This is a genomic window from Streptomyces sp. NPDC021012 (assembly GCF_044333355.1).
Classification (GTDB): domain Bacteria; phylum Actinomycetota; class Actinomycetes; order Streptomycetales; family Streptomycetaceae; genus Streptomyces.
In genome coordinates this window covers 169615-396433 of sequence record NZ_JBIRQU010000006.1, presented here as the reverse complement: position 1 = coordinate 396433, position 226819 = coordinate 169615, and the positions used below count along the sequence as shown (strand labels likewise).

The window sequence follows — 226819 nt, the reverse complement described above, 5'->3', positions numbered from 1 at the left end:
CGTCCTCACCGCGCTGCTGTGCGCGCTGACGGCGGCCGGGCTCTACGGCTGCTCCGGCTCGGGCCCCTCGGAGCCGAGCCCCACGCCGACGCCGACGACCGCGCCGACGACCGCGCCCGCCACCCCGCCCACCGGCACCTCGCCCTTCACCGGGCTGCCCGCGAAGCCCGCCCCCGTCCTGGCCGTCAAGCTCGACAACGTGCCCGCGGCCCGCCCCCACACCGGACTCGGCAGGGCCGACCTCGTCTACGTCGAACAGGTCGAGGGCGGAGTCACCCGGCTCATGGCCGTCTACTCCTCCCGCCTCCCCGACCTCACCGGCCCCGTCCGCAGCGCCCGCGAGTCCGACATCGCCCTCCTCGGCGACTTCGGCCGCCCCGCCCTCGCCTACTCCGGCGCCCAGACCGCCCTGACCCCGCTCCTCCGGGCCGCGCCGCTCCACCTCCTCACCGAGAGCAGCGCGCCCCGGGCCTTCCTGCGCTCACCGGACCGACCCGCCCCGCACAACCTCTACCTGCGGCCCGGCCGCGCCCTCGCCGCCGCCCCGGGCGCCGGCGAACCCCGGGACATCGGCTTCCGCTTCGGCCCCGACCCGGCCGGCGGCACCCCCGTCACGACCTCGACCGTCCGCTACCCGGCCGCCCGCTACACCTTCACCTGGTCCGCCGCCGACCGGGCCTGGCGGGTGGCCATGGACGGCCGCGAGGCCCGCGCCACCGACACGGGCCCGCTCACCCCGGAGACGGTCGTCGTCCAGCGCGTGACCATCCGCCCCTCCCGGTTCCACGACCGGTTCGGTTCGGTCTCCCCGTACAGCGAGACCGTCGGCAGCGGCACCGCGCTCGTCCTGCGCGACGGCCGCGCCCACGAGGCCCGCTGGTCCCGCCCCTCGCCCTCCTCCGGCACCACCTTCACCACCCCCGGCGGAGCACCCCTGCCCTTCGCACCGGGCCAGGTCTGGATCGTCCTGGCCCCGCGCTAGGTCTGGATCGTCCTGGTCCCGCGCCAGGTCCTCAGGGCGCCGTGGGACCCGGCGGGCGGGGCCGGGGAGCGGGCGGCACGGTGCTGTCCGCCGCCGCCATCCCGATCGTCGCCACGACCAGCACCACCAGGCCGAACCAGAGCCAGCCGCTGCTGCCGAGCGCCACCGTGTAGGCCGTCGTCAGCAACAGCGCCGCGCAGGTGAGCACCGTCATCGTCTTCGTGGGACCGGACATCGGCCCGCCCTCCTCCCGACCGGGGACGCGGAAGCCGCCCGTCCCATCGTGGCCCCGCGAGAGGGGCGCGCGCTACTCCCCGGACGCTCCGGCGTGCGCCGGAACGCGGACGGGCCCGGCGCCGCAGGCGGCACCGGGCCCGAAAGGGGGACCGTGGATCCAAAATCCTGGATTCGGATCCAAGATTCTGAATTCGGATTCTGGATCCTGGATGTTGGATCCGAAGGTCAGCGACTCCGCGTCTGCAGACTCGCCAGATACGCGTTGTACGCCTCCAGCTCCTTGTCGCCGTCCCGGTCGGCGGCCCGGTCCTTGCGGACGGCCTGCCGCTGCTCGGAGTGGTACCACTGGTAGACCAGCGCGATCAGGACGAGCACGGACGGGATCTCGCTGAACGCCCAGGCGATGCCGCCCGCGGCGTTCTGGTCGGCGAGGGCGTCGATCCCGAGCGAGGCCGGCGGGTTCTTGTACGACTCCACCAGCGGCTGGGTCGCCATCATCATCGCGATGCCGAAGAACGCGTGGAACGGCATGCCCGCGAACAGCTCCAGCATCCGCATCACGTACCCCGGCCGGTGCGGGCCCGGGTCCACGCCCATGATCGGCCAGAAGAAGACCAGGCCCACCATGAGGAAGTGCACCATCATGCCGATGTGCCCGGCCTTGGACCCCATCAGGAAGTCGAAGAGCGGGGAGAAGTACAGCGCGTACAGGCTCGCGATGAACATGGAGATGGTGAACGCCGGGTGCGTGATCACCTTCATGTACCGGCTGTGCAGCAGCTTCAGGAGCAGCTCGCGCGGCCCCGTCGAGCCCCGACCCGCCACCGGCAGCGCCCGCAGCGCGAGGGTCACCGGCGCGCCGAGCAGCAGCAGGATCGGCGACAGCATGGAGATCACCATGTGCTGCACCATGTGCACGCTGAACATGACCATGCCGTAGTCGTTGAGCTTGGTGCACATCACCAGGGCGACCGTCAGCACGCCGACCGTGAAGAACACCGTCCGGCTGACCGGCCACGCGTCACCGCGCCGCCGCAGCCGCGCCACGCCCCACCCGTACAGACCGAGTGCCGTCAGGCATCCGATCAGGAAGAAGAGGTCGGGAGAGAACTCGAGGCCCCGCCCCAGCGTGAACGGCGGCAGATCCATCGTCATGCCGTGCCCGCTGTGATCCATCCGTACACTCCTGGAGCCCGATTCGCGCTTGTTGTCCGCACCAGACTAGAACCGCCCCCGGCCGCGACTGCGACCGGGGGCGGTGGTGACGTACGGGAGTCGTCAGAGCACGCACTCCGCCTCGTCGTACCGGTCGGACGGGACCGTCTTGAGGGTCTCCACGGCCCGGGCCAGCGGCACCATCGTGATCTCCGTGCCGCGCAGCGCCGTCAGCATGCCGAACTCGCCGCGGTGCGCCGCCTCGACGGCGTGCCAGCCGAAGCGGGTCGCGAGGACGCGGTCGTACGCGGTGGGGGTGCCGCCGCGCTGGACGTGGCCGAGGATGACCGGGCGGGCCTCCTTGCCGAGGCGCCGCTCCAGCTCGACGGAGAGCTGGTTGGCGATGCCGGTGAAGCGCTCGTGGCCGTAGATGTCGGTGCCGGCGGTCTTGAAGTCCATCGAGCCCTCGCGCGGCTTGGCGCCCTCGGCGACGACCACGATCGCGAACCGCTTGCCGGCCTCGAAGCGCTCGCCGACCCGGGAGGTCAGCTCGTCGATGTCGAAGGGGCGCTCGGGGACGACCACCGCGTGCGCGCCGGCGGCCATGCCGGAGTGCAGCGCTATCCAGCCGGTGTGACGGCCCATGACCTCGACGACCAGGACGCGCTGGTGCGACTCGGCGGTGGTCTTCAGCCGGTCGAGGGCCTCGGTGGCGACGGTGACGGCCGTGTCGAAGCCGAAGGTGACGTCGGTGGAGGCGATGTCGTTGTCGATCGTCTTCGGGACGCCGACGATCGGGAGCCCCGCCTCGGAGAGCAGGTTCGCCGCCTTGAGGGTGCCCTCGCCGCCGATCGGGATGATCGCGTCGAGGCCGAGGTCGGCGACGTGGCCCTTGGCCCGCTCGACGCCGCCGACGAGGTGCGCGGGCTGGACCCGCGAGGAGCCGAGGATGGTGCCGCCGCGGGCCAGGATGCCGCCCACCGCGTCGAGGTCGAGCTTCCGGTAGTCGCACTCCAGGAGGCCCTTCCACCCGTCGTGGAAGCCGATGACCTCGTCGCCGTGATCGACGACGGCGCGGTGCACGACGGAACGGATGACAGCGTTCAGACCGGGGCAGTCTCCGCCGGAGGTGAGCACGCCAATGCGCATAGCCCAAAAACCTTTGCAACGTGGGCCGACTCCCGGACCACGTCGTCCGGCTGGATCCCCGCCACCCTATCGCCGCAGGGTGGCGGGGCCGAACCGGATGTCCGCACAGTGGACAACGTACGTTCGTACGAGGGGCCAACAAAGGCCCCGGGGCTGACTCAGGCGGGCTGGCTCGCCGCCGCGATGCGCTCGGCGCGCAGCGCCTCGTACCAGCGGTCGTCGGTCGGCGGCAGCGCGTTCACGTCGAGGGCCAGCTTCAGGAGCAGGTCCGCGATCTGCGGGTTGCGCGCCATGACGGGGCCGTGCATGTACGTGCCGAAGACGGTGTCGTTGTACGCGCCCTCGGTGCCGTCGCCGGTCCCGTTGCCGTTGCCGTAGACGGTCCGGGCGAACGGCCGGGCCGTCGGGCCGAGATGGGTGATGCCCTGGTGGTTCTCGAACCCGGTCAGCTGGGGGAGGCCCAGGCGCGGGTCGATGTCCGCGAGGACGTCGCCGACGCAGCGGGCGCCCTCGCCGCGGGTCGAGATCACGTCGATGAGCCCGAGGCCGGGCTCGCGCTCGCCGAGGTCGTTGATGAACTCGTGGCCCAGGATCTGGTACCCGGCGCAGACCGAGAAGATGATCGCGCCGTTGGAGGCGGCCCGGCTCAGGCCGCCGTCCCGCCGCAGCCGCTCGGCCGCGAGCCGCTGCGGACGGTCCTCGCCGCCGCCGATCAGGTAGATGTCGCCCGAGGTGGGGACCGGCTGGTCGCTGCGGACGTCGACGCGCTCGACGCTGAGACCGCGCTGTTCGGCGCGGCGCTGGACGACGAGGACGTTGCCCTGGTCGCCGTAGGTGCTGAGCAGGTCCGGGTAGACCCAGACCAGGCGCAGGCTGCTGTCACTCATGCTGCAAGTCCTCTACGGGTCAGTTGCCGACGCGGCGGCGGACGTCCTGGAAGGCGGTGTAGTTGGCGATCAGCTCGATCTGCCCGGGCGGGGCCATCGCGACGGCCTCGTCCAGGCTCTCGCAGACGCGGAAGTCCACGCCCGAGACCTCCAGGCGGACCGCGAGGTCCAGCTTCCGGTCGCCGATCACCATGATCGGGTGGCCGGCGAGCCGGCCGTAGTCCACGTCCCACAGCCAGGAGGTGTCGGTGCCGTCGGCGCCACGCGCGTTGACCGAGAGGATCACCGGGGCGGGCGGGCCGTCGATGAGGGAAAACGTTTCGAGCCAGCCGGCCGGGTTCTTCGCGAGGAGCAGACGCAGGTCGCGGTTCTGGAAGGAGACCACGTCGTAGCGGCCGGCGACGGCCTGCACCTGGTACATGCGCTCCAGGGCCACCTGCGGCGGCACCCCGAAGACGGCGGCGACGGCGGCCGAGGTGGCGGCGTTCGCCTTGTTGGCGCGGCCGGGCAGCTGGAGCCGGATCGGCCAGGCCGAACCGTGCGGGTCGAGCACGTGGTCGCCGCTGAGCGCCCAGCTCGGCGCGGGGCGGCGGAAGCCGCACTCGCCGCAGAACCAGTCGTCGCCCGGACGCTGCATGACACCGCCGCAGGCGGGGCACGACCAGGCGTCGTCCTTCCACTCCTGGCCGGCCGCGACCCACACCACGTTCGGCGAGGAGGAGGCGGCCCACACGATCAGCGGGTCGTCGGCGTTGGCGACGACCACGGCCTTCGTGCCGTTGAGGCCCTCGCGCCACTTCTCGGCGAGCATCCGGGTCTCGGCCGCGCGGTCGAGCTGGTCGCGCGAGAGGTTGAGCAGCGCGATCACCTTGGGCGTGGTGTCACGGGCGACACCGGCGAGGTACTTCTCGTCGACCTCGATCACGCCGTACTTCGAGTCCGTGCCGCCGGCCAGCGCCGAGGTGATGCCGGCGGGCATGTTGGCGCCCAGGGCGTTGGAGACCACGGGCCCGGCGGCGCGCAGTGCCTCCGCGATGAGCCGGGTCGTCGTCGTCTTGCCGTTGGTCGCCGACACCAGGACGACGTCCAGATGCTGCGCGAGCCGTCCGAGCAGGTCGGGGTCGAGCTTCAGCGCCACCCGGCCGCCGATCACCGACCCGCTGCCGCGTCCCGCCGCGCGCGACACCGCGGCCGCGGCCTTGCCCGCCGTCACGGCCAGCTTGGCGCGCGGCGTCAGCGGCTCTGGATTACCGGGGTGTCCAGACATCGTTCTTGTTCCTCCTTGCGTCGGTCCGGGCTCAGCCTATCGAGATCCGGCCAGGAGCCCGAACAGCGGCACCGTCGAGCGGCCGCGCGAAACGGGGAGGTCAGGGTGGACCGTACCCTTACGGCCATGCGAAACCGCCCCATCCCCGGCAGTTCCGGCCTCGTCCGAGCCATGACGCTCCTCGGCGACCCCGTACTGCACACGCCCTGTGAGTCCGTCACCGACTTCGGTCCCGAACTGGCCCGGCTCGTCGAGGACATGTTCGCCACGATGTACGCGGCGCACGGTGTGGGCCTGGCGGCGAACCAGGTCGGCGTGGGCCTGCGGGTCTTCGTGTTCGACTGCCCCGACGACGAGGAGAACCGCCACCTGGGCCATGTGGTGAACCCGAGCCTGGTGGAGGCGGACGGCGACGAGATCCGGGGCCCCGAGGGCTGTCTCTCCCTGCCGGGCCTGGAGGCGCCGACGCCCCGCTTCGACCGCGCGGTGGTGGAGGGCGTCCGCCTCGACGGCACTCCGATACGGATCGAGGGCACGGGTTTCTTCGCCCGCTGCCTCCAGCACGAGACGGACCACCTGGAGGGCGGGGTCTACGCGGACCACGTCACGGGGTGGCGCAAGTCACGTCTCCTGCGCGCGATCCGCAAGCAGCCGTGGGGGAGCGGGGCGGACCGGATCGCCTAGCGCGATCCCTCAGAAGCCGGGCCCGCCCGGGAGGTCGTCGGCCTCCGCGAGGCGGCCCCACAGCAGGTCCGCCAGGCTCTTGACGAGGTCCGCGCGGGAGCAGGGGCGTTCGCCGAGCCACCAGTCGCCGGCCGCATGCATCATGCCGACGATGCCGTGCCCCCAGATCCGGGCCTGGGCCTCGGCGGCCGGTCCCAGGTCGACGCGCTCGGCGATGACCTGGCCGAGCTCCTCGCCCATGCGCCGGAGCAGCGGGGCCGAGTGGCGGCCGACGTCGAAGCCCTGCTCGGTCTGGTGCGGCTCCTCCGCCGGGTGCATGAGGAAGCGGTAGACCTGGGGCATCGCCTCGATGGACGCCAGGTAGGTGTCGAGGGTGGCCTCGACGCGGCGGCGCCGGTCGGCGGGCGCGTCGAGCGAGGCCCGGAGCGAGGCGAGGAGCGCGTCCGTGTGCCGGGTGGCGAGGGCGCGGTAGAGGCCGCCCTTGTCGCCGAAGTGGCGGTAGAGGATCGGCTTGGTGATGCCCGCCTCGGCCGCGATCGCGTTCATGGAGGCCTTGGGGCCGTCCCGGAGCACCACCCGGTCCGCCGCCTCCAGCAGCTCGCGGCGCCGCTGCTCGGCGGACGTCTGCTGGTCGGTGGCCCGGTGTGCGATGTCCATGTGCGTGTCTCCCCGCCCGTGCGATTCGTGAGGCTGTCGCAACGTAACACCCGGCCGGGATCCGGTGCCGGTCGGGCCGAACCGCTCCACCGCAGGTTGACAGCCTCTACCCACCGGTAACAGACTGCTGTTACCGCAAGTAACGTCATGCTGGGAGGGAACATGGGCGAGTTCACGCTCGAACTCAACGAGGACCAGAAGCAGGTCCGCGACTGGCTCCACGGCTTCGCCGCCGATGTGATGCGCCCCGCGGCCGCCGAGTGGGACGAGCGTGAGGAGACCCCCTGGCCGATCATCCAGGAAGCGGCCAAGCTCGGCATCTACTCCCTCGACTTCTACGCCCAGCAGTTCTTCGACCCGACCGGCCTCGGCATCCCGATGGCGATGGAGGAGCTCTTCTGGGGCGACGCCGGCATCGCCCTCTCCATCGTCGGCACCGGCCTCGCCGCCGTCGGCGTCCTCGCCAACGGCACCGAGGAGCAGATCGGCACCTGGGTCCCGCAGATGTACGGCGACGCGAACGACGTCAAGGTCGCCGCCTTCTGCTCCTCCGAGCCCGACGCCGGCTCGGACGTCGCCTCCATGCGCACCCGCGCCGTGTACGACGAGGCCAAGGACGAGTGGGTCCTCAACGGCACCAAGACCTGGGCGACCAACGGCGGCATAGCCAACGTCCACGTCGTCGTCGCCGTCGTCGACGCCGAGCTCGGCTCCAAGGGCCACGCCTCCTTCATCGTGCCGCCGAACACCCCCGGCCTCTCCCAGGGCCAGAAGTTCCAGAAGCACGGCATCCGCGCCTCCCACACCGCCGAGGTCGTCCTGGAGGACGTCCGGATCCCCGGCCACTGCCTCCTCGGCGGCAAGGACAAGCTGGACGAGCGCCTCGCCCGCGCCCGGGAGAAGGCCAAGGCGGGCGGCGAGCGCGTGAAGAACGCCGCCATGGCCACCTTCGAGGCCTCCCGCCCGGCCGTCGGCGCCATGGCCGTCGGCACCGCCCGCGCCGCGTACGAGGTCGCCCTCGACTACGCGAAGACCCGCGTCCAGTTCGGCCGCCCGATCATCGAGAACCAGGGCGTCGCCTTCCAGCTCGCCGACATGGCCACCCAGATCGACGCCGCCCGCCTCCTCGTCTGGCGCGCCTCCTGGATGGCCACCGCCGGCAAGCCCTTCACCGCCGCCGAGGGCTCCATGTCCAAGCTGTACGCGAGCGAGGTCGCCAAGAAGGTCACCGCCCAGGCCATCCAGATCCTCGGCGGCAACGGCTACACCCGCGAGTACCCGGTGGAGCGCATGCACCGCGACGCGGCCATCTACACCATCTTCGAGGGCACCAGCGAGATCCAGCGCATGGTCATCAGCCGCGCGCTCGCGAAGTAGCCGGTGCTTCACACGACGCAGAACTCGTTGCCCTCCGGGTCCTGGAGGACCACCGCGTAGTAGTCCATGCCGTTCGGCTCGTCCATCGAGTAGAGGACGGTCGCGCCGAGCGCCGTCAGCCGGGCCACCTCGCCGTCCACGCGCTCGCGCCGGACGGCGAGCGGGACCTCGCGGCCGCCGCCGACCTTGAGGTCCAGGTGGACGCGGTTCTTGGCGGTCTTGGGCTCGCGGACCTGCTGGAACCAGACCCGGGGGCCCACCCCCCTCGGGTCGACGATGGACTCCGGGAGCTCCCCGGCGCCCTCGCCCAGCTCGTCCTCGGGCACGCCGATCGCCTCCCAGTACGCCCGCCAGGTGGCGTGCCCGGCGGGCGGCGGATCGGGGACGTACCGCAGGGCGTCCAGCCAGAAGGGCACCAGGCGCTGGGGGTCGGCGCAGTCGATGGTCAGTTGCAGCGTCAGCTCGGGTCGTTCCATGACGGGGAGCCTCGCAGACGCCACTGACAACGACGGGGGCCGAGCGGTTCGAGCCAACAGGCCGGATCCGGTCGGTTGTTCGGTCCGTGCTCGCCTGTGCGTTACTTCCTGAGGAAGAATCACCAGGTCGGTGACGATCAAGGGGGAAGCGATCATGACCACCACCCGGACCGAGGCGCCCGAACTCGCGGGAGTTCCGCTGCTCGGCTCCATGTTCGACCTCAAGAACGACTCGCTGGGCACCTTCCTGCGCGCCCAGCGCGAGCACGGCGACGTCGTGAAGATCACCGCGGGCCCGCCCGGGATCCGCGCCACCCTCTACGGAGTCTTCTCCGCCGAGGGCGCCCAGCAGGTCCTCGCCGGCGAGTCGGCCAACTTCCGCAAGGACAACGCCTTCTACCAGGAGATCCGCGAGTCCTTCGGCAACGGCCTGCTCACCAGCCAGGACGAGGACTACCTCCGCCAGCGCCGGCTCGTCCAGCCCCTCTTCACCAAGCGCCGCGTCGACAGCTACGCCGCGGCCGTCGCCGCCGAGGTCGCCACCCTCACCGGCGAGTGGCAGGACGCCGGCGCCGAGACCGTCGACGTCCTCCACGAGATGACCCGCTTCGCCCTGCGCGCGGTCGCCCGCATCCTCTTCGGCACCGACGTCGACACGGCCGTCGAGATCGTCGAGCGCAGCTTCCCCGAGCTCAACGCCTATGTGCTGAGCCGTGGCTACGCCCCGCTCAAGGTCCCGCGCGACTGGCCCACCCCCGGCAACCGCAAGGCCGCGTCCGTCCACCGGGCGCTGTACGAGGTCTGCGACCGGATCATCGCCGAGCGGCGCGCCGCCGGCCGGGCCTCCGTCGAGGGCGACGACCTCCTCACCCTGCTCGTCGAGGCCGAGAGCGCCGAGGACGGCAGCTTCGACGCCACCGAGCTGCGCGAGCAGGTCCTCGTCTTCCTGCTCGCCGGGCACGAGACCACCGCCACCTCCCTCGGCTTCGCCCTCCACCTCCTCGCCAAGCACCCGGAGGTGCTGAAGCGGGCCCACGAGGAGGTCGACCGGGTCCTCGGCGGCCGCACTCCCGGCGCCGCCGACCTCGACGCGCTGCCCTACGTCACCCGCGTCCTCAAAGAGACCATGCGTCTCTTCCCCGCGGCCCCGGCCATCGGCCGCCGCGCCGTCGAAGCCACCGTGATCGACGGCGTCGCCGTCCCGGCCGGGGCGGACGTCGTCGTCGCCTCCTGGGTCACCCACCGGCACCCCGCCTACTGGGAGGACCCGGAGCGCTTCGACCCCGACCGCTTCACGCCCGAGGCGGAGGCGGCCCGCCCCCGGTACGCCTGGTACCCCTTCGGCGGCGGCCCGCGCGCCTGCATAGGCCAGCACTTCTCGATGCTGGAGTCGGTGATCGCCCTGGCGATGCTCCTCCAGAAGTACGGCCTCGAAGCCGTCGACACCGAGATCCCCGTCGGCTCCGCGATCACGCTCTACGCGACGGGCCCGGCCCGCTGCCGCCTGCTGCCGCGCTGAGAGAGGCGGGAGCGACCCGACGCGGGGCCGCTCCCGTCCCTCCCCCTACGGCCTGGTCGCGACGACGACCGTCGCCCACCACTCCTCGGAGGTGACGACCCGCGGCACCAGACCGGCCGCGGACATCACCGCGAGGGCCGTCTCCGCCTGCCGTTCGCTCGTCTCCACCAGCAGGTGCCCGCCCGGCGCCAGCCACTCCGGCGCCCCGGCGGCGACCCGCCGCATGACGTCGAGCCCGTCCGTCCCGCCGTCGAGCGTCACGTGCGGCTCGTGGTCGCGGGCCTCGGGGGGCAGCAGCCCGATCTCCTCGGTCGGCACGTACGGCACGTTCGCGACCAGCACCTCGACGCGGCCCCGCAGCCCCTCCGGCAGCGGGGCGAAGAGGTCCCCCTCGTACACCCGGCCGCCGCGCGGCTCGACGTTCCGCCGGGCGCAGCGCACCGCCGCCGGCTCGATGTCCGAGGCATGCACCTCCGCGCCCTCGACCCGGGCGAGCAGCACCGCGCCCGCCGCGCCGGAGCCGCAGCACAGGTCGACGCAGACGGCGCCGGGCCGGGCCAGCTCCACCGCCTGCCCGACGAGGAACTCCGTACGCCGCCGGGGCACGAAGACCCCGCCGTCGACCTCGATCCGCAGCCCGGCGAACCCGGCCCAGCCCACGACGTGCTCCAGGGGCAGGCCGGAGGCCCGCCGCTCGACCATCAGGTCGAGCTCGGCGGGCCCGGGGGCGGTCGCGAGGAGCATCTCCGCCTCCTCCTCGGCGAAGACGCACCCGGCGGCCCGCAGCCGTTCGACGACCCCCAGGTCAGACAAGCTGCGCCTCGATCGCCGCCACGACCTCGGGGGCCTCCGGCTCGGTGCGCGGACGGAAACGGGTCACCGCGCCGTCACGGCCGATCAGGAACTTCTCGAAGTTCCACTGCACGTCACCGGCCTCACCCTCGGCGTCGGCGACCTTCACCAGCTCGGAATAGAGCGGGTGGCGTCCGTCACCGTTCACGTCCGTCTTCTCCAGGAGCGGGAAGGACACCCCGTACGTCGCCGAACAGAACGTCGCGATCTCCTCGGCGCTGCCCGGCTCCTGCCCGGCGAACTGGTTGCAGGGCACGCCGAGCACGGTGAAGCCGCGCTCCCCGTACTCCTTCTGCAGCCGCTCCAGACCCGCGTACTGCGGGGTGAGCCCGCACTTCGAGGCCACGTTCACCACCAGCACGGCCCGGTCGCGGTAGTCGGCCAGGGAGACCGGCTCGCCGGTCAGGGTCTTCAGGGGGATGTCGTACAGGCTCATGTGCTGCTCCTCGTCGGAATAGGGTTTGATCTCAGCATGGGAGACGAACCACTGGCAATCGCGATCGATTCCGCGCCGCAGGAAGGACCGCGCCGGGTCCACTGCCGCCTCTGCGGCCGCCCCCTGACCGGCGCGGACTCCCGCCGCACGGGCCTGGGCCCCACCTGCGACGCCAAACTCCACCCGGCGCCCCCGGACATCCGCACCCGGCGCCACGAGGTGGAGCAGGACACCCTGCCGGGGATGGACCCGTCAGCCGGCTGAGGCGATCAGCTCGGCGTAGGCCGGCCACCGCTCCTCCGGAGCGAGCGCGAGCAGCGCGACCTTCCGGGCGAGCAGCGGATCGGGATGGCCGGCCAGCCGGGGCACGGCGTGCTCGACGAGCCAGGACCGGAGCCCGGGCAGGAGCGCCTCGCCGTCCATGTTCCAGGGCAGGACGAACGGATCGTCCTGGAGCAGTTCGTCGATCCGGTACGCCACCCAGTCGCCGAGGTGCCGGTCCTCGGTGCCGCCCCGGGGAGTGGCGGCCCAGACGTCGTGCACGGGCGCCAGAGAGCGGTGCATGTCCACACACAGCTCCCACACCGCACCGACCCCGTACGGCGGCTCCGGATCGGCGAGCGTCTCCCGCCACCACACGTCGAGGAAGCCCTCGATCGCCGCGACCTGCTCACGTGGCCAGGAACGCCACGCGGTGCGTCCGAGACCGGTGGGCGCGGCGACGCCGGAACGGCGGCCGCTCGCGAGCAGGGCGAAGAGCTCGGGCAGCAGACGCCGCACGGTGGCCGCGTGATCGGTGAAGTGGTCCGGAACCTTGTGGAAGAACCTCAGTAGCAGTTCGTCACCCAAGGGCGTCCTCGGTACCGCCAACAGCGCCAGCTCGTCGGCGCCGTAACAGTGGAGACAGCCCTCGGCGGGTGCGGTCATGCCGCCGAAGACGGCGTCGATGCGATGGAGCGCGGCGGTCAGCGCGGGAGAGGTCACGGCGTGGTCCTGACGGGACTCCGCCGACGCGGAGCGCCGGGCGAAGAAAGCGACGTTACCAGCCGTCAAAAACGGTGGGCCAGCGGTTTCCTGACCGCGAGGGTGGGCCGCGATGAGACCGAAACCCGAGCCCACGGAGTCCTGAACCATGTCCACCCTGCGCGTCACCGCCGAAGTCCTCACCGTCCACCCGCATCCCGACGCCGACGCCCTGGAGCTCGCCCAGGTAGGGCTCTACCGGGCCGTCGTCGCCAAGGGGGCGTACAAGACGGGTGACACCGCCGTCTACATCCCCGAGCAGGCCGTGCTGCCCCTCGCGCTCGTCGAGGAGCTGGGGCTGACCGGGCGGCTCGCCGGAGGGAGGGCGGACCGGGTGAAGGCGGTGCGGCTGCGCGGGGAGCTGTCGCAGGGGATCGTGTGCCGGCCCGCCGCGCTGGCCGGCATCGACCTGGCGCGGGCCGCGGCCGAGGGGACCGACTTCGCGGAGGTGCTCGGGATCACCAAGTGGGTGCCGCCGATACCGCCGACGATGAGCGGGGACGTCGAGCCGGCCCCCGATCTGCTGCCCTGGGTCGACATCGAGAACCTCCAGCGCTACCCGGACGTGTTCGAGCCCGGCGAGCCCGTCGTCCTGACGGAGAAGGTCCACGGCACCGCCTGCCTGCTGACCTTCCACGCCGAGGAGGGGCGCGCGCAGGTCTCCTCCAAGGGGTTCGGCGGGAAGGGGCTCGCCCTCCGGGAGGACCCGCGCAACCTGTACTGGCGGGCCGTCCACGGGCACGGGCTCGCCGGTGTCGCCGCGCGGCTCGCGGAGCGGCTCGGCGCCCGCCGGGTGGGGCTCTTCGGCGAGGTGTACGGATCCGGGGTGCAGGACCTGGCCTACGGTGCCGACGCCCGTTCCGAGACCGTCGGGTACGCGCTCTTCGACGTGTCCGCCGAGATCGACGGACAGGTGCGGTGGCTGGACCCGGAGGAGGTGCTGGAGAGCGGCGAGGTCCCCCTCGTACCGAGGCTGTACTCGGGGCCGTACGACCTCGGCACCGTCCTCGCGCACGCGAGCGGCCGCGAGACCGTCTCCGGACGGGAGACGCACCTGCGGGAGGGCGTCGTCATCCGGCCCGCGACCGAGCGGTACAGCCCGGTCACCGGCGGCCGGGCCATCGCCAAGGCGGTCAGCCCGGCCTACCTGACCCGCAAGGGCGGCACCGAGTTCGAGTGACCCGGGCCGGGGTCAGAGCTTCCGGAACAGGCCTTCCTGGACCACCGACACCAGCAGCCTGCCCTCGCGGTCGTAGATGCGGCCGCGGGCCAGGCCCCGGCCGCCCGTGGCGATGGGGGACTCCTGGTCGTACAGGAACCACTCGTCCGCCCGGAACGGCCGGTGGAACCACATCGCGTGGTCCAGCGACGCCATGTCGAAGCCGCGCGGGCCCCAGAGGGGTTCCACCGGGATCCGGACCGCGTCCAGGAGCGTCATGTCCGAGGCGTACGTCAGCGCGCAGGTGTGGACGAGGGGGTCGTCGCCCAGCGGGCCCACCGCACGCATCCACACCGCGCTGCGCGGGTCCGCGCCCTTGACCTCGTCCGGGGTCCAGCGCAGCCGGTCCACGTAGCGGATGTCGAAGGGCTGGCGGCGGGCCATGCGCTCCAGGGCCTCCGGCAGCGCGCCCAGGTGCTCCCGGATCTCGTCGGCGAGGTTCGGGAGGCTCTCCGGGTCCGTCAGGTGGCGCGGCGGCAGCTGGTGCTCGAAGGCGCCCTCCTCCGGCTTGTGGAAGGAGGCCGTGAGGTTGAAGATCGTCCGGCCCTCCTGGATGGCCGTGACCCGGCGGGTCGTGAACGAGCGCCCGTCGCGCACCCGCTCCACCTGGTACACGATCGGCACTCCGGGGCGGCCCGGCCGCAGGAAGTAGGCATGCAGCGAGTGCACCGGCCGGTCGCCCTCCGTGGTGCGGCCGGCCGCCACCAGGGCCTGCCCGGCGACCTGCCCGCCGAAGACCCGCTGCAGCGACTCCTGCGGGCTGCGCCCACGGAAGATGTTCACCTCGATCTGCTCCAGGTCGAGCAGGTCCACGAGCCTCTCGGCGGGGTTCGTCATCCCGGTTCTCCTCCTACAGCTGTCCGACGGACGTCACGCGCACCACCGCACGGCCCTCCTCGTCGGAGGCCGCGAGATCCACCTCCGCGCTGATGCCCCAGTCATGGTCGCCGTTCGGGTCGGCGAAGGTCTGCCGGACGCGCCACAGCCCGTGCGCCGCGTCCTCCTCGATCGCGAGCAGCTTCGGGCCGCGCGCGTCCGGACCCGTACCCAGGTCGTCGTACTCGTCCCAGTACGCGTCCATCGCCTCGCCCCACGCGTCCGCGTCCCAGCCGGACTCCGCGTCCAGCTCGCCCAGCGCGTCCACGTTGTCGAGGGCGGCCAGCTCCACCCGGCGGAACATCGCGTTGCGCACCAGGACCCGGAAGGCGCGGGCGTTCGCCGTGACCGGCTTGACCTGGTCGGCCTTCTCCTGGGCCTCCTCGGCCGTCTGGACCTCCGGGTTCGCCAGCTGCTCCCACTCGTCGAGCAGCGAGGAGTCCACCTGGCGCACCATCTCGCCCAGCCAGGCGATCAGGTCCTCCAGGTCCTCGGTCTTCAGGTCGTCCGGGATGGTGTGGTCGAGCGCCTTGTACGCGGACGCCAGGTACCGCAGGACGATGCCCTCGGTCCGCGCCAGCTCGTACCAGGAGGTGAACTCGGTGAACGTCAGCGCCCGCTCGTACATGTCACGGATGACCGACTTCGGCGACACCGGGTGGTCGCCGACCCACGGGTGCGACTTCCGGTAGACGTTGTACGCGTGCCAGAGCAGCTCCTCCAGCGGCTTCGGGTACGAGATCTCCTGGAGCCGCTCCATCCGCTCCTCGTACTCGACGCCGTCCGCCTTCATCCGCCCCACGGCCTCTCCGCGCGCCTTGTTCTGCATGGCGGCGAGGATCTGGCGCGGGTCGTCGAGGGTCGACTCGACGACCGAGACCATGTCGAGCGCGTACGAGGGGGACTCCGGGTCGAGCAGGTCGAAGGCGGCGAGCGCGAACGTCGACAGCGGCTGGTTGAGCGCGAAGTCCTGCTGGAGGTCGACCGTCAGCCGGATCGTGCGGCCCTCGGCGTCCGGCTCGTCCAGCTGCTCCACCACACCGCCGTCGAGCAGCGAGCGGTAGATCGCGATGGCCCGGCGGATGTGCCGCAGCTGCGCCTTGCGCGGCTCGTGGTTGTCCTCCAGGAGCTTGCGCATCGCCTCGAAGGCGTTGCCCGGACGGGCGATCACCGACAGCAGCATGATGTTGGTGACCTTGAAGCGGGAGGTCAGCGGCTCCGGCTCGGCCTCGATCAGCTTCTCGAAGGTGGCCTCGCTCCAGGCGACGAAGCCCTCGGGGGCCTTCTTGCGGACCACCTTGCGGCGCTTCTTCGGGTCGTCGCCGGCCTTCGCGAGCGCCTTCTCGTTCTCGATGACGTGCTCGGGCGCCTGCGCCACCACGAAACCGGCCGTGTCGAAGCCGGCCCGGCCGGCGCGGCCCGCGATCTGGTGGAACTCACGGGCGCGCAGGGTCCGCACCCGGTTGCCGTCGTACTTGGTGAGGGCCGTGAAGAGCACCGTGCGGATCGGCACGTTCACGCCGACGCCCAGGGTGTCCGTCCCGCAGATCACCTTCAGCAGGCCCGCCTGGGCGAGCTTCTCCACGAGCCTCCGGTACTTCGGCAGCATGCCCGCGTGGTGCACGCCGATGCCGTGGCGGACGTACCGCGAGAGGTTCTGGCCGAACTTGGTGGTGAAGCGGAAGTTGCCGATCAGCTCGGCGATCTGGTCCTTCTCCTCGCGCGTGCACATGTTGATGCTCATCAGCGACTGCGCGCGCTCGACGGCCTGCGCCTGCGTGAAGTGCACGATGTAGACGGGCGCCTGCTTGGTCTCCAGGAGCTCCGTCAGGGTGTCCGTGATGGGCGTGAGGCGGTACTCGTACGACAGCGGGACCGGCCGGGTCGCCGAGCGGACCACCGAGGTCGGACGCCCGGTCCGCCGGGTCAGGTCCTTCTCGAACATCGACACGTCGCCGAGCGTGGCCGACATGAGGACGAACTGCGCCTGGGGGAGTTCCAGGAGCGGGATCTGCCAGGCCCAGCCGCGGTCCTGCTCGGCGTAGAAGTGGAACTCGTCCATGACGACCTGGCCGATGTCGGCGTACTTGCCGTCCCGCAGCGCGATCGAGGCGAGCACCTCCGCCGTGCAGCAGATCACCGGGGCGTCCGCGTTCACGGAGGCGTCGCCGGTCAGCATGCCGACGTTCTCGGTGCCGAAGAGCTTGCACAGGTCGAAGAACTTCTCCGACACCAGCGCCTTGATCGGCGCGGTGTAGAAGGTCACCTGGTCGTTCGCGAGCGCCGTGAAGTGCGCACCCGCCGCGACCAGCGACTTTCCCGATCCGGTGGGCGTGGACAAGATCACGTTGGCCCCGGAGACGACCTCGATCAGCGCCTCTTCCTGGGCCGGGTAGAGCGTGATGCCCCGGTCCTCGGCCCAGGAGGAGAAGGCCTCGAAGAGGGCGTCGGGGTCGGCGGTCGGCGGCAGCTGATCGATAAGGGTCACGCCCCCATCTTGCCCGCATTCCGCTCGGATGAGGGAACCGGCCGTCATCAGGCTTGATCACGGACGGTAGGCTCGTCCGTCGACCGGGCGTCAACTGGGCGCCGGCAGGGGAGAAACGGGGCGGGCCAACCATGATGGGACCGGCGCACTCGCTGTCCGGAGCGGCGGCCTGGCTGGGCGTCGGAGCGGCCGCGGCCGCCTTCGACCACCCGATGCCCTGGCCGGTTCTCGTCGCCGGCGCGCTCATCTGCGCGGGCGCCGCCCTCGCGCCCGACCTCGACCACAAGTCGGCGACCATCTCCCGCGCCTTCGGGCCGGTCTCCCGGGGCCTCTGCGAGGTCGTCGACAAGCTGTCGTACGCCGTCTACAAGGCGACCCGCTCCTCCTCCGACCCCCGCAGGTCCGGCGGGCACCGGACCCTCACCCACACCTGGCTCTGGGCGGTCCTGATCGGCGCCGGGGCCTCCGTCGCGGCGGTCACCGGGGGCCGCTGGGCCGTCCTCGCGATCCTCTTCGTCCACCTGGTCCTCGCCGTGGAAGGCCTGCTGTGGCGGGCCGCCCGGATGTCCAGCGACGTCCTCGTCTGGCTGCTCGGCGCCGCCGGCGCCTGGATCCTCGCGGGCGTCCTCGACCAGCCCGGCAACGGCGCGAACTGGTTCTTCACCGGCCCCGGCCAGGAGTACCTGTGGCTGGGCCTGCCCATCGTCCTGGGCGCCCTCGTGCACGACATCGGCGACGCCCTGACCGTCTCCGGCTGCCCGATCCTGTGGCCCATCCCCGTCGGCCGCAAGCGCTGGTACCCGCTCGGCCCGCCCAAGGGCATGCGCTTCCGGGCCGGCAGCTGGGTCGAGCTCAAGGTCCTGATGCCCGCCTTCATGCTCCTGGGCGGCGTCGGAGGGGCCTCGGCGCTCGGCTTCCTCTAGCCCTCCGCGGAACACGAGGGGACAGATCGCGCCATGTCGGCTCATCGTCCTCTGGACCGCGCCGCGCGACCGCGCTTCACTTCCGGCCCATGAGATCACTCAAGATCACGAGCGTGATCGGCGGTCTGGTGCTCGCCGCCGGAGCGCTGTTCGCCGCCCACCCGGCCGCCGCCGACGGTCCGAACGGCCCGACGCCGCCCGCCGAGTTCACCACCGACTGGCACGACCCGGTCACCGCCGCCCCGCCCGTCGGGACCCCCGGGACCCGCAGCTGCGAGGTCACCCTCGCCGCCGCGCGGTTCCGCGACTTCACCCCGTACCAGGGGAGCTACACCCCGCCGAAGGAGTGCGGCCCGAGCACCCGCTGGAACAAGGTCGTCCTGCGCCTCGACGGACAGGTCAAGGGCCGCCAGTACGACCGTCTGGGCCACCTCTCCCTCGGCGGCGTCGAGCTCCTCCGCACCTCCACCCCCGAGCCCTCGCCCGAGGGCATCAGCTGGTCCGTCGAGAAGGACGTCACCCGCTACCGCGACACCCTCAGCCGCCCGGGGCCCGTCGAGATGCTCATCGGCAACGTCGTCAACGACACGTACACCGGTGTCATCGACGTCCGCGTCACCCTCACCTTCCACACCGCCGAGGGCCGCGTGAAGCCCGCCGCCGGCACCCCCGACCGGGTCGTCCCGCTCACCGGCGCCACCCTCACCACCCCGCGCAACACCGAGCGCGTCCTCGCCGAGGTGTACGCCACCGGCTCCGGCGGCGGCTGCGAGGAGTTCTGGTACCTCACCGTCCCCGACGCCGCCCCCTACTCCTGCAAGGCCGCCGACGGGCCCTACCGGGAGGTGCGGATCTCCGTCGACGGGAAGCTCGCCGGCATCGCCGCCCCCTTCCCGCACGTGTGGACCGGCGGCTGGTCCAACCCCTTCCTCTGGTACGTGACCCCCGCGCCGCGCGCCTTCGACGTGCAGCCGATCACCTACGACCTCACGCCGTTCGCGGCCCTGTTCAACGACGGCGGGGCCCATCGCGTGGAGGTCTCCGTCGCCGGAGTGCCCGCCGGGCAGTCCGGCTGGAGCGTCCCCGCCAACGTGCTCCTCTGGCAGGACGAGGGCAGCGAGGTCGTCACCGGCGCCCTGGACCGGCACGAGTTCGGCACCCCGCGCAACTCCGCCGTGTACACGGCCGGTTCGCCCGACGTCCTGGAGACCACGGGCGGCGACACGCTCACCGTCGCCGGGCACCTGAACACCTCGCACGGCCGGGTCGCCACCACCGTCACCCGCACCGTCGACCACCGCTCCACGCACCGCTGGGGCGCCGACGAGAACCCGGACGCGCTCACCGCCCGCTGGACCGACGACGAGACCGTCACCGTCGGCCGGACCGCGACCCGCACCCGGCGCACGTACACGATGGACGGCGAGATCTCCGTCGACGGCGCGAACCGCCTGCGGACCGTCCTCACCGTCGGCGACCGCGCCGCCGTCGACGTAGTCCGGGGAGAGAAGCGGCTGTCCTGGTCCCGCCTGGACGACACCTACACCGGCGACGCCTCCTTCACCCTCGGCGTCCCGCGCGACCAGCGGCACGCGGTCGGCACCAGCACCGAGCGCTACCGGCTGTACGGCTCCGCAGGCTGCTACGACCGCAGCCTGACGACCGTCCAGGGCACGGTCACCGAGGACCTGCGGCGCTGCTGAGACGCACGGCCGCCCGGCCCCTCGCGCCGAGGGGCCGGGCGGTACGGCACCGTCAGGCCGGCTTCGCCGAGTCCACGCCCGGGCGGGCCTTCTGCCAGGCGCCGCGCGTGAAGTCGGGAATCTCCTGCGGGGCCCCGCCCGCCTTGATGGAGGCGTGGCTCAGCGGCACCGGAGCCGTCCAGGTGGCGGCGTCGTACACGTCGAAGTCCGGCGGAAGGCCCAGCTGGAGGCACTGCATCAGGCGGTAGACCATGATGTAGTCCATGCCGCCGTGGCCGCCCGGCGGATTGGCGTGCTCCTTCCACAGCCAGTGGTCGAACTCGGCCGCGTACGCCGAGAAGTCGCCCCACGCGTCGTCCTTGTGGTCAGGCTCCAGATAGATCCGGGCCGGGTAGTCCTCGAAGACGCCCCGCGTGCCGCCCAGGCTGTTGATCCTGCTGTACGGATGCGGGGTGGAGACGTCGTGCTCCAGGCGGATCAGCCGGCCCTTGGCCGTCGTGACCATGCTGACCGTCCGGTCGCTCTCGACGTACGTCTCCTTCCAGCTCGGGTCGCCGGCCGGCATGTGCGCCGCGCGGTACTCGGCGAGTCCGAGCGCCGGGGTGCCGAAGCTGCTGATGCTCACCGCCCGGTCGCCCCGGTTGACGTCCATGTAGTTGGCGACCGGACCGAAGCCGTGGTTCGGGTAGAGGTCCCCGCGCAGCTTCGTGTGCCACGTCCGGCGCCAGGGCCCCTCGTAGTACGTCGGCGAGAACAGCAGTTCGCGCAGGTCGTGGTTGTACGCCCCCGCGCCGTGCAGCAGCTCCCCGAACCTCCCGGCGTGCGCCATCCGCAGGACCCGCATCTCGTTCCGCCCGTAGCAGCAGTTCTCCAGCTGCATGCAGTGGCGGCGGGTCTGCTCCGACAGGTCGACGAGCTCCCACAGCTCGGTGAGCTCCATCGCGACCGGGCACTCCACGCCGACGTGCTTGCCGCCCAGCATCGCCGCCCGGGCGACCGGGAAGTGGGTCTCCCAGGGGGTCGCCACGTACACGAAGTCGAGGTCGGTGCGGGTGCAGAGGTTCTCGTAGTCGTCCGCGCCGTGGGTGTACAGGGCGGGGGCCGGCTGTCCGGCGGCGACGACGGCCGCGGCGGCCCGCTCGGCCTTCTCGCGCACCGGATCGCAGACGGCGACCACCCGGACCCAGGGGAGGGCGAGGAAGTTGCCGATCATGCCGGCGCCGCGGTTGCCGTACCCGACGATGCCGACCCGGACGGTGGAACGGCCCTCGAACGGGACCCCCGCCATGGTGGCGCCCCGGCGCTGCGGCACGGCGGGGGTCTCCGGGGCGAGGGCGGGAACGGGTCCGGTGGCCGCCCGGGCGGGCTGTCCGCTCGCGGCGGCGATGCCGAGCCCGGCCCCGGCCGCCCCGGCGGTGGTCCTGAGGACCGTGCGACGACTCGGGGGGCGTGGTGTGCGGTCGTCCATGGAACCTCCCTGCTGACGGGTGGTTGGACTGTACAAGTCCGCCGCTCGGGCGGGGCCGTACCCATCGCCCATGATCACTCGAACATACGAAGGGCCCCTCACCGCTCGGGGTGAGAGGCCCTTCGTCCGAAGACCCGGACGGTCAGGGGCGGGTGGCGCGCTCCAGGGCGAGCAGCACCGACCGGTAGCTCCGGCCCGTCGCCCGGTCCATGCCGATCTCGCACATCCGGTTCGCCGAGAGGTGCGCGTCGAACGGACGGGCCGTCACCTCCGCCGCCTCGCGGGCCGTCGCCGAGGCCGTCAGCTCCGGATGCAGCATGCCCCGGTCGCCGGCGAAGGCGCAGCAGCCCGCGTCGGCGGGGACGACGACCTCCTCCGCGCAGGCCCCGGCGAGCGCGGTGAGCTTGTCCTCGTCGCCCAGGTGCCGCATCGAGCAGGTCGGATGGACCACGGCCGAGGCGACGCGGCGCCGCACGTCGAGCCGGGGGAGCAGCTCGTCCGCCGCCCACACCAGCGAGTCCACCACGGTCAGTTCGGCATGCAGCTCCCGGTTGTCCTCCGTCAGGTACGGCACCACCTCGTCCGCGATCCCGAGGGTGCAGGAGGAGGCGTCCACCACCAGCGGCAGCCTCCCGCCGGCCGTCCAGCCCCAGGCGGCCTCGACGATCCGGTTCGCCATCACCTCGTTGCCCCGCTCGTACCCCTTGGAGTGCCAGATCGTCGCGCAGCACGTCCCGGCCACGTCGTCCGGGATCCACACCGGCCGCCCGGCCCGCGCGGACACCGCGACGACGGCCTCCGGCAGCGAGGGCCCGCGCTCGCCCTCCGGATCGCCGAAGATGCGGTTCACACAGGCCGGGTAGTAGACGGCGGCCGCCGCCGGGCGGTGGGTGCGGGGCAGCCGCCGCGCCGCCGCGCCCGGCATCTCCGGCAGCCACTCCGGTACGAGGTCGGGGCGGACGGCCCTGCGGGCGAGGCCCGTCACCGACTCCAGGACCCGGTCGCCGATCCGGTCCGCCGCCGCGACCGCGAGCCGCGCGGAGGCCTCCACGGCACGGAAGTTCCGCGCGGCGAGGGCGGCGATCCGCTCCTCGCGCGGCGAGTGCCGCTCGTGCCGGAACTCCTTCATCAGCGCCCCCGTGTCGATCCCGACCGGGCAGGCCAGCTTGCAGGTGGAGTCCCCGGCGCAGGTGTCGACGGCGTCGTAGCCGTACGACTCCAGGAGCCGGGTCTCGACGGGGGAGCCGTCGGACTGGCGCATCATCTCCCGGCGCAGCACGATCCGCTGGCGCGGAGTGGTCGTCAGGTCGTGGCTGGGGCAGGTCGGTTCGCAGAAGCCGCACTCGATGCAGGGGTCGGCGATCCGCTCCACGGCCGGGATCGTCTTCAGGCCGCGCAGATGGGCCTGCGGATCGCGGTCCAGGACGATCCGGGGGGCGAGCACGCCGGCCGGGTCGACGGCCTCCTTGACCCGCCACATCAGATCGGTCGCCTTCGCCCCCCACTCCAGCTCCAGGAAGGGCGCGATGTTGCGGCCGGTGGCGTGCTCCGCCTTCAGCGAGCCGTCGAAGCGCTCCACGGTCAGCTTGCAGAACTCGTCCATGAAGGCCGCGTACCGCTCGACGTCGGAGGGGTCGGCCGCGTCGAAGGCGAGCAGGAAGTGGAGGTTGCCGTGGGCCGCGTGGCCGGCCACGGCCGCGTCGAAGCCGTGCCGGGCCTGGAGGTCGAGCAGCGCGGCGCAGGCCTCCGCGAGCCGCTCCGGCGGCACCGCGAAGTCCTCGGTGATCAGGGTCGTACCGGAGGGGCGGGAGCCGCCGACGGCCGTCACGAAGGCCTTGCGGGCCTTCCAGTAGCCGGAGATCCGCTTCGGGTCCCGGGTGAAGGCGTTCTCCGCGGAGGCCACCGGGGCGACCGGCCGGAGACCGGCGAGCACGCGCTCCGCCGCCCGCTCGTACGCCTCCAGGGCCGCCGTGTCCGGGGCCCGGAACTCGACCAGGAGCGCCGCCGTCTCCTTCGGCAGCTCCGCCCAGTCGGCCGGCACGCCCGCCACGCTCACCGAGGCCCGCAGCGTGTTGCCGTCCATCAGCTCGACGGCGAGCGCCCCGGCCTCGTTGAACAGGGGCACGGCCGCGGCGGCGGCCGGCAGCGAGGGGAAGAAGAGCAGGGCCGTGGAGACCGCGCGGTCCAGCGGCAGGGTGTCGAAGACGACCTCGGAGATGAAGCCGAGGGTGCCCTCGGAGCCGACCATCAGACCGCGCAGGATCCGCACCGGGGTGTCGCCGTCGAGGAAGGCGTCGAGCCGGTAGCCGTTGGTGTTCTTGAGGGTGTGCTTGGCGCGGATCCGGGCGGTCAGTTCGGCGTCCGCCTCGATCTCCGCCTTCAGCGCCAGGAGCTCCGCGCAGAGCCTCGGCTCGGCGCGCGCGAGCTCCTCGTCGGCGTCCGGGTCCGCCGTGTCGACCACGGTCCCGCTCGGCAGCACGACGGTGAGGGAGGCGACGGTCCGGTACGAGTTCCGGGTGGTGCCGGCGGTCATCCCCGAGGCGTTGTTGGCGACGACCCCGCCGATCGTGCAGGCGACCGCGCTGGCCGGATCGGGTCCGAGGACCCGCCCGTGCGGGGCGAGCGCGGCATTGGCCCGCACCACGGTGGTGCCGGGCCGGATCCTGGCCCGGGCCCCGCCGTCCAGGACCTCGACGCCCGCCCAGTGGCGGCGCACGTCGACGAGGACGTCCTCGCCCTGCGCCTGTCCGTTGAGGCTGGTCCCGGCGGCCCGGAAGACCACCTCGCGGCCCTTGCCGTGGGCGTACGACAGGACGGCGGAGATGTCGTCGATGTCCTCGGCGACCACGACGACCTGGGGGACGAAGCGGTACGGGCTGGCGTCCGAGGCGTAGCGCACCAGGTCGGAGATGTCCGACAGGACCTTGCCCGGCCCGAGGAGCTCGGTGAGCTCCTCGCGCAGCCGCCGCGGCGTGCCCCGGGACTGGAGCTCCGGCACGCGGTCCGGGGCGGGGGTCCGCTCCGTGCCGGGGCGGAGGGCCTGCGGGTTCGGCTCGAACAGCGGCATGTGACGGCTCCCCTTTCGGCGCGGCCCCGCGCCCGGGGGGTCAGCAGCCGCGCTCCGGGCCGGGGTCGACCAGGGCGGACAGCAGACCTTCGAGCACCTCGCGCTGATCGACGGTCAATGGAGCAAGGATGTCCTCTGCGGCGGCCCTGCGCGCGCTGCGCAGCTCGCGCAGCGTGGCGCGGCCGGCGTCGGTGAGCTCGATCCGCACCACCCGGCGGTTGTCGGGGTCGGGCACCCGGCGCACCCGGTCGCTCGCCTCCAGGCCGTCGACGAGACTGGTCACGGCCCTCGGGACGACCTCCAGGCGGGCCGCGAGGTCGGCCATCCGGGGCGGCTCGCCGAAGTGCGCGACCATGCGCAGCAGCCGGGACTGCGCGGGCGTGATGCCGACCGGCTCCAGGTGGCGCTTCTGGATGCGGTGCAGTCGCCGGGTGAGCCGGAGCAGCTGCTCGGCGAGGAGTCCGTCGGTGTCGGCCCTGGCCAGCGGGTCGGAGGTGCTCATGCGGGAACAATATCAGGACCATGTTCATTGTGAGCATAGGTAACAATGAGCTATGGTCTTCAATCGACCGCCGAATCTCTCGAAGGAGCCCATGCGCCCCCACGACCAGTCCGACTGGACACCCCCGCCCCGGGAACCCGGCCGCCCCAAGGAGCCCGCCCAGGTGCGGCGGATCCTGCGGCTCTTCCGCCCCTACCGCGCGCGCCTCGCGCTCGTCGGCCTCCTGGTCGGCGCCGCCTCGCTCGTCTCGGTCGCCTCGCCGTTCCTCCTCCGGGAGATCCTGGACGTCGCGATCCCCCAGGGCCGCACCGGGCTGCTCAGCCTGCTCGCCCTCGGCATGATCGCCACCGCCGTCCTGACCAGCGTCTTCGGCGTGCTCCAGACCCTCATCTCGACCACCGTCGGCCAGCGCGTCATGCACGACCTGCGCACCGGGGTCTACGAGCAGCTCCAGCGGATGCCGCTCGCCTTCTTCACGCGCACGCGTACGGGCGAGGTCCAGTCCCGCATCGCCAACGACATCGGCGGCATGCAGGCGACCGTGACCTCCACGGCCACCTCCCTCGTCTCGAACCTGACGGCCGTCGTCGCGACCGTCGTCGCCATGCTCGCCCTCGACTGGCGCCTCACCCTCGTCTCGCTGCTCCTGCTGCCGGTCTTCGTCTGGATCAGCCGGCGCGTCGGCCGCGAGCGCAAGAAGATCACCACCCAGCGCCAGAAGCAGATGGCCGCCATGGCCGCGACCGTCACCGAGTCCCTCTCGGTCAGCGGCATCCTGCTCGGTCGCACCATGGGCCGCTCCGACTCGCTGACCAGGTCCTTCGCCGAGGAGTCCGAGCGCCTCGTCGACCTGGAGGTGCGCTCCTCCATGGCCGGGCGGTGGCGGATGTCCACCATCGGCATCGTCATGGCCGCGATGCCCGCCCTGATCTACTGGGCCGCCGGCATCGCCCTCGGCTCGGGCGGCCCGCAGATCTCGCTCGGCACGCTCGTCGCCTTCGTCTCCCTCCAGCAGGGCCTCTTCCGGCCCGCCGTCAGCCTGCTCTCCACCGGCGTGCAGATGCAGACCTCCCTCGCGCTCTTCCAGCGCATCTTCGAGTACCTCGACCTGCCCGTCGACATCACCGAGCCCGAGGAGCCGGTCCGGCTGCCGGAGATCCGCGGAGAGGTCTCCTTCGAGAAGGTCGGGTTCCACTACGACCCCGAGGGCAGGGGCCGCCCGACCCTGGACGGCATCGACCTGACCGTCCCCGCCGGCGGCAGCCTGGCCGTCGTCGGCCCCACCGGCTCCGGCAAGTCCACCCTCAGCTATCTGGTGCCCCGGCTGTACGACGTCACCGGCGGCCGCGTCACCCTCGACGGGGTCGACGTGCGCGACCTGGACTTCGACACCCTCGCCCGCGCGGTCGGCGTCGTCTCCCAGGAGACGTACCTCTTCCACGCCTCCGTCGCCGACAACCTGCGCTTCGCCAAGCCGGACGCCACCGACGAGGAGATCGAGGCCGCCGCGCGCGCCGCCCAGATCCACGAGCACATCGCCTCGCTCCCCGAGGGGTACGACACCCTCGTCGGCGAGCGCGGCTACCGCTTCTCGGGCGGCGAGAAGCAGCGCCTCGCCATCGCGCGCACCATCCTGCGCGATCCGCCGGTGCTGATCCTCGACGAGGCGACCAGCGCCCTCGACACCCGGACCGAGCACGCGGTGCAGCGCGCCATCGACGCCCTGTCGGCCGGCCGCACCACGATCACCATCGCCCACCGGCTCTCCACCGTCCGCGACGCCGACCAGATCGTCGTCCTGGAGGCGGGCAGGATCGCCGAGCGCGGGACGCACGAGGAGCTGCTCGCCCGGGACGGGCGGTACGCGGCCCTGGTCCGCAGGGACGCCCGCACCGAACAGGCGAACGTGGGAGCGGTTGTTCCCCAGAACGTGTGATCGTGCCGGGATTCGTTGCTTCACCCTCTCGGCCCATCGGATGATTACGGAGTGCGAGCGACGGGCTGCAGACCGCGACCGCACACGTCCCACTGATGTACCTGTACGAGGAGAAGCACCACCATGAACGTCATCACCAACCTGCTCGCCGGCGTCTTCCACTTCCTGGGCTGGCTCATCTGACGCTCGCAGCACCCGGCGCCGCCGGTCCCCCGTCCCAGGGGGCCGGCGGCGCCGCCGTGTGCGCGGTTCCCCGGATTCGCGCACGGACCGGGTTAGCGTGCGGCCATGACGTACCGCCGCGCCCGTCTCACCCGGCGCGGCCGCCTGACGCTGCTCCTCGGAGCCGTCCTCGTCGTGGCCGCCGCCGTCACCGTCCCGGTGCTGCTCGGCCGGGACGGTCCGGCCGTCGAACAGCCCCGCACGCTCCTCGTCCCGGAGGGCTGGCGGGCGGGCCAGGTCTACGCGGCCGTGGACCGGGCGCTCCACCTGCCCGAGGGGACCGCGCGGAGGACCGCGACCACCCCGGGAGTCCTCCCGCTGCCCGCCGCGGCCGGCGGCAACCCCGAGGGCTATCTCTTCCCCGCGACGTACCCGGTGGTCTCGGCCACCACCCCGCAGGCACTGCTGCGCTCCATGGTGGGCACCGCGGCGAAACGCTACGGCGCCGGGCGGATCGCCGAGGGCGCGCGGGCGCACGGGCTCAGCGTGTACGAGACGGTCGTCGCGGCCAGCATCGTGCAGGCCGAGGCCGACAACCCCGAGGACATGGCGAAGGTGGCCCGCGTCGTGCTCAACCGGCTCGCCCGGGGCATGGCGCTCCAGATGGACTCGACCCTCCATTACGGGCTCCGGCGCGACGGCGTCGACACGAGCCTCGGGGACACGGAGTCCCGGAGCCCGTACAACACCTACGCGCGGAAGGGCCTGCCGCCGACGCCGATCGACAACCCGGGGGACGAGGCCGTGGACGCGGTGATCCGGCCCGCCGACGGCGACTGGCTGTACTTCGTCACGGTCGCCCCGGGGGACACCCGCTTCACCGCCGACTACGCGACCCACCGGGCGAACGTGGCCGAGTTCAACGCCCGTCGGGCCGCCGCGCGGCACTGACGGGGCGGGTCAGGCGGTCGGCGCGGCCACCGGTTCGCGGTCCAGGAGGCGGCGGATGTCGGAGACGGCCGCGCGGCCGGCCCGGTTGGCGCCGATCGTCGAGGCCGAGGGGCCGTAGCCGACGAGGTGGACGCGCTCGTCCCGTACCGCGCGCGTGCCCTCGACCTGGATGCCGCCGCCCGGCTCCCGCAGCCGCAGCGGCGCCAGATGGTCGATCGCCGCCCGGAAGCCGGTCGCCCACAGGATGACGTCCACGTCGGCGGTCCGGCCGTCGTCCCAGGCCACCCCGGTCGGGGTGATCCGGTCGAACATCGGGAGCCGGTCCAGGATCCCGCGCGCGCGTGCCGCGCGGATCGCGTCGTTGAGGGGGAGCCCGGTGACCGAGACGACGCTCTGCGGCGGCAGCCCGCGCCGTACCCGGTCCTCGACCAGGGCGACGGCGGCCCGTCCCTCCGCCTCCCCGAAGGAGCCCTCGCGGTAGACGGGCTCGCGCCGGGTCACCCACGTCGTCCCGGCGGCGACCTCGGCGATCTCCATGAGGTGCTGGGTGCCGGAGGCGCCGCCGCCCACGACCAGCACCCGCTTCCCGGCGAACGCCTCGGGGCCCGGGTACTGGGCGGTGTGCAGCTGGCGGCCCCGGAAGGTCTCCTGCCCCGGGTAGCGAGGCCAGAACGGACGGTCCCAGGTGCCGGTCGCGTTGACCAGGGCCCGCGTCGCGTAGACGCCCTCCGAGGTCTCGACCCGGAGCCGGCCGCCCTCGCCCTCCCGGACGGCCGTGACGTCGACGGGCCGGTGGACCCGCAGGCCGAAGGTCCGCTCGTACGTGTCGAAGTACGCGCCGATCACCTCCGAGGAGGGGCGCGCGGGGTCGGCCCCGGTCAGCTCCATGCCGGGCAGCGCATGCATCCCGTGGACCTTGCCGTACGTGAGCGACGGCCAGCGGAACTGCCAGGCGCCGCCCGGATGCGGGGCGTGGTCCAGGACGACGAAGTCCCGGTCCGGCTCCAGGCCGGTGCGCCGCAGGTGGAAGGCGGCCGAGAGCCCCGCCTGCCCGGCGCCGATGACGAGGACGTCCACCGTCCTGACCTCTTCGAACCCGAAATCGTTCACGCTTCCACCAACCGGGGCGGGGGTGCGGTTCTTCCCGCGCCGGTCGGTGGTCCGGGCGGGGCAGCCCTCGCGGGGGGCGGGCTCAGGACGCGTCGGGCGCGGTGTCGCCGGAGGACGGGGCCGCCCTTCTCCTGCGGTACACCGCCACCCCGCACACCACGAGGAGAAGGGCGGCCACGGCGGACACCCCGAGGGCCGTCCGCTCGGCGAAGAGCCTTCCCAGCACGTGGAGCGCGCCGACCCCCGCGGCCCCGTAGATCAGCGCCCAGGCCCCTCCGCCCACGAACAGGGCGGGCAGGTAGCGCGACAGCGGCATGCGCATGCTGCCCGCGAGGAAGTTGGCGGCGGTCTGGAAGCCGACGGTCAGGAAGGAGACGGCCACCACCGGCGCGCCCCACCGCTGGATCGCCCGCTCGGCGCGCCGGAACCTCGCCGAGGAGATCCGCCCGGAGAACCTGCTGCGCCGGGCACCGGCGCCGGCGAGCCATCCGACGGCGAACGTCCCTCCGGCGCGAAGCAGGACGATGACGTACAGGGCTCCGGCCGTGAGCGCGATCTCCATGTCAGGAAAGGCTAGCCTAACCGGATCCTGCGCGGTCGTCCGGCTGTCGAGCGGCACGATCGCGCAAGGTCCGGTGGCCCGGGGCGCCGGGCGAGGGGCGGCTTCCTACCGGCCGCCCGGCACCAGCAGCGGCGCGCCGCCCGGGGCCGAGGCCGGACGGCCGTTCGCCGCCGGGACGCCGAGCAGCGGCGAGGCGGGCGCCGACGGCAGCAGCCCGCGCGCCGCGAGCTCGGGCGTCACGCCCTCGCCGAACCAGTACGCCTCCTCCAGGTGCGGGTAGCCGGACAGGACGAAGTGCTCGATGCCCAGGTCGTGGTACTCCTCGATCCGGTCCGCGACGTCCGCGTGGCTGCCCACGAGCGCGGTGCCGGCCCCGCCCCGTACCAGACCGACGCCCGCCCACAGGTTCGGCGAGATCTCCAGGCGGTCGCGGTCGAGCGAGCCCCCCTGGTGCAGCGCCAGCATCCGCTGCTGGCCCACCGACTCGCTCCGCCCGAGGAGCTCCTGCGCCGCCGCGACGGTCTCCGCGTCGAGATCGGAGAGCAGCCGGTCGGCCGTCGCCCAGGCCTCGCGCGCCGAGTCCCGGGAGATCGTGTGCAGCCGGATCCCGAAGCGGACCGTCCGGCCGCGCTCCTCCGCGAGCCTACGGATCCAGTCGATCTTCTCCTTCACCTGCCAGGGCGGCTCGCCCCAGGTCAGGTACACGTCCGCGTGCTCCGCCGCGACCGGGCCCGCGGCCGCGGACGAGCCGCCGAAGAAGATCTCGGGCAGCGGGTCCGGCGGCAGCGCGGTCAGCCCGCCCTTGATCCGGAAGTGCTCGCCCTCGAAGTCGAACGGCCGCCCGCCCCAGGCGCCGCGCACCACCGAGAGGAACTCGGCCGTCCGCGCGTACCGCCGGTCGTGGTCGAGGTGGTCGCCGAAGCGGCGCTGCTCGGCCGAGTCGCCGCCGGTCACGACGTTGAGCAGCAGCCGGCCCCGGGTGATCCGCTGGTACGTCGACGCCATCTGGGCCGCGAGCACCGGCGAGATCACCCCCGGCCGGAACGCCACCAGGAACTTGAGCCGTTCGGTGTGCTGGGCCAGCGCGACCGTCGTCAGCCAGGCGTCCTCGCACCACGTGCCGGTCGGGGTCAGCACGGCCTCGAAGCCCAGCTGCTCGGCCGCCTTGGCGATCTGGACCAGATAGTCGATGTCGGGGGCGCGGACCCCGGACACGGTCCGGTTCCGGGTGATCCCGCCGTCCGTGTAGGCGTGCCGGTCGACGAGGGTCCGGCCGTCGCCGCCGGTCGGCAGGAACCAGTGCAGGTGGACGGTCATCAGGAGGCCTTTCCGTAGCTGCGCGCCGGGGTGGTGGACGGCGGCAGGTCCTTGTTGAAGCGGGTGTCGACGTAGTCGGCGAAGCGGAACGTGCGGGGGATCAGCCCCAGTCCGGCGAAGGTGTCGGCGAGCTTCTGCTCGGAGGCGATGGCCGCGTCGTCGAGGGCGACGGGGACGCGGGTGCCGTTGCTGCGCTTCACGGCGGCCAGTGCCACCTCGTACGGCAGCCCGGTCTCCTTCGCCCAGGCCCTCGCCCACTCCTCGGGGTGGGCGAACACCCAGCCCTGGGCGCGGCGGAGGCGTTCGACGAAGTCGCCGATCGCCTTCGCCTTCTCCTTGTCGGCCAGGGCCGAGGGGGCGGCGACCTGGAAGCCGAGGCCGTTGACGAGGCCGCGCCCGTCGGTCAGCACCCGGCCCTTGCCGCTCAGCAGGACCTGCGAGGTGTACGGGTCCCAGACCGCCCAGGCGTCGACCTTGCCGCTGGTGAACGCGGCCAGGGCGTCGGCCGGCTGCAGCAGGCTGACCTGGACGTCGGACAGTCGCAGGCCGGCCTCGCGGAGCGAGGCGATCAGCTGGAAGTGGGCGGAGCTGCCCTGGGCGACGGCGACCCTCTTCCCCTTCAGGTCCCGCGCGGTGCGCAGCGGCGAGTCCTTCGGGACGAGGATCGCCTCGCCCGCGGAGTCGCCGTGCGTCGCGGCGACCACGGTGATCTTCGAGCCGGCCCCGGCGGCGAAGACGGGCGGGGTGTTGCCGACGGAGCCGATGTCGACGGCCTTGGCGTTCACCGCTTCGAGCAGTGGCGGTCCGGAGGGGAACGTCGACCACTTCACCCGGTAGGGGAGGTCGTCGAGCTCACCGGCGGCGCGCAGCAGGGCCTCGGAGCCGCCCTTCTGGTCGCCGACGTTCAGGACCAGGGAGCCCTTGCCGTCGGAGTTCGAGGTGTTGTCGGCGGCGGAGGCGCCGGAGCAGGCGGAGGCGAGCAGGGCGAGCGGCACGAGCAGCGCCGCGGCGGCGGACAGGCGGAAGGACTTCATCGATGTCTCCTGGGAGGGTTCGGTCAGGCCGTGACGGTGTCGGCGAACTCGCCGTCCGTGACGCCGAGTTCGGCGAGCAGGCGGCCGCGGAGCGCGGCCAGTGCCGGATCGCCGGGGGAGCGGGGGCGGTCGAGGTCGACGGCGGTGTCGTACGCGATCACGCCGTCCCGCATCACCAGCGCCCGGTCCGCGAGCAGCAGCGCCTCGTCGACGTCGTGCGTGACGAGCAGGACCGCGCCGCCGCCACAGCTCGGCCACCAGCCGCTGGGCCTTGATCCGGGTCAGCGCGTCGAGCGCGCCGAACGGCTCGTCGAGCAGCAGCAGATCCGGATCCCGTACCAACGCCCGGGCGAGCGAGGCGCGTTGGGCCTCACCGCCGGACAGGGTCTTCGGCCACGCCCCCGAGCGGTGGCCGAGCCCCACCTCGGCGAGCGCCCGCTCCGCCAGCGCCCGGTCCGGCTTCCCCGGCAGCCCGAGCAGCACGTTCCGCCAGACCTTCTTCCAGGGCATGAGGCGCGGCGCCTGGAAGGCGACCGCGCGGCGGCGCGGCACCAGGACCGTGCCGGAGACCTCCCGGTCGAGCCCCGCGAGGATCCGCAGCAGCGTCGACTTGCCGCAGCCGCTGTGTCCGAGGAGGGCGGTGAACTGCCCGGCGCGCAGGGTCAGATCGAGCCCGTCGACGACGGGGCGCCCGTCGAAGGAGCGGGTGAGACCCTGGACGGTCACTGCCCTGTGAAGGTCGGTCGCCATTGCAGCAGCAGCCTTTCGAGAGTGCGGACGAGGGCGTCGGCGAGCAGGCCGAGGAAGGCGTAGACGACCAGGCAGACGACGATCACGTCCGTGCGGAAGAACTCCCGCGCCTGGTTCATGAGGAAGCCGATCCCGGCGTCGGCGTTGATCGACTCGCCGAAGACCAGCGCGAGCCAGGCCGTGGCCAGCGAGTACCGGAGGCCGGTCATCGCCCCGGGCAGCGCGCCCGGCAGGACGACGTGCCGGATCAGGCCCCACCGGCCGAGCCCCAGGGACTCGCCCGCCTCGACGAGCCCCGCGTCGACGCCCCGGATCCCGGCGTACACGTTCAGATAGAGGTGGAAGGCGACGCCGAGCGCGATCAGCGCCACCTTGGGCGCCTCCCCGATCCCCAGCCAGATGATGAACAGCGGGATCAGCCCGACCCACGGCACCGTCCGCAGCATCTGCACGGGGGCGTCGACGAGGTCCTCGCCGAGCCGCGAGAGCCCGGACACCAGGGCGAGCGCGATCCCCACCACCCCGCCGAGCAGCAGCCCCGCGGCGACCCGGCGCAGCGAGACGCCCATCGCGGTCGGCAGCGTCCCGTCCCCGACCAGCTCGCCGGCGGCCCGGGCGATGGTCCCCGGCGAGGCCAGCACGTCCGCCGGAAGCACCCCCGCCGTACTGCTCGCCTGCCAGAGGACGAGCAGCAGCACCGGGCCCGCGGTCCGGCGCAGCCAGCGCGGAACGGACGGGCCGCGCCCCGGTTCCCGGGCGGGAGTCAGGGACTCGACATCCGGCAAAGGCGATATGTCGGGCGGGGAGTGGTGTGAAGGAGGGGCGTGGTCGACCGTCATGACGGACTCCGGGGGAGAGGGAGGCGAAGGTACGCGTCAGCGACCGCGGGCGCGGAGCGGACACGCGCGCACGGCGATCAGGGCCTCAGGGAGGTGAGAAAGGTGAAAGGGCGTCAGCGGCCGCGGCGACACGCGGCGGAGGCCACCCGCAGCAGGTCGATGTGACCGCGCGTGGTGAGCAGGGCTGTACGCAACATGGCGCGAAGGTAGCGGTCACCGCGCCCCGGGTCAACGGTGTCTCGGACGGTGGACGCGCGGCCCGCGCCCGCCGGGCCGGGGCACGGCCGTGCCCCGTACGTGATCACCGCACGCCCTAAGCTGCCCCACGGCACAGGTCCCGACCCAGGAGCGCACCCCATGAACGACCGCGACCGGCAGCACCCGTACCCCGACGCCTTCCGGGCGGACGAGGCGCCCGCGCCGCACGCGCTGCTCGCCCCGGTGACCGGACTGCTCGGGACCTGGACCGGACGCGGACGGGGCGGCTATCCCTCGCTCGCCGAGGAGTTCGCGTACGAGCAGGAGGTCACCTTCAGCCACGACGGGCGCCCCTTCCTGCACTACGAGGCGCGGGCCTGGCTGATCGACGAGGACGGCACCCCGCTGCGGCCCTCCGCCCGGGAGAGCGGCTGGTGGCGGCTCCAGCCCGAGGGCCGGGTCGAGGCGCTGATCACCCAGCCCACCGGCATCGCGGAGATCGCCGTCGGCCACGCGGACGGCACCACCGTCGACCTCACCACCCACGAGGTCGCGCTCGCCCCCACCGCCAAGCAGGTCGACGCCACCCGCCGCCGCTACACCCTCACCGGCGAGGACGTCCTCGACTTCGTCCACGACCTCGCCGCCGTCGGCCGCCCGCTCCAGCACCACCTGGCGGTACGGCTCCACCGCGCCGACAGGGGCTGACCCGGTCCCGCACAATACGGGGGTGAGCGATGACGACCCGTACCTGTGGCTGGAAGAGATCTCCGGCGATGACGCCCTCGCGTGGGTGGCCGAGCGGAACGCCGAGACGGCGGACGCGCTGGTCGCCGACGCCGGGTTCGCCCCGCTGAAGGCGCGCGTGCGGGAGGTGCTCGACGCCTCCGACCGCATCCCGTACACCGCCCGGCGCGGCGCGTACCTCTACAACTTCTGGCGCGACGCCGAGCACGTGCGCGGGGTGTGGCGGCGCACGACCCTGGAGCGGTACCGCAAGGACGAGCCCGAGTGGGAGGTCCTCCTCGACGTCGACGCGCTGGCCGCCGCCGAGGACGAGAAGTGGGTGTGGGACGGGGCGCGGGTGCGCCGTCCCGCGTACGACCGGGCCCTGGTGCGCCTGTCACGGGACGGCGGCGACGCCGTCGTGGTCCGCGAGTTCGACCTCGGGACGCGGGAGTTCGTCGCGGACGGCTTCGAGGTGCCGGAGGCGAAGACGCGGATCGGCTGGATCGACGACGACACCGTCTTCGTCGGCACGGACACCGGGCCGGGCTCGCTGACCGGCTCCGGCTATCCGCGCACGGTCCGCCGCTGGCGGCGCGGCACGCCGATCGAGGAGTCCGAGCTCGTCTACGAGGCCGAGGACACGGACGTGTCGGCCTGGGGATACCGCGACGACACCCCCGGCTTCGAACGGGACTTCGTCGGCCGCTCGCTGGACTTCTTCCGCAGCGAGACGTACCTCCTGGAGCCCGACGGCACGACCGTGCGCGTCGACGTCCCCGAGGACGCCGTCGTCGACGTCCACCGCCGGCACCTGCTCGTCACCCTGAAGTCCGAGTGGCTCGGCCGGCCCACCGGCTCCCTCCTCGCCTTCGACTTCGAGGCCTTCCTCGCGGGCGACCGCACCCACGAGGCGCTGTTCACCCCGGACGCCCGGACGGCCCTCGCCGGGCACTGCTGGACCCGCCACCACCTGATCCTGGAGACGATGCGGGACGTCAGCGCCCACATCGAGGTCCTCACCCCGGGCGGCGACGGTGCCGGGTGGACGCGCACCCCGCTCGTCGGCGTCCCGGCGCTGTCCGCCGTCGGCGTCGTGGACACGGACCCGGACGTCTCCGACGAGTACTTCCTCGACGTGTCGGGCTTCCTCCAGCCCTCCAGCCTCCACCGCGGGCACATCGGCGGCGACACGGAGGTCCTCAAGCGGGCCCCCGACCGCTTCGACACCGCCGGACTCTCGGTCGCGCAGCACTTCGCGACCTCCGCCGACGGCACCCGCGTGCCGTACTTCGTCATCGGCCCCGACCACACCGCCACCGGCCCGGGCCCCACCCTGCTCTACGGCTACGGCGGCTTCGAGGTCTCCCTCACCCCCTACTACGGCGCCGTCACCGGCCGGGCGTGGCTGGAGGGCGGCGGCACGTACGTCATCGCGAACATCCGGGGCGGCGGCGAGTACGGACCGGACTGGCACCAGGCCGCGCTCGGCGCGGAGCGGCCGCGGGCCTTCGAGGACTTCGCGGCCGTCGCCCGGGACCTGGTCGACCGCGGCATCACCACCCCGGCACAGCTGGGCGCCTCCGGCGGCAGCAACGGCGGCCTGCTCATGGGCGCGATGCTCACCCGCCACCCGGAGCTGTTCGGCGCGATCGTCGCGCAGGTCCCGCTGCTCGACATGACCCGCTTCCACAAGCTCCTCGCGGGCGCCTCCTGGATCGCCGAGTACGGCGACCCCGACGACCCGGCCGACCTCGCCCACCTGCGCGAACTCTCCCCGTACCACCGCCTCGCGGCCGACCGGACCTATCCGCCGGTGCTCCTGATGACCTCCACCCGCGACGACCGCGTCCACCCGGGCCACGCCCGCAAGGCGGCGGCGCGGCTGCGGGAGCTCGGCCATCCGGTGCTCTTCCACGAGAACACCGGCGGCGGGCACGCGGGCGCCGGGGACAACGAACAGGCCGCCCACAACAGCGCCCTCGTGCACACCTTCCTGCGGAAGCACCTGACCTGAGGGGGCCGACCTGAGGGGCCTGACTTGAGGGGGGCCTGGTTTGAGGGGGGCCTGGTTTGAGGGGGGCCTGGTTTGAGGGGGCCGGCCTGAGGGGGCCGGCCTGAGGGGGCCTTCTACAGCCAGCCCTGGCGCTGCGCCTGGAGCGCCATCTGGAAGCGGCTCGTGGCGCCGAGCCGGGCCATGAGGACCTGGATCCGGCGGAAGAGCGTACGGCGGCTGACCCCGATCTCCCGGGCGATGACGTCGTCGCTCGCGCCGCCCGCGAGCAGCCAGAGCAGCCGGCGGTCGGTGGGCAGCAGCCCGGCGGGCAGCACGCCCGCCGGGCGGGCCGTGCGGCCGTGGAACGGCAGGGCGGTCTGCCAGGTCTGCTCGAACAGGGCGATGAGCGCGGAGAGGAGCCCGCAGGGCTGCACGACCAGCATCGTGTTGTGCACGTCGGCCTCCCTGATCGACAGCGACACGAGCGCGTACGCCTCGTCGATGATCAGGAGCTTGACCGGGAGCGACGGCAGCACCCTGGCCTGCTCGCCGGCCTCGACGCACGGCTCGATGACCGTCCGCATGGTGTCGGGGTGCTCCAGCGACGCCTGCGTGTAGATGACGCGCTGCGTCACTCCCCGGGCGAGCGTGGCCAGCGCGTCCTCGGTGGCGCCCGCGATGGGCGTGTACGGGGGCGATTCGAACTGCCGGATCTGCGTGCGGGCACTGGCCCAGGCCTGCCGGCTCCGGGGGCCGATGGCGTCGCCGGTGACGACCTCCACGAGATCGTCGTTGTACGCGGCCAGCCGCTGCCGCCGGAACGACTCGAACGCGCCGCCGACGGTGATCCGCGACTCGTCGAGCTCGGCCGCCCGGTGCCGCCCCAGGATCTCCAGGCCCGCGGCCGGAGGCACCGGCGCCACCAGATCAGGGCCCCGCACCGCCGGACTCGCCAGGCCCGCGTCGACCAGCTCCCCGTACGCCGCCGACAGCTCCGCGCCGTCGAGACCGGCCGCGGAGCCGATGGCGTCGAGCGGCGCGGGACCGAGGTCCAGGAGCCGGACGTAGACCCGGCGGGCCTCCTCGCCGATCCCCAGAAGCCGGAGCGCCTCACTGAGCTTCGCGTTCGCCATGGACCGCATTATCGACCCGCCCCGGCCGCCCCCGCCGCCCGGGTGTGGCCGATCCGTGCCACTGTCCGATCCGGGCACCCGCCGGGCCTGCGCGGGGGTACCGTCCCGGATGCCGCCGACGGACGGCGGCCGAGAACGCAACCCGGAAGAAGGTGCAGGACGTGGCGAAGGGTCGCAAGAACGGCCTCTACAACGGCGTCTCCGAGGAGCTCTCCGCCTTGATGAGGACGGGGTGGGCGGACACCGAGCGGCACGACCTCGAACCGGCCGAGCAGGCCCCGTACGCGGCCGCCCGCCGCGCCGCGCTCTCCGCGCTGTTCCCCGGCGAGCGCCTGGTCGTCCCCTCGGGCAACCTCAAGACCCGCTCCAACGACGACACCTACCCGTTCCGCCCGTACTCCGGCTACGTGCACATGACCGGCGACCAGGCCCGCGACTGCGCGCTCGTCCTCGAACCCCGCGCCGACGGCGGCCACGACGCCCACTGCTACCAGCTGCCCCGCGACAGCCGCGACAACGACGAGTTCTGGATCGGCTACACGGCCGAGCTGTGGATGGGCCGCCGCCGCTCCCTCGCCGAGGCCGAGACCGTCCTCGGCATGGCCTGTCGCGACGTCCGCGGGCTCACCGGGGACCTCGCCGCCGGCGGCGACGTGCCGACCCGGATCGTCCGCGGCGTCGACCCGGCCCTCGAAGCCGCCGTCACCACCGACGAGGAGCGCGACGCCGAGCTGGAGGGGGCGCTCAGCGACCTCCGCCTCGTCAAGGACGAGTGGGAGATCGGCGAGATGCGCAAGGCGGTGGACTCCACCGTGCGCGGCTTCACCGACTGCGTCGCCGAACTCTCCCGGGCGGTCGCCTCCTCCGAGCGGTGGATCGAGGGCACCTTCTTCCGCCGGGCCCGCCTGGAGGGCAACCACGTCGGCTACGGCTCGATCTGCGCCGCCGGCGACCACGCCACGATCATGCACTGGACGCAGAACGACGGCCCGGTCCGCCCCGGCGAGCTGCTCCTCCTCGACGCCGGCGTCGAGACGCACTCCCTGTACACCGCCGACGTCACCCGCACCCTCCCCATCAGCGGCACCTTCACCCCGGTCCAGCGCCAGGTGTACGACGCGGTGTACGAGGCCCAGGAGGCGGGCTTCGCCGCGGTGAAGCCGGGCGCCCCGTACCGCGACTTCCACGAGGCCTCCCAGCGCCACCTGACGGCCCGCCTCGTCGAGTGGGGCTTCATCGAGGGTCCCGTCGACCGCGCGTACGAGCTCGGTCTCCAGCGCCGGTTCACCATGGCCGGCACCGGTCACATGCTCGGCCTGGACGTCCACGACTGCGCGCAGGCCCGCACGGAGGAGTACGTCGACGGCGTCCTCGAACCGGGCATGGTGCTCACGGTCGAGCCCGGCCTGTACTTCCAGCCGGACGACCTGACCGTGCCCGAGGAGTGGCGCGGCATCGGCGTCCGCATCGAGGACGACCTGGTCGTCACCGAGGAGGGCAACGAGAACCTGTCGGCCGGTCTGCCGCGCTCCTCGGACGAGGTCGAGGCGTGGATGGCGCGGTTCGCCGGCTGAGCCTCCGCCGTGCCGCCCGGGGCCGTCCGCGTGAATTCGCGCGGACGGCCCCCCGCGTCGTCCCGGAGTTCGGCCCGTCGTCGGGTCGGGCGGGGATCGTGGGGCGGATGGGGCGTGTGACGGTGCGGAGCTTCGGCCTGTTCGGCCTGTTCGGCCTGTTCGGCCTGTTCGGCCTGTTCGGTCTGCTGTTCGGTGGCCTGTGCGTGACGGGTCCGGGCGTGACGGGTCCGGTCGTCCCGGGTCCGGTTGTGGCGGGATCCGCCGGGGAGCCCGGACCGACCGGAGCGGCGGCCCGGTGCGAGGTGTCCGTGCCGTACGCGGCCGGGGCCGGCGGCTACGCGAACCACCGCGTCCCGGCCGCCGTGCGGACCCGCGCCGGGACCGTCCTCGCTTTCGCCGAGGGGCGGGTCGGCGGGGCCGGGGACAGCGGTGACATCGACATCGTGGTGCGGCGGTCGGAGGACGGCGGCTGCACCTGGGGGCCGGCGCGGGTCGTCGCCGACGGGAACGGCGACACGCGCGGCAACCCCGCGCCGGTCGTCGATCCGCGCTCGGGCGACATCGTGCTGCTCAGCTCGTACAACGGGGCGGAGGCGACGGAGCGGCGGATCCTGCGCGGCGAGGTCCCCGCCGCGCGCGGCCGCCGGGTGTTCGTCCAGCGCAGCTCCGACGACGGGCGGACGTTCTCCGCGCCGCGCGAGATCACCGCGCGCGTGAAGAAGCCCGGCTGGCGCTGGTACGCCACCGGGCCGGGCCACGCCCTCGCCCTGACGCGCGGCCCGCACGCGGGTCGGCTCGTCGTGCCCGCCAACCACTCGGAGGCGCCGCCCGAGGGCTCCACGGACACCGGCGAGGAGCCCCGCCACTACGGGGCGCATGCCCTCTACAGCGACGACGGCGGCCGGTCCTGGTCCCTCGGCCTGGTGGACGGCACCTACGACGGATTCGTCAACACCAGCGAGTCGACGGTGGCCCAACTCCCGGACGGGCGCCTGTACTTCAACTCCCGCGACCAGCTGGGGACGAGCCCCGGCAACCGCGCGGACGCCTTCTCCCGCGACGGCGGCGCGAGCCTCGACCGCCCCTTCGCGCCCCAGCGCACCCTGGACGGCGTGCCCGTGGTGCAGGGCAGCCTGCTGTACGTGGGCGGCCGTGACGGGGTCCTGCTGTTCTCGGCCCCCTCGGTGCCGGACGCCCGCGCGGAGGAGGCCGTCTGGGCCAGCCGGGACGGCGGACGGACCTTCACGAAGGCGCTGACGGTGGACCGGCGGAAGGCCGCCTACTCGGACCTGGTGCCGCTGGACGCGACGACGGTCGGCCTCCTGTACGAGACCGGGGCGCGGAGCCCGTACGAGACGGTGGAGTTCCGCCGCGTCCCGCTGGCGGCGCTCACCGCGCACCCGTCCGACCCGCGCTTGCCCGAACGAGGGAAAGACGATCGAGTCTTCACCTATCCAGGTGAGAGCGGCCGAGGTGAAACGTCCCTCCCCGCGGCGGGGCGGCCACGCTCGACGTGACACATGGAGCCACCCTGTGGAGCGTCCGATGCAGCTGATCCCCCGTCATGACCCGTACCTCGCCGTCCGCTCGACCGGCGGCCGTACGGTCGTCGCCCTCCGGGGCGAGCTCGACCTCGTCCTGGTGCGGCACCTGCGGCCCGAGCTCGACGCCCTGGTGCGGGAGTCCGACGCCCTGACCGTCGACATCCGGCGCCTCACCTTCTGCGACGCCACCGGGCTCGGACTCCTCGCCCACTGCGCCGGGCGCATGCACCGGCGCGGGGCGCGCTGGCGGCTGGTCTGCGACCAGCCGTGGATCCTGCGGCTCATCCGGCTGGCCGCGCTGGGCGACGTCCTCCGCCCCGAGTGCGGACCGCCGGACGCCCCCGATCAGTCCGACCCGGGCGCGCTGCTTCCGCTCCCGGCCGAGCCCGGGGTGACGAGGCCCGTCTCATAGGCGGCGATCACCGCCTGGGCCCGGTCGCGCAGCCGGAGCTTCTGGAGGATGCGGGCGACGTGCGTCTTCACCGTCGCCTCGCTCAGCCTGAACCGCGCCGCCAGTTCGGCGTTCGTGTGACCGCGCGCCAGGGCCTCCAGGACCTCCAGCTCGCGCGGGGTGAGCGTGGCCAGCTCGCGGTGCGGGGCGGCGGAAGGTCCGGAGGAGGGCGCGGCGAAGCGCTCCACCAGGCGGCGGGTGATCGCCGGGGCGAGCAGGGCGTCCCCGGAGCGGACGAGCCGGACCGCCGCCGTCAGGTGCTCGGGGGTGACGTCCTTGAGCAGGAAGCCGCTGGCGCCCGCCGCGAGCGCCGCGTACACGTACCGGTCGAGGTCGTAGGTGGTGAGGACGACGATCCTCGGCGGCGCCGCCTCGTCCGCGAGGATGCGGCGCGTGGCCTCCAGGCCGTCCGTCCCCGGCATCCGGATGTCCATCAGGACCACGTCCGGCCGGGTCCGCCGGACCGCAGCCACCGCCGCGTCGCCGTCGGCGGCCTCCGCGACCACGTCGATGCCGTCGGCGGCGAGGATCATCCGGAAACCGGTCCGCACCAGCGCCTGGTCGTCGACGATCACCACGCGCGGAACATCGGCCACGGTCACGGAACCTCCCACGGAATCACCGCACGGACCCGGTACCCGCCGTGCGGGCGGCTGCCCGCGTCGAGCGTACCGCCGTACACCGCGAGCCGTTCCCGCAAGCCCAACAGCCCGTGGCCGCCGCCCGGTTCCGCGGTCCGCAGCCGGTGCCCGCCCGTGTCGCACACCTCCACCCGCAGCCGGTCCGCCCCGTACTCGACCTCCACCGACACCCGCGCGCCCGCCGCGTGCCTCACCGCGTTCGTCAGTGCCTCCTGCACCACCCGGTAGGCGGCGAGGTCCACACCGGCCGGCAGCTCCACGGGGACGCCCCGCACCGCCACCTCCACCGGCACCCCCGAGGCGCGCACCCGGTCCGTCAGCTCCGCCAGCGCGTCCAGACCCGGCTGCGGGGCGAGCGCCACGTCGACCGCCGGGTCGGGGCCGTCCGTACTCATCGTCAGCAGCCCCATCACGTGCCGCAGTTCCGACATCGCCGTCCGCCCGGCCGCCTCCACCGCGAGCATCGCCTCCCGGGCCTGCTCGGGCGAGGTGGCGAGGACCGTGCGCGCCGCACCGGCCTGGATCGTCATCATGCTCACGTTGTGGGTCACCACGTCGTGCAGCTCCCGGGCGATCCGCGACCGCTCCGCCTCCACCGCCCGGCGCAGCGCCGCCTCCTGCTCCGTTCGCAGCACCCGCTCCCGCTGCCGCCACAGGTGGACGCCGTGCGAGGCCAGGGCGAGCGGAAGGAGGACGAGCAGGGGCACCAGGTCGCTGTCGACCTTCGGGACCAGCGGGAAGACCGCGTAGAGCAGGGCACCGGCAAGGAGCGAGGCCAGCACCGACCTGCGGTGCGGGCTGTGCATCGCCGCGCTGTACGCCGCGACGAGCCCCGCGGCGAAGGTGGTCCGCGTGGCGTCGTCGGCCGCGTCCCCGAGGTGCAGCACCACCGACGCGACCGTCACCACCCAGAACACGGCCAGCGGGAAGCGCCGCCGCAGCAGCAGCGGCAGCGCGGTCAGCAGCGCCGCCACGATCTCCCAGGCCTCCACCGGCGGCAGCACGTGCTCCACCGCATGCAAGGGGCGCGGATCCTCCGGAACCCCCGGTACGTCCGGGAGCGCGGGCGGAGCCGGGAACCGCCCCGGCACCGGCGTCCCGCTCACGGCGGGGGCGGGCCGGAGCTCGACGTAGCTGCGGTTCATGTTCCCGACGAGCGTGGCCACGGCGAGCGACAGGGCGAGCAGTCCGTCGGCCAGCCACGCCCAGCGGGACAGCGGGGGCGGGGCGCCGATGGTCCGCGATCCGCGTATCCGGCCCAGGAGTTCCTCGTACCTGCTCACCGGTGCAGTGTGCCAAGCGGGGCCGCCGGGGCGAATCGGCCCGGGGGACCAGGGCGCCGTCCCCGCGATGTACATCGCGCGGACGACCCGCCCGCGCATCCGCCGCACGCGGTACGGAGCTTCGCCACCGCGGCCGACGCGGCCGGGGGCGGGCCGCTCCTAGCGTCGGTGCGAACCCACCCGACCCCGAGCCCCGGAGGGCCCCGTGACCCCATCCCCATCCGAGCCGATCATCGACCTGAGCGAGGTCGGCAGGACGTACGACGAGGGGCCGGCCGCCCTCGCCGGGCTGAACCTGCGGGTGGCGCGGGGGGAGTCGCTCGCCGTCCTCGGCCCCTCCGGCAGCGGCAAGTCGACCCTGCTCAACCTCCTCGCCGGCCTCGACCGGCCGAGCACCGGCCGCGTGACCGTCGACGGGCTGCGCGTCGACGCGCTGAGCGAGGCGGCCTCCGCCCGCTACCGGCGCGACCGCGTCGGCATGGTCTTCCAGTTCTTCCACCTCCTCGACGACCTCACCGTCCTCGACAACGTGCTGCTCCCCGCCCAGCTCGCCGGCGCGGCGCGCGGCCGGGCGGCGGCGCGCGCCGCCGAACTGCTCGAACAGCTCGGCGTCGCCCGCCACGCGCGCATGCGTCCCGGCCGCCTCTCCGGCGGCGAGCGGCAGCGCGTCGCCGTCGCCCGCGCCCTGATGAACCGTCCCCCGCTGCTCCTCGCCGACGAGCCGACCGGAGCCCTGGACACCGCGTCCGGCGCGGACGTCCGCGACCTCCTGCGCGAACTGAACGCCGACGGGCAGACGATCGTCCTCGTCACCCACGACCTCGCGCTCGCCGAGGGCTGCGCGACGCGCACCATCGAACTCGTCGACGGCCGCATCGCCCGCGACGTCCCGGCGGTGGCCCGATGAGCGCGGACGCCACCACCGGAGGCGCCCTCGGCCGCGTCGTACGGGCCGGGGTCGGGCGCCGCCGCACGCAGACCGCCGTCATGGTCCTGACGACTCTGCTCTCCGTCGCCTCCGCCGTCCTCGCGCTCGGCCTCCTCGTCGCGTCCGGCGCGCCCTTCGACCGGGCCTTCGCGCGGCAGCACGGCGCCCACCTGACCGTGCGGTTCGACGGATCGGCCGTCACCCCGGAGCGGCTCGCCGCCACCGCCCACGCGTCCGGAGTGGCCGCCGCCGCGGGCCCGTTCGCCGTCACCTCCCTGCGCCTGCGCGCGGCGGACCGGGCGGTTCCGCCCGGCTTCGCACCGCCCCCGCTGACGGTCGTCGGCCGGGCCCCCGCCGCCGGGCCCGTGGACGCGGTGACCGTGGTGGAGGGCCGGTGGGCCACGGCTCCCGGCGAGATCGTCCTGGAGCGGGGATCCGAACCTCCGGGAACCGGCCCGGGAGTCCGGGTGACCACCGGCGACGTCACCCTCACCGTGGTGGGCATCGCCGAGTCGGTCGGCGAGAGCGCCGACGCCTGGGTCGTACCCGAGCAGCTCACGGCGCTCGCGGGAGGGCGGCCGCCCGCGCTCCAGATGCTCTACCGGCTCACCGCGGCGGACACCGCCGCCGAGGTGGCGGCCGGGCGGAAGGCCGTCACCGCCGCCGTACCGGCCGGGGCGGTCACCGGCGCCCGCTCGTACCTCGACGTGCGGGAGACCGCGCGTGCGGCCACGGCCGCCTTCGTGCCCTTCGTCACCGCCTTCGCGTTCCTCGGGCTCGCGCTGTCGGTCCTGGTGATCGGCGTCGTGGTGAGCGGAGCCGTCGGCGCCGCGACCCGGCGGATCGGGATCCTCAAGTCCCTCGGTTTCACCCCGTTCCAGGTGGGACGCGCGTACATGGCGCAGGCGCTGATCCCGGGCACCGTCGGGGCCGTACTCGGCGTCGCCCTCGGGAACGTGCTCGCCGTGCCCCTCATGGCGGAGGTCTCCGAGGTGTACGGGACGACCGAGACCCTCATCCCCGTGTGGGTCGACCTCGCCGTACCGGCCGGCGGGCTCGCCCTCGTGGCCGCCACCGCCTTCGGGCCCGCCCTGCGCGCGGCCCGGCTGCCGGCCGCGACGGTCCTCCGCATGGGCCCCGCCACCGGCGGCGGCCGGGGGCGCGCGCTCCTCGGCCTGCTCGGGCGCCTCCCGCTGCCCCGGCCGGTCACCCTGGGCCTCGCCGCGCCCTTCGCCCGCCCCGCGCGGGCGGCGAGCACGGCCGCGGCGGTGACCTTCGGAGCCCTCGCGGTGACCTTCGCCGTGGGTCTCGGCAGCACGCTCGTCGCCATCAAGGCCGACGGAGACCCGGACCGGGGCGGCGACGTCACCGTCCACACGATCGCCCCGCCCCACGGGGGCCCCGGAGCGCCGGGCGGGGAGATGCCCCGGCAGGCCGATCCGGCCGCCGTCGCGGCGGCGATCGCCGCGCTCCCCGGGACCGGCTCCGTCTACCGGACGGCCCGCACCCAGCTGGACGTGGCCGGGCTCAAGGGCGGCACGCCCGTCGTCGCGTACGAGGGGGACACGGCCGGCAGCCCCCGCACGATGGTCTCCGGCCGCTGGTTCGGGGCCACCGGGGAGGCCGTCGCCCCGACCCGGTTCCTGCGCACCACCGGCCTCCGCGTCGGGGACACCGCCATCCTCTCCGAACAGGGCCGCACGGCCCGGGTCCGGATCGTCGGCGAGGTCTTCGACCTCGGCGACGACGGCATGACCCTGCGCACCGGGGCGGCGTCCGTGGCCGCGCTGCACGCCCGCTACCAGCCCACGGACTTCACCGTGACCGTCACCGCGGGCACGGACGCGGCCCGCTACGCGGAGCGCCTCGACGCCGCCGTGGCCCCGCTCGGGGCGGAGGCCGCCCTCACCGAGGGAAGCAGGTCGGGCGTCATCCGTGCGATGCAGGCCCTGATCGTCGCGCTCACCCTGATGCTGGTCGTCGTCGCCTGCCTCGGGGTGCTGAACACGGTCGTCCTCGACACCCGCGACCGCGTCCGCGACCTGGGCGTCTTCAAGGCCCTGGGGATGACCCCGCGGCAGACGGTCGCGCAGGTCCTCACCTCCGTCGGCGCCATCGGCCTGGTGTCGGGCGCGGTCGGCGTACCGCTCGGCGTGGTCCTCCACGGCCGGGTGATGCCGGCGATGGGCCGCGCGGTCGGCACCACGATCCCGCCCGCCGACATCGACGTGTACGGCACGCCCCTCCTCGCGCTCCTCGCGACGGCGGGCGTCGTGATCGCGACGGCCGGCGCGCTGCTCCCGGCGGGCTGGGCGGCCCGTACGGCGACGGCGCGGGCACTGCGGACGGAGTGAGGAGCCGCCTCCAGGAGCCGCCTCCCAGGGCCGCCTCCAGGGTCGCCTCCGGGGGCCGCCCCGCCTCTCCGCCGCGATACGGTCGCCGCATGTCTGAAGTCCGGTTGACCACGCCCTCCTTCCTCGTGCTCGGCATCATCGACAAGCTGGGCGAGGCCAGCCCGTACGACGTGAAGGTGGAGGCCGCGCGGACGGTGGCCCCGTTCTGGTCCATGCCGCACGCGCAGGTGTACGCGCAGTGCGACCGGCTCCTGGAGGCGGGGCTGCTGTCGGAGGTGCGGCAGCCGGGCGGGCGCAACCGGCGCCTGATGAGCCTCACGGAGGAGGGGGCGGCGGCGCTGCGCGACTGGCTCTCCGACCCCTCCTTCGTCCCGGTCGAGGCCCGCGAGCGGGGCATCCTCAAGCTGTGGTTCGGCGCCAGCCCGCGCGTCCACGCCCCGGTCCAGATCGAGGAGCACCGCCGGACCCTGGACGAGTACGAGGTGCTCGCGCACGACGTCGGCGAGCTGCTGACGCGCGGCCAGCGCGAGGCGCTGGAGTTCGGCATCCGGTACGAGCGGATGATGGTCGATTTCTGGCAGTGGGTGGAGGGGCGCGAGCCCTGAGTCCGTCCAACGGCATTTTGTTACCGACCGGTTGACCCCGGTCGCCCCTCGCCCTACCTTCCTCCATAGTCCAGACAGGACTATCGGCGAAGGGGGGAACCTCCATGCGACGCACGGCGGGTGCACGAGGGAGGTGGGGGAGGGCGGCCGCCCTCGCGGTGACCGTGGTCTGCCTGGCGTACGCGCCGATCGCCATGACCGAACTCTGGCCGTACGCGCGGCCGGGCGCCCCCGCCCCCGGCGAGTGGCTCCTCGGCCGGTCCGTCTCCCCGGAGTTCGTGGCCGAGGCCGTGCGCGACCGGGCGGGACCGTACGGGCGCAGCCTGGTCCCGCTGATCGCGCACTCGGTCCTGGGCGGCCTCCTCATGCTCCTCGGCCCCGTCCAGCTGCTCTCCGCCGTCCGGCGCCGCGTCCGCCTGCACCGGACCACCGGGACCGTCTTCGCCGTCACGGTGTACGTGTCGATGGCGGGCGCCGCCCTCTACCTGGTGCGCACCCCGCCGGCGGAGGCGTTCAGCGGGGCCGCGTTCTGGATCGTCCTCGCCACGGTCCTGGCCGGCACCGTCGGCAGCGTGACCTTCGGCGTCCTCGCCGCCGTCCGCGGCTTCCCGGACCTCCACCAGCGCTGGCTGCTGCTCTGCTACGGCTTCCTGATGACCGCTCCGCTGCTGCGGCTCGAATGGGGCCTGCTGCCCTCCCTCTACCCGGGGCTCGACCTGTTCGACATCAACCGCGTCGCGCTGATGCACCTCGGCGCGCTCGTCTCCTCCGGGGCGCTCCTCGCCTCCCGCGCCCTCGACCGGCGCGCCACCGTCCCCGGCCTGACCGGCACGTGGAGCCCGCTCCCGGTGCGGATCGCCGCCCACCTCGCGGGCGCCGCCGGCCTGGTGTGGATCACGGCGGCGTTCCTCGACGAGGGGACCGCCGGACGCCGGCTGCTCCTCGCGTACCTCGTCCCGTACGCCGTGACGTACGCCGTCATCGCCGTCCGGGCGGCACGGAGCGCCGCCTGGCCGCGCGAGGAGTGGTCGCTGCACCTCACCGCCCTGTGTCTGGCCCCCGCCTTCTCGGCGGTGACCGTGCCCGTGCTCGAACGGACCCTGGACCTCGACCGGCTCACGGCCCTCGTCGCGGGCGTCGGCATCGGCTGCGGAATGCTCGCCTACGCGGCCGTCACGGCGGTGAGCCTGCGGATCCTGTACGCCCGCGAAGTCCTCAGGAGGCAGCGGGAGTCCACGGATCTTCCGGCGGCTCCGGCGAAGGCCGGGGCAGCCCTGGAAGGAGGCCGGGGATGAGCGCCGGAACCCCCGGCGGCCGGGCGCTCTCGCCCGCCGTCGTGGTCCTGAGCGGCGTTGTCGGAGGCATCAGCGCCACCGTGGGCACCCTGCTCGCCGTGGCGAGCCTGACCGGGCACGCGGCGGGAGCCTGGGTGTCGCCCGAGGCGCTGAGCCCCGGCCTGGTCGGGGCGGCCATGGCGGGCGTGGCGCCCGCGCTGTTCACGGTCGGCCGGGCCCGCGTCTGGGAGGAGGTCCGGTCCCTGGTGCTGCCGCTCGCGATCGTCCTCGTCGGCCTCTTCGCGGTGTCCCTGCTCAACGCCGGAACCCTCCAGGCCGTACGGGGCGGTCCGCTGTTCCTCGCCCTGTTCAGCCTCGGCTGGGTCGCCACCCTCGGTGTCCTCGCCGTCGCCGCGGTGGGCTGCCTGGCGGCGCAGTACCGCGGACGCCGCAGCGGCACGGCGGCGGGGAGCCGCCGCCCGGTCGCCCCGCTGCCCGCCTGGTCGAAACCGCCGCTCGCCGTGCTCGGCTCGGGATGGCTCGGCACCGGCGCCGGCCTGCTGTTCTTCCCCGCCTTCTGGGGCGCCCTGCTCCCGTGGACGGTGAACCGCGCCGACGCGCAGGGCCTCGGTGTGTGGGCGCTCGCGCTCGGCGTCGGCGTCCTCGCCTCCCTCGTGGAGGACGACCTGGCCCGCCTCCGCCCCGCCCTCACGGCCGTCCCGGCGGTGGCCCTGGCCCTCGCCGTGCTCCTCGCCGCCCACGCCTCCGCGGTCGACTGGGCCTCGGGACCCGGCGCCGCCCTCGCCGCCCTGGTGGCCGGCCTCCTCGTCACGGGCGTCTCGGGCCGCCTGCTGCTCACCCGGGCCGCGCGACGCTAGGGGACGGTCCGGCGGCTCACGGACGCCGGCGCGGGGCCTCGTCGTCCGGGGTGTCCGGGCTCCCGAAGCGGAAGGGCACCGCGAGGTGTTCGGCCAGGGACCGGCCGGCCGCCCTCTCCGGCCGCCCTCTCCGGAGGGTCTTTCCGGCGGGGCGAAACTCCGTGGCGGGTGGGGCCCGTGGGAGTGATGATGGGCGGATGACCCAGCGCGCGCAGCCCGTTGATGCCCTGATCGTCGTCGATGTGCAGTCGGCCTTCGTCACCGGTGAAGGGGCCGTGCCCGCCGCCGGCCGGCTCGTCGACCGGACGGCGGACCTGATCGCCCGGGCCCGGCGGGACGGGGCGTTCGTCGCGCACCTGCAGAACGACGGGCCGCCCGGCGCGGAGGACGAACCGCACACGCCCGGCTGGGAACTCCACCACCGCGTGGAGCCGGGACCCGCCGAGGTCGTGATCCGCAAGCCGCACGACGACGGCTTCGAGGAGACCTCCCTCGGCAGGGTGCTCGGCGACGCGGGGGTGCGGGCCGTCGCCGTCTGCGGGGTGATGTCGGAGATGTGCGTCCAGGCCACCGCCCGTACGGCCCTGGCGCTCGGCTACCGGGTCGTCGTCCCGTACGACGCCCACGCCACCCAGGACATCCCGGCCGCCCCGGGCATCAGCGAGGCCGTGCCGGCGGCGACGGTCTCCCGCGTCGCGGCGTACGCCCTCGGGAGCGACGCCGAGACCACCGTCGCGGCCGCCGACGTCACCTTCACGGCCCCGTCCGCCCGCTGAGGCCCCCCGCCCAGCCCCTCGGCTCTCCCGTGGAGCGAACGGAACGCGCCACGCCCCGGCGCGGCGATCGCGACGTACTTCCTCGGCTGCGCCCAGGACGCCGCCGGTGAGCACGCCACCGCGCCGACCACCCTGCGCACCGCCCACCGGATGCTGACGGAGCGCCGGGACCCGCGCATGGCGGCCAGGGCCACGGCCGCCCTCGGGATCGCGCTCGACCACCTCGGCGACACCGAGGAGGGCGTACGCGCCCTGGAGGACGCCGCCGACGCGCTGCGGGCCGAACGGGCCACCCACTACGAGGCCCAGGCGCTCGTCGCGCTCGCGGACATCGCCGAACGCACCGGGCTCCGCCGCGACGACGTACCCGGCCGGCTGGACCGGGCCGCCGAGATCCACGAGGCCGGCGGCAGCCCTCTCGCCCCGGCCCTGCGCGAACGCCTGCGGCTGTGGCCGCCGGAGGGAGAGCGGGAGGCCGGGGGCGGGGAGCGCGCCTGAGGCGGGGCGGGTCGGGGGGCGATCCGCTGTCGGCGCCCGCCGGTCCGCCCGCCGTTGCCGGGGACAGGAAGGCTCGGGGCGGCGCGGCTGCCCGGCCGCGCCCTTGAGGTCCCGCCTCCCCGGGGCGGAAGCTGAGGGCGCACGCGTCCTCGATGAGAGGCAGGGGGCTCCGGATGAGACATGTGCCTTTCTTCCGACGGGTGGCCACGCTCGGTCTGGTCCTGATCGGCTGCGCGACGGGTCTGTTCGCGGTGGCCGTGCCGGACCTTCCCGAGCTGCGGCAGGTCGACCTGATGGTGTGGGAGGAGCAGGCCGACGGGACGTGCAGGGTCGAGTGGACCGACCCCTTCAGGGACCGCTGGCGGGAGGGGCCGTACCAGTGCGACCCGCAGCGGGACCCTTCCCTGAAGGCGAGGGACCGCAAGGCGGGCTTCCGCTACGGCTACGACTCCGGTTTCCTCCTCGCCGAGGGCCCGGACATCGGGAACCTGTACGCACTCGGGCAGGACGACGAGGCCTTCGACGGGGCCACGGGACTCGTCGACGCCCTGGCCCTGGGCGGCGCGTTCGCCACGCTCGTCGGCGTCGTCGGCGGGATCGTCCGCCGCCTGTCCCGCTCGGGCGGCGCGCGCGGGCGCCCGGCGCGCGGTGTGTTCCGCGCGAGCGGCCCGGAACGCCACACCGTCGGCAGCCTGTTCCGCCTGGGCGGCGTGGAGCGGCGGACCGTCCGCCGGGCGGCCGAGCTGAAGGGCGCAGCAGAGCTGGTGGCCCTGGACTACCGGCGAGCGGTCGACGACGTCCGCAGGGCATGGGCCCCGTCGCACCGGGCGCTGGTGGACGAGGAACTGGACCGGATCCCGGTCGCACGCCTCAGGCGGACGGCCGGAAGGGCCTTCTCCGCGAGCGAGTTGACCGAGCACGGCGTCCACACCGTACGGGACGTGCTCGACGCCCAGGAGTGGGGCCTCGAACACTCCGGCGTGGCACGGCGTACCGCGGGACTGGCGGTCGACGCCGCGCGGCGGATCGCCCAGGAGCGCAGCAAGACCGTGGTGGTGCGGATCGACGCGGACCGGCCGGAGCCGCGCACCACGGCGGTGCTCGCCGCCCTGCGGGTGCTGGTCGAGGCCGGCCCCGGGGCGAAGGGCGCGGCGGAGCGGGGCGCGGCCCTGGCGAAGCGCCTCGACGTGCTGCTCGCCGACGCGGCGCCGGCGGCCGGTTACTGGCCCATGCTGCGGTCGGGGCCGGAACGGCGCCGGCGCGCGGCGGTCGCCGTGGCCGGACTGCGCCGACTGCTGGACGGCGCCGAACGGGAAGGCCTCGCCGAGCGGTTCGCGCAGGCGTCGGTCGATCTGCTGCGCGGGCCGGACATCGATTCCGCGGGGCTGGCCGCCTGGGTGGACTTCGAGTCGCGGCCGGCGGAGTACCACGCCCTGCTCGCGAAGCACGCGGACCGGAGCCTCCCGCCGGGCGAGTGACGCGGCGTCCGTGTCCGTGACCGCAGTCGCTCGCGCACGCGCCGAACACCACGGTCTCCTCGCGGTAGCGGTGACCCGGCAGCGCGGCCCGGACGTCGGCGATCAGCGCCCGGGGCGCGTCCCGGAGCCGCACGTGTCCGGTGCTCGTCGCCAGGTACGCGTTCTCCTCGGAGAGCAGCGTGGTGAACGGCCGGACCTGGTCGCCCAGGCCGAGGTGGTCCACATAGTGCATCGTCCGGCGGTGCCCGGTCGGGATGCGCATCGCGCCGAGCTCCACGAACGGGGCGCCCTCGGCCGGGCCGAAGCGATGGGTGAGGACACGGCCCCCGAGCCTGCGGCTCCCTTCGAGCACCTCGGTCCGGAACCCGAGCCGCTCCAGCTCGTAGGCGGCGACCAGGCCGGCCATCCCCGCGCCGACGACGGTGACCGTGCTGTTGGCACGGGTGCGCCGCCGGGCGCGCAGCAGCCGACGGGCCTCCACGGCGGTGGTGGTCTCCATGACGCTCCGACTCCCGATCGGTTCAGTGCCCATGACGCGGGCGGGTCTGCCGGGACTTGCGGGGGCCTCGGGGTTCCCGGGACTTCCGGGATGCCCGGGGCTCCTGGGATTTCCGGGACGCCCGTGGTTCCCAGGGGCCTTGGGGCTCTCGGGGCTGCCGGGGCGCCCAGGGTCTCCAAGGCTTTCGGGCCTCTCGGACTTGCCAGGGCTTCTGGGGCGCCCAGGGTTCCCAGGGCTTCTGGGGTTCCCTGGGCTTCCGGGACCTCCAGGGCTTCCAGGGCTTCCAGGAGCTGCGGGGCTTCCAGGACCTCCGGGACCTCCAAGGCTTCCGGGGGCTCCGGATGGCTCTCGGGCCGGTGGGGGCGAGGGCCGCGAGGTAGTCGTGGAGCAGGGCGGGGCGGGTGAGGGGGGCGACGAGGCCCACGTAGCCGTCGGGCCGGACCAGGCAGAGGTCGTCGGGGTGGGGGAGCCGCCCGGCCTCGACGGCGTCCCGGGGTGTCACGGGCAGGATCCGGACCGGGACGGGGAACCGGGCGCACGTCGCGCGCAGCGCGTCGAGGACCCCGGGCTCGGCCCGCGCGGCGTGCAGGACCAGCGTCCACCGCTCGTACGCGAGCAGGGTGTGCAGCCGACGGGCGACGGGGCCCGCGCCGGCGGTGACCCGGACGTCGGGCATGCGGTCGCCCGCGCGCGGACCGGAACGGCGGTGCGGGGCGGGCCGGTGCCAGGACAGCGCGCTGCCCCGGTGGCCGCGGCGCAGGTCGCTCAGGCGCAGGTCGAGCCGGCGCTGGAAGCCGCGCCGGGCGAGGGCGCCGGGCACCGTGGCCGTGAACGCCCGGTGGCCCAGCGGGGGCAGCGGCAGCTCCATGAAGTTGAACCGCATCTCGCGGATGTACCGCACGGCCATCCGCCGCTGCTCGTGGCAGTACGTGTCCAGGAGCGTCTCGCCCGCCTGCCCCCGGTGCACGGCGGCCAGCTTCCAGGCGAGGTTGTGGGCGCCGAGGATGCCGACGTTCATGCCGTGGCCGCCGACCGGGGCCCAGGCATGCGCCGCGTCCCCGGCGAGCAGCCCGCGTCCGTGGCGGAGCCGGGCGGCGACCCGGTCGCTGAACCGGGCCCGGTTCAGCCAGAGCGGCTCCGTCGTTTCGAGCCGGAGCCCCGGGATCCGGGTGGTGTCCGCGACCAGGTCGCGCAGTTCGCCGACGGTGGGGGCGGCGGTCAGCGCCGGGTCGGGGTCGTCGCGGAAGCAGAAGAAGCGGAAACCGCCGCCGGGCAGCGGGAAGACGAGCAGCGAGCGGTGCGGGGCCAGGAAGATGTGTCCGCGGCCCGGCCGCTCGCCGAGCGGCCAGGTGGGGCGGGCGTTGCCCTGCACGACCTGGAGGCCGGTGCGGCGGCGGCCCTCGAAGGGGATGCCGAGCCGCTCCCTGACCACGCCGGCGGTGCCCTCGCAGCCGACGATCCACGGAGCGGTGGCGAACTCCTCCGTGCCGTCCGCGTGGCGCAGGGTGAACTCGGCCCGGTCCTCGCGGAGATGGACGTCGGTCAGCTCGGTGTTCCACTCGACGCGGGTGCCGAGCCGGGCGAGTTCCTCGCAGAGGAGACGTTCGATGTCGTGCTGCTCGATGTTGAGCGGGCGGGCGTGGGCGGAGAGCGCCCAGCCGGTGGTGAGCTCGCCGAGGAAGCGGTCGCGGGCGTGGATCGTCACCGAGTCCAGCTCCACCCCGTGGCGCCGGAGGACCTCGCCGACCCCCAGGGCGTCGAGCGCCTCCCGTGCCCGCGCCCAGAGCACCAGGGCCCGGGCCTCGCGCTTGGCGGCCGGCGCCCTGTCGACGATCCGTACCCGCAGTCCCAGCCGGCGCAGGCCGATCGCGAGCGTCAGGCCGACCGGCCCCGCCCCGACGACGCACACGTCCACGCCCACGTCCCCGTCCACCCGGTCACCCGCTCTCCGCTCGCTCTTCCCGCTGATCAGGGTGCGACCGGAAGATCGGCTTCGACAGGGCGTGCGGCGGGGCGCTGGAATCACCGCGACCGGGAGGTATGACTACCTGTGCATCATCTTGTCCGTTTGGATGGCGACGGCGGAATTCGGTCGTCCGCAAGGGTCGGTGAGGGGGTGCCTGGCCGGATCGCCATGCTTCGGAGGCCGCGCCGCGGGGTGTCGGGCTCCGTCGTTCCGCCCCTTGAGCGGATGCGCGCCCCCCGACCGGTGGCCAGTTCACGACAGCGGTGACGGTCCGCCCCGCCTCCGGGGGAAGCGCCCGGGCGTGGTGCCCACGATCCGCTTGAACGAGCGGTTCAGATGCGACTGGTCGTAGAAGCCGGTCGCGGCCGCCACCTCGACCGGCGGCCGGCCGTCGAGCAGCAGACCGCGCGCCCGGTCGATCCGGCGGGCCGTCAGGTACTGGTGCGGTGCGATGCCGAAGGCGCCGCTGAACGCCCGTACGAGATGCGCGGGATGGGCGTGGAGCAGAGAGGCGGCCTCGTCCAGCGTCACGCCCTCGACCACGCGCGCGTCCAGGAGCTCCCGCAGATCGTGCGCCACGCCCGGATCGGCTCCACGCGCGGGCGTGACGAGCCTCGGCCGCAGATGGCCGCGCAGCCGCTCGCCGATGAGGGCGAGACGGCTCTGCGCCTCCAGCTCGTCCCCGGGCTCCGCCAGCGCGGTGTGCAGCTGCCCCACGCGCCGCCGCAGCAGCGGGTCGACCAGATCGGGCGCGTCGACCGCCGGACCGACGAGGCTCTCGTCCAGCTGCGTCAGGTCCAGGTACAGCACCCGCTTGCGGAAGCCGCCGGAGGTGGCGGGCGAGCCGTTGTGCGGGACGCCCGGCGGGAGCAGGGAGACCGTGTCGCCGGGGGTGCCGCGCTCGTGCCGGTCGAGGTCGTACCGGACCGCGCCGTCGTCGACGATGAGCAGCGTCCACACGTCGTGCACGTGCATCGGATACGCGTGCTCGGTGAAGCGGGCGTGGAACACCTCCACGACACCCGGCACGCGCGGGCGCCACGCCGAGACCTCCTGCCGGGTCACCGTGCGGGCCACCATGCAAGGAATGTACAAGACCGCGCGGCGGGGCCGGCGGCAGTCTCGGATCATGAACACCACCGACACCACCACCGGCGTCACGCCCGACGACACGCCCGTACGCTTCGACACCAAGATCGCCGTGCTGCTCCGCGAGGACCTGGAGACCTGGCAGCGGCTGAACGTGACGGCCTTCCTGGTCAGCGGCCTCGGCACGGAGCTCCCCGAGGTGATCGGCGAGCGGTACCGCGACGCCGACGACACCCCGTACCTGCCGATGTTCCGGCAGCCCGTCCTGGTCTTCGAGGGGACCAAGGAGACGCTGACCGCCGCGCACGGCCGCGCCCTCTCCCGCGGGCTGCCCCGGGCGGTGTTCACCTCCGACCTCTTCGCCACCGGCAACGACCGGGACAACCGCGCCGCCGTACGGGCCGTGGGCGCGGGACGGCTCGACCTGGCGGGGATCGCCGTGTACGGGCCGCGCAACGCGGTCGACAAGGTGCTCAAGGGGGCCCGGATGCACCCCTGAGCAGCGTCAACCGGCCGCGCGTTCCGCGCACTCCAGGAGCGTGGGGAGCGCGGCGGCCAGCGCCTCCGTCCCGTGCGCGTACGGCAGCCTGAGCCGGTCACGGAAGCCGTCCACCGGCGAGAACGCCGCCCCCGGGACGACCGACACCCCGTGGCGCCGCGCCAGCTGGGCCAGGGCCTCCGTGTCGGCGCCGGGGATCCGCACCCACAGCGCGGGGCCGCCCGCCGGCCGGCTCCACTCCCAGTGCGGGGCCGCCGCGCGCACCAGGGCCTCGGCCGCGTCCCGCTGCCCGCGCAGTTCGGCCCTGCGCCGGGCGCGGGCCTCGGGCAGCCGGTCGAGCAGGCGGACGGCGACGAGCTGGTCCACCACCGAGCAGGCCAGGTCCACCGAGGTCTTGATCTTCGCGAGCCGGGCCACCACCTGCGGCGAGGAGCGGACCCAGCCCACCCGCAGCCCGCCCCAGAACAGCTTCGAGAGGGTCCCGACGGTCACCGTCGAGGCCATCGGCAGACCGGCCACGAGCGGCACCGGGGCCTCGTCGTCCCCGGAGGCCCCGCCGCCCAGGGAGAGTTCGGCGCAGGCCGTGTCCTCGACCGTGAACAGCTCCCGCTCCGCGAGGACCCGCCGCCACTCCCGGCGCGCCGCGCCGCCGAGCGTACGCCCGGTCGGGTTGTGGACGGTCGGCTGGAGGTACACGAGCCGGGGCCGCCCGTGGGCGCAGAGCCGCCGCAGCTCCGCCGGACCGCTCCCGCCCGCGCCGCCGTCCGGCCCGTCCCCGCCGACCGGGACCAGTCGGGCGCCCCGCGCCCGCAGGGCCTCCAGGGCTCCCCGGTAGGTGGGGTTCTCCACGACCACCGTGTCGCCCGGGTCGACCAGCGCCTGCGCCACCAGCCACACCGCCTGCTGCGAGCCCGAGGTCACCAGGATCTGTTCCGCCTCCGTCGCCACCCCCGCCGCCCGGTAGTACGCGGCGATGCCCTCGCGCAACGCGGGGATCCCGTACGGGTGGTAGCCGTCGTCCCCGAGCAGGGTGCCCAGGTCCTCGTGGGTGAGCGCCCCGACGGCCTCGCCGACGGCGCCGAGTCCGGGCAGCGCGCCGCTCGACAGGTCGGCGGTGCCGGGGCCTCCCGACCGGGCGTTGAAGCTCACGAGCCGTCCCTCGGCGACGTACCGGTCGAGCGCGCTCGACCCCCGCAGCCGGGAGCCGCTGCCCCGCACGCTCTCCAGCCACCCCTCGCCCTCCAGGAGCCCGTACGCGGCCGTCACGGTCGACCGGCTCACCCCGAGCACCACGGCCAGTTCGCGCTGCGAGGGCAGCGCGCTCCCGCCGGGCACGTCCCCGCGCTCGGCCAGCTCCCGCAGCGCGTCCGCGAGCCGCCGTGGCAGCGGTCCCGCCCCCTCCGACGACCAGCCGGTGAGGAGTCGGGACAGACGGGTCGAAGCAATCCTGGCCATGGCACCCATCTTGCTGCACGGCAGCCGCTCGTCCCGCCGTACGACTCCCGCCCGGCGCTCTCCGCGACGCAGGCCAATCCGCCCCGACTGGTCGTTGTCGCCGCAGGTCACCCGACGGAGGATCGACCCCGGCGGGACCGGACAGGGACCGGACACGGGTACGGGACCGGGAGAAGGGTGAGGGCATGGCGACCGTCGTGCTGGTCGGCACACTGGACACCAAGGGGGAGGAGTACGCCTGGCTGCGCGAGCGGCTCAGGGAGTACGGCAGCGAGGTCCTCCTCGTCGACACCGGGGTCATGCCCCCGCCCGCCCAGGCACCGGCGGCCGACATCCCCGCCGACGTCGTCGCGCGGGCCGGGGGCCACGACCTGGCGCGGCTCCGCGCCGCCGGCGACCGCGGCGCGGCCGTCACCGCCATGGCGCAGGGCCTCGCCAGGATCGTCGTCGACCTCTACCGCAAGGGAAAGCTGCACGCCGTGCTCGCCGCGGCCGGCAGCGGCGGCTCCGCGATCGCCGCCCAGGCCATGCGGGCGCTGCCCATCGGCGTCCCGAAGGTGCTCGTCAGCACCATGGCCGGCGGGGACGTCTCCCCGTACGTCGACAGCAGCGACCTCACCATGATGTACAGCGTCGTCGACATCTCCGGGCTCAACTCCGTGTCCCGCCAGGTCCTCGGCAACGCGGCGGCGGCCGCCGCCGGCATGGCCCGCCGCCACGAGCGCAACCACGACGAGCCCGCCGGCCGGGGACGGCCGGTCGTCGCGGCCACCATGTTCGGCGTGACCACCCCGGCCGTCGACACGGCCCGCGCCCGGCTCGCCGAACTCGGCTACGAGGTCCTCGTCTTCCACGCCACCGGCGCCGGCGGCCGGGCCGTCGAGAAGCTCGCCAGGGACGGCATGCTCGACGGCGTCCTCGACCTGACCACCACCGAACTCGCCGACGAACTCGTCGGCGGCGTGCTCGGCGCCGGCCCGTCCCGGCTCACCGCCGCCGGAGCCGTCGGCATCCCCCAGGTCGTCGCCCCCGGAGCGCTCGACATGGTCAACTTCGGGCCCGCCGCGACCGTCCCCGAGCGCTTCGCCGAACGCCGGCTGCTCATCCACAACGCCACGGTCACCCTGATGCGCACCACCGCGCGCGAGATGGCCGAACTCGGCACCGGGATCGGCCGCAAGCTCCGCGCCGCGCGCGGCCCCGCCGAGGTCTTCTGGCCCCTGCGCGGCGTCTCCGCCGTGGACACCGCCGGCGGCCCCTTCGAGGACCCCGAGGCGGACCGCGCCGGGCTCGACGCGCTGCGCGCCGCCGTCGTGGGCGGCGAGGTCCGGGTCCACGAACTCGACGCCCACGTCAACGACCCCTCCTTCGCGGTCGCCATGGCCGACCGCCTCCACCAGCTGATCACCGAGAAGGCCCGCGCCGCCGCCCGCCGATCCACCGAGGAGTGACCCCTGTGACCACCCGGACGACCACCACCAGCCGTCAGGACGTGCTCGACCGGCTCCGCGCCCAGGTCGCCGCGGGCCGCCCGATCGTCGGTGCGGGCGCGGGAACCGGCCTGTCCGCCAAGTGCGCCGAGGCCGGCGGTGCCGACCTCCTGATCATCTACAACTCCGGCCGCTACCGGATGGCCGGACGCGGCTCGCTCGCCGGCCTCCTGCCGTACGGGGACGCCAACGCCATCGTCCAGGACATGGCCCGCGAGGTGCTGCCCGTGGTCCGCCACACCCCCGTCCTCGCCGGCGTCTGCGGCACCGACCCCTTCCGCCGCATGGACCTCTTCCTCGACGAGCTCAAGGCCATGGGCTTCGCCGGCGTGCAGAACTTCCCCACGGTCGGCCTGTACGACGGCACCTTCCGGGTCAACCTGGAGGAGACAGGCATGGGATACGGCCTGGAGGTCGACATGGTCCGCGCCGCCCACGAGCGCGACCTGCTCACCGCCCCGTACGTCTTCGACCCGCGGCAGGCCGCCGACATGGCCGCGGCCGGCGCCGACGTCCTGGTGCCGCACGTCGGCCTCACCACCAAGGGGGCCGTCGGCGCGGGCACGGCCCTGACGCTCGACCAGGCCGCCGCCGCCGTCCAGGAGATGCACGACGCCGCCAAGCGGGTGAACCCCGACGTCCTCGTGCTCTGCCACGGCGGACCCATCGCCGAACCCGAGGACGCCCGGTACGTTCTGGAGCACACCACCGGCGTCGTCGGCTTCTTCGGGGCCTCGTCGATCGAACGCCTCCCCACCGAGCGGGCCGTCACGGAACAGACCCGCGCCTTCAAGGACCTCGCCACCGGCTGACCGCTGTCGGCGGCGTGCCGTACAACTGAGGACGGGGGAGACGGCGGGACAGGGGGACGGACGTGGACACCTTCGCGGACCAGGGGCGCGTCGACCGCGCGCCCCTCGCCGTCCTCACCCCGCGCGAGCGGGAGATATCGGCCCTCGTGGCGGAGGGGCTCACCAACCGGGCCGTGGCCGACCGGCTCTGTCTGAGCCCCCGCACGGTCGAGAGCCATGTCGCCCGGGTCTACCGCAAGACGGGGGTGGAGACCCGGGCCGCGCTGGCCTCGCTGGTGGTCAGGGACGAGGTGGTGGGAGGTCAGTCCCTGCGGGGATAGGCGGCGGTCACCCGGCCCTTCGCGTCGGCCGTCAGATAGGCCACGCCGTAGGTGTCGGACAGATAGACGCTCAGCCCCGCCCGCGCCTTGCTCCCGAGGAAGGTCGAACCCGGGGTGAGGACGAGGTAGCGGCTCGTCGGCTCGTCGACGCCCAGCTCCCTGTCGGCGCGCTTCATGAGCGCCGGGAGCGCGTCCCACGCGAAGGCGTCCAGGTCGGCCGGGACGGTGCCCGGGAAGGCGGTGCCGCCGGGCCCCTCCCGGACGGCCACGTCCCCGCCCCGGTACACGTACCGGTCGTACCGCTGCGTGCTGCCCTTGACCAGCGACTCGGCCACCGCGTAGTCCGCGTACACGACGAAACCGGTGACCTTCGCCCCGCCCGAGGCCGCCTTGACGGCGGCCACGGCGGTCCGGATCCCCTCGGCGGTCAGCAGGTTCGGCTTCTCCGGAGCCGCCGTCCCCTTCGCGGGCCCCCGCGCGGGAGGAGCGGTGCTCCGCCCGCTCCCCGGGTCGGCCGGCCGCCACTCCCCGTTCATCGCGGCCACGGGAACCCCGAGGGCGAGCACGACCACGGTCGTCGACCCCAGGAACCGGCCGACGCGCCGCCCCCACCGCCGCCGCCCGGCGACGGGCTCCGGCGCGGTCTCCCCCGGGGCGGCCTCCACCGGCGCGGCCTCCCCCGGGGCGGTGGCCGGCGGCGCCAGCCGGAACGAGGTCGTCCCGTCCTCCCCGGCGGCCGGAGCGGCCGCCCCCTCGGGCTCCGGAGCGGCCTCCGGAACGCTCTCCGGGGCCGCCGCCGCGAGCGCGCGGTCGAGCTCGTCCGCGTCGGGCCGGGCGGCCGGATCCCGTACGAGCAGACGTACCAGTACGTCGGTCAGCGCACCGGCCCGCAGGGGAGCGGGCACGTCGTCGGAGAGGACGGCGGCGAGGGTGGCCAGGGTGTTCTCGCGGCGCAGCGGGTGGTGGCCCTCCACCGCCACGTAAAGGAGCATGGCCAGCGACCAGAGGTCGGCGGCCGGGCCGCTCGTGCCCGGGCCGCCCCGGATCCGCTCGGGCGCCATGTAGTCCGGCGAGCCGATGATCGAACCCGAGGCCGTCAGGACGGTGGACTCGCGGATGGCCGCGATGCCGAAGTCGGTGAGCACCGGTCGCCCGTCCGGCCGCAGCAGGACGTTGGCGGGTTTCACGTCGCGGTGCTCGATGTCCCGGTCGTGGGCGGCGCGCAGGGCGGACAGCAGCCCGCGCCCGAGCGCGGCGGCCTCGGGCGGGCTCAGCGTGCCCCGGTCCAGCCGGTCCTGGAGGGAGCCGCCGGTGACCAGCTCCATCACGAGCCACGGGTAGGTCCCCTCGCCCGCGTCCACGATGTGATGGATCGTCACCACGTTGGGGTGGTCGATCCTGGCCAGGGCGCGGGCCTCGCGCAGCACGCGCGCCCGGAGGGTCCTGGCGCCCTCGACGTCGTGCTCGGCCGTCGCGGGGTCCGGCGGGCGCACCTCCTTGACCGCCACGTCACGGTGGAGCGCCAGGTCGCGGGCGCGCCACACCGTGCCCATCCCGCCGCCGCCCAGCCGCTCCACGAGCTCGAAGCGGTCGTCGATCACTCTGCTCACACACACCCCTGTACTCGGGTCACACCCTGCTCCCCGGGGCGCGGCGGGCCCACAGGGGTCGGACCGACTCTCGCACCCCCGGGCCGCCCCGCACATCCGTAGAACCACGGAACCCGCACCCCCGCCGGCGCCCCCCCGTGCCGTACCGATCGGCCGTACTGCGCAGCGCCCGCCGTCCCCTCCTCGGCTAGGGTGATTCGGTAGGGATTGCCCCCCGTGGGGCCGGGCCGATGCGTAGGTCGATGCTTTGGAGACGCACCAGTCGTCGAGCAGGGTTCCGCAGCCGCCCCGGGCGGCCGTCGGGGACGCGGGCGTGCTCCGCGAGCTGCTTCCGATCGCGCTCTGGCGGGAGGACGCCGAGGGCCGCATCGTCGAGTGGTCGCTCGCCGCGCAGGACCTCCTCGGCCACCGCCCCGAGCACGTCCTCGGCAGGCTCGCGACCCCGCTCCTGGTCCCCGACGCGAACCGCGAGCTCGCCGACGGGCTCACCGACCGCGTCCAGGCGGGCGAGACCATCATGGGCACGCTGCCCGTCCGCCACCGCGACGGCCACACCGTCGCCATGGAGATGTGGATCGTCCCGGCGGCCGACCCGCAGGGGCGCCCGGGGGCGATGCTCATCGCGGTGGAGACCTCCGAGGTCCTGCGGATGCGGGAGAACCTGGCGGCGATGGACAGCCTCTTCGCCCAGTCGCCCATAGGGCTCGCCCTGCTCGGCCCCGATCTGCGCTTCCTGCGCGTCAACGACGCCCTGGCGCGGATGAACGGCGTCTCGGCCGCCCGGCACGTGGGCCGCCGGCTCACCGAGGTCGTGCCCGGCGTCAACGCCGCCTCGCTCGAATCCCTCATGCGCCAGGTCCTGGAGAGCGGTACGGCCGTGGTGGACGCCCGCCGGGTCGGCCGCACCCCCGCAGACCCCGACCGGGACCACATCTGGTCCTGCTCGTACGCCCCGCTCGTCGACCGCACCGAACCCCGGCCGCTCGGCCTCATCGCCTCCCTCGTCGACATCACCGAGAGCCAGGAGGCGCACATCGAGGTCGAGCGGGCCCGGCACCGCTTCGCCCTGCTCGCCGAGGCCGGCGCCCGGATCGGCACCACCCTGGACCTGAAGCAGACGGCGGAGGAGGCCGTGCGCTTCCTCGTGCCCCAGCTCGCCGACTCGGCCGACGTGCAGATGCTGGAGTCCGTCCTCGAACCCGACGACCCGATCGCCTCCACCCGGGGCCTGCTGCGGCGGCTCGCCGCCCGCTTCCCCGACCCGACCGCGCCCACGGCCTTCCTCGCCCCGGGGCAGACCTTCCAGATCCCCCTCGACTCCGTGTACGAGCGGGCCGTCGTCCGCGGACTGCCCACGAACCTCTGCACGACCGACATCCCGGAGCTCTTCACCGATCCGCGCACCGAGGCGCTCCAGACGTATCTCGCCGCCCGCATCGGCTCGGCGCGGCTCGTCCCCCTGGTGGCCCGGGGCCAGGTGCTCGGGGCGGTCACGGTGACCCGGCTGAAGACCCGCGAGCCCTTCGACGCGCAGGACTGCGTCCTCATCGACGAGGTCGTCGCCCGCGCCGCCCTCAACATCGACAACGCCCGGCTCTACACCACCCAGCGGGAGGCCGCCCTCACCCTGCAGCGCAGCCTCACCAACAACGAACTCCCCGACGTCACCGGCCTCGAACTCACCGGCCGCTACCTCCCCGCGAGCTCCCACGACGTCGGCGGCGACTGGTTCGACGTCATCGCCCTGCCCGGCGGCCGGACGGGACTCGTCATCGGCGACGTCATGGGGCACGGCATCCACGCGGCGGCCGTCATGGGCCAACTCCGCACCGCCGTGAGGACCCTGGCCCGCCACGACATCGCACCGGCCCACATGCTCCGCTCCCTGGACGCCGTCGTGGCCGACCTCGGCGAGGACGAGATGGCGACCTGCGTCTACGCGGTCCACGACCCGGCCACCGGCGGCTGGGTCATCGCCCGCGCCGGTCATCCGCCGCCGGCCGTCGCCACCCCGGACGGCGCCATCACCTTCCTCGACGGGCCGCCCGGGACGCCGCTCGGCACCGGAGCCCACGACTTCGGCACGGAGGAGGTCGTCCTGCCCGGGGGCGGACTCCTCGTCCTCTACACGGACGGCCTCATCGAGGCCCGCGACCGGGACCTCGACCAGGGCATGCGGCAGCTGGCCGAGGCCCTGCGGCCGCTCGACCGGCCCCTGGACACGCTGTGCGACGAGGTCATCGGACGGCTCCTCGCGGGCTCCGCCCAGGACGACGTGGCGATGCTCCTCGCCCGCACCATCCGCTGAACCGCGCTATGCGCGGAGCCGGTGGAGGTCGCGGAGCAGGGCGATCTCCGCCCCGTGGTGCAGGAGCTCCTGGTTCACCCACCAGACGATCTCCAGGAAGGGGTTCTCCGCGTCGCTGCCGTGCGGGTAGGTGCAGTGGCCGACCGTGTCGAGCGCCTTGTCGTCGACGGACAGCAGAGCCTCGCGCCAGGCGTCGGCGGCGGTGTCGAAGGCGGCCAGGGCGGTGGCGGCGTCCCCGGCGACCCGGTAGTCGTCGCGGGTCAGGCTGCGGCTTCCGTTCGTGTGGTCGGCGCGCAGCGCGAGCATCTCGGAGAGGTGGCTCAGCCGCCAGGCGATCGTCGTGAACGGCGGCGGCACGGGGTGCGGCGGAGGCGTCGTGTCCCGGCCCCAGTCGCCGGCGCCCACGAGGAGCGTCGCGCCCGGCCCCGGGCCGTCGGCGTGGCGCCGTACGGACCAGCAGCCGGGCCCCGGCTCCCAGAGGTACTCCGCGTCGGTCATCGGACCGACCTCGACGTCCGTGCCGTTGCCGCTGTCCATCACCGGCCCCGCCATCCGGTCGGCGAGCCGCTTCCGGGCGAAGTCGAACTGGTCGAGGAGGGGGACGAGCCGCTCGGGCAGGGACACGGGACACTCCGGATCACGCGGGGACAGGGCGGTCGTACCCTGCCACAGCGACCGGCCGCGCCGCCCGCCGATTTCCGTCCCGCGCCGGGCTGTTGACCGGATCTCCGGACCTCAGGGGAGCCGGCGGGCCCTCACAGCGGTACGACGGTCACCTCGGTCGCCTTGACGCCCGTCCAGACCGGCACCCCGTCCGCGAGGCCCAGTTCGGCGGCGGCCTGCGGGGTGATCTCGGCGACGAGCGAGGGCGCGGAGTCCGAGGTGACGAGGACCCGCAGCCGGCTGCCGCTCGCGGTGATCTCCCGTACGGTTCCGGGCCAGACGTTACGGGGGCTGCCGCCGGGCCTCTCGCGGTGCACGGCCACCGCCTCGGGCGCGATGATGGCCAGGGCCGGGGTGCCGGCGGGCGGCTGCTCGGCGGTGATCAGGGTGCCGCCCCCGTCCAGGGCGAGGCCTTCGGCGGAGGCGGTGCCGGGCCAGGCGTTCCGGCCGAGCATCCGGGCCACCCAGGGGGAGCGGGGGTGCCGCGAGACCTCGGCCGGAGAGGCGTCCTGGAGGGTGCGCCCGTCCTGGAGGACGAGCACCCGGTCGGCGAGCGAGACGGCCTCGACGGGGTCGTGGGTGACGATGAGGCAGACACCGCCGAAGCCGGCGAGGTGGCTGCGCAGGGTGTGCCGGACATGGGCCCGGGTGGTCTGGTCGAGGGCCGCGAGCGGCTCGTCGAGCAGCAGCAGCCGGGGCCGGGCGGCGAGTGCGCGGGCGAGGGCGACGCGCTGGGCCTGGCCGCCGGACAGCTCGGCCGGGCGGCGGTGGGCGAGGTGGCCGACGGCGAGCCGGTCGAGCCAGGCCCGCGCCTCCCGCCGGGCCTCGGCGCGCGGCACCCCGCGCGCCCGGAGGCCGTACGCGGTGTTGGCGAGCGCCGACAGATGGGGGAAGAGGGCGCCGTCCTGCGGGACCCACGCCACCCGGCGCCGGTGCGGGGGCAGCTCGGTGACGTCGGTGTCGCCGAGCCGCAGCGAGGCGTGGGCGCGGGGCGTGAGGCCGAGGAGGGCCCGGAGCAGGGTGGTCTTGCCGGCGCCGTTGGGGCCGACGACGGCGATGGTGGTGCCCGGTCCGGCGTCGAGGGTCAGGTCGTTGAAGCCGGTGACCTCGGCGCGCAGCGCCCAGCGCCCGGTGTCGGGGTCCTCCGCCGCGGGGAGGTCTTCGGGGGCGGTGGCCGCGGCGGGGTCCTCGGCCGGCGCCCCGGACACCGCCCGGGTCCGGCCCGGGGAGGGGGTGCCCGTCCAGCGGCCGCGCAGGGCGACCAGGACCGCCATCGCGATGGCGAGCAGCAGCAGCGACACGGAGGTCGCCGCCTCCGGCTCGTCCTGGAGCAGCAGATAGACCTGGAGCGGAAGGGTCTGGGTGGCGCCGGGCAGGTTCCCGGCGAAGGTGATGGTGGCGCCGAACTCGCCGAGCGCCCGAGCCCAGGTGAGCGCGGCTCCGGCGAGCAGCCCGGGGGCGACCATCGGCAGCGTGACGGTGAAGAACACCCGCACCGGCGAGGCGCCCAGGGACGCGGCCGTCTCCTCGTACCGGGGACGCAGCCCGGCCAGCGCGCCCTCCAGGCTGATGACCAGGAACGGCATGGCCACGAACGTCGCGGCGACCACCGCGCCGGAGGTGTGGAAGGGCAGGGTCAGTCCGAAGGCGCTCTCCAGCCAGGGGCCGACGACGCCGCGCCGCCCGAACGCCAGCAGCAGGGCCACGCCGCCGACCGTCGGCGGCAGCACCATGGGCAGCAGGACCAGCGAGCGGACGATCGCCTTGCCCCTGAACGGCACGCGGGCGAGCAGCCAGGCGAGCGGCACGCCGAGCAGCAGCGACAGGCCGAGCGCCCAGAAGGAGACGAGCAGGGACAGCCTGAGGGCCTCGACGGTCCCGGGGCTCGTCAGATGCGCGCCGAAGGAGCCCCACTCGGTGCGGACCAGGACCCCGACGAGCGGCAGCAGCAGGAACGCGACGGCGAGCAGCGCGGGCACGGCGAGGAGGAGCGGGGTGCGCGGCCCGCGTCCGGCGGCCCGGCCCTGAAGGCGTTTCATCGTGGGTTCCAGGGGTGTGCTGAGGAGGAGTGCTCGGGGAAGCGAGGCGGGGGCTGTCCGTCCCCCCGGACACGGACAGCCCCCACGGGCCACTCCGGGCCCACGGCCGCCGGAAGTCCGCTTCCGGCGGCCGTGGGCCCGGAGTGGATCAGGCCCGGTCGATGTGCACGCTGGTCGACTTCACCCGGGCGGTGGCCTGCATGCCGACCTCCAGGCCCAGCTCCTCCACGGCCTCGCGGGTGAGCAGCGAGACGAGCCGGTGCGGCCCGGCCTGGATCTCGACCTGGGCGGCGACGTCGCCGAGCTTGACGGCGGTCACGATCCCGGGGAACGCGTTGCGGGCCGAGGTGTACGAGCCCTCCTCCTCCCCGGGGGCGCTCTGCCCGACCTCGATGGAGAAGGCGGCCAGATCGCGGCCGTCGATGAGGCGCCGGCCGTTCTCGTCGCGGTGGGTCGCGACCCGGCCCGCGTCGGCCCAGCGGCGTGCCGTGTCGGGACTGACGCCGAGCAGGCGTGCCGCCTGACCGATGGTGTAGGACTGCATGTCGGCCACGTTAGGTCGTACGAGATCTCATCTGCAAGGGATCAAGGGATGCCTCATGGCATCTGCCAGCCCCCTTGGACGAACCCACCAGGGGCGGCTCAGGGCGTCCCCGAGCGGCGGCCGACCGCCTCGACCAGGGGCAGCAGCCGGTGCGCGACCCGCTCGCGCAGCGCGATCTCGGTCCGGGTACGGACCACGCCGGGCAGCTGGATCAGCCGCTGGATGACGTCCTCCAGGTGCCCGGCGTCGCGGGCCACGACCCGGGTCAGGAGATCGCCGCCGCCGGTGATGGAGAAGGCCTCCACGATCTCGGGCACGCGCGCGAGGGCGTCCCCGACCTCGTCCAGATGCCCCTGGGTCACCTCGACGTGCACGAAGGCGAGCACCGGGTGCCCGAGGGCGGCGGGGGAGAGGACCGGCCCGGTCGCCGTGATCACCCCGTCGCGCTCCATCCGGTCGATCCTCGCCTGCACGGTGCCCCGCGCCACCCCCAGGATCCGCGCGTACTCGCGCACGCTCGTCCTCGGCTGCTCGATGAGCAGCCGCAGGATCCGCGTGTCGAGTTCGTCCACCGCCATGACCGTCGGCCTCCTTCGCCCCGGCTCGTCCGGTTTCCGACTCTATCCAGGTCCGGAGATCCGCAGGCCCGGAGGTCCGCAGGTCCGCTAGGGCAGGCGGGTCCGCTCCCGCGCCCAGTCCAGGGCGGCTTCGCCCTGGGCGCGCTGGAAGCCCCGCAGGGTCGGCAGTCCCGGCGGCGGGGGCTGGACGGACTGGTGGAGGAAGTAGCCGGCCAGGGCGACGAGCACGGTGGTCACGTCCTCGGCGTCGGCACCGCGGGCGCGGAGGTGCCCGTCGAGGAGGCCCACGGCGTCCGGGGCGCCCTGCATGATCACGCTCGGGCCCATCGCGACGACGTCGAACCACGGAGCGCCGACCGAGGCCCACGGCCAGTCGACGACCACGACGCGGCCGCCGGTCAGCAGGACGTTGTCCGCGCGCAGATCGCCGTGGACCAGGGCGCTGCCGGCCGCGGCGGCGGTCCAGCCGGCTTCCCGCTCGGCGAGGCGTACGAGATGGCGGCGCGCCCACGGGTCGAGCCACGCCAGGTCGTCCGCCCCCCGCGCGGAAGCGGCGGCGAGCCGGCGCCAGCCCCGGAACTTCCCGCCGAAGCGGTCGACGACCGTCGGCGCCTCGACCGGCGCGGGGTCGAGCAGGGCGGACAGCTCCGCCGTCGCCGCGAGGACGCGCCGGAGCTCGTCCGGCCGCCAGGGCTGGGCCGGAGTCCTGCCGTCCACGTCCTCGAGGACCAGGACGACCCAGCCGTCGAGGTCCAGGGCCATGAGCAGCGAGGGCACGGGGGCGGTGGCCGGCAGGGCCGCGGTGATCCGGGCCTCCGCCCGGTGGAGGCCGGGGGTGTCGGGGTTGGGTTCGGGCCCCACCGCCTTCACGAAGACCCGCCGGCCGTCGGCGAGGCGCATGCGCGCGGCGACGCCCGGCGAGAAGCCGCCTGCCTGGGTGGCGGCATGGTCCACGGGGGATCCGAGGGACGCCTCGACCCTGCTTCGCACGCCGGAGGGAACGGCCCACCAGTCCATGCGCACACCCGCGGCCGCGGGCACTCCGGTGGTCTCCACGCCTGCTCGTCTTCCCATGGCCGCATGATCCAGGCGGGGGGCTCCGGGGAGCAACGAGGTTTCCGGAGCCGTACGGCTGGTCCATTGGCTCCGTCTGGTCACTCGCCCCGTTGTTCCGCTGGACCAATGGCCCACCCTTTCGTCGGTGAGTTGAGCCGCCGTACCCCCTTCTGGCTATCCTTGTAGCCATCACATACCTTCGGCGCCGCGCAGCGCCGTCCGGCGACGAGGCCGGACCGGCCCGCGGTGCCTTCGTCGTGTCCGAGCCCCCACCACCCCAGGGGAACTCCGCGCGCGTCGAGGAACAGATCAAGGGGGGCGGGATTGGCCGCCGTGCAGAAGTACTTCATGGCCCCGGATCCGGGGCTCGTCCGGCTCAGGGTCTCGCTCCGCGCGGTCCTGGGCGTCGGGCTCGCGGTCGCCCTGGCCGAGCTGCTGGGTCTGTCCCTCGTCGCCTCCATCACCGCCGGCCTCGCCGCGCTCCTCGCCCTCTTCACGGTCGGCGACCCCACGGTGCGCCGCCAGGCCGTCACCACCGTCCTGCTGCCTGCGGTCGGCTTCCCCGTGCTCGCCCTCGCGGCGCTCCTGCACGGCGCGCCGCTCCTGCGCGACGCGGCCTGGCTGCTGGTGATCTTCGCCGGTGTGTACGCGCGCCGCTGGGGACCGCGCGGCCACGCGCTCGGCATCTTCGCCTTCATGCAGTTCTTCGTGACCCAGTTCCTGCACGCCGTCCCCGCCCAGCTCCCCGAGCTGTACGCGGCCACCCTCGTCGCCCTGGGCGCGGCCGCGACCGTGCGCTTCGTGCTGTGGCCCATCGAGCGCCGGGTCCCGCCGCCGGCCGTGCCCGCCGCCCTGCCCGGCACGGGGCTCGCCCGGGCCACCACCCGCCAGGCCGTCCAGGTCGCCGTCGCCTCGGGGGCCGCCCTCGTCATCGGGCAGCTCCTCTCGGAGGCGCGCTGGTACTGGGCCGTCGGCACCGTCTGGTGGATCTTCGTCAACACCTCCTCGCGCGGCGAGACGCTCGTACGGGGCTTCCGCCGCGTCCTCGGCACCGTCACCGGCATCGTCGCCGGATTCCTCGTCGCCGTCCCCCTGGGCGGTGAGCCCGTCGTCACCGCGCTGCTCGTCGCCGCGTGCGTCTTCGGGATCTTCTACGCCGCCCCCGTGTCGTACAGCTGGATGATCCTCGCGGTCACCGTGATGGCCAGCCTGCTCTACGGCCTCCTCGGGGTCCTGGACGGCGCCCTGCTGCTCCTGCGCGTGGCCGAGACCGGCGTCGGGGCCCTGTGCGCCGGTCTCGCCGTGACGCTGGTCCTTCCCGTCCGGACGCACACGACGAACGACGCGTGGATCCAGCGCGCGCTCCTCTGCGTCCGGTCCGCCACCTCGGCGTCCGTTCGCCGTCTCGCGGGCGACGACGCCGCCGACCCGACGCCGCACGCCGCCGAGCTGGAGGCGCTCCTCGGGCGCGTGCGGCTCGCGCTGGCCCCGCTGGTGCACCCGCTGAACCCCTTCCGGGGCAGGAAGCAGCGAGCCCGCCGGGTCCTCGGACTCCTCGACGAGGCGGCCGGAGAGGTACGCGGACTGGTCGCCGTGGCCGCCGACCCGGACGCCAGCCACGACGCCCGCCTGGCCGCGGCCTGCTGGCGGGTCGAGGCCGCCGTGGAAGCCCTCACTTCCGGCGAAGGGGGCGCGATGGAGCTGGAGGGACACCTCCGGCCCGAGAACGACGTCCCTCACGCGGGTGCGCCGGCTCTCGCCCACGCCAGGGGACTGGCGCGCGTGCTCACGGAGCTGGACGCTCCGCTGCGGACTCCGCCCGGCGCATGGGCGGTCCGTTCCTGACGGGACTCCGTAGCCCCAGGTGCCCGGCTCGTCCGCTCGGACGCGCCGGGCACCGCCGTTTGGTCTAGACCCCCTGCTACCGTCGGCGCCACGAGAAGACGGCCGGTCGACCGCGACCGGCCCGGGGACAGGGGAGGCGCCGTGGGCGGCACGGGGACGGAACAGGGCCGGAGCGGAACGCGGGCGTACATCGGCTCCTTCACCTCGGCGGGCGGACGCGGCGTCCTCACCGCCGAGGTGGACGAGGAGACCGGCGCGCTCACCGTCACCGGCGGCAGCGACGCCGTCGCCGACCCCTCCTTCCTCGCCCTCGCCGGCCCCGTCCTCCACGCCGTCTCCGAGACCGACACGGGCGCCGTGGCCGCCTTCGACGTCACCGGGCCCGCACCCCGGCCCCTCGGTGCCCCCGTCCCCGTCGGCGGCGCGGGCCCCACCCACCTCGCGCTCGCCGCCGGACACCTCCTCACCGCCAACTACACCTCCGGCAGCGTCACCGCCCTCCCCCTCGCCGGGGACGGCACCGCCCGCCCCGCCACCACGGTCCTGCGGCACGAGGGCGGCGGCCCCGTCGCCGACCGCCAGAGCGGCCCGCACGCCCACCAGGTGCTCCCCGACCCCAGCGGGAACTGGGTCGTCAGCGTGGACCTCGGCACCGACTCCGTACGGATCTGCGCCCTCGACCCCGCGACCGGACACCTCACCCTCCACGGCGAGACCGCGCTGCGCCCCGGCACCGGACCGCGCCACCTCGCCTTCCACCCGGCCGGCACGCACGCGTACGTCCTGAACGAGCTGGAGCCCACCCTCACCGTCTGCCGCTGGGACCCCGCGAAGGGCGTGCTCGAACCGCTCGCCGAGACCCCCGTCGTCCCCGAGGGCACCACCGGCCCCAGCTACCCCTCCGAGGTGGTCGTCGCCCCCGACGGCCGCTTCCTCTGGGCCGCCGTGCGCGGCGACGACACCCTCGCCGTCCTCGCCCTCGACGCGGACGGCGCCGGGGCCCGCCTCGTCGCCACCGTGCCCTGCGGCGGCACCTGGCCCCGCGACCTGACCCTCGACCCCTCCGGACGGCGCCTGTACGCGGCGAACGAGCGCTCCGGCGACGTCACCTGGTTCACCCTCGACCCGGCCACGGGCGTCCCCGCGCGCGCGGGCTCGGTCGAAGCCCCGGCCGCCTCCTGCGTGGTCTTCGGCTGAACCGCCGGGGCCGTCCCCCGGACACGACGAAGGGCCCGCACCGGACGATTCCGGAACGGGCCCTTCCGTACGACAGGAGGGCGCGGCCTCAGAGCGAGGGCGCGGCCTGCGGCTGCTGCGGAAGACCCAGCGCGGCCGTGTACTGCGAGAGCACCAGCTTGCCGATGGCCGGGTAGGCGCCCAGCGGTTCGGCGGCGGCGCACCCGGCCTCCTTCGACGCCTCGTCGAGGAGACCCTCGGCCAGCTCGGGGCCGATCAGGTACGGGGCGAGGGCCAGCTGCTCCGCACCGGCGGCGCGCAGCTGCTCGGCCACGGAGGCGATGGAACCCTCCTGGTCGAGCGCGGCGGCCATCACCGGGACGGCGAGGCGCGCGGCGAGCAGCATGCCGGTGATCCCGGCGGCCTGCACGGCCTCCTCGCCACCGACCGTGGCCAGGATGATGCCGTCGGCGGCCGTCGCGACCGTGAACAGCCGCGCCCGGTCGGCGCGGGCCAGACCGGCCTCGGAGAGACGCACGTGCAGCGCCTCGGCGAGCAGCGGGTGCGGGCCGAGGACATCGGTCAGCTCGGCGGTGTTGCCGGCGTCCATGAGGCCCTGGCGCACCTGGCGCATCTGGGCGCTGTCCGGCCCCGCGAGCAGCGGGACGACGACCGCGGCCGGACCCGTCGGGGCGGTGGCCTCGCGGCCGGCGGCGAGGGCCAGCTCGTACCGCTCGGTGCGCAGCGTCTCGGCGGCCGTGAGGACGGCCGGGAGGGAGGGGTACTCGGTGTCGTCGCCCTCCAGGAAGCCGATCGCGGCCTCCAGGCCGGGCAGCTCGGAACGGGCGATGCTCACGAGCTCTTCGGCCAGCGAGCGTATGGCGGCGGAAGGCTCGCCGGGCACGGCGAGAACCAGTGCGGGAGCGCCCTCGGGCGCCGCCGCGGGTTCGGGGCGACGGTGCCGCCCGGACTGGCGGGGTCGAGGCATTCGTACAGGCAGGCCGGAAGCAGGCCCAGTGGGGGAGCTCATGGCGCCGTATGCTACTGGTTTCGCCTGCGGCGCCGTCGGCTGAGGTGCGGTCACGCGCCTTCTGCCCCTCTATGTCCGCTCTCCGCCCCGACTTCCGTTCCGTTTGCCTTCCGTTTCCCTTCCTTCTCCGCCCGTTCCGGGACCGCTTCCGCCCCGGCGCACCGCTTCCCACCTGCGGGGACGCCCCCGCCTACGCGGCCTTGGAGTCGAACAGACGGAGCAGCGCCGGGTCTTCCGGCAGACGCAGGGTGCCGGTGGCGAGCGCGGAGGCCAGCGCGACCGCCCCGGCGAGCGGATCCCCCGCCGGCTCCACCGTCCGGGCCCCGGGGACGAGCTCCCCGAGCGCGGCGCGCAGCGGTACGAGCAGGGGCTCGCCCATCCTGAAGAGCCCGCCGGTGAGCGCCACCGGGGCACCGGGCTCCGCCGGGCACGCGGCCTCGGCGGCCTCGGCGATGTGCGCCCCGGCCCGCGCGAGGATGCCGGCCGCCACGGGATCCGCCGCGGCGCACCGCCCCACCTCGGGGGCGAAGGAGGCGAGCACCGCGGGCCGGTCCGTCCGCGGGTAGAGCACGCCCGGCAGCCCGGCCGCCGGCCCGAAGAGCTTCTCGGCCCGCTCCAGGAGCGCCGCCGAACCCCCGCGCCGCCCGTCGTGCGCGCGCATCGCCGCCTCCAGACCCGCACGCCCGATCCACGCGCCGCTGCCGCAGTCACCGAGCAGATGCCCCCATCCGTCGGCCCGCCGCCAGCGCGTCAGATCCGTGCCGAGCGCGATCATCCCCGTCCCGCCCGCCACGACGACCCCCGGCCGCTGCCCGAGCGCCCCCGCGTACGCGGTGACCGCGTCGGCCGCGAGAGCGAGTCGGCGCACCCCCCACGCCTCCGCGAAGGCCCCCGGCAGTTCGGTCCGCAGCTCGCCCCCGAGCGTCGCCATCCCCGCGGCCCCCACGGCCACGGCGACCACCGGCCGTCCCCCGGCCCGCTCCCGCAGCTCGGCGACGGCGGGCAGGACCTGCTCCAGCAGGTGCCCGGCCGAGATCCCACCGGGCCCCGTCCGCACCGGTTCACGTGACGCACGGCCGTCGAGCACCGTCCCGCCCACGGCCTCGGCCAGGGCGATCCGGAGCCCCGAGCCACCGGAGTCGACACCGACGACCAGGCCTTCGGAGGGTTCGTTCACGGAAACCACGGTGCACCATCCTCGATGAGGGGGGAGGAGCGGGCGGAGGTCCGGGCCGGACCCCGTTGTCACTGTAGGCCGGTAGAGTGACGGACCGTGACAGCGCGACCCTTGAACGAACTGGTGGAGCCCGGCTGGGCGGAGGCCCTGAGTCCCGTCGCGGGGCGTGTCGCCGCGATGGGTGACTTCCTGCGGGCGGAGATCGCGGCGGGCCGGACGTACCTGCCCTCCGGGCCGAACGTGCTGCGGGCCTTCCAGCAGCCCTTCGACGAGGTGCGGGTCCTGATCGTGGGTCAGGACCCCTATCACACGCCGGGGATGCCGATGGGGCTCAGCTTCTCGGTCGCGCCCGAGGTCCGTTCGCTGCCGCCCAGCCTGGAGAACATCTTCCGGGAGCTGCACACCGACCTCGGTCTGCCCCGGCCGTCGAACGGCGATCTGACGCCGTGGACCCGGCAGGGCGTCCTGCTGCTCAACAGGGCGCTGACCACGGCCCCGCGCAAGGCGGGCGCCCACCGGGGCAAGGGCTGGGAAGAGGTGACCGAGCAGGCCATCCGCGCGCTGGCCGCCCGGGGCAAGCCCCTGGTGTCGATCCTCTGGGGCGCCGACGCGCGCAGGGCCCGCCCGCTCCTCGGGAACCTGCCGGTGATCGAGTCCGCGCACCCGTCCCCGATGTCGGCGGACCGCGGCTTCTTCGGCTCCCGCCCGTTCAGCCGGGCGAACGAGATGCTCGTCGGCATGGGCGCCCAGCCGGTGGACTGGCGCCTGCCCTAGGGCCCGCCCGACGGGAACGGTCGGACAGGCCCCGGGCGCTCAGATCACCGCCGCCCGCACGCACAGCACGTCGGGCAGGTGCTCCGCGAGCAGTTGCCAGGTGTCCCCGTCGTCGGCGCTCGCGTACACCTCGCCGTTGCGGTTGCCGAAGTAGACGCCCGCCGGGTCGGCGTCGTCCGTGCACAGGGCGTCCCGCAGCACCGTGCCGTAGTGGTCGCCCCCGGGCAGTCCCCGGCTCAGGGGCTCCCAGGTCCCGCCCGCGTCCGTCGTGCGGTAGACGCGGCAGCGGCGGTCCGCCGGGACGCGGTCGGAGTCGGCGGTGATCGGGAAGACGTAGGCGGTGCCGGGGCGGTGCGGGTGCGCGGCGACCGCGAAGCCGAAGTCGGAGGGGAGCCCCGCGCCGATGTCGGACCAGCTCGCGCCCGCGTCGTCGCTGCGGAAGACGCCCCAGTGGTTCTGGAGGTAGAGCCGGTCCTTGTCGCCCGCGTCCTGGGCGATCTTGTGGACGCACTGCCCGAACTCGGGGTTCGGGTCGGGCAGGAAGACTGCGGACACCCCCTGGTTGGAGGGGGCCCACGCGACCCCGCCGTCCCGCGAGCGGAACACCCCGGCGGTCGACACCGCGACCGTCAGGGCGTCCGGGTCGCGCGGGTCGGTGACGACGGTGTGCACGGCCTCGCCGCCTCCGCCGGGCACCCACCGGGAGCGCGTGGGGTGCTCCCAGAGCGGGCGGACGAGCGCGAAGGACTCGCCGCCGTCCGCCGACCGGAAGAGCGCGGCCGGCTCGGTCCCCGCGTACACGACGTCGGGGGAGTGCTCCGGTGCCGGGTGCAGCTGCCAGACGCGCTCCAGGGAGGCCCCGGTGTCCTCGGGGAACCTCACCGCCGGCCGGGCCGGTTCGGTCCAGCTCCTGCCGAGGTCGTCGGAGTGGAAGACGGAGGGGCCCCAGTGGGCGCTGTCCCCGCCGACGAGCAGCCGCGGGCTCGGCCGCCGGGTGTCGATGGCGACGGAGTACACCGCCTGCGCGGGGAAGGCGGGATCGTCGAACTCCCACCGCCCGTCGTGTCGTCGGCCGATGAAGAGACCCTTGCGGGTGCCCACGGTGAGGAGTACGTCGGGCATGGCTGCCACCTCCAGGACGCCGTTGTCACTGATACGGGCCAGTCTGTACCCGGCCACTGACAACGGCCCCCGAGGACACCCCGGCGCCGGCCACGGCCACGGCACTGCCCCCGGCCACTCCCACGGCGCCGGCCACTCCCACGGCACTGCCCCCGGTCACTCCCACGGCGCCGGCCACGGCCACGGCACTGCCCCCGGCCACTCCCACGGCGCCGGCCACTCCCACGGCACCGGCCACGGCGCCGGCACCGCCCACGGCCTTGGCGGCACCCCGGCCCTGCCCCGGCCCGGGGTCAGATCGCCCAGGCGTACTGCGAGGGCGCGGAGACCGTCGCGCCCAGTTCGCGGGCGGCGCGGCGCGGCCAGGAGGCGTCGCGGAGCAGCTCGCGGCCGAGGAGGATCGCGTCGGCCTCGCCGTTGGCGAGGATCTTCTCGGCCTGCCGGCTCTCGGTGATCATGCCGACGGCGGCGACGGGCAGTCCGGCCTCCGCCCTGACGCGGGCCGCGAAGGGCACCTGGTAGCCGGGGCCGACCGGGATCTCGGCCGGTCCGCCGTTGCCGCCGCTGGAGACGTCGAGGAGGTCGACGCCGTGCTCGCGCAGGAGGGCGGCGAGCCGCACGGTCTCGTCGACCGTCCAGCCCCGCTCCTCCAGCCAGTCGGTGGCGGAGATCCGGAAGAAGAGGGGCAGTTCCTCGGGCCAGACGGCCCGCACGGCGTCGACGACCTCCAGGGCGAGGCGGGTGCGGTTCTCGAAGGAGCCGCCGTACGCGTCCGTGCGGTGGTTGCTGTGCGGGGAGAGGAACTCGCCGATGAGGTAGCCGTGCGCGCCGTGCACCTCCAGGACCTCGAAACCGGCCTCCAGGGCGCGCCGGGCCGCGGCCGCGAACTGGCCGGTGACCTCCTGGATCTGCTCCACGGTCAGCTCGGTCGGGACGGGGTGGCCCTCGGCGAACGCGACCGGGCTGGGGGCGAAGGGCTGCCAGCCCTCGGAGGCGTCGGCCGGGCCGCGCCCGTGCCAGGGGCGCTTGGTGGAGGCCTTGCGTCCGGCATGGCCGATCTGGATGCCGGGCACGGTGCCGTGCTCCTTGAGGAAGCCGGTGATCCGCCGCATCGCCTCGACCTGGGTGTCGTTCCAGAGGCCGAGGTCCGCCGGGCTGATGCGGCCCTCGGGGGAGACGGCGGTCGCCTCGACGAGGATCAGTCCGGCGCCGCCGGTGGCGCGGGCCGCGTAATGGGCGAAGTGCCAGTCGTGGGGGACGCCCGCGTTCGGTCCGCTCGTCTCCGCCGAGTACTGGCACATGGGTGCCATCCAGACCCGGTTGGGCACGGTCAGCGACCGCAGGGTGTAGGGCTCGAACAGGGCGACGCTCATGACGGACTCCGTTTCGGGATGCCTCGAAGGTGCTCGTACGATACTCGTCGTAGTACGGCGAATGTCAAACTACGAGGGTTCTCGTACAATGGTCGGCATCCCGGAGGAAGTGGAGCCGCCGCCATGACGACCACCACCAGCCCGCGCGTCCTGGAGCACCCCACGCGCGATCAGATCCGCCTCGAAGAGGTGCTGCACGCCCTCTCCGACGCCGTACGCCTGCGGATCGTGCGGGAGATGGCGCGCGAGGACACCGAACTCAGCTGCTCGTACTTCGACCTCCCGGTGACCAAGTCCACGACCACGCACCACTTCCGGGTGCTCCGCGAGAGCGGCGTCATCCGGCAGGTGTACCGGGGCACGGCCAAGTACAACCTCCTGCGCAGGGACGACCTCGACGCCCTCTTCCCCGGCCTCCTCGACTCCGTCCTCGCCGCCGCCGGCGCCCAGGCCGGGCGCGGGGGAGACGCGGACTGACGGCGGACGTCCGGCCGGACGCGCCCGCCCCTACAGCGAGCGCATCCGGTCGATCTCCGAGGTCTGCTGGGCGATCACGTCGTTCGCCATCTCCTCCACGAGTCCGTTGTTGCCCTGGCTCAGCACCTCGGCGGCCATCGTCACGGCCCCCTCGTGGTGCGCGATCATGAGCTTCAGGAAGAGCGTGTCGAAGGCCTTGCCCTTCGCGCCCCGCAACTCCTTCAACTGCTCCTCGGTCGCCATCCCCGGCATCGAGTGATGGTCGTGGGCGCCCTGTGCGCGCGGACCGCCGTTGTTTTCCAGCCAACCTTCCATCGCGTCGATCTCCGGCCGCTGCGCTGCCGTGATCCGCTCCGCCACCCGCTTCACCTGCGGGGAGGAGGCCCGTCCCGGGACCAGCTCCGTCATCGTCAACGCCTGCTCGTGGTGGGCGATCATCATCTGCACGTACCGGAAGTCCGCGCCGTTCGGACTCTCGTCGGGGAGCAGCCGGGCCGCCTCCTCGGGGGATATCCGCCGGGCCGGCTCGCCGGGCTTCCCCGGAGCCACCACCGAGGGGCCGCTCGACGCCCCGGCCTGCGGCGCGTCCTTGCCGGCGTCCGACTCGCAGGCGCCCAGGGCGAGGACGGCGACGGCGGCCAGGACGGCGGCGACGGCACGCTGACGGCGGATCAACAACACGACCTCCAGGTGTTCTTGCGGGACAGTGACCGTTCCTAGCACCTTTCTCGGGATGACCGATCAAAAACCTTCATTACGTCTGTGTTGCCATCTGTTGAGATGCGCATGGCACGTTCGATACTGCCGGGGTCCAACACCCGTTCACAGCCGAACGGATACCAGGGAGGACGGAGTGACTTCGTTGCGTACCCCGCGTACCACGTCCGACACGCGTGACCCGCGTGCCCGGTTCAGACGCCTGGGCGCGGCATCCGCCGCCGCAGGGCTGCTGGCCGCACTGCTCGCGGCAGTCCCCGCGGCCGCCACCCCCGACCCCGGAGACGCCGCCCCCGCGCGGGAGACGGTCTCCTCGCGGCAGGCCGCCGAGGCGCGCTCCGCGATCCAGAGCGGCGAGATACCCGGCGTGGACGAGATCGTCCACAGCCAGAACATCGAGCACCTCGCGAACGTCCCCAAGGACGCCCTCAAGAGCCTCAACACGGACCTCGCCTTCCAGGGCAAGTACGCCTTCGCCGGCAACTACGACGGCTTCCGCATCTACGACATCAGCGACCCGAAGGCCCCGAAGACCGTCGCCCAGGTCCTCTGCCCGGGCTCCCAGAACGACGTCTCCGTCTCCGGGAACCTCCTCTTCCTCTCCACCGACTCCTCCCGGAGCGACAACTCGTGCGCCAGCACGACGCAGCCCGCCTCGGTGAAGGAATCCTGGGAGGGCATGAAGATCTTCGACATCAGCGACATCGCCAACCCGAGGTACGTCGCCGCCGTCGAGACCAACTGCGGTTCCCACACGCACACGATCCTGCCCAAGGGCAAGAACGTGTACATCTACGTCGCCTCCTACTCGCCCAACGTCGCCTTCCCCGACTGCCAGCCCCCGCACGACGGCATCTCGGTCATCAAGGTGCCCCGCAAGGCGCCCGAGCAGGCGCGGGTCGTCAACTTCCCCGTCCTCTTCCCGGGCGAGGGCCCGGACGGCGGCGGCAACCCGGGCGCGCCCACCAACCCCGGCGTCTCCAAGACCACCGGCTGCCACGACATCACCGTGCTGCCCGAGAAGGACCTCGCGGCCGGCGCCTGCATGGGTGACGGCATCCTCTTCGACATCGAGGACCCCGAGCACCCGCGCGTGATCGACCAGGTCGAGGACAACGTCAACTTCGCGTTCTGGCACTCCGCGACCTTCAACCAGAAGGCGAACAAGGTCGTCTTCACCGACGAGCTCGGCGGTGGCGGCGGCGCCACCTGCAACGCCGCGGTCGGCCCGAACCGGGGCGCCGACGGCATCTACGACATCGTCGGCAAGGGCGACAAGCGCAAGCTCGTCTTCCGCAGCTACTTCAAGATCCCGCGCCACCAGGCCGACACCGAGAACTGCGTCGCCCACAACGGCTCGCTGATCCCGGTCAAGGGCAAGGACCTCATGGTCCAGGCCTGGTACCAGGGCGGTGTCTCCGTCTGGGACTTCACCGACTCCGACGCCCCGAAGGAGATCGCCTACTTCGAGCGCGGCCCGCTCTCCGCGACCACGCTCTCGGTCGGCGGCTCGTGGTCCGCGTACTACTACAACGGCTACATCTACTCGAACGACATCGCGAAGGGCTTCGACGTCCTGAAGCTCTCCGACCGCCGTACGGACCCGGCGAAGAAGATCCGGATGGACGAGCTCAACGTCCAGACCCAGCCGGACTACTTCGACTTCGAGGACTGATCACCCTCAAGGACCGCATCGCCTTCGAGGGCTGATCACCGCTTGCCGAGCGCCGGCGTGCCACCGGGCGGACCCCCGTCCGGCGGCACGCCCGCCTCCCAGTCGAGCCCGTACCGGTGGAACAGCTCCGACCGCAGGCGCTCCAGCGGCAGCGGGGCCCCCGGCAGCAGCACCGCCACCACCGCGCCCATCAGCAGGGCGCGCAGCAGCGGATAGTCCGTGTCCACGTCGGTGGAGCCGTACCGGACGACCGTGTCCCGCAGCAGGAAGGCCAGCCGCTGCTGCTCCTCGCACTGCACGAACCCGTCGGCCTGCAGGATGCCCGCCATGTGCGTCCGCATCAGGGTGGGCCGCCGCACCGCGAGCCCCAGGACCGCGTCGATCGCGCGGGCCATCCGCTCGTGGCCGTCCTCCGTGCGCGGCTCCCGCTCCAGCGCCTCCTCCAGGGTCAGGTGCATCAGCCGGTGCACCGCCGCCTGGAGCAGCTGCCGCTTGCCGGGGAAGTAGTACGAGATCAGCCCCCGCGCCGTACCCGCCCGTTCCGCTATGTCGCCGAGCGTGGTCGCCTCGTAGCCGTGGGTGTCGACCAGGTCCGCGGTGGCCTGCAGGATCCGCTCCCGGGACCGGCGCCGAAGCTCTTCATTGACCGATGGGCTACGCGGGGACATGCTGGACTCCTGCGTTGACTGGCTGCCGGCCAATATACTCGGCGCATCCCGTCGGGCTGCCCGTGTGGCGGACCGCCGGGGATGCCGTCTGTTCTGGGCGACACGGGGGATCGTCCAGAACAGACGGCTTCATCGTCTTCCTCCCATTCTGCTCCGGTACGTGAGCACCGCCACGGCCACGCAGAACCAGCCGAGCAGCCAGCCCTCCACGACGTCCGAGGGCCAGTGCACGCCCAGGTAGACCCGCGTCCAGCCCACCCCGAGCACCGAGACGACGGCGACGCCCGCCAGGGTGCCCCAGCCGCGCCACTCCTCCCGCCAGTGCAGGGCGAGCACCCACAGCAGCAGCCCGCAGGTGACCGTGGCCGTCATCGCGTGTCCCGAGGGGAAGGCGGCGTAGTGCGCCGAGTCCACCGGGTCGGTCCACTGCGGCCGCTCCCGCCCCACCAGCGCCTTCAGGGCCTGCTGGAGCCCGACGGCCAGCAGGCTCGTCCCGGCCACCCACAGCGCCGCCCGCCGCTCCCGCCGCCACCACAGCAGCGCCGCGGCGACGGCGGCCAGGGCACGCATCGTCCACGGGTCCCACACCCAGTCGGTGAGGACGCGGTTGACGTGGGTGAAGCCGGGGTGGGCGAGGGCACTGCGGTGGAGGGCCTCGGCGACCGAGCGGTCGAAGGAGAGCAGCGGTGGCCACCCCACGGCGACGAGCACGAGCAGAATCAGGGCCAGGACCCCGGAGACCAGGGCGGAGGTGCGCATGCGCCGATCCTGCCCGACGGGCCGCCCCGCGCCGCCCTCCTCGCCGACGGCGCGCGGCGCCGCCCGATCGGCGTCGGCCGTACGCGCGCTGCGCCCCTCCCCGGCGATGCCGACCGCCGCCGCGCTCCCGACCGCCTTCGTGGTCCCGGCTGCCCCCGCGCTGCCGGCCGCGTCCGCCGCCCGGTCCGCGTCCGCCGTGTGTGCCGTCATCCGCAGGTCATCCCAGCGCGCGGAGCGCCGGTACGAAGGCCACGAGTACGGGGATCACGGGTACCAGGGAGGCGGCCGCCGTCAGCCGGAGCCGGCGGCCGGCGGTGAGGCGGGGCGTCGCGGTCAGCAGCCGGTTCACCCGCTGCGGCAGATCGGCGGCGGGGGCCGGACCGGGGCCGAACACGCCCCGGTCCTCGTTCAGTTCGACCAGCGCGAGCGCGATCGTCAGACGTCCGAAGCGGCGTGAGGCCACGTCGTCGGCGGCCAGCTCCACCAGGCGGTGCATCTCCTCGCGGAAGGCCGCGAAGACCGGGATCCCCGGGAACCCGGCGGCCAGCGCCCCCGAGCAGTGCAGCAGCCAGTCGTGCCGGGCCCGGGCGTGGCCCTGCTCGTGCGCGAGGAGCGCGTCCAGCTGACGCCCCTTCAACCGCCGCAGCGCCGCCGTCGTGACGACCAGCCGGGGCGTCGGGCCCGCCATCCACCAGGCGTCCGCCCGCTCGCCCTCCAGGACGACGAGCCGCTCGCTGCCCGGCCGCTCCCCGGGCAGCAGGGGCGCGCGGACGAGCAGATCGCCGCGGCGCTGTCTGCGCCGGGCGCGGGCCCGGCCGATCTCGCGTCCCAGCATCGCCCCGGACCAGAGCCCGCCGGCCGCCAGCGCCACCGCGAGCACCGCGGACCAGGGCCCGGACGTGCCGAGTTCGTACGCGTCGACGACCGCGCGCGGCGCGCCCGCGAAGACCTGCCCGCGCACGGCCTGCCAGGCCGCGGACGCGCTGAACGTCATGGAGAGCGCGAAGCTCAGCAGCACGGCGGCCACCACGCACTGCCACACCCACAGGGCCACCACGGGTTCTCGCTCCGCCCAGTCGGCCCGGGACAGCAGCCGGGGGGCCACGAGGGCGGTCAGGAGGCCGAGCAGGAACAGCGCGAGGGAGACCCACATGGGCGTCAGCCTATGAGCGCGGTACTCGCCGGGGGTATGGGCTCGTACGGCAAGTGACGTACGCCACGGTTTGGTTGGGCGGAACGTGCTCTCGCCGGGCCGGGTCCCGGGAGGACTCCCGGGCGCGGCACCGGCCTCACAGGGTCACCAGCATCGCGAGCATGGCGAGCGCCATCGAGAGGCGGCAGGCGAGCGCCAGTTCCGGCCGGGTCGCCCAGGCGGGCCCCGGGGGCTCGGGCGGGACCGTCCAGGAGGGCCCCGGGCCGCCGGCGGTCGCCGTCACCGGGACGAGCCGCGCCCCCGAGCGGAGCACGTACGCCGTGTAGTAGAGGAGGAGCCCGCCCGTGAGCACGGGTATGCCGGCCACCGCGCTCCCCGCCGTGTGCCCCGCGTGCCCCGTCTGCGCCCCCGCCGCGCCGGGCACCGCCATCGCCACCGCCATGTAGACCATGGCGAGCGAGCCCACCAGGTGGTGCAGATGGTGCCCGCCCCGCCGCACCGCGAGGAGACCGTGCAGCGCCGCCGCGCCGAACACCGCCGCGTACACCGGCAGGACCCACCCCGGCGGGGGCAGGACGGCGGCGGGCAGCGCCATGAAGGCCATCCCGAAGCCCATCACCGCCTCGCCGCCCGCGGCCCTGCGCTCCGCACCGGCGCAGGCGCGCATCCGCAGCAGGCAGTACACGCCCGTCGCCGCGCACAGCGCGACCAGCAACCACCCCGACAGGGCCGGTCCGTGCACGGCACACCTCCCCCCATGGCCTGTCCAGGGAGGAATGCCCGTCTCCCGGGCCCCGCACGCGGGCGCAGGGGCGCGCACGGGTGTACGAGGGGAGCGGAAGGCGCGCGCGTTAGGCTCGGGACGATCGCGCACGCCGATCGTCAGCGCCCGAGGGGAGCCCCGATACATGGACACCGCCACGTCCCAGGAGACCGGCCGGATCAGCTACCGCGACGCGGTCCTGGACGACGTCCCGGTCCTCGTCCCGCTCGTCGAGTCGGCCTACCGGGGCGACGCCAGCCGGGCCGGCTGGACCACGGAGGCGGACATCCTCCAGGGGCAGCGCACCGACCCCGAGGGCGTGGCCGCGGTCATCACCGCCCCCGGCAGCCGGCTCCTGGTCGTCGAGCGCGACGGCGAGCTCGTCGCCTGCTGCCAGCTGGAGCACCGGGGCGAGGCCGCCTACTTCGGCATGTTCGCGGTCCGCCCCGAGCTCCAGGGCGCGGGTCTGGGCAAGCGGATCATCGCGGAGGCCGAGCGCCGCGTGCGCGAGCTGTGGGACGTCCGCGAGATGCACATGACGGTGATCTCCGTGCGCGAGGAGCTGATCGCCTGGTACGAGCGGCGCGGCTACCGGCGGACGGGCCGGACGACCCCGTTCCCGTACGGCGACGAGCGCTTCGGGCTGCCCCAGCGCGACGACCTGGAGTTCGAGCTGCTGATCAAGCCGCTGGGCTGAGCCGGACGGTCCTCTTACGTCGGAAGGACGGCCTCAACCCTGGCTGACAGGAAAAATTTCTGTCGCCAGGGGGGTCGTGCAGGATAATTTCTTCCGTCTCCTCTTGCGGGGAGGAGCCGTGCATGGATACGGTTTCTTGACGCAAGGTTCTCCTGTGGAGGAAGAGGCATGACGGAAATTCTTGTGCAGGACGTGACCGGTGGGGGGATAACCACCGACGCCCGCGTGATCGACCACCCGGCCTGGGCCGAGCTCAAGAATGCCGTGGAGGAGATCCGCCCCTGGCAGTCCAAGGACGGCTCCATCGACTTCGAGGCCGAGGGCGCCCCCGCCCGCGCGCTCGTCGAGCTGACCGTGGACCGCCTGGTCGCGGCCGTCGAGCAGCTCTCCCCGCTCGTCCCGCACGACGGCGCCTACCACCGCGCCCTCGTCGCGGACCTGCGCAAGTGGGTCGAGAGCGGCTTCACCGTGCCGGACTTCCTGGACTCCCTCATGGAGTTCCACCCGGCCGCCGGCCGCGCCGACGGGCTCCAGCACCTCGTGCTCTTCCCGATGTACACGCAGAACGGCAACCTTGACCGCAACTTCGAGGCCGTCGTGCTCCGCATGGTCTGGCCGGAGTGGCTCTCCGAGCTGGAGCGCACCCGCTACGACAACCCGGGCTTCTGCGGCATCACCTTCGAGGACTTCACCGCCGGGTACGACACCAACTCGGCCGTCCTCTTCCCGGAGACCGTCGCCGTCCGCGAGGTCCCCGAGCGCTTCACCTGGGGCGGCATCTTCTGCGACCGCGAGGCCGCGCGCTTCCGCAAGGTCACCGAGGCCGCCGTCGACACCCTCGGCGTCAAGCTCCCCGAGGACATCGCCGTCATGCTCGGCGACCAGAAGCGCTGCGAGCAGGCCTTCGCGCTCTGGGACCTGGTCCACGACCGCGCCCACAGCCGCGGCGACCTGCCCTTCGACCCCTTCATGATCAAGCAGCGCCAGCCCTTCTGGATGTACGGCCTGGAGGAGCTCCGCTGCGACCTCACCGCCTTCAAGGAGGCCGTGAAGCTGGAGGCCGAGGGCAACGGGCACGGCCGCGACGTGCAGTACGCGGTCCTCTTCGACCGGATGTTCCGCTTCCCGCTCACCGGCGACCGCAACCGCAACTACGACGGTCTCGGCGGCCAGCTCCTCTTCGCGTACCTCCACAAGAACGACGTGGTGCGCTGGACGGACAACGTCCTCACCATCGACTGGGACCGCGCCCCCGAGGTCACCAACCGCCTCTGCTCCGAGATCGAGACCCTGTACCGCGAGGGCATCGACCGCCCGAAGCTGGTCCACTGGTTCAAGGCGTACGAGTTCGTCTCCACCTACCTCGCCCCGCACCCGGGATCGAAGTGGGCCAAGGGCCCCGACGCCCTCGACCTGTCCCTCCCGCCGCGCAAGCTGGTCGACGACGTGCTTCCGGACGAGTTTCCGCTCAGCATGTTCTTTGAGGCCCTCGCCAAGAAGCTGAAGGGCGTGATCGCCGACACCAAGGGGATCACCGCCGCCGACGTCCCGAGCACCGTGCGGGCCGCCGCGTGAGCGACCTCACCGAGAACACCGAGGAGGCGTCGCCCATGATCTCCAACGGAAACGGCGGACCGCTCGACGGCGCCGTCATCGCGGTCGCCGGCGCGGCCGGCCCGGCGGGCCGCGCGACGCTGCTGCGTCTCGCCGAGGCCGGCGCCACGGTCGTCGCCTCCGACGCCGACCCGGCGCGCCTCGCGGAGGCCGTCGACGCCGCCCGCTACGCCCACGGCGGCGCCAAGGTCGTCGGCGACACCGTCGACCTCCTCGACCTGGACGCCACGCGCGACTGGGCCGCGAAGACCGAGAAGGAGTTCGGCCGGATCGACGGCCTGGTCCACCTCGTCGGCGGCTGGCGCGGCGCCCCCTCCTTCCCGGAGACCGACCTCAAGGACTGGGACTTCCTGGAGAAGCTCCTGATCCGCACGGTCCAGCACACCTCGCTCGCCTTCCACGACGGGCTGCTGCGCGCCGGCGGGCGCGGCCGGTACGCCCTGATCAGCCAGTCCGGCGCCCACAAGCCGGTCGCCAACAACGCCGCGTACAACGCCGGCAAGGCGGCCGCCGAGGCCTGGACCCTGGCCATGGCGGACTCCTTCCGCAAGCTGGGGGGCGACGACGGCCCGCAGGCGGCGGCTGCCATCCTGGTGATCAAGGCATTGGTGCACGACGCGATGCGCGCCGAGCGCCCCAACGCGAAGTTCGCGGGCTTCACCGACGTCAAGGACCTGGCGAACGAGATCGCGGGTCTCTGGGACAAGCCCGCCCAGGAAGTGAATGGACAGCGTCTGTGGCTGACCCCCAAGCCGTGACCGCGGCACTCGGCCCCAGGACCGACGCACGTCGTCACCACGACCCGTCGGTCCGGGGCTTCGCCAGCGACAACTACGCCGGCGCCCACCCCGAGGTCCTCGCGGCCCTCGCCCTCGCCAACGAAGGCCACCAGGTCGCCTACGGCGAGGACCAGTACACCGATCACCTCCAGCGGATCATGCACAGCCACTTCGGCCCCACCGCCGAAGCCTTCCCGGTCTTCAACGGGACCGGGGCGAACGTGACCGCGCTCCAGGCGCTCACCGACCGCTGGGGCGCCGTGATCTGCGCCGAGACCGCCCACATCAACGTGGACGAGGGCGGCGCGCCGGAGCGGATGGGCGGCCTCAAGCTGCTCACCGTCCCGACCCCGGACGGCAAGCTCACCCCCGAGCTGATCGACCGGCAGGCCTGGGGCTGGGAGGACGAGCACCGGGCCATGCCCCAGGTCGTCTCGATCACCCAGAACACGGAGCTCGGCACCGTCTACACGGTGGAGGAGATCCGCGCGATCGTCGAGCACGCCCACGCCAAGGGCATGAAGGTGCACCTCGACGGGGCCCGCATAGCCAACGCGGCCGCCTCGCTCGACGTGCCGATGCGCGCCTTCACCAACGCGGTCGGCGTGGACGTGATCTCGTACGGCGGGACGAAGAACGGCATGCTCTTCGGCGAGGCCGTCGTCGTCCTCAACCCGGACGCGGTCAGCCACATGAAGCACCTGCGCAAGCTGTCCATGCAGCTCGCCTCGAAGATGCGCTTCGTGTCGGTGCAGCTGGAGGCCCTCCTCGCGAAGGACCTGTGGCTGCGCAACGCCCGCCACGCCAACGCGATGGCCCAGCGCCTCGCCGCCGGGGTGCGCGAGCTGGACGGGGTGGAGATCCTCTACCCGGTGCAGGCCAACGCGGTCTTCGCCCGCCTCCCGCACGAGGTGAGCCGACGACTGCAGGAACGGTTCCGCTTCTACTTCTGGGACGAGGCCGCCGGCGATGTCCGCTGGATGTGCGCCTTCGACACCACGGAGGACGACGTGGACGCCTTCCTCCAGGCGCTGAAGGAAGAGCTGGCTCGCTAGCTCTTTGTGAATGAATATACGGCCGGACGGAAAGTCATTGACTCCGTCCGGCCGTCTTCATAGGGTCGTCCCGCATGGAACTCATCCAGCAGAACCCCGATATCCATGCCTATCTGGCGGCGAGCGAGTCCGTCGACCATGAGCACCCGCTCGTCAGGGAGGCCTCGGACCGGCTCTCCGCCCAACACCCCGACGCATACTCATACGCGGAAGCGGCCTTCGCGTTCGTCCGCGACACCATCCCGCACTCCATGGACTCCGGCGATCTCCGCGTCACCTGGCGCGCCTCCGACGTCCTGGAGCAGCGCACCGGCATCTGCTACGCCAAGTCGATCGCGTACGCCGCGCTGCTGCGGGCCCGCGGCATCCCCGCCGCCCTCTGCTACCAGCGGCTCGCCGAGGACGACGGCTCGGACCCGGCGATCCACGGCCTCGTCGCCGTCCTGCTGCCCGGCGAGCGCGTCTGGGCCCGCCAGGACCCGCGGGGGAATAAGCCGGGCATCGACGCCCGGTTCTCGCTGGGGGAGGAGCGGCTGGCCTTCCCCGTACGGCCGGAGCTCGGCGAAGTGGACTATCCGGAGCTGTACGCCGAGCCGCACCCGGTCGTCCTGGGCGTGCTGAAGGCAGCCCCGGACCGCCCGGCCCTCTGGCGGACGCTCCCGACGGAGCTCTGACCGGGCGGGCGGTGCGGGAGCGGTTCCGTCAGCCGGCTTCCTTGACCTGGGCCGGCGTCGGAGCCGTACCGCCGAGGTGCGCCGGGACCCACCACGTGTCGCCCGCGTCCTTCGGGCGGACCGGGTAGGCGCGCTGCGCGGCCTCCAGGAGCTCCTGCACGCGCTCGCGCAGGCGCCGGGTGATCGCGCCCGCGTACTGGTCGGTGGGGGCCTCCATCGGCTCGCCGACGCGGATGGTCACCGGGATGTGGCTCCGCTTGAAGTTCCGCGGCCGGCCCTTCGTCCAGATCCGCTGGGTGCCCCACAGCGCCATCGGGATCAGCGGGACGCCCGCCTCCTGAGCCAGGCGCGCCGCGCCCGTCTTGAAGCTCTTGAGGGTGAAGGACTGGGAGATGGTCGCCTCGGGGAAGACACCGATGATCTCGCCGGCCCGCAGCGACTCCAGGGCGTGCTGGTAGGCGTGCTCGCCCTGGGCGCGGTCCACCGGGATGTGCTTCATGCCGCGCATGAGCGGTCCGGAGATCTTGTGCTTGAAGACCGAGTCCTTCGCCATGAAGCGCACCAGGCGCTTCTGCGGCAGGGCGGCGAGACCGGTGAAGATGAAGTCCAGGTAGCTGATGTGGTTGCTCACGAGCACCGCGCCGCCGGTCCGCGGGATGTGTTCCGAACCCTGCGTGTCGATCTTCAGGTCGAGCGCCTTGAACATGGTCAGAGCGGCGCCGATGACCGGTCGATAGACGAGTTCTGCCATCGGAGAGGAACCTCTTCTTCATGTGCCCGGAGCGGTTTCTCCCGGCGAAGTTACGCGGCCGTAGGTTTTCGGCTTTGGGCAGATCGTGCCCCATGTGGGGCCCCGTGACCAGTCCAGACGGCTTCGTACAGGGAGATTCTCGTCACTCGCGGTGGCCGTGGCGGGAATCGATCGGTGCCGTGCGACGCTGCACCGGGAGCAACGGAGAGCGAAGGGGAGAGGCATGACCGAGGTCCTGGGGCCGGAGGCGCTCGGCGCCGCACTGGGGGAGCGGGCCACCCTCGTCCAGTTCTCGACGGCCTTCTGCCAGCCCTGCCGGGCCACCCGCCGCACCCTCGCCGAGGTCGCCGCGATGGTGCCGGGCGTGGGGCACGTGGAGATCGACGCCGAGGAGCGGCTCGACCTCGTGCGCGAGCTCGGCATCGCCCGCACCCCCACCGTCCTCGTCCTCGACGCCGCCGGGCGCGTCGTCCGCCGGGCCGCCGGGCAGCCCCGCAGGGCGGACGTCATCGCCGCCCTGGGGCGCGCCGTCTGACGCGGGGTCCGGGACCGGTCTGACGCCGTGACACTTCTCCCATATCCCGGTACGCACTTGACTGCACCCGCCACCGATCGTCACCCTGGCGGGGTGCCCATAGACCTCCTTCTCTACGGCCGGGCCCACGTGGATCTGGCCCGCAACGCGAGTGCGCGCTGTCCGGGTGTCTGACCACCCCAGGACCCCTTTGATGACGCCCTCGCAGAAGGACAACTCCATGACGGTTACGCCGGACCTCCAGCTCAGCACCGTGCCCACGATCGGCGCACCCCGGCAGGCCTCCCCCGATCTGCTCCGCTCCGTCTTCCGCCGGCACGCGGCCGGAGTCGCGGTCATCACCGCGCACGGCGAACGCCCCGTCGGCTTCACCGCCACCTCGCTCAACTCCGTCGCCGCCGAACCCCCGCTGATCTCCTTCGGGGTGGGTACGGGCTCCTCCAGCTGGCCCGTGGTCTCCGAGGCCGAGTTCATCGGCGTGCACATACTCGGCGAGCACCAGCAGGAGCTCGCGGCCACCTTCGCGCGCAGCGGCGCCGACCGCTTCGGCGAGGCCACCCGCTGGAGCGTCGGCCCCGAGGGCGTGCCCGTCCTCGACGGCGTCCTCGCCTGGCTGGTCTGCCGCGTGGTGGCCCGGGTGCCCGCCGGGGACCACCGGATCGTCATCGCGCAGGCCGTCGCCGGCGACCCGGACGGGGCCGGCCGGCCGCTCCTCTACCACCACGGCCGCTTCAACGCGCTGCGCGACTGAGAGTTCCCGTACGCGCCGCTCTCCGCGCGTTGGCAAGGTCACATGCCTGAGCGCTTGCTCAGCGGTAACGAACTGGGTGTACTGGCGAGTAATATTTCGGTCGGGGCGTCTGGCGCCCCGACCGGAAACCCGCCCTTCAGGCGCCTATGCTGCGAGCAACAAGGCAGCCCAGTTATGACCGATGCAGTAGGAGAGCCGGCGTGAGCTTGAGGATCGTTGTCTGTGTGAAGTACGTGCCCGACGCCACCGGCGACCGGCACTTCGCCGATGACCTGACCGTCGACCGCGACGACGTCGACGGCCTGCTGTCGGAGCTCGACGAGTACGCCGTCGAGCAGGCCCTGCAGATCGCCGAAGAGGCCGACGAGGCCGAGGTCACCGTGCTCACGGTCGGCCCCGAGGACGCCAAGGACGCGCTGCGCAAGGCGCTCTCCATGGGCGCCGACAAGGCCGTCCACGTCGAGGACGACGACCTGCACGGCAGCGACGTCATGGGCACCTCGCTGGTGCTCGCCAAGGCGATCGAGAAGGTCGGCTACGACGTCGTCATCGCCGGCATGGCCTCCACCGACGGCACCATGGGCGTCCTGCCCGCGATCCTCGCCGAGCGCCTGGGCGTCCCGCAGGTCACCCTGCTCTCCGAGGTCAAGATCGAGGACGGCGTCGTGACGGGCCGCCGCGACGGCGACACCGCCTCCGAGCAGCTGGAGGCCTCGCTTCCGGCCGTCGTCTCCGTGACGGACCAGTCGGGCGAGGCCCGCTACCCGTCCTTCAAGGGCATCATGGCCGCCAAGAAGAAGCCGGTCGAGTCCCTGGACCTCTCCGACCTCGACATCGAGGCGGAGGAGGTCGGCCTGGAGGGTGCCTGGACCGCGGTCGACTCCGCCGCCGAGCGTCCGGCCCGCACCGCCGGCACGATCGTCAAGGACGAGGGCGAGGGCGGCAAGCAGCTGGCCGAGTTCCTCGCGAGCCAGAAGTTCATCTAAGGCTCCCGAGAGCCCACCAGACCGCCCCTTCCGTTCGCAGGAGATTGAAGTCCCATGGCTGACATCCTCGTCTACGTCGACCACGTCGACGGAGCCGTCCGCAAGCCCACCCTGGAGCTGCTGACCCTCGCCCGCCGCCTCGGCGACCCGGTCGCCGTCGCCCTCGGCAACGGCGCCGCCGACACCGCCGCCGCGCTCGCCGAGCACGGCGCGGTGAAGGTCCTCACCGCCGACGCCCCCGAGTTCGCCGACTACCTCGTCGTCCCGAAGGTCGATGCCCTCCAGGCCGCGTACGAGGCCGTCTCCCCGGCCGCCGTGCTCGTCCCGTCCTCCGCCGAGGGCAAGGAGATCGCCGCCCGTCTCGCCGTGCGCATCGGCTCCGGCATCATCACCGACGCCGTGGACCTGGAGGCCGGTGACGAGGGCCCGGTCGCGACGCAGTCCGCGTTCGCCGCCTCCTTCACCACCAAGTCCCGCGTCTCCAAGGGCACCCCGGTCATCACGGTCAAGCCGAACTCGGCCCCCGTCGAGGCCGCCCCGGCCGCCGGCGCCGTCGAGGCGCTCGCCGTCTCCTTCTCGGAGAAGGCCCGCGGCACCAAGGTCACCGCCCGCACCCCGCGCGAGTCGACCGGCCGCCCGGAGCTGACCGAGGCCGCGATCGTGGTCTCCGGCGGCCGCGGCGTCAACGGCGCCGAGAACTTCGCGATCATCGAGGCGCTCGCCGACTCGCTCGGTGCCGCCGTCGGCGCCTCCCGCGCCGCCGTCGACGCCGGCTGGTACCCGCACTCCAACCAGGTCGGCCAGACCGGCAAGTCGGTCTCGCCGCAGCTGTACATCGCCTCCGGCATCTCCGGCGCGATCCAGCACCGCGCGGGCATGCAGACCTCGAAGACCATCGTCGCCATCAACAAGGACGCCGAGGCTCCGATCTTCGACCTCGTCGACTACGGCGTCGTGGGCGACCTCTTCGACGTCGTCCCGCAGCTCACCGAAGAGGTCAAGTCCCGCAAGGGCTGATGACCTGCGGTTCTGTCGGTCCCGGGGGCCGCACGGCGATCTGTCGCCGTGCGGCCCCCGGCCGTTTCGGACAACCATTGACGCAGGTCCCGACCGCCTACTAACTTCGCTATACGGATTGTTGATTCCGTGCAGCGGAAAACAGGAGGATGCAGGATGGGTCAGCAGGAGAAGGTGTCGACGAGCCTCGCGGGCGCGGTCAGCGAGGGCATCAGCGCCTCCCTCGCAGCGGTGGACGCCGAGCTCGACCGGCGCTACCCGGGGGACCCCGGCACCCGCCAGCCCGTCCACACGGTCTACGTCCCCGGCAACGTCTTCGACGCCGGCACCATCCGCTCCTGGGGCGACCAGGCCCTCGCCGCGCTCGACGAGCACGCCCCCGACGCCGCCTCCTTCGCCGCCGTCCTCGGCCTCTCCGACGAGCTCGCCGAGGACGTCTACGGCCGCGTGCGGGCCAAGCTGGAGCGCGAGCCCGTCGAGGACCTCCGCGTCGACTTCGAGGACGGCTACGCCGGGCAGGACGAGGACCAGGACGCCGCCCGCGCCGCCCGCCTGATCTCGGAGGCGTACGCGAACGGCACCGCCGCCCCGTACATGGGCATCCGGATGAAGTGCATGGAGGCCGCCGTACGCGACCGCGGCATCCGCACCACCGACGTCTTCCTCACGGGCCTCCTGGAGAACGGCGGCCTCCCCGACGGCCTCGTCCTCACCCTCCCCAAGGTCACCTACCCCGAGCAGGTCTCCGCCTTCGTCCGCCTCCTGGAGGCCTTCGAGAAGGCCCACGGCCTCGACGCCGGCCGCCTCGGCTTCGAGATCCAGATCGAGACCAGCCAGTCCATCCTGGCCTCCGACGGCACCGCCGCCGTCGCCCGCATGATCGGCGCCGCCGAGGGCCGTGCCACCGGACTGCACTACGGCACCTTCGACTACAGCGCCTGCGTCGGCGTCTCCGCCGCCTACCAGGCCAGCGACCACCCGGCCGCCGACCACGCCAAGGCGATCATGCAGGTCGCCGCCGCCGGCACCGGCGTCCGCGTCTCCGACGGCTCCACCAACGTCCTGCCCGTCGGCTCCACCGAGCACGTCCACGAGGCCTGGCGCCTGCACTACGGCCTCACCCGCCGCGCCCTGGCCCGCGCCTACTACCAGGGCTGGGACATGCACCCCGGCCACATCCCCACCCGCTACGCCGCCGTCTTCGCCTTCTACCGCGAGGGCTTCGAGACCGCCGCCAAGCGCCTCTCCGCCTACGCCAACCACGTCGGCGGCGACGTCATGGACGAGCCCGCCACCGCCAAGGCCCTCTCCTCCTACCTGCTGCGCGGCCTCCAGTGCGGCGCCCTCGACACCGCCGAGGTCGACGCCCTCACCGGCATGACCCGCGCCGACCTGGAGCGCTTCGCCGCCCCGCGCCGAGGCGACCTCACCGCCACCACTGATCGCTAAACGGTCACTTTCCCGCCAACTGCCCCGTACTCTTGTCGAGTTCACATGATCGACAGGGGGACGGGGCAGCGGTGTCATCGGGGGAGAACGGGCGGCTCGCGGGCCGCTACAGAATCGTGCGGCAGCTCGGGCGCGGAGGCATGGGCGTCGTCTGGCGGGCCGTCGACGAGGTCCTCGGCCGCGAGGTGGCCGTCAAGGAGCTCCGTACGTACTCGGACGCGGCCGCGCCCGAACTGGCCGACCTGCGCCTGCGGATGACCCGCGAGGCGCGCGCCGCCGCCCGGGTCCGCCACCCCGGAGTCGTGGCCGTCCACGACGTCACCGAACACGAGGGCCGGCCGGTCATCGTCATGGAGCTCGTCGAGGGGCCCTCCCTCGCCGACGCCCTCGACGAGCGGGGCACCATCGACCCCGCCGAGGCCGCCCGCATCGGCGCCCACGTCCTGGAGGCGCTGGCCGCCGCGCACGACGTGGGCGTCCTCCACCGGGACGTGAAGCCCGGCAACATCCTGCTCGACCGATCGGGCCGGATCGTCCTCACCGACTTCGGCATCGCCACGATGGAGGACCCCGGCGACGGCTCCGCGACCCACCTCACCCGCAGCGGCGAGATCGTCGGCTCCCTCGACTTCCTCGCCCCCGAGCGCGCCCAGGGCCAGGACCCGGGCCCCGCCTCGGACGTGTGGGCGGTGGGCGCGACCCTGTACGCGGCGGTCGAGGGCGCCTCGCCCTTCCGCCGTACGTCGACCTGGTCGACCCTCGCCGCCATCGTCACCGAGCCCCTCCCGGAGCCCGTCCGCTCCGGCCCCCTCGCCCCGGTCCTGCTCCGCCTCCTCGACAAGGACCCCGCCGCCCGCCCGACCGCCCGCGAGGCGGCGCGACTCCTCGGCGCGGTGGGGGAGTCGGCACCGGAACCGGCGGGCGCCACCGTGGAAGCCCCCGCTCCGGGGGCCTCCACGCCGGAGCCGCCCGCGCCGGATGCGTATGCCGGTCCCACGGAGCCGGATCCGTATACCGGTCCTGTGGGGTCGAATCCGTACGCGGCTTCCGCGCAGCCGGATCCGTACGGGGGTTCCGTGAAGCCGCATCCGTACGGCGGCTCCGTCGAGCCGAACCCCTACGCCGGTTCCGTCGACCCCAACCCCTACGCCGGAGCCGCCGCGGGTCCGGCGCCCGTGGCCGCGGCGCCCGCGGGGGCCTTCGGGCCCGCCGTTCCCGTGCCGCCCGCGCACTCCGGCGCGGACACGGGCAGCCGCGCCGGGACGCGGGCCGCCCGCCGGGCCGGGGCCGCGCCGCGCCGGGGGAACGTGCTGGTCGCCGCGGCCGTGGCCGCCGTCCTGCTGGCCGGCGGAGGCATCACGTACGCCCTCATGGACCACGGCACCGACACCCGGGCCACCGGGGAGACCCCGCAGGACGGCGACCGGGGCTCCGCCGCCGGAGGCGATCCCGGCCGCGTCCTGGACCCGGGGAGCAGCACCGCGCCCTCGGGGCGGCCGAGCGGGACGGCCACCCCGTCCGCCGGTTCCACCCCTTCCGGCCGGGAGTCCGGCGCGGTGGCGGGCGGGACGGCCGGTGGGGCGGCCGGTGGGGCACCCGCCACCGCCGGCCCCGGTTCCGACGGCTCGGATCCGGGCGCGACGGCGGGCGGCACAGGGTCGGACACCGCGTCGGGCGCGGGCGGAGGCGGCGGCACGAAGGCCCCGGGCACGACCGCCGGAGGCACCACCACCGCCGGAGGCACCGGCACGACCCGGCCGCCCTCCGGGGGAGGCGCCACGACCGCGCCCACCACCCAGGCGCCGGCGCCCGCCTCCGGCTGCACCGCCTCCGGTTCCACCGCGACCTGCCAGGTCGTACGGAGCGCCACCACCACCCGGTACGACGGCGGCGAGATGGGCACGGTCGGCGCGGGCCCGCACTCCTTCTACTGCCAGGTCGACCTGGACCGCAGTGAGACGTACGGCGGTGTCACCAGCCGCTGGTTCGCCCGCACCGACGACGACAGCGGCAACACCAACGTCTACCTCAGCGTGCTCCACCTGTCGGGCGGCGGGGGCGGCGGCCCCGTGGCGGGCCTGCGGGTCTGCTGAACGACGGAGCGCCGGACGACGGGGCTCAGACGGCCGGCGGCGCGATCTCGCCCGATCCGCGGGCGAGCAGCGTCGTGCCGAGCACCAGTCGCTCCGGCGCCCCGTCGGCCCCGTCGAGGCGCCGGAAGAGGCGCTCCGCCGCCGTCCGGCCGAGCGCGGCGGCGTCCTGGGCGACGACCGTGACGCCGAGCAGATCGGCCAGTTCGATGTCGTCGAAGCCGACCAGGGCGACCGGCCGGCCGTGCCGGGCGAGGGCCCGGACCACGGTCACCGTGACCCGGTTGTTCCCCGAGAACAGGGCCGTCACCGGCTCCGGCGCCGCCAGCATCTCCCGTACCGCCGTGCTCACCCGCTCCGGGTCGGTGGGCCCGAGGGAGACCCAGGCGTCCCGGACCGGGAGGCCCGCGTCCTCCATCGCCGCGCGGTAGCCGCGCAGCCGCTCGGCCGCGGTGTGGATGCGGGGCCGGTCGCCGATGAAGCCGATCCGGCGGTGGCCGTGCGCGATCAGATGGGCCACGCCCGTGCGTGCCCCGCCGACGCAGTCGGAGAGGACGGCGTCGGTGTCGATCCGCCCGGCGGGCCGGTCGACGAAGACCGTGGCGACGCCCGCCCTCATCTCGGGCTCCAGATACCGGTGGTCGTCACCGGCGGGGATCACGATGAGGCCGTCGACCCGGCGCGCGCACAGCGCGAGCGCCAGCTCCTGCTCCCGCTCCGGGTCCTCGGCGCTGGAGCCGTTGAACAGCAGGGCCCCGTGCGCCCGCGCGACCTCCTCGACCGCCCGGCTGAGCGGCCCGTAGAAGGGGTCGGCGAGATCCTCCAGGACCAGGCCGACGGTCGCCGTCCTGCCCTTGCGCAGGACCCGCGCGCTGTCGTTGCGGCGGAAACCGAGGGCTTCGATGGCCTCCCGGACCCGCTGCTCGGTGCCGGGGGTGACCCCCGGCTCGCCGTTGACGACCCGGGACACCGTCTTGAGGCCGACACCCGCCCGGGCGGCGACGTCCTTCATCGTGGGCCGGGTGCCGTAGCGGGACTCGGTGCGTCGGGCGATGTGGGCCACGGTGCGGGGTTCCTCCGGAGCGTGTCGGGTCGATCTCGGTCCGAGCATAGGGCTTGGACAACGTTGTCATCACTGGGAGACTGTGGAGAACCACCTTCTGTTCCCACCGCCGACCGGAGGCCCCGCGCCCATGCACACCGACCCCGCCACGGGCCTCGTCGCCGCCCTCGACATCGGGGGCACCAAGATCGCCGGAGCCCTGGTCGACGGCGAGGGCCGCATCCGCGTCCGGGCCCAGCGGCCCACGCCCGCGCGTGAGGACGGCGAGACGGTGACGGCGGCGGTCGAGGCGGTGCTCGCCGACCTCGCGGCCTCCCCGCTCTGGGCCTCCGCCGGGGCCGTCGGCATCGGCAGCGCGGGCCCGGTCGACGCCGCCCGGGGGACCGTGAGCCCGGTGAACATCCCCGGCTGGCGCGATCACCCCCTCGTCGAACGGGTCCGCCGGGCCGCGGCCGGCCGCCCGGTCACCCTCGTCGGCGACGGCGTCGCCATGACGGCCGCCGAACACTGGCTCGGGGCGGCCCGGGGCCACGCCCATGCCCTGTGCCTCGTGGTCTCCACGGGGGTCGGCGGCGGCCTCGTCCTCGACGGCCGGCTCCACACGGGACCCACCGGCAACGCCGGTCACATCGGCCACATCCCGGTGGACCTGGACGGCGAGCCCTGCGCATGCGGAGGCCGCGGTTGCGTCGAGCGCATCGCCAGCGGCCCGCACCTCGCCCGCCGCGCCCTGGAGAACGGCTGGCGGCCGGGACCCGACGGAGACGTCTCCGCCGCCGCCGCGCACGCCGGGGACCCGGTCGCCCTCGCCTCGTACGAGCGGGCGGCGCAGGCGCTCGCGGCGGGCATCGCCGCCACCGCCGCGCTCGTCGAGATCGACATCGCGGTCGTCGGCGGCGGGGTCGCGGGCGCCGGCGAGGTCCTCTTCGCCCCGCTCCGCCGCAGCCTCGCCGCCTACGCCACGCTCTCCTTCGTCCGGGACCTGACGGTCGTCCCCGCCGTCACCGGGACGGACGCGGGCCTCCTCGGCGCCGCGGCGGCGGCGCTGCACCCGGCCCCCTGATCCGGAGGCCCCGCCCTCCCCGGAAGTGTCGCGCCCCTGCCGGGACGTGTGTTCGTGGTTTCCGTGGCAGGGTGTTGCGGGCAAGCCACTGGGGGCTATCGAAGAGGGGGAAGACGTGATCGTCTGGATCAACGGTACGTTCGGCGCGGGAAAGTCCAGCACCGCGCGCGAGCTGGTCGATCTGATCCCGAACAGCACCCTGTACGACCCCGAGCTCACCGGCGGGGGGCTGCGGCGGCTCCTCCCGGCCAAGCGGCTCGCCGAGGTCGAGGACTACCAGGACCTGCCGATCTGGCGCCGCATGGTCGTCGACACCGCCGCCGCCCTGCTCGCCGAGGTCGGCGGCGTCCTCGTCGTGCCGATGACCCTGCTCCGCCAGGAGTACCGGGACGAGATCTTCGGCGGGCTCGCGGCCCGCCGCATCGATGTGCGCCATGTGCTGCTCGCCCCGGAGGAAACGATCCTGCGGGAGCGGATCGACGGCCGGGCGGAGTACGGCGACCCCGAGGTCGACGCCCGCGTCCGGGAGTGGTGCCACCAGCACCTGCCGCCGTACCGCGCCGCCCTCGACTGGCTCGCCGCCGACGCGTACACGCTCGACACCTCGGCACTCACCGCGGCCGAGGCCGCCCGGGCCGTCGCCGACGCGGTCCGGGCCGGGCGGGCGGCGCCCTGCGGCATCGTCCAGACGCCCGAGCCGACCGGTGAGACCCTCGCCGCGGGCGTCCTGCTCTTCGACGAGCAGGACCGCTTCCTCCTCGTCGACCCCACCTACAAGCCCGGCTGGGAGTTCCCCGGCGGCGTTGTCGAGCCCGGCGAAGCCCCGGCCCGGGCCGGGATGCGCGAGGTGGCCGAGGAGATCGGCCTCGAACTCGACGCCGTACCGCGCCTGTTGCTCGTCGACTGGGAGCGTCCGCAGCCCCCGGGCTACGGCGGGCTGCGCCTCCTCTTCGACGGCGGAACGCTCCGCACCGCCGACACCGAGCGGCTCCACCTCCCCGGCGCCGAGCTCCGCGGCTGGCGCTTCGTCACCGAGGAGGAGGCCGAGGAGCTGCTGCCCCCCGTCCGCTACCGCCGTCTCCGCTGGGCGCTGCGCGCCCGGGAACGCGGCACGGTCCTCAACCTGGAGGCGGGTGTCCCGGTGGGCTGACCCCTTACTGGTGGGCCGCCGCCGTGAGCTGGGCCGCCGTGTCCGAGGTCACCGGTGCCCCGTGCCCGCAGCACAGCACCGAGGGGGCGAGCTTCGCGAGCGCCCGCATCGAGTCCAGGGCGAGCGCGCGGTCGACGTGGAACACGCCGAACGTCACGCCCTGCACCGACGCCACCGTGTCCCCGGCGAACAGCACGCCGTGGCGCGGCAGGTGGACGGCGATCGAGCCGGGGGTGTGGCCGGGGGTGTGCACCACCACGGCGCCGTCGCCGAAGCCCAGCTCCTCGCCGTCCTCGACCTCCCGGTCGACCCGGGTCGGCGGCGCCTCGGGCGTGCTCAGACCGTGCGCGAAGAGGGGGAGCTCCCAGTCCAGGAGGTCGGGCTCCGGGACCGGGGCCGCGCCCCGGACGACCGGCGCGTCGAGCCGGTGCGCGAGGATCTCCGCCCCGTGCCGGTCCGCCAGCTCCTGGGCCGAGCCCACGTGGTCGCGGTGGCAGTGGGTCAGCACGATCCGGCGCAGCCGCGCCGGGTCCAGGCCGGCCGACCGTATCGCCGCCTCCGTGCCGTCCGCCGTGCCGGCCCAGCCGGCGTCGACCAGGGTCAGCTCCTCCTCGTCCCGCCACAGGTACGCCTGGCCGATGGAGTAGTCGAGGAGGTGCAGCCGCGGGGTGATACGGGTGAGTTCGATGGATGCCATACGGCGAACCTACGCATCCGCGCAGGTCCGCCGTATGCCTCTACGCTCTCGGCGAGCTTCGCCGAGCGCTGAAACCGAGCTCCGGGGCGACTCCCCGTCAGGCCTGCTTCGAGCGGGCGTAGTTGACGAGGAAGTGCGCCTCGGCCACCGAGAGCCGCTCCAGCTCCTCCGGCGAGACCGACTCGTTCGGCGCGTGGATCTGCGCCTCCGGCTCGCTCAGGCCGATCAGCAGGATCTCCGACTCCGGGTAGAGCGAGGCCAGCGTGTTGCACAGCGGGATCGAGCCGCCCATGCCCGCCGTCTGCATCTCCTCACCGGGGTACGCGATCCGCATCGCCTCGGCCATCGACGCGTACGCCGGGCTGGAGGTGTCCGCCTGGAACGGCTGGCCCTGGCCGACCTGCTCGATCGACACCCGGGCGTCCCACGGGGTGTGCTTCTCGATGTGCGCGAAGAGCAGCTTCGTCACCTCGGCGGAGTCCTCGCCCGGCGGCACCCGCAGGCTGATCTGCGCGCGCGCCGACTTCGGGACCGACGGGGTCGCGCCGGCCACCGGGTGGGCGTCGATGCCGATGACCGTGACCGCGGGGCGCGCCCAGATCCGGTCGGCGACCGTGCCGGCGCCCGGCAGGGCCACGCCGGAGAGGACCTTGGCGTCCTGGCGGAAGTCCTCCTCCGGGTACTGGAGGCCCTCCCACACCTGGTCGGCCGCGAGGCCGTCGATGACGGTGGAGCCGTCCGGGCCCCGCAGCGAGTCCAGGACGCGGATCAGCGCGGCCAGCGCGTCGGGCGCGGCGCCGCCGAACTGACCGGAGTGCAGATTGCCCTCCAGGGTGTCGATCGTGACCCGGATCATCGTCATGCCGCGCAGGGTCGCGGTCACCGTCGGCAGGCCCACGCGGAAGTTGCCCGCGTCGCCGATCACGATGGCGTCGGCCGTCAGCAGCTCGGGGTGCTGCTCCGCGTACCGCTCCAGACCGCCGGTGCCCTGCTCCTCGGAGCCCTCGACGATCACCTTGACCGTCACCGGCACGCCGCCGTTCGCCTTGAGGGCGCGCAGCGCGAGCAGGTGCATGATGAAGCCGCCCTTGCAGTCGGCGGTGCCGCGCCCGTACCAGCGGCCGTCGCGCTCGGTCAGCTCGAACGGCGGGGAGAGCCAGACGGACTCGTCCAGCTTCGGCTGCACGTCGTAGTGCGCGTACAGGAGGACGGTCGGCGCGCCCGCCGGTCCGGGCAGGACGCCGTACACGGACTGCGAGCCGTCCGGGGTGTCGAGCAGCGCCACGTCCTGGAAGTCCTCGGCGCGCAGGGCGTCGGCGACCCAGTTCGCGGCGGCCTCGCACTCGCTGCGGGGCGCCACGGCCTCGTCCGCCACCGACTCGAAGGCCACCAGCTCCGTCAGCTCGGCCTTGGCCCGGGGCATCAGTGACCGGACGGTCTCGGCGATCGGATTCGAGGTCATGGGCACGCTCCTGATGGGTGCGACGTTACGACGTGGAGAGGGCATTCGTCGTATGTCGTGGTACGGCGAACGCACCGCCGATCCTACGGCCGGGCTCCTGGCTACCGCGCCGTAGGATGCGTCAGGAGCAGACCACCGGTCGGATCAGGAGCAGAAGCACACGTGAGCAGCGAGCACGCAGAGAACGCCGGTACGGAGCACACCGAGTCCGAGGCCGCGGCTGCCGAGGCGGCCGGGAGTGCCGTCGGGAGCGCGGACGCCGGGGCGGCGGACCTCCCGGGTGACGAGGCGTCGGACGGGGCGGCGGCCCCCGGGGACGGCGAGCCGGCGGAGGTGTGGGACGTCGTGGTCGTCGGCGCGGGACCGGCCGGCGCGTCCGCGGCCTACGCGGCGGCGGTCGGGGGCCGCCGGGTGCTGCTCCTGGAGAAGTCCGAGCTGCCCCGGTACAAGACCTGCGGCGGCGGCATCATCGGCCCCTCGCGCGACTCGCTCCCGCCGGGCTTCGAACTGCCCCTCCAGGACCGGGTCCACGCCGTCACCTTCTCCCTGGACGGACGCTTCGCCCGCACCCGCCGCTCGCGCCGGATGCTCTTCGGTCTCATCAACCGTCCGGAGTTCGACGCGCAGCTCGTCGAGCACGCCCAGAAGGCCGGCGCCGAACTGCGGACCGGCGCCACGGTGTCCCGGGTGGAGCAGCACGGCCCGGCCGTGCCGGACCGGCGGACGGTCGCAGTCGTCCTCGCCGACGGCGAGACGATCCTCGCGCGCGCGGTCGTCGGTGCCGACGGCAGTGCCAGCCGGATAGGCGCTCATGTGGGGGTGAAGCTCGGCCAGGTGGACCTGGGTCTTGAGGCGGAGATCCCCGTCCCGCCGTCCGTGGCGGAGGACTGGAAGGGGCGGGTCCTCATCGACTGGGGGCCGATGCCCGGCAGTTACGGCTGGGTGTTCCCCAAGGGCGACACGCTGACCGTCGGCGTCATCTCGGCGCGCGGCGAGGGCGCCGCCACCAAGCGGTACATGGAGGACTTCGTCGCCCGGCTCGGCCTCGCCGGCTTCGAGCCCTCGATCTCCTCGGGCCATCTGACGCGCTGCCGCACCGACGACTCGCCGCTCTCCCGCGGCCGGGTCCTGGTCTGCGGCGACGCGGCCGGTCTGCTTGAGCCGTGGACGCGCGAGGGCATCTCGTACGCGCTCCGCTCGGGCCGTCTCGCCGGTGAGTGGGCGGTGCGGGTCGCCGAGTCGAACGACGCGGTCGATGCGCGGCGCCAGGCCCTGAACTACGCCTTCGCCATCAAGGCGGGGCTCGGTGTCGAGATGGCGGTCGGGCGGCGAATGCTGGCCGTCTTCGAGCGCCGCCCGGGGCTGCTGCACGCGACGATCACGGGTCTGCGGCCGGCCTGGAACGCCTTCGCCGACATCACCCGCGGCACCGCCACGCTCGGTGGCATGGTCCGCTCGAACGGCATGGCGCGGCGGGCCCTGGAGCTCCTCGACAAGCGCATGGACACCTCGGCCGGTGTCGGTCCGGCGGGGCGGGGCGTCAGCCCGCGCGAGCGCGCGGCGTCCGAGCCGGAGGGCGCGAAGGACGTGGAGGCCCCGGAAGAGGTCTGACGGTCCGGTCGCTCCGACCGCTTCGACACGGGCTCCGCCGTCCCGGCCGCTTCACGCGGCCGGGGTGACGGGGCACGTCGTCGTGATGCGGAAGACGGGGTGCTTGGGCGCGATGGCCCGCAGCTCCTCGTCGGTGGAGTCGGGGCCGACCCCGCCGAAGAAGACGCCGACCTCGGCCTTCCAGCGCTTGAGGTAGGCGCGGAGCAGGACGGGCTTGTCGTCGTCGGCCACCTCGACGGCGGTGAACTCCTGCACGTGCTTGCCGAGGTGCAGCTGCCCGCCGCCGGCGGCCCGCATGTTGTGGGTCCACTGGACGTGGCCGCGGGGGGCGACGAGGTACCGGGCGCCGTCCACCGTCAGGAGGTTGACGGGGGTGCGGCGCCATTCGCCGCTCTTGCGGCCGCGGACGGCGAGGACGCGGGAGCCCCAGACGCTGATGCCGCGGCGGGTCATCCAGGCGACGGCGCGGTTGAAGACGTTCACGGTGAACCAGCCGGGCTTCATGACGTGGGTGGCGGGCTGAGCGGACACGAGGGCCTCCTGGAGATCTGCGGACCGAAAGCGTGAGCACTGCTCTCGCTTGAGATCAGTGTGCACGGTTCGGTGCTCGCAAGCAAGAGCGGTGCTCTCGTTTTATTTCGGTGCTCTCGTTTTGATTCGCCGCTCTCGTTTCGTTGCGGTGCTCCGAAAGTGGCACACTGCTCTCCATGACGACCGTTCGAGGAGCCCGCGCCCGCGCCCGCATCGAGATCACCGCCGCCATCAAGGACGAGGCCCGCACCCAGCTCGCCGCCGAAGGCGCCGCCAAACTGTCCCTGCGGGCCGTCGCCCGCGAACTCGGCATGGTGTCCTCCGCGCTCTACCGTTACTTCCCCAGCCGCGACGACCTGCTCACCGCCCTCATCGTCGACGCCTACGACGCCGTCGGCGCCGCCGCCGAACAGGCCGCCGCCGCGACCGAGGCGGAGCGCCCCCTCGACCGCTGGACCGCCGTCTGCCGGGCGGTCCGCGCCTGGGCCGTCGCCCACCCCCACGAGTACGCCCTGATCTACGGCTCCCCGGTCCCCGGCTACACCGCCCCCCAGGACACGATCGTCCCCGCCTCCCGCGTCGGACTCGTCCTCATCGACATCACCCGCCACGCCCACACGGGCGAGGGCGTCGCCCTCCCGCCGCTCGCGGACGCCCTGCGCCCCGAGGCCGTCCGCATGAGCGCCGACTTCGCCCCCGACCTCCCGCCGGCCCTCGCCGTCGCGCTCGTCGCCGCCTGGGCGCAGCTCTTCGGCCTCGTCTCCTTCGAGGTCTTCGGCCAGTTCCACAACGTCGTCGAGGACCGCGACACCTTCTTCGCGACGGCGGCCCGCCGCCTGGGCCAGGACGTGGGCCTGCTCCCGCGCGGCTGACCCGGCCGCCGTGTCCCGTACTCCCGGGGAAGTACGGGTGACCACCCCGCCGGGCTGACGTGCGGGCGGGTCGGGCGCGGCTAGCGTGACCCCATGGACGCCGGGATGCACAAGGAGCGGCCGCGCGGGCCCCGGGAACGGCGGGAGCGCGGCGGCCCGCTCCGGGAACGCTGGGAACGCGGCGGCGGTCCGCCCTGGGGGCGGGAGGAGCGCGGCGGTGGCCTGCCCTGGCGGTCGACGGCGCTGATCGTGGTCCTCGTCATGGTGGGAACCGGGTTCTCCGCGCGGAACCAGCCGGGCCGGGAGGCGCTCGACGCCGTCGGGCGGATCCTGCTCCTGCTCGGGGCGGTCCCGCTGCTGTTCCGTCACCGCAGGCCCGTTCCGGTGGTGTTCGCCGTCGCGGCCGTCACCCTCGGCTACGTCGCGGCGGGATACCCGTACGGCCCGGTCTTCGTCATGGTCGCCGTCGCCTGCTTCGCGGCCGTCGTCCACGGCCACCGCACCGCCGCCTGGTGGGCCATCGGCCTGCTGTGGGCGGGCCATCTGCTGCTCGCGCACTGGCTCTACCGATGGCTGCCCCCGCCCGGCGACGGGCCCGCGCCCTGGGGGCAGGAACTGCCGTCCGCCGCGTTCGTGGTGGCGGTGCTCGCCGCCTCCGAGGTCGTCCGGGTCCGGCGCGAGCAGTGGGCGCAGCAGCGGGCCGAACGGGCCGCCGCCGAGCGCCGCCGTGCCGACGAGGAACGCCTCCGCATCGCCCGCGAACTCCACGACGTGCTCGCCCACTCGATCTCCGTGATCAACGTCCAGGCGGGCGTCGGCCTCGCCCTCCTCGACTCCGACCCGGAGCAGGCCCGGACCGCGCTGACCACCATCAAGGCGGCCAGCAAGGAGGCGCTCGGCGAGGTGCGGCAGGTCCTCGCCACCCTCCGTACCCCCGGCGACGCCCCCCGCGCCCCGGCCCCCGGCCTCGACCGGCTCCCCGAACTCGTCGAACAGGCCGCCGCCACGGGCCTCACCGTCACCGTCTCCACGAGCGGCACCCCGGCGGCCCTGCCGCCCGGCGCCGACCTCGCCGCCTTCCGGATCGTGCAGGAGGCGCTCACCAACGTGGTGCGCCACTCCGGTTCGCGTACCGCCCGGGTGCGGATCGGCCACGGCCCCGCCCGCCTGGAGCTGACCGTCGACGACGACGGCCCCGCCACCGGCACGGAGGCCGGCGGCAGCGGCAACGGACTCGCCGGAATGCGGGAGCGGGCCGCCGCCCTCGGTGGCACCATCGAGGCGGGCGCCCGCCCGGACGGCGGCTTCCGCGTCCACGCCGTACTCCCGCTCCGCCCGGAGGGAAGCGCCCCGTGACCCCGGGAGACCCCGACACCCCAGGAGAGTCGTCCGTGATCCGTGTCCTGCTCGCCGACGACCAGTCCCTGGTGCGGGCGGGGTTCCGCGCGCTGCTCGACGCCCAGCCCGACATCGAGGTGGCCGGCGAGGCCGCCGACGGCGACGAGGCGGTGGAACGGGTCCGCGCCCTGCGCCCCGACGTCGTCCTCATGGACATCCGGATGCCCCGGCTCGACGGCCTGGAGGCGACCCGGAGCATCACCGCCGACCCGGACCTCGCCGAGGTCCGGGTCGTCATGCTGACCACCTTCGAACTCGACGAGTACGTCTTCGAGGCGATCCGCGCCGGCGCCTCCGGCTTCCTGGTCAAGGACACCGAGCCGGAGGAGCTGCTGCGGGCCGTGCGCGCCGTCGTCCACGGGGACGCGCTGCTCTCCCCGGGCGTCACCCGCCGGCTCATCGAGGAGTTCGCGGCCCGCTCCAAGGCCCCGGCGGCGACGGCCGCGCTCGGCGCCCTGACCGAACGGGAGCGGGAGGTGATGGCCCTGGTGGGGATCGGCCTGTCGAACGAGGAGATCGCCCGCCGGCTGGTGGTGAGCCCGCTCACCGCCAAGACCCACGTGAGCCGCGCCATGGTGAAGCTGGGCGCCCGGGACCGCGCCCAACTCGTCGTCCTCGCCTATGAGTCGGGCCTGGTCAGGCCCGGCTGGCTGGGCTGAGCGCGCGCCCGGCCCGCCGGACTTCGCGGCGTTCGCCGGGGCCCGCGCCGCGTGGGCGGAGCCCGGCCTCGGCCCGCGGACGGGCGCGGACCGGCCCGCGTGGCCGTGGGGCCCGGAGCCCGGGATCAGACCGCCGAGGTCTCGCGCCACAGCCGGGCGAGCTCTTCGTCGCCCGTCACCGTCACGGCGTCGAGCGGCAGCCGGTTCCACAGGGCCAGGTACAACTGGTCGGCCGGACCGCTCAGTTCGGTGTCGGCCGGACCGTCCGCGCCCTGTCCGCCCCGCTCCGTCCGGGGCGGCTCGGTCGCCGTCAGGCGCACGGTCCAGACGTCACCGGTGTCCGTCGTCCGTACGCGCAGGGTCCGGGGCTCGGGCGTGCGCACCCGGCTGCGGTCGCGGGCGTGGAAGCGGACGAGCAGCTCGTCGATCCCGTCGGCGGTGAACGCCGGATCCAGCGGCCCCGGACCGGCCGCGAGCGCCGACTCGGCGTCCGCGCGGTGGACGGCGGTCTCGTGCGCCTGCCGCCGCGCCCAGAAGGCCAGCGGCGAGGGCGCCGGGAAGAAGGACCAGCACTCCAGGGACTCGGGCGCTTCGCGCAGGGCGGCGACGAGGAGCGCATGCCCCTCGCGGTAGTGGGCGAGCAGCTCCTCGCCGTCGAGCGTCGTCTCGCCGTCCGCCGGGACGTACTCGGTGAGCGCCTCGCTCACGTACGCCGCGGCCCAGCGGTGCACCATGGCGATGTGCCGCACGAGGTCCCGGACCCGCCACCCCGGGCAGGTCGGCACGTTCGCGTCGAGCCCGGCCTCGGCGGCCGCGTCCGCGAGGCCGCGGCCGGCCGCCTCCAGCGCCTCGATGTACTCGGTGATCTTCGGGGAGTCAGCGTCCATGGGCCGGATTCTGCCAGGTGATCGGAGGGCGGTTCCGCTCAACTCCTCGGGGACGCGCCCGCGTTGCGCGCCCGGTAGCCCAGGACGGCCGCGCCGGCCGCGAGCACGGCGACCGTCGTGAGGGCCGCCGGGAGGGAGAACCGGTCGGCGAGGAGGCCGATCGTGGGCGGGCCGAGGAGCATCCCCCCGTATCCGAGGGTGGAGGCCGTCGCCACACCGCCGGGGCCGGCGACCGCGCCCGCGCGGGCCACGGCGACGGGGAAGATGTTCGCGAGGCCGAGCCCGGTGACGGCGAAGCCGAGGAGCGCGGCCCAGACGCTCGGCGCGAGCGCGCCGAGGAGCATGCCCGCGGCGGCGGTCGCACCGCCCGCGACCAGGGTCCGCGTCTGGCCGAGGCGTTCGAGCAGCGCGGTGCCGGAGAGCCGGCCCGCGGTCATGGTCAGCGCGAAGACGGAGTACCCGGCGGCGGCCACCCCGGGGTGCGCGTGCAGGTCCTGCGCGAGGTGGAGGGCGCCCCAGTCGGCCAGTGCCCCTTCGCCGTACGCCGTGCAGAGCGCGATCACCCCGAAGACGAGGACCGTGCGCCGCGCCCCGGCCGCCCGCGGGCCGGAGGCCCCGGGACGGGACGGCGCCGGAAGGGTCTCGGGGAGGGCGGGGGAGGGGTGGCGCAGGAGTACGGGCCCGGCGGCGGCGGTCAGGGCGAGTCCGGCGACGGTGAGGCCGAGGAGGTGGGCGGTGGGGGACAGGCTCCCAGCGAGCAGCCCGCCGAGGCCCGCGCCGACCATGCCGCCGAGGCTGAACGCGGCGTGGAAGCCGGGCATGACGGGCCGCCGCAGAGCGGCCACGAGGTCCACGGCGGCGCTGTTCATGGCGACGTTGATCCCGCCGTACGCGGCGCCGAAGACGAGCAGGACGAGGCCGAGCGCGAGCGGGGACCGGGTGAGGGCGGGGAGGGCGATGGACAGGGAGAGCAGGACGGCGGTGACGACGGTGACCGCGTGGGAGCCGTAGCGGCGGCAGAGCCGGCCGGTCAGCGTCATGGTGATCACGGCGCCCGCGGACACCCCGAGGAGGGCGAGGCCGAGGTCGCCGGCCGAGGCGCCGGTCTGCTGCTTGACGGCGGGGATCCGGACCACCCAGCCGGCGAACAGGAAGCCGTCGAGGGCGAAGAAGAGGGTCAGGGCGGAGCGGAGGCGGGACAGGGAGCGGGTGGCGGTGTCTCCGCCGGAGCCCCCCGATACGGCCGTCCGTACTTTGTTTAGTAGCGGCACAAACTCAGGATAGGGGCCACGGGGCGGCGGAATCAACCGGGCGGGGGCCGCACCACGGTCCGATCATGGGAGACTCACCACCATGAACGGCAAGGCGACGACGACCCGGACACGGCTGGACAGGGGGCGTAACGCGCTCGGCCCCGCACTGGAACTGGTACACACCGGCAGGGCGCCGACCCGGGCCGTCCTCACCGCCGAACTCGGCGTCACCCGGGCCACCGCGGGCGCCGTCGCCGCCGAACTGGAGGCCCTCGGCCTCATCCGCGTCGACTCCAACCCCGGCGCCGCCGCGGGCTCCCAGGGGCGGCCCTCGCACCGGCTCGCCGTCGACGAGAAGGGCCCGGTCGCCCTCGCCGCCCAGGTCCACGCGGACGGATTCCGCGCCGCCCTCGTCGGCCTCGGCGGCACCATCGTGGCCACCGCCCCCGGCTGCGTCACCGTCTCCGCCGACCCCGCGCAGGTCCTCGGCGCCGTCGTCGACGCGGGCGCCGCGCTCCTCGCGGAGAGCGGCCGCCGCTGCGTCGGCGCCGGACTCGCCGCGCCCTCCGCCGTCGCCGAACCCGAGGGCACCGCCCTCAACCCGCTCCACCTCGCCTGGCCCGCCGGGGCACCGGTGCGCGAGATCTTCGCCGAGCGGGTACGGGCCGCCGGCATCGAGGGCCCCGCCTTCACCGGCAACGACGTGAACCTCGCCGCGCTCGCCGAGCACCGCCACGGCGCGGGACGCGGCGCGCGCGACCTGCTCTGCGTGGCCACCGGCCACCGCGGCGTCGGCGGGGCGCTCGTCCTCGACGGCCGCCTGCACACCGGCAGTTCGGGCCTGGCCCTGGAGGTCGGCCACCTCACCGTCAACCCCGAGGGCCGCCCCTGCCACTGCGGCAGCCGAGGCTGCCTCGACGTCGAGACCGACCCGCTCGCCTTCCTCACGGCCGCGGGCCGGACCCCCGGCCCCGAGGTCTCCCTGCTCCAGCAGTCCCGGGACCTGCTGCGCACCAGCCCCGACGACCCGGGCGTCCGGGTCGCGGTGGGCGAGCTGATCGACCGCCTGGGCCTGGGCCTCGCCGGCCTGGTGAACATCCTCAACCCGGACCGGATCATCCTCGGCGGCCTCCACCGCGAACTCCTCGACGCCGACCCCGAGCGGCTCCGCGCGGTCGTCGCCGACCGCAGCCTCTGGGGCCGCAGCGGCGGCGTGCCGATCCTCCCGTGCACCCTGGACCACAACAGCCTGGTCGGCGCCGCCGAACTGGCCTGGCAGCCGGTGCTCGACGACCCGCTCGCGGCCCTGGCGATCTGAGGAAGGCCGTCCCGGTGATCCGAGGGAAGCCGTCCCGGTGATCCGAGGGAAGCCGTCCCGGCGATCTGAGGGAAGCCGTCCCGGCAACCTGAGGAAGGCCGTCCCGGTGCCCTGACGGGAGCCGCCCCGGCGACCCGAAGAAACACGGTGCGCGGGGAGAGGGGACGCCGTACCGTTTCCCTCCATGATCACTTCTGACTCCACCGCCGATCTCCCTCCGCGCCTCGGCAGCCTCGTCTTCCACGGCCCCCTCTCCGAGCTCCGCGCGACCCGCATGATCGAGCGGCTCGCCGCCACCGCGCCCGCCGACGTGCTCGACATCGGCTGCGGCTGGGGCGAGTTGCTCCTCCGCGTCCTGGAGGCGGCCCCCGCCGCGAAGGGCGTCGGCATCGACATCAACGCCGAGGACCTGGCCCGCGGCCGGGTCCTCGCCGAGGAGCGCGGGCTCGCCGACCGGGTGGCCTTCGTCGAGGAGTCGGCGCTCGGCACCGACCGCGGTCCCGCCGACGCGGTCCTCTGCCTCGGCTCCAGCCAGGCGCTCTGCGACCCCGAGCTGCCGTACGACCCCGCCGCCGTCCTGCGCGAACTGCGCCGGCTCGTCCGGCCCGGCGGGCGGGTCGTGCTCGGCGAGGGCTTCTGGGAGCGCACCCCCACCGAGACGGAGCTCGCCGGGATGTGGCCCGGCGCGAGCGCCGCCGACCACTTCGCCCTCGGCGACCTCGTCGACCTCGCGATCGAGGCGGGATTCCGGCCCGCGTGGATCGAGACGGCGAGCGCGGACGAGTGGGAGGAGTTCGAGTCCGGCTACCGGTACGACACCGAGGTCTGGCTCGCCGCCCACCCGGACCATCCGCTCGCCGCCGAGACCCGCGAGCGCGTCGACCGCCAGCGCTCCGGCTGGCTGAACGGCTACCGGGGCGTGCTCGGCATCGCCTACCTCACCCTCGTCGCCGTGGCGTAGGGCGACCGCCCCGGCCGCCGCCCGCCGGACGGCCGGGCGGCGGGCGGCGTACTCCCGGCGTCGTACACCGGAAGCCGCTGCCCGTACGACGACCGGGACCCCTCCTCGGAGCGAAGCTCGAACCACGAGCACGCCCCCACCGCACCGAGGAGCTGAACCCTCATGAACACACTCGCCCACGCGGGCCCCGGCCCTTGGGTCCTCTTCTTCCCCCTCGTCTGGGCCGCCGTCGTCATCGGGATCGTCACCGTCGTCCGCCGGGCCGGGTGGCGCCGGGGCCGGCCGTGGCGCGACGGACGGCCGGACGAGAACTCGCCCATCGCCCTGCTCGGCCACCGCTTCGCGGCCGGGGAGATCGACGAGGACGAGTACTGGCGGCGCCTGAGCGTCCTGGAGGAGCAGTTCGGCCGCGCCGCGGACCCCAAGGGGCGCCGGACATGACCACCTCCGCCCGGCACCCCGCCGCCCGCGTCGTCGACGCCGTCAAGGTCTACGGGCGCGGCGACACCCAGGTCACGGCCCTGGACGGGGTGAGCGTCGACTTCCCGGCCGGCCGCTTCACCGCCGTCATGGGCCCCTCCGGCTCCGGCAAGTCCACCCTGATGCACTGCGCCGCCGGCCTCGACACCCTCACCTCCGGCGCCGCCCTCGTCGGCGACACCGACCTGTCCACCCTCGACGACCGGCGCCTGACCCTGCTGCGCCGCGACCGGATCGGCTTCGTCTTCCAGGCCTTCAACCTGCTCCCGACGCTCACCGTCGCCGAGAACATCACCCTCCCGCTCGACCTCGCCGGCCGCCCCGTCGACCGGGAGCGCTTCGACCGGCTCGTCGACACCGTCGGCCTGCGCGACCGCCTCCACCACCGGCCGGCCGAACTCTCCGGCGGACAGCAGCAGCGCGTCGCCGTCGCCCGGGCCTTCGCCGGCGACCCCGACGTCGTCTTCGCCGACGAACCCACCGGCAACCTCGACTCGCGCTCCGGCGAGGAGGTTCTGCGCCTCCTCGGCCGCACGGTCCGCGAGACCGGCCGTACGGTCGTCATGGTCACCCACGACCCGGTCGCCGCCGCCCACGCCGACGAGGTGGTCTTCCTCGCGGACGGCCGGCTCGTCGACCGCATGACCGGCCCCACGGCCGACCTCGTCCTCGACCGCATGAAGGCCTTCGACGCGGGCGCCGCGACGGTCCCCGGAGGCGCGCCATGAGCACCCCCGCCGTCCTCCGCCTCACCCGGTCCTCGCTCCGCGCCCACCGGCGGCGCTTCCTCGGCACCTTCGCCGCCGTCCTCCTCGGCGTCGCCTTCCTCACCGGCACCCTCGTCATGGGCGACACCCTCCGCGCGAGCTTCGACTCGATGTTCACCAGCGCCACCCGGGGCACCGACGCCATCGTCCGCAGCTCCGTCACCGTGACCGCCGCCGGCGAGGCCCAGGGCAGCCGCGGCCCCGTCGACGCCGCCCTCGCCGAGCGCCTCGCCAAGGTCCCCGGGGTCGCCGCCACCGCGCCCCGGATCGAGGGCGCGGGCCAGCTGCTCTCCGCCGACGGCACCCCCGTCGGCGGCAAGGGCCCGCCCACCCTCGCGGGCAACTGGATCGAGGACCCCGCCCTCAACCCGTACCGCCTCGCGGAAGGCCGCGCACCGCACGCCCCCGGCGAGGCCGTCGTCAACCGGGGCGCCGCGAGGACGGCCGGCCTCGGGATCGGCGACACCACGGTCCTGCGCACCCCCGACCCGGTGAAGGTCACCGTCGTCGGCCTGGCCACCTTCGGCGGCGCGGACGGCATGGGCCAGGTCACCTGGACCGGCCTGACCCGCGCCGACGCCGAGAAGTACCTGACCGCGCGCCCCGGCGAGGCGACGAGCATCGCCGTACGGGCCGGGCCGGGCGTCTCCCAGGAGGAGCTGGTCGCCGCGCTGGGGCCCGCCCTGCCCGACGGCGTCGAGGCGATCACCGGGCAGCGGGCCGCCGAGGAGAACACCGAGATGATCTCCGGCCGCTTCCTCGACCTCTTCACCACCTTCCTGCTCGTCTTCAGCGGGGTCGCCGTCCTCGTCTCCGTCTTCACCATCCACAACACCTTCGCCGTCCTCGTCGCCCAGCGGACCCGCGAGAACGCCCTGCTCCGCGCCATCGGCGCCGCCCGCCGCCAGATCGTCACCGGCACCCTCGCCGAGGCGCTCGCCGTCGGACTGCTCGCCTCCCTCGCCGGGCTCCTCACCGGCATCGGCGTGGCCGCCGGGCTCCAGGCGCTGTTCCCCGCGATCGGCTTCCCCTTCCCCGAGGGCGCCCTCGTCGTCTCCGCCACCTCGCTCCTCCTGCCGCTCGGCGTCGGGCTCGCGGTCTGCGCCCTCTCCGCGCTCCTGCCGGCCGTACGGGCCGGACGCACCGCCCCGCTGGCCGCGCTCCGCGAGACGGACGTCGACGACTCCGGCACCTCCCGGCGCCGCGCGCTGACCGGCGGCGCCCTGCTCGCCACTGCCGTCGGCACGGTCCTCGCCGGGGTCCTCGGCACCCCGTCGCTGTGGCTCGCCGGGACCGGCGCCGCGCTCGCCGTCGCCGCGTTCGTGGTGCTCGGACCGGTCGCCGCCTCGCTCGCCGTACGGGTCCTCGGCCGCCCCCTGCGCGGGGTCAACCGCGGGCTCGCCCGCCGCAACGCGCTGCGCAGCCCGGGCCGTACGGCGGCGACCGCCACCGCCCTGATGATCGGGGTCGCCGTCGTCACCCTCTTCACGGTCTTCGGCGCCTCCCTCAAGACGACCATGGACCGGACCGTGGACCGCTCCTTCGCCGGCGACGTGGCCATCGGCACGCCCTCGTTCGGCGCGGGCGGCAGCGGGCTCAGCCCCCGCCTGGCCCCGGCGGTCGCCGCGCTCCCGGAGGTCGACACCGCCGTGGGCCTGGGGCGCGGAGTCGCCGAGGTGGACGGCCGGGGCCGCGCGCTCACCGTCACCGACCCGGCCGCGCTCGCCCGGGTGCTCGACCTGGGGGAGGTACGGGGCTCCCTCACCGGACTCGGTACGGACGGGCTCGCCGTCGCCGCCGACGAGGCCGCCGCCGACGGTCTGGCACCGGGCCGGACCGCCGAGCTGACGTTCGCCGACGGCAGCCGGCGCACCTTCACGGTCCGCGCGGTCTACGAGCGCTCCGACCTCGCCGGCGACTACCTCGTCACCCGGGAGGCCTGGGCCCCGCACCGCACCCAGGACTCCGACCGGCTGGTCGCCGTCTCCTTCGCCGACGGCGTCTCCACCGGGAAGGGCAAGGCGGCCGTGACGGCGGTCGCCGACCGGTACGGCCATCCGGAGGTGCAGACCCGGGAGGAGTACGCGGCGGCCTCGGCGGGCGGCATCGACATGATGCTCACCCTCGTCTACGCGCTCCTCGCGCTCGCCGTCCTCATCGCGCTGCTCGGCATCGCGAACACGCTGACCCTCTCGGTCCACGAACGGACCCGTGAACTCGGCCTGTTGCGGGCCGTCGGGCAGACCCGGGCCCAGCTGCGGGCCATGGTCCGCTGGGAGTCCGTCCTCGTCGCCGCCTTCGGGACGGTCGGCGGGCTGGTCCTCGGCGGCTTCCTCGGCTGGGTCCTCGTCCGCGCCTCGGGCGGCTCGGGCGACAGCGCCCTCGCGTTCGCCGTACCGGCGCTCCGGCTCGCGGCCGTGGCCCTCGTCGGCCTGGTGGCGGGGGCCGTGGCGGCCTGGCGCCCGGCCCGCCGGGCGGCCCGCCTGGAGATCCTGCGGGCGATCGCCACGGAGTGACGGGCCCCGAGGGGCCCGGTCAGCCCGCCCGGCCCGCCAGGACCGGGCGGGCCACCGACGGAGCGGGGACCGGCTCGGCCGGGGCGCTGAGCGGCACGCCCGGGAGCCGGCTGTAGCCGATGTCCGCGAACGGGACCTCGGCCGCGAGGCCGAACCCGGCATGCGCGCGCTCCTCGACGGGGTCGGCGCAGGGCGGGGCCGTGAGGGTGAACCACACGACCTTCCCGTCGGCGCCGCACGGCCGGATGCCCCAGCTCTCGCTGACCGCACCGACGATCCCGAGCCCCCGGCCGGAGGTGGCGAGCGCGTCGATGTCGTCGGCCGCGTCGAGCGCGCCGAACGGATCGAACGCGCCCCCGAGCTCGGGGAGCCGGGGATCGTGGTCGCGGACGGAGACGGTGAGCCGGTCGAGCAGCAGCTCGATCTCGACCCTGCACCCCTTGTCCGGCTGGGCGTGGCGGTGCACGTTCGTCAGCAGCTCGGTCACGCCGAGGACGGCCTGGTCCACCAGGGCGTCCAGCTGCCAATGTCGAAGATGCGCGGAGATGATGCGGCGGACCTGTCCGATCCGCGACGGCAGGGCCTGAAGCTCCACCGCGTAGTACCTGCTCGGCTCGCTGATCACGGCTGCGACTCCCCGAAGTGGTCCGGAAGAAGACGAAGATTCGGATCTGTCAATGCGGTACAGAAGGGGCGGAGACCTGATCGCAGCGTCACCACCGCTGAACCCTCAGTGAAGGTGGGTTCCAGCCTGGACCAGCCGTGACCGCCCCGCAACTCGCCGCGAACCGCCGCAGCTCAGGACCGTCGCGCGGCCTTCCTCAGCGCGGCGAGGAAGCGCCCCGAGGTCTCGGCCTCGCCGTCGTGCCCCCCGTCCCGCAGGGTCAGCCGGTACCGCGTCCCGTTCACCGTCGCCACCGTCTCGTCCGCCTTCGCGAACCACGGCCGCCCCGCCCGTACCGCCGACACCGGCGCGCTGTCGATCTCGCTGCCGTAACTCGTCAGGAGCGCGAGGCGGCCGTCCTCGATCCGCACCTCGCCCGCGCGCGTCAGCGAACGCGGCCAGCGCGCGATCCGTACGCCCCTGGCGCTGAACTCCGGCTCCGTCATGTCGATCCGCCCCTTTCACCCGCTTGCCGTACCCAGTGTGCCGGGCCGCCGCCGACCGCACCAGTAGCCCTCCGCCGACCCGTCCACAAGGCAGGCCTATGGATCGTCAAAGGGAACGTTTGCCCAGGTGAGAGCGGTATTGTCGGCAGTGGGGGAGCCATGGGGCGACACATGAGGAGAGGGACGGATGAGCACCACCCACGAGAGCGCGGTCACCGCGACGGCCACCGCCGACGTCGACCGCAGCGACCCGGCGTACCGGTCCTGGCTGAAGGAGGCCGTGCGCAAGGTCCAGGCCGACGCCAACCGCTCCGCCGACACCCATCTGCTGCGCTTCCCCCTCCCCGAGCAGTGGGGCATCGACCTCTACCTCAAGGACGAGTCGACCCACCCCACCGGAAGCCTCAAGCACCGCCTCGCCCGCTCCCTCTTCCTGTACGGGCTCTGCAACGGCTGGATCCGCCCCGGAAAGCCCGTCATCGAGGCCTCCAGCGGCTCGACGGCCGTCTCCGAGGCGTACTTCGCGAAGCTCATCGGCGTCCCCTTCATCGCCGTCATGCCGCGCACCACCAGCCCCGAGAAGTGCCGGCTCATCGAGTTCCACGGCGGGCAGTGCCACTTCGTCGAGGACTCGCGCACCATGTACGAGGAGGCCGCGGCCCTCGCCGAGCGCACCGGCGGCCACTACATGGACCAGTTCACCTACGCCGAGCGGGCCACCGACTGGCGCGGCAACAACAACATCGCCGAATCGATGTACCAGCAGTTGAAGCTGGAGCGGTACCCGGAGCCCGCCTGGATCGTGGCCACCGCCGGCACCGGCGGCACCTCGGCGACCATCGCCCGCTACGTCCACTACATGCAGCACGACACCCGGATCTGTGTCGCCGACCCCGAGAACTCCTGCTTCTTCGACGGCTGGACGCACCACGACCCGGACGCCACCGCCGACTGCGGCTCGCGCATCGAGGGCATCGGCCGCCCCCGCATGGAGCCCAGCTTCGTGCCGGGGGCCGTCGACCGCATGATGAAGGTCCCCGACGCGGCGAGCGTCGCCGCCGTCCGCGCCCTGGAGACCGCGATCGGCCGCAAGGCGGGCGGCTCCACCGGCACCGGCCTGTGGAGCGCCTTCAAGATCGTGGCCGAGATGGTCGCCGACGGGCGCACCGGCAGCGTCGTCACCCTCATCTGCGACGGCGGCGAGCGGTACCTCGACAAGTACTACTCCGACGACTGGCTGGCCGCCCAGGGCCTCGACATCGCCCCGTACGCCGCCGCTATCGAGCGCTTCCTGGCGACGGGGGCCTGGCCGGAGTGAGCCGCCGGTCCAGCCGGCGCGCCGCGTCCCGGAAGGAGAACCCCACGCCCGGCGCCGCGAGCCGCAGCGCCAGCCGGAACGCGGCCGCGCCGTCGGCGGCCATCGTCCACCGCAGACGGGTCCCCGTCCCGGTGGGGGAGAGCAACCACTCCTCCGCCAGGGCCGTCACACCGGGGGCGTTCGTCGCGTCCACCCGGTACGCGTAGCGGAGGTCCGGCTCCGAGGCCAGGATCGTCTCGTCGAACGCGATCCCGCCCCGCAGCCGTATCCTCCTCCCCGCGCCGTCCCCCGTCGGCACGGCGGAGACCACGGCGGTGAACCAGGACGGCAGGCTCCCCACCTCCACGGCGACGGAACGGTAGACGACGGGCGGGGGCGCGGCGAGGGTGGCGGAGAAGACGAGGCGGACGGGCGCGGACGCGGTGAAGTCGAGCTCCACCGGCTTGAGTCGGCGCGGCATGGGCCCTCCTGGGGGACGCGAACGGATGCAGCACCTTAGCTGACGCGCTGTCAACAGCACAGGGGGCCCGCGCCCGTGCGGGCCCCGCGCCCGGCGGGGCGCGGTCCGCGACGGACGGCGGGTCACCGTTCTCCGAGCAGGCCCTTCAGGGCTCGGCCGAAGACCAGGCGGCCCGCGCTCGCAAGCAGTCCGTCGAAGGCCGTCGGGACGCCCCGCACCGAGAGCTCCTCCGTCCAGAGGACCCGGGTGCCGCCGGTCCGCGTGCCCGTGACCTCCACCTGCGCCCAGCCCCGTACCACCCGGCCCGACTTCTCCAGGCGGCAGACGCCGGGGCGGTCGGCCGTCGGGGGATCCCAGCGGACGACCTCCATCGGGTCGTCGAAGGCGAGGCGGCCGAGGCCCGTGCGGGCGGTGAACCGCGTCCCCAGCCCGTTCGGCCCCGGCGTGAGGACGATCGTCCGGGTCAGCGGCACCTGGCGGCCGTGCGCCGGCCAGTCCGTGAGACGGCGCCACACCTCCTGCGGAGCCAGCGGCACCGTCCGCTCGATCCGGAAGAGGGTCACGCCTCTTCCTCGCCCGGCACCACCAGACCCGGCAGGTGCTCCGTCACCTCCGCGCGGACCCCCTCCGGCAGGCCGCGGTCCGTCACCCAGGTGTCGACCTCGTCGAGGGTGGCGAAGGAACTCAGGCCCACCGTCCCCCACTTGGTGTGGTCGGCGAGGACGACGACGCGGCGCGCGGAGCGCATCAGGCAGCGGTTGGTCTCGGCCTCGGCGAGGTTCGGGGTGGAGAGGCCGGCCTCGACCGACACGCCGTGGACGCCGAGGAAGAGCAGGTCGAAGTGGAGCGAGCGGATCGCCCGGTCCGCGACCGGCCCGACCAGGGCGTCGGACGGCGTGCGGACCCCGCCGGTCAGGACGACGGTCGCGGCGCCGCGACGGGCCTCGCCCCCGCCGCCGGTCTGCTGCGCCTCGTGGAAGACGTCGGCGACCCGCACCGAGTTGGTGACCACCGTGAGGTCCGGCACGTCGAGGAGGTGCCGGGCCAGCGCGTAGGTCGTCGTCCCGCCGGAGAGGGCGATGGCCGTGCCCGGGGCGACGAGGGCGGCCGCCGTCCGGGCGATCTCGTCCTTGGCGCTCTGTTCCAGCACCGACTTGGCCTCGAAGCCCGGCTCGTGCGTGCTCGCCTCGACCACCGGAACGGCCCCGCCGTGCACCTTCGCGACCATGCCCTGCCGGGCCAGCGCGTCCAGGTCGCGGCGGATCGTCATGTCCGAGACGTTCAGGCGGCGGGTCAGCTCGTTGACCCGTACACCGCCGCGCCGCCGTACCTCGTCGAGGATGAGGGCACGCCGCTGCTCCGCGAGGAGGTTCTGATTGTCAGTCACCGCCGGGGCCGGTCCTTCCGCAGGAGACAAGGGGATGAGCGTCGGATTCGGTGAGGGACCGTGCGCGACCGCACGGCCGTCCGCGATCCTGTTGCCGACGTCGCATCTTCCCACTCGGAGAGGAAGTCCCCTCAGTGCCCCCTGCCACACCCGCTCCGGAGAGCGGGGGCGCGGCGCTCGAACTCCTCGTCCACGGAGTCGGCGGAGCCACCCCCGAGTCGATGCTCGACGACCCCAGGACCGTCCGGGTCACCGGCGACCGGACCGCCGCCGTGTACCGGCGCGGCGAGGACCTCGACGCCGAGGACCACCCCGAGCGGTACGCGGCCCGGCCCGTCCCGGAGGCGTACTGCTGGTCCAATCTGACCTCCGGCGACGGCGCCCGCGCCCTGTGGCTGCTGCTCCTGCCCTTCATGGTGGCCAATCTGGCGCACTGGATGCGGCCGCCCGCCCAGGGCAGGCCGGGGCTCGTCCGGCTCTACGGGGTCCTCGTCCGGCTCGTCGCCCTCACCCTCACCGTGCTCCTCACCGCCGCCGCCTGCGAGGTCGCGCTCGACCTGACGGCCTGGCAGTGCGCCGCCACCACCGCCTGCACCGACAGGTACTCCTGGCTCGGCTTCCTCTCCGAGGCCCGCGGCGGCTGGTGGTCGGCGCCCGGCCGCCGCCTGGCCCTCGCCGCCCTCGTGCCGACCGCGCTCGTCGGCCTGCTCTGGTACCTCTCCAACCGGACCTGGAGCGCGTACGAGGCGCAGCGCCCGCCCACCGGATACGACGCCCCCGTCCCCGGGCCCACGGCCGACACGGAGGCCGCCGACGCCGCCGACCCCGCGGGGCCCGTCGAGCTCCGCCCCGCCCTCGGCCGCCCCGGCTTCTGGTACGGCCGCCGGCTCGTCGCCCGCCTCAGGGCCGCCCACACCGCCGCCGGCTTCCTCACCGTCGCCGCCGCCCTCGCCACGGCCACCGCCCGCCACGACGCGGGCGCCCCGGGCCTGCGCACCGTCCTCGGCTGGGCCCTCCAGGCCGCCGTCGCCGTCCTCGCCGTCGTCGTGCTCTGGGTCGTCTGCCGGCGCGGCCGCAGCGAGAGCCGCCTCGACCTGCGCGTCGAACGCGCCCTCGTCTCCTGGCTCCCCGCCGCCTCCCTCGTCCTGCTCGCCCTCACCGCCCTGCACACCGGCTGGTCCCGCCCCGGATGGGCCTCCTCCGGCACCCTCCCCGGCGACGCCGTCTTCGGCGCCCTCACCCTCGCCCAGGGCGGCCTCGTCGTCGCCCTCGGGATCGTCGCCCTGCTCCTGCGGCACCCCGGCGGGGACCCCCGCACCGTGCTGCGCGGACTCGGCGGGCCCGCCGTCGCCATGCTCGCCTGCGCCCTCGGCGGAGTGATGTCCGGGGGAGTGGCGCAGCGGGTCGCCGACTGGCTCGACGGCCCGGCCGGCCGGGGCGACGCCCGCATCGGCCCGCCCGTCCTCCTCAGCTGGCAGGCCTCGGTCATTCCGGTCCTGCTCCTGCTGCTCCTCGTGCCCGCCGCCCTCCTGGGCGCCCGGACCGTCCTCGAAGCCCGGCGGCTGCGCCCCTCCGTCGAGGCCGACTACGACGCCGCCGGCGAACCCGACCCGGTCCGTACGGGGCAGATCGCGGCCGACCGGGCCCGCGCCGCGCTCACCGACTCCGCGCCCCTCCTCGTCGGCGTCGTATCCGGCGCGACCCTGCTCCTCGGGGCCGCGTCCGTCGCCGGCGCCTGGGCCAGCGGCAACGTCCCCGGCCGGGCCTTCGACGGGGCCCACCCCGCGATCGCCTCGCTCGCCTCCGCGACCCAGGCCCTCGGCTCCTGGATGATCGGCCTCGGCTTCCTGCTCTTCGTCACCTGGGGCCGCCGCGCCTACAGGGACGCCTCCGCCCGCCGCACCATCGGCATCCTCTGGGACGTCGGCACCTTCTGGCCCCGCGCCGCCCACCCCTTCGCCCCGCCCTGCTACGCCGAGCGCGCGGTCCCCGACCTGACCTGGCGGATGAGCTCCTGGACCCGCTCCACCGGCGGCCGGCTCGTCATCTCCGGGCACTCCCAGGGCAGCGTCCTCGCCGCGGCCGCCGTCTGGCAGCTCCAGCCCGCCACCCGGGGCCGGGTCGCCCTGCTCACGTACGGCTCACCCCTGGAGCGGCTCTACGGCCGCTGGTTCCCCGCCTACTTCGGCCCCGAGGCGCTGCGCGCCCTGAACCGCACGGTGCACTGCTGGAGCAACCTCTACCGCGCCACCGACCCCATCGGCGGCCCCGTCCGGGTCCCCGCCGAGGACGGCCGTCCGGCCGTCGACGGAGCGGTGCTGCTCGACCCCGTCGCCTACGGCCGCACCCGCGCGCACCCGCTGCCCGAACCGATCCTGGGCCACTCCGACTACCAGGCCGACCCGGCGTTCGCCCGCCACCGCTCCGAACTCCTCGACCGGCTCCCGCCCGCCCTGCCCCACCAGCGGACGCCGAACGAGGCCGCGGATCAAGGCAGTTCGGGCAGGTCCTCCGGATAGAGCAGCGTCAGGTCGTCCGTGCTCGGCTCGGCGAGCGCGGCGACCCGGCCCGCGTGCCGCTCCACCATCGACTCGAAGGTCCCCCGTGCCGTACGGCCGTTGCCGAACGCCGGGCCCTTGGGGAGCTTCTCGAAGTACGCGAGCAGCGCCTCGTCCGTGCCCGGCGCGAGCCGGTACTCGTGCTCGTCCGCCTGCTGGCCGACGATCCGGAGCAGTTCCTGAGGCGTGTAGTCGCCGAAGGTGATGGTCCGTGAGAAACGCGAGGCCACGCCCGGGTTGACGGTGAGGAAGCGCTCCATCTCCGCCGTGTACCCGGCGACGATGACCACCACCGCGTCCCGGTGGTCCTCCATCAGCTTCACCAGCGTGTCGATCGCCTCGCGGCCGAAGTCCCGCCCCGAGTCCTCCGGCGACAGGGCGTACGCCTCGTCGACGAACAGCACCCCGCCGCGCGCCCGGTCGAAGGCCTCCTGCGTACGGATCGCCGTCGAGCCGATGTGCTCGCCGACCAGGTCCACCCGGGAGACCTCCACCAGGTGCCCGCGCTCCAGGACCCCGAGCGAGGCGAGGATCTCGCCGTACAGCCGGGCCACCGTCGTCTTGCCCGTGCCCGGGTTGCCCGTGAAGACCAGGTGGCGGCGGACCGAGGCCGCCTTGAGCCCCGCCTCCTGGCGCCTGCGCCCCACCTCGATCATGTTGGTGAGGGTCCGCACCTCCAGCTTGACGCTCTCCAGACCCACCAGGGCGTCCAGCTCGCCCAGTACGTCCTGCGAGGAACGGGCCTCCGGCGCGGGCTGGGGAGCGACGGGCGCGGCCGGCGCCGGGGCGCGAGGGGCGGGCACCGTGCCGAGCAGTCCCGCCGACTGGGCGGCCGTCAGGACCGTGCCGCCGTCGGGGACGGAGGAGCGGACGGCGCTCTCGTCGCTGGTGCAGTCCTCGGCGCTCGCGCCCTCATCGGGGAACTCGTAACCACCGCGCGCGCACCGCTCCGTACGGCACTTGCGCAGGGTCGTCCGGCAGCCGTCCGTGACGTGGAAGCCGTACCCGCCGCTGCCCGTCACCCGGCAGCCGTGGAAGGAGCCGCGGCCCTCCGCCGAGACGTAGAAACCGGCCTCGGCGGGCGAGGTGACCACGCACCGGTCGATCGTGGGGTCGGCGCCCTTGGTGACGATGACCCCGGTCTGCACCGAGTCGATGGTGCAGCCGCCGAGGGTGCCGCCGCTGCCGTGGTCCCGGAACCAGGCGCCCGTGGAGGCCTCCCGGATGCGGCAGTCGTCGAGCTGGGCGGTGGCCCCGTCGCTCACCGACACCGCCGTGTTCCGCACCTGCGTCAGATCGCTGTCGACGACGTCCACGCGCGAGCCCCGGTCGAGGACGAACAGCGCGTCCGGCACGTCGTGCACCCGGCAGGCGTCCAGGACGGCGGTCGCCCCGTCGCTCACCCACACCGCCGGGTAGTCGCCCGTGCTGTCGTGGATCTCGCACTGGTTGGCGTCCACCCGCGTCCCCGGGTCCCACACCGACAGGCCGTTGCGCCCGAAGCGGCGGACGGTCGACCGGGTCAGCGTCAGGACCGAGCGCGAGCGCAGGTCGACCGCGTTCTCCGGGACGTCGTGGATGTCGCAGTCCGAGAGCGTGAGCACCGCGTCCGTGTCGAGCGTGATGCCGTCCGCCGAGGTGCGGTGCACCGAGGAGTCGGTGAGGTGGGCGGTGGCGCGGGCCGCGATCTGCAGACCGGCGCCCTTGATCTCGTACACCTCGCAGCCGACGCCCTCCAGGCCGCTGCCCTCGCCGGTCACGGCGATCCCGGCGCCGGAGGCGTGGTGCACCCGGCAGCGCTCCAGGCGCGGATGCGCCCCGCCGCGCACCGAGACGCCCGCCTGCCCGGCGGAGACGATCTCGCACTCCTCGAAGACGCCGCCCGCGCCGTCCAGCACGGCGATGCCGACCCCGGCCGGGTTGTCGACCGTGCAGCGGCGGACCGTCGGGCGGGCGGCGCCCCGCACCTCGATCCCGGCGGCCGAGCGGGTCATGATCCGCAGGTCGAGCAGTTCGGGCGTGCCGTCCTCGACGAGCAGCGCGGGCGCGGCCACGTCCTGCCCCTCGATGTGCAGGTCCTGCACGGTGACGGAGGCCCGGAGGGTCAGCGGCACCCCGTCCGGGGGCGCGATCCGCACCGAGCCGACCCCGCCCTCGGGGCCGCGCAGGGTGACGGCCCGCCGGACCACGAGGTTCTCCCGGTAGGTGCCGGGCGCGACGGTGAGCACGTCCCCGTCGCCGGCGGCCTCCAGGGCGGCGGCGAGAGAGGGGTACTCACCCGTGCGGCGCCGCCACCGCGATGTGCCGGTGTGCGTCACCTGGACCGTGCCCTGTGCCATGGGTGTGCCCTGCCCCCGCCTCATGCCTCGCCGCTGATCCGATGCCCCACCGTAGCGCGCGCGGCGCCACGGGGTTGACGGGTCGCCGACCCGCGCCCGCACGGGAGGCCGACGGCCATCGGACAGGCGTCACCGCCGGTCCGGAGCGGTCGACCTCGATCGGGGAGTGATCGAACTCGAACGCGCGCGGGGGTCAGCTCCCCGTGCCCGTACGGCCCCAGTCGGGGCCCGCCGCCGCCCACGCCCGGTCGAGGCGCGCGTACCGCCGGACCACCAGTCTGCGGACGGCCAGACGGCGGACGAGCTCCACCAGGAGACCGGCGAGCAGCGCGGCCGTCAGGCCGGCGACGACCGCATGCGCGCGGGCCGTCCCCGGCTGCATCGGCGGCGCGACCGGGTGCCCGGTCCGGTCCGTCCAGAGCCGGAAGGAGGCGCCGGGCGCGGAGTGCTGCCGGGCCGTCGCCACCGTCCCCGTGCGCGCCGAGCCGTCCGGCGCGGTCCAGTGGGCCACCACGGAGCGCCGCAGCCGCTCCTCGCCGGCGGTCTCGACGGACTTGGGGCCGCTCACGGGGCCGTCGGCGAGCCGCACCACCCGGGCCGTCGTCGCCACCCGCTGCTCCTGCTGCGTGCGGACCGCGCGCGCCAGCGAGCCGTACGCCGAGGTGCCGACCGTCCAGCCCGTCAGGGGCACCGCGAGGCAGAGCAGGACGGCCGCCGCGAAGGCGACCCACGCCTCGACGAGATCAGTGCTCCGGCGCAGGGGATTGTGCCGCCAGCGCCAGAGTCCGATGGCTGCGCGCACGTGGGGACCCCCTAGTTGTTCACCACTCCTCGTTCACCACTGCTCCAACGAGTGTGCCCCGGGCGCGGGTTCCCCGCCTGTCGGGCCGGTGAAGTGTGACGCGCGCCCCCTGGCGGGCGGATCAGTCCAGGATCTTCACGGGGTCGCCGACCCGGACCGTGCCGGTGTGCTCGGGGACGAGGTTCTGGCCGAAGATGACGCGGCCGTCGCTCTTGCGGTGCCGGGAGAGGGTCCGCAGCGGCTCCTTGCCCCGCTCGGCGGTGAGCTGGTCCGTGGTGGTGAGCACGCAGCGCCCGCAGGGCCGGGCGACCCGGAAGGTGACCTCTCCGACGGCGATCCGCTTCCAGCCGTCCTCCGCCCAGGGGGCGGTGCCCTCGATCACCAGGTTCGGCCGGAACCGGTTCATCGGCAGGGGGCCCTCGTCGGCGTGGTCGCCCTGGGCGATCAGGGAGTTGAGGGCGTCGAGCGAGGTGGTGGTGGCGACCAGCAGCGGGTAGCCGTCGGCGAGGCTCACGGTCTCGCCGGGCAGCGCGTAGTCGGGGTCGACGGGCCGCCGGTGCTCGGGCGCGTCCATGTGCACGAGCCGTACGTCGCTCTCCAGGTACGAGGAGAGCCAGGCGGCCGCGGCGGGGGCGGCCGGGACCACCTCCACGAACTTGCCGAAGATCTCCATCGTGAGGGTGGGCGTGGCGGGCGGCGGGGTCGGTACCCCGACCTCCAGCGTGGGATGCCCGGGAGCGGACAGGGCGATCCCGCCGCCCGGCAGCGGCTCGGCCGCGGCCAGCGCCATCCGGGGGTGACGGCGCTGGGTCACGACCTCGTTCGCGGCGTCGACGACGGCCCAGCGGCGGTCCCCGGCCAGCCCCCAGGGCTCGACCTCGGCCTCCGTGCGGGTCAGCGCGCGCATGGATTTCACCGGGTGGACGTGGACGGAGCGGAGCACAGGAGTCGACATGCCCTCAATCCTGCCAGCCGCCCCGGCCCCGGCGTCGGCCGGGGGCGCGGAGCCGGTCAGTAACCCCCGCCCTGGTAGGGGCGGTTGTACGGGTCGTCGTACGGCGCGGGGGACGGGACCGGCGCGGGCCGCGGGGCCGCCGGACGCATCGCCTCGTAGCCGGTGGCGGCCGGGCGGGGCTGCTGCGGGTACGGGCCGCCCGGGTAGCCGCGCGGGGCCGCCTGCTGCTGCGGGATGTACGGGGCCGGGGCGTGCTGCAGCGGGACGGGGGCCATCTGCGGCGCGGGCTGGGGGTAGCCGTAGCCGCCGTGGTGGGCGGGGGCGGGCTGCGGGGCGGGCGCCGCCGGGAGGGCGGGCAGCGCCGAGGGGAGCGCCGGCAGGTAGGAGTTGCTCACGGGGAAGCCGCTGCCGGTGTCGTAGGCGGCGGGCACTCGGATCGGGGCGATCTGAGGCGTGCCCCGCTCCGCGACCAGGGAGTCGTAGATCGGGGTGTCCGGGAAGGACGGCGCGGTGTGGAAACCGCCTCCATAGGTGGAGCGGGGGGAGGTCATGGCACATAAGTTAAGCCCACGATGTGCCGGTTGGGGAGCCCCCATCTTAGGGTCATCCGTTTTACGCGCTTTTTCGCGCCCTGACCTGCCAAAACATTGTTAAAGGCCGCGTTAACGGCGGGGGATTTTTCCCTCGCCCGAGGGACATCTGTCGACGCCGGCCCAGGTGGCGGACTTTCGATCTTGCGCGTTTGGAACTCAGGATTATCGAGCTATTACCGAACGTGACTGCGTGCCGTTGTGTTGCGGATTCCTGTGGCCGTCGTGTCGGCGTGTGTCCGGATCTTGTCCTTCCGATGAAGCCGTGGGCGGCAAATCCGGCATCAAGGGGCGAACCCTCTTTTGTGGCACGTGACATGTGCGCGACGGGCTGCGAATGTCCCTGCCCATCAAGGCAGTCCTCCTTGAACGGGTGGGCGGCGATCCCGTCCAACTCCCCATGAATCTCTGGAGAAAACACATGTCCTCGCTTTCCCCCACCGGCGGCACGGCACGGCGTCTCGCCCTCACCTCCGGCGCCGTCGTCCTCACCGGCACCCTGATCGCCGCCGGTGCCGCCACCGCGTCGGCGGGTGCCGCTCCGGCGCCCCACGCCGGCGCCTCCGTCGCGGCCACCGCCTCGTCGCTCGGCCTCGGTGCCAAGGAGAAGCTGGTCGTCAAGGACGTCATCACGGACGCCGACGGCACGGTCCACACCCGCTACGAGCGCACCTACGCCGGCCTTCCCGTCCTCGGCGGCGACCTCATCGTCCACCGCGCCTCGAACGGCGCCGTCAAGGACGTCACCAAGGCCGTGAAGGCCGCCATCAAGGTCGCCTCGCTCACCCCGAAGCAGACCCCGACGGCCGCCAAGTCCGCCGCGGTCAAGGCCGCCAAGACCGCGCGGACCACGGGTGCCGCCACCGGCGACGCCCCCCGCAAGGTCATCTGGGCCGCCGACGGCAAGCCCGTCCTCGCCTACGAGACCGTCGTCACCGGCACCCAGGACGACGGCGTCACCCCGAGCGTGCTGCGCGTCGTCACCGACGCCGACACCGGCAAGAAGCTGTACGAGCAGCAGCTGATCGACGACATAGCCGGCGGCCTCACCGCCAAGGGCGCCACCGGGGCCACCAAGCCGGGCGGCGCCCAGGTCGCCGCGGTCGGCACCGGCGCCAGCCAGTACAGCGGCACCGTCGGCCTCAACACCACCACGTCGACGAAGGGCTTCGACCTCGTCGACACCGTGCGCGGCGGCTCCAGCGTCCTCGACTTCCAGCACCGTACGAGCGGCAAGGGCGTCCTGTTCTCCGACGCGGACAACGCATGGGGCAACGGCACCTCCGCCGACAACCAGACCGCCGCCGTCGACGCCGCCTACGGCGCCGCCAAGACCTGGGACTTCTACAAGGACGTCCTGCACCGCAACGGCATCAAGAACGACGGCCGGGCCCCGGTCTCCCGGGTCCACTACGGCAGCGCCTACCAGAACGCCTTCTGGGACGACCGCTCCTTCACCATCAGCTACGGCGACGGCGCGAACGACCAGCACCCGCTGACCCAGCTCGACGTCGCCGGCCACGAGTTCAGCCACGGCGTCACCTCCGCCACCGCGGGCCTGCAGTACTCCGGCGAGTCCGGCGGCCTGAACGAGGCCACCTCGGACATCTTCGGCACCGCCGTGGAGTGGAACGCGAACAACGCCCAGGACAAGGGCGACTACCTGCTCGGCGAGAAGATCGACCTCTTCGGCAACGGCAAGCCGCTGCGCTACCAGGACCAGCCGAGCAAGGACGGCCGCGGTTCGGCCGACTACTGGAGCGCCGGGGTCGGCAACCTCAACGTGCACTACTCCTCCGGCGTCGCCAACCACTTCTTCTACCTGCTGTCCGAGGGCAGCGGCGCGAAGGACATCAACGGCGTGCACTACGACAGCCCGACCGTGGACGGCTCCACCGTCACCGGCATCGGCCGCGACAAGGCCGTACAGATCTGGTACAAGGCGCTGACCACGTACTTCACCTCCACCACCGACTACCACGGCGCCCGTGAGGGCACCCTGAAGGCGGCCGCCGACCTCTACGGCGCGGGCAGCGCCGAGGTGAAGGCCGTGGACGCCGCCTGGGCGGGGGTGAACGTCAAGGCCTGAGCCGTACGGCGGTGAACACGGGTGCGCAAGGGGGCGGTGTCCGGGCTACCGGGCACCGCCCCTCGCCGTATCGCTCACCCGGCCCGGGCGGCACCGGTCCGGCGCCCGGCGACCGCGGCCAGCGCCGCCGCCAGCAGGAACGCCACCGAGGCGACGACCGCCGACACGCGCAGTCCGTCGACCACACCGCCCGTCGCGCCGACTAGCGCCCCGAAGAGGGCCACGCCCATCGCGCCGCCCACCTGGCGGGACACGTTGAACACCGCTGACGCCGTGCCCACCCGGGCCGCCGGGGCGGCCTCCATGACGGCCACGGTGGCGGCCACCACGGTGACCGGCGTCGCGAGACCCGTCGCCATCAGCGCGAAGAGCAGGACGGGATACGGCGTGTCGGGGCCGGCCGCCAGCCAGCCCAGGAAACCGGCGCTCCCCAGCAGCAGCGCCCCGGCCATGGGCACGTACGGACCCTTGCGGGCGGTCAGCCGGCTCGACAGCGGCGCCGCGAGGAAACCCATGCAGACCGACGGCAGCAGGGCCACCCCGGTGATCAGCGCGCCGAACTGACGCTCCTGCTGGAAGTACAGCGTGACGACGAAGAGCAGCCCGTAGTAGCCGAAGCTCAGCAGCAGACCGACGAGGTTCGTCGCCGCGAGCCCGGCCTCACGCAGCAGCGAGGGCGGCAGCAGCGGCCGCCTGCCCTCCGGCCGTACCGCCGCGGCCTTCTCCAGGCGCAGTTCGACGGCGGCGAAGGCGGCCAGGCACAGGACGCCTCCCGCGAACGGCACCAGCACCTCCGGCGAGGACCAGCCGGCGGACCCCGCCTCGTTGAGCGCGCCGGCCACGCCGAACAGCCCGAGCACGCCGAGCAGGAGACCGGCCGGATCCGCCCGCCCCGGCCGGGCCCTCCGCCCCGGCGCCGGTACGTGACGCACGGTCAGCAGTACCGCCGCCGCGGCCACGGGCAGGTTCACCCAGAACACCGCACGCCAGCCGAACCCGGCGACAAGGAGCCCGCCGACCGCCGGTCCGGCGCCGAAGGCGACCGCGGACACGAGCCCCCAGAGGCCGACTGCCCGAGCGCGCAGGGTCCGGTCGGGGTAGGCCGCCCGCAGCAGGGCGAGCGAGGCGGGAACCAGCAGCGCGGCCCCGGCGCCCTGAGCCAGCCGGGCCCCGATCAGGGCCCCCGTCGAGGGCGCGAGGGCGCACCCCGCCGAAGCGGCCGCGAAGCCCCCGAGCCCGGCGAGGAACAGCCTCCGGTGCCCGAAGCGGTCGCCGAGCCCGCCGCCGAGCAGCAGCAGCCCGGCGAAGCAGACGCCGTAACCGTCGACGATCCACCGCAGGCCCGAGGAGCCGGCGTCGAGCGAGACCCGGACGGTGGGCACGGCCACGTTGACGACCGTGACGTCGAGCATCACCAGGAAGTACCCGAGGCTCAACGCGACGAGCGGCGGCAGCGAAAGAGAGGGGGACGGACGGCCCGAAGGCGGGTCGGCGGAGACGGCGGCGGTGCGCGCGGGGGAGAACGAGGGATCCGTGGAGGGCATGTGACCCAGTCTCACGGCGCGATACTTCGTCGCCCGTCTAAGTGTCCCCGGCCTAGGCTGGCCGCATGGCAAGGACGACGACCGGCCGACGCCGGGACCAGGTGCACCATCAGCCCGACACCGCCCGGGCCGCGCAGCTGATCGCCGATCCCTCCCGCGCGCGGATGCTGAAGGCGCTCGGCGACGGCCGCGCGCTGGCGGCCGGTCTGCTCGCCGCCGAGGCGGGGGTGAGCGCCGCGACGGCGAGCGTCCATCTGGCCAAGCTCGTCGAGGCGGGACTGGTCCTGACGGAGAGCGCGGGCCGGTGCCGGTACTACCGCCTGTCCGGCCCCGACGTCGGCATCGCCCTGGAGGCGCTGGCGGTCATCGCGCCGCCGCTCCCGGTCACCTCGCTGCGGGAGAGCAGCACCGCCGGCGCCCTGCGCCGCTCCCGCACCTGTTACGACCATCTCGCCGGCCGGCTCGGCGTGGGCCTCCTCGGAGCCCTGCTCGACGGCGGCCTGCTCGCCGGACACGACGGCGGCCACCGCCCCGGGGAGGCGGTACGCGACGGTGCGTCCGGCTACGGGCACGACGTCGACTACCGGCTCACCGACACCGGCCGGGACGCGCTGACCCGGTTCGGCGTCGACCTGGACCGGCTGCCCGCCCGCCGGCGCCCGATCCGCTACTGCGTGGACTGGAGCGAACAGCGGCACCACCTCGCGGGTGCGGTGGGCGCGGCGCTCACCGCGCGGCTCTTCGAGCTGCGCTGGCTGCGCCACGGGGCGAGCCCCCGGGTCGTCCATCTGACCGAGACCGGTGCCGACGGCCTGGCCGGCACCTTCGGTCTGCGGGTGGTGGACTGACCCGGGGGCTCGGGGGGTTACTTCTGCCAGCCCACGGTCTCCGGCAGGGGCGTGCCGAAGATGGTGGCCCCGACGTTGGCCAGGCCGTTCTTGACGCCGTAGATGGAGGGGCCGCTGAACAGGGGCAGGTAGCCGTACTGCGCCAGGGCCTTGCGCTCGACGGCGTTGGCCTCGGTGGTCTGCCGGACGGGGTCGGAGACGGCCGAGACGGCGTGGATCTCCTTGTCGAGCGCGGGGCTTCCGATGCCGACGATGTTGGAGGCGCTGTCGGTGCAGTAGAACTCGCACAGGTAGCGGGTGCCGAAGGGGTCCCCGGCCCGGTTGCCGACGAGGAAGATGTCGAAGCTGCGGTCGGTGAGGATCTTGGCGAAGTCGGCCTCGGTGGAGTTCTTGAGGTCGACCCGGATGCCGACCGGCTTGAGCATCTGCACGAGCGCGCCGGCGGTGGCCTTCTCCAGCGGGTCGTCGCCGCGCAGGGTGTAGGTGACGGTGAGCTTCTTGCCGTCCTTCTCGCGGACGCCGTCGGCGCCGGGCTTCCAACCCGCCGCGTCCAGGGTCTTCCTGGCGCTCTCCGGGTCGTGCTTGATCACGGCGCCGACGTTGTCGGAGTAGCCCTTCTGGAAGCTGAAGAGCAGCAGCGAGCCGGGCAGGGGCTCGCTGTAGTCGCCGAGGCCCTGGAACTGGATCCTGGCGATCTGGGTCCGGTCGATGCTCTCCAGGAGCGCCTTGCGCACCTGGAGGTCCTGGAGGTGGGGCGACTTGGCGTTGACGTAGAAGGAGTACGCGAAGGGGCTGCCGCCCTGGCGGATCTCGGTGCCCTGGACGCCGGAGAGCCGCTTGAGGCCCTCGGCGTCGCCCGCGGAGGTGTAGTCGATCTGGCCGTTCTTGAAGGCGTTGGCCGCGGCGGCCGACTCCAGGTTGACGTAGACGCGCTTGTCGAGCCTGCCCTTCTTCCCCCACCACTTGGGGTTGCGCACGAAGGTGAGGTCGCCGGTCTTGGCGTCGAACGTGCCGACGGTGTACGGGCCCGCGCCCCACTCGGGGTGGACCTTCTTGACGTAGGCGTCGTTGTAGGCGGCGACGGTGGCGGCCTTGGGGTGCAGGAACGTGGTGAACAGGCTCGACCACCAGGGGGCGACGCCCTTGAAGTCGATGACCGCCTGCTTGTCGTCGGCGCCGCGGGTGACCGAGGTGATGTGGCCGTAGCCCTCGGTGTCGGTCGCGTTGTACTTCTTGTCCGCGCCGTTGTTGGCCTGCCAGGTCGCCTTGACGGCGGTCCAGTCGATCGGGGTGCCGTCGTTGTAGGCGGCCTTGGGGTTGAGGGTGAGGACCACCCGCTGGTTCCCGCCTTCGACGCTCACCTTCACGTCGCTGAGGTAGTCCGGGTTGTACTGGGTCTCACCGGTGGGGGAGTACGTGATGACGTCCGGGTTGTACCAGAACCAGACGCGCTTGGCGGTGAGCGTGGAGTTGGCGTTGAACGGGTTGCCCTGGTCGTCGATGGTGCCCGCGGTGGTGTAGGTGCCGCCCTCCTCGACCTTGTCGTAGGGCTGGGGGTTGTAGTCGACCTTCGCCGAGGCCGCGGCGGGGGTTCCGCCCTTCGCGGGGCCCCCGCCGGTGCCCGGTGCGCCGGATTCGGAGGAGCCGCAGGCCGAGACGGCGAGGGCGAGGGCCGCGGTGAGGGCGGCTGCGGGGACGGCGATTCTCGATCGCATGGCGGGATGGATCCTCATTCCTTCATGGGGGGCGGCACCAGGGGTGCGGTGCCGGAGCGATGGGGGCGGGGCCCGGGGTCAGCGGGCGTGGCAGGCGTGGCGGTGGCCGGAGCCGGGGGCCGCCGGGCCCAGGGAGGGCCGCCGCGTACGGCACCGCTCGCGCAGTGCCTCGTCGTCGAGCGACCGGTACAGCGGGCAGCGGTCGACGAAGACGCAGCCCGGCGGGAGGTTCGTCGCGCTCGGCTGCTCGCCTTCGAGGACGATCCGCTCGCGGGCGCGCTCGCGCCGCGGGTCGGGCACCGGGATCGCCGAGAGCAGGGCCTCGGTGTACGGGTGCCGGGGGTTCGCGAAGAGCTCCTCGGTGCCGCCGGTCTCGACGACGTGCCCGAGGTACATGACCGCGATGCGGTCGGCGAAGTGCCGCATCACGGCCAGGTCGTGCGCGACGACCAGGTAGGCCAGGCCGAGTTCGCGCCCCAGCCGGGAGAGCAGGTTGACGACGCCCGCCTGCACGGACACGTCCAGGGCCGAGACCGGCTCGTCCAGGACCACGATCCGGGGCCGGGTCGCCAGGGCGCGGGCGATGCCGACGCGCTGGCGCTGTCCGCCGGAGAGGGCCGCGGGGAAGCGGTCCGCCACCGAGGCGTCGAGGCCGACCATGCCGAGGAGTTCGGCCACCCGGGCCCGGACCGCCGACCGGTCGGCACCGGCCGCCCGCAGCGGTTCGGCGAGCAGCTGGAAGACGGGGAGCCGGGGGTCGAGGGCTCCCATCGGGTCCTGCATGACGATCTGCACCGCGCCGCGGAGCTCCCGCAGCCGCGCCGCCGGGCCGGGGTCGGCGAGGTCCGTGCCGGCGACCTCGATCCGGCCGCCCTCCGGCGGCCTGAGCCGCAGGATCTCCAGGAGCGTGGTGGTCTTGCCGCTGCCGGACTCGCCCACCAGACCCAGGGTCTCGCCGGCCCGCAGGTCGAATTCGACGTCGCTGACCGCGTGCAGGGTGCCGACGCGGCGCTTGAGGAACGCGCCCTTGGTGACGGGGAAGGTCTTGGACAGGCCCGACACCCGCAGCACCACCTCGCCGGGGGCGGTGTCCTCCGGGACCTCCGGAACCTCCGGGGCCTCCGGCGCCGGGAACAGCTCCTCCGCCTTCAGCCGGCCGTCGGCGATCTCGTCGGCGCGCAGGCAGGCGACGTCCCCGTGCCCGGCGACGGGCGTCGCCACGGGTTCCTCCGTACGGCAGCGGTCCAGCGCGGCGGGGCACCGGTCAGCGAAGGGGCAGCCGGCCGGAAGCGCCACCAGGGAAGGGGGTTCGCCGCCGATCGGCACCAGCGGGCGGCCCTTCGGGGCGTCGGGGCGGGGCACCGCGCCGAGGAGGCCGATCGTGTAGGGCATGGTGGGCCGCCGGAACAGCTCCTCGGCGCCCGCCCGTTCCACGATCCGCCCCGCGTACATCACGGCGACGTCGTCGGCGTACCCGGCGACGACCCCGAGGTCGTGCGTGATCAGCACGAGCCCCGCGCCGGTCTCTGCCTGTGCGGTCCGCAGCACGTCGAGGATCTGCGCCTGCACGGTCACGTCGAGGGCGGTGGTGGGTTCGTCGGCGACGATGACCGACGGCGCGTTCGCGATGGCCAGGGCGATGACGACGCGCTGGCGCATCCCGCCGGAGAACTCGTGCGGGAACGACCGCGCCCTGCGGTGCGGTTCGGGGATGCCGACCAGGTCGAGGAGTTCGACCGCGCGGTTCCACGCGGTCTGCTTCGTGAGGTCCTGGTGCACCCGCAGCGCGTCGGAGAGGAGCCGCCCGACCGAGTAGATCGGGGTCAGCGCGGACAGCGGGTCCTGGAAGACCATGCCGATGTCCTTGCCGCGTATCGCGGACAGCCGGGTGTCGTCCAGGCCGACCAGGTCGCGGCCGCCGAGCAGCACCTCGCCCGACACCCGGGCGGTGGGCGGCAGCAGCCCCATGATGCCCATCGCGGTGGCGGACTTGCCCGAGCCGGACTCGCCGACGATGCCGAGGGTCCGGCCGGGCAGCAGGTCGAAGCCGACCCCGCGCACCGCCTCGACGGGTCCCGTCTCGGACGGGAAGGAGATCCGCAGGTCCCGCACCGACAGGACGGGGGCGGGTCGCGCGGTGTCGCGCGAGGACGTGCCGGGCGCGGGTGCGAGGGTGAACGTCATCGTGCGCCTCCCGAGGCCGCCGATACCGAGGTGGGGTCGAGGGCGTCGCGCAGTCCGTCGCCGACGAGCGTCATCGACACCGTGAGCAGGACGAGGAGGCCGGCGGGGAACGCGAACAGCCACGGGGCGCTGGTGATGGTGCCGGAGCCGTCGGCGAGCATGGTGCCCAGCGACACGTCGGGGGTCTGCACGCCGAAACCGAGGAACGACAGGGCCGTCTCGCTGAGGACGGTGGCGACGACCCCCAGGGTCAGGTTGACCACGAGCAGGGAGCCCAGGTTGGGGATGATGTGCCGCAGCACGATCCGCCACGGCCGCACGCCCATGAACTCGGCGGCCAGCACGTAGTCGCGTTCGCGCAGCGAGGTGGACAGCGACCAGACGACGCGGGCGGTGGTCATCCAGCCGAAGACGCTGAGCACGAGGACCAGTCCCCGCCAGTCGCCGGCGAGCCGGTGCGAGACCAGGGCGAGGATCAGGAACGACGGGACCACGAGCAGGAAGTGGATGACCGCCAGGGTCACCTTCTCCACCCTGCCGCCGAGGTACGCGGCTCCCGCGCCGATCACCGCGGCCAGCGCGACCGTCAGGACCGACACGCAGACCGCGATCACCAGCGAACGCCGCAGGCCGTGCACGGCCTGGGCGTACACGTCGTTCCCGCCCTGGTTGGTGCCGAAGGGGTGGGCCGGGCCCGGCGGCTGGGTGAGCGCAGCGAAGTCCGCGTCGGTGTACGCGAAGTCCGTGAACAGGCCGCCGAGGACGCTGAAGAGGACCAGGAGCGCGAAGAGCGCCACGCCGAGCAGGGCCCCGCGATTGCGGCCGAAGCGCCGCAGGTACAGCGTCACGTCAGCTCACCCGCACCCGGGGGTCGAGGAGGACGACGGCGAGGTCGGCGAGGATCGCGCCGATCGCGGTCATGGCCGCGCCGAACGCCGCCACCGCGACGGTGCCGTGCACGTCGTTCTTGCCGATGGTCTGGATGAAGTACTGGCCCATGCCGTTCCAGCCGAAGACGGTCTCGGTGATGACCGCGCCCGTGAAGATGGCGGGGATGCCGAACGCCACGGAGGTGGCCGTCGGGATCAGCGAGGCGCGCAGGGCGTGGCGGCGGATCGCCCGGGCGCGGGTCAGCCCGGTGGCGCGCGCGGTGCGCACGTAGTCCGAGCCGATGGCGTCGAGCAGCAGCGTGCGCTGGGTCAGGTGGTAGCCCACGTAGCCGAGGAGGGTCAGGCTCAGCGTCGGCAGGACGAGGTGCTGCACCCGGTCGACCACCGTCGGCAGCAGGCCCTCGACGGTCGGGGACTTCTCCCCGGCGACGTACAGGAAGCGCAGCCCGAGGCCCTGGTTGAGCCGGATCCCGAGGAGGACCACGGCCAGCGCGGCGACGGCGGTGGGGATGTTGAACAGGAACACCGACACCAGCTGGGTGATCCTGTCCCACCAGCCGTACTGCCGGGACGCCGCGGACACGCTCAGGGCGACGCCGAGGAGCACGGACAGGAGCGTGGCGGCGGTGACCAGCTGGCCGCTGACCAGGACCCGGAAGCCGATCTCGCCGTTGACGGAGGTCCCGACCGGGGACTTCCCCCAGTCGAAGCGGAGCACCACGTCGCTGAACCAGTGCCACCACCGGTCCACCAGCGGCACCCGCGGGTCCAGGTTGTAGGGCGCCAGGGCCTGGTCGATCTCCGCCTCGGTGCGGACCGGGCGGGTGTCCTTGTAGTTGGACCTCGGATCGAGGAACCAGGCGGCGAGGACGTACGTGACGTTGGTGGCGACCACGATCATGGCCAGCCAGCCGGCCGCCTTGCGCGTCACGTGACGGAGGACCGACGGGGGTGAGCCGGTGAGGGGCATGCTCGACGTGCTTTCTGGGGGGTGGAAACGCGCGGCCGATCGGGGTGGCGCCGTGCGCGCGAGGCGATCACAGGGCACGACGCCTCCGAATCGGAGGGGAACGAGACCTGGTGACGAGTCATTCTGTGGTCATGATCGGCGCGTTCGGAAGCATTCACAGGTGGCTGACATGTGACTGAAAGGTGCACGTCACAATCCCCCTGTGACCCACGTCACAGATCGTTCCTGTCAGGAATCGGGGCGCTGTCCCGCTCAAGCCGTCGAGAGCACGCGAAGAGACAGGAGCGCCCCATGAAGCACCGCATCGTCGTCCTCGGCGCCGGCTACGCCGGGACCTACGCGGCCGGGAACCTGGCCCGCCGGCTGTCCCCGGCGGACGTCGAGGTCACCGTGGTCAACGCCGAGCCGGACTTCGTCCAGCGGCTGCGACTGCACCAGCTCGCGGCCGGCCAGGCGATCGAGGCCCCGCACCTCGCCGACGTCTTCGCGGGCACCGGGATACGGCTGCGCCTGGCCCGGGTCACCGCCGTCGACCCCGAGCGGCGGGTCGTCGCCGTGGCCGACGCCGACGGCGGCGGCGAGCTCGGCTACGACACCCTGCTCTACGCGCTCGGCAGCCACGTCGCCGACCACGGCGTTCCCGGCGTCGCCGAGCACGCCTTCCACGTCACCGGCCGTCCGGCGGCGCTGCGCCTGCGCGAGCGCCTGGACGGCCTGGACGGGCGGGGAGACGGCGGGCGCGTGCTGGTCGTCGGCGACGGGCTGACCGGCATCGAGACCGCCACCGAGATCGCCGAGTCCCGGCCCGGCCTCTCGGTGACGCTGGTGGCCGACGGCGAGCTGGGCGCCCGGCTCTCCACCGGAGCCCGCGGCCACCTGCGCCGGGCCTGCGAGCGGCTGGGCATCACCGTCCTGGAGCACGCGCGCGTCGAAGCCGTCGAAGCGACGCGGGCCCTGTGCGCCGACGGGACCGCCCTGGAGTGCGACGCGACCGTGTGGACGGCCGGGTTCGCGGTCCCTCCCCTCGCCGCCGCGAGCGGGTTCGAGGTCACCGACGACGGCCGGATCGTCGTCGACCGCACCATGCGGTCGGTCTCGCACCCGGACGTCTACGCCGCCGGAGACAGCGCCTGGGCCGTCGGCGACAACGGCCTGCCGCTGCCCATGTCCTGCGCCTCGGCCGGCTACACCGGGATGCAGGCCACGGAGGCGATCCTGGGACGCCTGACCGGCCGCAGGACCGCGCACGTCAAGCTGTCCTACCCGGGCAACCACATCAGCCTCGGGCGACGGGACGGGATCCTCCAGCTGGTCGACGGCGAAGCGCGGGCGAAGACGGCGTTCATGGGCGGCCGGAAGGCCGCGCGGATCAAGGCGGGCATCCTCGGGATGTCGCTCTGGACCGTCTCGCACCCGACCTTCGGCCTGCCCAGGCGCAAGCACCGGTCGGCCGGAGCGCCGGACGCGTCCGACGCCACCGCCGAGAAGGCGGTCGCGCGACCGCTCGGTCACTAGGGTGGTCCGCGTGGACGGCACCGGCACCGATCGCTTCGACACCGGCCGCTTCGACGTCGACCGCTTCGACACCGGTCGCTTCGAGGCCGGCCGGAACCGGCTGGCCTCGCTGGCGTACCGGCTCCTCGGCTCCGCCACCGACGCCGAGGACGCCGTGCAGGACGCGTTCCTGCACTGGCAGGCCGCCGACCGGCAGCGGATCGAGGTGCCCGAGGCCTGGCTGACCAAGGTCGTCACCCATCTGTGCCTGGACCGGCTCCGCTCGGCGCACGCCCGCCGCGAACGCGCCGCCGGCGCCTGGCTGCCCGAGCCGCTCCTCGAAGGCGACCCGATGCTCGGCCCCGCCGACACCTTCGAACAGCGCGAGTCGGTCTCCCTGGCCGTACTGACCCTGATGGAGCGCCTGTCACCCGTCGAGCGGGCCGTCTACGTCCTGCGCGAGGCGTTCTCCTACGGGCACGCCGAGATCGCCGGGATCCTCGGCATCAGCGAGTCCGCGAGCCAGCAGCACCTCCACCGCGCCCGCCGCCGCGTCACCGCCGCGCGCCGCGGCGGCGAGGCCGACCCGGCGGCCGCCCGCAGGATCGTCGAGGAGTTCCTCGCCGCCGCCTCCTCGGGCCGCACCGAACGGCTGGTGGCGCTGCTCACCGACGACGCGACCGCGATCTCCGACGGCGCCGGCCTGACCGCGAAGCTGCTGCGGTTCGACACCCCGGAGCGCATCGCTGCCGTCGCACGGGCCGGGTTCAAGTCCACCCCCGCGAAGCAGCGGCTCGCCGGCGGCGTCTCCACCGTCCACTACGCGCTCGTCAACGGCGCCCCCGCCCTCCTCTTCGTGCCCGGCGACCGGATCGTCGGCGCCGTCACCTTCGACCTCGCCGACGGCAGGATCGCGACCGTGCGGGGCATCGCCGCCCCCGCCCGCCTCGTCCGCCTCGCCGAGGCCTGGCGGCGACAGGGACCGGACACCCCGCTCCTGGCCGGGTGGTGACGCCCCGTCCCCGACGCGAAGGGTTCAGACAGGCCCGGGTGCCGCGCCGCCGACCCGGCGGGTCAACTCCCGGGCCGTCTGCGCCACGTGCCCCGCGATCCGCTGCCGCTCCGCCTCGTCGACGGCCTCGTCGGGGAAGGTGACCGCCACCCCGGCGATCGGATGCGCGTGGTGGTCCAGGACGGGCGCGGCGATCGAGGAGAGGCCCGGCGTCACCTCGCCCTCCTCCGTCGCGTACCCCCGGCGCCGCGCCTGGGTCAGCAGGGCGCGCAGCGCCGTCAGCGTCGCGGGACCGGCGCCGTGCCGCTGCACGAACGCCGAGCGGTCGGGGAAGATCGCCCGCACCTGCGCGGGCGGCAGCAGGGCGAGCACCGCCCGGCCGCTCGCCGTCAGATGGGCCGGCAGCCGGACGCCGACCTCGCTGACCAGGGGCGGGCGGCCCGGGGCGCGCTCCTCGATGACGTAGATGACCTCGCGGCCGTGCAGCACGGCGAGGTTCGCGTTGTGCCCGGTGCGGTCCACGAGCGAGGCGAGCGGGGCCCGCGCGAGCCGCTGGAACGGCGCCTGGCGCTCGTACCCGGAGGCCAGCTCGAAGGCGCTGACCCCGAGCCCGTACCGCCTCTCCTCCGGCAGGTGCACCACGAAACCGTCCGCCGCCAGCGTGTCGAGCAGGTGATAGGTCGTCGAGCGCGGCAGCCCCACGTCACGGCTGATGGCGGCCGCGGGGACGGGCCCGGCCTGACGGGACAGATACCGCAGGACGGCCAGCACCTGCGCGGCGGCAGGGACGATGCTCATGGGGCGAGAGTAGACCAGGGACGCCGTGGACCATCTGTCTGGGATCCCGGACTATATGTCTTGTATCCCAGACACGAGCTCCCTCGCATACCTCGCGGACCCCTCCCCGCCTGCGGCTTCATAGGGGCATGAACGTTGTTGTTGGTGTCGGTGCCCTCTCCGCCGACGAAGTCGTGTCCGTTGCCCGTCTCGGCGCCCGGGTGAGCATCGCCCCCGAGGCGCTCCAGGAGATCGCCCGCAGTCGCGAGGTCGTCAAGGCCCTCGCCGACGACGCCAAGCCCCACTACGGCGTCTCCACCGGATTCGGCGCCCTGGCCACCCGCCACATCCCCACCGAGCTGCGCACCCAGCTCCAGCGCAGCCTCGTGCGCTCGCACGCCGCGGGCTCCGGCCCCGAGGTCGAGCGCGAGGTCGTCCGCGCCCTGATGCTGCTGCGCCTGTCCACCCTCGCCACCGGCCGCACCGGCGTCCGCACCGAGACCGCCGAGGCGTACGCCGCGCTCCTCAACGCGGGCATCACCCCGGTCGTCCACGAGTACGGCTCGCTCGGCTGCTCCGGCGACCTGGCCCCCCTCGCGCACTGCGCGCTCGCCGTCATGGGCGAGGGCGTCGTCCGCACCGCCGACGGCGAGCGCAAGCCCGCCGCCGAAGCCCTCGCCGAGGCCGGCATCACCCCGGTCGTCCTGGAGGAGAAGGAGGGCCTCGCCCTCATCAACGGCACCGACGGCATGCTCGGCATGCTCGTCCTCGCCGCCCACGACCTGCGCCGCCTGCTGAGCACCGCCGACATCGCCGCCGCCATGAGCGTCGAGGGCCAGCTCGGCACCGACGCTGTGTTCGCCGCCGACCTCCAGGCCATGCGCCCGCACCCCGGCCAGGGCGACAGCGCCGGCAACCTGCGCTCCCTGCTCGCCGACTCGGCGATCATCGCCAGCCACGCGGGCCCGGACTGCACCTACGTCCAGGACGCCTACTCGCTGCGCTGCACCCCGCAGGTCCACGGCACCGCCCGCGACACCCTCGGCCACGCCGAGCTCGTCGCCTCCCGCGAGCTCGCCAGCGCCGTCGACAACCCGGTCGTCACCCTCGACGGCCGCGTCGAGAGCAACGGCAACTTCCACGGCGCCCCCGTCGCCGCCGTCCTCGACTTCCTCGCCATCACCCTCGCCGACGTCGCCTCGATCTCCGAGCGCCGCACCGACCGCTTCCTCGACCCCGCCCGCAACCGCGGCCTGAACGCCTTCCTCGCCGACGACCCGGGCGTCGACTCCGGCCACATGATCGCCCAGTACACGCAGGCCGCCATCGTCTCCGAGCTCAAGCGGCTCGCCACCCCGGCCTCCGTCGACTCGATCCCCTCCAGCGCCATGCAGGAGGACCACGTGTCCATGGGCTGGGCCGCCGCCCGCAAGCTCCGCCGCGCCATCGACGGCCTCGGCCGCGTCCTCGCCGTCGAGCTCTACACCGCCGCCCGCGCCCTCGACCTGCGCGCCCCGCTGGCCCCCGCCCCGGCCACGGCCGCGGTGCGCGACGGCCTGCGCGAGACCGTCGAGGGCCCCGGCACCGACCGCTGGCTCGCCCCCGAGATCGAGGAGGCCGTCCAGTACGTGGCCTCCGGCCGCGCCCTGGCCGCCGCCGAGTCCGTGACCGGCGCCCTGGTCTGACCGGGACGCAGTCCCTCGCGCCTTCCGGGTCCCGCGCGGGACCCGGAAGGCGCGGCAGGCCCCCGCCGCGCATGCCCAGCCCTCAGAAGGAGCCGTTTCCCGGTGAATGACCTGCCGACCGCCACGGTGCACAACAGCGTCGGCCAACTGCGCGCCGACGCCTGGAGCTCGCTGACGGACCTCACCCACCGCCTCGCCGCGCAGGGCGCGGACGGCCGCCCGGACACCACCGCGCGCATCCGGGAGCTCATCGACCTCCTGGCGCCCGTCGAGCACTGCTGGGCCTTCCCCGGCACGGCCGCCCTCAAGGAGCTCCGCGCGCTGCACGACCAGCGCGAGTACCGGCAACTCGCCTACCGGACCGAAGAGTTCTACGGCGCCCTCGCGGGACACCGGCACCGCCCCGCCGCCCCGCACACCGCCGCGGGACCGGGCGCCGCGCCTGAGGAGACGGCGGACCCCGCGCACCCCCTCCCCGCGCCCTCCGCCCCGTACTTCGAGGTCCTCGTCGTCGGCGACCTGGACGCCGCCGAGGAACAGGCGCTCCGCGGCGAACTGCGCCGACTGCGCCGCCCCGACGACGAGTTCGCCTACGAGATCGTCCTCGCCCCGAGCTTCGAGGACGCCGTCATCACGTCCCTCGTCAACTCCGGCCTCCAGGCCGTCGTCATCCGCGACCGGTTCACCGACCGCTCCCGCCACGACCTCAGCGTCGTCCGCCGCTTCTTCGACGAGACCGCCGACACCACCGCCGCCACGTCCGGGGACGGCGAACGGATCCACGCCCTGGGCGACCGGCTCCTCGCCCTGCGCCCCGAGCTCGACCTCTACCTCGTGTCCGAACGGGCCGTCGAGTCCACCGCCGGCCGCGTCGGCCGCCGCTTCCGGCGCGTCTTCCACGCCCGCGAAGGCCTCCTCGAACTGCACCTGTCGATCCTGAACGGCATCGCCGAACGCCACCGCGCCCCGTTCTTCACCGCCCTGCGCGCCCACAGCCGCAAGCCCACCGGCGTCTTCCACGCCCTGCCCGTCTCGCGCGGCGCCTCGGTGCTCCACTCGCCCTGGATCCCGGAGATCGCGGACTTCTACGGCCTGAACATCTTCCTCGCCGAGACCTCCGCCACCTCCGGCGGCCTGGACTCCCTGCTCGCCCCCACCGGCCCGCTGCGCGAGGCCCAGGACCTCGCCGCCGAGGCCTTCGGCGCCCGGCAGACCTACTTCGTCACCAACGGCACGTCCACCGCCAACAAGATCGTCGTGCAGGCGCTCGTACGCCCCGGCGACATCGTGCTCGTGGACCGCAACTGCCACAAGTCCCACCACTACGGACTCGTCCTCGCCGGGGCCCACGTCGTCTACCTCGACGCCTATCCCCTCGACGAGTACGGCATGTACGGGGCCGTGCCGGTGGAGGAGATCAAGCGGAAGCTGCTGATGCTCAAGCACGAGGGCGTCCTGCACCGCGTCAAGCTCCTCATGCTCACCAACTGCACCTTCGACGGGATCGTCTACAACCCCTCGCGCGTGATGGAGGAGTGCCTGGCCCTCAAGCCGGACCTGGCGTTCCTGTGGGACGAGGCCTGGTTCGCCTTCGCCCGCTTCCACCCCGTCTACCGCCGCCGCACCGCCATGGCCGCGGCCCGCACCCTCACCGACCGCTACCGGGACCCCGCGTACGCCGACGCCCACGCGGCCCACCGCGCGGAGCTCGGCGACGACCCGGACGACGAGACCCTCGTCACCACCCGTCTGATGCCCGACCCGGAGCGGGTCCGCGTCCGCGTCTACGCCACGCAGTCCACGCACAAGACGCTCACCTCGATGCGCCAGGGCTCCATGGTCCACGTCTTCGACCAGGACTTCCGCCACAAGGTCGCCGAGGTGTTCCACGAGGCGTACATGACGCACACCTCGACGTCGCCCAACTACCAGATCCTCGCCTCGATGGACCTCGGCCGCCGGCAGGCCGTCTTCGAGGGCTTCGCCCTCGTGCAGAAGCAGCTCGAACAGGCCGGTGTGCTCCGCGACGCGGTCGCCCAGCACCCGCTGCTCAGCCGCTACCTGCGCATCCTCACCACCCCTGAGCTCGTCCCGCACCGCTTCCGCTCCTCCGGCATCGAACAGCCCCTGACCACCGGCCTCGCCCGGATGGAACAGGCCTGGGAGGAGGACGAGTTCGTCCTCGACCCCACCCGCGCCACCCTGCACATCGGGCTCACCGGGATCGACGGCGACACGTTCAAGCACGACCTCCTGATGGACCGGCACGGCATCCAGGTCAACAAGACGACCCGCAACACGCTGCTGTTCATGACGAACATCGGCACCACCCGCAGCTCCGTCGCCTACCTCATCGAGGTGCTCGTCCGCATCGTCGAGGACCTTGAGGAACGCGTCGGCGAGATGGGCCCGCACGACCGGGCCGCCCACGACAGCGCCGTCACCGGGCTCGACGCGGGCTCCGCCGCCCTCCCCGACTTCAGCGCGTTCCACCCGGCGTTCCGGCCGAGCCCGCGCACCCCCGAGGGCGACATGCGCGCCGCGTTCTTCCTCGCCTACGACGACACCGAGTGCGAGCACCTCTCGACGGACGCCCTCACCGACGCCATGGCCCAGGGCCGTACGGTGGTCTCGGCCACGTTCGTCACCCCGTACCCGCCCGGCTTCCCCGTCCTCGTCCCCGGACAGGTCGTCAGCAAGGACGTCCTGACCTACATGGCCGCCCTCGACACCCGGGAGATCCACGGGTACGACCCGGCGGCCGGATACCGGGTCTTCACCGAGACCGCCCTCGAAACCCGCCACACCGCCGAGCGCTAGCCCGGCCCGACCACACGACACCCCACCTCCTCCCTCGCGGCCTCCCGGCAGCGGGGGAGGAGCTTGTGTTCTCCCCGAAGGAGCACCCCTCATGGCACCCCAGATCCTGCGCGCGAGCGACCGGACCCCCGCACCGTGGAAGAACGGCGGCGGCATCACCACCGAGGTCATGGCCCACCCCCGGGGCGCCGGCACCGACGACTTCACGTGGCGGATCAGCGTCGCCGACGTCGCGAGCAGCGGCCCCTTCTCCACCTTCGAGGGCGTCGACCGGATCATCACCGTCGTCGAGGGACCGGGCATGGCCCTCACCGTCGACGGCACGGAGCACCTCGTGGACACCCGCTACGCGCCCCTCGCCTTCTCCGGTGAGGCCACCACCGACTGCCGGCTGCTCGACGGCCCCATCGTCGACTTCAACGTCATGGTGCGGCGCACCGCGGCGAAGGCCGGGGTGTCCGTCGAACGCGGCTCCACGGTGCTGCGCCCCGCCCCCGCCACCCGCGTCCTCGCGGTCGTCCTCGACGGCACCGCGACCCTGGACCGGGAATCCGTCCGCCTCGACCGGCTCGACGCGGTCCTGCTCCAGGACGACGAGGACCCCGCCGACATCACCGTCGACGGGGTCCTCGCGGTCGTCGCCCTCACCGACGTCCGCTGAGCGGATCAGGGCGGGTCCGGGCGCGAGAGCCGCGGCCGCCAGGCCGCGGCTCTCGGGTGCCGGGCGGCCTGGCGGCCTGTTCAGGGGGAGGGCGTCACGCCCAGGTGGTGACCGTCCGGTGCACCAGACGGGCGCCGGCCCGCGCCGTGCGCTGGTCGACGTCGAACTCCGGATTGAGCTCGGCGACGTCGACGACCACCAGCTTGCCGCTGCGCGCGACCCGGGTGCAGACCCGCTCGACGACCTCCATCGGCACGCCGTACGCGGCGGGCGCGCTGACCCCGGGGGCGACGGCCGCCGGCAGCACGTCCAGGTCGATCGTCAGGTGCACGAGGTCGCAGCTCGCGAGGAACTCGTCGACGAACGACTCCACCCGCGCCGTGTCGAGCAGCCCGCACTCGGTGTCCGCCAGGTACCGCACCCCGAGCGACTCCGCGGTGCGGAACAGGGTCTCGGTGTTGGCGGCCTGGCTGATGCCGAGCACCCGGTAGTTGAAGTCACGGCCGTGCCGCGCCTCGCTCCGCGCCATCTGCAGGAACGGGGTGCCCGAGCTGGGACGCACGTCCTCGCGGAGGTCGAAGTGCGCGTCGAGGTTCAGCACCCCGAGCCGCCCGCCGGCGTTCAGCGCGCGCGTCCGCTCCAGACCGCTGTACGTCCCGAACGCGACCTCGTGGCCGCCGCCGAGGACCACCACCCGCCGGCCCGCGTCGACGAGGTCCGCGACCGCGCGGCCCAGCCGCTCCTGACCGGCCTCCAGGGCGTCGTCGGCGTCGCCGACGACCTCCACGTCACCGGCGTCGAGCGCCCGCAGCGGCTTCGGCAGCGCCATCGGGGCGAGGGCCCGCCGCAGGGCGTCGGGGCCCTGCGCGGCGCCCTGCCGCCCCTTGTTGCGGCGCACGCCCTCGTCGCTCGCGAAGCCGACGAACGCGACGTCGCCCGGCTCCGCCGCCCCGGGATCGAGCGCGACGGCGTGGTGCCAGCGCAGGTGCTCCGCGCCGGGCCCGTCGTCCCGGCCCGACCAGGGGCGGGCCGGGACGTCCGTGACCGGGGGAGCGGTCTCCTGGAACGTGCTCACGCCGCGCCGTCCCCGGTCTCCGTCATCGGGACGCGCACGCCGCGCTCCTTGGCGACCGAGGCGGCGTACTCGTATCCGGCGTCGACGTGCCGGATGACGCCCATGCCCGGGTCGTTCGTCAGGACGCGCTCCAGCTTGCGGGCCGCGAGCTCGGTGCCGTCGGCGATGCAGACCTGGCCGGCGTGGATGGAGCGGCCCATGCCGACGCCGCCGCCGTGGTGGATGGAGACCCAGGAGGCGCCCGAGGAGGTGTTCACCAGGGCGTTGAGCAGCGGCCAGTCGGCGATGGCGTCGGAGCCGTCGAGCATCGACTCGGTCTCGCGGTACGGGGAGGCCACGGAGCCGGAGTCGAGGTGGTCGCGGCCGATGGCGACGGGCGCGGACAGCTCGCCGTTCGCCACCATCTCGTTGAACTTCAGGCCGGCCAGGTGGCGTTCGCCGTAGCCGAGCCAGCAGATGCGCGCGGGCAGGCCCTCGAAGGAGACGCGCTCGCCGGCCATGTCCAGCCAGCGGTGCAGGTGCTTGTTCTCGGGGAACAGCTCCTTGATCGCGGCGTCGGTCCTGGCGATGTCGGCCGGGTCGCCGGACAGCGCGGCCCAGCGGAACGGGCCGAGGCCCTCCTCGAACAGCGGGCGGATGTGCGCCGGGACGAAGCCGGGGAAGTCGAAGGCCCGGTCGTAACCGGCCTTGCGGGCCTCGTCGCGGATCGAGTTGCCGTAGTCGAAGACCTCGGCGCCCTTGTCGAGGAAGCCGACCATGGCCTCGACGTGCAGGGCCATGGACTTGCGGGAGCGCTCGGTGAAGCCGGCCGGGTCGGCCTCGCGCTCCTTGCGCCAGTCCTCCACCGGGACGCCGACGGGCAGGTAGGCCAGCGGGTCGTGGGCGGAGGTCTGGTCGGTGACGATGTCGATCGGGGCGCCGCGGCGCAGCAGCTCCGGGAAGATCTCGGCGGCGTTGCCGACGACGCCGATGGACAGGCCGCGGCGCTCGTCGCGGGCCTGGACGGCCAGTTCGAGGGCGTGGTCGAGGTTCTCGGCCTTCACGTCCAGGTAGCGGGTGCCGATGCGGCGGTCGATGCGCGTCTCGTCGACGTCCACGCAGATCGCGACGCCGTCGTTCATCGTCACGGCCAGCGGCTGGGCGCCGCCCATGCCGCCCATGCCGGCGGTCAGCGTGATCGTGCCGGCCAGGGTGCCGTCGAACTTCTTGCGGGCGACGGCGCCGAAGGTCTCGTACGTGCCCTGGAGGATGCCCTGCGAACCGATGTAGATCCACGAACCGGCCGTCATCTGGCCGTACATGGTCAGGCCCTCGGCCTCCAGCTTGCGGAACTCCTCCCAGTTGGCCCAGTCGCCCACCAGGTTGGAGTTGGCGAGCAGCACGCGCGGCGCCCACTCGTTCGTGCGCATCACGCCGACCGGCTTGCCGGACTGCACGAGGAGGGTCTCGTCGTCCTTGAGGGTCTTGAGGGTGCGGACGATCGCGTCGTACGCCTGGTGGTTGCGGGCGGCCTTCCCGGTGCCGCCGTAGACGACGAGGTCCTCGGGGTGCTCGGCGACCTCGGGGTCGAGGTTGTTCATGAGCATCCGCAGGGCGCCTTCCTGCTGCCAGCCGAGGCAGTTCAGTTCGGTGCCGCGCGGGGCCCGGACGACGCCCGGCGCTTCGTGGGAAGGGCTGGTCATGTGTGCTCCTCAGGGGGATCGAGCCGTTGTGCGCCTTCATGACACGCGAGCGGCGGGGCCGGGGCCAGCGGCGGCGCCCGCATCTCTCGGATCCGAGACGCTTCCCCCGGAACGGGACCGCCGGCCGGGTCGTCGCCGGCACCGCTCGCCTAGGATTCGTCCCAGGTAGGAGGCAGGGGGAGCGGATGGCGAGGACGGTGGGCGGCGTGGCCGTGGACCCGGCGGAACTGGCCCGGTGGTACGCGCAGGGCGCGGGCGGTGCCGTCCCCGCGTACCAGCGCGTCAAGGAGCTCGTCACGCGGCAGATCGGGAACGGCCACTGGCAGGAGGACGACGCCCTGCCCTCGGAGAGCCAGTTCGTGGACGCCCTCGGCCTGTCCCGCATGACCGTCAACCGCGCCCTGCGCGAGCTCGCCGCCGAGGGCGTCATCCGGCGCGTCATGGGCGTCGGCAGCTTCGTCGCCCAGCGCAAGGCCAGCTCGGCGCTCCTGGAGGTCCACAACATCGCCGACGAGGTGCAGCAGCGCGGCCACCGCTACACGGCCCGCGTGCTGTCCCTGGGCGAGGAGCGGGCCGACGACAGGACCGGCGCGCACCTCGGGCTCGGCACCGGGCGGCCGGTCTTCCGCTCGAAGGTGGTGCACTACGAGGACGGGGTGCCGCTCCAGCTGGAGGACCGCTACGTCAACCCGGCCTTCGCCCCCGGCTATCTGGAGCAGGACTTCACGCTGCAGACGCCGTACACCTTCCTGTCGAAGGTCGCGCCGCTCGGCCGGGGCGAGCACATCGTGGAGGCGGTCCTGCCGTCGCCCGAGGAGTGCGCGGTCCTCGACATCGGTCCGTCCGAGCCGTGCCTGCTGATCGTGCGCCGCACCTGGTCGCGGGACGCGCTCGTGAGCATCGCGCGCCTGCTCCACCCGGGCTCCCGCTACCGCCTGGAAGGCGCGTTCGCCACCCACTGAGAACGACGCCGGGACGGCGCTGAGAACGACGCCGGGATGGCGCCGGGAGGGCGCCGAGGCGGTACGGGGACGGCGCCGACGCGGCTCAGGCGGCGGTCCGCGTCGCCGCTCCCGACGGCGCGTGTCCCGAGACCGCCGCCGTCAGCCGCGCCGCGCCCTGTGCCAGGGCCCGGCGGACCTCCTCGGTGTCGTGCCGGCCGTGGTGGCGGCGCCAGGTGGTGCTGATCGCGGCGACCGGCCGCTCGTTGTGGTCGAACGCCGCCACCCCCATCGAGCAGAAGCCCTGCGACACCAGCTCCACCTCCTGCGACCAGCCGCGCTCCCGCTCCCGGGCCAGCTCGCCGGTCAGCTCCGGCAGGGAGCGCGGCCCGCGGCCGGTGCGGGTGGTCAGATCGCCGGGCCGGGAGAACAGCGCCCGCAGCTGCGCCTCCGAGGTGTGGGCGAGGATGGCGCGGCCGTTGGCGGTCAGATGGGCGGGCAAGCGCACGCCGACGTCCGTCACGAGTGCGATGTCGATGTCCCCCGCCCGGGCCGGCGGGCGCTCCTTGAGCAGGTAGACGGTCTCCGCGCCGTGCAGGATCCCCAGGTGCGCGGTCTGGCCGAGGCGGCTCGCGACCGTGCGCAGGATCGGCCGGGCGAGCCGTTCGAGCGGCTCGTGGCGCAGGTAGGCCGAGCCCACCTCGAAGGAGGACACGCCGAGTCCGTACGCCTGCTCCGAGGGGACGTACGTGACGAAGCCGCGGTCGGTCAGCACGGTGAGGATGTGGTACGCCGACGAGCGCGGAATGCCCAGGTCGCGGGCGAGCGTGGCGGCCTGGACGAGACCGGGCCGGCCGGCGAGGTACACGAGCATGTCCAGGGCGCGCGCGACGGCGGGGGAGGCGCTGGACGTCGTACCGGGCGCCGGTTTGCGTTCATTCATCGGACCACCTCTTGACGCACCTGTATAGACAGGAATATACAGGCTGCCATTCGCCGTCGGGAGTCCGGGACGACAGCCCGATGCCGCGAGGCACACCGCCCGGGCCGGGCCCCACCCCGACGCCCGCCCCCACGAGGGAGACACTCGTTTGCGCACCGAAAACGCCGGTCTGAGCCGCGGGCTCAACGCACGGCACATCCGCTTCATCGCCCTCGGCTCCGCGATCGGCACCGGACTCTTCTACGGCTCGTCCGAGTCCATCCGGGCCGGCGGCCCCGCCGTCCTGCTCGCCTATCTGATCGGCGGCGCCGCCGTCTTCCTCGTCCTGAGGTCCCTCGGCGAGATGGCCGTGGCGTCCCCCAGCGCCGGCTCCTTCGGCGAGTACGCGAACCGCCACCTCGGGCCGCTCGCCGGCTTCGTCACCGGCTGGACGTACGCCTTCGAGATGGTCGTCGTGGCCGTCGCCGACGTCACCGCCATCGGCGTCTACATGGGCTTCTGGTTCCCCGGGGTCCCGCGCTGGATCTGGGTCCTGGCCGCCGTCCTCGTCGTCGGCACGCTCAACCTCGTCAGCGTCAAGGTCTTCGGCGAGCTGGAGTTCTGGCTGTCCCTCGTGAAGATCGTGGCCATCGTCGCGATGATCGTCGTCGGCGTCGTGGTGATCGCCTTCGGCGTCGGCGGCGGCCACGCCCACGTCGGCCTCTCCAACCTGTGGAGCCACGGCGGCTTCTTCGCCGGAGGCGTCGACGGCTTCGTGATCTCCTTCGCCGTCGTCATGTTCGCCTTCGGCGGCACCGAGATCATCGGCGTCACGGCCGGCGAGGCGCAGTCCCCCGAGAAGACCATCCCGGGCGCGGTGAACTCCATTCCGCTGCGCATCATCCTCTTCTACGTCCTGACCCTCGCCGTGATCATGTCGATCACCCCCTGGCAGCAGATCAGCGACTCGGGCAGCCCGTTCGTGCAGATCTTCGCCGGAGTGGGCCTCAAGTCCGCGGCCGCCGTCCTCAACGTCGTGGTGCTCACCGCCGCCCTGTCCGCCATCAACAGCGACATCTTCGCCGCGGGCCGCACGATGTACGGCCTCGCCGAGCGCGGGCACGGCCCCTCCGTCATGCGGCGCACGACCCGCAACGGCGTGCCCTGGGTGACCACCCTCGTCATGATCGGCGCCCTGCTCCTCGCCGTCCTGGCGAACGCCCTCGTCCCGGGCCGGATCTTCCTGGTCATCTCCTCCATCGCGACCTTCGCCACGGTCTTCGTCTGGGTGATGATCCTGCTCACCCAGCTGAAGGCCCGCCGCTCGATGTCCGCCGAGGAGGCCGCCTCCCTGAAGTTCCCGGCCCCGTTCTGGCCCTACGGCCAGATCGCCACCCTCCTCTTCATGGCCGCGGTGCTGGTCCTGCTCGGCCTCCACGAGAGCACGCGCGTGGCGCTCGTCGTCGGCGTGGTCTGGCTGGCCCTCCTCGCGGCGGTCCACCAGCTCGTGCTCCGCCGCCGGCCGCACCGGCCCGGGGCGGCCACCCCCGCCGACACCCCCGCGGCCGCGGCCCCGGCGGCGGAGCGGCCGACCGGGATCTCCGTCTGACCTGTGGCGATCGGTACCCGCGGGCAGCCTCCGGTGCGAGGGTGCCCGCTCGGTCCGACCTAGAATCCGAGGCATGAACGAGAACCTCCCGCCCTGCCCCGAGTGCTCCGGCACCTACACCTACGAGATGGGCGCCCTGCTCGTCTGCCCCGAATGCGGTCACGAGTGGCCGGCCGCGACCGACGCCTCCGGTGAGGCCGCCGCCCCCGGCGAAAAGGTGATCAAGGACTCCGTCGGCAACGTCCTCGCCGACGGCGACACGGTCACCGTCGTCAAGACGCTCAAGGTCAAGGGCAGCCCCACCGGCATCAAGGCCGGCACCAAGGTCCGCAACATCCGGCTCGTGGACGGCGTCGACGGCCACGACATCGACTGCAAGGTGGACGGCTTCGGCCCCATGCAGCTCAAGTCCAGCGTGGTCAAGAAGGCCTGACCGCAGCCGGGAAGCCCCGGTTTCGGCTCTCCATGAATTGCATAATTTGGCAATTCACTACATGATGGATCCGCTGTGCCCGCAGGTAGCCGCGGGCACAGCGCCGATCGACACCCGCGCCCGCGCGAGGTGATGAGGAGGGTGCGCGACCGTGTCGGTTCCGCTGTACCAGGCCAAGGCCGAGTTCTTCCGGATGCTGGGACACCCGGTCCGCATCCGCGTCCTCGAACTCCTCCAGGACGGACCCCAGGCGGTGCGGGACCTGCTCGCCGCGATCGAGGTCGAACCGCCCGCGCTCTCGCAGCAGCTGGCGGTGCTCCGGCGCTCGGGGATCGTGACCTCGACGCGTGAGGGCTCCACGGTGGTCTACCGGCTCGCGGGAGGCGACGTCGCCGACCTCATGCAGGCGGCACGGCGCATCCTCACCGAGATGCTGGCCGGGCAGAACGAACTCCTGGAGGAGCTGCGCGAGGCCGAGGTCGCGGCCCGATGAGCGGGATGCTGCGCCGGGTGCGCTCCCTCCTGCCCGTACGCGCCGACCTCACCGCCATGGCCCGCGCCCCGCGCCGTGACCTCCTCGCGGGGCTGACCGTCGCGATCGTGGCGCTGCCGCTCGCGCTCGGCTTCGGCGTCTCCTCCGGCCTCGGGGCCGAGGCCGGACTCGCGACCGCCGTGGTGGCCGGGGCGCTCGCCGCGCTGTTCGGCGGCTCGAACCTCCAGGTGTCCGGACCCACCGGGGCGATGACCGTGGTCCTCGTCCCGATCGTGGCGGAGCACGGTCCGAACGGCGTCCTCACCGTCGGGCTGATCGCCGGCGCCCTGGTGATCGGGCTCGCCCTCGCCCGGGCCGGCCGGTACATGGCCTACATCCCCGCCTCCGTGGTGGAGGGCTTCACGCTGGGCATCGCCCTCGTCATCGGCCTCCAGCAGGTCCCCGCCGCCCTCGGCGTCCCCAAGCCCGAGGGCGAGCGGGTCCTCGCGGTGACCTGGCGCGCCGTCGGGGAGTTCGTCCGGACCCCGAACTGGACGGCCCTCGGGCTCGCCCTGGGCGTCGCCGCCGTCATGCTGCTCGGCGCCCGGTGGCGGCCCGCCGTCCCCTTCTCCCTCGTGGCGGTGATCGCCGCCACGGCCGTCGCGCAGGCCTTCCACCTCGACGCGGCGGCACCGATCGGCGAGCTGCCCGCCGGACTTCCCGCCCCCTCCCTCGGCTTCGTCGACCTCTCCGCGCTGGGCTCCCTGATCGCCCCCGCCGTGGCCGTCGCGGCCCTCGCCGCCCTGGAGTCGCTGCTCTCCGCGCAGGTCGCCGACGGGATGACCGTGGGCCAGAAGCACGACCCCGACCGGGAGCTGTTCGGGCAGGGGCTCGCGAACCTGGCCGCGCCGTTGTTCGGCGGCGTTCCCGCCACCGGCGCCATCGCCCGTACGGCGGTGAACGTGCGCACCGGCGCCTCCTCCCGGCTCGCGGCCCTCACGCACGCCGCCGTCCTCGCCGTGATCGTCTTCGCCGCCGCCCCCCTGGTCTCGAAGATCCCGCTCGCCGCGCTCGCCGGCGTCCTGATCGCCACCGCGATCCGCATGGTCGAGGTCGGCTCGCTGCGCGCCATGGCGAAGGCCACCCGCGCCGACGCCGTCGTCCTGGTCCTCACCGCGGCCGCCACCCTCGTGCTCGACCTCGTCTACGCGGTGATCATCGGCTTCGTCGTGGCCGGCGCCCTCGCCCTGCGCGCCGTGGCGAAGCAGGCCCGCCTGGCCGAGGTCGACTTCCACGCCGACCTGCCCGGCGAGCACAGCGAGGAGGAGCGGGCGCTGCTCGCCGAGCACATCGTGGCGTACCGCATCGACGGTCCGCTCTTCTTCGCCGCCGCCCACCGCTTCCTCCTGGAACTGGCCGAGGTCGCCGACGTCCGCGTGGTCATCCTGCGCATGTCCCGCGTCACCACCGTCGACGCCACCGGAGCACTCGTGCTCAAGGACGCCGTCGAGAAGCTGAACCGGCGGGGGATCGTGGTGATGACCTCGGGGATACGGCCGGGCCAGCGGCAGGCCCTCGCCTCCGTCGGGGCCCTGGACCTGCTGCGCCTGGACGGGCGGGAGTACGCGACCACCCCCGAGGCGATCGCCGGCGCCCGCGCGCACCTGAGGGGCGCCGGGATACTGCCCGCCGTCACCGGGGAGGCCGCACGATGACGCTGCCGACGTCCCGTCGCATGGTCGAGGTCTCCGGCGCCGAGGCCCTGTGGCTCCTCGAAGGGGCCGCCCACGGACGCCTGGTCCACATCCGGCGGGAGCAGGCGGTCGTCCGCCCGGCCGTGCACGTCCTGGAGTACGGCCGGCTGATCGTCCGCACCCCCGTGCAGGCGGAGGCGGCCGACGGCCGCCCCCTGCTCACGTACCACGCGGACGAGATCCGGATGCCCGGCGGCACCGGCTGGACCGTGACCGTGACCGGCCCCGCCGAACCGGTCGGCGACCCGGTCGAGGCCGCCCACTACCTGCGCACCCTCCCCGGCTGGGCGTACGGGCCGCACGACACCCTGCTGCGCATCACCCCGCAGACCGTGACCGGGTACCGCCTGGGCACGGTGGAGCCGCGGTGAGCGCGGGCGGATCCGCCGAGGCCCCGTGGGCTCCCTCCCCCCCCTGTGAAGACGAAGGCGACGACATGACCATCGAATGGCGCTACACCACCCATCCCGGCCTCGGCGTGCTCTCCCTGGCCGGCTTCCTGGGCGCGGACGCGGTCGGGCGGTTCGACGGCGCCGTGGGGTGGGTCCTCGCCCGGGGGACGGGCCCCGTCATCCTCGACCTGACCGCGCTGCGGGGCTGGTCCGCCGGCGGGCAGCTGGCGGTCGTCGACGCCGCCCGCCGGCTCGGAGCCGAGGGACGCGGCCTCGAACTCGCCGCGATCCCCGCCGACGGGTCCCTCGTGCCCAGTGGCGACCACCCCGAGATCCCCGTCCACTGCGACCTGGAGGCGGCGCTGACCGCCCACCACGGCGGAGGACGGGGCCAGCGGGAGTGGTGCAGCGACGAATGGCCCGGCGTGCGGTCCCTCTGATCGGCTTCCCCCTCGCCCCTGCCGGCGATCCCCGTGGCCATCAGGACGCCGCGCAGGGGCGAGGATGGTCCCCATGGCGAAGAGTGCTGAACGGATGCGATGGACAGCGTGGGCGCCGCGGCGTTCCCGCGACGGCGTGGCGGCCTTCCCCGCCGACGGGCGGTGCGCACGGTGAGCGCGCCGCTCTACCAACTGAAGGCGGAGTTCTTCAAGACGCTCGGACACCCCGTACGCATCCGGGTCCTGGAGCTGCTCAGCGTCCGGGAGCACGGCGTCTCGGAGATGCTGGCCGAGATCGGCGTCGAGCCCGCGCACCTCTCCCAGCAGCTCGCCGTGCTGCGGCGCGCGAACCTGGTCGTCGGGCGCCGTGAGGGATCGGTCGTGCACTACTCGCTGACCGATCCGCAGGTGGCCGAGCTGCTCGCGGTGGCGAGGTCGATCCTCTCCGGCGTGCTCGCGGGCCAGGCCGAGCTGCTCGCCGATCTACGGGCCACCACGCCCCGCCCAAAGACTCGTCAAAACACGCAAAGCACGAGAAAAGTGCCGTAACTCCGGCCGGGGGAAGCGCCGTTAGCCGCCCCGTAAGGGTCCTCGCGACCACGCGGGAGGGGTGCTCATGGGCTTGTTGCGCAAGATCCGGACGACCGGGCGGGTGGCCGAACCGGCACCCCCGGCCCCCGTGGGCGGAGCCCTGCCGCAGGCGGCCCGCCTGGGCGGCTCCGCCCAGGTGCGCTGCGTGGACGCGGGCTCCTGCAACGGCTGCGAGATCGAGATCGCGGCCGCGTTCAACCCGGTGTACGACGCGGAACGGTACGGGGCCCGGCTCGTGGCCTCCCCGCGCCACGCCGACGTGGCCCTGGTGACCGGCCCGGTGACGCGGAACATGAAGGAGCCGCTGCGCCGCACGGTCCAGGCGATGCCCGAGCCCCCGATCGTCGTGGCGGTCGGCGACTGCGCCATCGACTGCGGGGAGTTCGCGGGCGGGTACGGGATCGAGGGCGCCGTCTCCGAGGTCGTGCCGGTCGACCTCGCCGTACCGGGCTGCCCGCCGTCCCCCGCGGAGATCGTGGCGGCGCTGAGGCGGGTGACGGGCCGGTGAACGCCGTCGCGGCCGGTCTCGGCGCCGCGGCCGGGTTCGGCGGTCTCGGCGCGGTGACGGGAGCCGCACTGCCGACGAGGCCCCGCCTGCCCCTGGCGGGGCTGTGCGCGGCGGGCGTCGGCGCGGCCGGATGCGCGGCCGGGACGGCGGCCCTGGGCGGCGCCGTCTGGTCCGCACGGCTGCCCGGACTCCTGCCGCTCGCGGGAACGGTGTGGTCCGTCGACGCCCTGTCCGGACTGTTCATGGCGGTGGCGGGGGCCGTGGTGACCGCGGTCGCGGTCTACGGCATCGGCTACGCGTCCGGCCACGGCGACCACAGCCCGGCCTCCCGGACGCCGCAGGCCGTGCTGCCGCTCTTCGCCCTCACCCTGATCCTGGTACCGGCCGCGGCCTCGGTCTCCACGTTCCTCGTCCTGTGGGAACTCATGGCGTTCTCCTCCCTCCTGCTCGTCCTCACCGAGCACCGGGAACGGGCGGCGGTGCGGGCGGCGGGCGTCTGGTACGCGGTGATGACCCACCTCGGCCTGGTGCTGCTGCTCGCGGGCTTCGCCCTGTTCGCCGCGCACACCGGGGGAGAGGACTTCGAGCGGCTCCGGCGGCACGCCGACGCGCTGTCACCGGCCGTACGCGGCACGGTGTTCGTCCTCACCGGCACCGCCTTCGCCTCCAAGGCGGGTGCCGTGCCGCTGCACGCCTGGCTGCCCCGCGCCCATCCCGAGGCCCCGGGGCCCGTCTCGGCGCTGATGAGCGCCGCCATGGTCAACCTCGGCGTCTACGGCATCGTCCGCACCGGCTTCGACCTGCTCGGCGGGGGACCCGCCTGGTGGTGGCTGGGCGTGATGGCGGTCGGCGGGCTCTCCGCCGCGTACGGGATCCTCCAGGCCGCGATGGCCTCCGACCTGAAGCGGCTGCTGGCCCGCTCCACGGCGGAGAACCTGGGACTCGTCCTCGTCGGGGCCGGCGCGGCCGGCCTGTTCGCCGCCTCCGGCGACGGCCCCCTGGCCGCGTTCGCCCTCGCCGCCGCCCTGCTGCACCTGGTGAACCACGCCGGGTTCAAGGCCCTGCTGTTCTGCGCGGCCGGATCGGTCGTCCGGGCCACCGGGGAGCGGGACCTCGACCGCCTCGGCGGCCTGCGGGCCCGGATGCCGGTGACCGCCGGACTCTTCGCGCTGGGCGCGCTCGGCGCCGTGGCCCTCCCGCCCGGCAACGGGTTCGTCGGTGAATGGCTGCTGCTCCAGTCGCTCATCCACGGCCTGGAGGTGCCGGGAGTGACCGTGGCGATCGTGCTGCCGCTCGCCGTCGCCCTCGTCGCCCTGTCGGCGGGCATCGCCGCGGCCGTGTTCGTGAAGGCGCTCGGCGTCGGCTTCTTCGCCCGGCCCCGGGGAGAAGGAGCCGCCCGCGCCCAGGAGTCGCCCCCGCTGATGCTCGCCGGCATGGGCCTCCTCGCGGCGGCCTGCGCGGGCCTGGCCCTGGTGCCGGGACTCCTCGCCCCCGGTCTCGACCGGGCGGTCGCCGCCGCCGGTCCCCGCGTCGCCGCGCCCGTGACGGGCGACGGCCTGGGCGTACGGCTCCACGACCTCGGGACCACGCTCTCACCGCTGTGGGTGGTCGCCGCGCTCACCGGCGCCCTGCTCCTCGCCACCGCCGCACCCCGGCTGTACGGCCCCCGGCAGCGCCGGGTGAACGCCCGCCTCTGGGACTGCGGCGGCGGCGCCCCGAGCCCCCGCATGGCGTACACCGCGACCTCGTTCGCCGAACCGCTCCAGCGGGTCTTCGACGACGTCCTGGCCCCGGAACAGGACGTGGACGTGACGCACGCCCGCGAGTCGGCCTATCTCGTGGAGCGGGTCCGCTTCCGCAACCGCGTGCCCGACCGGATCGAGCACCGGCTGTACGAACCGGTGCTCGACGCGCTCGCCCGGACCGGACGGGCCGCCCGCCGGCTCGCGAGCGGCAGCGTCCACCTCTACCTCGGATACGGCTTCCTGGGCCTGCTGTCCCTGTTCGTCGTGCTGGTGGTGGGCTGGTGAGCCTGCTCGGACACGCGGCGGTCGCCCTCCAGGCGGGCGCGGTCGTCGGCGGCGCGCCCCTCCTCACGGGGCTGATGCGCCAGGTACGGGCCCGGCTCGAAGGCCGGGCGGGCGCCGGAGTGCTCCAGCCCTGGCGCGACCTCCGCAAGCTCCTGCGCCGCGAATCGACCGAGCCCGTCGGCACCGGACCGGCCTTCCGGACGGCCCCCGCGCTCCTCGTGGCGACCACCCTCGTGGTCGGCTCGCTCGTCCCCCTGCTCTCGACCGACACCCCGGTCGCCGGACGGGCGGACCTGATCCTGGTGGTGGCGCTGCTCGCCCTCGGCACCGTGACGCTCGCCCTCGCCGGTCTCGACACCGGCACCGCCTTCGGAGGCATGGGCGCCTCACGGGAGATGACCATCGCCGCCCTGGTCGAACCGACGCTCCTGATGGCCGTGTTCGCCCTTTCGACCCCGGCCGGGACCACCAACCTGCCCACGATCGTCGCCGACGTCGTCCACGACCCGAGCCGCCTCGCCTCACCCGCCGGACTGCTCGCGGCGGCCGCGCTCGCCGTCGCCGTGCTCGCCGAGACCGGACGGCTGCCCCTGGACAACCCCTCCACCCACCTGGAACTGACGATGGTCCACGAGGCGATGGTCCTGGAGTACGCCGGCCGGGACCTGGCCCTCGTCGAACTCGGCGCCCAGATGCGGCTCACCGTGCTCCTCGGACTGCTCGCCGCGCTGTTCGCCCCGTGGGGCATCGCCACCACCACCTCGGTGGCCGGCCTCGCCGTGGCGCTGGTGGCGCTCACGGCCAAGGTCGCGCTGCTCGGGGCGCTGCTCGCGGCGGCCGAGGTCCTCTGGGCCAAGATCCGCCTGTTCCGCGTCCCCGAACTGCTCGCCGGATCCTTCCTGTTGGCGCTGCTCGCGGTCGCCTCCTCCTTCTTCCTCAGCGGAGCGTGAGCCGGACATGGGCGACAGCGCGTACACCCAGCTCCTCGACCTCGCCTGCGGATCCTTCCTGCTGGCCGCCGCCGTGATCCTGTGGAGACACGAACTCTCCTCCATCATGCGGGTCTTCGCCCTCCAGGGGATCGCCCTGGCCGCGATCGCCGCGCTGCTCGGGATCCACGAGGGCCGGGCGGACCTCGTCGTGGTCGCGGTGGGCATCGGGGTGCTGCGGGCCGGAGTCCTGCCCTATCTGATGCGCCGGGCCCTGACCGCCCTGACGGCGGACCGCCACCCGTACGACACCGGAGGCGCGGAGGCGCGCGAGACCCGGCCACTGGTGAACGTGGCCGCCTCGCTGCTCACGGCGGCGGCCCTCACCCTGCTGGCCACCGCGGTCGCGCGCCCCCTGGCCGCGCTCCATCCGACCCCGGCGACCCGCGCCCTCCCCGTGGGCCTCGCCGTCGTGCTCATCGGCTTCTTCGTGCTCGTCACCCGGCGCCGCGCCCTCGCCCAGGTGGTCGGCTTCCTGCTCCTCGACAACGGCATCACCGCCACCGCCTTCCTCGCCGCCTCCGGCGTCCCCCTCATCGTCGAACTCGGCGTCTCGTTCGACGTCCTGTTCGCCGTGCTGGTGCTCCACCTGCTCACCGCCCGGATGCGGGCCGTGTTCGGCACGACCGACCTCGACGACCTGCGGGAGCTGCACGACTGATGGACGCCACCACGACCACGCTCCTCCTCACCGGCCCCGTCCTCGTCCCCTGCGCCCTCGCCGCCGCCCACGCCCTCTCCCTCGCCGGGGCCCGCCGGACCGCCCCGGCGACACCGCGCCCGGTGCCCGTACCGGCCGGGGCGGTGCCCGCCCCGTACGGCCCGGAAGGTGTCGTGCCGCCACCGCCGGACACGGACGCGGCGACCGGACGGGTCTCCCCCTGGTGGGGACTCGTCCCGCCGCTCGCGGTCCTCGCCTGCGGCGCGGCCCTCGCCTCGGCCCTGCCGCGCGGCGGGGCGCTCCCGGCGCTCGGCGGACTGCTGAGGGCCGACGCGCTGACGGCGTGGATGCTGCTGGTCGTCGGCGCCGTCGCCCTGATCGCCTGCGCCGCCCTGCCGTCCCAGACGGCCGGGGAACACCCCTCCGCCCGGGGCACGGCGCTCCTCCACGCGCTGGTCCAGGCGTTCCTCGGCACCACGTGCCTGGCGGTGGTGACGGCGAACCTCGGGGTGCTGTGGGTGGCGATCGAGGCGACGACGCTCGTCACCGCCTTCCTGGTGGGCCACCGGCGCACCCGACGGTCCGTCGAGGCCGCCTGGAAGTACGTGGTGATCTGCTCGGCCGGCATCGTGCTCGCCTTCCTCGGCACCGTGCTCGTCTACTACGCGGCCCGGCAGGCCGGCATCGACGAGGCGCACGCCCTGGACTGGCCGACGCTCGTCGCCCACGCGCACGCGCTCGACCCGTCCGTCACCCGGCTCGGCGTCTCCCTGGTCATCCTGGGCTTCGGGGCCAAGGCGGGACTCGCCCCGCTCCACGCCTGGCTGCCCGACGCCTACAGCCAGACACCCGCGCCCGTCTGCGCGCTGATGTCCGGCGTACTGCTGTCCGTCGCCTTCTCCGCGATCCTCCGGTACGACGTGATCGCGGACGCGGCGCTCGGGAACGGCTGGACCCGCGTCCTCCTGGCCGGGATCGCCCTGCTCACCCTGGCCCTCGCCACGGCACTGCTGCTCGCCCAGCGCGACCACACCCGCATGCTGGCCTATTCGAGCATGGAACACATGGCCCTGATCGCCCTCGGCACGGCCATCGGCACCCCGCTCGCCCGGGCGGCCGTCCTGCTGCACATCGCCGGACACGGACTGGCCAAGTCGGTCGCCTTCTGCGCCTCGGGCCATGTACGGCGCCTGACCGGGACGACGCTCGTGGGGCGGGTGCGGGGACTCCTCGCCCGGCTGCCCTGGCTCGGCGGCGCGTTCGGCCTCGCGGTGCTCGCGCTCCTCGGGTTCCCGCCGTTCAGCCTCTTCGCCTCCGAACTCGGCATCGTCCGCGCGGGATTCGCCGCCGGCCTGGGCTGGGCGACGGCGGCGGCCCTGCTGCTCGTCCTGACCGCGTTCGCCGCGCTGGCCGTCCGTACCGCCCGCATGGTCCTCGGCCCGCCACCCGCCCCCGCCCCCGCGTCCTTCGGAGCGGGAGCGGTCTGGCCCCTCGTCCTCGGACTCGCCGCATGCGCCGCGCTCGGCGTCACGACCGGACCGCTGACCGGCCTCCTGCACGACGCCGCCGCCACGATCGGAGGCCACTGACCCCATGCGCACCATCCACGAGATCGGCGTCGGCGAACTCCCCCGGAGAGTCTCCGAGTTGCTGGAAGCCGGCCACCGCCTGGCACTCGTCGCCGCCCACCACGACGACGGGGAACGGGTCCGGGTCGTCCACCTCTTCGCCTCCGGCCCGCCGGACGTCCGCACCGAACTCCACGTCCACCTGGACCCGGACAAGCCCGAGGCCCCGAGCCTCGCCCGCATCTCCTTCCCCGCGGGCCGGTTCGAGCGGGAGATGCGGGACCTGCACGGCGTCGTACCGCTCGAACACCCGCTGCCCCGCCGTCTGGTCCGCCACTACCACTGGCCCAAGGGCTGGTACCCGATGCGGCCCGACGCGGGACCGCCACCGCCCTTCGCCGAGCAGGAAGGCCCGTACCCCTTCCTGGAGGTCGAGGGCGACGGCGTGTACGAGATCCCCGTCGGGCCCGTCCACGCGGGCCTCATCGAACCCGGCCACTTCCGCTTCTCCGTCGTCGGCGAGACCATCATCCGGCTCAAGGCCCGGCTGTGGTTCGTCCACCGCGGCGTCGAGAAGCTCTTCGAGGGCCGGACGACCGAGGCGGGCCTGCCGCTCGCCGAACGCGTCAGCGGGGACACCGCCGTCGGCCACGCCCTCGCCTACTGCCTCGCCGTCGAGGAGGCCACCGGCACCGAGGTCCCGGCCGCCGCCGCCCGGGGCCGCGCGCTCCTCCTCGAACTGGAACGGCTCCACAACCACGTCGCCGACCTCGGCATGCTCTGCAACGACGTCGGCCACGGCATCCTCCACGCCCACGCCCAGCACGTACGGGAACGGCTCCTCCGCCTGAACGCCGAGACCACCGGCCACCGGCTGCTGCGCGGTGGCGTCGTCCCCGGCGGCACCGTCCTGCGGGCACTGCCCGACCCCGCCCGGCTCGCCTCCGTCGGCCGCGACATCCGGGAGATCGCGGGCCTCGCCCTGCACCACTCCACCGTCCGCGACCGCTTCACCGGCACCGCCGTCCTGAGCCCACGGGCCGCCCGGGACCTCGGCTGCCTCGGCTACGTGGCCCGCGCGAGCGGCCTCACCGGCACCGACGCCCGCGTCGCCCACCCCTTCCTCTCCTACGACACGGAGCTCCCCGTCCCCGTGCGTGACACCGGAGACGTCCTGGCCCGCTTCCTCGTCCGGGCGGAGGAGATCGACGTCTCCCTCGCCCTGATCGACCACCTCGCCGAGGGCACCGCCCCGGGCGAGACCCGTACGCCCGTCGCCGCGCGGAGCGGCTCCGGGACCGGGATCGTCGAAGGATGGCGCGGCACGATCACCACCCGCGTCGAGACCACCGCCGACGGCCGGCTCAGCCGCGTCAAACCCGTGGACCCGTCCTTCTTCAACTGGCCCGCCCTGCCGCTCGCCCTCGCGGACACGATCGTTCCCGACTTCCCCCTCACCAACAAGAGCTTCAACCTCTCCTACGCCGGGAACGACCTCTGACCGGCACCGAGCGGGTGTTCACCGGTCCGGCGCCGCCTCCGGACGCGCGTACGTCCGTCCCTTCCAGGCCGCACCCCGGCCCCGGTAGTGGCGCACCGCCGAGTCCACCGTCATCAGGAGATAGAGGAACGCGGTGAACGGCAGCAGCGGGGCGAGCCACAGCGGCTGCCGGTAGTAGCGGAGCATCGGGACGTACGTCCCCGCCATCACCGCCCACGCGGCCCCGCCCGCCCACGCCGCCGGCGCGTCCCCGCTCCACACCCCCGCCACCAGCGCCACCGGCGGCACCAGATAGACCAGCGCGAGCCCCGCCACCGTCCCCACGAGCAGCGGCGGACTGTGCCGCAGCTGCGCGTACGCGCTCCTCGCGACCATCCGCCACAGCTCGCCGAGCCCCGGATACGGGCGGACGCTGTCCACCCGCTCCGCGAGCCCCAGCCAGATCCGTCCCCCCGCCCGCCGCACCGCCCGCGCGAGCGACACGTCGTCGATCACCGCCTGCCGGATCACCTCCGGCACGTCCGCCGCCACCGCCGTCTCCGTCCGCAGCAGCACACAGCCGCCCGCCGCCGCCGTCGCCAGGGGCCGCGCCCGGTTGATCCAGCGGAAGGGGTACAGCTGGGCGAAGAAGTAGACGAACGCCGGCACCACCAGGCGCTCCCAGAAGCTCGCGACCCGGAGCCGGGCCATCTGCGACACCAGGTCCAGATCGTGGCCCACGGCCGCCGCCACCAGGCGCCGCAGACCGTCCGGCTCGTGCGCGATGTCCGCGTCCGTCAGGAGCAGGAACTCCGGCCCCCGCGCGCGTGCCAGGGCCATCCCGTGCCGCAGCGCCCACAGCTTCCCCGTCCAGCCCGGCTCCGGCTCTCCCGGCGACACGACCGTCAGCGGCAGCCCGCCGTACCGGCCGGACAGCTCGACGGCGAGCCTCCCCGTACCGTCCGTGCTCCCGTCGTCGACGAGGAAGACCTCCGCGACCCCCGGATAGTCCTGCGCCAGCAGCGACGGCAGGCTCATCGGCAGCACCTCGGCCTCGTCCCGCGCCGGCACCACGACCGCCACCCGCGGCCAGCGCTCCGGCGCCCGCCGCTCCGGCGGCAGCCGCTGGTCCGTGCGCCAGAAGAAGCCCTGACCGAGCAGCAGCCAGACCCAGGCGGCCAGGGAGACGATCGAGAACCAGGCGAGGGTGCTCATTCGCGGCAGTCTGCCCCAGATCGCGGGGGATACACGGCTCATCGGCTAGGGTGACCGGGTGAAGATCGCGCTCATGGACTCCGGAATCGGCCTCCTCCCGGCGGCGGCCGCGGTGCGCCGGCTCCGGCCGGACGCCGATCTCCTCCTCTCCAACGACCCCGACGGCATGCCGTGGGGCCCCCGCACCCCCGAGGACCTGACCGGCCGCGCCCTCGACGTGGCCCTCGCCGCCGCCGAGCACCGCCCGCAGGCGCTCATCGTGGCCTGCAACACCGCCACCGTGCACGCCCTGCCCGCGCTGCGCGCCGCCCTCGAACCGGACATCCCCGTCATCGGCACCGTGCCCGCGATCAAGCCGGCCGCCGCGGCCGGCGGCAAGGTCGCCATCTGGGCCACCCCCGCCACCACCGGCAGCGCCTACCAGCGCGGACTCATCCGCGACTTCGCCGAGGGCGCCGAGGTCACCGAGGTGCCCTGCCCGGGGCTCGCCGACGCCGTCGAGCACGCCGACCGGGACGCCGTGGACGCCGCCGTCGCCGCGGCGGCCGCGCTCACCCCGACCGACGTCCGCGCCGTCGTCCTCGGCTGCACCCACTACGAACTGGTCGAGGAGCGGATCCTCGCCGCCCTGGCGGCCCACCGCCGCCCCGGGCTTCCGCCGATCGTCTTCCACGGCTCCGCCGACGCCGTCGCCGCCCAGGCCCTCCGCCGGATCGGTGCCGAACCCGCCCCCGAGGCACCCCCCACCGGCACCCTCTCCGTCCTCCTCAGCGGCCGCCCCGGCCCCCTCCCCGCCCCGGCCCTCGGCTACGCGGAGGGCCGCACCCTCGCGGCCACGGCCGCCGCGCACTGAGCCTCCGGCCGCTCGCCGCCCCCCCGAGTCGCCCACCGGCCCACCCCGGGGCCGCGCCGCCCCGGCACTGCTCACCGAGCGTCACCGGGCGACCGCGCTCCGGCGCGCTGGCCCGGTCGATCCTGGGTACGCTTCCGGTATGAGGGAGCATTCCCGGGACGCGCGTGCCGATGAGCCGGTGCCCGTCGTCTGGACCGGACGCGCCACCAACCGCCTCCAGTGGGTGGCGGCGGTGGCCGGTGCCGCCTGCATGGCGCTGGGTGTCACGCTGGCCGTCGAGTCCCCGTGGACCTCCGGTGTCGCCGCGCTGCTCATGGCGGTGATCGGCTGTGTCGCGGCCGGACTGCTCGTCCTCTTCGGGACGCTCGCCTTCGTCCACGTGGCCGTGAAGGTCGACGACCGGGCCATGGAGGTCCGCTGCGGCCACATCGGCGTGCCGCGCCGCCGCATCCCGCTCGCCCAGGTCGTCGGCGCCGACTTCGCGCCCAGCGTCACCCCGCGCCAGTGGGGCGGCTGGGGCTACCGCTGGCGGCCCGAGAAGGGCACGGCGGTGGTCGTCCGGCGGGGCGAGGGCCTGGTCCTGCGCCTCGGCGACGGCCGCACCTTCACGGTGACCGTCGACGACGCCCAGTCCGCGGTACGCGTCATCCGCGCCCGCCTCGGCCACCCGGCCCCGCCGGTCCCGCCCGCGCCGACCGGCGTGTGACCTCGGCGTAAGGCGGTCGGCGCCGGGCCGCACCGCCCTCCTCGCGCACAGGGACGACACGTAGACTCCCCAAGGTGAGCGCCACCATCACCCCCGTCGACGCGCCCGGCCCCGACACCGCACCCACGCCGGTCTCCCGGCTGCGGCGGTTCCTGCGGCCCGGGGCGGCACTGCTGTCCGGGTTCCTGCTCTACCTGAGCTTCCCGCCGCGCCCCCTGTGGTGGCTCGCGCTGCCCGCCTTCGCGCTGCTCGGCTGGACCCTGCGGGGCCGCCGGCTCCGCGCCGGTTTCGGCCTCGGCTACCTCGCCGGACTCGGCTTCCTGCTCCCGCTCCTGGTGTGGACCGGCGAGGAGGTCGGCGCCGGTCCTTGGCTCGCCCTCGCCGCCGTCGAGGCGCTCTTCGTGGCCGCCGCCGGCCTCGGCATCGCGGCCGTCTCCCGGCTGCCGTGGTGGCCGTTCTTCGCCGCCGGGGTGTGGATCCTCGGGGAGGGGGCACGCGCGCGCGTGCCCTTCGGCGGCTTCCCCTGGGGCAAGGTCGCCTTCGGGCAGGCCGACGGACTCTTCCTGCCGCTCGCCGCCGTCGGCGGCACCCCGGTGCTCGGCTTCGCCGTCGCCCTCTGCGGCTTCGGCCTGTACGAGGCATGCCGGCTGTTCCGGGCGTACCGGGCCACCGGCGCCGTCCCGCGCGGCCCGCTCGCCGCCGCGGCGCTCTCCCTCCTCGTCCCGGTCACCGGCGCCCTCGCCGCGCTGCCCCTCGTCGACGACTCCGCCGAGGACGGCACCGCCACCGTCGCCGCCGTCCAGGGCAACGTGCCCCGCCTCGGCCTCGACTTCAACGCCCAGCGCCGGGCCGTCCTCGACAACCACGTGGCCCGCACCCTCGAACTCGCCAAGGCCGTCAAGGAGGGCCGCGAGCCGCAGCCCGACTTCGTGCTGTGGCCGGAGAACTCCTCCGACATCGACCCGTACGCGAACCCCGACGCGGCCGACGTCATCGACGGCGCCGTCAAGGCGATCGGCGTGCCCACCGTGATCGGCGCCGTCATCGCCCCCGAGACCGGCAAGCTCCGCAACACCCTCATCGAGTGGGACCCCGCGCGGGGCCCCGTCGCCACGTACGACAAGCGGCACGTCCAGCCCTTCGGCGAGTACATCCCGATGCGGTCCTTCGTACGGCTCTTCAACAGCAACGTCGACCGGGTGGCCCGGGACTTCGGCCCCGGCAAGAAGGTCGGCGTCTTCGACCTCGCCGGTACGAAGGTGGGCCTCGCGACCTGCTACGAGGCGGCCTTCGACTGGGCCGTCCGCGACACCGTCACCCACGGCGCCCAGCTGATCACCGTCCCCAGCAACAACGCCACCTTCGGCCGCAGCGAGATGACCTACCAGCAGCTCGCGATGAGCAGGGTGCGCGCGGTCGAGCACAGCCGCTCGGTCGTCGTGCCCGTCACCAGCGGGGTCAGCGCGATCATCCGCCCCGACGGCGAGATCGTCGCGCAGACGAAGATGTTCACCCCGGACGTCCTCGTCGAGAAGGTGCCCCTGCGTTCCTCGCAGACCCCCGCGACCCGCCTGGGCACCCTGCCCGAGGCCCTGCTCGCGGTGCTCGCCGCGGCCGGTCTCGGCTGGGCCGCCGCCCGCGCGCTGCGGGCCCGCCGGACCCCGGCGGCCTGAGACGGGACCCGGCCGCCCCGATCGGCGGATGATCTAGGGTCGGGGCATGGGTACTCCTGACTTCATCCGCGAACTGCGCGAGACGGCCGGCCACCAGCTGCTCTTCCTGCCGGGCGTCAGCGCCGTCGTCCTCGACGACCGGGGCCGGGTCCTGCTCGGCAAGCGGGCCGACAACGGGCTCTGGGCGATCGTCGGCGGCATCGTCGACCCGGGCGAGCAGCCCGCCGACGCCGTGGTCCGCGAGGTGCACGAGGAGACCGCCGTGCGCTGCGTGCCCGAGCGGATCGTGCTCGTGGAGACCCTCCGCAAGCCCGTCGTCTACCCCAACGGCGACATCTGCCAGTACATGGACGTCACGTTCCGCTGCCGGACGGTCGGCGGCGAGGCGCGGGTCAACGACGACGAGTCCACCGAGGTCGGCTGGTTCGAGGTGGACGAGCTGCCCGAGATGAAGCGCTTCTCGTACCTGCGGATCGAGAAGGCGCTCGCCGACGAACCCACATGGTTCCGCACCACAGCCACCGGCTGAACTATGGGTGCGGCGCACATCGGTGAGGGCGGGGCCCGTTCATAGGGTGCCGAACATGAGCGCACCCATCACCGTCCCCGGCACCGAGCCCGGCGCGGACGTCGCCTCGCCCCTGCCCCGCGCCGCGGGCCTCGCCCTCGACCTCACCGGCCGCACCGCGCTCGTCACGGGCGCGGCCGGCGGCATCGGACGCGCCGTCGCGCTGCGGCTCGCCGCCGCCGGGGCCCGGGTCAGAGCCGTCGACCGGGCCGCCGAGGGTCTGGAGACCCTGGCCGAGGAGGCCCGCGCGCTCCCCGGCGGCCTCGAGCCCCGGCTCCTCGACCTGACCGACCTGGACGCGGCGGAAGCGGCCGCCGCCGGCACCGACATCCTCGTCAACAACGCCGGGATCCAGCTGGTCCGCCCCATCGAGGAGTTCCCGCCGGACGTCTTCCACACCGTGCTCACCGTGATGCTGGAAGCACCCTTCCGGCTCGTCCGGGGAGCCCTGCCCCACATGTACGCGCAGGGCTGGGGGCGGATCGTGAACCTCTCCTCCGTCCACGGGCTGCGCGCCTCCGCCTTCAAGTCCGCCTACGTGGCCGCCAAGCACGGGCTTGAGGGCCTCTCCAAGACCGCCGCCCTCGAAGGCGCCCCGCACGGCGTCACCTCCAACTGCGTCAACCCCGGCTACGTCCGCACGGCACTCGTCGAGAAGCAGATCGCCGACCAGGCCGCCGCCCACGGCATCCCGCCGGAGCGGGTCCTCACCGAGGTCCTCCTCAAGGACTCGGCGCTCAAGCGGCTCATCGAACCGGAGGAGGTCGCCGAGGCCGTCCTCTACCTCTGCACCCCCCAGGCCTCGTTCATCACCGGCACCTCCCTCACCCTCGACGGCGGCTGGACCGCCCACTGAGCCGGTCCCCCGCACCGTTCGTCCACAGGGGTGGTGCGACCACACGTACGGCAGGTATCCCTGTGTCCATGTCCCATGAACACGTCTCCTACCTGGAACTCCTCGCCCGGGGAGCGGCGTCGGAGGCCTACGACCGGCCCGTGCTGCTCGCCCGCGCGAGCGGCGCGGGCCCCGAGGCGCTGGCCGGGCTCGAAGAGGCCAAGCAACTGGCGCTGCGGGTCCGGGCCGAACTGGAGGGGAGGCGGCGCCGCGAGGCGGAGCTCTCCGCCCTCTTCGCCACCGCCCACGACCTCGCGGGACTCCGCGACCTGGACGCGGTGCTGCGCGCCATCGTCCAGCGCGCCCGCTCGCTCCTCGGCACCGAGGTCGCCTACCTCAGCCTCAACGACCCGGCCGCCGGGGACACGTACATGCGGGTCACGGAGGGCTCGGTCTCCGCACGGTTCCAGCAGGTCCGGCTCGGCATGGGCGAGGGCCTCGGCGGGCTGGTCGCCCAGACCGCCCGCCCGTACGTCACCGAGGACTACTTCGAGGACCCGCGCTTCCAGCACACGCGCGCCATCGACGCGGCCGTGCGGGACGAGGGCCTCGTCGCCATCCTCGGCGTGCCGCTCAGCCTCGGCAGCCAGGTCATCGGCGTGCTCTTCGCCGCCGACCGCAGGGCCAGGGTCTTCGAGCGCGAACAGGTCGCGCTGCTCGGCTCCTTCGCCGCGCACGCCGCCGTCGCCATCGACACCGCCAACCTGCTCGCCGAGACCCGCTCGGCCCTCGCCGAACTGGAGCGGGCCAACGACATCATCCGCGAGCACAGCGCCGTCATCGAGCGGGCCTCCGAGGTCCACGACCGGCTCTCCGAACTGGTCCTGCGCGGCGGCGGCGTCCACGACGTGGCCCACGCCGTCTCCGAGGTCCTCGGCGGCACCGTCGAGTTCACCGAGACGGGCGCCGGCGCCGCCCGCCGCGCCGGGGGCCACGCCGTCCGCGAGGGCGACGACTGGGTGGCCGCCGTCTCCGCCGGCGGCGAGACCCTGGGCGCGCTCGTGCTCCGCGGGCAGCCCGAGCTCGACCCCGTCGACCAGCGCACCCTGGAGCGGGCCGCCCTGGTGACCTCCCTGCTGCTGCTCGCCCGCCGCTCGGCGGGCGAGGCCGAGCAGCGGGTGCGCGGGGAGCTCCTCGACGACCTCCTCGACGCCCCCGACCGGGACCGCCTCCTGCTGCGCGAGCGCGCCGCCCGCCTCCGTACCGACGGCGAGGCCCCGCACGTCGTGCTCGCCGCCCGCATCGACCGGTCCGCCGGCGGCGCCGCCGACTCCGACGCGGGCCGCCGGGAGAGCGCCGACCGCCAGCGCCTGTGGTCGGCCGCCACGCACCTGGCCGCCACCCGGCACGGCCTCGCCTCGGCCCGCGACGGCGGTACGGTCCTGCTGCTGCCGCTCGGCCCGGGGGAGAGCGCCGCCGACCTCGCCCGCCAGACCGCGCGGAGCCTCGGCGGCGCCCTGAGCGAGCCGGTCACCGTCGGCGCCTCCGCGCCCGTACGGGCGCTCCTCGACCGCCCGGACCAGGTGGCCGTCGCGTACCAGGAGGCCCGCCGCTGCCTGGACGCGCTCGTCCTGCTGCACCGCTCGGGCCAGGGCGCGGCCGCCGAGGACCTCGGCTTCCTCGGCCTCCTGCTCGCCGACGGCCGGGACATCGAGGGCTTCGTGGGCCGGACGATCGGCCAGGTCGTCGACTACGACCGGCGGCGCGGCACCGACCTGGTCCGCACCCTGGACGCCTACTTCGGCAGCGGCATGAGTCCGGCCCGTACGAAGGACGAACTCCACGTCCACGTCAACACGGTGGCCCAGCGCCTGGAGCGCGTCGGCCGGCTCCTCGGCCCCGACTGGCAGTCCCCGGCCCGCGCCCTGGAGATCCAGCTCGCGCTGCGGCTGCACGCGATGTCGGCAGCCGTCGCCCGCTGAACGGCGCTGGCGTGCCGCCTCGGTGAGATCGAGCCGATGAGCCGGTGTCCTGCGGGCCCAGGACCGGGAGCCCGTGACGGCACGGGCCCCCTGGTCGTTGTCGGGGCGAACCCCGAGGGAGTCGCATGCCCAAGGAACGCCTTGATCCCGCCCTGCTCAGGCTGTGCGGCGTGCTCGCCGTGGGTGCCTTCGCCCCGCTCCTCGACAGCACGATCGTCTCCGTGGCGGTCGACGCCCTCGCCGACGACCTCGGTGTCCCGACGACGACCGTGCAGTGGGTGAGCACCGCCTACCTGCTGGCGTTCGCGATGGTCATGCCGATGAGCGGCTGGGCCGGTGACCGGTTCGGGACGCGGCGGGTCTGGCTGGGGGCGCTGGCACTGTTCTCCGTCGGTTCGCTGCTGTGCGCCTGCGCCCGGAGCGTCGAGTCGCTGGTCCTGTTCAGGACCGTGCAGGGGGCCGGTGCGGGGCTGATGACGCCGGTCCTGCAGACCATCGTCATCCGGGCCTGCGGGGGCCGGGGGGTCGGCCGGCTCGTCGCGGTGGTCTCGTTGCCGGCTCTCCTCGGCCCGGTCCTGGGGCCGGTGTTCGGCGGGCTGCTGCTCGGGCACCTCAGCTGGCGCTGGATCTTCTACGTCAACCTGCCGGTCTGCGCGTTCGCGCTGTTCCTCGCCTGGCGGGGGGTGCCCCGGGACCGACGGCAGCGCGCCCCCCGCCTCGACGTCGTAGGGCTGGTGCTGATCTGCCCGGGCCTCACCGGGCTCGTGTACGGGCTCTCGCAGTGCGGCGGCCAGGGCGGTGCGGGAGAAGGGCGTGTACTCCTGCCGATGGCGGCGGGGGTCGTCCTGGTCGTGGCGTTCGTCGGGTGGAGCCTGCGGAGCGGCGCGCCCCTCATCGACATGCGTCTGTTCGGGCTGCGCTCCTTCGCCGCGACGTCGGTGCTGATGTTCGCCGGCGGTCTGACCATGTACGGCGGGATGTTCCTGCTGCCCCTGTACTGCCAGCTCGTGCTCGACAAGGGCGTCGTCGCCACGGGTCTCCTGCTCGTCCCGCAGGGCGTCGGCGCGCTGGCGGCGCGGGTGGCCGGCGTGCTCACCGACCGGATCGGGCCCCGCCCGGTCGTGGTGACCGGCCTGCTGCTGAGCGCGGTCGCGACGTGGCCCTTCGCCGCCTCGGTGGGTGAGGGCGCGGTGATCGGCGTCGCCCTGTTCTTCCGCGGCCTCGGAATGAGCGCCGTCAACCTCGCCGTCACGGTCGGCGCCTACCAGGGCCTCCAGGACTCCCAGGTCGCGGACGCCAGCACCACGACGCGCATCCTCCAGCAGCTCGGCGGTTCCTTCGGCATCGCCGCCCTCGCCGTCCTGCTCCAGCGCGGTGGCCACACCGCGACGGCGTTCGCCCACGCCTTCGGCCTGACGGCCGCCCTCACGGTCTGCACCGTCGTCGTGGCAGCCCTGCTGCCCGGCCACCGGGCCCCCGCCCCGGCACCTCTGGCGACCGCCGGAGGACGGACCTGACGGCCCTCTGCCGCCGGCCCGGTGACCCGCGCGCCCCGCGGAGGCCGGGTGGTTTCCGGACAGGCGCAGGGGAGGGGACCGGTCACATGATCGCCGAACGCGTGACCTTTCTCCGCGCGTCCCGGTTGACCGGGCATGAATGCTGAAAGGATCCGCCACCTCACCTTCGACGGCTTCGGCTACCGGTGCCGGATCGTCGAGAACGCCGCTCCGGTCACCGAGCCCGTCGTCGTGCTCGGTGGCGCTTTCCAGGACATGTACGCCTACCAACGGCTCGAAGCGCTCTGGGCGGCGTCGGCGACCGTCGTCAGCGTGGACCTGCCGGGATCGGGCGCGGCCGACGTGCTGCCCGCCTCGTACGGCTTCGACTTCCTCACCGAGGCGCTGGCGGACCTGCTGGGCCGGCTGGGCCTGGGACGCGTGAACCTCTTCGGGGCCTCCTACGCGGCGCCGATCGGCTACCGCCTGGCCCAGGAGCGTCCCGAGCTCGTCGCCCGCCTGGCCCTGGTGGGTGCCGCTCCCGTGTACCCGCCGGACCAGCGCGCCGCGCTCCAGGCGATGGCCGACGCCCTGGAGTCCGGCGACGCGGGCGCCTACGCCCGTATGAGCATCGCGGCGCTGCTGTCCCCCGGCGAGCGGGACGTCCACAAGCGCGCGGTCGTCACCCGCGTCCTCGCCCGCACGATGGGGTCGGTCACGCGGGCCGACATCCCCCGGCACCTCGCCTCCACCCGCCGCGTCATCGACTGGCAGGGGCTGTGGCCGGGCGGCGTCCGGGATGTTCCGGCGCTGGTCTTCACCGGAGAACACGACAGCCTCACCCACCCCGACCTCGGGCGCGAGGTCGCCGGCACCATCGCCGGAAGCGTCTTCACCCTCATCAGGGGCGCCGACCACCTCTGCCATCTCGAACGGCCCCTGGAGATGTCCCAGTTGCTGGATCGCTTCTTCACCGATCAGCCCCTCGACGACCTGACGTACCTCACCCCCCTCGAACACCACGCCAGGCCGGCCTCCCTGGTCCCGTGACGGCTCCGAAGCGCATCCCGGCCGATCCGTCGCCGCACTCCTCCCACCGACCACAAGGGGCACAGATGTCCGACCTCCGTCCCGAGACGGCCGACCAGGGCTTCGTCACCTACACGGAAGCCATCCTCGACACCCTGGCGCGCCGTCCCGGCCTGCCCGTGATCATCTGCCACGACCGCCGGCGGATCACGGCGGGCGAGCTGCGCGACAGCGTCCACCGGCTGGCCCGGGAGCTGATCGCGCGTGGCGTCCGGCGCGGGCAGACCGTCTCCCTGCTCACCGGCAACACCCCTCAGGCGCTCATCGCCCGTTACGCCGCCAACCTGGCCGGGGCGCGCGTGACACCCCTGTACGAGGGGCTGTCCACGGACGTCCTGGCGCACCTGATGGACGTCGTCGACACCGAGCTGCTGCTGGTCGACCCCACCCGGTACGCGGACCTGGACCGGCTGAAGCCGCTTCTCCACGTGCCGGTGCTGGCGACGCTGGGCCCGCACCCGGTCGCCGACGACATCTGCGCGGCGGCGGACGGGCAGCCGTCGGCGCCCGTGACCGTGCCCGTCGGCGCCGACGACGACTGGTGCATCCGCCACACGGGCGGCACCACGACCGGGCTGCCGAAGAGCCTGCAGATGAGGCACGGCCCGTACCGGCGCACCCTGGAGAACCTGTGCTCCCCCGAGGACGCCCCGTTCCGCTATCTGGCGTGTACGCCGCTCACCCACATCGCCGGGCTCTGGGCCGACCTGGCGCTCCTCCAGGGCGGATCCGTCGTCCTGCAGCCCGCGTTCGATCCCGGCGAGGCCCTCGCGGCGATCGAACGCGAGCGGATCACCCGGCTGTTCCTCCAGCCGCCCCTCCTGCACCGGCTCCTCGACCATCCCGCGCTGCCCGCCACCGACACGTCCAGCGTCCGGCGGGTCACCTATGGCGGCAGCCCCGCGTCGACGGTCAGGCTGCGGCAGACCGAGAGCGTCTTCGGCAAGGTGCTGCAGAGCTGGTACGGGCAGAACGAGACGCTCGGGCTCACCGAAGTCCGCCCCGAAGAGCACGACCGCGTCGGCCGGCACGGGCAGATCACCGTCGGCCGCGCCATGCCCGGCGTCGAACTCCGCATCGTCGACCAGCACGGCGGTGCCCTCCCGGCCGGCGGCGAAGGCGAGGTCCACGCCCGCGCCCACAGCGCCATGAACGGCTACTGGAAGCAGCCCGAGCTGACCGCCCGCGTGCTGCACGACGGCTGGGTGAGCACCGGCGACATCGGCTACCTCGACGACGACGGCTACCTCTTCCTCACCGACCGCGGCCACGACACGATCACCGTCGACGGCGCACCGGTCTATCCCAGCGAGATCGAGGAGGTGTTGATGGCCCATCCCGCCGTCGCCGAGTGCGCCGTCTTCGGGATGCGCCATGACGGCACCCCCGAGCGCGTCCACGCCGCCATCGTGCCCGCCCGCGGTCACAGCGCCGACATCGACGAGCTGCGCGACTTCGTCGCCGCCCGGAAGAGCGGCCGCCATGTCCCCCACGCGTTCCACGTGTTGAAGGCCATCCCGCTCAGCGGCATCGGCAAGCCCGACAAGCACGCCCTCCGCCGGGCCCTCTCCTGAGCGAGCGGCCCCCTCCGCGGGGGCGGAGGGAGCCGCTCGGGGTCGGCGGTCGGGACCCGGGTCAGACGTCGGCGCGGGCCGGGGCAGCGGCCTGCGGGGCGTCCTCGGCGACCTCGCCGAGGTCCCGGTCGCGGGTCTCGCGTGCGCAGACGATCGCGACGACGGTGAGCAGCGCGGCGGCGATCACGTACAGGGCGATCGGCGTCGAGGAGCCGTAGTCGGCGAGGAGCGCGGTCGCGATGAGCGGCGCGGGCGCCCCGGCGGCCACGGAGGAGAACTGGGCGCCGATGGAGGCGCCGGAGTAGCGCATCCGGGTCGCGAACATCTCGGAGAAGAAGGCCGCCTGCGGCGCGTACATCGCCCCGTGCAGGACCAGACCGACGGTGACGGCGAGCAGCAGCGAACCGAAGCTCCCGTGGTCGATGAGCAGGAAGAACGGGAACATCCAGGCGCCGACGCCGACCGCGCCGATCAGGTAGACCGGGCGGCGGCCGATCCGGTCGGAGAGCGCGCCCCAGGCGGGGATGACGGCGAAGTGGACGGCGGAGGCGATGAGGACGGCGTTCAGGGCGGTCTGCTTGCTCAGGCCGACCTGGGTGGTCGCGTACACCAGGATGAACGCGGTGATCACGTAGTACGAGATGTTCTCCGCCATGCGGGCGCCCATCGCGATCAGCACGTCCCGCCAGTGGTGCTTCAGCACCGCGACGAGCGGCATCCTCTCGACCTGCCCGGCGAGGGCCTTGCGCTCCTCGGCGGCGGCGAGCGCCGTCTTGAAGACGGGCGACTCGTCGACCGAGAGCCTGATCCACAGGCCGACGACCACCAGGACGCCGGAGAGCAGGAACGGCACGCGCCAGCCCCAGGAGGCGAAGGCGGCGTCCGAGAGCAGCGCGGTCAGCGCGGACAGCACCCCGGTCGCGAGCAACTGCCCGGCCGGCGCGCCGGTCTGCGGCCAGGAGGCCCAGAACCCGCGCCGCCCGGCGTCCCCGTGCTCCGACACCAGCAGGACGGCCCCGCCCCACTCCCCGCCGAGCGCGAAGCCCTGCACCAGGCGCAGCACGGTGAGCAGCACGGGCGCGGCCGATCCGACGGTCGCGTGCGTCGGCAGCAGCCCGATCGCGAACGTCGCCCCACCCATCATCAGCAGGCTCAGCACCAGCAGCTTCTTCCGCCCGAGCCGGTCCCCGAAATGCCCGAAGACCAGCGCGCCGAGCGGCCGCGCGGCGAACCCGACCGCATAGGTCAGGAACGACAGCAGCGTCCCCACCAGCGGATCGGACTCGGGAAAGAACAGCTTGTTGAACACCAGCGCTGCGGCCGACCCGTACAGGAAGAAGTCGTACCACTCGATCGTCGTGCCGATGAGACTCGCGGCGACGATGCGCTTGAGGGAACCGGGGGGTGTGGGAGCGGTTGTTGCGGCGGCCATGTGCACCACTTCCGAGCGGGTGACGGGGAGGTTTTCGTGTCGCCACACCGTAGGAAGCAGCAGGTCAGGGGCGTATGTGGTGGGACACCATAGTTCGACGCTCCCGCATGCGCCCGGCCGCCATGGCTCTCCTTTGTAGCCTCGCGGAGTCCTGCGGAGCGGCCGAACCGGCGCCTGTCCGTGTTGCACTGATCGGGGACGATATGAGGCCGCCGTGCTGACTCCCGTGCTGGTTTCGTGCTGACTGAAACCCCACGTCAGCACCCGTGTTCACCTCTCCCGTGCTGACTTGGTGCTGACTACGGAGGGTGGAATCTGCGCGCATGGGGCGGACCGGGCACGGTCGTCACAGCAGCGGCTGGCGGCACTCCGCTTCGAACCTGGACGGGTCTTGTACATGCCGGCGGTGGCGAAGGGAGGCAGGTTCATGTGAGCTCTGCATGAGGGTGTGGGGTCCGCCGGCGGCGGCCTGCTCGCAACATTGCGGCCCCGCGCCTGCGAGTGGGGAAGATGTCCGTGTTGTGGTGGAACTTTGTGGGCCGCACGGACGAGGGGATCCGCAAGGCTCGCGAGGACTGGATGACCGGCGACCGCTTCGGTGAGGTGAAGGGGTACGACGGCGGGCGCCTGGCCGCGCCGGAGGTACCGCCGACCCCGCTCAAGGCCCGGAGGCGGACTGACGGCACGCGCGGTCGCGTCCCGTCGGTGACGGAGACCGGCCGCGGCTCGCCGTGTCGTGCGTGACACAGGGTGACTGGAATCGTATGTTTGGTTACGTCCCGTAACTTTACCGCACGGGGTGGACCGCGCTCCGGGGCCGGCCGTACGCCGCCGCCCCGCCGGCGGCACGCCCGCCAGGAGGTGCCGGTGATCGACCGTATCTGGCTTCAACCACCCCTCGCCATCGCCCGGTTGGGTTCCTCGCCGATGCCGTGCGACAACTACCGCTACGGACCCAGCGACCTGACCCCGCGCGGTACGGGCAAGACCACCGTGGAGCCAGTGGAGAGCCTCGACCTCGCCGCCGACGGCACCCTGACCACGCGGATGCCGCAGAAGGTCCGGTTCAAGGACGCGGAGGGCTGGCGGCCGGTGTGCCCGTTCTTCGAGGTGCACGGCAGCTGGACCACCGCCGACGGCGAGCAGCGGACGGGGGTCCTCACCGCCGACGTGCTCGCCGGCTTCGGGCTGGGCCTCGGCGACGTGCGCTGGCAGGTCTCCGTCGCCAACCTCAAGGCCCACCACATCACCCAGCAGCAGGACGACCGCGTCGAGGCCCGGGCCGAGGTCCGTGGCGACGACCACCAGCGGCATCCGCTCGCCGGGCACTCTCCGCAGGGCACCGCCAACCCGCTCGTCCCGGCCGGCAAGTCCCTCCCGCTCGGCTCGGTCCAGGTGCCCGCGCCGAACGCCGAACTCCCCGAGCTCCGGCTGCGGTTCACCCCGGGGAAAGGGTTTGTGTACGGGCCGACGAACCTGGCCGAGCTCGCCGCGAACACCGGGTACCAGCTCCCGCAGGAGCGGCTCATCCTCAATCCGGCCGCGCCGTGGTGCCGGTTGAGGCTCAGTGACATCAGCGACGATGAACGGACCTCGCCCCCCGGCCTGTTCGCGGGCGCGGAGCGGCAGATCCAGGCCAGCCTGGGCATGGTCGACGACGTCTGCGACGGCACGGTCGCCGTGACCCTGCCGGGAGGTCTCACCGCCACCGCCCGCATCGTGGTCAGCCCGCCCGACTTCGCACCGGACCGCAGGCCCTTCGTCTCCCTCGCGGACGGACTAGCCGACCGGGTCAAGCGCGCCGAAGTGAGCGACCCCTCCTACATCGCCGACGAGGGACAGACCGCGCTGGAGATCCGTGATCTCTTCGAACGGGTCCTCGAAACGATGGGCAACATGAACGTGGACGTGCAGAACCAGCGCGTCCTCGACACCTACGAAGGGGTCGCGTGGACGGTTCCCGAACCGCTGACCGGCGTTCTCCTCGCACTCACCGACCGCGGTCGTCGGCGCCACCGCCGCTTCGTCGCCCTTGAGGCTCTGGAAGACATGGTGCGTGAGCAGCCCGATCTGCTCGACCGCGTGGTACGGCCACCGGCCGAGGACCTGCCGCCCAGCTACACCGACCGCCGCATGCCGATCGGGATGCGCGGTGCCGACGCTGGACCGCTGCACCTGACCCGACGGCAGTACGACCTGCTGACCGCCTGGGCCCAGGGCCTGCGCGACAGGACGGAGCCGGGCACGTGACCGTACTCCTGCAGATCGGGCGGCGGCCCCCGGACGTCCCGGCACAAGCCGCGAGCCCGCTGCCGGCCGGGCCCGGAGCGCAGGTGCGGACCTTCCGGAGTGCGCACGGGGCCCATCTCTTCGTCGCCGACGGCAGCCGTCTGTACGACCTGCCCGAGGCGACGGCGGTCCGGCTGGAGGAGTGGCTCTCCGCCTCGGAGGGCTCCCTCGACGAGCTGGGGCGCACGCTGGACCTCCCGCTCTGGGGGGCACCGCGGATCGACGGCACTCCCCTCGCACCGCCTCCGCTGTCCTCGATCTCCCTCAACGTGATGCAGGCCTGCAATCTGAGCTGCGGTCACTGCTACGCCGACGAGGGCCGGTTCGGGGGAAGTGCCCGGGCGATGCCTCGGGCCACCGCGTACGCGGCGGTGGACCGGCTGCTGGCCGAGGCGGCGCCCGGCTCGGACGTCGTCGTGGGCTTCATGGGCGGCGAACCGCTACTCGCCCGCGACCTGGTGCACGAGGTGGTCCGGTACGCCGTCCGGGCGGGGGCCACCACCGGGCACCGGGTCCGCTTCGCGCTCACCACCAACCTGACGACCGTACGGCCCGACGACGCGGCACTGTTCGCGGAGCACCCGTTCACCGTTACGGTCAGCCTGGACGGCGACCGGACCGGCCACGACGCCCTGCGCAGGGCACCCGGCGGAGCCAGCGCATACGACCGGCTGCGGGCCGGGCTCGACACGCTCGCCCGCCACGGCCGCCCCCGTCACCTCTCCGCGCGCGTCAGCGTCACCCCGTACACCGGCCGCCTCCTGGACATCCTGGAGCACGGCATCGCGCTCGGCTTCGACGAGGTCGGGTTCGGTGCGGTGGTCAGCGCCCCGGACCCCGCGTACGAGATCACCACCGAGGCCTTCGCGGGCTTCCTCGAGCAGATGACCGCCTGCGGCGAACGGGCCCTTGCGGAGCTGTCGGCCGGCCGCGCCTACCCGTTCGGCAACTTCCAGACCGCCATGGAGCAGCTGCACCGGGGCGCCCACCGCCCCTACCCCTGCGGGGCCGGCGCGGGCTACCTCAGCGCCTCCGCGGAAGGGGGCCTCTACGCCTGCCACCGGCTGGTCGACGACCCCGCCTTCGCCATGGGCTCACTGGCCGCTGGACCCGACACCGCCGCCCGGCAACGGCACCTGGCCGAACGCCACGTGGACCGGCAGGAGCCCTGCCGGTCCTGCTGGGCCCGCTACCTGTGCGGCGGCGGCTGCTACCACGAGGTCAGCCGACGGGGCCGGCCCGGCTGTGACTACATCCGCGGCTGGCTGTCCTTCTGCCTGCGCGCCTACGTCGAACTCGTCCAGGCCGCGCCCGAGTTCTTCGAGCAGCGGTCCGCAGCGGCCCCGCTCACGAGCAGTGCCAGCACCGTCTGAAGGCCCGAAGGAGCCCGTCCATGCCCGACCTGCCGACTCCCACTGGGAAGATCCTCCCGCGCAACCTCACCGCGCGGGCCGACCACGTCGTACGCGGCAACCCCTCCAACACCCGCCCGGAGAGCGGGGTCGACAACTGCTTCCCGGGGCTCGAGTTCGACCAGCGCAACCTCGACAAGGCCTTCTTCCCCGGGATGCTCTTCGACTTCCACCGCTACAACGGTTCCCGGGCGCTGGAGGTGACCGGCGGGGTGGCCGCCGCCCACGGGCTGACCACGGCGGACCTGGCGGGCGACAACCAGGTCTTCATCGGGGCCGTGTGCGGCCGGACCCGGGTGGACCAGACCGATGCCCAGGTCGAACCGGTCGACTGCCGTGAACGCGACGGCCTGGATGTCTGGCGGCAGGTGCACGATCTGCTGCCGGGCCGGATCGCCGTACTCCTGCTGGGGCGCCAGACAACCGTCGCCACGCTCGGAGCCGCCGCGGTCGGCAACCTCAACGCCCTGCGCATGAGCGGTGAGAGCTTCGTCCGCCGTGCCCCCGACGGCCGGTTCCAGCTGGCCGTGCTGGTCTCGGACCGGGCCCGGTACCTGGACGAGAACGGGGTCATCGACCCGGAGGTGTATCGGCCGGGAGACCTCACCCGCAGCCTGTGCGCCCCCTGGCAGTACGACTTCCGTGACTGCGGCTGCTTCTACTGGGCCGCCTCGAAACCCGACGTCGCCGGCAACGCCGACGAGAGCATCCCGCAGATGAACTTCCTGCGCGCGGACCGCACACCGGTCCCGGACCTCGACACGGACGCACTGGACCTCGGCAGCCCGCGCAGGCGGCTGGAGCTCAGCTACCCCCGGCTGATCTCCGACTGGCAGGTGCTGCCCGTGGTGCTCAACGACCGCGAGGACGACAGCATCGGCAACCCGGTGCCGCCCGACATCCCGCTCCTCGACCGGGCGACCGTGATCAGCAGGCTCAAGTCACTGGCCACCGTCGAGCATGCACTGAGCGTGGAGTACCTGTACGCGCACTACTCGCTCAACGCGCCCAGGGAGCTGCCGGATTCGGCGAGTCGGCTGATGCGGCGGATCCACGCCGCGGCCTTCGAGGTGTTCGAGGTCGCGGTCGACGAGATGCGGCACCTGCGCTGGGTGAACGAGGCCCTCGGCACCCTGGGCGAGAAGCCCGTCGTCGGGCGGGCGGCGGAGATCGTGCGCGACACGGTCCACCCCTTCGAGCTCCGCCCGCTGACACCCGCGCAACTGCAGTGGTTCATCGACGTGGAGGCCCCCAGCCAGCAGGTGGGCACCGGCCTCGACGGCATGTACGTCCAGCTGCACCGGAGCATCATCAAGCAGCCGGACGTGTTCCCCGAGGCCGACAGGCTGGCCCACCTGATCAAGCTCGTCATCGACGAGGGCGAGGAGCACTTCCGTCGGTTCACCGCGGTGAAGGAGCACTTGGTGGGCCTCGATCCCCTCGTGTACCTGCGACCCCTGCGGCGGCCGGGCGCGCAGGACGAGCTGGGCCGGACGCTGCTCGACCTCAGCGACCGGTACTACGCGGCACTGCTCGGCACCCTGCAAGCCACCTTCGCACTCGGCGACCAGGCCGGTGGTCTGCTGATCGGCCAGGCCCGGGTCACGATGGAGAACCTCCACGAGATCAACCACCTCCTCGCCACCCGCGGCATCGCGCCCCGCTTCACCCTGCCCCCGGCCTTCGCGCCGGGCGCGGGCGAGCTGCCGCCCGAGCTCGCCGACGGTCAGGCCACCAGGGAAGCGGCCATCGCGGCGATCGAGGCCCTGGCCGCCATTCGGGAACTCGACGGGGACCTGAGGGACATGACGATCAGTCAGCAATTCGAAACCGCGGCTCTGCTGGATGTGCTGGAGCTTCAGGGATGAGCCGCCCCGTCGAGATCGGCGGGGCCGGACTGGCGGAGCTGACCTGCGCCCGGCTACTGGCCGGGCGCGGGCACCGGGTCCGGCTGCCGCCGCCCGGGCCGGGCGCGGCGGGGGCGGGCGCCACGGGGGCTCGGCCGCTGCTGCTCGCCGGGCCGGCCCTGGAGCTGCTGGACTCCCTGTGGGGTCCGGGACTCCTCGACGGGAACTGGGAGGTGACGCACCGACAGGTGTGCTGGGGCGACGGGCCGCCTACCCGGTTCGCGCAGGCCGGCCGGGTGGTGGACGGAGCCGAGGTGGCCGTCCGCATGCGGGAGCGGCTGGCGGAGCACGGCATGGACGAGGGGCGCGCGGATCCGCCGGAGGGACCGCCCGGATGGGTGGTGACCGCCCGTGCGGTGCCCGAACGGGCCGCCGGGCGGCGGCGGTTGCTGGCCGGAACGGCCCCGCTGCGGCCCGGTGCCGACGAGCGCACCGCCGTCCTCGGCACCGCCGAAGCGGGCTGGGCACAGCTCACCCCGCTGGGGCGCGGCGCCGCCCTCGTACAGGCCATGGTGCCCGGTCCGGCCGGGGACCCCGTCGCCCTGCTCGCCCGGCTGGCCGCCGAGACCGGTCTCGGGGCGCTCCTGCGCCACCCGCCCCGGTCCGCCGCCGCCGTCCCGGCCGCCCCGCTGCTGCACCCGGCCCCCGCGACGGCACCCGCCGGGGACGCCCCGGGCCGGCTGCTGGTGGGGGCCGGAGCCATCCGCTACGACCCCCTCAGCGGCACCGGAACCGCGCAGGCCCTGCGTACGGGCATCCTCGCCGCCGCCGTCATCGACGCGGCCGTGCGGGGGACCGCGGCGCCCCGTGCACTGTGTGCCCACTACGCCGCCCGGCTGCGCGCGGCCTACGTCGAACACCAGCGCAGCTGCGCCCGGTTGTACGGGAGCGCCTTCGCCGGACCCGCCTGGTCCGACGAACTCGACGGCGCCCGGAACGCCGTCGCGGTCGGCTGACTCCCTCGACCGCCTACGGGTCGCACGAGGGGCGCCAGGCCAGGTGTGGCAGGAGGTCCCGCCACTGCTGTTAGGGGATGCCGACGACCCCTTCCAGGGCGTCATCCCACGGGAGTGCATCCCCAACCGGATCACCATCCCCACGCGGATCCCGGCCTGCTCCCTACCCGATGCCGACGCACGCCGGGCACTTCCGGATGTCGATTCGGCGAGCCCTGCCCGACGGTGCGTCAGAACGTTCAACTATCGGTCGGTGCCGCACCTCAGGACCCCGGGTGGACCGAGGGCGCCAGGGCGCACCCAACGGGGCCGGTGTCGGCCTTGGTGCCGCCGACGCCCTCTGTGCGAGTGAATCCAGGCCCTCGTGGGCCCACGGCTCGTACGGCTGTCACGCGTGCGGGGCGCGAGCACCGTTCAAGCGCCCCTGCATGCGCCCTGTTCGCAGCCCAGGGTTCATGCCACCCTGTGCCCTGCAGGGAACACGCACGTCGTGTTCGTACGCGCCATTTCCGGGGGAAGAATTGGCTCGGGACAGCGATCCACGCTTCGACCACCGCGTAGCTGCCCTCGTACTCAAGACAGGCGATTACCGGCTCCACCACGGAGGGCTCGGGGTCATCCGCTCCCTCGGCCGAGTTGGCGTCCAGGTTTACGGTGTGCACGAGGACTCCTTCACGCCCGCATCGCGCTCGGCGTTCCTGCGCGGCGGCTTCGTCTGGCGCACCGGCGACGAGCTCGACTACCGACGGCAGCTCATGGAAGGCATCGGCCGCATCGCCGAGCGGATCGCCGTCCCCTGCGTGGCCGTACCCACGGACGATCAGGCCGCCGTCTTCCTCAACGAGGACGCAGACCGGCTTCCCGATGAGCTTCTGTTCCCGGTCTGCCGCACCGGACTCACTCTCGACCTCGTCAACAAGCGACGATGTGCCGAGCTCGCCGAGCGGGCCGGATTCCTTCCGCCGCGCACGCGTATCCAGCGGTGCCCCGCGCCCGAAGCAGCCCTCGCCGACGTGGAGCTCCCCGTCGTCGTCAAGCGCACCGAGCGGACCCTGCTCCCGGACGGCTCCCGTACGTACGGCACCGTGATGGCCCGAAGCCGCGCGGAGTTGCGCGCGGCCACCACAGAGGCCGGGCAGGAGTACGAAGTCCTGCTCCAAGAGGTCGTGCCGGGCGGGCCGGGAGACGACTGGCTCTTCCACGCCTACTGCGACGCCGGGTCCGTCAGCCTGGTCAGCTTCACCGGCCGCAAGCTGCGCTCGTACCCGGCCCACGCGGGCGAGACGGCCTACGCACGTTCCGAGGACAACCCGGAGCTGCGGGAGCAGGCCGAGCACTTCCTCAAGACCGTCGGTTTCACCGGAATCGTCAGCATGGACGTGCGGTACGACCGTCGTGACCGCACGTACAAACTGCTGGACGTCAATCCGCGTGCGGGCGCCTGCTTCCGGATGTTCGAGAACGTGCATGGCATCGACGTGGTACGTGCGCTCCATCTCGACCTCAGCGGTCGCCCGGTGCCCCGAGGGCCTCAGCTGGAGGGCCGTACGTACGTCGTCGAGAACTACGACCTGAGGACGTGGCGCACCCACGCACGCAAACAAGGTCTGTCCCTTCGTGGCCTGCTGCGTGCCCTCCGGTCCGCTGACGAGCGCGCGTGGTTGACTGCGGACGACCTCGTGCCCGCCGCGATCCTCGGACTGCACGGCGTGGTGCCGCGCAGGTGGCTGGAACGAGGCCCCACGACCCTTCGGTACTTCCAGGGACGCGCCGCATCCCGGCCGTCCCGGCATTCGTGACCACGGAGGCAGCATGGAGATCAGCCAACTCGTCGACTTCCTCGCGCCGTTCCTCGCACCGTTGCTCGAGGGCGCGGGTCGCGCGACGGCCGCCGCGGCGGGTGAGGCCTGGGACCACGCGGCCCGACTGTGGAACCGGCTCGCGGACCGGGTCCGTGACCGTCCCGCCGCTCTGGAGGCGGCGCAGGACGTCGCCGAGAGCCCTGACAGCACCGGCGCACGCGACGCCTTGGCATGGCAACTGGAAAAGCTGCTCACCGCCGACACCGCGCTGCGCGAGGAGCTGAGCGCGCTGTGGAAGCAGGCCACGGCTGCCGGCGTCACCGTCACCAACGTGACGGCGAGCGGCACCCGCTCGATCGCCATCGGCGGCGACGTCAGCGGCGGCAGCATCAGCACGGGGGACGGGGCCTCGTCGCAGCGGGACCCGGATGAGTGACACCGGGCCGGTGCCGGGCTCCGTGACCGCGACCGGCGACCGGAGCATCGCCATCGGCGGGGACGCGATCAACGCCCTGCTGGTCACCGGCGACAACAACACGTTCTTCATCGGCCGGTACGCGCGGCTCCAGGACGCCTACGTCAGCCCCGTACAGCTCCACCGCGAACTGGAGCTGGACAGGTTCACAGGACGCGGCTGGCTGGTCGCGCAGCTGGATGCGGCCATGGGCCGCCACGACCGAGGCTACGTCCTGGTCGAGGCTGAGGCAGGGATGGGCAAGACCACGTTCCTCGCATGGCTCGCCCGCCAGCGCGGCTACGTCCACCACTTCGTACGTCTGATGCAGGACCCGAACGACTCGGGCGCAGCACTGCGCAATCTGAGTGCCCAGCTGATCCGGGCATGGGACCTGGACACCTACGCCGTCGGTGGCGTCCTCCCGCCCACCGCGGACCGCCCGGAGTTCCTCTCCGAGCTCCTGGAGGCGGCCGGCGCCCGGCGGGACGCACTGAGCCCGGGCGAGCCCATCGTGCTGGTCGTCGATGGCCTGAACGAGACGACGCCCGCGGCCGGACAGAACCCTCTGGGACTGCCGTCGTACCTGCCGGCGGGCGTGTTCGTCGTCACCGCGCAGCGGCCCGTCCACATCCCGTTGAGGATCAACGTCCCCAGGGAGATCATGCGTATCGATCGGGACAGTGAGGAAAACCGGGGCGACGCACGCGCGTTTCTCGAAGGTCTCAGCGAAAGCGATCCGTTGTGCGGCATCCTGGCGCGCAACGGCACACCCAAGAGCCGGTTCGTGGACACGCTCCTGGCCAAGTCGGAGGGGGTCTGGATCTATCTCCACCACGTAGTCGCCGAGATCTCCGCACAGCGGCTGTCCATCGACCGGATCGACCGACTGCCCACCGGTCTGTGGCACTACTACGCGCAGTACTGGCACGACTGGCAGAGTCGTCACGAAGAACGCTGGCACGAGCTTGACCTACCGGTGCTGTCCGTGATCGCGGCCGCGGCCGAGCCCCTGTCGGCGCGGCTCATCGCCGAGTTCGCGGGGACACCCCGCACGGGCACCGTGGAGGACCTGCTCGACAACGACTGGCGTCCCTTCCTCCATGCCGACGAGAGCGGCGAGGACGTTCGCTACCGCACTTTCCACGACAGCCTCGGAGAGTTCGTGCGGGGCGCCGTCGCCGTGGAGGAGCTGACCACCGCGGAGCGCTCCCTGGGCCGGCGACTGGCCCGGGCGACGCGGGAGGCGCACGCGCGGATGGCCGAGCGCTACCTCACGGCGTGGGGAGGGCTCGCGGACGGCCTTCCCCGGCTCGCCGAGGCCGGACGCGAAGGGCTGGACGGGGGCTACGGCCTGCGCCATGTCGTCGACCACCTCGTCGGCGCCGACCGGCAGGAGGACGCGCACACCCTGATGACCCTGTCCCGTGAGGCGGGGCCGCGCCGCCTCAACGTGTGGTTCGCGGTCCACCGACGAGCCGGTGAGATCGCTGCCTACCGCCGGGACGTCGCCGTGGTGCGCAACGCGACGCGGCTCGGCACGGAGCCGCTGGCCTGGGCGCTCCGGCTGCGCTACGTCCTGATCGCCTGTTCGCTCAACAGTCTCGCCGAGGCCACTCCCCCCGCTCTGTGGTCGTTGCTCGTGCGCCACGGCAGGATGTCGGCGGCGGAGGCTCTGACCCAGGCGCGGGAGATCCCCACCGCGGAGGACCGGTCCGAGGCACTGACCAGCCTGATCGAAGCGGTCCCCGCGGCGCTGCGGGAGGACGTCGAACGCGAGGCGATGGCCGCGGTCCGGTCGGTGCCCGACGGGTTCTGGCGGGTGGGCGAGTTGTGGCGGCTGAACCACCACGTATCCGCCGAACGGAAGGGGGAGCTGCTGTCGGTGGTGCGCTCCCTCGCCGACCCCTACTACCAAGTGGTGGCGCAGAGACTGCTCGGCGTCCAGGAAGGCATGCCGGCGCTGTCGATACCCAGAGAAGGGCACGGACACGAACTCGATCTCGAGTCTCCCTCGGGCATGGCCGCCAGCGCCGCGTTCATCGAGGACTACCGTCGTCGCCGGCACCAGGCGGCCGTACGGCTCGGGCAGGCCGGATTCTCCACGGACGATCCGGCCCACGACGCGACGGACGATCCGGCCTCCCGCTACTGGCGCGCCCATCTGCTGACCCTGGCCGCGACCGACGCGTCCGGCGACGAGGCCGGAAGGCTCGTCGGGGCGGCCTTCGACCTCGGGACGGTCATTGACGACCGCCGTGCGGGCACGACCGCCTGGGCCGCACTGGCCTCAGCGCTCGAACAGGAGTCCTCTGCGGACACGTGGGCGGTCGGCACACTGGCCAACCGCATCCCCGTCCCGGCACACCGCCTGGCCCTGCTGAGCGGCCTCATGGCCTGGACCACCGAGCCGGAAGCGGAGGAGGCCGCACACCGCGGGGTGCTGGCGGCCCTGGCGGCATTGCCGGACGACACCGCCCGCGCGGCCGTCATCGCCGACCTCGCTCCTGCCCTGGCGCGGTGCGGCGCGGCGCGGATCACGGAGATCATCGCGGCTGTGGACGACGTCCACAGCCGCACCCAGGTGCTGCAGGCTCTGGCGGACCATGCGACGGACCCCGTCGCACAGCACCTCGCCGAAAGCCTGGCAGGGCTGGTGACGACGCCGGCCCGCCCACGGGGCTGGGCGGCGTTGCTCGCCCAGGCCGCGGCGCACCTGCCCGGGGACGCCATCGACAGGGCCTGCGAACTCACGCAGTCGATCCCGGAGGACGAACTGCGCTGGGCGGCACGGTCCGCCCTGGGGGTCCGGCTGTGCGCGCTCGGGCGTACCGCGGAGGCCGCCGGACTGGCCGAGTCGGTCGGCGGGCTGTGGCTCGGCGAGCTGCTGTACGCGCTGGCCCGAGCACGCCTGGACGACGAGCAGGCCGAGGCAGCCGTGGAGCTCGCTCCACGGCTGCCCTACCGGACCTGGCGAGTGGACATCCTCGCCCGTGCCGCCCGCACACTTCCCGTCGAGCGCGCCGGGACGCTCCTCGCCGAGGCCCGCCGACTCGCGGTCGGCCTCGACGCCCCGTCACACGTCTCCGTCCTGACCCGAATGGCGACCGCGGCACCGTCGGCCGCGCAGGCCGAGCTCTGCGAGGAGGCCCTGACCCTGGCTCAGGGCATCGAGGACTACTACGAGCGGTCCGTCGCCCTGTGCATGGTGGCGGAGGCTCTTGTGTCCTGCGGGAACGTGACACGGGCGAGCGAGGTGTGTGCGGACATCCCCCTGGACCTGCTGCACGCCGACGCGCTCACCGCGGTCCTCCGCAGCGGAGCTCCGGACCTGTCGTCCGCGCTTGCCGAGCAGATGGCGCGGATTGCCGACCGGCCTGCGCGGGCCCAGGTCCGTGTCGCGGCCCTGCGCCAGGCGCTGCGTGATGCACGGACCGGTACCGGCACGGGGGTGAGCCCCGCCGCGCTGTACGAGTCGGCACTCGACGACTTCGCCGCGGGCCCTCGAGAGCGGCTCTTCACGAGTCTGCCCGGGCTGCTGGAAGCAGTGGCCGAGTGCGACGGGCCCGCATCGCTGCGCACCGTGGCGGCGGACCTCGCCGACATCCAGAGCTGGTGGCCATGACCGCCCCTACCCCTGCGAGGCGTGCGTGTTCGAGCTCGTCCTTCACCACCGCTACGACCGACCCGGCGCCGAGGACCTGTCGGGCCGCGGCAACCACGGCTACGGCGCTCCCGGCAGAGGGGAGGGCCGGGAAGCGGGCACGGGCGCCGCGCTGTTCGACGGAACGACCGACCGCGTCTTCGTGCCCCCCTCACCGACGCTCACCCGGTCCGGGGGTATCCGCGCCGACCTGACCGTGAACCTGGAGGAGTACGTCCATCGGCGCACCCTCATCGAGGGTTACCTCTCATTCGCCTTAGGGGTCGAGGGCGACGGCGCACTCGGAGCCAGTATCTACCAGAACATGGAGTGGGGCGGCATCCAGAGCCGGCCGGGCCTCGTACCGCTCGGCCGATGGGTCCACGTGACGTTCGTGTACACCGACGACGGCGCCATGGCGCTCACCATGGACGGGGAACTCGTGGCCGAGGGCTACGGCGGACTCGGCCCGGCACAAGGCATCCACTGGCCGTTCGGCCTCAACATCGGTGCCTGGCCCGACGGCGACCAGCGCATGTGGAAGGGGCGGATCGAGGAGGTCATGCTGTGGAGGACGGCACCGAACGGCACGAAGGCGCCCCTGTGACGGCGGGAACAGCCCTCGGCGCGCACCTGGGCAGCTACGCGCCGCGCAGTCGGTTACGCGTGCCCACCACCCGCGTCGAACGCGCGCGGGTGCCTGCGGTCGACGCCCATGCCCACCTCGGCCGGTGGCTCACCGGCGGCTGGGCGGTGCCGGATCCACGGGAACTCGTCCAGACCATGGACCGCTGCAACATCCGCGCCGTCGTCAATCTGGACGGCCGGTGGGGCGCGGAGCTCCAGCAGAACCTCGATCGGTACGACAGGGCCTACCCGGGCAGGTTCGCCACCTTCTGTCATCCCGACTGGTCCCGGCTGCGCGAAGCGCAGGACGAGCGGGCCGGTGCCCTGCTGGCGGACGACCTCGAGGCGGCCGTGGCCGCAGGCGCCCGCGGCATGAAGGTCTGGAAGGACCTGGGCCTCGGGGTGCGGGACGGCGCGGGGCGGCTGGTGCTGCCGGACGACCCCAGGCTGTCGCCACTGTGGCGCCGCACGGGCGAGTTGGGTGTGCCCGTCGCCATCCACACCGCCGACCCCATGGCCTTCTTCGACCCGCCGGACCCCTCCAACGAACGCCTTGAAGAGTTGCTGGCCCACCCGGAGTGGTCCTACGCGGGCCGGGGCCTGCCCACCTTCGAGAGGCTCATCACCGCGCTGGAGGCCGTGGTCAAAGGTCATCCCGGCACGACTTTCATCGGTGTCCACGCCGGATGCTGCGCCGAGGATCTCGGCCTGGTCGGACGCATGCTCGACACGTGTCCGAACTACCTCATCGACATCTCGGCACGGCTGGCCGAGCTCGGTCGTCAGCCGCGCCGCACCCGGGCACTCCTGCTGCGCCACCCGGGCAGGGTGCTGTTCGGCACCGATGAGATTCCGCCTTACGAGGCCGCGTATCGGACGCACTTCAGGTTCCTGGAGACCGAGGACGAGCACTTCCCCCACTCGGACGAGCATCCGCCCCTGCGCGGCCGATGGATGATCTCCGGGCTGGGACTGCCGCCGGACGTCCTGGCCGAGATCTACGCCGGTACCGCGCACCGCGTCATTCCGGGGCTCTGAAACCAGCGGCGAGGAGGCACAGTGCAGCACCTGCGCGACACCGTCCTGATCCTCAACCACCGTTTTCTGCCACAGGGACGCCACGCTCCCTACCTCTACGGCGTCGTCCAGCATGCCGTCAGAGCGGCGGACATCCTCCATCTCAACGGCGGGCGCGTCGCCTTCGTCTTGTATCGGCGCCGCGACGGACTGCGCCGCCCCCGGGTGCGGCCGCTACACGTCTTCGGCCGTTATCCCGCGGTCAGCCTGGAGTTCCACTACGGCATGACGGACGCGGAACTCACCGACGCATTCCGCACAGCGATACGCGCGGCCGGCGGCGAGGAGGGCGAGCCCTCACCGGTCGTCTACTACCAGACCTCGGCCGTACTGCCTTACGCACCACCGGAGTTCGACTCCTTGATCACCCACCACTCCCCCTTCGTGACGCACGTGGCCGAGGCGATCGGCTGGCCGGCGGCGCAGCAGGCCTTCGACTGGGACCACGCGAAGGCACGGCATCTCCAGCACGTCCAGCAGCGGGGCCTTGACGTCGTGCGCCGCCGGGAACGTCTGCTGTGCGCCGAGATATCGCCCCTGCAGGTCCGGCGCCTGCGCGCGGAGGGTGTGCCGGCCGGGCGCGTGACGGCGCTGGCACAGCCATTGGACGGTGCGGTGGGCCGGGCCCGCCTGCCGGAGGAGCTTGCCGGTCTGCCCCTCTCGTCCGGTCTCCTGGCGGTGACCGCCGTGTCACGGCTGGACCACTTCAAGAACGTCGAGCTGTTCGTGGCGGGCTGCCGGCTCGCGATCGAGAACGGCGACCTGGCACGGGCGGTGGTGATCGGCGGGTTCCCGGAGGACGCGGAGCGCGAGCGGCTGCGGGCTTCGATACCGAGGGAGCTCCGCGAGAGGTTCGTCTTCACACCCCGCACCGGCCGGGACGCGCTGGTGGGGCGCTTCTTCCCGTCCCTTGCGGGCAAGGCGGTGTTCGTCTGCTCGTCGCGGTTCGACCTCGTGCCGTACACGGCGCTCGAGGCCGCACGTTCGGGTCTGTGCACGGTCGTCGCGGATGTCGGCAGTGTGGGCGTGCAGGAGATGCTGCCCGAGCAATACCGATTCCAGGCCACCCCGGCGGGTCTCGCCGACTGCCTCAAGCGCCTCGCGCACGACCCGTCGGGGATCAGGGACTTCTCCGGTACGAGCGCCGAGATCCGGCATGCGACGAGCGATGGGGCGTTCCTGTCCGGCTTCCGGGAACTCTGCGGCCGCTTTCAGCGCAGTCGTACTTCGGGCTTGTAGAGGTCCAGCCAGACGGTGAGGTTGAGTACGTCCTCGATGCCGTTGCGCGTCGCCGCCGGAAGCGACTCCGGGGGGACGCGCACCGCGGCAGCCAGCCATCGGGGGTCGATGAGATCGAACAGCGGCTGATCGGGGTGCCGGAGCAACTCTGCCGCCTGCTCCTGCAAGACCTGCGCATGGCGGGTCGACCGCAGGGTGGGATAGGCGCTCTTGCGGCGTTCGAGCACCCCTGCCGGGAGCAGGCCGCGGCTCACCGCCCTCAGGAGGCTCTTCTCGCGGCCGTCGTGGCTCTTCATGTGCCAGGGCGCGTTGTGCACGTACTCGACCAGCCGGTGGTCGCAGTACGGCACCCGCACCTCGAGCCCGACGGCCATGCTCAACCGATCCTTGCGCTCCAGCAGGACGCGCAGGATGCGCGTGAGGTGCAGATGGCTCGACACCCGCATGCGCCGTTCCAGCGGACTGTCGTCCGGCAGGGTGTCGACCTCGGCGACGGCGGTCGCGTACAGGTCGTGGAGGTAGGTGTCGAGGTCGAGCGACCGGGACAGCTCGGGGCGCAGGGCAGATCGCAGTTGACCGTAGCCGCTGAGCCCGGCGATCCAGGGGAAGGCGGCTGCCTGCTGCACGTGCGGATCGTGGTTCCAGTGGTAGCCGCCGAAGAGTTCGTCGGCGGACTCGCCCGACAGCGCCACTGTGCAGCGTTGCCGGATCTCCCTGAACAGCAGGTACAGCGAGCGGTCCCGGTCCTGTGAGGTCGGTGGCAGGTCGTAAGCGGCGACCGTCTCGCGGCGGATGCGGGGCTCCGCGATCTCGTCCGCGTCCACCAGGACGTTCGTGTGGCGTGTGGACAGGTGCCGGACGACTTCGCGGACGAACGGAGCGTCGGCCTCGGGACGTTCGAGGTCGGCCTCGACCATGTCGGTGTGATCGGCGAAGTCCACCGAATAGCTGGCGACGGATTCCCCCAGCGGGCCCAGCTGTGCCGCGGCCATGGCGGTCAGCGCGCTGGAGTCCAGCCCGCCGGAGAGCAGGACGCAGACCGGCACGTCCGCCACCATTTGACGGCGGACGCCGTCCTGTAACAGGGCGCCGACGGTCTCGACGGTTTCAGGCAGGCTGTCGCGGTGGTCGTGGGCGGTGAGCCGCCAGTAGGGCCGGGTGCGCAGGCCGCCGCGGTCCACGGTGACAGCGGCCCCCGGCGGCACGTGGCGCAGCCCCGCCCACACGGGCTGGTCGATGCTGAGGCTGTGCGCGACCATCTCACGCAGCCCGTCGGTGTCGATCGCGGGGCGGGACAGCGGATGGGCGAAGATGGCCTTCGCCTCGGAGCCGAACAGCAGGCCGTCGGGCGTGGACCGGTAGAACAGCGGCTTGATGCCGAGCCGGTCCCGCACGAGGACGAGCCGGTCGACCCTGGCGTCCCACACCGCGAACGCGTACATGCCGTTCAGCCGCCGCGCGACGTCCGGACCCCACTCGAGATAGCCCAGGAGCACCACCTCCGTGTCGCAGGACGTGCGGAACCGGTGTCCCATGGAGGCGAGTTCGGCGCGGAGTTCGGCGAAGTTGTACGTCTCGCCGCTGTAGGTGATGACCACCGGGCCGTCGGGTGTGGGCGCCACGAGCGGTTGGACCCCGCCCGACGGATCAAGCACCGCCAGCCGGTGGTGGCCCAGCGCGGCATGCCGTCCCGTCCACACACCGCTGCCGTCCGGGCCGCGTCTGCGCAGCGTGTCCGTCATCGCCCTGACGACGGGCGGCTCTGCGAGGAGGTCGCGGTCGAAGGACACCCATCCGGTGATACCGCACATCTCAGCTCCGTCGGCGGGAGGCAGCGGAAGCCGCTCGTGCTCGGCTCCGGTCACCCCATTCTCTGGTACACCGACGCCCTCCGGCCAGCCAGGAATCGGCCTTCCCCCGCACCGGACGCGGCGCGGTCTCCGCACCCAGCGGTCTCGAGCCGGTCCCCGCTCCTGCTGGCCTCTAGCACAGCAAGTCCGGATTCGGACGCTGGCCACGGATCGAATTGCTCTCGTACGCACTGGGGGAGGAGGCTTTCCGACCTGGGACGTCGGTGCGGCTTGAGCCTTTTTTGCCCTAGGCGGGGGTAGGCCGATCGCTCGTACTGTCCCGCAGCGGGGCCATTCGCTCGGGTCTCGGATGCCTTCCCGAGCAAGTGGGCTGCCGCTCCCATCAGGGCCTCTCTTTCCGGTGCTGGTTCCGTGCTGGCTCGCGACCCGAGATGGAGAGAAACACGCAGGTCAGCCGCGTATGTGGTGGGACACCATAGTTCGACGCTCCCGCATCCGCCCGGCCGCATGCCCCCGGCGGTGAAGGGGGCAGGTTTATGCGGGCGCCGTCTGAGGGACGCGGGGTCCACGGCCTGTGGGAGGAGTCAGTGACGGCCTGCTCGGAGCATTGCGGTCCCGCGTGTGTAAGAGGGCGTTTCGTCCCGTTGTTTCATCCCGGATTGCCGGATTGCCGGATTGCCGGATTGAGCGCGTTTCATGTGTCACGCCAGCTCGGGGTGGATTCGGCGGTGAGTCTGCGGGTCATGAGGTTGATCATCGCGAGGTGGATCATGGCTTCGGAGCGGTGTGGGTGGGCTTCGTAGTCGCGGGCGAGGCGGCGGTGGTTCATGAGCCAGTCCAGCGTTCTCTCGACGGTCCATCGACGGGGCAGGACGGCGAATCCCCTGGTCGTGGGGTCGCGGCGGACGATGTGCATGTCGATGCCGAGGGTGGCGGCATGTTCGACGAGGTGCTGGCGGTAGCCGCCGTCGACCCAGGTCTTGCGGACGGTCGGATGCTCGGCGGCGACCCGTTCGATGAGGGTCTGGCCGGCGATCGAGTCCTGCACGCTGGCCGCGGTGACCAGGACTCCGAGGAGGAGCCCGACGGTGTCGATGACGATGCTCCGCTTGCGGCCCACGATCTTCTTGCCGGCGTCGATGCCCTGCTCAGAGGTGGGGACGTTGACGGAGGTCTTGATGCTCTGGGAGTCGATGACGCAGGCGGTCGGTTCCTCCTCGCGGCCTTCCTGCCTGCGGACTTGGCGGCGGAGGAGCGTGTTGAGCTGGTCGAAGACGCCTTCTTCCTGCCAGCGGGCGAAGTATGCGTAGACGGTGTTCCAGTGCGGGTAGTCGTGCGGCAGATAGCGCCATGGGATGCCCGTCCGGTTCACGTAGAGGACCGCGTCCAGCAGGCTCCGCAGGTCGTGGTCCGGTGGTCGGCCGATGTCCAGGCCGCGGCCGCGGCGCTCGGACCGCCAGGCGGTCAGGACCGGCTCGACCAACTCCCACCGGGCATCGGACAGATCGCTGGGATATCGGCGGCGTTCAGGCATGAACCTGAACTACCCAGCCGGCCCCGGCGCGCGGACCGGCGCTCGAAGCAAACAGCGCGAAGACCGGCGCCTTGGGATGAAACAGGAGCAGCCAGGCCAAGACGCCCGCCTGACAGTCACTCCCACATCATCAACCACACCAACCTCATCACTCCCAGCCGATCACAAGCCCATATCGGCGCAAGAGAACGTAATGATGAGCTAAACGCCCTCTGACTGATCGTTTCAGAATGGGTTTGGCTCGAGGTCTCGGCGGTCGGGCCGGCGGGCGGCCCCGGCCGTCGCAGGCGAGGTGGACCCCGGTGGTCAGACCGCCGCGGGCCCGTCGGCCGCGACCAGGCATCATGTCGCCATGATCCAGAACGACCGGCACGCGCCCGAGGCGCTCCCGCAGCATCCGGACGTCACCGAGGCGATCATCCGGGAGCGACGCCTCCACGACCCCTCCGTCCGTCTCTCCGGCCCCCTCGCCGAAACCCTCTTCGACCCCGATTTCATCGAGGTCGGCGCCTCCGGGCGGCGGTGGACACACGCGGAGATGATCGCCGCCCTGCCCACGCTCCACGGCGGCGCCGACAACAGCAGCCCCATCACCGCAGAGCACTTCGAGGGCACGGTCCTCGCCCCCGGGATCGTCCACCTCACCTACGAGACCCGCATCGAGGACCGGCACGCCCGCCGTTCGTCGATCTGGCGCCGCGACGCCGCCGGGGAGTTCCGGCTCTACTACCACCAGGCCACGCCGGTGCCGGACGGGACGGCCCGGCCGTAGGGTCCGTCCCGGGGCCTGTCCGCCCCTTCCCGTCGGGTCCGACCCGCCCGGCCTGATCCGACGCGAATCGTCAGACGGGCCCTGGGGCGAGCATGTGAATCCTCTCCCGCGGAGCTCGGGTTCCGCTGCGTGCTCCCTCCCGACGCCGCGGTGTCGTCGTACGGCTGGTCGGCTCACGGTTGTCGCCGCTGTGGCCACGGCCCTGGCCCTGCCTCTGTTCGGTCCGACCGAGACCGCGACCGCGAGTCCGCAGGGGCCGGGCGCCTCGCGTGCCGTGCGGACCGATCTGATCGAGAACGGCACCTTCGAAACGGAGCCCGGTCTGGCGGGTGGTCGGCTCAACGACGGCAAGGTCGGGAGGTGGCGCGAGATCGGAGAGGGCTACGCTCTGCCGACTACGGTTCCGGCCGGCCAGAAACGGTCGATGCTCGCCTCCGGTGTTCGTCGTTCTCGATCACCGTTCGCTCACAAGCTCTCCCCACGGATTCTGCAGTCGCGTCATGAGCCCCGCCGGGTGGTCCCGCCCGTGGGCCTCATGCGGTGGTCGCGGCGCCGAGGCGGTGTGGTGCTCGGGCCCGCGTCGGGGCCAGGGCCGGGTTCGTGTTCGCGTCCGGGGTCGTCCGAACGGGTGAACCCGGCTTCGCGGCGATGATTCCGCGGTCGTCCCCGGGTCTACCTCTTGACGAGACCGTTCGACGCATCAGGAGCAAGCCATGGGCCTCATCCACATCGCCATGTTCTCGACCCTCGACCTCGTCGGGCAGGCGCCCGGCGGTCCCGATGAGGACCCCGAGGGGTTCCCCTTCGGCGGCTGGCAGGCGCCCCTGATCGACGAGGCCACGGGCGCCCAGATCCAGGCGGCGTACGAGGGCACGGACGCCCTCCTGCTCGGTCGGCGCACGTACGACATCTTCGCCTCGTACTGGCCGCAGCAGGACGACCACTTCGGCAGGCTCTTCAACCGCATCCCGAAGTACGTGGCCTCCCGTGGCAAGCCCGACCTGCCCTGGGCCGACTCCGAGCAGCTCGGCCCGGACCTGCCCGGCGCGGTGCGCGAGATCCGCGAGCGGCATGAGCAGGTGACGGTCGTCGGCAGCCTGAACCTGGTGCAGACCCTCCTGCACGAGAAGCTCTTCGACCGCCTGGACCTCTGGCTGCACCCCGTCGTGCTCGGCGTCGGCAAGAAGGTGTTCGAGGACGGCGCGGTGCCCACCAACGTCACGCTCCTGGAGCCGCCGGAGGCCAGCCCCAAGGGGACCGTGCACCTGCGCTACGGCCGCGCCGAGGGCACGCCCGCCACGGGGGACATGAGCGCACCCGACCGCGGTCTGGGCGACGAGTCCTGATCTATGCTGGGGCAGCCTGCGGGCGCCGACCGCCTCCCGTCCGGCGAGGAAAGCCCTTCGAGGAAAGCCCCGTTGACTCCGTACTCCCTTGCCTTCTACCTCGATGTGATCACGTCCGGAACGGTGCTCGGCGCCAGGCCGACGGACGGCCCCGACCAGGTCACAGCCGTCCTCGGGACCGACTTCGCCGAGAACTCCCTCGACGGCCACGGCATGTGGCGCGACTACGGCATGGCCGAGTTCTTCTGGCAGCGGGAGTCGCCCGACCACCCTTGGGTGGGGCACCACTTCACCCTGCAGGTGCATCGGCTGTCGTCCCTCGGCAGCCGCGCCGTCAACCCCGTGATCCGTGCGCGGTACGGCCGCTTCGCCCGCCGCCTCCGCTACGGCAAGCTGGAACGGCTGCTGGCCGGGCGCGGCGTACGCATGGAGGACGTCCCGGATCCCAACGGTCCGGCGTACACCCTGCACTGGCAACCCGACTCCCAGGTGTCGGTGTTGGCATGCCGGGCTGCCCAAGGGAGGCACGGGCGTCGGGGCGGCCGCGAGCGCATCGGTGACGTGTACGCCGTGTACTCGTCGACGAGCGCCGAGCAGGTGGCCTTCTACCGGGCGCGCTACGGCGGACCGCGTGCCGAGGGCGGGCGCGGGTGACCGTCGAGGGGTGGTTCCTTCCCTCGGACGTGCCCCAGGCCCGGCGGCGGTGATGGTTCACGGTGTGCTCGTCGCCCAGCAGAACCGCATAAGGAATTGTCGTACCACTCGATGGTCGTGCCGATGAGACTGGTGGCGACGATGCGCTTGAGGGAACCGGGGGGTGTGGGAGCGGTTGTTGCGGCGGCCATGTGCACCACTTGCAGGCATGTGCGGGGACGTTTCGGTGTCGCCACACCGTAGGAAGTCGCAGGTCAGGGGCGTATGTGGTGGGACACCATAGTTCGACGCTCCCGCATGCGCCCGGCCGCCATGGCCCTCCTGCGCGACCTCGTGGAGTCCTGCGGAGCGGCTGGACCAGCGCCTGTCCGTGTCGCGCTGATCGGGAATGACATGAGGCCACCGTGCTGACTACGGAGAGTGGAACCCGCACACATGGGCAGACCGGGCGCGGCCGTCGCCGCAGCGGCCGGCATCATTCCGCCTCGGACCTGGACGGGTCTTTCACATGCCCGCGGGGGACCAGCAGCAGCCTGCTCGGAAGCCGCGCGGTTTCGTCGCGGTCCAGGTCATGACTGCCGGGTCCTGGAAGGTGTGGCCGCCTCGCAAGGGCAGACCCGAGCCGCAGATGTTCGGAGGAGAGCACCGGCGACTCGCCCATTGGCCCTACGACACCGCCACTGAACGGAGCAGCCTGACTGCCGCTACGGTCCAGCGCTCAGCGCACCGGGCGGTAGGTCGCGATGATCACGCCGCTGCTGGTGGGCTCGGCGCTCACCAGCTCCAGCTTCTTCAGGGCGGCGTCATCCGCGAACAGCTTCTTTCGGCCCTCGCCGGCCACCACCGGGTGGATCAACAGCACCAGTTCGTCCAGCAGATCAAGTTCCAGCAGCGAACGCACCAGCGTCGGGCTGCCCGCGACGGTGATGTCCTTGCCCTCGCCTGCCTTGAGCTTCTCGATCGCGGCCGCCAGATCGCCGTTGACGAGCGTGCTGTTGGCCCAGTGCTCGACGCTGTCCAGCGTGGAGGAGACGACGTACTTGGGCGAATCGTTGATCCACTTGGCGAAACCGGCGTCCTCGCCGCTGGTCACCGTCGGCCAGTACTCAGCCCACTCGGTGAAGGTCACCCGGCCCATCAGAATCGTGTCCGCCGTCTCCAGCGCCTTCCCCAGTGCAGCGCCCATCTCCTCGTCGAAGGCGAACTGCCATTCGTTCGGCGACTGGACGACACCGTCGAGCGAGATGAACGGACTCGAAACGACCTTGCGCATGATTCCTCCGTGATGAGTTCCGGGCCGTCTGCCCGGTTGCGGCCGGGACGGCCCTGCGACCGGGACGAGCCGACCCCGTCGGCTACGCCGGGAAACCTACGCGGGCATCGAGGACGAGGGCTTGTACAGAAGCGACAGGGGCTCGGTCCCGTCCGGACGGCTCAGGCCAGTGGCGGTCCGGCCGATGTACCGGGTCAAGGACCGCGCCAGATGCGGCTGGTCGAAGTAGCCCAGCCGGTGCACGACGTCCTGGGCCCGTTCACCCTTCTGAATCAGGATCGCGGCCGCACGGGCGCGGTGGATCTGCCGGATGGCGCCCTGGGTGAGACCCGTCGCCGTGACGAAGCGCCGCTGGAGGGTGCGCTCGGAGACATCGGGGGCAGCGCCGTCGAGCACGGCGGGCACGATCGGGTCGCGGTCCACGATGCCCTCCCGCACCATGCGCCGTACGAACGCCTCCGCGTTGTCGTAATCGGGCGGGTGCCAGGCAGAGCCCTTCAGCCAGACGGAGCGCCGCGTCACATCGGGTATCTCCGCGTTCCTGCCCACGAGCCGGCTGATCGGTATGTGCGGCATCGAGGTGCCCAGGGCGAAGCTGATACCGAAGAACGTGGCGTCCTTGGGGACGGGGGCCGGACATGCCCTGGGTTCTGGGCCCACTACGACTGCCTGGACCTGACCTCGGTGCTCCCAGAAGACGAGCTCCCAGTGCGCCGCCGCGACCGACATCATCCGGCCCACTTCGTTGCTCCGGCTGCGCCACACCCGCTCGACGTACGGCAGCTCCGACGGTCTGCTCTCGATCTCCAGACCCAACCGGATCCCCCCCCGTTCTCCGCTGCCTGAGCCGTCAGTGTGTCACGCCGTCCGGCGGCCGGGCCGCGTGCGAGATGTGCGGGGAGGACCGGCGCGGATCGGTCTGACCGAATGTTTCGCACTGTCTCATTGACGGGGAAGTGCCGACCCCCGGCGTTGCTCCTCACGCCCGGACAATGGGTGACGCTCCCCGGATGATCTCGGTTCTGGACCGTGTGCGCGGCCCGGCCGGGTGGTGGTCACCCCCGGACAAGACGCGGCGGGCCGATCGGCGGCGCCGCGGAAGAGCTGGCGGCCGCCCTCCGGGCTTTGACCGCGGACGGTGCGCCTGCCGCGACGTGGTGGAGCGAACCGTCCCGGCGCTCAAGGGATTTCGGTCGGTGGCGACCCGATACGACGGTGAGGACGTCCAGGTGCCACCTCGGGCAGTGGTCTGGCTGTGGTCGCGTTCTTGACCTGCGGGGGTCACGCGGTGTCGGCGTGGCGGTCGACCTCGTCCAGCACGGCGTCGAGCAGACGGGGGAAGCGCGCGTCGAGTTCTTGGCGGCGGAGGGTGACCAGGCGGGTCTTCCCGCTGGTGCGCACGGAGATGACGCCTGCTTCGCGCAGGATGCGCCAGTGGTTGGACAGGGTGGAGCGGGCCACGGTGACGCCTTCCGGGCTGCAGGTGCATTCTCCGTCCGCGGCCAGGCGTTGCAGCAGGTCCAGGCGGACAGGGTCGCCCAGGGCATGCAGCACGGTGGCGATGTCGAAGTCCTGGGGCTGGGGCTGGGGCAGCGTGGGCATCGGTTCGTCCTCCTCCGGATCCGTGTCTATGATGACGCACGATTCCACAGTTCGGGAATATCGAATTGATCTTGAGGGGTGGACATGAAGGCGCTGAGGACGCTGGCTCGGCTGTACGTGGACGATCTGGATCGGGCGTTGCCTTCACTGCGCGAGCTGACCGGGGAGGACGTCAGGATGCGCTTCCCCTACGCCGACGTGGAACTGGCGGGTATCGGCGGATTCCTGGTCGTGGCAGGCACGGAGGAGGCCCTCGCCCCCTTTCGGAACGTTCAGAGCACGGTCCTCGTCGACGATCTTGACGGCCTGGGCGACCTTCTGGATACGCACGGCGGCGAGATCCTCTCCGGCCCGAACCAGGTTCCCACTGGCCGCAATGCCACGGTGCGACACCCTGGTGGCATCGTCTTCGAGTACGTCGAGCACGCCGCCTGACGGTCTGACGCAGGTAACCCGACGGGGTCGCCGCACGATCCGTCGGACACTCTCCAGGAGCCTCTGCGCGCCTGGTGCCACCAGGTCAAGGCGGGGGACCGGGGCGGCTGGCGCCCCGGCTGGCGTCCCTAGCCGACCGGGGGGCGAGTCAGTGGGATCGTTTGGCGGCGTTTGACCGATGGTGTTCCAGCGCACCGATGGGCAGTGCCGCTGCGCCCATCAGCCCGAGCACGATCGAGCTTGACGCGCCGCCGTGGTGCCGCTCCGGCCTCCCTCGGGGGCATCGGTTCGGCAACCCCGGGCCGGTACGTGTGGAAGTGGGTGTGCGAGGTCCGTCGGTCAGTCGTCCGTTCCGGCGGGAGGTGACCCGGTCGTCAGTGTGGACGGGAGGAAGCACGAACTGATCGGCGGCTTCGGAACACCGGGCACGAATGGCGACCACAGGGCAGCCCGTGAAGGTAGGACGCGCGACTTCTCCGGCCCGGGTCGAGCCGCTCGGCACATGGCGCCGCGAGTGGTCGTCGCGTGGGTCGAGCGAGAAGACCGAGCCGAGTGGAACAAGCAAGGTGGGGGCTTGACGATGTGGCACGGGGTGGATTCGGCGCAAGTACCGATGACGGGCAGGTTCGACTGGTTCGCGCAGACGGTGTCCAGCGCGTTGATGCCGTCTGCGTTCACCCCGCAGGACGCTGCCGGATTCCATGCGGAAGGCGCCTTCCTGGACCTCGGTGCGGCCCAGGTGTCGAGGTTCGCGTATTCACCGCTGCGTTCATGGCGCACCCCGGCGCTGATCCGCCGTGGGGATCCGGAGCAGTACCAGCTGGCGCTGGTGACCACGGGAACCGCCTGGTACGCGCAGGGCGATAGTGAGGCGGAGCTGCACGCCGGGGACATGGTGCTGTGGGACACCTCCCGCCCGTACAAGTCCAGTTCCGGCCTCGACGGCAGCACAGTGGACGCCCTCGTCCTGCAGATACCCAAAGCGCGGATGCCACTGCCCTCTCAGCAGATCGACCGACTGCTCGCACGACGCATGTCCAGCGGCACGGGCATGGGAGCGATCCTGGCCCCGTTCCTGGTCTCCCTGGCCGGGAACGGTCCGGACTGCAGGCCCCTGGACCTGACGGTCCTCGGCAACACGGCAGTGGAGCTGGCGGTTTCGTGCCTGGGCCAGCAACTGGGCGCGGAAGCGCATGCGCCGGCCAGCGCCCGGGCGCAGGTCATGCGGCGTCGGATCGACGCCTTCATCGAACAGAGTCTGACCGACCCGGGCCTGACGCCCCGTGCGATCGCCGACCATCACCACATCTCGCTGCGCACCCTGTACACGCTGTTCCAGAGCCACGACGACCTTCATGGCGGGAGCGAGGGGGTGGCGGCGGTGATCCGCCGACGTCGACTGGAACGCTGCCGGGCCGACCTGGCGCGTCCGCAGCTGCGCCATCTGGCCGTTCACGTCATCGCCGCTCGGTGGGGGTTCACCAGTGCGGCGACGTTCAACCGGGCATTCCGTGCCACCTACGGGACCACTCCGCACGCCTACCGCACCGAGGCAATGGAGTCCGGTCGGAAGGCATGACCTGCCGGACAGGTCGCACATCCGCCCGGGGTGCGTGAGCCGGGCGACGCTCGACGGATCCCGGTTGTGGCGGAACCCGTACAGCCCTTCCAGCACGCAACCTCGCACAGCCCTTGCATGCGTTGCCAGTGAGGTCTGCACGCGATGCACATCACCACATGCGGCGCCGACCTAGCATCTGAAAGCGAGATCGACAGGGGCTGCCCGCAGTTCCCGTCACATCAACAGAGTCACCTGAGCCCAAGCGCCTTGGTCCTCGAGCGCGGAGGCGCATGTATGTCTTCCGTATGCCTCCGCTGCCGTGACTATGGACATCCACGACACCCGTGGCCCCATCTCCAGGGTGTCGTGATCACCTCGGACGCCTCGATTTGCCGCAGCCGCAGCCGCAGCCGCAGCCGCAGCCGAGCCGAGCCGAGCCGAGCCGATCGCTCGTGCGCAGCGCGGTCGTTGCCCCTTGGCCGTCGGCGTTCTCGCCCTCGGCTCTGCTCCGTCAGCCGTGGAACACCGAACCCGAAGAAAGCAACCGCGCATGAAGAAACTCCTCAACGCCGCTCATCTCTACATGATCCTCGGTGTGGTCAGCGGCCTGTACCACCGGGAACTCACCAAGGCCGAGCATTTCACCGGGCAGACCCAGTTGGGGGTCGTGCATACCCATGTCCTCTCCCTGGGAACGCTGTTCTTCCTCGTCGTGCTGGCCCTGGAGAAGCTGTTCTCCCTGACCGCCAGTGCGCTGTTCGGCTGGTTCTTCTGGATCTACAACGCGGGCCTGGTCATCACCGTCGGCACGATGACCCTGCACGGCACTCTGACCGTCCTCGGGCACGACAGCGGTGCCGCAGTCGCGGGCACCGCCGGCCTCGGCCACATCCTGCTGACCGCAGGTCTGGTCCTGCTGTTCATCACGATCGGCAAGCGCCTGCCGGCTCAGCCGCAGGCATCCGCTGCGGGCGCGACCACCGTCGCCCACGCAAGGCTCCGGGACCGGTGACACCTCATGACGATCACCGCGTACACCCTCGCTGTTCTTCTCGATCTGCTCGTCCTGTTCGTCGGTGCGCGATTCCTCTACTCCCCGCATGCCGCGGCGAGCGGATACGGAGTCGCGTCCCCACCGGGCAGCCCCACCGCCTACCTGCGGATCAAGGGCCTGCGTGACAGCAGTTACGGCCTGCTCGGCCTCGCCCTGCTCGCGTTCGTCGGGCCCCGCGCCGAAGCCTGGTACATGCTCGTCGTCGCGCTGCTGCCTCTGGGCGACACGTTCATCGTGCTGCGCAACGGCGGCTCCCGGGCGACCGCCTTCGGCATCCACTTCGCCACCGCTGTCCTGGTGTGGGTGGCGGCCGCCCTGTTGTTCACCCTCTGATCCGGCCCATCTCCTCGACGTCGAGCCGCTTCGCCATGTCACTGTGCAACTCCATCCGATGCCGCGGTCGCCGGCGACCTGAACCCCTCACGAAGGATTGACGGATGTCCCTCGTCACCGGAGATTTCGATGAATCCGTGGTGGTCCGCGCCGCGCAGGCCGAGGTCATCGGCCGGGCCCCGAGCACCGTCCGCCTCCTGGCGGACAGCAGCGCAACCGGTGGCGCCCTGTCCACTCAGCGGGTCACCCTCACCAACGGTGCGGACGGTGCCCGACCGCACCACCACGCCCACTCGGCCGAACTGTTCTACCTGTTGGACGGCACCGCGCAGCTTCTGTCCGGCGAGCAGCTCGTCACAGCCGAACGCGGCGACCTGGTCATCGTCCCGCCCGGCCTGGCACACGCCTTCGCGGCCGCACCCGGCCGCGACGCCGACATCCTCATCGTCATCACCCCGGGCGTCGAGCGCTTCGAATACTTTCGGCACCTCGAGCGCATCGCCTACGGCAAGGTCCCACCCGAGAGCCTTCTGGATGTCCAGGAGCTCTACGACACGTACTTCGCGACCAGCAGCACCTGGACCAACGCCGACGGCCGAGCGGAAGGCCGACTGTACGCAGGGGATGGCCGCCGTCGGTGCCGTGCCCGCCCACGCGCTCCGGGAGCGCCGCCACCACACACCACATACGGGAAATGACCATGCTCGAACACGTGACACGCACACTCGCCGCGCTTCTGAATCTGAACTCGTGATGTCGGTGCGGGTGGGCGGAGTATCCGACTGGCGATGGTCCGTCCCGGCTCGGCGGGTGGGCCAGGTGCCTTCGTCCAGGATCCGGTCGGCTGCTGGGTAGTCTTCGGATCATGTGGAGAGAAGCGGCTCTTGAGGCCTTTCCTGAGGCAGAGTTCCGGAGTCCCGCGCAGGTGGCGGACCTCGCTGACGCAGAGCACCGTCTCGGACGCGAGCTGCCTGCAGAGCTGAGGCAGCTGCTCCTGGAGAGCAACGGAATCATCGGCCGCATCGCGGTGGACACCGTCTGGCCCGTCGAACGGATCGTCGAGCAGAACCTTCTCTTCCGTTCCGACAGCTCCTTCGCCCAGCTGTACATGCCCTTCGACGCTCTGCTCTTCTTCGGAGACAACGGGGGTGGAGACCAGTTCGCGTTCGTGCGGACACCCCAGCGCCCGGACGTCTTCGTCTGGGAGCACGAGACCGACAGTCGCCGATGGGTGGCACGAGACCTCAGGGACTACCTGGGCCGTTCGCTCGCCGAGGGCGGCGACGACTGGTACCAGTAGGTCGTCGGTGTGACTCGGGATCTGCCCGGCCGGCTCGCCATCCGAACCTCGAAGACAAGAAGCTGGTCGGCGAGCAGGCTCGTAGAACCGCTTCTGGGCTTGAGCTTGTGACGCCGGTCAGCCGTCCATGATCAGGCCGGTGCCGGTGAGGCAACCGCCGACGAGGTGCGGGCGGTACTGGATCTGCTTGAGCTTGCGCTTGACCGCTCTCGTCAGCTGGCCGAGATCGGTGGCGGCGAGGTTGCCGAGGTCGCGCTTTACCAGCGACCGGACGCCTTCCTGTGGTTCGAGGTCCGGCGCACAGGCGGGCAGCTGGAAGACGATCAGCCAGTGGGTGTTGGCCTTGAAGAACGTCTTGAGCGGCGGCACGAGGTGGATGCGGGCGTTGCCCCAGACGAGGACGATCGGTCCGCGTGGCTGGGGCACCGTGACCCGAAGATCACCCATCAGACCTACGCGCACGTGATGCCCGACGGCCTCAGCCGAGAAGCTCGGCTGAGGGCATCACGCGTTCCGTTCGTCTGCCTGGCAGGCTCAGCAGCAAGTGATCCGGGGCGGTTGCGTGCGCTGCTGTCAGTGATCGTCCTCCGCTTCGTTGAGCAACCCATGGCCTGGGCGGGCCAGCTTCTCGCTGGGCCCCGGCCGGCACGAGATGTTCCCGTGCTGGTCCGGTGCTGGCTTCAGGGGGGGGCCATGAGGGCGAAAGTGCAGGTCGTAGCTCTGACCCGATGAGTTGTCGTACCACTCGATCGTCGTGCCGATGAGACTGGCGGCGACGATGCGCTTGAGGGAACCGGGGGGGGCGGCGGCCGTCTGCACCACTTCCGAGCGGGTGACGGGGAGGTTTTCGTGTCGCCACCCCTAGGAAGCAGCAGGTCAGGGGCGTATGTGGTGGGACCCCATGGTTCGGGGTACGAGCATGCGCGGGGGCACCACGTCAGGCCGCCGACACATGCTTCCGTCGCCGACGCCCTTCGGCGGGCGCTAGGTTGGCGGCACCGGACGCGAGGGGGACGAGTGACGGACCAACAGCTGCTGTACCGCGTGGAGTCGGATCCTGACTGGAACACGGTCGCGGCGGGCACCGCGCGGGTCACCCTGCACCCGGACGAGAGCGCCCCCGAGGTCATCGTCGTCAGCGGTCCCTGCCCGCGCTGCCACCACGAGAGCGTGCATGCCGAGCCGCTGGTCACGTACGCCAACGCCCTCGACGGCTCCGGTCTGCTCGCCCGTCTCCTGCTCCGCCGGGCCGCCGCGACCGGCTCGCGCGACGTCGAGGTCATCTGCGCCTGTGCCGCCACCCACCCCGAGGCCGGCGAGCACCGTGGATGCGGGGCCTCCTGGGTCCTGCACGTCGAATGGGGCGTCTGATGGCGGTCCGCGTCACGGCCGGCGCGCCCAGCACGCCGGCCAGCCGGTCACGGGCCGACGAGTCCCGCGGCCTCCTGGCGGGCGAGCTGGCCCGGGTCCGCGCCCAGGCCGAGAACTGGCGCAACGGCCTCGCGGCCCTGCTCGGCCTGCTGACCGCGGTCGGGATCGTCAAGGGTCCCGACACCCTGCAGGGGCTGTCGGGTGGGGCGCGCGGAGCGGTGGGACTGCTCCTGCTCGGGGGACTCCTGCTCGCCGCGGGCGGGGCCTTCTTCGCCATGCGCGCCGCTTTCGGGCTGCCGAGGCGGCGCGTGGCCGACGCCTCGCTCGAAGAGCTGCTCACCAGGGAGCGGCTGACCGTGCGCCGCGCCGTCCGGGACCTGCGGCGCGCCATCGCCGCGGGGTTCCTGGCGCTGGCCGTGGTCACCGCGGGGATCGGTCTGACCTGGTACGGCCCCCGGCCCGGGGAGCCGGGGGTGCAGGTCGTGCTGACCGACGGGAGCGCGCTGTGCGGCACGCTCGTCGGGATGGACGCGAAGGGCCTGCGGTTGCGCGTCGAGGACGTGGAGCGGCGGGTGCCCTCCGGACGGATCGGATCGGCGAAGTCGGTGCCGAGCTGTCCCTAGGGGTGTCCTGGCGATCGAGCCCGGCCTGATCGACGAGCCCCCTAGAGGTTGGCTGTCCAGCGGGCGTCGGGGACGGCGCCCTGCCGGTGGAGGTCGGTGATCACGGGTGCGGTCTGCGCCCAGAGGACCTCGACGATCTCGTGGATCGCCGCACCCAGTTGAAGGACCGGCGCCGCACCCTCGCCCAGCCGCTCCTTGGCGTGCTCGCGCACGACCCCGCGTCGGAGGTCGGTCGGCGGATGGGTCGAGGGACCGGGGCGCGGAGCGTCCCCGCCGGTGATCAGCAGGGGCACGGCCCGCTCCAGGACCTCGCAGGCGGAGAAGAACAGCTCGATGCCCGCGTGGGGCAGCGCCGGGCCGAAGCTCTCGCCCATCGACATCAGGCACAGGTCCCAGCCGATGAGGTCGGCCACGGCCTCCTGCTCCCACATCCAGGCGACCTCGGTGACGTCGACCTCCCCGGCCCCCAGCATGCGCCGCGGGGCCTTCCGGTCGGCCACGTGCTCACCCATGACGTGGCCGTACTCGTGGCCGAGGACGAAGAGTTCCATCCCGTCCCGGAGGATGGAGCCCATGGTGCGGATGATCTGCGACGGGATGTACGGGCGTGCATGGCTCGGCCGGCCGTGCAGGAGATAGGCGAGCACGACGTCGCGGAAGCGGTGGACGGCCTCCGGCGAGTCCCGCAGATGACGACGCACCTGGTCGACGTCCGTCGAGAACGCGACCCCTTCGTCCACGCTCCCTTCGTACGGCATCGCCAGGGCCACGGCCTTGCCGAACAGGTTGGCGAAGTTGAAGAGCTCGTTCTCGAAGACCACGAGGTGCGCCTGCGAGTCGGGGGCGAGGAGCGTCACGGCGTTGATCTCGCCGGTGGCCAGCATGCCGAGCACGGGACGGGTGAAGGAGTCGGGGGGTAAGAACTTCTCCAGGCGGTCCGCCAGCGTGTGGACCATCGAATACCCCCAGAGGGGCTCGTCGGGCCCGCACGGGGGCCAGTGTTCCGGGGGAGTCGTCCCGAATTCGACGGCCCGCTGCAGCACCTCCTCCGACACCTCGGGCATCTGCCTCCCGGTCTTGAGGAGACTCTCCTTCCAGTCCGTGTTCTGCGCGAGGTGCTCCAAGCCGGTCGCCCGGGCGACCTGGGCCTGCAGCTCCCACAGAAAGGCCCGCGCCTTCTCCGTCTCCGACGTCATCCCGCCGCTCCCGTCCTTCTCGCCTCCCGCCAGTCTGGCGGCGGTCCGGCGGCGATGTCAGCGGAATCGGCACAGAGCCGGCCCCACGCCGGCCGGACGACCCGGAACAGCCGTCTTCGACCGCCGGGTTCGCACCCCATGCGCGAGGCTGCCAATGTGTGGCCCGCCCCCATGCCCCGGGCGGGCGCGCCCGCCTACCGTGTGCGGATCCGGTGCCGGGACGGCCACCGGGCGGACGCGCCGCGGGCGCACGAGTGGGGGAGGCCGGACGTGGACGGCAGACGGAGCCCGGGGAGACGGTGGCGGGTGCGCGCCGCGCGGGTCATGGCGGTGGTGGGGGTCGTCGCGGCGGCCGTGGGGGTGTCGCCGGCCGCAGCGAGCGGGACGACGGCGGCGGCGGTCCCCTCGTACCTGACGCTGGAGGCGAGCTACGGAGCGGGGACCGTCACCAACGGCTGGGAGAAGGTCGAGCGTTACGCCGACACGACCACGGGGTTCCGCACCGAGGGCTACCCGGCGGACGGCCGCGGCGACCAGGACGGCAAGCGCGTCACGTACTTCGGCGGGGTCTCCCGGCCCTCCTCGGGCCGGTTCCTGCTCTACTCGGCTCCCGGCTGGAACACCGGCAGCCGTACCACGCCCGTCCTCCTCGTCCACGGCGCGAACGACACCGCCGACCGCGCCTGGGCCAACCCCGGCGAATCGGGCGGCTACGGCTGCGGCGCCGCCTCCTGCCCGTCCACCGGGCTCATGCAGTACCTCTCCGGACGCGGCCACCGCGTCTTCGCCGTCGGCTTCGCGCACAAGCAGGGCGACAACCTGATGCAGGCGCAGGTCGTCGGCGACGCGATCGCCCTCGTCAAGGCGAAGCTGGGCGTCGACAAGGTCGATCTGGTCGGCTGGAGCAAGGGCGAGATGTCGACCCGCGCGTACGTGTCGTCGTTGAAGCCGAGCTGGGGACGGGCGTACGCCGGAGACGTACGGAGGCTCATCACCCTCGGCGGCCCGAACGGCGGCTACGACTACCCGTACGCCCACGGCTGGGCCCACGACTTCTCCATCTGGCCGGAGTGCGGCGGAAAGGTCAACGCGCCCTCCCCGCACTCCCACATGACCTGCTACGGCCTCTACACCGCCCACCCCGAGTTCTCCATGACCCCCTCCGGCGGCCAGGACAACTACCCCGGCCAGCGCCAGATGCTCGCCCGCTGGGACGGGACGTACGGAGTCGACGGCGCCGCCCAGGACTGGTACACGACCTACTACGGCGGCCAGGGCTTCTACACCGCCGGCAGCGGCATCCAGGCCGCCATCGACGCCGGATCGCTCATCGCCCCGCTGCACAGCGCCGGAGTGCCCGCCTCCGTCACCACCTACCTCCTCGCCGGCGGATCCGCCGACATCGTCGGCATCTTCAACGAGAACCGCGGACCCAGCGACGGCGTCGTCTTCATCTCCAGCGCGCTCGACACCACCGGCATCCCCACCGTCGGCGGCAAGGCCACCATCGCGACCGCCAACCACCTCGAACTCGGCTGGGACAGCGCAGCCGCCGCCCAGGTCGCCACCTGGCTCTCCTGAAGGACCGGAAAGAACATGACCACGCTCCACACCCGCCGCGTCACCACCGGCCGGCTGACCCAGCAGATCACCGAGGCCAGGGCCGAGGGCGAGCCCGTCGTCTTCGTCCACGGCAACGTCTCCTCCTCCGCCTTCTGGCACTCCACCCTCACCACGCTGCCGGAGCACTACCGCCCCCTCGCCGTCGACCTGCGCGGCTTCGGCGGCACCGACCCGCTGCCCGTCGACGCCACGCGCGGCCTGCGCGACTACGCCGACGACCTCGCCGAGCTGCTCACGGCCCTCGGCATCGACCGGGCCCACCTGGTCGGCTGGTCCATGGGCGGCGGCGTGCTCCTGCAGTACCTGCGCGACCACCCCGCCGCCGTGCGCTCCCTCACCCTGGTCAACCCGGTCTCCCCGTACGGCTTCGGCGGCACGCACGGCGTGGACGGCGTCCTCAACTCCGAGGACGGGGCCGGATCGGGCGGCGGCACCGCCAACCCCGAGTTCGTCCGGCTGCTCGCCGAGGGCGACCGGAGCGAGGACTCCCCGACCTCGCCGCGCACCGTCCTGGCGACCTGCTACGTCAAGCCGCCGCTGCGCCCCGAGCACGAGGACGCGTACGTCGAGGCCATGCTCGCCACGCGCCTCGGCGACGACCACTACCCGGGCGACAGCACCGCGTCCACCGCCTGGCCCGGCATCGCGCCCGGCACGCGCGGGGTGCTCAACTGCATGGCCCCGACCCACTTCCGCGTCGACGACCTGCACCTGATCGACCCCAAGCCGCCCGTGCTGTGGATCCGCGGCGAGGACGACATCATCGTCTCCGACACCTCGATGTTCGACCTGGCACACCTCGGCTCGATCGGCGCGGTGCCCGGCTGGGACGGCACCCCGGCGCAGCCGATGCTGGCGCAGACCCGGCACGTCCTGGACCGCTACGCGGCGGCCGGCGGCACGGTGCGGGAGGTCGCCGTGGCCGACGCCGGGCACTCCGTCCACCTCGAACGCCCCGAGGAGTTCGGCAAGGCGCTCCTGGAGGTCCTGTCGGCATGACCGTGTGCCGTACGCGCCAGGGGGAGGTCCGCGGCCGGACCTCCCCCGACGGAGTGAGCTCCTTCCTCGGCATCCCGTACGCCGCCCCGCCCTTCGGCGCGCGGCGCTTCCGGGAGCCCGCCCCGCCGGAGTCCTGGACGGGCGTGCGCGACGCCACGGCCCACGGGCCGACGGCGCCGCACGCCCCCTACGCCCCGCCCTTCGACGCCCTCATCCCGGAGGACAGCATCCCGGGCGAGGACTGCCTGAACCTCAACATCTGGACCCCCGCCCCGGAACCGGGCGCCGGACTCCCCGTGATGGTGTGGCTGCACGGAGGGGCGTTCACCAACGGCTCGGGCTCGGCGTCCGCGTACGACGGCGGCGCCTTCGCCCGGGACGGCGTCGTCTGCGTCACCCTCAACTACCGTCTGGGCGCGGACGGTTTCCTGCGCCTTCCCGGCCGCCCCGACAACCGGGGCCTGCTCGACCAGATCGCCGCCCTGACCTGGGTCCGGGACAACATCGCCTCCTTCGGCGGCGACCCGGACCGGGTCACCGTCTTCGGCGAGTCGGCGGGCGCGATGAGCATCGGCGCGCTCCTGACCACCGAGGCGGCCCGGGGCCTGTTCCACCGGGCGATCCTGCAGAGCGGCGCCTGCCACCACTTCCTGCGCCCGCCCTCGGCCGGGCTCATCGCGGCCCGGCTGGCGGAGAAACTCGGGATCGAACCGACCCCGGAGGCCTTCGAGGCCGTCCCCCTGCCGGAACTCCTTCCGGCCCAGGCCGAGTTGCGTGCGGAGGTGGGCGCCGATCCGGACCCGGCGCGATGGGGCGAGGCGGTCCTCAACATGATGCCGTTCGAGCCGGTCCGACCGGGGCTCGCCCTTCCCGGCCCGGACCGCGGCGTCGACCTCCTGATCGGCAGCAACCGCGAGGAGTACCGGCTGTTCCTCGTCCCCACGAAGCGCCTGCACGTCTTCCCCGAGTCCTCGCTCCGCGCCATGACCGCGGCCTACGGCCTCGACCCGGCCGAAGCCCTCCCCGTCTACCGGGCCGCCGCCCGGCCCGGCGCCACCCCGGGCGAACTCCTCGACGCGGTGGCGACCGACTGGTTCTACCGGATCCCCGCCATCCGCCTGGTCGAGTCCGTCCCGGGCTCGTACCTCTACGAATTCGCCTGGCGCTCCCCGCGGTTCGGCGGGGAGCTCGGCGCCTGCCACGCGCTGGAGCTGCCCTTCGTCTTCGACCGGCTCCACGACCCCTCGTACGCCCCGATGCTCGGCACCCACCCGCCCCAGGAGCTCGCGGACGCCGTGCACGGGGCGTGGGTCTCCTTCGCGAAGACGGGCAGCCCCGGCTGGAAGCCGTACGACCGGACGACCCGCACGACGATGACCTTCACCGGCGCGTCCGCGTCCACCGCCGTCGACGACCCCCGTGCGGAGCAACGGCTGCTCTGGGAGGGGGTGCGCTGAGGGGCGTCACCGTTCGAGGAACCGCCGCAGCCCGTCCCGTACGCCGTCCGTGGGCACGGTGGCGGCGAACCAGGCCGCCTCGACGGCGAGGCCCTCGTCTATCGGCAGGTTGATGCCGCGGGTGACCGCACGCAGGCAGGCCGTCACGGCTGTCGGCGCGTGTCTGACGACGCGGTCGGCCAAGTCGTGCGCGGCGTCGAGGAGCCGGTCGGCCGGTACGACGCCGTTGACGAGGCCGAGCCCGGCGGCTCGCGCGGCCGGGATCGGATCGCCGGTCAGGATCATCTCCAGGCCGAGCTTGCGGCCGACATGGCGCGGAAGCCGCTGGGATCCGCCGAAGGGCGGCGGGAAGCCGAGGGAGATCTCGGGCTTGGCGAAGCTCGCGTGCTCGGCGGCGATCGCGAGCGGCGCGGCCTCGGTGATCTCGCAACCACCGCCGTACGCCAGGCCGTTGACGGCCACGATCACGGGTTTGGGGAACTCCTCGATCCGCCGGGTCAGCGCGTGTCCCCGGCGGACGATCTCCCGCAGCGCCCGCTCGGGCCCGCCCGCGATGCTGCCCGCGAGGGACGGGATGTCCGCACCCGCGCTGAACGCCCTGCGCCCGGCGCCGGTCAGGACGACGGCCCGGACCCGGTCGTCGGCCTCGACGCGGTCCAGTTCGGCGAGCAGCGCGTCGATCGTCGGATAGTCGAGGGCATTGAGCTTGGCTTCCCTGTCGATGGTGATCGTGACGACGTGGTCGTCCCGCTCGGTGCGGACCGTCATGCCGGGTGCTCCGTTTCGCCTGAGTGCGGACGCACCGAGGCTAGGAGCCGCGATCCAGGACGTGCCATCTATTGTCCTGGATACAACTCCGTACACGACTTCCCTCCCGACCGCCCCTGGAGGTGCCCCGCATGCGACCGCCCTCCTACAAGGCCGTCGTCGACGAATTCGCCGCCGCGATCCGCTCCGGCACCTTCCCGGCGGGCAGTCGGCTCCCGACGCACCGCGCTCTCGCGCGCGAACGGCGGATCGCGCTGGCCACCGCCACCCGGGTCTACGCCGAACTCACCGCCATGGGACTGGTCGTGGGGGAGCCGGGGCGGGGAACGTTCGTCCGCGAACAGTCCGGCTACGACGGGCTCGAACCCTCGCGCGCGCTGCCCGTGCCCCGGGTGGCGGACCTGTCGTTCAACCAGCCCCTGGCCCCCGGGCAGGCGGGTCTGCTGCGGCAGGCCCTGCGCGCGCTGGCGGCGACGGGTGACGCCGGGGCGCTGCTGTACCAGCACCCGCCGGGCGGACGCCGACGCGACCGGGCGGCCGTGGCCACGTACCTCCTCGACCGGGGGATCGACGTCGCGCCCCGGGACGTCCTGCTGACGGGCGGGACCCAGCAGGCGCTGGACGTCGTGCTGCGCGCCCTCACCCGGCCCGGTGACGTCCTCGCCGTCGACGCGCTCAGTTACCCGGGCATCAAGCTCCTCGCCTCGGCGCACGGCCTCGACCTGGCCCCGGTGCCGGTCACGCCGACGGGACCCGACCCGGACGCCCTGGACCGGCTGTGCCGGGACCGGCCCGTCCGCGCCGTCTACACGATGCCCACCGTGCACAACCCGCTCGGCTGGGTCCTGGACCGGGAGCGGCGCGACCGGCTCGTCGCCGTCGCCCGGTCGCGGGACTGCCTGATCGTCGAGGACGGCACCTACGCGTTCCTCGACGCGTCGCCGCCCCCGCCGCTCCAGGCCCTCGCGCCCGAACGCACCTGTTACGTCGCCGGCCTGTCGAAGAACGTGGCGCCCGGCCTGCGCTTCGGCTTCGCCGTCCTGCCCGGCCGTCTGGTGGAGCGGGTCACCCGGAGCCTTCGCGCGGCGGCCTGGGGAACCCCGGGGATCGTCACCGCGCTCGCCACCGGCTGGCTCTCCGACGGCACGGTGGCGCGCCTGGAGCGCGACCGCCGCGAGGACGCGGCGGCCCGGCAGGGCATCGCCCGCGACGAGCTCGCCGGCATGGACCTCACGGCACACCCGAGCGCCTACACGGTGTGGCTCGGCCTGGCGTCCCACCAGCGCCCCGACCACGTCGCGGCCGTGCTCGCGGAGACGGGCGTCCTCGTGTCCACCGCGGACGCCTTCGCCACCGGACCCCACCGCCCCAAGGCGCTGCGGCTGGCGCTCGCCACTCCGCCCCTGGGTGAACTCCCGCGCGTACTAAGCGAGTTGAGGGCAACGATCGAGGCGATCCCGCCGTGACCCCGGCGCTGCTTCTTGTCGCTACTTCTTGTTGCGGGTGACGACCGCGCCGAAGAGGGCCAGGCCCCTGATGACCACCCGGGGCGTGCCCGGCCTGCCGATCCGCCGGGCGGCGCGCTTGTCGAAGACGCCGAAGAGGCCGAAGCCCCGCACCTCGACCTCGATGTCCTCCGGGACGACGATCCTGGTGCCGCCCCACAGGGCGACGGCGCGGATCTCGGTGTCCTGACTGCTGAAGCGCGCCTCGGAGAGGTCGAGCCTGCCGCCGCCCCACATCGACCAGACGGTCATGCGGGGCGGCACGACCCAGGGGCCCTTGCGCTCGAAGCCGCCGAAGACGCCCGCGACGAAGCCGCGCGAGGTCGGGGGCCGGTCCACCACGAGCGCGTCCCGGGGCCCCGGGCGCGGCAGGCCGCGGCAGGCCTCCTCCAGGTCTCCCCGGGTGCGGGAGGCATGCACCTCGTCGAGGCGGGCCGCGAGATCGGCCAGCGGCAGCCGGCCGTTCTCGACGGCGGCCCTCAGTCGTTCCTCGGCGTCGGAACGCTCACCGTCCGAGGCGAGGATGTCCAGATCGTGCCGGTTCATGGGGTCGACCCTCCGAGATAGGCGGCGAGGACGGTGGACAGGGCGGTGCGGTAGGCGGCGTCGTGCCCGGGCTCGTCGGGGTCGTGCCCGAGGTCGGCGAGCCAGTAGCGGCGGCCGAGGGCGTAGCCGTACGCGCCGGACATGGCGAGCAGGACGACCTTCTCGATCCGCGCCCGGTCGGGGCCCTCGGGCGGAGGGAGCACCGAGCGGACGCCCTCCTCGATCACGTCGACCAGGCGGGAGAGGTTCGTGGGGGAGTCCGGGGCGGCCCCGTCGTCCCAGCCGTGGAGCTGGGACCACGTCCACAGCCGGACGTACCGCTCGTCGGCGAGGATCTCGAAGAGCACCTCGGTCATGCCGGTGGCGTACGGCACGCTCCCGTCGGCCCGCATGCGTTCCCGTACGAGCTCCCGCTTGCGCTCGTTCTCGCGTTCGAGCACGGCTCGTACCAGTGCCCGATAGGTCCCGAAGTAGTGGGTGACGAGCCCGTGCGTCACCCCGACCGCCTCCGCGACCCGGCGCAGTCCGACCCCGTCGGGGCCGTGTCGCGCGATGAGCTCGGTGGCGGCGTCGAGGATCTCGGCACGTGCCTGATCCGGGGTGCGCCGACGGCGTGCGGCAGGCATGGCCCCTCCCTGTTGTCACGGTGGACAATATCTTGTTGTCCACCGTGACAACAGGGAGGGGTGGAGGTCAACTCGCCGCGTGCGGCGCGTACATGGGCGAGGCCGGTCAGCCCTTGGCCGTCGGGTTCGTCCTCGCCGTCGGGTCCGCCTTGGTGAGGGTGCAGACGCCGTCGACGCACTGCCGCTCCAGGCGCCCCCGGGAGACGGTCTGCGCCAGGCCGACCATCCAGCAGGTCGGGCAGCCGCGGAAGGCGATCAGGGCCAGCGGGGCCGCGAGCAGGGTGGCCGGGCCGGCGAGGGGAACCAGGGCGATCGAGCCGACGATCAGCCCGAAACCGACCGCGCCGCGCGCCAGGTGGCGCGGGACGGAGCTGCTGGCGAAGTCCGGCGCCGCGGACGGCGCGGAGGAGGCGGAGGGGGCCACGACCGGGGCCTTCGCGTCCTGGCGGGGCTTCATGACGTTCAGCGTGTTCATGGGTGTGCGTCTCCTTCGACGGGGCGGTCGGTGGTCTGGTCCGATGCCTGGCCGGTCGCTTCCAGCGCGTGACGCAGGGCCGTGCGCGCCCGGTGCAGCCGCGACTTCATCGCGGCGGAGCTCAGGCCGAGCGCGTGGGCGACGGTCCTGCCGGGCAGGCCCTGGACGTCCCGCATGATCAGGACCTGCCGCTGGTCGCGGGGGAGGGCGCCGACCGCCGCCGCGATCCGCTCCACCTCCAGCCGGTACAGCACCGCCTCCTCGGCGGACGGTTCCGCGCCCGCCTCCGGCTCGGCCGGCTGCCCGTCGCGCCGCGCGACGAGCAGCCGTACCTGCCGGAGGCATTCGTTGCGCACGATCCGGAACATCCACGAGGCGAGCGCACCGGTGGCCCGCAAGGTGCCGATCTTCCGGTAGAGGATGATCAACGCCTCCTGCGCCGCGTCCTCCGCGTCCTGCGGCGAGGCGCACAGCGACAGGGCGAACCTGCGCACGTGCGGCTGCGATTCCATGACGACGGTGGTGAGCGACGTGACGTCGCCGTCCTGGGCGGCTCTGATCAGCCGCTCGTCCGGCCAGCGGAAACGTTGGTTCATGCAGTACTCCTACCGGAAGGCCTCCCGCGCGCGGGCGCCGGTCAGCCACGGCTCCCGTGGAAGCGCCGCATCAGGTGCCAGCTGCACGCACCCACGAGCACCACGCCGACCACGACGATGGCAGTGATCATTTCGCTGTTTCCTCCCGGTTCCGTCCGGTCCGTTCGACCGGTACACGCATAAGAGACGGGGAGGTCCCGAGAGGATTCGCCTCCCGGCGAAGTTTTTTTCGCACCGGTCCGAGGCCTCGGCCGCCGGCCGCCGAGGAACTGGCTAACGACCCCTGAGCAGGTCGCCGACCGCCGCGACACCCGCCGTGATGGCCCGCTCGCCGACGTTGCCGAAGCCCAGGACCAGCCGCACCGGTTCCGTCGCGGGCGAGCGGCGGCAGGCGCTCATGCCGTAGAGGCCGACCGACCGGGCGCGGGCCGCGGCGACGAGGGTCTGCTCGTCGGCCGGTCCGGCGAGGTGGGCGACCGCGTGGAAGCCGGCCGCGAGACCGGTCACCCCGACCTCGGGGGCGTGCTCGGCGAGCGCCGCCACCAGGGTCGTGCGCCGCGCCGCGTAGGTCGCCCGCATCCGGCGCAGGTGCCGGTCGAAGCGGCCGGACTCGATCAGTCGCGCGAGGGCGAGCTGGTCCAGCGTGGGGGAGCCGCGGTCGCTCAGCTGCTTCTGCTCGACGATCGTTCCGGTGAGCGCCGCCGGACAGAGCATCCAGCCGATGCGCAGCGCCGGCGCGAGGGACTTGCTGACCGTGCCCAGGGAGATCACCCGGTCGGCGGCGAGTCCCTGCAAGGCTCCCACCGGCCCCCGGTCGTAGCGGAATTCGGCGTCGTAGTCGTCCTCGACGACCACCGCGTCCCGGCTCCTGGCCCACTCGATCAGCGCGAGCCGCCGCTCGGGTGCCAGGGCGACGCCGGTGGGCCACTGGTGTGCGGGAGTCGTGACGACGGCGCGGGCACCGGTCGCGGCGAGCGCCCGTACGTCGATGCCGCGCTCGTCGACCGGTACGGGAACCGCCGACATGCCCGCCCAGGACGCGGCGGAGACGACCGTGGCCGGTGAGCCCGGATCCTCGTACGCCACCGTGCGGACGCCCGTCCCGGCCAGCGCGCGCAGGGCCAGCCCGAGGCCCTGCGCATAGCCGGAGCAGATCACGGTCCGTTCCGGATCCGCCGCGGCGGCGCGCACGCGCCGCAGATATCCGGCGAGGACTTCGCGCAACTCCGCACTGCCGCGCGGGTCTCCGTATCCGAGCGCCGACGTCGGCATGGTGCGGGCCGCCTCGCGCGTGGCCCACAGCCAGTCGGCGACGGGGAAGGAGCCCAGGTCCGGGACGCCCCAGGTGAAGTCGGCCAGGAGACGGGACGGCGCCGAGGGCGGTGACGCGGGTGCCGGCGGCGGCCCCGCGCCGGTGGCGACCCGCGTGGCGGAGCCGACGCGCGTCACGAGGTATCCCTCGGCCTGGAGCTGGGCGTAGCACTCCTGCACGAGCCCGCGCGACACCCCGAGCACGCGGGCCAACTCGCGGGAGGACGGCAGCCGTTCGCCGACCCCGAGCCGTCCGGTCCGGATCGCGTCCCGCAGCCCGAGTTCCAGTTGGGACCGCAGCGGCTCGCCGCCGTCCCGGTCCACGACGAGCAGCAGCTCGGGCGACAGACCGGACCACTCCACAGGCATGGAATCGGATCTTACCGACGAGCTGCCCGGCCCATAGCGTCGTCGGGTGACCAAGATGCTCAACTCCCGAGAAAACGGCGCCGGTTCGCGGCAGCCTCTGGTGACGCGGCCCCTGCTGCTGCGTTTCGTCTCGATCATCGGCGCCTCGACGAGCTTCTATCTGCTCCTGTCGGTCGTCCCCCTCTACGCCGAAGGGGTCGCCGGAAGCCACGGCAGCGCCGCCGGGCTCACCACCGGCGCGCTGATGCTGGCCACCGTCGGAGGCGAGCTGGCCACTCCCCGGTTCGTCGCCCGCTTCGGCTACCGCCTCGCGCTGGGCGCGGGCCTCGTCCTCCTCGGGGCGCCCGCGTTCGCGCTCTCCGCCTCCGGGAGCCCGGTCTGGATCACGGCGGTCTGCGTCCTGCGCGGCCTCGGCTTCGCGTTCACGGTCGTCGCGGGCGGAGCCCTGACGGCCTCGCTCATCCCGGCCGGCCGCCGTGGGGAGGGGCTGGCCCTGGTCGGCATCGTGTCCGGGGTCCCGTCCCTGGTGGCGCTGCCGCTGGGGGTGTGGCTGGCGGCGCACGTGGGGTACGGGCCGGTCTTCGCCGCCGGAGCCGTGGCCGCGCTGGCCGCCGTCGTCTCGGTGCCGGGCCTGCCGGACCGCGACCCGGCCCCGGAGCCGGCGATCGGGGTGGCGGCCGGGTTCCGGACGCCCGCGCTGATACGGCCCACGCTCGTTTTCGCGACGACCGCGCTCGCCGCCGGAATCCTCGTCACCTTCCTTCCCCTCGCCGTCCCTTCGGCCTCCGCGGGCGTCGTCGCCACGGCCCTGTTCGCCCAGTCCGCGGCATCGACCGCGGCCCGCTGGGTCGCAGGCAGGCACGGCGACCGGCACGGTCCCGCCGCCCTCCTCCTGCCCGGCCTCGCCGCCGCGGTCGCGGGGACGCTGCTCACCGCCCTGACCCGCAGTCCCGTCGCCGTCGTCATCGGCGTGACCCTGTTCGGAGTCGGCTTCGGCATCACGCAGAACGCCACCCTGACGCTGATGTACGCACGGGTCCCCGCCTCCGGATACGGAACCGTCAGCGCCCTGTGGAACTTCGCCTTCGACGTCGGCATGGGCGTCGGGGCCGTCGGCTTCGGGATCCTCGCGGGACGGACCGGCTACCCGGCGGCCTTCGCCCTCACCGCCGCGCTGATGCTCACGGCCCTCGCCCCGGCCTGGCGCGACCGGCGGGCGGAGGACCCTCGCGCGTCGGTCCGCGGCGGAGGTTGAGTCGAGCGGTCGGTAGCGCATGCCCATCCGGTCCAGCCCGGCCAGGTGCGGGCACAGCCGGCCCGGGAACTCCCCGTGGGACCGCCCGGACGGCGACGACCAGGCCGCCTCGGCGAGCGAGCGGAGCCGGGGGAGGGCCGCGTACCCGACAACGCCGTCCGCGTCCCGTCCCCCATCGGCGACCCGAAGCCCGCCGCCCCCGGCACCGCCGCCTCCCGCGCCGACCTGACCGGCTACCGCCCGCTCTCCGGCTCCGCCGCCGTCGACGCGGGCCCGGCCGCCACGGGCAACGGCGGCCACGACAGCCTCGGCGCCGCCCTCCCCGTCACCGTCGCCGTCGGCGCCGTCCAGGGCGCGCCGGGAACTGACCGCCACCTGAGGGCCGTTCAGGCGCCTCCGGGTGCGGCGCGGACCGCACCCGGAGGCGATTCGGTCGCCGACCCCTCGCCTGTTACCCGCCGGTAGGCGATGATGAGGGGACGACCATCCACACGGCCGGGGGCTGAGGCAGCGATGACGACTTTCGACGCGAGGACCAGGGTGCACGCCTTCCGGGACGACGCCCTGGGGGAGCACGACGCCGTCGGGCTCGCCGAGGCGATCCGGCGCGGCGAGGTCGGCGCCGCCGAGGCCGCCCGGGACGCGGCCGAGCGGGTGCGGGCCGTCGAGGAGCGGCTCCACGCCGTGCAGACGCACGCGGAGACCCCGGCGCCCGGCACCGGCGGCGTCTTCGCGGGCGTCCCCACCTTCGTCAAGGACAACACCGACCACCAGGGGCTGCCCACCGGCCACGGCAGCGCCGCCTTCACGCCCCGGCCGGCCCGGCGGCACGCGCCGTTCGCCCGGCAGTTCCTGAGCAGCGGCGTCACGGTGCTCGGCAAGACCCGGCTGCCCGAGTTCGGCTTCAGCCCGACCACCGAGTACGAGACCGCCGAACCCGTCCGCAACCCGTGGCACACCGGCCACTCCGCGGGCGGCTCCTCGGGCGGCAGCGCGGCGCTCGTCGCCGCCGGAGCCGTGCCGATCGCCCACGCCAACGACGGCGGCGGCTCCATACGCATACCCGCCGCCTGCTGCGGACTCGTCGGCCTCAAGCCGACCCGGGGCAGGGTCGTGCCGAACGCCCAGAGCCGCCAACTGCCCCTGGACCTCGTCGTCGACGGCGTCGTGACCCGTTCCGTACGGGACACCGCCGCCTTCCTCGCCGCCGCCGAGACGCACTGGCGCAACCCGAAGCTGCCGCCCGTGGGCCTGGTCGAAGGCCCCTCCGGACGGCGCCTGCGCATCGGCTTCCTCCTCGACTCGCCCAACGGCGTCGCCTCCGACACCGCCACCCGCGAGGCCGTCACGGAGACGGCGACGAGGCTCGAACGGCTCGGCCACACCGTGGAGCCGGTCGAGATCGCCGTCGACCCGCGCTTCACCGAGGACTTCCTCACCTACTGGGGGATGCTGTCCTTCCTCCTCGGCGCCACCGGCCGGACCCTCGGCGCCGACTTCGACCGCCGCCGCATGGACGGCCTCAGCCGCGGGCTGCGCGCGACGTACCTGGAGAACTGGCGGCGCACCCCGGGCGTCCTGCGGCGCCTGAAGCGCACCAAGGTGGCGTACGCGGCGGCCTTCCGCGGCCTGGACCTCCTCCTCAGCCCGGTCCTCGCCCACCCCGCCCCGCCGATCGGCCGCCTCGCGCCGACCGTCCCCTACCCCGAGCTCATCGAACGGATCCTCGCGTACGTCGCGTTCACCCCCGTCGACAACGTCGTCGGCACCCCCTCGATCTCCCTCCCGAGCACCCGCGCGACGGACGACGGCCTGCCCGTCGGCGTCATGTTCTCCGGCCGCCCCGGAAGCGAACGCACCCTCCTGGACGTCGCGTTCACCCTGGAGGCGGACCGTCCGTTCCGGCGGATCCAGGACGTGTGAGCCGTTCGGCGAGGCGCGCCATGGCCTGCTCCAGCTCACGGCGCGTCCCGAACGGGACCAGCGCGGCCCGCCCCGGGACCCGGACGCCTCCGGTGAGCGCCACCCGGGTCGAGCCGCCCTCGTCCACCGCCGCCATCCCGATGACCAGGAAGCGGCTCTGCAGCCAGCACCACCCCGGCCGCAGCACCCCGTGGAGACGGGCCCGGAAGCCGTACCGGCTGCGGGCCAGGGCCTCCACCCGGTCGCCGTCCCGGCGCAGCACCCGCACCGACCGCATGTCCGGCTGGAAGGAGCCGAAGCCGCCCTCCAGGTCGCCCATGACGGCCCACACCACGTCCAGCGGCGCGGGCAGCACCCGCTCCACGATCCGCGCGCCCCGGACCCCGGCGCCCATGACCCGCAGCCGCCGCACGTCGTCGATCATCGCCTCTTCCCCGTTCACCCGGACCACGCCTTTCGGAAGCTCTGCCGTGCCCGGTGCAACCGGGACTTCGCCGTACCGGCCGGCACCCCGAGCAGCGCGGCCGCGGACTCCTCGTCCATCCCCTCGACGTCCCGCAGCACAAGGACCGCCCGGTGCGCCGGCGACAACCGGGCCAGGACGTCGCCGATGTCGGCGGCCAGCAGCGGATCGCCCCGCTCCGGCACGTCGGGCAGCTCCGCAGGCCGCGCCCGCGCCGCCCGCCTGGCGACCCGTACCGCCTCCCGTACGGCGATCACCCGCACCCACCCGTACAGCGCCTCCGGCTCCCGCAGCGACCGCAGCGAGGTGAAGACGGCGACCAGGGCCTCCTGGGTGGCGTCCGGCCCGTCGTCGAGGGCGATGGGCCGGCAGATCCGCGCGATGTACGGGGTGAGGTGGTCGAGCAGGTCGTGCAGGGCCAGCGTGTCGCCGCGCCGGGCGGCCCGCACGAGCGCGACGCCCCGGTCGACCGGTCCGGCGGCCTCAGCGGGCGGCACGCAGGGCCGTCCAGCCGAAGACCAGGCTCAGGGGCGTGTAGAGCAGCGCGTTCAGCCACGGGAAGGCCGCCCCGGATCCGTCCCGGCCGATCACGATCCACACCAGACCGGCCGCCCCGCGCAGCAGCATCCCGCCCGCCACGGCATACGTGACGAGGCGCGGGATCCGGCGGCCGCGGACGCCCCGCGCGTGGGCCGCCACGGCGACGGCGGCGCAGCCTTCCAGGACGGCCAGCGGCAGCACCACCGCCGGCCCGAAGGACACGACACCGCCCAGGACCGCGAGCGACAGGCTCCGCTCGTCGGCGGCGGGCCAGGTCAGGCCGGTCGCCCAGTAGACGTGCGCCAGCGCGAGGACGGCGAGCAGCACGGCGACGGCGCGCCCGCCGTCGGCCGCGCGGGGCCGCTCGATGTCGATGACCGCCATGGGGTCCCCTCCGTATCGGGATCGAGATCGGGATCGGGCCGGCGCCGAAGGGCGTCGACACCCGGAGGAGGACCCGCACCGCGCAAAGGTTCCCTGTGATCCAGATCATGTCCGACCGCGCGCCGGCTGTCCGATGCCGACCGCCCGGGCCCACCCCGGCGGCCCGTCCGGTACCTGGTCGGGATCGTGCTCGCGCCACGAACGGGACGACCGGGCGCGGGCGCGCCCGCAGGGCCCCGGCGAAACCGGTGCGCCCCGCCCGGGCGTACGGCCACCGGTCCACGGCGTGGTGGAGTCCGTCCCCCGGCAGTCCCGGGGAGGGAGGTCCGGCGGGCGGGCCGTCGGCTCCGGAGCGCGTGCGCAGTTCACCGGCGCGGCTCGCGTCCCAGAGCGCGAGGCTGATCCGCTGCCCGGAGTCCGCCCAGGCGGGCGCGGTCCGGGCCACCAGACGCACGGGGCCCGGACCGTCGCGGCTCCCGGTGTCGTACCGGGCGAGGGAGACGGTGAGGCCAGGGCGCAGCAGCCCGTCCGGGGCGATCCTCGGCATGTGCCGGCGCAGCAGGTCCGGGGGCGGTCCGGAACTCCTCACGGACCTCCGTGCGCGCGGCGACGCGGCGCTGCTCCGGGGCCTTCGCTTCAGCGGGATTCCATCGGGCTTCCAGCGTGCCGCGCCAGGGTGGGCGCCCTCGGGTCGGCTGCCGCCGTGGGGGCGGCAGCCGGCTCCGGGCCCCGGAGGGCGAGGACCGTCGACGGTCAGCGCTTGACGATCCGGTCGAGGACGGTGGCGACGCCGGACTTGACGGCCTCGCGGTGGGCGAGGGGTTCGGCGGGCCGTTCGGGGGTGGGGCGCACGCCCCGGTCGGCGAGGACGTAGAGCAGGCGCAGGGTGCGCAGGCAGTTGCTGAGGTGGGCGGGCACCGGGGTGCTGAGGCGGTCGGCGCCGAAGCGCTCGGCGATGGGCTCCAGCCAGCCGACGGCTTCGCGTTCGCTCAGGTCGGCGCGGGTGAGGACGCGGGCGACGGCGCGGGCCAGCCGGTCGTCCTCCAGCTGGTCGTAGACGTGGTCGGTGGGCGCCGTCAGGCGTGCGGCGGCGAGGTCCAGCATCCGTACCGGCGCCACCTCGGGGTGCAGGCCGAAGCCGGCGAGCAGGTCCGCGCCGTGCGCGACGGCGTGGAGCCAGCCGAGCGTCGCGTCGTGGCCGCGCAGGTCCCGCTCCGCCGGGTACCAGCGCTCGAACGCGTCCACCCAGCCGGTCCTGAAGTCCCCCGCCGCCACCAGCATGTCGAGCACGAGGGGCGCGAAGGTACGGGCCTCGATCCGCGGGTCGGTGAACCGGGCGGCCATCTCGTCGCCCAGCGCGAGCCGCCGGGGCGCCTCGATCGTCCCCCGGGCGATCCAGGTGGCGAGGACGGCGTAGGGCGCGCCGTCCCGGACCAGCGGATCGGGATCCGCCAGGGCGCGGGACAGCTCGCGGACGAGGCCCTCCATGGGGTGGTCGGCGGGCACGGCGCAGTCGGCGGCCTCGACGGCCATCCAGTCGATCATGAATGGGGATGGTAGGTCCTCGTGGTTGCTGCCCGCATGCGCGTTATGTCCCCGGGAATCGCGGTGAGGTTCCGCCACCCGGCCGCGCTCCCCTCAACTATCTTGCTTTCGTGGACCAGTTGATCACCGAAGATCCGACGCGCATCGGCCCGTACCGCCTCATCGCCCGGCTCGGCGCGGGCGGGATGGGGCTGGTGTACCTCGGCCGGTCCGAAGCCGGACGGACGGTCGCCGTCAAGGTCGTGCAGGCCGAGTACGCCCAGCACCCCGAGTTCCGCCGGCGCTTCGCGCGCGAGGTGGAGGCCGCCCGGCGGGTGGGCGGGGAGTGGACGGCGGCCGTGCTCGACGCCGACACCGAGGCGCCGGTGCCGTGGGTGGCGACCCAGTACATCCCCGGACCCGACCTGACGACCGTGGTGGCGAAGGACTTCGGTCCGCTGCCCGAGCACTCGGTCCGCACCCTCGCCCACCGGCTCGCCGCGGCGCTCGGGTCCGTGCACGCGGCCGGGCTGATCCACCGCGATCTGAAGCCCTCCAACGTCCTCGTGACCGTGGACGGGCCGCGCGTCATCGACTTCGGCATCGCCCGGGCCATGGACGGCCTCGGCGGGGACAGCCTGCACACCCGTACGGGCATGCTGATCGGCTCGCCCGGCTTCATGTCGCCCGAGCAGGTGCGCGGGCTCGAACTCACCCCGGCCAGCGACGTGTTCTGCCTGGGCGCCGTCCTCGTGTACGCCGCCACCGGCCGGCTCCTCTTCGGCGCCACCGACACCGGCCTCAGCGCGCACCTCTTCCGGATCGCGGAGGACGAGCCGGACCTCACGGGCGTGCCGGACTCGCTGCTCGATCTCGTACGGGAGTGCCTGCACAAGGACCCGGCGCGCCGGCCGACCCCCGCCCAGGTGGCGGCGCGCACGGCGGCGGACGGGGCGGGGGAGTGGCTGCCCGGCTCCGTGCTCGCCCAACTCGGCCGTCACGCCGCCCGGTTGCTCGACTTCGCGCCGGAGACGCGGGTGCCGGTCCAGGACCCGCGCATCCCGGCCCAGCACCCCGCACAGCCCCAGCCGCCCTCGCTCCCGCCGCACCCCGCGTACACCCCTACGGCCTCGGCGGGCTTCGGGCCTGCCGCCGGCACCGTGCCGGGCGCGTGGGGCGCTCCCGTCGCCCCCGCCGACCGGCCGGGGGCCTCCCCGCGGCGGTGGGCGGGCCTGGCCGTCGCCGTGGTGGCGCAGTTCCTGGTCCTCGTCGGTTCGGCGAGCACGAACGTGGCGCTGCCGGCCATCCAGGCCGACCTCGGCCTCCCCGTGGACGACCTCGGCGTGTTCTCCTTCGCCTACGGGCTCGCCTTCGGTGCCCTGCTCCTCCTCGGCGGGCACCTCACCGATCTCCTCGGCCGCAAACGGGCGGCGATCATCGGCCTGGCCGGGTTCGCCGCCGCCTCCGTGCTCGGCGGCACGGCCCCGGCCTCCGCCGTGCTCACCACGGCGCAGGCCCTCCAGGGCGGGTTCGCCGCGCTGCTCTCCTCGGCCGCGCTCGCCCTGGTGGCCGGCGGCTTCACCGACCCGAAGGAACGCGGCAGGGCCTTCGGGGCCTATGCCGTGCTCGCCGCCGGCGGCCTCGGCGTCGGCACGTTCGCGGGAGGCTGGCTGGTCCAGAACATGAGCTGGCGCTGGTGCTTCTACGCGGCGGTCCCGCTCGCCCTGATCGCCGTCGTTCCGGCCGTACGGCTGGAGGACGACCGGTCGAGCCGTCCGCCCGCCCGCCTCGACGCACCGGGCCTGCTGCTCGGCACCGGCGCCCTGGCCGCGCTCGTCCTCGGCCTCGACCGGGCCGACGGGGGGTACGGCTCCGGCGGGGGAGGCTGGACCACGCCCCTGACCCTGGTACTCCTGCTCGCCGGCGCGGCCCTCCTGGTGGCCTTCCTGTGGTGGCAGACCTGGACGAACGGCCCGCTCGTCCCGCCGCGGCTCTTCACGGACCGCGACCGCGCCGGCTCCCTCCTGGCCCTGGCCCTCGTCGGCATGAGCACGCCCGTCCTGGGGCTGATCCTGCTCATGTACCTGCAGAGCGGTCTCGGATACACCCCGTCCCAGACCGGTCTCGCCCTGCTGCCCCTGGCCCTCGCAGCCCTCGTCGCCACCCAGCTCTCCGGCGGCCTCCAGGCCCGCCTGGCACCCCGCGGGCTGATCGTGCCCGGCCTGCTCGTCGCGGCGGCCGGCGTCGGAGTCCTGGCCCGCCTCGAAGGTGACAGCTCGTACGCCGCCGTGGTGCTGCCCGGCCTCGTCCTCGTCGGCCTGGGCCTCGGCCTGGCCAC

Annotated in this window: 199 protein-coding genes and 6 pseudogenes (2 of these 205 running past the window's edge); 118 read left to right on the top strand and 87 right to left on the bottom strand. The window is 73.6% G+C overall.

Annotated features, from left to right (window positions below; genetic code table 11):
* Positions 1 to 982, top strand: the 3' portion of a protein-coding gene (locus ACH4TP_RS22220) for a DUF3048 domain-containing protein (RefSeq protein WP_398438892.1). It extends 47 nt beyond the left edge of the window; 982 of the gene's 1029 nt are visible here — the last part of the coding sequence; its start codon lies beyond the left edge, outside the window; its stop codon occupies positions 980 to 982.
* Between the two features lie 31 nt (positions 983 to 1013).
* Here ACH4TP_RS22220 and ACH4TP_RS22215 read toward each other — a convergent pair whose 3' ends face one another.
* From ACH4TP_RS22215 to ACH4TP_RS22195, 5 genes are all read right to left on the bottom strand, one after another.
* Positions 1014 to 1217 carry a hypothetical protein gene (locus ACH4TP_RS22215; RefSeq protein WP_389229718.1) on the bottom strand — a complete coding sequence of 68 codons (204 nt, stop codon included), beginning with the start codon at positions 1215 to 1217 and terminating at the stop codon, positions 1014 to 1016.
* Positions 1218 to 1444: 227 nt separating this feature from the next.
* Entirely contained in the window at positions 1445 to 2395 is a 951-nt protein-coding gene (locus ACH4TP_RS22210; protein WP_389229329.1) for a cytochrome c oxidase assembly protein, read from the bottom strand.
* 102 nt (positions 2396 to 2497) lie between these two features.
* Positions 2498 to 3523 (bottom strand): 6-phosphofructokinase, encoded by a 1026-nt coding sequence (locus tag ACH4TP_RS22205; protein WP_389229326.1) that lies wholly within the window; start codon positions 3521 to 3523, stop codon positions 2498 to 2500.
* A 158-nt stretch (positions 3524 to 3681) separates the two neighbouring features.
* The gene (locus ACH4TP_RS22200) at positions 3682 to 4410 is read right to left on the bottom strand and encodes a type 1 glutamine amidotransferase (protein ID WP_389229323.1); all 729 of its coding nucleotides are present in this window, start codon (positions 4408 to 4410) and stop codon (positions 3682 to 3684) included.
* A gap of 19 nt (positions 4411 to 4429) precedes the next feature.
* Positions 4430 to 5677, bottom strand: coding sequence for a MurT ligase domain-containing protein (locus ACH4TP_RS22195; protein WP_389229320.1), 1248 nt, complete (start codon positions 5675 to 5677; stop codon positions 4430 to 4432).
* Between the two features lie 126 nt (positions 5678 to 5803).
* Between ACH4TP_RS22195 and def the strand changes: the two genes are divergently transcribed.
* Positions 5804 to 6361 (top strand): peptide deformylase, encoded by a 558-nt coding sequence (gene def, locus ACH4TP_RS22190; RefSeq protein WP_398438891.1) that lies wholly within the window; start codon positions 5804 to 5806, stop codon positions 6359 to 6361.
* 9 nt (positions 6362 to 6370) lie between these two features.
* Here def and ACH4TP_RS22185 read toward each other — a convergent pair whose 3' ends face one another.
* Entirely contained in the window at positions 6371 to 7018 is a 648-nt protein-coding gene (locus ACH4TP_RS22185) for a TetR family transcriptional regulator (protein ID WP_389229314.1), read from the bottom strand.
* Between the two features lie 162 nt (positions 7019 to 7180).
* On the opposite strand from ACH4TP_RS22185, the gene ACH4TP_RS22180 reads away from it, so the two are divergent.
* Positions 7181 to 8395: an acyl-CoA dehydrogenase family protein gene (locus ACH4TP_RS22180; protein WP_389229311.1), complete on the top strand. Its 1215-nt coding sequence runs from the start codon at positions 7181 to 7183 to the stop codon at positions 8393 to 8395.
* Between the two features lie 8 nt (positions 8396 to 8403).
* Here ACH4TP_RS22180 and ACH4TP_RS22175 read toward each other — a convergent pair whose 3' ends face one another.
* Complete coding sequence (locus ACH4TP_RS22175; protein ID WP_389229307.1) at positions 8404 to 8871, bottom strand: VOC family protein; 468 nt, start codon at positions 8869 to 8871, stop codon at positions 8404 to 8406.
* 154 nt (positions 8872 to 9025) lie between these two features.
* Between ACH4TP_RS22175 and ACH4TP_RS22170 the strand changes: the two genes are divergently transcribed.
* Positions 9026 to 10390: a cytochrome P450 gene (locus tag ACH4TP_RS22170; protein WP_398438890.1), complete on the top strand. Its 1365-nt coding sequence runs from the start codon at positions 9026 to 9028 to the stop codon at positions 10388 to 10390.
* Positions 10391 to 10435: 45 nt separating this feature from the next.
* Here the strand turns inward: ACH4TP_RS22170 and ACH4TP_RS22165 are convergent, their stop codons facing one another.
* Both ACH4TP_RS22165 and ACH4TP_RS22160 read right to left on the bottom strand, forming a co-directional pair.
* A complete protein-coding gene (locus ACH4TP_RS22165) occupies positions 10436 to 11203 on the bottom strand; it encodes a putative protein N(5)-glutamine methyltransferase (protein WP_398438889.1) in 768 nt (255 codons plus the stop codon).
* Positions 11196 to 11678, bottom strand: a complete 483-nt coding sequence (locus tag ACH4TP_RS22160; protein WP_041128030.1) for a glutathione peroxidase — start codon at positions 11676 to 11678, stop codon at positions 11196 to 11198. The genes ACH4TP_RS22165 and ACH4TP_RS22160 overlap by 8 nt, the downstream gene beginning before the upstream one ends.
* A 36-nt stretch (positions 11679 to 11714) precedes the next feature.
* On the opposite strand from ACH4TP_RS22160, the gene ACH4TP_RS22155 reads away from it, so the two are divergent.
* Positions 11715 to 11942, top strand: a complete 228-nt coding sequence (locus tag ACH4TP_RS22155) for a DUF6011 domain-containing protein (RefSeq protein WP_389229298.1) — start codon at positions 11715 to 11717, stop codon at positions 11940 to 11942.
* Here the strand turns inward: ACH4TP_RS22155 and ACH4TP_RS22150 are convergent.
* A complete protein-coding gene (locus ACH4TP_RS22150) occupies positions 11931 to 12662 on the bottom strand; it encodes a hypothetical protein (RefSeq protein WP_398438888.1) in 732 nt (243 codons plus the stop codon). The two genes, ACH4TP_RS22155 and ACH4TP_RS22150, sit on opposite strands and share 12 nt — an antisense overlap.
* A 148-nt stretch (positions 12663 to 12810) precedes the next feature.
* On the opposite strand from ACH4TP_RS22150, the gene ACH4TP_RS22145 reads away from it, so the two are divergent.
* A complete protein-coding gene (locus ACH4TP_RS22145) occupies positions 12811 to 13881 on the top strand; it encodes an RNA ligase (ATP) (RefSeq protein WP_398438886.1) in 1071 nt (356 codons plus the stop codon).
* A 12-nt stretch (positions 13882 to 13893) separates the two neighbouring features.
* On the opposite strand, the gene ACH4TP_RS22140 is transcribed toward ACH4TP_RS22145, so the two are convergent.
* Positions 13894 to 14757: an acyl-CoA thioesterase gene (locus tag ACH4TP_RS22140; protein ID WP_398182013.1), complete on the bottom strand. Its 864-nt coding sequence runs from the start codon at positions 14755 to 14757 to the stop codon at positions 13894 to 13896.
* A 13-nt stretch (positions 14758 to 14770) separates the two neighbouring features.
* A complete protein-coding gene (locus ACH4TP_RS22135; RefSeq protein ID WP_389229286.1) occupies positions 14771 to 17332 on the bottom strand; it encodes a DEAD/DEAH box helicase in 2562 nt (853 codons plus the stop codon).
* Positions 17333 to 17415: 83 nt separating this feature from the next.
* On the opposite strand from ACH4TP_RS22135, the gene ACH4TP_RS22130 reads away from it, so the two are divergent.
* Positions 17416 to 18207 (top strand): metal-dependent hydrolase, encoded by a 792-nt coding sequence (locus tag ACH4TP_RS22130; protein ID WP_389229283.1) that lies wholly within the window; start codon positions 17416 to 17418, stop codon positions 18205 to 18207.
* Positions 18208 to 18296: 89 nt separating this feature from the next.
* The gene (locus ACH4TP_RS22125) at positions 18297 to 19910 is read left to right on the top strand and encodes a peptide-N4-asparagine amidase (RefSeq protein ID WP_398182019.1); all 1614 of its coding nucleotides are present in this window, start codon (positions 18297 to 18299) and stop codon (positions 19908 to 19910) included.
* Positions 19911 to 19962: 52 nt separating this feature from the next.
* Here ACH4TP_RS22125 and ACH4TP_RS22120 read toward each other — a convergent pair whose 3' ends face one another.
* The 3 genes from ACH4TP_RS22120 to ACH4TP_RS22110 all read right to left on the bottom strand — a co-directional run bounded on the left by ACH4TP_RS22120 (position 19963) and on the right by ACH4TP_RS22110 (position 24947).
* Complete coding sequence (locus ACH4TP_RS22120) at positions 19963 to 21378, bottom strand: Gfo/Idh/MocA family protein (RefSeq protein WP_389229278.1); 1416 nt, start codon at positions 21376 to 21378, stop codon at positions 19963 to 19965.
* Positions 21379 to 21520: 142 nt separating this feature from the next.
* Positions 21521 to 24445, bottom strand: a complete 2925-nt coding sequence (locus tag ACH4TP_RS22115) for an FAD-binding and (Fe-S)-binding domain-containing protein (RefSeq protein ID WP_398438885.1) — start codon at positions 24443 to 24445, stop codon at positions 21521 to 21523.
* Between the two features lie 40 nt (positions 24446 to 24485).
* Positions 24486 to 24947 (bottom strand): MarR family winged helix-turn-helix transcriptional regulator, encoded by a 462-nt coding sequence (locus ACH4TP_RS22110; RefSeq protein WP_398438884.1) that lies wholly within the window; start codon positions 24945 to 24947, stop codon positions 24486 to 24488.
* A 91-nt stretch (positions 24948 to 25038) separates the two neighbouring features.
* On the opposite strand from ACH4TP_RS22110, the gene ACH4TP_RS22105 reads away from it, so the two are divergent.
* Together ACH4TP_RS22105 and mltG are read left to right on the top strand one after the other, a co-directional pair.
* Entirely contained in the window at positions 25039 to 26883 is a 1845-nt protein-coding gene (locus ACH4TP_RS22105; RefSeq protein WP_398438883.1) for an ABC transporter ATP-binding protein, read from the top strand.
* A 288-nt stretch (positions 26884 to 27171) separates the two neighbouring features.
* Positions 27172 to 27996, top strand: a complete 825-nt coding sequence (gene mltG, locus ACH4TP_RS22100) for an endolytic transglycosylase MltG (RefSeq protein WP_398438882.1) — start codon at positions 27172 to 27174, stop codon at positions 27994 to 27996.
* A gap of 9 nt (positions 27997 to 28005) precedes the next feature.
* Here mltG and ACH4TP_RS22095 read toward each other — a convergent pair whose 3' ends face one another.
* The 6 genes and pseudogenes from ACH4TP_RS22095 to ACH4TP_RS22070 all read right to left on the bottom strand — a co-directional run bounded on the left by ACH4TP_RS22095 (position 28006) and on the right by ACH4TP_RS22070 (position 33608).
* Complete coding sequence (locus ACH4TP_RS22095; RefSeq protein ID WP_398438881.1) at positions 28006 to 29106, bottom strand: NAD(P)-binding domain-containing protein; 1101 nt, start codon at positions 29104 to 29106, stop codon at positions 28006 to 28008.
* Between the two features lie 82 nt (positions 29107 to 29188).
* Complete coding sequence (locus tag ACH4TP_RS22090) at positions 29189 to 29668, bottom strand: DedA family protein (RefSeq protein ID WP_398438880.1); 480 nt, start codon at positions 29666 to 29668, stop codon at positions 29189 to 29191.
* A 105-nt stretch (positions 29669 to 29773) separates the two neighbouring features.
* Positions 29774 to 30985, bottom strand: coding sequence for an LLM class flavin-dependent oxidoreductase (locus ACH4TP_RS22085; RefSeq protein ID WP_398438879.1), 1212 nt, complete (start codon positions 30983 to 30985; stop codon positions 29774 to 29776).
* Complete coding sequence (locus tag ACH4TP_RS22080) at positions 30985 to 32019, bottom strand: ABC transporter substrate-binding protein (RefSeq protein ID WP_398438878.1); 1035 nt, start codon at positions 32017 to 32019, stop codon at positions 30985 to 30987. The genes ACH4TP_RS22085 and ACH4TP_RS22080 overlap by 1 nt, the downstream gene beginning before the upstream one ends.
* Positions 32020 to 32042: 23 nt before the next feature.
* A pseudogene (locus ACH4TP_RS22075) lies at positions 32043 to 32769 on the bottom strand (ABC transporter ATP-binding protein).
* Positions 32742 to 33608, bottom strand: a complete 867-nt coding sequence (locus tag ACH4TP_RS22070) for an ABC transporter permease (protein ID WP_389229251.1) — start codon at positions 33606 to 33608, stop codon at positions 32742 to 32744. Before ACH4TP_RS22070 ends, ACH4TP_RS22075 begins: the two are co-directional and overlap by 28 nt.
* A 357-nt stretch (positions 33609 to 33965) precedes the next feature.
* On the opposite strand from ACH4TP_RS22070, the gene ACH4TP_RS22065 reads away from it, so the two are divergent.
* Positions 33966 to 34514 (top strand): FABP family protein, encoded by a 549-nt coding sequence (locus ACH4TP_RS22065; RefSeq protein WP_398182051.1) that lies wholly within the window; start codon positions 33966 to 33968, stop codon positions 34512 to 34514.
* A 22-nt stretch (positions 34515 to 34536) separates the two neighbouring features.
* Positions 34537 to 36549 (top strand): prolyl oligopeptidase family protein, encoded by a 2013-nt coding sequence (locus ACH4TP_RS22060; RefSeq protein WP_398438877.1) that lies wholly within the window; start codon positions 34537 to 34539, stop codon positions 36547 to 36549.
* Positions 36550 to 36662: 113 nt separating this feature from the next.
* Here the strand turns inward: ACH4TP_RS22060 and ACH4TP_RS22055 are convergent, their stop codons facing one another.
* Positions 36663 to 37661, bottom strand: coding sequence for a LuxR family transcriptional regulator (locus ACH4TP_RS22055; RefSeq protein WP_389229242.1), 999 nt, complete (start codon positions 37659 to 37661; stop codon positions 36663 to 36665).
* 161 nt (positions 37662 to 37822) lie between these two features.
* Here ACH4TP_RS22055 and ACH4TP_RS22050 point away from each other — a divergent pair, with 161 nt between their 5' ends.
* The 3 genes from ACH4TP_RS22050 (at position 37823) to ACH4TP_RS22040 (ending at position 41191) form a co-directional block, all read left to right on the top strand.
* The gene (locus ACH4TP_RS22050; RefSeq protein WP_398438876.1) at positions 37823 to 39235 is read left to right on the top strand and encodes an aminopeptidase P family protein; all 1413 of its coding nucleotides are present in this window, start codon (positions 37823 to 37825) and stop codon (positions 39233 to 39235) included.
* A 107-nt stretch (positions 39236 to 39342) separates the two neighbouring features.
* Positions 39343 to 40752 carry an exo-alpha-sialidase gene (locus tag ACH4TP_RS22045; protein WP_398438875.1) on the top strand — a complete coding sequence of 470 codons (1410 nt, stop codon included), beginning with the start codon at positions 39343 to 39345 and terminating at the stop codon, positions 40750 to 40752.
* Between the two features lie 28 nt (positions 40753 to 40780).
* Positions 40781 to 41191 (top strand): STAS domain-containing protein, encoded by a 411-nt coding sequence (locus ACH4TP_RS22040; RefSeq protein ID WP_398438874.1) that lies wholly within the window; start codon positions 40781 to 40783, stop codon positions 41189 to 41191.
* Here the strand turns inward: ACH4TP_RS22040 and ACH4TP_RS22035 are convergent.
* Together ACH4TP_RS22035 and ACH4TP_RS22030 are read right to left on the bottom strand one after the other, a co-directional pair.
* Positions 41125 to 41826, bottom strand: a complete 702-nt coding sequence (locus ACH4TP_RS22035; protein WP_398438965.1) for a response regulator — start codon at positions 41824 to 41826, stop codon at positions 41125 to 41127. The genes ACH4TP_RS22040 and ACH4TP_RS22035 overlap by 67 nt on opposite strands.
* Before the next feature lie 2 nt (positions 41827 to 41828).
* Complete coding sequence (locus ACH4TP_RS22030; protein WP_389229230.1) at positions 41829 to 43154, bottom strand: sensor histidine kinase; 1326 nt, start codon at positions 43152 to 43154, stop codon at positions 41829 to 41831.
* Positions 43155 to 43359: 205 nt separating this feature from the next.
* Between ACH4TP_RS22030 and ACH4TP_RS22025 the strand changes: the two genes are divergently transcribed.
* The 8 genes from ACH4TP_RS22025 to ACH4TP_RS21990 all read left to right on the top strand — a co-directional run bounded on the left by ACH4TP_RS22025 (position 43360) and on the right by ACH4TP_RS21990 (position 51945).
* Positions 43360 to 44061 (top strand): ABC transporter ATP-binding protein, encoded by a 702-nt coding sequence (locus ACH4TP_RS22025; RefSeq protein ID WP_398438873.1) that lies wholly within the window; start codon positions 43360 to 43362, stop codon positions 44059 to 44061.
* Positions 44058 to 46436, top strand: coding sequence for an ABC transporter permease (locus ACH4TP_RS22020; protein ID WP_398438872.1), 2379 nt, complete (start codon positions 44058 to 44060; stop codon positions 46434 to 46436). The genes ACH4TP_RS22025 and ACH4TP_RS22020 overlap by 4 nt, the downstream gene beginning before the upstream one ends.
* 89 nt (positions 46437 to 46525) lie before the next feature.
* Entirely contained in the window at positions 46526 to 47041 is a 516-nt protein-coding gene (locus tag ACH4TP_RS22015) for a PadR family transcriptional regulator (protein ID WP_398438871.1), read from the top strand.
* A 104-nt stretch (positions 47042 to 47145) separates the two neighbouring features.
* Positions 47146 to 48336 carry a DUF2306 domain-containing protein gene (locus ACH4TP_RS22010; protein WP_398438870.1) on the top strand — a complete coding sequence of 397 codons (1191 nt, stop codon included), beginning with the start codon at positions 47146 to 47148 and terminating at the stop codon, positions 48334 to 48336.
* Positions 48333 to 49193, top strand: a complete 861-nt coding sequence (locus ACH4TP_RS22005) for a hypothetical protein (RefSeq protein ID WP_398438869.1) — start codon at positions 48333 to 48335, stop codon at positions 49191 to 49193. The genes ACH4TP_RS22010 and ACH4TP_RS22005 overlap by 4 nt, the downstream gene beginning before the upstream one ends.
* A gap of 197 nt (positions 49194 to 49390) precedes the next feature.
* Entirely contained in the window at positions 49391 to 49969 is a 579-nt protein-coding gene (locus ACH4TP_RS22000) for an isochorismatase family protein (protein ID WP_398438868.1), read from the top strand.
* A gap of 150 nt (positions 49970 to 50119) precedes the next feature.
* Positions 50120 to 50467 carry a hypothetical protein gene (locus ACH4TP_RS21995; RefSeq protein ID WP_398438867.1) on the top strand — a complete coding sequence of 116 codons (348 nt, stop codon included), beginning with the start codon at positions 50120 to 50122 and terminating at the stop codon, positions 50465 to 50467.
* A gap of 200 nt (positions 50468 to 50667) precedes the next feature.
* On the top strand, positions 50668 to 51945 hold the full coding sequence (locus ACH4TP_RS21990; RefSeq protein WP_398438866.1) for a hypothetical protein: 1278 nt from the start codon (positions 50668 to 50670) through the stop codon (positions 51943 to 51945).
* 157 nt (positions 51946 to 52102) lie between these two features.
* Here the strand turns inward: ACH4TP_RS21990 and ACH4TP_RS21985 are convergent.
* The 3 genes and pseudogenes from ACH4TP_RS21985 to ACH4TP_RS21975 all read right to left on the bottom strand — a co-directional run.
* Positions 52103 to 52444, bottom strand: a pseudogene (locus tag ACH4TP_RS21985) (flavin monoamine oxidase family protein); the annotation flags it as partial.
* A gap of 22 nt (positions 52445 to 52466) precedes the next feature.
* Positions 52467 to 54377 (bottom strand): FAD-dependent monooxygenase, encoded by a 1911-nt coding sequence (locus tag ACH4TP_RS21980; protein ID WP_398438865.1) that lies wholly within the window; start codon positions 54375 to 54377, stop codon positions 52467 to 52469.
* 285 nt (positions 54378 to 54662) lie between these two features.
* Positions 54663 to 55490 (bottom strand): helix-turn-helix domain-containing protein, encoded by an 828-nt coding sequence (locus ACH4TP_RS21975; protein WP_389229201.1) that lies wholly within the window; start codon positions 55488 to 55490, stop codon positions 54663 to 54665.
* A gap of 49 nt (positions 55491 to 55539) precedes the next feature.
* Between ACH4TP_RS21975 and ACH4TP_RS21970 the strand changes: the two genes are divergently transcribed.
* Positions 55540 to 55998 carry a DUF2000 family protein gene (locus ACH4TP_RS21970; protein ID WP_389229199.1) on the top strand — a complete coding sequence of 153 codons (459 nt, stop codon included), beginning with the start codon at positions 55540 to 55542 and terminating at the stop codon, positions 55996 to 55998.
* 6 nt (positions 55999 to 56004) lie between these two features.
* Here the strand turns inward: ACH4TP_RS21970 and ACH4TP_RS21965 are convergent, their stop codons facing one another.
* Positions 56005 to 57453, bottom strand: coding sequence for a PLP-dependent aminotransferase family protein (locus ACH4TP_RS21965; protein ID WP_389229196.1), 1449 nt, complete (start codon positions 57451 to 57453; stop codon positions 56005 to 56007).
* A gap of 185 nt (positions 57454 to 57638) precedes the next feature.
* Here ACH4TP_RS21965 and ACH4TP_RS21960 point away from each other — a divergent pair, with 185 nt between their 5' ends.
* The 3 genes and pseudogenes from ACH4TP_RS21960 to ACH4TP_RS21950 all read left to right on the top strand — a co-directional run.
* Positions 57639 to 58904 (top strand): Tm-1-like ATP-binding domain-containing protein, encoded by a 1266-nt coding sequence (locus tag ACH4TP_RS21960; RefSeq protein WP_398182094.1) that lies wholly within the window; start codon positions 57639 to 57641, stop codon positions 58902 to 58904.
* A 5-nt stretch (positions 58905 to 58909) separates the two neighbouring features.
* Entirely contained in the window at positions 58910 to 59755 is an 846-nt protein-coding gene (locus tag ACH4TP_RS21955; RefSeq protein ID WP_398182096.1) for a phosphoenolpyruvate hydrolase family protein, read from the top strand.
* 104 nt (positions 59756 to 59859) lie between these two features.
* Positions 59860 to 60075, top strand: a pseudogene (locus ACH4TP_RS21950) (response regulator transcription factor); the annotation flags it as partial.
* Here the strand turns inward: ACH4TP_RS21950 and ACH4TP_RS21945 are convergent.
* Positions 60057 to 61685 carry a serine/threonine-protein kinase gene (locus ACH4TP_RS21945; protein WP_398438864.1) on the bottom strand — a complete coding sequence of 543 codons (1629 nt, stop codon included), beginning with the start codon at positions 61683 to 61685 and terminating at the stop codon, positions 60057 to 60059. The pseudogene ACH4TP_RS21950 and the gene ACH4TP_RS21945 overlap by 19 nt on opposite strands.
* A 247-nt stretch (positions 61686 to 61932) precedes the next feature.
* Here ACH4TP_RS21945 and ACH4TP_RS21940 point away from each other — a divergent pair, with 247 nt between their 5' ends.
* Positions 61933 to 63993 (top strand): SpoIIE family protein phosphatase, encoded by a 2061-nt coding sequence (locus ACH4TP_RS21940; protein WP_389229181.1) that lies wholly within the window; start codon positions 61933 to 61935, stop codon positions 63991 to 63993.
* 6 nt (positions 63994 to 63999) lie between these two features.
* Here ACH4TP_RS21940 and ACH4TP_RS21935 read toward each other — a convergent pair whose 3' ends face one another.
* The 5 genes from ACH4TP_RS21935 to ACH4TP_RS21915 form a co-directional block, all read right to left on the bottom strand.
* The gene (locus ACH4TP_RS21935; RefSeq protein WP_389229178.1) at positions 64000 to 64617 is read right to left on the bottom strand and encodes a DinB family protein; all 618 of its coding nucleotides are present in this window, start codon (positions 64615 to 64617) and stop codon (positions 64000 to 64002) included.
* Positions 64618 to 64748: 131 nt separating this feature from the next.
* Positions 64749 to 66695, bottom strand: coding sequence for an ABC transporter permease (locus ACH4TP_RS21930; protein WP_389229175.1), 1947 nt, complete (start codon positions 66693 to 66695; stop codon positions 64749 to 64751).
* Positions 66696 to 66843: 148 nt separating this feature from the next.
* A complete protein-coding gene (locus ACH4TP_RS21925) occupies positions 66844 to 67239 on the bottom strand; it encodes a molybdopterin-binding protein (RefSeq protein WP_398438862.1) in 396 nt (131 codons plus the stop codon).
* Positions 67240 to 67337: 98 nt separating this feature from the next.
* Positions 67338 to 67817: an Lrp/AsnC family transcriptional regulator gene (locus tag ACH4TP_RS21920; protein ID WP_041127981.1), complete on the bottom strand. Its 480-nt coding sequence runs from the start codon at positions 67815 to 67817 to the stop codon at positions 67338 to 67340.
* A gap of 87 nt (positions 67818 to 67904) precedes the next feature.
* A complete protein-coding gene (locus ACH4TP_RS21915) occupies positions 67905 to 68891 on the bottom strand; it encodes a phosphotransferase family protein (RefSeq protein WP_398438861.1) in 987 nt (328 codons plus the stop codon).
* A 330-nt stretch (positions 68892 to 69221) separates the two neighbouring features.
* Here ACH4TP_RS21915 and ACH4TP_RS21910 point away from each other — a divergent pair, with 330 nt between their 5' ends.
* Together ACH4TP_RS21910 and ACH4TP_RS21905 are read left to right on the top strand one after the other, a co-directional pair.
* On the top strand, positions 69222 to 70718 hold the full coding sequence (locus ACH4TP_RS21910; RefSeq protein ID WP_398438964.1) for an FUSC family protein: 1497 nt from the start codon (positions 69222 to 69224) through the stop codon (positions 70716 to 70718).
* A gap of 141 nt (positions 70719 to 70859) precedes the next feature.
* Positions 70860 to 71915: a lactonase family protein gene (locus tag ACH4TP_RS21905; RefSeq protein WP_398438860.1), complete on the top strand. Its 1056-nt coding sequence runs from the start codon at positions 70860 to 70862 to the stop codon at positions 71913 to 71915.
* A gap of 88 nt (positions 71916 to 72003) precedes the next feature.
* Here the strand turns inward: ACH4TP_RS21905 and ACH4TP_RS21900 are convergent, their stop codons facing one another.
* Both ACH4TP_RS21900 and ACH4TP_RS21895 read right to left on the bottom strand, forming a co-directional pair.
* On the bottom strand, positions 72004 to 72924 hold the full coding sequence (locus ACH4TP_RS21900; RefSeq protein ID WP_389229164.1) for a sirohydrochlorin chelatase: 921 nt from the start codon (positions 72922 to 72924) through the stop codon (positions 72004 to 72006).
* A gap of 190 nt (positions 72925 to 73114) precedes the next feature.
* Positions 73115 to 74110, bottom strand: a complete 996-nt coding sequence (locus ACH4TP_RS21895; protein ID WP_398438859.1) for an N-acetylglucosamine kinase — start codon at positions 74108 to 74110, stop codon at positions 73115 to 73117.
* A gap of 87 nt (positions 74111 to 74197) precedes the next feature.
* Between ACH4TP_RS21895 and ACH4TP_RS21890 the strand changes: the two genes are divergently transcribed.
* Entirely contained in the window at positions 74198 to 74875 is a 678-nt protein-coding gene (locus ACH4TP_RS21890; protein ID WP_398438858.1) for a uracil-DNA glycosylase, read from the top strand.
* Between the two features lie 39 nt (positions 74876 to 74914).
* Here the strand turns inward: ACH4TP_RS21890 and ACH4TP_RS21885 are convergent, their stop codons facing one another.
* Complete coding sequence (locus ACH4TP_RS21885) at positions 74915 to 75997, bottom strand: WD40/YVTN/BNR-like repeat-containing protein (RefSeq protein WP_398438857.1); 1083 nt, start codon at positions 75995 to 75997, stop codon at positions 74915 to 74917.
* Positions 75998 to 76290: 293 nt separating this feature from the next.
* Positions 76291 to 77370: an NADH:flavin oxidoreductase/NADH oxidase gene (locus tag ACH4TP_RS21880; protein ID WP_398438856.1), complete on the bottom strand. Its 1080-nt coding sequence runs from the start codon at positions 77368 to 77370 to the stop codon at positions 76291 to 76293.
* A 123-nt stretch (positions 77371 to 77493) separates the two neighbouring features.
* On the opposite strand from ACH4TP_RS21880, the gene ACH4TP_RS21875 reads away from it, so the two are divergent.
* Positions 77494 to 77847 (top strand): ArsR/SmtB family transcription factor, encoded by a 354-nt coding sequence (locus ACH4TP_RS21875; RefSeq protein ID WP_398438855.1) that lies wholly within the window; start codon positions 77494 to 77496, stop codon positions 77845 to 77847.
* 30 nt (positions 77848 to 77877) lie between these two features.
* Here ACH4TP_RS21875 and ACH4TP_RS21870 read toward each other — a convergent pair whose 3' ends face one another.
* Entirely contained in the window at positions 77878 to 78525 is a 648-nt protein-coding gene (locus ACH4TP_RS21870) for a DUF305 domain-containing protein (RefSeq protein ID WP_398182127.1), read from the bottom strand.
* 175 nt (positions 78526 to 78700) lie between these two features.
* On the opposite strand from ACH4TP_RS21870, the gene ACH4TP_RS21865 reads away from it, so the two are divergent.
* A complete protein-coding gene (locus ACH4TP_RS21865; RefSeq protein WP_398182130.1) occupies positions 78701 to 80239 on the top strand; it encodes an LVIVD repeat-containing protein in 1539 nt (512 codons plus the stop codon).
* A 35-nt stretch (positions 80240 to 80274) separates the two neighbouring features.
* Here ACH4TP_RS21865 and ACH4TP_RS21860 read toward each other — a convergent pair whose 3' ends face one another.
* The 4 genes from ACH4TP_RS21860 to ACH4TP_RS21845 all read right to left on the bottom strand — a co-directional run bounded on the left by ACH4TP_RS21860 (position 80275) and on the right by ACH4TP_RS21845 (position 83561).
* Positions 80275 to 80907: a TetR/AcrR family transcriptional regulator gene (locus ACH4TP_RS21860; protein WP_398438854.1), complete on the bottom strand. Its 633-nt coding sequence runs from the start codon at positions 80905 to 80907 to the stop codon at positions 80275 to 80277.
* Between the two features lie 129 nt (positions 80908 to 81036).
* Complete coding sequence (locus ACH4TP_RS21855; RefSeq protein ID WP_389229694.1) at positions 81037 to 81666, bottom strand: phosphatase PAP2 family protein; 630 nt, start codon at positions 81664 to 81666, stop codon at positions 81037 to 81039.
* A gap of 217 nt (positions 81667 to 81883) precedes the next feature.
* Positions 81884 to 82819, bottom strand: a complete 936-nt coding sequence (locus ACH4TP_RS21850; RefSeq protein ID WP_398438853.1) for a M56 family metallopeptidase — start codon at positions 82817 to 82819, stop codon at positions 81884 to 81886.
* 136 nt (positions 82820 to 82955) lie between these two features.
* On the bottom strand, positions 82956 to 83561 hold the full coding sequence (locus tag ACH4TP_RS21845) for a DUF5134 domain-containing protein (protein ID WP_398438852.1): 606 nt from the start codon (positions 83559 to 83561) through the stop codon (positions 82956 to 82958).
* A 166-nt stretch (positions 83562 to 83727) separates the two neighbouring features.
* Here ACH4TP_RS21845 and ACH4TP_RS21840 point away from each other — a divergent pair, with 166 nt between their 5' ends.
* The 5 genes from ACH4TP_RS21840 to ACH4TP_RS21820 all read left to right on the top strand — a co-directional run bounded on the left by ACH4TP_RS21840 (position 83728) and on the right by ACH4TP_RS21820 (position 88401).
* Positions 83728 to 84279, top strand: a complete 552-nt coding sequence (locus ACH4TP_RS21840) for a GNAT family N-acetyltransferase (RefSeq protein ID WP_389229134.1) — start codon at positions 83728 to 83730, stop codon at positions 84277 to 84279.
* A gap of 168 nt (positions 84280 to 84447) precedes the next feature.
* Complete coding sequence (locus ACH4TP_RS21835) at positions 84448 to 85854, top strand: DUF6421 family protein (RefSeq protein ID WP_398438851.1); 1407 nt, start codon at positions 84448 to 84450, stop codon at positions 85852 to 85854.
* A gap of 35 nt (positions 85855 to 85889) precedes the next feature.
* Positions 85890 to 86651 (top strand): SDR family NAD(P)-dependent oxidoreductase, encoded by a 762-nt coding sequence (locus tag ACH4TP_RS21830; RefSeq protein ID WP_389229128.1) that lies wholly within the window; start codon positions 85890 to 85892, stop codon positions 86649 to 86651.
* Positions 86648 to 87727 carry a threonine aldolase family protein gene (locus tag ACH4TP_RS21825; RefSeq protein WP_389229125.1) on the top strand — a complete coding sequence of 360 codons (1080 nt, stop codon included), beginning with the start codon at positions 86648 to 86650 and terminating at the stop codon, positions 87725 to 87727. Before ACH4TP_RS21830 ends, ACH4TP_RS21825 begins: the two co-directional genes overlap by 4 nt.
* Positions 87728 to 87801: 74 nt before the next feature.
* A complete protein-coding gene (locus ACH4TP_RS21820; RefSeq protein WP_398438850.1) occupies positions 87802 to 88401 on the top strand; it encodes a transglutaminase family protein in 600 nt (199 codons plus the stop codon).
* Between the two features lie 28 nt (positions 88402 to 88429).
* On the opposite strand, the gene ACH4TP_RS21815 is transcribed toward ACH4TP_RS21820, so the two are convergent.
* The gene (locus tag ACH4TP_RS21815) at positions 88430 to 89152 is read right to left on the bottom strand and encodes a lysophospholipid acyltransferase family protein (RefSeq protein WP_389229119.1); all 723 of its coding nucleotides are present in this window, start codon (positions 89150 to 89152) and stop codon (positions 88430 to 88432) included.
* 223 nt (positions 89153 to 89375) lie between these two features.
* On the opposite strand from ACH4TP_RS21815, the gene ACH4TP_RS21810 reads away from it, so the two are divergent.
* The 6 genes from ACH4TP_RS21810 to ACH4TP_RS21785 all read left to right on the top strand — a co-directional run bounded on the left by ACH4TP_RS21810 (position 89376) and on the right by ACH4TP_RS21785 (position 95983).
* Entirely contained in the window at positions 89376 to 89687 is a 312-nt protein-coding gene (locus tag ACH4TP_RS21810; RefSeq protein ID WP_030686007.1) for a thioredoxin family protein, read from the top strand.
* A 220-nt stretch (positions 89688 to 89907) separates the two neighbouring features.
* A complete protein-coding gene (locus ACH4TP_RS21805; RefSeq protein WP_389229116.1) occupies positions 89908 to 90438 on the top strand; it encodes a flavin reductase family protein in 531 nt (176 codons plus the stop codon).
* A gap of 200 nt (positions 90439 to 90638) precedes the next feature.
* Complete coding sequence (locus ACH4TP_RS21800; RefSeq protein ID WP_389229113.1) at positions 90639 to 91424, top strand: electron transfer flavoprotein subunit beta/FixA family protein; 786 nt, start codon at positions 90639 to 90641, stop codon at positions 91422 to 91424.
* A gap of 54 nt (positions 91425 to 91478) precedes the next feature.
* Positions 91479 to 92441, top strand: coding sequence for an electron transfer flavoprotein subunit alpha/FixB family protein (locus ACH4TP_RS21795; protein ID WP_398182150.1), 963 nt, complete (start codon positions 91479 to 91481; stop codon positions 92439 to 92441).
* Between the two features lie 156 nt (positions 92442 to 92597).
* Positions 92598 to 93890 (top strand): DUF6986 family protein, encoded by a 1293-nt coding sequence (locus ACH4TP_RS21790; protein ID WP_398438849.1) that lies wholly within the window; start codon positions 92598 to 92600, stop codon positions 93888 to 93890.
* Between the two features lie 71 nt (positions 93891 to 93961).
* Positions 93962 to 95983 (top strand): protein kinase, encoded by a 2022-nt coding sequence (locus ACH4TP_RS21785; protein WP_398438848.1) that lies wholly within the window; start codon positions 93962 to 93964, stop codon positions 95981 to 95983.
* A 25-nt stretch (positions 95984 to 96008) separates the two neighbouring features.
* On the opposite strand, the gene ACH4TP_RS21780 is transcribed toward ACH4TP_RS21785, so the two are convergent.
* Positions 96009 to 97043 carry a LacI family DNA-binding transcriptional regulator gene (locus tag ACH4TP_RS21780; protein WP_398438847.1) on the bottom strand — a complete coding sequence of 345 codons (1035 nt, stop codon included), beginning with the start codon at positions 97041 to 97043 and terminating at the stop codon, positions 96009 to 96011.
* Between the two features lie 130 nt (positions 97044 to 97173).
* On the opposite strand from ACH4TP_RS21780, the gene ACH4TP_RS21775 reads away from it, so the two are divergent.
* Both ACH4TP_RS21775 and ACH4TP_RS21770 read left to right on the top strand, forming a co-directional pair.
* Positions 97174 to 98106: an ROK family protein gene (locus ACH4TP_RS21775; RefSeq protein WP_398438846.1), complete on the top strand. Its 933-nt coding sequence runs from the start codon at positions 97174 to 97176 to the stop codon at positions 98104 to 98106.
* Between the two features lie 115 nt (positions 98107 to 98221).
* Complete coding sequence (locus ACH4TP_RS21770) at positions 98222 to 99256, top strand: NUDIX domain-containing protein (protein ID WP_389229095.1); 1035 nt, start codon at positions 98222 to 98224, stop codon at positions 99254 to 99256.
* Between the two features lie 4 nt (positions 99257 to 99260).
* Here ACH4TP_RS21770 and ACH4TP_RS21765 read toward each other — a convergent pair whose 3' ends face one another.
* Entirely contained in the window at positions 99261 to 99953 is a 693-nt protein-coding gene (locus tag ACH4TP_RS21765; RefSeq protein WP_389229092.1) for an MBL fold metallo-hydrolase, read from the bottom strand.
* A gap of 97 nt (positions 99954 to 100050) precedes the next feature.
* Positions 100051 to 101415, bottom strand: a complete 1365-nt coding sequence (locus ACH4TP_RS21760) for a dipeptidase (RefSeq protein WP_389229089.1) — start codon at positions 101413 to 101415, stop codon at positions 100051 to 100053.
* Between the two features lie 333 nt (positions 101416 to 101748).
* Between ACH4TP_RS21760 and ACH4TP_RS21755 the strand changes: the two genes are divergently transcribed.
* Complete coding sequence (locus ACH4TP_RS21755) at positions 101749 to 103026, top strand: geranylgeranyl reductase family protein (protein WP_389229692.1); 1278 nt, start codon at positions 101749 to 101751, stop codon at positions 103024 to 103026.
* Positions 103027 to 103077: 51 nt separating this feature from the next.
* On the opposite strand, the gene ACH4TP_RS21750 is transcribed toward ACH4TP_RS21755, so the two are convergent.
* On the bottom strand, positions 103078 to 103530 hold the full coding sequence (locus ACH4TP_RS21750) for a nitroreductase family deazaflavin-dependent oxidoreductase (protein ID WP_398438963.1): 453 nt from the start codon (positions 103528 to 103530) through the stop codon (positions 103078 to 103080).
* Positions 103531 to 103733: 203 nt separating this feature from the next.
* Here ACH4TP_RS21750 and ACH4TP_RS21745 point away from each other — a divergent pair, with 203 nt between their 5' ends.
* From ACH4TP_RS21745 to ACH4TP_RS21735, 3 genes are all read left to right on the top strand, one after another.
* Complete coding sequence (locus ACH4TP_RS21745) at positions 103734 to 104429, top strand: TetR/AcrR family transcriptional regulator (RefSeq protein ID WP_389229083.1); 696 nt, start codon at positions 103734 to 103736, stop codon at positions 104427 to 104429.
* Between the two features lie 93 nt (positions 104430 to 104522).
* The gene (locus ACH4TP_RS21740; protein ID WP_398438845.1) at positions 104523 to 105785 is read left to right on the top strand and encodes a sensor histidine kinase; all 1263 of its coding nucleotides are present in this window, start codon (positions 104523 to 104525) and stop codon (positions 105783 to 105785) included.
* 35 nt (positions 105786 to 105820) lie between these two features.
* A complete protein-coding gene (locus ACH4TP_RS21735) occupies positions 105821 to 106486 on the top strand; it encodes a response regulator (protein WP_389229077.1) in 666 nt (221 codons plus the stop codon).
* A gap of 125 nt (positions 106487 to 106611) precedes the next feature.
* Here ACH4TP_RS21735 and ACH4TP_RS21730 read toward each other — a convergent pair whose 3' ends face one another.
* Positions 106612 to 107373, bottom strand: coding sequence for a maleylpyruvate isomerase family mycothiol-dependent enzyme (locus ACH4TP_RS21730; protein WP_398438844.1), 762 nt, complete (start codon positions 107371 to 107373; stop codon positions 106612 to 106614).
* Between the two features lie 38 nt (positions 107374 to 107411).
* Positions 107412 to 108644 carry an MFS transporter gene (locus ACH4TP_RS21725; protein WP_398438843.1) on the bottom strand — a complete coding sequence of 411 codons (1233 nt, stop codon included), beginning with the start codon at positions 108642 to 108644 and terminating at the stop codon, positions 107412 to 107414.
* Between the two features lie 82 nt (positions 108645 to 108726).
* On the opposite strand from ACH4TP_RS21725, the gene ACH4TP_RS21720 reads away from it, so the two are divergent.
* The 5 genes from ACH4TP_RS21720 (at position 108727) to ACH4TP_RS21700 (ending at position 114668) form a co-directional block, all read left to right on the top strand.
* A complete protein-coding gene (locus tag ACH4TP_RS21720) occupies positions 108727 to 109944 on the top strand; it encodes an ROK family protein (protein ID WP_398182177.1) in 1218 nt (405 codons plus the stop codon).
* A 184-nt stretch (positions 109945 to 110128) separates the two neighbouring features.
* Positions 110129 to 110905, top strand: coding sequence for an SAM-dependent methyltransferase (locus tag ACH4TP_RS21715; protein ID WP_398438842.1), 777 nt, complete (start codon positions 110129 to 110131; stop codon positions 110903 to 110905).
* Between the two features lie 162 nt (positions 110906 to 111067).
* Positions 111068 to 111346 (top strand): SHOCT domain-containing protein, encoded by a 279-nt coding sequence (locus tag ACH4TP_RS21710; RefSeq protein WP_398182181.1) that lies wholly within the window; start codon positions 111068 to 111070, stop codon positions 111344 to 111346.
* Positions 111343 to 112113 carry an ABC transporter ATP-binding protein gene (locus tag ACH4TP_RS21705; protein ID WP_398438841.1) on the top strand — a complete coding sequence of 257 codons (771 nt, stop codon included), beginning with the start codon at positions 111343 to 111345 and terminating at the stop codon, positions 112111 to 112113. The genes ACH4TP_RS21710 and ACH4TP_RS21705 overlap by 4 nt, the downstream gene beginning before the upstream one ends.
* Positions 112110 to 114668, top strand: coding sequence for an FtsX-like permease family protein (locus ACH4TP_RS21700; RefSeq protein WP_398438840.1), 2559 nt, complete (start codon positions 112110 to 112112; stop codon positions 114666 to 114668). Before ACH4TP_RS21705 ends, ACH4TP_RS21700 begins: the two co-directional genes overlap by 4 nt.
* Before the next feature lie 19 nt (positions 114669 to 114687).
* Here ACH4TP_RS21700 and ACH4TP_RS21695 read toward each other — a convergent pair whose 3' ends face one another.
* Complete coding sequence (locus tag ACH4TP_RS21695; protein WP_398438839.1) at positions 114688 to 115293, bottom strand: ATP-binding protein; 606 nt, start codon at positions 115291 to 115293, stop codon at positions 114688 to 114690.
* Positions 115294 to 115466: 173 nt separating this feature from the next.
* Positions 115467 to 115778, bottom strand: coding sequence for a hypothetical protein (locus ACH4TP_RS21690; protein WP_398182192.1), 312 nt, complete (start codon positions 115776 to 115778; stop codon positions 115467 to 115469).
* A 187-nt stretch (positions 115779 to 115965) separates the two neighbouring features.
* Here ACH4TP_RS21690 and ACH4TP_RS21685 point away from each other — a divergent pair, with 187 nt between their 5' ends.
* The gene (locus ACH4TP_RS21685; protein WP_389229050.1) at positions 115966 to 117096 is read left to right on the top strand and encodes a PLP-dependent cysteine synthase family protein; all 1131 of its coding nucleotides are present in this window, start codon (positions 115966 to 115968) and stop codon (positions 117094 to 117096) included.
* On the opposite strand, the gene ACH4TP_RS21680 is transcribed toward ACH4TP_RS21685, so the two are convergent.
* The 3 genes from ACH4TP_RS21680 to ACH4TP_RS21670 form a co-directional block, all read right to left on the bottom strand.
* The gene (locus ACH4TP_RS21680; protein WP_398438838.1) at positions 117056 to 117556 is read right to left on the bottom strand and encodes an SRPBCC family protein; all 501 of its coding nucleotides are present in this window, start codon (positions 117554 to 117556) and stop codon (positions 117056 to 117058) included. The two genes, ACH4TP_RS21685 and ACH4TP_RS21680, sit on opposite strands and share 41 nt — an antisense overlap.
* Before the next feature lie 122 nt (positions 117557 to 117678).
* Positions 117679 to 118119: an SRPBCC family protein gene (locus ACH4TP_RS21675; RefSeq protein ID WP_398438837.1), complete on the bottom strand. Its 441-nt coding sequence runs from the start codon at positions 118117 to 118119 to the stop codon at positions 117679 to 117681.
* The gene (locus tag ACH4TP_RS21670; RefSeq protein WP_398438836.1) at positions 118116 to 118943 is read right to left on the bottom strand and encodes a DeoR/GlpR family DNA-binding transcription regulator; all 828 of its coding nucleotides are present in this window, start codon (positions 118941 to 118943) and stop codon (positions 118116 to 118118) included. Before ACH4TP_RS21670 ends, ACH4TP_RS21675 begins: the two co-directional genes overlap by 4 nt.
* Before the next feature lie 134 nt (positions 118944 to 119077).
* Here ACH4TP_RS21670 and ACH4TP_RS21665 point away from each other — a divergent pair, with 134 nt between their 5' ends.
* On the top strand, positions 119078 to 121462 hold the full coding sequence (locus ACH4TP_RS21665) for a hypothetical protein (protein ID WP_398438835.1): 2385 nt from the start codon (positions 119078 to 119080) through the stop codon (positions 121460 to 121462).
* On the opposite strand, the gene ACH4TP_RS21660 is transcribed toward ACH4TP_RS21665, so the two are convergent.
* From ACH4TP_RS21660 to ACH4TP_RS21645, 4 genes are all read right to left on the bottom strand, one after another.
* Entirely contained in the window at positions 121432 to 123840 is a 2409-nt protein-coding gene (locus tag ACH4TP_RS21660; RefSeq protein WP_398182204.1) for a right-handed parallel beta-helix repeat-containing protein, read from the bottom strand. The two genes, ACH4TP_RS21665 and ACH4TP_RS21660, sit on opposite strands and share 31 nt — an antisense overlap.
* A gap of 193 nt (positions 123841 to 124033) precedes the next feature.
* A complete protein-coding gene (locus ACH4TP_RS21655) occupies positions 124034 to 124642 on the bottom strand; it encodes a hypothetical protein (protein ID WP_398182207.1) in 609 nt (202 codons plus the stop codon).
* 121 nt (positions 124643 to 124763) lie between these two features.
* Positions 124764 to 125597 carry an MOSC domain-containing protein gene (locus ACH4TP_RS21650; protein WP_398438834.1) on the bottom strand — a complete coding sequence of 278 codons (834 nt, stop codon included), beginning with the start codon at positions 125595 to 125597 and terminating at the stop codon, positions 124764 to 124766.
* 56 nt (positions 125598 to 125653) lie between these two features.
* Positions 125654 to 126148, bottom strand: coding sequence for a DUF6643 family protein (locus tag ACH4TP_RS21645; protein WP_389229025.1), 495 nt, complete (start codon positions 126146 to 126148; stop codon positions 125654 to 125656).
* 460 nt (positions 126149 to 126608) lie between these two features.
* Here ACH4TP_RS21645 and ACH4TP_RS21640 point away from each other — a divergent pair, with 460 nt between their 5' ends.
* Positions 126609 to 128276, top strand: coding sequence for a M4 family metallopeptidase (locus ACH4TP_RS21640; RefSeq protein WP_398182213.1), 1668 nt, complete (start codon positions 126609 to 126611; stop codon positions 128274 to 128276).
* A gap of 74 nt (positions 128277 to 128350) precedes the next feature.
* Here the strand turns inward: ACH4TP_RS21640 and ACH4TP_RS21635 are convergent, their stop codons facing one another.
* Positions 128351 to 129820 carry an MFS transporter gene (locus ACH4TP_RS21635; protein WP_398438832.1) on the bottom strand — a complete coding sequence of 490 codons (1470 nt, stop codon included), beginning with the start codon at positions 129818 to 129820 and terminating at the stop codon, positions 128351 to 128353.
* Between the two features lie 65 nt (positions 129821 to 129885).
* Here ACH4TP_RS21635 and ACH4TP_RS21630 point away from each other — a divergent pair, with 65 nt between their 5' ends.
* Positions 129886 to 130668 carry an ArsR/SmtB family transcription factor gene (locus ACH4TP_RS21630; RefSeq protein WP_398438831.1) on the top strand — a complete coding sequence of 261 codons (783 nt, stop codon included), beginning with the start codon at positions 129886 to 129888 and terminating at the stop codon, positions 130666 to 130668.
* Between the two features lie 17 nt (positions 130669 to 130685).
* Here the strand turns inward: ACH4TP_RS21630 and ACH4TP_RS21625 are convergent, their stop codons facing one another.
* The 4 genes from ACH4TP_RS21625 to ACH4TP_RS21610 form a co-directional block, all read right to left on the bottom strand.
* Complete coding sequence (locus ACH4TP_RS21625) at positions 130686 to 132383, bottom strand: ABC transporter family substrate-binding protein (RefSeq protein WP_398438830.1); 1698 nt, start codon at positions 132381 to 132383, stop codon at positions 130686 to 130688.
* Positions 132384 to 132461: 78 nt separating this feature from the next.
* Positions 132462 to 134567, bottom strand: a complete 2106-nt coding sequence (locus ACH4TP_RS21620; RefSeq protein ID WP_389229010.1) for a dipeptide ABC transporter ATP-binding protein — start codon at positions 134565 to 134567, stop codon at positions 132462 to 132464.
* A complete protein-coding gene (locus tag ACH4TP_RS21615; RefSeq protein WP_389229007.1) occupies positions 134564 to 135415 on the bottom strand; it encodes an ABC transporter permease in 852 nt (283 codons plus the stop codon). Before ACH4TP_RS21615 ends, ACH4TP_RS21620 begins: the two co-directional genes overlap by 4 nt.
* Before the next feature lies 1 nt (position 135416).
* On the bottom strand, positions 135417 to 136427 hold the full coding sequence (locus ACH4TP_RS21610) for an ABC transporter permease (protein ID WP_389229004.1): 1011 nt from the start codon (positions 136425 to 136427) through the stop codon (positions 135417 to 135419).
* Between the two features lie 291 nt (positions 136428 to 136718).
* Between ACH4TP_RS21610 and ACH4TP_RS21605 the strand changes: the two genes are divergently transcribed.
* Complete coding sequence (locus ACH4TP_RS21605) at positions 136719 to 137942, top strand: NAD(P)/FAD-dependent oxidoreductase (RefSeq protein WP_398438829.1); 1224 nt, start codon at positions 136719 to 136721, stop codon at positions 137940 to 137942.
* A 1-nt stretch (position 137943) separates the two neighbouring features.
* A complete protein-coding gene (locus ACH4TP_RS21600) occupies positions 137944 to 138933 on the top strand; it encodes a sigma-70 family RNA polymerase sigma factor (RefSeq protein WP_389228998.1) in 990 nt (329 codons plus the stop codon).
* Between the two features lie 24 nt (positions 138934 to 138957).
* Here ACH4TP_RS21600 and ACH4TP_RS21595 read toward each other — a convergent pair whose 3' ends face one another.
* The gene (locus ACH4TP_RS21595; protein WP_389228995.1) at positions 138958 to 139731 is read right to left on the bottom strand and encodes an IclR family transcriptional regulator; all 774 of its coding nucleotides are present in this window, start codon (positions 139729 to 139731) and stop codon (positions 138958 to 138960) included.
* Positions 139732 to 139859: 128 nt separating this feature from the next.
* On the opposite strand from ACH4TP_RS21595, the gene hutH reads away from it, so the two are divergent.
* The 3 genes from hutH (at position 139860) to ACH4TP_RS21580 (ending at position 144876) form a co-directional block, all read left to right on the top strand.
* Positions 139860 to 141395: a histidine ammonia-lyase gene (hutH, locus tag ACH4TP_RS21590; protein WP_398438828.1), complete on the top strand. Its 1536-nt coding sequence runs from the start codon at positions 139860 to 139862 to the stop codon at positions 141393 to 141395.
* Positions 141396 to 141497: 102 nt separating this feature from the next.
* Complete coding sequence (locus tag ACH4TP_RS21585) at positions 141498 to 144215, top strand: aminotransferase class I/II-fold pyridoxal phosphate-dependent enzyme (RefSeq protein ID WP_398438827.1); 2718 nt, start codon at positions 141498 to 141500, stop codon at positions 144213 to 144215.
* A gap of 91 nt (positions 144216 to 144306) precedes the next feature.
* Positions 144307 to 144876, top strand: a complete 570-nt coding sequence (locus ACH4TP_RS21580; protein WP_389228986.1) for a HutD family protein — start codon at positions 144307 to 144309, stop codon at positions 144874 to 144876.
* A gap of 94 nt (positions 144877 to 144970) precedes the next feature.
* On the opposite strand, the gene hutG is transcribed toward ACH4TP_RS21580, so the two are convergent.
* Together hutG and hutU are read right to left on the bottom strand one after the other, a co-directional pair.
* A complete protein-coding gene (gene hutG, locus ACH4TP_RS21575; RefSeq protein ID WP_398438826.1) occupies positions 144971 to 145951 on the bottom strand; it encodes a formimidoylglutamase in 981 nt (326 codons plus the stop codon).
* The gene (gene hutU / locus ACH4TP_RS21570; protein WP_398182242.1) at positions 145948 to 147633 is read right to left on the bottom strand and encodes a urocanate hydratase; all 1686 of its coding nucleotides are present in this window, start codon (positions 147631 to 147633) and stop codon (positions 145948 to 145950) included. Before hutU ends, hutG begins: the two co-directional genes overlap by 4 nt.
* 185 nt (positions 147634 to 147818) lie before the next feature.
* Here hutU and hutC point away from each other — a divergent pair, with 185 nt between their 5' ends.
* Positions 147819 to 148595 carry a histidine utilization repressor gene (gene hutC, locus ACH4TP_RS21565; protein WP_398438825.1) on the top strand — a complete coding sequence of 259 codons (777 nt, stop codon included), beginning with the start codon at positions 147819 to 147821 and terminating at the stop codon, positions 148593 to 148595.
* A gap of 85 nt (positions 148596 to 148680) precedes the next feature.
* On the opposite strand, the gene ACH4TP_RS21560 is transcribed toward hutC, so the two are convergent.
* Complete coding sequence (locus ACH4TP_RS21560) at positions 148681 to 149517, bottom strand: IclR family transcriptional regulator (protein ID WP_398182248.1); 837 nt, start codon at positions 149515 to 149517, stop codon at positions 148681 to 148683.
* 148 nt (positions 149518 to 149665) lie between these two features.
* Here ACH4TP_RS21560 and ACH4TP_RS21555 point away from each other — a divergent pair, with 148 nt between their 5' ends.
* From ACH4TP_RS21555 to ACH4TP_RS21495, 13 genes are all read left to right on the top strand, one after another.
* Positions 149666 to 151105 (top strand): amino acid permease, encoded by a 1440-nt coding sequence (locus ACH4TP_RS21555; RefSeq protein WP_398438824.1) that lies wholly within the window; start codon positions 149666 to 149668, stop codon positions 151103 to 151105.
* Positions 151106 to 151178: 73 nt separating this feature from the next.
* Positions 151179 to 151538: a zinc ribbon domain-containing protein YjdM gene (locus ACH4TP_RS21550; protein WP_398182254.1), complete on the top strand. Its 360-nt coding sequence runs from the start codon at positions 151179 to 151181 to the stop codon at positions 151536 to 151538.
* 151 nt (positions 151539 to 151689) lie between these two features.
* Positions 151690 to 152031 carry an ArsR/SmtB family transcription factor gene (locus ACH4TP_RS21545; RefSeq protein ID WP_389228965.1) on the top strand — a complete coding sequence of 114 codons (342 nt, stop codon included), beginning with the start codon at positions 151690 to 151692 and terminating at the stop codon, positions 152029 to 152031.
* Positions 152028 to 153725 carry a SulP family inorganic anion transporter gene (locus ACH4TP_RS21540; protein ID WP_398438822.1) on the top strand — a complete coding sequence of 566 codons (1698 nt, stop codon included), beginning with the start codon at positions 152028 to 152030 and terminating at the stop codon, positions 153723 to 153725. The genes ACH4TP_RS21545 and ACH4TP_RS21540 overlap by 4 nt, the downstream gene beginning before the upstream one ends.
* The gene (locus ACH4TP_RS21535) at positions 153722 to 154135 is read left to right on the top strand and encodes a pyridoxamine 5'-phosphate oxidase family protein (RefSeq protein WP_389228959.1); all 414 of its coding nucleotides are present in this window, start codon (positions 153722 to 153724) and stop codon (positions 154133 to 154135) included. The genes ACH4TP_RS21540 and ACH4TP_RS21535 overlap by 4 nt, the downstream gene beginning before the upstream one ends.
* Before the next feature lie 65 nt (positions 154136 to 154200).
* Entirely contained in the window at positions 154201 to 154596 is a 396-nt protein-coding gene (locus tag ACH4TP_RS21530) for an STAS domain-containing protein (protein ID WP_389228956.1), read from the top strand.
* A gap of 171 nt (positions 154597 to 154767) precedes the next feature.
* Positions 154768 to 155145, top strand: coding sequence for an ArsR/SmtB family transcription factor (locus ACH4TP_RS21525; RefSeq protein WP_398182268.1), 378 nt, complete (start codon positions 154768 to 154770; stop codon positions 155143 to 155145).
* Positions 155146 to 155212: 67 nt separating this feature from the next.
* A complete protein-coding gene (locus ACH4TP_RS21520; RefSeq protein WP_389228951.1) occupies positions 155213 to 155695 on the top strand; it encodes an NADH-quinone oxidoreductase subunit B family protein in 483 nt (160 codons plus the stop codon).
* Positions 155692 to 157725: a proton-conducting transporter membrane subunit gene (locus tag ACH4TP_RS21515; protein WP_398438821.1), complete on the top strand. Its 2034-nt coding sequence runs from the start codon at positions 155692 to 155694 to the stop codon at positions 157723 to 157725. The genes ACH4TP_RS21520 and ACH4TP_RS21515 overlap by 4 nt, the downstream gene beginning before the upstream one ends.
* Positions 157722 to 158675, top strand: coding sequence for a respiratory chain complex I subunit 1 family protein (locus ACH4TP_RS21510; RefSeq protein WP_389228945.1), 954 nt, complete (start codon positions 157722 to 157724; stop codon positions 158673 to 158675). Before ACH4TP_RS21515 ends, ACH4TP_RS21510 begins: the two co-directional genes overlap by 4 nt.
* Before the next feature lie 7 nt (positions 158676 to 158682).
* Entirely contained in the window at positions 158683 to 159375 is a 693-nt protein-coding gene (locus ACH4TP_RS21505) for a hypothetical protein (protein WP_398182280.1), read from the top strand.
* Positions 159375 to 160964 (top strand): proton-conducting transporter membrane subunit, encoded by a 1590-nt coding sequence (locus tag ACH4TP_RS21500; RefSeq protein WP_398438820.1) that lies wholly within the window; start codon positions 159375 to 159377, stop codon positions 160962 to 160964. Before ACH4TP_RS21505 ends, ACH4TP_RS21500 begins: the two co-directional genes overlap by 1 nt.
* Before the next feature lie 4 nt (positions 160965 to 160968).
* A complete protein-coding gene (locus ACH4TP_RS21495) occupies positions 160969 to 162444 on the top strand; it encodes an NADH-quinone oxidoreductase subunit C (RefSeq protein WP_398438819.1) in 1476 nt (491 codons plus the stop codon).
* A gap of 18 nt (positions 162445 to 162462) precedes the next feature.
* On the opposite strand, the gene ACH4TP_RS21490 is transcribed toward ACH4TP_RS21495, so the two are convergent.
* Positions 162463 to 163638: a glycosyltransferase gene (locus ACH4TP_RS21490; RefSeq protein ID WP_398182289.1), complete on the bottom strand. Its 1176-nt coding sequence runs from the start codon at positions 163636 to 163638 to the stop codon at positions 162463 to 162465.
* Between the two features lie 58 nt (positions 163639 to 163696).
* On the opposite strand from ACH4TP_RS21490, the gene ACH4TP_RS21485 reads away from it, so the two are divergent.
* The 9 genes from ACH4TP_RS21485 to ACH4TP_RS21445 all read left to right on the top strand — a co-directional run bounded on the left by ACH4TP_RS21485 (position 163697) and on the right by ACH4TP_RS21445 (position 174414).
* The gene (locus ACH4TP_RS21485) at positions 163697 to 164491 is read left to right on the top strand and encodes a glutamate racemase (RefSeq protein ID WP_398438818.1); all 795 of its coding nucleotides are present in this window, start codon (positions 163697 to 163699) and stop codon (positions 164489 to 164491) included.
* 139 nt (positions 164492 to 164630) lie between these two features.
* Positions 164631 to 165197 carry a hypothetical protein gene (locus ACH4TP_RS21480; protein ID WP_398438817.1) on the top strand — a complete coding sequence of 189 codons (567 nt, stop codon included), beginning with the start codon at positions 164631 to 164633 and terminating at the stop codon, positions 165195 to 165197.
* A 74-nt stretch (positions 165198 to 165271) separates the two neighbouring features.
* The gene (gene lnt / locus ACH4TP_RS21475; RefSeq protein WP_389228925.1) at positions 165272 to 166870 is read left to right on the top strand and encodes an apolipoprotein N-acyltransferase; all 1599 of its coding nucleotides are present in this window, start codon (positions 165272 to 165274) and stop codon (positions 166868 to 166870) included.
* A gap of 46 nt (positions 166871 to 166916) precedes the next feature.
* Positions 166917 to 167399, top strand: a complete 483-nt coding sequence (locus tag ACH4TP_RS21470; RefSeq protein WP_398438816.1) for an NUDIX hydrolase — start codon at positions 166917 to 166919, stop codon at positions 167397 to 167399.
* A gap of 55 nt (positions 167400 to 167454) precedes the next feature.
* The gene (locus ACH4TP_RS21465; protein ID WP_398182304.1) at positions 167455 to 168294 is read left to right on the top strand and encodes a 3-hydroxybutyrate dehydrogenase; all 840 of its coding nucleotides are present in this window, start codon (positions 167455 to 167457) and stop codon (positions 168292 to 168294) included.
* Positions 168295 to 168362: 68 nt separating this feature from the next.
* The gene (locus tag ACH4TP_RS21460) at positions 168363 to 170255 is read left to right on the top strand and encodes a helix-turn-helix domain-containing protein (protein WP_398438815.1); all 1893 of its coding nucleotides are present in this window, start codon (positions 168363 to 168365) and stop codon (positions 170253 to 170255) included.
* Positions 170256 to 170380: 125 nt separating this feature from the next.
* Positions 170381 to 171772: a DHA2 family efflux MFS transporter permease subunit gene (locus ACH4TP_RS21455; RefSeq protein WP_398438814.1), complete on the top strand. Its 1392-nt coding sequence runs from the start codon at positions 170381 to 170383 to the stop codon at positions 171770 to 171772.
* A 135-nt stretch (positions 171773 to 171907) separates the two neighbouring features.
* Positions 171908 to 172801 carry an alpha/beta fold hydrolase gene (locus ACH4TP_RS21450; RefSeq protein ID WP_398182313.1) on the top strand — a complete coding sequence of 298 codons (894 nt, stop codon included), beginning with the start codon at positions 171908 to 171910 and terminating at the stop codon, positions 172799 to 172801.
* 65 nt (positions 172802 to 172866) lie between these two features.
* Positions 172867 to 174414, top strand: a complete 1548-nt coding sequence (locus ACH4TP_RS21445) for an AMP-binding protein (RefSeq protein WP_398438813.1) — start codon at positions 172867 to 172869, stop codon at positions 174412 to 174414.
* Positions 174415 to 174475: 61 nt separating this feature from the next.
* On the opposite strand, the gene ACH4TP_RS21440 is transcribed toward ACH4TP_RS21445, so the two are convergent.
* The gene (locus ACH4TP_RS21440) at positions 174476 to 175846 is read right to left on the bottom strand and encodes an MFS transporter (protein WP_398438812.1); all 1371 of its coding nucleotides are present in this window, start codon (positions 175844 to 175846) and stop codon (positions 174476 to 174478) included.
* Between the two features lie 516 nt (positions 175847 to 176362).
* Between ACH4TP_RS21440 and ACH4TP_RS21435 the strand changes: the two are divergent.
* The 11 genes and pseudogenes from ACH4TP_RS21435 to ACH4TP_RS21385 form a co-directional block, all read left to right on the top strand.
* Positions 176363 to 176521: pseudogene (locus ACH4TP_RS21435) on the top strand (pirin); the annotation flags it as partial.
* Positions 176522 to 176713: 192 nt separating this feature from the next.
* Entirely contained in the window at positions 176714 to 178096 is a 1383-nt protein-coding gene (locus ACH4TP_RS21430; protein WP_398438811.1) for a hypothetical protein, read from the top strand.
* The gene (locus tag ACH4TP_RS21425) at positions 178093 to 179508 is read left to right on the top strand and encodes a radical SAM protein (RefSeq protein ID WP_398438810.1); all 1416 of its coding nucleotides are present in this window, start codon (positions 178093 to 178095) and stop codon (positions 179506 to 179508) included. Before ACH4TP_RS21430 ends, ACH4TP_RS21425 begins: the two co-directional genes overlap by 4 nt.
* Positions 179509 to 179528: 20 nt before the next feature.
* A complete protein-coding gene (locus tag ACH4TP_RS21420) occupies positions 179529 to 181415 on the top strand; it encodes a ferritin-like domain-containing protein (RefSeq protein WP_398438809.1) in 1887 nt (628 codons plus the stop codon).
* Entirely contained in the window at positions 181412 to 182410 is a 999-nt protein-coding gene (locus ACH4TP_RS21415) for an NAD(P)/FAD-dependent oxidoreductase (RefSeq protein WP_398182331.1), read from the top strand. The genes ACH4TP_RS21420 and ACH4TP_RS21415 overlap by 4 nt, the downstream gene beginning before the upstream one ends.
* Positions 182411 to 183066: 656 nt before the next feature.
* On the top strand, positions 183067 to 184209 hold the full coding sequence (locus tag ACH4TP_RS21410) for an ATP-grasp domain-containing protein (protein ID WP_398438808.1): 1143 nt from the start codon (positions 183067 to 183069) through the stop codon (positions 184207 to 184209).
* Positions 184210 to 184222: 13 nt separating this feature from the next.
* A complete protein-coding gene (locus tag ACH4TP_RS21405; RefSeq protein WP_398182337.1) occupies positions 184223 to 184648 on the top strand; it encodes a hypothetical protein in 426 nt (141 codons plus the stop codon).
* Positions 184641 to 188291 carry a hypothetical protein gene (locus ACH4TP_RS21400; RefSeq protein ID WP_398438807.1) on the top strand — a complete coding sequence of 1217 codons (3651 nt, stop codon included), beginning with the start codon at positions 184641 to 184643 and terminating at the stop codon, positions 188289 to 188291. Before ACH4TP_RS21405 ends, ACH4TP_RS21400 begins: the two co-directional genes overlap by 8 nt.
* Before the next feature lie 25 nt (positions 188292 to 188316).
* Positions 188317 to 188916 carry a LamG-like jellyroll fold domain-containing protein gene (locus ACH4TP_RS21395; RefSeq protein WP_398438806.1) on the top strand — a complete coding sequence of 200 codons (600 nt, stop codon included), beginning with the start codon at positions 188317 to 188319 and terminating at the stop codon, positions 188914 to 188916.
* Positions 188877 to 189974 carry an amidohydrolase family protein gene (locus tag ACH4TP_RS21390; RefSeq protein WP_398182345.1) on the top strand — a complete coding sequence of 366 codons (1098 nt, stop codon included), beginning with the start codon at positions 188877 to 188879 and terminating at the stop codon, positions 189972 to 189974. Before ACH4TP_RS21395 ends, ACH4TP_RS21390 begins: the two co-directional genes overlap by 40 nt.
* Before the next feature lie 21 nt (positions 189975 to 189995).
* A complete protein-coding gene (locus tag ACH4TP_RS21385) occupies positions 189996 to 191252 on the top strand; it encodes a glycosyltransferase (protein WP_398182348.1) in 1257 nt (418 codons plus the stop codon).
* On the opposite strand, the gene asnB is transcribed toward ACH4TP_RS21385, so the two are convergent.
* Positions 191225 to 193063: an asparagine synthase (glutamine-hydrolyzing) gene (gene asnB / locus ACH4TP_RS21380; RefSeq protein WP_398438805.1), complete on the bottom strand. Its 1839-nt coding sequence runs from the start codon at positions 193061 to 193063 to the stop codon at positions 191225 to 191227. The genes ACH4TP_RS21385 and asnB overlap by 28 nt on opposite strands.
* A 694-nt stretch (positions 193064 to 193757) precedes the next feature.
* Entirely contained in the window at positions 193758 to 194597 is an 840-nt protein-coding gene (locus ACH4TP_RS21375) for an IS5 family transposase (protein ID WP_398438804.1), read from the bottom strand.
* Positions 194598 to 194949: 352 nt separating this feature from the next.
* On the opposite strand from ACH4TP_RS21375, the gene ACH4TP_RS21370 reads away from it, so the two are divergent.
* The 3 genes from ACH4TP_RS21370 to ACH4TP_RS21360 all read left to right on the top strand — a co-directional run bounded on the left by ACH4TP_RS21370 (position 194950) and on the right by ACH4TP_RS21360 (position 197369).
* Positions 194950 to 195369, top strand: a complete 420-nt coding sequence (locus ACH4TP_RS21370; RefSeq protein ID WP_398438803.1) for a DUF4440 domain-containing protein — start codon at positions 194950 to 194952, stop codon at positions 195367 to 195369.
* A gap of 713 nt (positions 195370 to 196082) precedes the next feature.
* Positions 196083 to 196715 (top strand): dihydrofolate reductase family protein, encoded by a 633-nt coding sequence (locus ACH4TP_RS21365; RefSeq protein ID WP_398438802.1) that lies wholly within the window; start codon positions 196083 to 196085, stop codon positions 196713 to 196715.
* A gap of 72 nt (positions 196716 to 196787) precedes the next feature.
* Positions 196788 to 197369 (top strand): hypothetical protein, encoded by a 582-nt coding sequence (locus tag ACH4TP_RS21360; RefSeq protein ID WP_398438801.1) that lies wholly within the window; start codon positions 196788 to 196790, stop codon positions 197367 to 197369.
* Between the two features lie 718 nt (positions 197370 to 198087).
* On the opposite strand, the gene ACH4TP_RS21355 is transcribed toward ACH4TP_RS21360, so the two are convergent.
* Positions 198088 to 198642, bottom strand: coding sequence for a dihydrofolate reductase family protein (locus ACH4TP_RS21355; protein WP_398182354.1), 555 nt, complete (start codon positions 198640 to 198642; stop codon positions 198088 to 198090).
* Positions 198643 to 198738: 96 nt separating this feature from the next.
* The gene (locus ACH4TP_RS21350; protein WP_398182357.1) at positions 198739 to 199458 is read right to left on the bottom strand and encodes a helix-turn-helix domain-containing protein; all 720 of its coding nucleotides are present in this window, start codon (positions 199456 to 199458) and stop codon (positions 198739 to 198741) included.
* 251 nt (positions 199459 to 199709) lie between these two features.
* On the opposite strand from ACH4TP_RS21350, the pseudogene ACH4TP_RS21345 reads away from it, so the two are divergent.
* A pseudogene (locus tag ACH4TP_RS21345) lies at positions 199710 to 199856 on the top strand (IS5/IS1182 family transposase); the annotation flags it as partial.
* 67 nt (positions 199857 to 199923) lie between these two features.
* Here ACH4TP_RS21345 and ACH4TP_RS21340 read toward each other — a convergent pair.
* Complete coding sequence (locus ACH4TP_RS21340) at positions 199924 to 200244, bottom strand: ArsR/SmtB family transcription factor (protein ID WP_398182360.1); 321 nt, start codon at positions 200242 to 200244, stop codon at positions 199924 to 199926.
* Positions 200245 to 200328: 84 nt separating this feature from the next.
* Between ACH4TP_RS21340 and ACH4TP_RS21335 the strand changes: the two genes are divergently transcribed.
* The 6 genes and pseudogenes from ACH4TP_RS21335 to ACH4TP_RS21310 all read left to right on the top strand — a co-directional run bounded on the left by ACH4TP_RS21335 (position 200329) and on the right by ACH4TP_RS21310 (position 204927).
* Positions 200329 to 200679, top strand: coding sequence for a hypothetical protein (locus ACH4TP_RS21335; RefSeq protein WP_398438800.1), 351 nt, complete (start codon positions 200329 to 200331; stop codon positions 200677 to 200679).
* Positions 200680 to 201259: 580 nt separating this feature from the next.
* Entirely contained in the window at positions 201260 to 202258 is a 999-nt protein-coding gene (locus ACH4TP_RS21330) for a helix-turn-helix domain-containing protein (protein WP_398438962.1), read from the top strand.
* A gap of 532 nt (positions 202259 to 202790) precedes the next feature.
* A complete protein-coding gene (locus ACH4TP_RS21325; protein WP_398438799.1) occupies positions 202791 to 203252 on the top strand; it encodes a DUF2871 domain-containing protein in 462 nt (153 codons plus the stop codon).
* Positions 203253 to 203258: 6 nt separating this feature from the next.
* Complete coding sequence (locus ACH4TP_RS21320) at positions 203259 to 203627, top strand: DUF4267 domain-containing protein (protein WP_398182368.1); 369 nt, start codon at positions 203259 to 203261, stop codon at positions 203625 to 203627.
* A gap of 104 nt (positions 203628 to 203731) precedes the next feature.
* Positions 203732 to 204217, top strand: a pseudogene (locus tag ACH4TP_RS21315) (cupin domain-containing protein); the annotation flags it as partial.
* Between the two features lie 335 nt (positions 204218 to 204552).
* Complete coding sequence (locus tag ACH4TP_RS21310; RefSeq protein WP_389226404.1) at positions 204553 to 204927, top strand: SMI1/KNR4 family protein; 375 nt, start codon at positions 204553 to 204555, stop codon at positions 204925 to 204927.
* A 117-nt stretch (positions 204928 to 205044) separates the two neighbouring features.
* On the opposite strand, the gene ACH4TP_RS21305 is transcribed toward ACH4TP_RS21310, so the two are convergent.
* Positions 205045 to 205374: a transposase gene (locus ACH4TP_RS21305; protein WP_398438798.1), complete on the bottom strand. Its 330-nt coding sequence runs from the start codon at positions 205372 to 205374 to the stop codon at positions 205045 to 205047.
* A 570-nt stretch (positions 205375 to 205944) separates the two neighbouring features.
* Here ACH4TP_RS21305 and ACH4TP_RS21300 point away from each other — a divergent pair.
* Together ACH4TP_RS21300 and ACH4TP_RS21295 are read left to right on the top strand one after the other, a co-directional pair.
* The gene (locus ACH4TP_RS21300; RefSeq protein WP_398438797.1) at positions 205945 to 206298 is read left to right on the top strand and encodes a hypothetical protein; all 354 of its coding nucleotides are present in this window, start codon (positions 205945 to 205947) and stop codon (positions 206296 to 206298) included.
* Positions 206298 to 206921, top strand: coding sequence for a hypothetical protein (locus ACH4TP_RS21295; RefSeq protein WP_389226396.1), 624 nt, complete (start codon positions 206298 to 206300; stop codon positions 206919 to 206921). The genes ACH4TP_RS21300 and ACH4TP_RS21295 overlap by 1 nt, the downstream gene beginning before the upstream one ends.
* 41 nt (positions 206922 to 206962) lie before the next feature.
* Here ACH4TP_RS21295 and ACH4TP_RS21290 read toward each other — a convergent pair whose 3' ends face one another.
* On the bottom strand, positions 206963 to 208117 hold the full coding sequence (locus ACH4TP_RS21290) for a hypothetical protein (RefSeq protein WP_398438796.1): 1155 nt from the start codon (positions 208115 to 208117) through the stop codon (positions 206963 to 206965).
* 306 nt (positions 208118 to 208423) lie between these two features.
* Here ACH4TP_RS21290 and ACH4TP_RS21285 point away from each other — a divergent pair, with 306 nt between their 5' ends.
* Genes ACH4TP_RS21285 through ACH4TP_RS21275 form a run of 3 tightly spaced genes read left to right on the top strand, consistent with a single transcriptional unit; the run spans position 208424 to position 212196 of the window.
* Positions 208424 to 209698, top strand: coding sequence for an esterase/lipase family protein (locus ACH4TP_RS21285; RefSeq protein WP_398438795.1), 1275 nt, complete (start codon positions 208424 to 208426; stop codon positions 209696 to 209698).
* Between the two features lie 15 nt (positions 209699 to 209713).
* Positions 209714 to 210739, top strand: a complete 1026-nt coding sequence (locus tag ACH4TP_RS21280) for an alpha/beta fold hydrolase (RefSeq protein WP_389226387.1) — start codon at positions 209714 to 209716, stop codon at positions 210737 to 210739.
* Positions 210736 to 212196: a carboxylesterase/lipase family protein gene (locus ACH4TP_RS21275; protein ID WP_398438794.1), complete on the top strand. Its 1461-nt coding sequence runs from the start codon at positions 210736 to 210738 to the stop codon at positions 212194 to 212196. Before ACH4TP_RS21280 ends, ACH4TP_RS21275 begins: the two co-directional genes overlap by 4 nt.
* A 6-nt stretch (positions 212197 to 212202) precedes the next feature.
* On the opposite strand, the gene ACH4TP_RS21270 is transcribed toward ACH4TP_RS21275, so the two are convergent.
* Positions 212203 to 212964, bottom strand: coding sequence for an enoyl-CoA hydratase-related protein (locus ACH4TP_RS21270; RefSeq protein WP_398182392.1), 762 nt, complete (start codon positions 212962 to 212964; stop codon positions 212203 to 212205).
* Between the two features lie 131 nt (positions 212965 to 213095).
* On the opposite strand from ACH4TP_RS21270, the gene ACH4TP_RS21265 reads away from it, so the two are divergent.
* Positions 213096 to 214430, top strand: coding sequence for a PLP-dependent aminotransferase family protein (locus ACH4TP_RS21265; protein ID WP_398438793.1), 1335 nt, complete (start codon positions 213096 to 213098; stop codon positions 214428 to 214430).
* Between the two features lie 21 nt (positions 214431 to 214451).
* On the opposite strand, the gene ACH4TP_RS21260 is transcribed toward ACH4TP_RS21265, so the two are convergent.
* From ACH4TP_RS21260 to ACH4TP_RS21240, 5 genes are all read right to left on the bottom strand, one after another.
* Positions 214452 to 215015: a DUF1707 domain-containing protein gene (locus ACH4TP_RS21260; RefSeq protein ID WP_389226375.1), complete on the bottom strand. Its 564-nt coding sequence runs from the start codon at positions 215013 to 215015 to the stop codon at positions 214452 to 214454.
* Positions 215012 to 215641 carry a TetR/AcrR family transcriptional regulator gene (locus ACH4TP_RS21255; RefSeq protein WP_389226372.1) on the bottom strand — a complete coding sequence of 210 codons (630 nt, stop codon included), beginning with the start codon at positions 215639 to 215641 and terminating at the stop codon, positions 215012 to 215014. Before ACH4TP_RS21255 ends, ACH4TP_RS21260 begins: the two co-directional genes overlap by 4 nt.
* Before the next feature lie 106 nt (positions 215642 to 215747).
* Positions 215748 to 216116 (bottom strand): hypothetical protein, encoded by a 369-nt coding sequence (locus ACH4TP_RS21250; protein WP_398438792.1) that lies wholly within the window; start codon positions 216114 to 216116, stop codon positions 215748 to 215750.
* Positions 216113 to 216712, bottom strand: coding sequence for an RNA polymerase sigma factor (locus ACH4TP_RS21245; RefSeq protein ID WP_398182402.1), 600 nt, complete (start codon positions 216710 to 216712; stop codon positions 216113 to 216115). Before ACH4TP_RS21245 ends, ACH4TP_RS21250 begins: the two co-directional genes overlap by 4 nt.
* Before the next feature lie 273 nt (positions 216713 to 216985).
* A complete protein-coding gene (locus ACH4TP_RS21240; RefSeq protein ID WP_398438791.1) occupies positions 216986 to 218392 on the bottom strand; it encodes a PLP-dependent aminotransferase family protein in 1407 nt (468 codons plus the stop codon).
* Between the two features lie 55 nt (positions 218393 to 218447).
* Between ACH4TP_RS21240 and ACH4TP_RS21235 the strand changes: the two genes are divergently transcribed.
* The 3 genes from ACH4TP_RS21235 to ACH4TP_RS21225 all read left to right on the top strand — a co-directional run bounded on the left by ACH4TP_RS21235 (position 218448) and on the right by ACH4TP_RS21225 (position 221570).
* Positions 218448 to 219647, top strand: a complete 1200-nt coding sequence (locus tag ACH4TP_RS21235; RefSeq protein WP_398438961.1) for an MFS transporter — start codon at positions 218448 to 218450, stop codon at positions 219645 to 219647.
* A gap of 75 nt (positions 219648 to 219722) precedes the next feature.
* Positions 219723 to 220112, top strand: coding sequence for a hypothetical protein (locus ACH4TP_RS21230; protein ID WP_398438790.1), 390 nt, complete (start codon positions 219723 to 219725; stop codon positions 220110 to 220112).
* A 48-nt stretch (positions 220113 to 220160) separates the two neighbouring features.
* The gene (locus ACH4TP_RS21225) at positions 220161 to 221570 is read left to right on the top strand and encodes an amidase (protein ID WP_398438789.1); all 1410 of its coding nucleotides are present in this window, start codon (positions 220161 to 220163) and stop codon (positions 221568 to 221570) included.
* Here ACH4TP_RS21225 and ACH4TP_RS21220 read toward each other — a convergent pair.
* From ACH4TP_RS21220 to ACH4TP_RS21205, 4 genes are all read right to left on the bottom strand, one after another.
* Positions 221524 to 221994: a hypothetical protein gene (locus tag ACH4TP_RS21220; protein WP_398438788.1), complete on the bottom strand. Its 471-nt coding sequence runs from the start codon at positions 221992 to 221994 to the stop codon at positions 221524 to 221526. The two genes, ACH4TP_RS21225 and ACH4TP_RS21220, sit on opposite strands and share 47 nt — an antisense overlap.
* A gap of 14 nt (positions 221995 to 222008) precedes the next feature.
* Positions 222009 to 222530: an RNA polymerase sigma factor gene (locus ACH4TP_RS21215; RefSeq protein WP_398438787.1), complete on the bottom strand. Its 522-nt coding sequence runs from the start codon at positions 222528 to 222530 to the stop codon at positions 222009 to 222011.
* On the bottom strand, positions 222517 to 222957 hold the full coding sequence (locus ACH4TP_RS21210; RefSeq protein WP_398438786.1) for a DUF3995 domain-containing protein: 441 nt from the start codon (positions 222955 to 222957) through the stop codon (positions 222517 to 222519). The genes ACH4TP_RS21215 and ACH4TP_RS21210 overlap by 14 nt, the downstream gene beginning before the upstream one ends.
* A 753-nt stretch (positions 222958 to 223710) precedes the next feature.
* Positions 223711 to 224502: a DUF2785 domain-containing protein gene (locus ACH4TP_RS21205; protein ID WP_398438785.1), complete on the bottom strand. Its 792-nt coding sequence runs from the start codon at positions 224500 to 224502 to the stop codon at positions 223711 to 223713.
* A gap of 110 nt (positions 224503 to 224612) precedes the next feature.
* On the opposite strand from ACH4TP_RS21205, the gene ACH4TP_RS21200 reads away from it, so the two are divergent.
* On the top strand, positions 224613 to 226819 hold the 5' portion of the coding sequence (locus ACH4TP_RS21200) for a bifunctional serine/threonine protein kinase/MFS transporter (RefSeq protein WP_398438784.1). The gene runs 379 nt beyond the window's last position; only the first 2207 of its 2586 coding nucleotides appear in the window; it begins with the start codon at positions 224613 to 224615; the stop codon falls past the right edge of the window.

Excerpts from the sequence above, each read along its gene's own strand:
- ACH4TP_RS22215 (WP_389229718.1), bottom strand. The coding sequence starts at position 1,217 with ATGTCCGGTCCCACGAAGACGATGACGGTGCTCACCTGCGCGGCGCTG.
- ACH4TP_RS22210 (WP_389229329.1), bottom strand. The coding sequence starts at position 2,395 with ATGGATCACAGCGGGCACGGCATGACGATGGATCTGCCGCCGTTCACG.
- ACH4TP_RS22205 (WP_389229326.1), bottom strand. The coding sequence starts at position 3,523 with ATGCGCATTGGCGTGCTCACCTCCGGCGGAGACTGCCCCGGTCTGAAC.
- ACH4TP_RS22200 (WP_389229323.1), bottom strand. The coding sequence starts at position 4,410 with ATGAGTGACAGCAGCCTGCGCCTGGTCTGGGTCTACCCGGACCTGCTC.
- ACH4TP_RS22195 (WP_389229320.1), bottom strand. The coding sequence starts at position 5,677 with ATGTCTGGACACCCCGGTAATCCAGAGCCGCTGACGCCGCGCGCCAAG.
- def (WP_398438891.1), top strand. The coding sequence starts at position 5,804 with ATGCGAAACCGCCCCATCCCCGGCAGTTCCGGCCTCGTCCGAGCCATG.
- ACH4TP_RS22185 (WP_389229314.1), bottom strand. The coding sequence starts at position 7,018 with ATGGACATCGCACACCGGGCCACCGACCAGCAGACGTCCGCCGAGCAG.
- ACH4TP_RS22180 (WP_389229311.1), top strand. The coding sequence starts at position 7,181 with ATGGGCGAGTTCACGCTCGAACTCAACGAGGACCAGAAGCAGGTCCGC.
- ACH4TP_RS22175 (WP_389229307.1), bottom strand. The coding sequence starts at position 8,871 with ATGGAACGACCCGAGCTGACGCTGCAACTGACCATCGACTGCGCCGAC.
- ACH4TP_RS22170 (WP_398438890.1), top strand. The coding sequence starts at position 9,026 with ATGACCACCACCCGGACCGAGGCGCCCGAACTCGCGGGAGTTCCGCTG.
- ACH4TP_RS22160 (WP_041128030.1), bottom strand. The coding sequence starts at position 11,678 with ATGAGCCTGTACGACATCCCCCTGAAGACCCTGACCGGCGAGCCGGTC.
- ACH4TP_RS22155 (WP_389229298.1), top strand. The coding sequence starts at position 11,715 with ATGGGAGACGAACCACTGGCAATCGCGATCGATTCCGCGCCGCAGGAA.
- ACH4TP_RS22145 (WP_398438886.1), top strand. The coding sequence starts at position 12,811 with ATGTCCACCCTGCGCGTCACCGCCGAAGTCCTCACCGTCCACCCGCAT.
- ACH4TP_RS22140 (WP_398182013.1), bottom strand. The coding sequence starts at position 14,757 with ATGACGAACCCCGCCGAGAGGCTCGTGGACCTGCTCGACCTGGAGCAG.
- ACH4TP_RS22135 (WP_389229286.1), bottom strand. The coding sequence starts at position 17,332 with ATGACGGCCGGTTCCCTCATCCGAGCGGAATGCGGGCAAGATGGGGGC.
- ACH4TP_RS22130 (WP_389229283.1), top strand. The coding sequence starts at position 17,416 with ATGATGGGACCGGCGCACTCGCTGTCCGGAGCGGCGGCCTGGCTGGGC.
- ACH4TP_RS22125 (WP_398182019.1), top strand. The coding sequence starts at position 18,297 with ATGAGATCACTCAAGATCACGAGCGTGATCGGCGGTCTGGTGCTCGCC.
- ACH4TP_RS22120 (WP_389229278.1), bottom strand. The coding sequence starts at position 21,378 with ATGGACGACCGCACACCACGCCCCCCGAGTCGTCGCACGGTCCTCAGG.
- ACH4TP_RS22115 (WP_398438885.1), bottom strand. The coding sequence starts at position 24,445 with ATGCCGCTGTTCGAGCCGAACCCGCAGGCCCTCCGCCCCGGCACGGAG.
- ACH4TP_RS22110 (WP_398438884.1), bottom strand. The coding sequence starts at position 24,947 with ATGAGCACCTCCGACCCGCTGGCCAGGGCCGACACCGACGGACTCCTC.
- ACH4TP_RS22105 (WP_398438883.1), top strand. The coding sequence starts at position 25,039 with ATGCGCCCCCACGACCAGTCCGACTGGACACCCCCGCCCCGGGAACCC.
- mltG (WP_398438882.1), top strand. The coding sequence starts at position 27,172 with ATGACGTACCGCCGCGCCCGTCTCACCCGGCGCGGCCGCCTGACGCTG.
- ACH4TP_RS22090 (WP_398438880.1), bottom strand. The coding sequence starts at position 29,668 with ATGGAGATCGCGCTCACGGCCGGAGCCCTGTACGTCATCGTCCTGCTT.
- ACH4TP_RS22085 (WP_398438879.1), bottom strand. The coding sequence starts at position 30,985 with ATGACCGTCCACCTGCACTGGTTCCTGCCGACCGGCGGCGACGGCCGG.
- ACH4TP_RS22080 (WP_398438878.1), bottom strand. The coding sequence starts at position 32,019 with ATGAAGTCCTTCCGCCTGTCCGCCGCCGCGGCGCTGCTCGTGCCGCTC.
- ACH4TP_RS22070 (WP_389229251.1), bottom strand. The coding sequence starts at position 33,608 with ATGACGGTCGACCACGCCCCTCCTTCACACCACTCCCCGCCCGACATA.
- ACH4TP_RS22065 (WP_398182051.1), top strand. The coding sequence starts at position 33,966 with ATGAACGACCGCGACCGGCAGCACCCGTACCCCGACGCCTTCCGGGCG.
- ACH4TP_RS22055 (WP_389229242.1), bottom strand. The coding sequence starts at position 37,661 with ATGGCGAACGCGAAGCTCAGTGAGGCGCTCCGGCTTCTGGGGATCGGC.
- ACH4TP_RS22045 (WP_398438875.1), top strand. The coding sequence starts at position 39,343 with ATGGGGCGTGTGACGGTGCGGAGCTTCGGCCTGTTCGGCCTGTTCGGC.
- ACH4TP_RS22040 (WP_398438874.1), top strand. The coding sequence starts at position 40,781 with ATGCAGCTGATCCCCCGTCATGACCCGTACCTCGCCGTCCGCTCGACC.
- ACH4TP_RS22020 (WP_398438872.1), top strand. The coding sequence starts at position 44,058 with ATGAGCGCGGACGCCACCACCGGAGGCGCCCTCGGCCGCGTCGTACGG.
- ACH4TP_RS22015 (WP_398438871.1), top strand. The coding sequence starts at position 46,526 with ATGTCTGAAGTCCGGTTGACCACGCCCTCCTTCCTCGTGCTCGGCATC.
- ACH4TP_RS22010 (WP_398438870.1), top strand. The coding sequence starts at position 47,146 with ATGCGACGCACGGCGGGTGCACGAGGGAGGTGGGGGAGGGCGGCCGCC.
- ACH4TP_RS22005 (WP_398438869.1), top strand. The coding sequence starts at position 48,333 with ATGAGCGCCGGAACCCCCGGCGGCCGGGCGCTCTCGCCCGCCGTCGTG.
- ACH4TP_RS22000 (WP_398438868.1), top strand. The coding sequence starts at position 49,391 with ATGACCCAGCGCGCGCAGCCCGTTGATGCCCTGATCGTCGTCGATGTG.
- ACH4TP_RS21995 (WP_398438867.1), top strand. The coding sequence starts at position 50,120 with ATGCTGACGGAGCGCCGGGACCCGCGCATGGCGGCCAGGGCCACGGCC.
- ACH4TP_RS21975 (WP_389229201.1), bottom strand. The coding sequence starts at position 55,490 with ATGGTGGCCCGCACGGTGACCCGGCAGGAGGTCTCGGCGTGGCGCCCG.
- ACH4TP_RS21970 (WP_389229199.1), top strand. The coding sequence starts at position 55,540 with ATGAACACCACCGACACCACCACCGGCGTCACGCCCGACGACACGCCC.
- ACH4TP_RS21965 (WP_389229196.1), bottom strand. The coding sequence starts at position 57,453 with ATGGCCAGGATTGCTTCGACCCGTCTGTCCCGACTCCTCACCGGCTGG.
- ACH4TP_RS21960 (WP_398182094.1), top strand. The coding sequence starts at position 57,639 with ATGGCGACCGTCGTGCTGGTCGGCACACTGGACACCAAGGGGGAGGAG.
- ACH4TP_RS21930 (WP_389229175.1), bottom strand. The coding sequence starts at position 66,695 with ATGAAACGCCTTCAGGGCCGGGCCGCCGGACGCGGGCCGCGCACCCCG.
- ACH4TP_RS21925 (WP_398438862.1), bottom strand. The coding sequence starts at position 67,239 with ATGCAGTCCTACACCATCGGTCAGGCGGCACGCCTGCTCGGCGTCAGT.
- ACH4TP_RS21920 (WP_041127981.1), bottom strand. The coding sequence starts at position 67,817 with ATGGCGGTGGACGAACTCGACACGCGGATCCTGCGGCTGCTCATCGAG.
- ACH4TP_RS21915 (WP_398438861.1), bottom strand. The coding sequence starts at position 68,891 with ATGGGAAGACGAGCAGGCGTGGAGACCACCGGAGTGCCCGCGGCCGCG.
- ACH4TP_RS21910 (WP_398438964.1), top strand. The coding sequence starts at position 69,222 with ATGGCCCCGGATCCGGGGCTCGTCCGGCTCAGGGTCTCGCTCCGCGCG.
- ACH4TP_RS21900 (WP_389229164.1), bottom strand. The coding sequence starts at position 72,924 with ATGAGCTCCCCCACTGGGCCTGCTTCCGGCCTGCCTGTACGAATGCCT.
- ACH4TP_RS21885 (WP_398438857.1), bottom strand. The coding sequence starts at position 75,997 with ATGCCCGACGTACTCCTCACCGTGGGCACCCGCAAGGGTCTCTTCATC.
- ACH4TP_RS21880 (WP_398438856.1), bottom strand. The coding sequence starts at position 77,370 with ATGAGCGTCGCCCTGTTCGAGCCCTACACCCTGCGGTCGCTGACCGTG.
- ACH4TP_RS21875 (WP_398438855.1), top strand. The coding sequence starts at position 77,494 with ATGACGACCACCACCAGCCCGCGCGTCCTGGAGCACCCCACGCGCGAT.
- ACH4TP_RS21860 (WP_398438854.1), bottom strand. The coding sequence starts at position 80,907 with ATGTCCCCGCGTAGCCCATCGGTCAATGAAGAGCTTCGGCGCCGGTCC.
- ACH4TP_RS21855 (WP_389229694.1), bottom strand. The coding sequence starts at position 81,666 with ATGCGCACCTCCGCCCTGGTCTCCGGGGTCCTGGCCCTGATTCTGCTC.
- ACH4TP_RS21850 (WP_398438853.1), bottom strand. The coding sequence starts at position 82,819 with ATGTGGGTCTCCCTCGCGCTGTTCCTGCTCGGCCTCCTGACCGCCCTC.
- ACH4TP_RS21840 (WP_389229134.1), top strand. The coding sequence starts at position 83,728 with ATGGACACCGCCACGTCCCAGGAGACCGGCCGGATCAGCTACCGCGAC.
- ACH4TP_RS21835 (WP_398438851.1), top strand. The coding sequence starts at position 84,448 with ATGACGGAAATTCTTGTGCAGGACGTGACCGGTGGGGGGATAACCACC.
- ACH4TP_RS21830 (WP_389229128.1), top strand. The coding sequence starts at position 85,890 with ATGATCTCCAACGGAAACGGCGGACCGCTCGACGGCGCCGTCATCGCG.
- ACH4TP_RS21820 (WP_398438850.1), top strand. The coding sequence starts at position 87,802 with ATGGAACTCATCCAGCAGAACCCCGATATCCATGCCTATCTGGCGGCG.
- ACH4TP_RS21815 (WP_389229119.1), bottom strand. The coding sequence starts at position 89,152 with ATGGCAGAACTCGTCTATCGACCGGTCATCGGCGCCGCTCTGACCATG.
- ACH4TP_RS21810 (WP_030686007.1), top strand. The coding sequence starts at position 89,376 with ATGACCGAGGTCCTGGGGCCGGAGGCGCTCGGCGCCGCACTGGGGGAG.
- ACH4TP_RS21805 (WP_389229116.1), top strand. The coding sequence starts at position 89,908 with ATGACGGTTACGCCGGACCTCCAGCTCAGCACCGTGCCCACGATCGGC.
- ACH4TP_RS21795 (WP_398182150.1), top strand. The coding sequence starts at position 91,479 with ATGGCTGACATCCTCGTCTACGTCGACCACGTCGACGGAGCCGTCCGC.
- ACH4TP_RS21790 (WP_398438849.1), top strand. The coding sequence starts at position 92,598 with ATGGGTCAGCAGGAGAAGGTGTCGACGAGCCTCGCGGGCGCGGTCAGC.
- ACH4TP_RS21775 (WP_398438846.1), top strand. The coding sequence starts at position 97,174 with ATGCACACCGACCCCGCCACGGGCCTCGTCGCCGCCCTCGACATCGGG.
- ACH4TP_RS21765 (WP_389229092.1), bottom strand. The coding sequence starts at position 99,953 with ATGGCATCCATCGAACTCACCCGTATCACCCCGCGGCTGCACCTCCTC.
- ACH4TP_RS21760 (WP_389229089.1), bottom strand. The coding sequence starts at position 101,415 with ATGACCTCGAATCCGATCGCCGAGACCGTCCGGTCACTGATGCCCCGG.
- ACH4TP_RS21750 (WP_398438963.1), bottom strand. The coding sequence starts at position 103,530 with ATGAAGCCCGGCTGGTTCACCGTGAACGTCTTCAACCGCGCCGTCGCC.
- ACH4TP_RS21745 (WP_389229083.1), top strand. The coding sequence starts at position 103,734 with ATGACGACCGTTCGAGGAGCCCGCGCCCGCGCCCGCATCGAGATCACC.
- ACH4TP_RS21740 (WP_398438845.1), top strand. The coding sequence starts at position 104,523 with ATGGACGCCGGGATGCACAAGGAGCGGCCGCGCGGGCCCCGGGAACGG.
- ACH4TP_RS21730 (WP_398438844.1), bottom strand. The coding sequence starts at position 107,373 with ATGGACGCTGACTCCCCGAAGATCACCGAGTACATCGAGGCGCTGGAG.
- ACH4TP_RS21720 (WP_398182177.1), top strand. The coding sequence starts at position 108,727 with ATGAACGGCAAGGCGACGACGACCCGGACACGGCTGGACAGGGGGCGT.
- ACH4TP_RS21715 (WP_398438842.1), top strand. The coding sequence starts at position 110,129 with ATGATCACTTCTGACTCCACCGCCGATCTCCCTCCGCGCCTCGGCAGC.
- ACH4TP_RS21710 (WP_398182181.1), top strand. The coding sequence starts at position 111,068 with ATGAACACACTCGCCCACGCGGGCCCCGGCCCTTGGGTCCTCTTCTTC.
- ACH4TP_RS21705 (WP_398438841.1), top strand. The coding sequence starts at position 111,343 with ATGACCACCTCCGCCCGGCACCCCGCCGCCCGCGTCGTCGACGCCGTC.
- ACH4TP_RS21700 (WP_398438840.1), top strand. The coding sequence starts at position 112,110 with ATGAGCACCCCCGCCGTCCTCCGCCTCACCCGGTCCTCGCTCCGCGCC.
- ACH4TP_RS21690 (WP_398182192.1), bottom strand. The coding sequence starts at position 115,778 with ATGACGGAGCCGGAGTTCAGCGCCAGGGGCGTACGGATCGCGCGCTGG.
- ACH4TP_RS21685 (WP_389229050.1), top strand. The coding sequence starts at position 115,966 with ATGAGCACCACCCACGAGAGCGCGGTCACCGCGACGGCCACCGCCGAC.
- ACH4TP_RS21680 (WP_398438838.1), bottom strand. The coding sequence starts at position 117,556 with ATGCCGCGCCGACTCAAGCCGGTGGAGCTCGACTTCACCGCGTCCGCG.
- ACH4TP_RS21660 (WP_398182204.1), bottom strand. The coding sequence starts at position 123,840 with ATGGCACAGGGCACGGTCCAGGTGACGCACACCGGCACATCGCGGTGG.
- ACH4TP_RS21650 (WP_398438834.1), bottom strand. The coding sequence starts at position 125,597 with ATGTCGACTCCTGTGCTCCGCTCCGTCCACGTCCACCCGGTGAAATCC.
- ACH4TP_RS21645 (WP_389229025.1), bottom strand. The coding sequence starts at position 126,148 with ATGACCTCCCCCCGCTCCACCTATGGAGGCGGTTTCCACACCGCGCCG.
- ACH4TP_RS21640 (WP_398182213.1), top strand. The coding sequence starts at position 126,609 with ATGTCCTCGCTTTCCCCCACCGGCGGCACGGCACGGCGTCTCGCCCTC.
- ACH4TP_RS21635 (WP_398438832.1), bottom strand. The coding sequence starts at position 129,820 with ATGCCCTCCACGGATCCCTCGTTCTCCCCCGCGCGCACCGCCGCCGTC.
- ACH4TP_RS21630 (WP_398438831.1), top strand. The coding sequence starts at position 129,886 with ATGGCAAGGACGACGACCGGCCGACGCCGGGACCAGGTGCACCATCAG.
- ACH4TP_RS21625 (WP_398438830.1), bottom strand. The coding sequence starts at position 132,383 with ATGCGATCGAGAATCGCCGTCCCCGCAGCCGCCCTCACCGCGGCCCTC.
- ACH4TP_RS21620 (WP_389229010.1), bottom strand. The coding sequence starts at position 134,567 with ATGACGTTCACCCTCGCACCCGCGCCCGGCACGTCCTCGCGCGACACC.
- ACH4TP_RS21610 (WP_389229004.1), bottom strand. The coding sequence starts at position 136,427 with ATGCCCCTCACCGGCTCACCCCCGTCGGTCCTCCGTCACGTGACGCGC.
- ACH4TP_RS21605 (WP_398438829.1), top strand. The coding sequence starts at position 136,719 with ATGAAGCACCGCATCGTCGTCCTCGGCGCCGGCTACGCCGGGACCTAC.
- ACH4TP_RS21595 (WP_389228995.1), bottom strand. The coding sequence starts at position 139,731 with ATGAGCATCGTCCCTGCCGCCGCGCAGGTGCTGGCCGTCCTGCGGTAT.
- hutH (WP_398438828.1), top strand. The coding sequence starts at position 139,860 with ATGAACGTTGTTGTTGGTGTCGGTGCCCTCTCCGCCGACGAAGTCGTG.
- ACH4TP_RS21580 (WP_389228986.1), top strand. The coding sequence starts at position 144,307 with ATGGCACCCCAGATCCTGCGCGCGAGCGACCGGACCCCCGCACCGTGG.
- hutU (WP_398182242.1), bottom strand. The coding sequence starts at position 147,633 with ATGACCAGCCCTTCCCACGAAGCGCCGGGCGTCGTCCGGGCCCCGCGC.
- hutC (WP_398438825.1), top strand. The coding sequence starts at position 147,819 with ATGGCGAGGACGGTGGGCGGCGTGGCCGTGGACCCGGCGGAACTGGCC.
- ACH4TP_RS21560 (WP_398182248.1), bottom strand. The coding sequence starts at position 149,517 with ATGAATGAACGCAAACCGGCGCCCGGTACGACGTCCAGCGCCTCCCCC.
- ACH4TP_RS21550 (WP_398182254.1), top strand. The coding sequence starts at position 151,179 with ATGAACGAGAACCTCCCGCCCTGCCCCGAGTGCTCCGGCACCTACACC.
- ACH4TP_RS21540 (WP_398438822.1), top strand. The coding sequence starts at position 152,028 with ATGAGCGGGATGCTGCGCCGGGTGCGCTCCCTCCTGCCCGTACGCGCC.
- ACH4TP_RS21535 (WP_389228959.1), top strand. The coding sequence starts at position 153,722 with ATGACGCTGCCGACGTCCCGTCGCATGGTCGAGGTCTCCGGCGCCGAG.
- ACH4TP_RS21530 (WP_389228956.1), top strand. The coding sequence starts at position 154,201 with ATGACCATCGAATGGCGCTACACCACCCATCCCGGCCTCGGCGTGCTC.
- ACH4TP_RS21520 (WP_389228951.1), top strand. The coding sequence starts at position 155,213 with ATGGGCTTGTTGCGCAAGATCCGGACGACCGGGCGGGTGGCCGAACCG.
- ACH4TP_RS21505 (WP_398182280.1), top strand. The coding sequence starts at position 158,683 with ATGGGCGACAGCGCGTACACCCAGCTCCTCGACCTCGCCTGCGGATCC.
- ACH4TP_RS21500 (WP_398438820.1), top strand. The coding sequence starts at position 159,375 with ATGGACGCCACCACGACCACGCTCCTCCTCACCGGCCCCGTCCTCGTC.
- ACH4TP_RS21495 (WP_398438819.1), top strand. The coding sequence starts at position 160,969 with ATGCGCACCATCCACGAGATCGGCGTCGGCGAACTCCCCCGGAGAGTC.
- ACH4TP_RS21490 (WP_398182289.1), bottom strand. The coding sequence starts at position 163,638 with ATGAGCACCCTCGCCTGGTTCTCGATCGTCTCCCTGGCCGCCTGGGTC.
- ACH4TP_RS21480 (WP_398438817.1), top strand. The coding sequence starts at position 164,631 with ATGAGGGAGCATTCCCGGGACGCGCGTGCCGATGAGCCGGTGCCCGTC.
- ACH4TP_RS21470 (WP_398438816.1), top strand. The coding sequence starts at position 166,917 with ATGGGTACTCCTGACTTCATCCGCGAACTGCGCGAGACGGCCGGCCAC.
- ACH4TP_RS21465 (WP_398182304.1), top strand. The coding sequence starts at position 167,455 with ATGAGCGCACCCATCACCGTCCCCGGCACCGAGCCCGGCGCGGACGTC.
- ACH4TP_RS21460 (WP_398438815.1), top strand. The coding sequence starts at position 168,363 with ATGTCCCATGAACACGTCTCCTACCTGGAACTCCTCGCCCGGGGAGCG.
- ACH4TP_RS21455 (WP_398438814.1), top strand. The coding sequence starts at position 170,381 with ATGCCCAAGGAACGCCTTGATCCCGCCCTGCTCAGGCTGTGCGGCGTG.
- ACH4TP_RS21450 (WP_398182313.1), top strand. The coding sequence starts at position 171,908 with ATGAATGCTGAAAGGATCCGCCACCTCACCTTCGACGGCTTCGGCTAC.
- ACH4TP_RS21445 (WP_398438813.1), top strand. The coding sequence starts at position 172,867 with ATGTCCGACCTCCGTCCCGAGACGGCCGACCAGGGCTTCGTCACCTAC.
- ACH4TP_RS21440 (WP_398438812.1), bottom strand. The coding sequence starts at position 175,846 with ATGGCCGCCGCAACAACCGCTCCCACACCCCCCGGTTCCCTCAAGCGC.
- ACH4TP_RS21420 (WP_398438809.1), top strand. The coding sequence starts at position 179,529 with ATGCCCGACCTGCCGACTCCCACTGGGAAGATCCTCCCGCGCAACCTC.
- ACH4TP_RS21415 (WP_398182331.1), top strand. The coding sequence starts at position 181,412 with ATGAGCCGCCCCGTCGAGATCGGCGGGGCCGGACTGGCGGAGCTGACC.
- ACH4TP_RS21405 (WP_398182337.1), top strand. The coding sequence starts at position 184,223 with ATGGAGATCAGCCAACTCGTCGACTTCCTCGCGCCGTTCCTCGCACCG.
- ACH4TP_RS21400 (WP_398438807.1), top strand. The coding sequence starts at position 184,641 with ATGAGTGACACCGGGCCGGTGCCGGGCTCCGTGACCGCGACCGGCGAC.
- asnB (WP_398438805.1), bottom strand. The coding sequence starts at position 193,063 with ATGTGCGGTATCACCGGATGGGTGTCCTTCGACCGCGACCTCCTCGCA.
- ACH4TP_RS21375 (WP_398438804.1), bottom strand. The coding sequence starts at position 194,597 with ATGCCTGAACGCCGCCGATATCCCAGCGATCTGTCCGATGCCCGGTGG.
- ACH4TP_RS21370 (WP_398438803.1), top strand. The coding sequence starts at position 194,950 with ATGATCCAGAACGACCGGCACGCGCCCGAGGCGCTCCCGCAGCATCCG.
- ACH4TP_RS21365 (WP_398438802.1), top strand. The coding sequence starts at position 196,083 with ATGGGCCTCATCCACATCGCCATGTTCTCGACCCTCGACCTCGTCGGG.
- ACH4TP_RS21355 (WP_398182354.1), bottom strand. The coding sequence starts at position 198,642 with ATGCGCAAGGTCGTTTCGAGTCCGTTCATCTCGCTCGACGGTGTCGTC.
- ACH4TP_RS21340 (WP_398182360.1), bottom strand. The coding sequence starts at position 200,244 with ATGCCCACGCTGCCCCAGCCCCAGCCCCAGGACTTCGACATCGCCACC.
- ACH4TP_RS21335 (WP_398438800.1), top strand. The coding sequence starts at position 200,329 with ATGAAGGCGCTGAGGACGCTGGCTCGGCTGTACGTGGACGATCTGGAT.
- ACH4TP_RS21330 (WP_398438962.1), top strand. The coding sequence starts at position 201,260 with ATGTGGCACGGGGTGGATTCGGCGCAAGTACCGATGACGGGCAGGTTC.
- ACH4TP_RS21325 (WP_398438799.1), top strand. The coding sequence starts at position 202,791 with ATGAAGAAACTCCTCAACGCCGCTCATCTCTACATGATCCTCGGTGTG.
- ACH4TP_RS21320 (WP_398182368.1), top strand. The coding sequence starts at position 203,259 with ATGACGATCACCGCGTACACCCTCGCTGTTCTTCTCGATCTGCTCGTC.
- ACH4TP_RS21305 (WP_398438798.1), bottom strand. The coding sequence starts at position 205,374 with ATGGGTGATCTTCGGGTCACGGTGCCCCAGCCACGCGGACCGATCGTC.
- ACH4TP_RS21295 (WP_389226396.1), top strand. The coding sequence starts at position 206,298 with ATGGCGGTCCGCGTCACGGCCGGCGCGCCCAGCACGCCGGCCAGCCGG.
- ACH4TP_RS21290 (WP_398438796.1), bottom strand. The coding sequence starts at position 208,117 with ATGACGTCGGAGACGGAGAAGGCGCGGGCCTTTCTGTGGGAGCTGCAG.
- ACH4TP_RS21280 (WP_389226387.1), top strand. The coding sequence starts at position 209,714 with ATGACCACGCTCCACACCCGCCGCGTCACCACCGGCCGGCTGACCCAG.
- ACH4TP_RS21275 (WP_398438794.1), top strand. The coding sequence starts at position 210,736 with ATGACCGTGTGCCGTACGCGCCAGGGGGAGGTCCGCGGCCGGACCTCC.
- ACH4TP_RS21270 (WP_398182392.1), bottom strand. The coding sequence starts at position 212,964 with ATGACGGTCCGCACCGAGCGGGACGACCACGTCGTCACGATCACCATC.
- ACH4TP_RS21265 (WP_398438793.1), top strand. The coding sequence starts at position 213,096 with ATGCGACCGCCCTCCTACAAGGCCGTCGTCGACGAATTCGCCGCCGCG.
- ACH4TP_RS21260 (WP_389226375.1), bottom strand. The coding sequence starts at position 215,015 with ATGAACCGGCACGATCTGGACATCCTCGCCTCGGACGGTGAGCGTTCC.
- ACH4TP_RS21255 (WP_389226372.1), bottom strand. The coding sequence starts at position 215,641 with ATGCCTGCCGCACGCCGTCGGCGCACCCCGGATCAGGCACGTGCCGAG.
- ACH4TP_RS21250 (WP_398438792.1), bottom strand. The coding sequence starts at position 216,116 with ATGAACACGCTGAACGTCATGAAGCCCCGCCAGGACGCGAAGGCCCCG.
- ACH4TP_RS21245 (WP_398182402.1), bottom strand. The coding sequence starts at position 216,712 with ATGAACCAACGTTTCCGCTGGCCGGACGAGCGGCTGATCAGAGCCGCC.
- ACH4TP_RS21240 (WP_398438791.1), bottom strand. The coding sequence starts at position 218,392 with ATGCCTGTGGAGTGGTCCGGTCTGTCGCCCGAGCTGCTGCTCGTCGTG.
- ACH4TP_RS21235 (WP_398438961.1), top strand. The coding sequence starts at position 218,448 with ATGCTCAACTCCCGAGAAAACGGCGCCGGTTCGCGGCAGCCTCTGGTG.
- ACH4TP_RS21225 (WP_398438789.1), top strand. The coding sequence starts at position 220,161 with ATGACGACTTTCGACGCGAGGACCAGGGTGCACGCCTTCCGGGACGAC.
- ACH4TP_RS21220 (WP_398438788.1), bottom strand. The coding sequence starts at position 221,994 with ATGATCGACGACGTGCGGCGGCTGCGGGTCATGGGCGCCGGGGTCCGG.
- ACH4TP_RS21210 (WP_398438786.1), bottom strand. The coding sequence starts at position 222,957 with ATGGCGGTCATCGACATCGAGCGGCCCCGCGCGGCCGACGGCGGGCGC.
- ACH4TP_RS21205 (WP_398438785.1), bottom strand. The coding sequence starts at position 224,502 with ATGATCGACTGGATGGCCGTCGAGGCCGCCGACTGCGCCGTGCCCGCC.